Raw genomic sequence first — 230686 nt, forward strand, 5'->3', positions numbered from 1 at the left:
CCTGGCTCCTTAATTACCATACAGCCCACTTCTTCGGCCAATATGGCGGCCGTTTCTGAAGCCCTATTCAACGTACTAGTCCATATTATATCTGGAGGAAAGTGTTCGTTTAATCGACATGCCAGCCTTTTCGCCTGTATTTTTCCAAGTTCCGTTAACGGGTAATCAGCTCTTCCCTCATGGACTTGGAGAATGTCTGCTTCTGACTGTCCATGTCTAATTAATAGTATCTCCAAAGATGCAACCTCCTTTTTGTCTATAAATTTAAAATTATCTCAAAAGTACAAACTATGTCAATAAGATTACGAATATTTCTGAAATAATACAAAATCATTCGTATTTTAAACAAAACAAAAACCGGACAAAACCGCCCGGTCCTTTTTAGTATTAAACAGTAGTTAGTGGTTTATGGCCGCTGTTCCTTTACGCAAATGGCTTCGCTTTCCGCGGGACGGTGCTTGAGCCTCCTCACTTTGTTCGAGGGTCTCAACCTACCGTTACTCCCCCGCTGGAGTCTACGCCGATTGCTCCAATCCACAGCTTAAAATTAAACAATCACTACGTTAATGCTTTTTCAGCTAACACAGTTAGATTGCTTTTCATAATCCCTTCGATAAATGAAATCACCTTGTTGATTGAAGTGGAAGGCGCGCAGACGCCCGCGGGAGGAAGGGACAGGTGAGAGACCCCACAGGCTGCAAGCCGAGGAGGCTCACGGACCGCCCTTCGGATAAGCGAAGCGCCTGGAACGGAAATCAACCGGATTATATACATTCTTATTCTTAAACAAAAAGACACACCTCGTTTAGTGTGTCTTTGAGTGAAGTTATTTTTTTTCTGCTTCATCTACCGGTTCTTCTACAGCTTCATTTTTTTCTGCAACTTCTTTCGTGATGACACCGCAGGCGATTCTTTCACCAGAGTCACCTGCTGGCTGGGTCATACCGTCATCTAAATTCTCTGTAATGATAATGGCTGTGCCATCCTTTCCAAATAACGAGGTCTTCCCTTCCTCTAAGGTTGCTTGAGGCGCCATCAGTTCTGCAATGACAGTTCCATCATCTTCTACAATGATGTTAGGCAAGTCCCCTACATGTGCTCCTTCAGGATGCATAAGTCCATGCTGCTTATCATCAGGATTAAAGTGATTGCCAGCTGTTTTGAAATCAGGTGCATTGCATAAACCGGTTTCATGAATATGTACGGCATGCTCTCCCGGTGGTAATCCCTCTAGGTTCAATTTAATCTTCACGCCATTCGGATCTTCTGAAACTTTTGCAACTCCAAGAGAATCACCAGTGGCATTAAACATTTCTACATCAATTGCCGTAATCTTGCTCTCCATACAACCTGTTAGAATGAAGCATATTAAAAAAGTCAGGGTAAATATTTTAGCTCGCATAAACTAGTTGACCTCCAAATAGTCGTTTACCAGAGTTTCCCCGAAAATGATGGGGAATATTTAAGAACTGCTATTTTACCTTTAAAATAAAAAGGCTCACTCCCCAATATTTCGGAAAGTGAGCCTCTTCTAATAATCAATCTTTAATAACTTTTTCCCTTCGCAACTGTTCTTCTAATGCTTCCGCCTTTTGGCCTTCTCTTTTGGATACTTTGATTATATATCGGAAAACGAATACGGCAGCAATAAAGAAAATCGTAAAGGTGATCCCTGCTGGAATATACTCTGATTTATCTTCTGGAAAATATAAGAATAGTTGTAGCATAAAGAAATTAAGCATCGTTACCACACGACCTTTCAGAGGTTATGAACCCATTCATTATATCAAAAGTTGCTGCAAGGGACCAAACTAGACTTACACTTCCTTATTTTACTACCGTAATCTTCTCAATCAGGACATCCTCTACAGGTTTGTCAGCTTCTCCAGTTTCCACCGTAGCAATGGCATCCAGTACTTCCATGCCTTCTACTACTTGTCCAAATACTGTATGTCTGAAGTCAAGACCAGGTGTCCCGCCATTCTTTTCATATAACTCTACCACTTCTTCAGGGTAACCTGATTTAATCATCGATTCCATCGTTGCTTCGTCAACCTCTTTAGCATGCACGATGAAAAATTGACTTCCATTTGTGTTTGGTCCAGAGTTCGCCATGGAAAGCGCGCCTCTGAAGTGAAGCATTTCACGGCTGAATTCATCTTCAAACGGTTGCCCCCAAATACTTTCTCCGCCCATACCTGTACCTTGTGGATCTCCGCCTTGAATCATAAAGTCTTCAATTACTCGGTGAAAAATCAATCCATCGTAATACCCGTTTTCTGCATGAGTTATAAAGTTCTCTACTGCTTTTGGTGCTGCGTCTGGATAAAGATTTAAGACCATTTTTCCTTTAGTTGTTTCAATTTCTACTGTACGAATTGTTTCACTGGTGTTTGTAAATTGTTGAAATTCACCCAATTCCACTTCTTCAGCAGCTCCGGGATCTTCCGTTTCTTGTCCGGCATTTTCTTCAGACTGTTGTTCGTTTGTTGAATTATTGCTTGACGCATTTTCGTCATTTGTACTTGATCCACAACCTGTTACAATAAGAAGTAGCGCAAGCATCATTATGATGATCTTTTTCATTTGTTTCACACCCCATATTTTATTTGCTTTAACAAGATATTACTAAATATAACAAAAAAAATCATCATTTGAATAGGAAAGGGGACTTATGATGGAGAAATTTGAGATAGGCAGCATCGTAACCGGGATTTATAAAACAGGAAAATATGTCGGGGAAGTAACAGATGTTCGTCCTATGCATTACTTAGTTAAAGTGAAAGCAGTATTGAAACATCCGCAGCAAGGAGATTTGCACGCACCTAAAGAAGCAGACGTTCCACTCTTTCATGAGCGTAGGGCTTTGGCATACCATGAACAAACCAATATTCCTAAAAATATGGTGAAGCCTTATGAAGGAGAGATTCTTGATTACAAGGAATCTTTGAAAATAGCACTTCATGCAGCCACACAAGCTTTAGAAAGTGACGATAGTCTTTGGGCTAAAAGAAGCATAGAAAACTTTTCCGTACTAAAAAAAGATTATAAATTAACATGACCTGACAAAAATTGAAAGCCAAATCTCCTGAATAAGGGATTTGGCTTTTTATAAGGCATATTTGTTTATTAGCTTGGAAAGGTCGATGCGGTCTCCGATGGTGGTCGGTTCCGGTTTTGCAAGGTAACTTTTGTCCTTTTCGATGAGTCGAAAGATATTAAATGTCGTAAGTGCGTCATCAAGTGCCCGATGGTGTTTACCGGTCCCTTCCTTTCCGTATTCCTGCACAGCTTTCCATAATCCTGTTTGGTTTTGGTCTCCAAAAAATTTCTTGTATTCCATGGAAAGATCTACATGCTTGCACGTCAAAGGAAAGGGTACTCTGTGATAATCACAGTTGCTTTTCAGTACCTTCATATCCATATTCCCCCATGTTACGACCGTTCCCCTCTCTTGCACGGTAAATGAATTCAACACATCAATCAGCTCGACAAAACTGGCTCCCTCCATGACATCCTTTTGATTAATATTCAGGAATGACTTACATCTGTTAGTCAGCGTTGGAAAGGCAGTCGGGCGAATATAGTTTGAATATTGATTGATTATTTTATCTTTTTCCACTGCTACAATTCCGGCTTCAATGATTTCGGGGAAAAAATTCTTTGGATAATTTCTATTTTCAGGCATGGTAAATTCAAAATCGATAAATAGATGAATCGATGTTAATTTCATGGTTCCCCTCCTTCTCTCCTTCTTTAATTTTCAGAATTTTATTACTATATTATATCACGGTAAATAACGTTTTTAGCACGCAAATTCCATCATTTTTCAAAAAATAAGCTTGTATGGTTGATTTTTCAAGTGGATGCGTTATTATTTAGATAGACGAAATATTTATAATCCGAAACTTTTAAAGAAGGTGACAATCATCTCCATATCAGGACGAAATCTGTTCATCATGTGGATTGCGAACTTTTTCGTTGCTGCTAGTGCTACTATGATACTCCCTTTCTTATCCTTATTCATTGAGACGTTCGGGAATTACTCTGATTCCTATGTTCAACGCTGGTCCGGATTCATTTTCGGCATTACCTTTCTCACAGCGTTTTTCGTTTCACCGATTTGGGGACGAATTGGGGATAAATATGGATTTAAGCCGATCTTGTTGTTAACAGGGACGGGGATTGCAACCAGTATCCTGTTAATGAGTGTAGTAGATTCTGTTCATGGTCTGTTCATTCTTCGGTTGTTTATGGGACTAGCGACCGGATTTATCCCGACTTCCATGGCATTGATTTCCTCACAGGCACCAAAAGAAATCGCAGGAAAAACGCTTGGAACTTTGCAGACAGGGACCGTTTCAGGGGGACTGCTTGGCCCATTGATTGGTGGGATGCTTGCGGATTCCTTCGGCTTTGCCTACACGTTTTTCCTTACAGCAGCACTAATTTATCTGGCTGTGATTCTAGTGGCATTCGGCATTAAAGAAAAGAAAAAAAGTTCTGCAAATCTGAAAGAGAAAAAGTACTCTCGCAAAGAAGTAATACAATATATAATACAAAATCCGTTGTTGCTTAAAATTATGTTCTTATCTATGTTCATTCAGGCGGCAAATTTCAGCATTCAACCTTTACTTGCCCTATATGTCAATGAATTGACAGGTGGGACAGCTACCAATATCGCTTTGCTTGCAGGATTCGCTTTTTCCGCTACAGGCTTTGGTAATTTGCTTGCGTCACGGAACTGGGGAACACTTGGGGATAACATTGGCCATGATAAAGTCATTGTCATTCTTATGCTCGCAAGTTCCATACTTTTCATTCCTCAAGCGCTTGCCACTTCGCTTTGGCAGCTTGTACTGTTCCGTTTCTTGTTTGGAATGGTGGTGGGTGGCTTGATACCTTGTATGACCGCTTACATTCGCAATGTCGCCCCGTTATCTATGCAGGGAGAAGTGCTCGGCTACAATGTCAGTTTCCGTTTCTTAGGGAATGTGATTGGACCAGTGATGGGCGGAATGATTGCCGTTTTTTACGGGATATCCACCGTATTTTATATCACCAGCTTTATCTTTTTATGCTCAGGTGTCATGTTACTCTATAGCATTCTTCACTCAGAAAGTGCGAAAAAAACGGCAGAATCATAATAAGGCTTTGTTTCATCGCCTCCCAATTTCCTGTATGCTACTAGTAGATGGTCAGGGTATGGGAGGTTTTTTTATGGAAGCCGCTACTTTGGAAAAGTACCAATGTGAGTTAATCGATTTGTTTCTATCAAATGGAAATGAATCGAACAGAAAGCCGATGGAAGATTATATGCGCAACCACTTTTCATTTTTAGGTATAAAATCGCCGGAGAGAAAAGAATTAATAAAAAGATTTTTCGTGGAATATGGGAAACCAAAACGCGAATGGATGAAGCCGCTAGTTACCTATTTGTATGAGCAACCTGAACGGGAATTACATTATGCCGCCCTTGCGATGATAGATGTTCATATTAAAAACCTTGATAGTGAGTGGCTTTCCTTTTTGGAAGAGATAATTACTACAAATTCCTGGTGGGATACAGTGGATCATATTGCTCCACATCATGTAGGCGCAATTTTGTTGAGGGAAAAGAAAAGCATTATTGATTATCCAGATAGGTGGATTCAGTCGGATAATTTCTGGTTGCAAAGATCTGCTATTCTTTTTCAATTGAAGTATAAGGAAAAGACAGATGCTCAGAAGTTGTTTTCTTATATAGAAGCTACCAAAGGGTCTAAGGAGTTTTTTATTAGGAAGGCTATCGGCTGGGCGTTAAGGGAATATTCCAAGACCGCTCCGAATGAGGTATTGACGTTTATTGAGTCTACGGACCTGGCACCGCTTAGCCGACGCGAGGGTTTGAAACATATGGCAAGAAGGGGAATGGAGGTTTGAATAACCCCTCCATTCCCCTCTTCTTAGCCTTGGATTACCTTTTCTTCAAAATTGCCATTGTACAACGGGAAATGCAAATCAACGCGTCATTCTCATCAACAATTTTTATGTCCCATACCATCGTCGATTTTCCTCTGTGCAAGGGAGTTCCAATGGCCGTGACCACTCCGTCTTTTTTACCTTTTAAATGATTAGCGTTAATTTCTAAACCGACACAGATTTCCGTTTCTTTGTCGATCAGATTAAAAGTCCCGATGCTTGCTATCGTTTCAGCCAAGGCCACTGACGCTCCGCCATGCAGCAATCCAAAAGGTTGATGTGTGCGTTTATCTACCGGCATGGTTGCAACTGCTCTTTCTTCTGACAGTTCGACAATTTCAATTCCTAGTAAATCTATTAGTGTATTTTCTAGTTCCACTCCTGCTTCCTCCTTTTATTACTGCTTATCTCTTAATAATACTACTGCAAAAAGAAAATACACAGAGAATAATACAAAAATAGGAATAAGTGCCGACCAATCTAGCATGCGTCTCCCCTCCTTTAATGAAACCCCAAGTGTAGGTATGTTGAGTCCTAGCTACCTATCGCATATAATAAACATAAAATTAGAGAGTACTAGAGGTGAAACGTGTTGCAAAATGAAGTCCCTCTACAAGATGTATCCTTGGAAAAAATGTTTGAAAGATTTGAAACGAAGTACAAAGCTGTTGCAGACAAAAAGCGACTGCACATTATGAACATCCTATGTCAACATGGAGCCATGTGTGTATGCGATATGGTCCCGCTGATCGGAATGCCCCAGTCCAAACTTTCCTACCATCTGAAGATTTTGTGGGATGCGGAAATCATCGTTAAAGAAACAAGGGGAACGTGGAGTTATTACTCATTGAACCAAAAGGAAGTAGACAACCTGCTATCTGAGGAATTATGCTACATTTGCCGCTAAAGGTGTTAAAAACAGACCGCCGCCTTCCAAACTGGAAGACGAAACGGTCTGTTTTTTTAGTATAGATACTCTAAATTAACGGACGCACTAATGGTGATTTCTTGTGGCTCAATTGGTGTGCTCGCTTTTTCCTGAACGGCGAAAGAGGCATAACGCGGACCTGCAAATACCTGCTGGGTAACTTCTTCCACTTTGATTGGAACTTGCGACAGGCAAACTTGTAGAGTTACAGCCATTGCATGAGCCTTTTTCGCCCCATCTACAACTGCAAGCTGCAGGACGTGACGGTATATTTCGTTATAATTGGAGACTTCAAAGGTTACGCTCTCTGAAACATTCGCTCCATTCTCAAAAGCCACATCCACAATGGTGCCTGCTTTTGTAATATCTCTGACTTTTATACGGAAAATGTGGCGCACTTCATAAGTAGAAAGGACAGAATTACCTGACGAATCTGTTTCATATCGCGGAAATGAAGTATAAGAGGATGTTTCCATGTCTTCTTGAGGAATGCCAGCTGCTATTAAGGCCTGAATCATTCGGTTTGCTATCAATCTATTTTGTTCTTGTGCACGTTGTACATCCGAATTGGTGGTTACCACTCCTAATTGCAGGTACGCAATATCCGACTTTACTTCCTGTTTGGCATTTCCTTGAACAAGCATCGTTCGTTGCAAGCTGACCACCATCCCCAGGTACTTTTTTATAGTCTATGAGATGTATGGGCAACATATAACATCAACGATATTTCTGGAAAATGAAAGTGGGATCACTTTGCTTTTTATACCAGTCATAAGTAAAATAAAGGACGATGAAAACAGATACGGCAATCAGCAGCTCTAGTCTATAAATGACAAAAAGCTGGGCATGGTTCCAAACAAGCCTTCCCATAAAAAAGAATGTAGTCACCCATACAATTGCAGAGGTATAGGCAGCTATGGCAAACTGATAGTACGGTAGTTTCATAAATCCGGCCAAAAAAGGAACGACATTTCTCACGCCAGGCAGGAAATAAGAAATACATAATGCAAATACATGATATCTATTCAACAGTTCTTCTCCTTTTGAAAAAGAAGCTTCTATCCTGTCGTGTTTCTCAAGCTTAGAATACACACCTTTCCCCAAGCAACGTCCTAAGAGGTAACAGGTGGTAAGACTTGCAATCACTCCAAGATAAATAGTGAACAATGCAGGCGTTGGCTCAAGGATTCCCCTTTGCGCAACGATTCCTACGGAACTCACAAAAACTTCATTAGGTACTGGGATTCCGAACATGCCTAACCAAAGCCATATAAACAATCCTATATATCCATAGTCTTTTATTATATCTAAGATAATGGTCAGATCCATCTGATCCCTTCTCCCTGCACGAAGCAAAAATTTGTTATTGCTTCCATATGCCATACGAACACATCGTTACCTTTTCGCTGTATACTATTTATTCCTTTTATACTTATAAGATAAACTATCAAACTCTTTACCAATTAATGCTATATAATTGGAGGCTATTTCCATGAAAAATAAGACAGTCATCATTACAGGTGCTTCCGGAGGGTTCGGGAAAAGATTTACACATGCATTTCTTAAAGCAGGATATCACGTAATTGCAACCATCAGAGATGAAACAAAAAAGCCACTCTTGTTGGAGGGATTGACTCCAATAGAACAGGGAAATGTGACTTTTGCTTTATTGGATGTAGCTGACAAGGAGTCCGTTAATAAATTTGGAAGTCTAGTAAAGGAACTAGAGTGTGTGGATGTGCTCATCAATAATGCCGGTTTTGCTGTGGCTGGTTTTGCAGAAGAGTTGAGCATAGAGGAATACCAGTTCCAGTTGGAAACCAATCTTTTAGGAGTAATGAGGGTAACCAATCATGTGCTTCCAAAAATGCGACAAAAAGGTAATGGCAGAATCATCAATGTAAGCTCCATCAGCGGGTTAATCGGTTTTCCCGGCCTTTCCCCTTATGTTTCATCTAAATATGCCCTAGAAGGCTACAGTGAGAGCCTCAGACTGGAGGTAAAGAAGTTCGGTATGGATGTGGTTCTTGTGGAACCTGGGTCGTTTCAAACGAATATTTGGTCTTCTGGCACCCATATGTCATTAAAAGCCGGCAACGCCAAATCACCCTACTTTGAGTTGTTTACAGGCATGAATAAAAGACTTCAAAAAGATCGAGAATCATATGGGGATCCTGTTGAAGTTGCTAACCTGGTGTTAAAGATAGCCGAGATGAAGAAAACACCTACCCTCCGCTATACTGTCGGAAAGGGTGTAAGGTTCTCTCTTCTGGCCAAGCGTCTACTGCCTTGGAAGGTATGGGAAAAGATTGTTTTAAGCCAATTAAGGAACAAAGACTAAATAGAAAGGTGACAACTCTCCATTCCTATTTAAATTTCATATAGTACTGTACTGATGAAAGAATGGAGGGTTCGTCATGCGTTATTATCTAACCCCTTTCCACCGGCCTGTCTATTATCCGAGAAATGTTTATTTTCCTGTTTATGCGTCTGCATTTCCAAGAACACATTTCCGAGTTTACCCTGAAGTGGATCCGACCGTTTTTACTGAATCCGCGGAATCCATGCAGCAATTGATGAAAGAGGCCAGCATCATTTTGCATAAACTTTCTGATTCTAAAGAGTTCGCTTCGGAAGTAATGAAAGCGGCGCAGGAAGGGAATAAAGAAAAAGTTTCCCAGTTATTATTGTCTACGGGGGTGCATACTGGTGTGCAAGTGGATTTTAATCCAGATGGCATTAATTTGAATATGACGTCGGAAATAGAAGGAAAAGATTGCTGCCATCTGACCATCAGTTTGAGATGGGGATGACAAAAAGGATTACAGGGTGGCCTGTAATCCTTTTTGTTGTTATTGATTATTTAGTTGTAGCATCTGTACCTTCAAGCTGTTCTAGGAACGCTCTGGCACCTTTGGCTTCTAACTTTACATCACGGAAGTCGATGGGATGCTTTTTCTTAGAAACACCTTCCATGTTACCTAACAAGAACTTAAGTCCTAGCTGGGCATCTTCTGGTTGGTTCCATTCAAATTGATAGCTTTGTGGTTTTGGACCAATCTTCACAATATCCTCAAAGAATCTGTGATAGTATGGCATTCCGTTATCCACTACCACTTCTGACTTGGAGCTGTGCATATCAATGATGACAGTAGGTATTTGAGATTCCATCAACTTTTTCACTTCCGGGTCATCGGATATAGAACAAACTACCACTACACCGTCCACTCCCCTATGTCGGAAGTGGTCTAGATAGCTTTTTTTCTCATTGATAATGTTTCTTTGCTTAAAACTTTCAATAACGGCATTGAAAAAGGATGTTTGATGCCCACACCTAAGTTTTCCACGAAAACCACACCGTTCCACAAAGAATTTTCAGAAATCTTGCATAATATTACTGGTAAATCTCCCCTTCTTCAAAATTCCTCCAACACCTTGAACCTTTTCCCATCTATTTCGTTATAATTAGTGAAGGAATCAGTTAAATAGAAAGAAGGATTCATCATGATCGAAATTCGCAATTTATCAAAAACCTATAATCAACAACAAGTGTTATCTTCTATAAACCTGCGAATTTCAACTGGAATCTTCGGCTTGTTAGGTCCTAACGGCGCAGGAAAATCAACGCTAATGAGAATTATGGCCACCTTAATGAAACCAACTGCAGGAGACATTCACATCGACTCCATTTCTATCCTTTCACATCCAGAAAAGGTTAGGCGACTAATTGGATACTTGCCGCAGCACTTTCATGTCTATCCACAAATGTCACCGATGGAAATATTAGATTTTGTAGGGGTTATGAAAGGTGTTTCCAATAAAAAAGAACGCAGGGAACAGGTAGAACATTGGTTGCACGAAGTGAACCTCACTTCCAAAGCCAATGAAAAAATAAAAACATTTTCCCATGGAATGAAGCAGCGTGTCGGCATAGCCCAAGCATTTATGGGGAATCCGAAACTAGTTATTTTAGATGAACCCACTGTCGGGTTAGACCCAGAAGAGAGGCTTCGCTTCCGGAATCTTTTATCCAAAGAAGGACTAAACAAAAGTATCCTTCTCTCCACCCATGTTGTAACAGATATTGAAAGCAGTTGTTACGAAATAGCAGTAATGCGAAAAGGTGAACTTCTATTAGATGCTACGGTTGAAGAGTTGAAAGAGCTGGCTTGTGGAAAAGTGTGGGAAGGAATCGTGCCTTCTGGATATTTGGAAAACATGGATGAAGACACTATTCTTTCTTCAGAACATCGTGGCAACGCAGTGCATGCACGCGTTCTAGCAGATGAAAAGCCATTTTACGGGGCAAAGATGCTTGAACCTTGTCTAGAGGATGGCTATCTGGCGCTGTTGGGAGGAACCTCCTCATGAGATTCTTAAAACAATTGCAGTTAGAGAGCCGTTTCCTTTTTAAAAATTGGTTCTTCCTATTAGCTCCACTTATATATGGAATAAGTATGAGCTTATGGATGTCCAATCACAATCAAGAAGTTGCAAACGTTATGGGTTCCTATACATCCGGTTTTTTTAAAGCTAATAATGAGTTTCTTGCTATCGGCCATACCCTTTCCCTTGGTGTGTTATTTTTAGCAAGTGTCCTATCCATTCGCAGAGAGAGACAGACGGTGTTATTAGACTGGACGAATTCCTTGCCAAATTCCTTTTTGTCTATTATTCTAGCAAAATTTTTCTCTCTTTTTATTTATAGTGGACTATTTACGATTATTTATTTCTTGGTCTTCTTGTGGCAAGGTTCTTCCTTTGGGAAGGATATGTACTATTTACTAGAACATGGCTTCGCTTTCTCTATACAAAGCCAATTATCTTATGGTGTCACCATTTCTTTAGGGATGGTACTTGCTGTTCTTATCACCAACAGAATTGTATATATCATCGTGTTTTGCGCTTGGATGTTTGGTACTTTCTTTATGGAAGGGTATATTATCCAACGTTATCAATTATATTTTTTGAAAACATTTCATCTAAACCAGTTTTTTATGGATATCTCTCATTCTCAAGATTGGGGTTACCGGTTATCTAGAAAAGAAACCTTATTTTCACAACTATTTGTTTTGTTCTTCAGCCTTTTTTTACTTGCTATTACGATAATGAAGTCTTCCACTAATCGAATTTCGTCTTTTGAAAAGAGAAAATGGACATTATTTGGTCTAGTAACCGTCCTTACCATTGCCTCGTTTCTTCCTTACGGCTCCTTATGGACGGAACGTTTAAAGCATTACGATCAGCTGAAGGCAGGAGCTGTTAATCAGCTTGAGAATGAAAGTTTTAAGGATATAGTCGGGGAGTTTTACAACGTGGATAGTTATTCCATTAAGATGGAGCTGGGCGAAAACAATTCGTTTCAGGTAACAGCAGAGCTGATTATCCGGGAATTGGCGGAAAACACCCCTATTCACTTTAGTCTGTATCCCTCTTTTGAAGTGGAGTATGTATCTTGGAATGGTGCCAAAAGAGATTTTACTAAGGACCATCATCTCATCACCATTCCAGACTTAGCTCAGCAAGAAATAAATCGGTTGGAAGTATCATATACAGGAAGCCTGGATGAATGGGGACATGTTTATGGAAAGGAAAGGAATTTTGCCTTTTTGAAAAAGAAAGACATGTACCTCCCATCCTATATAGGTTGGTACCCTCTGCCAGGGGATCATCCTATTTATACCCATTTTGACGCAGATACGGAGGACTATATTCATACCATTCAATATAATCGCCACCTGGAATTGAACCAAGAACTTCCCACATCTGATTATAGAGTGGAGTTAAATAATTTTGACTTTCCAGTTCTAAGTACCAGCCATTCTAGTAAAACAACGGACGGGGTACAAGTATTCACTAGCGAAAATTCTAAAGGCATAACTCTTTTATCCAATAAAGGACTTGTAGAAAATTCGGAAGACCTCCCTGTTTCTATTATTGCGCATAAGGAGAACTATCAAGTACTACAGCAGAAGCTTTCTGATATGCCAGACATAGAAGCGTATTTTCAGAAATGGCTGGGAGAATCATTTCAACAAGGTATGAAGCTTGTGTACATTCCATCCCTTGATTTTATCGGTGCGGAAACTTATAATACCAACCATTTTGACGAAGCCCTGTTCTTTGATGATAGTGTACAATCTTACGTTCAGGTTGATGAAGGTCAAGTTATTAATAATACGCTCACAGATTTAAAAACCAGATTATTGTCTTTTCTGTTATTTCGACACGACTCTTTAAACCACTACTATAGCGAAGTGCCGGAAGACTCTGTTTTTAGAGGGCTCTTAGAAACATACTTGCTAGTTTTATATGCAGATTATTTTGGCTTAGAATGGCATGAGTTCGAGCAATTTATCGGTACAGATTTTTATTATCTCTCCATCGTCTCTCATATTAACTGGATGACTTCATCCTCTGATCAGAATACCATCGAAAAGTTCGATAAACTGATGGATTCATACAAGCTTCAATATAATGAACAAGTGATATTGATGGTGGCAAAGGAATGGGAGAAAGGGAATAAAGAAGAAGTTAAACTATTGCTTAAAGATATTTTTCAAGACATAAAAACAAATAACAAAGATTCCTTTACCTATGAGGAGTGGATGACCTATTGGAATCGTACGTTTGAAAGTGGGGGAATGCGGTGATAAGCGACGAAAAGCTCCTGGAACAAATGGCTGAAGGTGACCAAGCGGCATTTGAAGCATTTGTTCACAGGTATCATGTACCGATACATCAATATACAGAAAGGCTGTTGAAGGACGCAAAAAAGGCGGAGGATGTTGTCCAAGAAACCTTCATCCGCCTTCTGAAACAGCTAAAGTCCAAACAAATCCCGACATATCCGAAAGCTTGGCTTTACCGGGTGGCCTCGAACATTTGTAAGGACTATTGGAGAAGTGCCCAATACCGTTCAGAAGATACGGCAAAAGAGGAAATGCCAGTAACAGTGGACCCACAGGCTTCCGTCATTGAGATCTATGAACGGCAGGAAACAAGAAAAGAAATGTTAGCATCCTTGAAAAGTCTGTCAGAGTCTCAACAACAAATTGTTACACTGAGATTTTATCAGGATATGAAATTGAAAGAAATTGCAGAAATACTGGATTTACCTCTTGGGACGGTTAAATCTAATTTGTTTCATGCATTAAAGAAGCTTAAAGGGGTATTATCAAAAGAAGAGAAGGAGGCGGAAAATCATGAAGGAACAACACAACCAAGACCAAGAGCTTTATCAGCTAGAAGATGAAATGAAAGATCTGTTTTCTTCATATGTTGTCAAATCGCCATCCAGTCAGGATACGAAAGCCTTACTGGCAGCCCTGCAGCCTGCATTCGATGAAATTGGTGCTGCACCTGCTGAGGAGTTCGGACATGAAACTATTCAACCACCTAGCTTTCTTTCTCAGCTAAAAGCACAGATTTCCTTTTATCAATGGCACTTCTGGGTAACAAGTACGATTATCTTTGTGATGCTTACATTGTTTTCCTCCAACGCCTATGTCTCAGAAGCAACACTATTCTATCAGTTTGCCATTCCACTATCCATGCTTGTTGGCGTATTTTATACGTATCAGACATGGAATAAACAAATGCGAACTATTGAGAGCATCACACCTTTTCCGCCTGCATTGTTACTGTTAAGTCGGATGATAATCATCTTATCCATGAATATTATCATGGGTATTATTAGTTCGTTATATCTTGGTTTTACTGTTCAAGACTTTGAACTTATGCCCTTCTTGATGAATTGGATTGCCCCCGCTCTATTAATTTATGGGATGATCTCATATGTAATGATGAGAAAAGGTGTGAAATTTGGGCTTGCCTTTGGTATCGCCGCTTGGATAACTCTTATGGTTGCTGGTGCACTTTATCAGGCACAAGCATTACCAATCATCGAGTTTTCATACAACCAAGTAGCAGGCATTCAAGGATTCATTGTCTTACTGGGTCTATACCTGCTATTCCTTGCTTATAAAAAAAGCCTGAAACTGCAAACAATGTTTCGTTAATTGAGGCGATACTAGATGATAAAATTACACGATATTTATTGGAAATACAAACGCTTCTCTTTAGAAATAAGTGAATTGACACTTCAATCGGGAATTACTATTCTAGTAGGAAACAATGGGTCCGGGAAGTCTACACTTCTGCACTTATTGGCCACCGCCAATCGGGCACCACGGGGTACCATCCATTATCACAATGAAACAATGGACACAAACCTGGCATTGGTCAGAAGCAGAATTGGATTTGTGCCTACAGGAGTTGAATTATACCCAGACTTCACTCCTGTGAAATTACTCATGTACTTGGCACAGCTTAAAGGTTTGAGGAAGGACTTTTCCACTCGCCAAATCGATGAATTGCTTACTGTCTTTCATCTAGAAGATGTAAAGGGAAAGAAAATCAAGAAACTTTCCCAAGGGATGCAACAACGTTTGGCATTAGCCCAGGCCTTTCTCGGAAGGCCAAAATACATTTTTTTGGATGAACCTTTGAACTTTCTCGATATCCACGAGAGAAAAAGTTTGCTGAACTATGTAGCAAAGCTTGCTCCACATAGTGTCATACTTGTAGCCACCCATGAATTAAATGAGTGGGAGCAAGTATGCAATCAGGTGCTTTGGATGTATCAAGGGAGAGTAATTTATTCCGGAAGTAAATTACTATGGAAACAAAAACTCCCTTTAAAAGTTTGGACCGGGGAACTGCAGGATAACTTATATGAAAACTTTTCCACTCAATACTTGATTGTTTATGCCGGACGGGTAAAAGATAAGCTATCAGTCAGGTGTGCAAGCAAGATAAAGCCTGTACATAGTTTTGTAGAGGTACAACCAACGATGGAAGATGCTTTTTTTATTAGAAAATATGAAATGGAAGCTAGTGTTAAATAGCTTCTTTTTTTGTAGCGTATTTACATTTCATTCCTTATTCATCCTTTCCTCCCATTTATATCACCAGTGCTGTTACACAAGTTTCACATATTCCCAATATCTTTGTAATGGTGTGGTATTGTATAATTATATTGGGGTACTATTTTCTTTGTGAAACCAGCCTCTTTAGAAGGAGTATAGAGAATGCTAAATTTTTTCAAAAAACTTGATTGGTTATTGTTAACAGCTATCGTGTTGTTATGTATATATGGGTTAATCATGATTTATAGTGCTGGGATGTTATTAGGCTATGAACTTCATGAAGACTATGCTTATTTCTTTGATAGACAGAAGACTTGGCTTTATCTAGGTATACCTGTTTTCATTGCTGCCATTATAACTCCTTACAAGCTATATGACAGATTGACTCCTATATTAGTAGGAGGATCTATACTCTCTTTAATACTTGTACTTGTACCCTTTATTGGAAATGAAGTGAATGGGGCAAGAAGCTGGTTTCAATTAGGGAGTATAAGTGTGCAACCCGCTGAAATTGCAAAATTGGTCATGATTATCTATTTCGCAAGAGTCTATGCAAGAAAACAGCCTTATATCCATCAATTTTCTAAAGGCGTGGCTCCTCCACTTGCTGTTCTCTTATTAATTTTATTTTTAATAATACTTCAGCCTGATGTTGGTACCGGCTCGATGATTACCATTGCTTGCGGAGCCATCCTCATCTGTTCCGGAGCCAGATGGAAACATATACTTTTACTAGCTTCTGTGGCAGCTTTAGCAGTCTTCATTCTTGCAAAAACTGCTAGTTACCGTTGGGCAAGGATTACATCCTTCGTTGATCCTTTCGGTGATGCCTCCGATTCAGGCTTTCAGCTTGTAGAATCGTTCATTGCCATTGGGAATGGCGGATTATTGGGCAGAGGCTTGGCGCAAGGAGTACATAAGCTCGGTTATCTTCCGGAAGCACACACAGACTTTATCCTTGCAGTTATCTCGGAAGAGCTTGGTATTTTTGGGATACTAACATTGTTCTTGTTATATGGAATTGTGCTAGTAAGAGGCGTTAGGGTTGGGGTTTCTCTTAAGGATCCTTTTGGAAAACTTCTTGCATTCGGAATTACCTTTCAGATAAGCAGTCAGGTGTTCATTAATGCCGGTGCAGTAAGTGGATTAGTTCCGATTACTGGTATCACACTTCCTTTCATCAGTTATGGAGGGTCTTCCCTGCTCATCACTATTTTTGCAGCGGGCATTCTAGTTCACCTATCGAAACATGCTACCATCGCGAGAGAAGCTAGAGAGGAGACAGAAACAACATGGGGACAGAAAATAACAAGCTAGAGTATAGTCGAATTGATTATACTTTGTTATTTCTGCTGTTTTTGCTATTTATTATCAGTTTAGTAGCTGTTTATAGTGCATCGGGTCAATATTTCGTTAATGACCCGTATTATTTCGTGAAACGGCAGATTATTTGGTACATAATTGGGGTAGGAATTATGTTTTCCATTATGTTCTTTGACTACGAACTACTGGAAAACCTGGCCTTACCCTTTTATTTTCTCGGTCTAAGTCTTTTAGTTGCCGTTCATCTATTCGGCACTGTCAGAAATGGATCACAGCGTTGGATCAACCTTGGAGGGTTCATGTTACAACCATCTGAGTTCATGAAAATATTTTTACTGATTGTGCTTGCAGGAGTCATTTACAAATGGGCAAAAGAGAAACATGAGTTAGATAATAAGACCCCTATTAGCGTGGTCATTAAAATTATGGTCTATTCTCTGCCGCCTTTCGGCTTGATTCTCTTACAGCCTGACTTAGGGACAGCCCTTGTTATTGGAGCCATCATGGTTACCATGATTTTTATTAGCGGGACATCTTGGAAGATACTTACCTTACTTGCAGGAACCATTACGGCTGGATTAACAATGCTTGTCTATTTGCATAACAACCATTTTGAATTGTTTTCAAAGTTCATCAAGCCTCATCAACTTGAACGGATTTATGGATGGTTGAGTCGAGAGGAATACGCTTCGTCCTATGGATTTCAACTTACCGAAGCGTTAAAAGGAATAGGTTCCGGCCAAGTGTCCGGACGTGGTTTATTAGAGGGCGTTCAGTCACAGAGTGGCCGGATACCTGAGGTTCAGACAGACTTCATATTTGCCCTTATTGGGGAAGAATTCGGGTTCATCGGAGCAACGCTTGTAATCTCTATTTACTTCATCATGATCTATCGCTTAATTATCATTGCGATAAGCTGTGATAACCCATACGGCACCTACTTGGTGACCGGGGTCATTGGCCTTTTGGCATTTCAGATATTCCAAAACATTGCCATGACCATCGGCTTAATGCCGATTACCGGCCTCGCCCTTCCGTTTATGAGTTACGGTGGAAGCGCCTTGTTAACAAATATGATAGCCATGGGAATAGTCATGAGTGTCAAATACCGAACGAAGAAATTTATGTTTAACTAATAATTAAGCATCTCATCTTTCGTTAGATGAGATGTTTATTACATTTCACGGACCCATTGAACAAGTTTCAAGGATAAATGCGTTGCATCCTCTGAGCTATTAAATACAGACTGAAACTCCTCCTCCAGCCTCCTCGTCAAACTCGTATTATTTTCCTCATAAGGAATAATGGTAGACCATTTAATAGAGGGAATAGCGATCAATGTCTGCTCCTCTTTTTTATTCTCATGTATATACACACTAACAGTATCCATTTCTAAGTTTGCTTTTCTTATCTTCATAAGTAAAACCTCCTTAATCTTTATAGTTCATATTTTAACGAGACTAACATAAATAATCAATCAACCGCTTCTTTTGTTAACTTGAAAAAGATTGATGTTGACAACTATTAAACTTTTAGATTATTATTTTATTGTCAACTACATACAACAAAGGGGTTTACATTATGAAACGTACTCTGTCAACATTGGATATGACCTATGTGGCCATGTTTGTTGCCTTGATGGCAATTGGCGCAAACATCGTATCTTGGATGCCATTTCTTCAAATTGGTGGTGTTCCACTATCCATGCAGCCATTTTTCTGTGTTTTAGCTGGAATTTTATTAGGCTCAAGACTTGGAGCCCTTTCTATGATTGTGTATCTACTAGTAGGTATTGCAGGTGCACCGGTCTTTGCTCAGTTTAGTTCAGGGTTTGCAACAATTATCGGTCCCACCGGAGGATTCCTCTTATCCTATGTGGCTGCCGCTTTTGCAGCTGGACTGATTGTAGAAAAGAAAGCTCAGCCGAAACTAGGCACATTTATGCTTGCCTCTTTCATTGGCGTTATTCTGATCTATGTTATCGGAACAAATTACATGTTTGTGATTCTTAACTACGTTTTAGAAATAAGCACACCTTATGTTGCGGCATGGACAACAATGGCCCTTTTCGCTTTAAAAGACGTCGTGTTTACAATTCTATGCGCATTGCTTGCAACTAGATTATTCTATGTTGTCAACAAAACAACCAAAGTACCTTACACACGTAAGGTCGCATAAAACGTACAAAGCCAGGCCGCATAACGCAGCCTGGCTTTTTTGTTTATTTTATAAAATCACCGCAGCAATACAGCCAAAAATAATAAGCGGTATATTGTAGTGTAAGAAAGTCGGTACACATGTATCCCAGATATGGTTATGCTGACCATCCGCATTCAAACCAGATGTCGGTCCAAGCGTACTATCAGAAGCAGGAGACCCAGCATCCCCTAGAGCAGCCGCTGTACCAACAATAGCGATTGTTGCCATCGCGCTGAAACCGAGCTCCGCACATAACGGTACAAATATCGCGGCAATAATAGGAATCGTCGAAAAGGAAGAACCTATTCCCATTGTGATCAGAAGTCCGACAGTCAACATGGCTAATGCGGCAAGCAACTGATTAGACCCAATCCATTCTGCAGAAGACGCAACCAGTGTTTCAATATCACCAGTCTCTCTTAAGACACTAGCAAAACCGGAAGCCGCAATCATGACAAAACCGATAAAAGCCATCATACGCATACCTGATGTAAGAATAACATCAGTCTCATTGAATTTCATGACTCCGCCCGCATACAAGATAATGATTCCTACAAGTGAACCATAAATCATTCCTTGAACATTCAGCACCTCACTAAGGTAGACTTGCGTGGCAAGAGAAATAACAATAGCTACTAATGCAATAAAGATAGACTTCTTTGTATATGTCTCTGTTTCTTGGTCTGCAATAGCTTTTTGCTCGTACGTTCTCGGCTTTCTATAGCTGAAGAAAACGGCAATTAAAAGTCCTACTACCATTCCTGAAACCGGAATTACCATTGCAGTTGGGATGGAGGATAAGCTGATATCCAATCCACTTTCCTTCATATTTGTTCTTAAGATATCATGAAAGATTCCACCAAATCCTACAGGCAACAAGATGTATGGTGCTGTTAGCCCGAATGTGATGATGGTTGCTGTCAGTCTTCTATCGATATTCAGTTCATTAAGAATTTTAAGTAATGGCGGTATTAAGATCGGAATGAATGCAATATGAACAGGAACCACATTTTGTGACATAATGGAAACCGCTAAAAGGATAAGTAAAATAAGTACCTTGGATAACGCTTTTTTACGTGTGTCTTCCTTCGTCCCAACTAGCTTAATAGCACCTTCAACAAGGGCATCTGGAAGTCCTGTTTTGGAAAGCGCCACTGCGAAAGCACCCAAAAGTGCATAACTGAGTGCGACCGCTGCATTTCCTCCTAAACCTTCTGTAAAAGTATTGATGGTGGTTTCAACGCCTAAACCTCCAACCATACCACCGATAAAAGCACCTGAAACAAGTGCAAGTACAACATTTATTCTAAGTAAACTTAATGTAAGCATAACCAGAACGGCTATGATAACTGCATTCATAATAAAGACTTCCTTTCTTTCTGTAGATCATGTTGTTTTTTACTTTTGCTTTAGTTAGTTAAATCATTAGAGAATTAGAGCGAAAAAGCATAAAGTAAAATTAACATAGATTTAGAATGACTGTCAACGGAAAAGTAAGGAAGAAGTTTCTTTGGGGCAGAGCGCATAAAAAATAGAGCAATGGCCCGGTCCTTTTTAGTTGCTTGGTTATGCCCCGCTGTTGATTTCCGCAAATGGCTTCGCTTTCCTAGGGGCGCTGCTGGAGCCTCCTCGGCAAGCCTGCGGGGTCTCCACCTAGCGCTATCTCCCTCAGGAGTCTTCGCCTTTTTCTTCAATCACCAGCTATAGATTACCCGAACAAAACGTTAGTGCTTTTTCAGTTAACTCTGGTAAATACTCTTCATAAACCCTCAGGTAAATGAAGTCACCTTGTTGCAGTGGAAGGCGCGCAGACGCCCGCGGGAGGAAGGGACAGGGGAGACCCCACAGGCGAAGCCGAGGAGGCTCCCGGACCGCCCGCAGGCAAGCGAAGCGCCTGGAACGGAAATCAACAGAATCTTATACTCTTAGACCATAAAAAATACGCACCCTAGAGTAGGATGCGCATTAAATAAACCTCTATGAACGATTAGTTTTCTTCTTTCTGTCCAAAGCGTTCTACTAACGTTACTAGCGTTCGAACCATTGCTCCGGTTCCGCCACTCGGACCAAGGTCATGAGCAGACTTGGAAGTGGCTGTTCCAGCGATATCCAAGTGTACCCATGGTGTACCTTCTGCGAATTCTCCAATGAAAGCTCCAGCAAAAATGGCATGTCCGTCTCGTCCGGGCGAGTTGTTCAAGTCCGCTACCTTACTGTTGCGAACCCTTTCTTTCGCATGGTCGAATATCGGAAGACGCCACATTTCTTCTCCCGCTTCATGGGATGCTTCAAGTACTTGTTCAAACCATGCTTCGTCATTGGTCATTGCGCCTGTCGTATGGTTCCCCAAAGCGATAATGACCCCACCTGTAAGCGTAGCAACGTCAACAAGATAGTTAGCTCCATGCTGTTTGGCATAGGTCACAGCATCCGCCAATACAAGACGACCTTCTGCGTCTGTATTTAAAATTTCAATAGTTTTTCCGCTCATGGATGTGATGACATCATCCGGTTTGAAGGCTTCTCCGCTAATCATATTGTCTGTAGAAGCAATAACCGCCAGCACATTTTGCTCCGGCTTTAACTCTCCAATTGCTTCCATAGCTCCGAGCACAGTTGCTGCTCCGCCCATATCCGTTTTCATCCCGACGATGCCGTCTTTCGGCTTGATGGAATAACCTCCAGTATCAAAAGTAATCCCTTTTCCTACTAAACCAATGACATCTGTCCACTCTTCTTTTCCTTGATATTTCAACACGATCATCTTAGGAGGTTCCACGGATCCTTTGTTCACAGCCAACAAAGCTCCCATTCCAAGCTTCTCCATCTCTTCTTTTTCAAGAATTTCCAGTTCAAATCCATACTTCTCCGCTAGTCCGGCAGCATGGTTTGCAAGATCTGTGGCGGTCAGCATATTGCCTGGAAGGTTTACAAGCGTACGAGCAGTATTTGTACCTTTTGCAAATACATATCCTACGTGCGCACTCGCTCCAACTTCTTCTTTATCGTGATCCGTCAGTAACACAACCTGATCCAGCTTCACTTCCGGTTCATTGGTTTTTTGCTTATATCCATCGTACTTATAAGTCGATAACGGAATGGACTCCCCTAAAGCATGTGCTGTATCCAATACATCCACATCTTCCGTTACAAATGTGTCCAGTGCCACTACAACACCGTTAAGCTTTGCTTCTTGAAGGGTTTTACCTACTTTCCCAAACACTTTGCGTAATTCGACAAAAGTGAGTTTTTCTTCGCGGCCTGTCCCCACTACAAAAATTCTTTTGTATGAAGTTTTGCCGAATGTATGTATTCTTGCTATTTTTCCTCTTTTGGCAGATATGTCGCCATCCTTAACTAACTGTGTCAAATGACCTTCCAATTGGGAATCTAATTCTCCCAGTAATCCATCCAACTTGCTATTCTTCTCAGATAGGCCTACTACCAACGCCTCCTGTTGATTTGAAAAATCTGCTTCATTATGTACGACAAACATATTTGAACACCTCCATTTTATTGTAAGTTAATTATATCTAACTTATAGAAATATTTCGAGTTTCTAATCATATTCAAAATTACAATTTTTGTGCTCCTTTAATCTTTTGTCCTCCATTCATCTTAACAAATCCATTAATATGATTCATAATAATAAGAATATTATCTATACATAATACTCTACTTACTGTGCTACATCCCAAAAGAAAGGGTATAGTAATAGAAACAACTGCAGAGAAAGGGCGATACTATCAAATGGAGTTATTTTCTAATTTTCCTCTATGGGCTGCACTGGCAGCAATTGGGTTTGCACAATTTGTAAAGGTTCCTATTCAATATATTGCTTCAAGGAGAATTGATTGGTCCCTTATTACAAGTACAGGTGGAATGCCAAGCTCACACTCTGCTGCGGTTACAGCATTAGCAACAGGCGTTGCATTTGAAACTGGCTTGGACTCACCTATTTTTGCCGTAGCGACAGTCTTTGCTATCATTGTGATGTTTGATGCAACCGGGGTGAGAAGACATGCCGGAGAACAAGCAACTGTGTTAAACAAACTAGTTGGTGATTTCAACCGTTTTGTGGAAGAGACCAAGAAATGGCCTAAAATGAATGAACAAGAAAAAGTGAAAGATTTGAAGGAATTACTGGGACATAAACCAATTGAAGTATTTTTCGGTGCTATTACAGGGATTTTGCTGACACTGGTACTGCATTACTTTGTTCATGTCTTATAAAGGAGGTGGAAGTGGATGAGACTAATATCTATTTGCCCTAGCAACACAGAGTTACTACACTATCTTGGATTGACAAGCAAATTAGTGGGCGTGGACGACTTCTCTGATTGGCCAAAAGAAGTTACGGATCTGCCAAAGCTTGGACCGGACTTGAATATCAATATGGAAAAGTTGGAAGCCTTAGAACCTGACTTAGTTTTGGCCAGCTTAAGTGTCCCTGGAATGGAGCGGAACATTCAGGAATTGAAAAAGCGTTCCATTCCTCATGTTGTACTAAATCCTCAATCACTAGAGGATATCACCCAGGACTTGTTGAAGATAGGAGAACATACAAATTCTATATCCAAGGCAAATGAAGTTATTTCTGCTATGAGTGGAATAATCCATACATACAGACAGTGCGCAACAACTTGTAAAAATAAACCATCTTTGTATTGGGAATGGTGGCCAAAACCTATTTTCACTCCTGGTAAGGTCAATTGGTTGACTGAAATAAGTGATTTGGCAGGAGCAGAAAATATCTTTTCAAGTAAAAAAGTTGCCAGTTACCAGACAGAGTGGGCAGAAGTGGTGGAGAAAAATCCTGATGTAATTTGTATGATTTGGGTTGGCGTAAAGGAGTCAAAAATGAACCCTAAGCATGTGATGAAACGTGAAAACGCCGAGAGCGTCCTCGCAGTTCGAAACTCCCAAATTCATGTACTAGAGGAGAGGCTATATTGCCGACCTTCTCCTAGGCTAATTTTAGGATTACAAAAACTGGCATCCATTCTTCACCCTTCTAACTACCCCGCATACACGGGAGAGGACCCTTTACTGAAATAACAAAAAGCCGTACCATCAGAATAGAATCTGATGTACGGCTTTTGTCATGCTACTCTCCATTCCCTCTATATTGCTGACGGAACACTTGCATGCTTTCCTCTTCGTTCAATTGTATTAATTCTTCCTCGGTCAATTTGCCATCGCCTTTTTTGATGATGTAAACATCAATGGTCTGCTTGCCCCAATCAGTGAACACTTCATCCACTGTATCGTAGTAGAGATCGATTTTATTTCCCTTTATCGCACCGCCGATATCAGCTACTACTCCATATCCATAACCAGGTATAAATAAAATCGTACCTATTGGGAAGACATTGATATCTGCTGCAATCGTCGAGTATAGGTCCCTTTTAACTTTAAGACCTGAGTATGTAATGCCATAGCTTGGATCTCCCGGATTTTTGCCTGTTGATTCATAGCCTGCTGTATATCCAGTTGCGTGAACTGTATGTGTCTCATATTGATTCCAGTCTAGATCCTCTAGCTTCTTAGGTTTATCTATCGCCTCTTTTGCCGAAACCATGGTAGGTGTCGCTGAAAGAAAATTCAGCTGTTTAAAATCCAGTCCGATTTTTTTGAAGAGACCTTCTTTATCTTCCTGATGTCCATTAGTGGCGTATATATTATTTTCTTTTAGCCAGTTGTGAATGGTTGACGCTTCAACACCTGATATGGATTGGAAGGTTACAGATAAGGCTAGTACAAATAGTAATCCGATAACCGCCCTCCGACAAATCGTTTTTGCTAACTTCATGTGATACACTCACACTCCTCTCACAAGATATTCTTTCCCTGTTTTTATGGAAAGTATTCCTTTTTTCGAGAAAAGCTAGCAATCACCTATTTTTCCCAACAAAAAATACTAGATTAGTGAGGATTTTATTACATCAGGTACATTTTTTAAAAATCAGATAAAAATGCCTGGTCCTTCTTTAGCATAAAACAATAGTTGGTTGTTAAGAGAAGCTGTTCCTTTCCGCAAATGGCTGCGCTTTCCGAGGGACGGTGCTTGAGCCTCCTCACAACGCTTCAGGGGTCTCAACCTACTGTTACTCCCCCGCTGGAGTCTACGCCATTCGCTCCAATCCACAGCTGGAAATTACATAAACAATACGTTAATGCTTATTGAATTAACACAGTTAGATTGCTTTTCGTAACCCTTCAATAAATGAAACCACCTAGTTGATTGAAGTGGAAGGCGCGCAGACACCCGCGGGAGGAAGGGACAGGTGAGACCCCACAGGCGCAAGCCGAGGAGGCTCACGGACCGCCATTCGGATAAGCGAAGCGCCTGGAACGGAAATCAACCGGATTATATACTTTCTTATTCTTAAAAAAAAAGAACCGGTTAACAGCACCGATTCTTCATGTAATATTAAAACATTTGATAACCATTTTTACGAAGCATTTTAATAACGATCCCAGAAGTTATCGCTCCGGCTAAGCCGCTCACCAAAATAGTGATATCTGCCACCTGCAAGGAAGCAACCTCCGTGCCAAGCTTGGAAAATGCGGTACCTGGCTGCCTGAAATAATCGATCAACCGCACATCATCTTGAGCGATGATCCACACACAAACCAAAGGATAGATAATGGCCATGATCCATGACATGCGTAAAAGCATATTTAAAAGGAATCCGATCCCAAAGAAAAGCACAAAAAACAACACAACAGATATAAGTAAAATTGGTATGTTCAATACCAAGCACCTCCATTACACATCTTTACTTAGTGTACTGAAAGCGTTGATACGAGTCAATTATTTTTGGCAACCAAACAAAAACACAATCGCAATTGTCCTAAATACGTCATAATTGACCTATCATAGAACTGGCGCGATTGTGTGAATTCCACATGTACTAATTATTTTCTTCCGCTTCCTCCACAGCAGGAACAAGTTTCTGATCCGCCTAGCAAAAGTTGAAAATATCCTTTACCTGAGCAATACGGGCAATCCTTCTTCTCTGTTTGCAGTTGATTTTTCATTACTTATCCCTCCAGATGATTTTCTCAAAACAGAAATTTAATTTAATTTTCTGATAATATATCATCCTTTTAAGGTAAAAGGAAAGGGACGAAATCGGCTGAAAAACACGATGTAAGCGAATACATCTTATCCAACCTATTTATTTCTTTCTTTTTCTTAAATTTACAGAATTATTAGAAAAATAATTTGTACGAGCTGTAATTAAAAATTCGACCTGGATTCAATGCTTTTGTTTCTTTTAATAAAGAGAGGTTTGGGAGCTTTGCACAATAGTGGATAAGTAATGAAGAATCTGGGTCATTTTCTAGTTCTTCTAACGATTTAAAAGCAGCATCAAAAAGTTCTTCTTTCTGAGACATGACATTCAAATTTTGTGGAGTACAAAGGAATAGAAGCATATTGTCGCTAATGCTTTCTTTGATGACACCTGACCTAACCCCAATCAGACCTTCCACCTCTACCTTAACGCCTGTTTCTTCATATACTTCTCGCACTACCGCCTCATCTACCGTTTCATTTGCTTCCACAAACCCTGCAGGAAAGGACCATTTTCCTTTCAATCCACCGTAGCGCTTTTTCACGACAAGCCATTTTCCATCCTCCGCTACCACAATACCTGCAACCGCAAGCCAGACATTTTCTCTTTTTCCCATATATACATCCCCTAATTTCATCAATATATTGTTATGGTACCAAGAATAAAGGCAAAAAGAAAAGCCGCACGGTATAAAATGCGCGGCTTTTATGAAATATATTATAATACGTTGAATTTACCTTTTTTCATGACAAGTCCAGCTCCGCCGATCATGTATAGAGCACGGTTATCAACCATTTTCTTCATGAAGGAAGCTTTAGAACCCCAGATTTTGCGACCGAATACTACACCGATTGCATCATCTTCACCTAGAGAACATACCGTTCCTTTTAGGTCTGGAGTGAAAGTTTGTAGTTCACCTTGGCCACGAACCAATACTGCCAAGTTTTTCGCACATACTTCCCCTTGCTGCATCGCAATTTGTGCAGTTGGAGGGTATGGACGGTTGATTTCTTCGTTGATGATTAGAGAACAGTCTCCCACGATGAATACATCTTCATGTCCAGGAGCGCGCAAGTAAGGATCTACTTTCACACGTCCACGCATGTTTTCGAATCCAGAATCTTCCACCAAGTGATTTCCACGTACACCAGCAGCCCAAACAACTGTGCCAGCTTTGATTTCTTCCACTTCTTCGTCTTTTGCAACGATGATTCCTTCTTCAGTCGCTTCTTTAATCGCCGTACCAATCTTGAATTCTACACCTTTACGCTCAAGTGTGTTTACAGCGTATTCCACTAGTTCTGGATCAAATCCAGGAAGCACAGTCGGCGCTGCTTCTACACACACGATGCGAACCTTTTCTTTAGGAATATCAAACTCTTGGCAAAGTTCAGGAACACGGTTCACTAGTTCTCCAAGGAACTCGATACCAGTAAATCCAGCTCCACCAACTACGATTGTCAAGCGGTCGTCACGACGGTGTGCTTCTGTGTTGTAAGTAGCAAATTGATACTCAATGTGCTCACGAATCTTACGAGCAACATTTAAGTTTGCGATAGTGAATGCATGCTCTTTCAAGCCTTTGATGCCAAATGTCTCTGCTTCATAACCAAGACCAACTACTAGGTAGTCGTAAGAGATTTCTCCGCCTTTAGTCAAAGCAACAGTTTTCGCTTCACGGTTGATGCCTGTAACTGTATCGTGTAAGAAATGAATCTTGCTACGATCAATAACATCAGAAATTTTGTAACGAGTACGATCAGCTGGCAATGTACCTGCAGACGCTTCATGTAACCATGTAGACTCATAATGATAGTCATTTTTGTTAACTAACGTAATATCGGCTTCATTGACACCGATCATTTTTTGTAGACGAACAGCCGTTACTAGACCACCGTAACCTGCACCTAGAATTACTATACTTGGCTTTTTCAAATGAATCACACCTTTTATATTGAAATTTTTATAAAATAAATATGAAGACATGAAACAAATCTCACTGTACCTATTCTTACTATCCACTATTAAGATAAAATTTATTAGAAATAAATGATTGTGAAATACTTCACGAATATGGACGGCAAAAAAGTGCGGAATTTGTCACAAAGAAACTTAACCTACCTAACATCATATTCTTTTTCCCGCTTTTTTTCAAGACAAAATCATAGTTTAAAAAGCTTTAAAATATTCGGAAAAAATAAGTAACTCCGTACTTAGATTCCAAAATTTCTATCTATTTTCAGTATATGTTCCCCATATTCCAAGGTTGAAAACAGAAATTGTGAGAAAATTATGCTATGATGAAGAAAGAAAGTTAACAATTGTTTAGGGGGATAGATTCAGATGAGCGAAGAACAAAAAGTATTTGACATCACTATCATCGGTGGAGGGCCAACAGGCTTATTCACTGCTTTCTACGGAGGTATGAGGCAGGCTAGCGTCAAAATCATTGAAAGTCTACCACAATTGGGTGGACAGTTATCCGCGTTATACCCTGAAAAGTACATATACGATATTGCCGGATTCCCAAAGATCCGAGCTCAGGAATTAATCAACAACCTAAAAGAGCAGATGGCTAAGTTTGAGCCAACGGTTGCGCTTGAACAATCCGTTCAAACCCTTGAAAAAATGGGAGACGGCACCTTCAAGATTGGGACGGACAAAGAAACACACTATTCTAAAGCCGTCATCATCACTGCTGGTAACGGAGCATTCCAACCACGCCGCCTTGAGCTTGAAAAAGCTGCTGAGTATGAGAACAAAAACATTCACTATTTTGTGGACGATATGAATAAATTTGCAGGTAAAAAAGTGGTGGTATTCGGCGGTGGAGACTCTGCCGTTGACTGGGCATTAATGCTTGAACCGATCGCAGAAAAAGTAACCCTTGTTCACCGTCGTGAAAAATTCCGTGCACACGAGCATAGTGTGGAAACGTTAATGAATTCCAAAGTGGAAATCAAAACGCCATACGTACCAGCAGAATTAATCGGTGACGAGAACGCCATCCATCAGGTTGTCCTCGAGAAAGTTAAATCAGAGGAACGCGAAATTCTTGATGTCGATGATGTCATTGTTAACTACGGATTCGTTTCCTCACTCGGTCCTATCAAGGATTGGGGACTTGAAATCGAAAAGAATTCCATCGTAGTCAATTCCAAGATGGAAACAAACATCTCCGGAATTTATGCGGCTGGCGATATTTGCACCTACGAAGGAAAAGTAAAACTAATCGCTTGCGGCTTTGGCGAGGCACCTACAGCTGTTAATAACGCCAAATCTTATATCGATCCAAAAGCAAAAGTTCAACCGCTTCATAGTACTAGTTTATTCTAAATCGGTAATGATGGTGCAGCCAACCCTTGTGGAAACAGGGGTTGGTTTTTGCCTTTTGGAGAGCTTCCCACTGTAACCTTCCTCCACCTTACAACGTCTAACCTTTTAATAAAACTAATGAGGTGACCAGCTAAATGAAACTCTTCAAAATTGCTGTTCTTTCTATTCTCCTCTCTATCTTATCCCTATCGTTCTATTCATCCACAGGCTACGCTTGCTCCTGCCTTCCACCTGGCACACCGCAGGAAGAACTGGCAAAAATGGATGCCGTATTCAAAGGAAAAGTATTAGAGGTTGACGAAAAATTTAACAGTACAACAAAAGTCAAGTTAAGCGTGTCAGAAACATGGAAAGGTGTGAACTCGAAGGAAGTAGTCATCTACACCGCCATGGACTCCGCCGCATGTGGGGTTTATTTTGAGAAAGACAAAGAATACTTGGTCTATGCCCACATGGAGGATGGAGAATACACGACATATCTTTGTTCGAGAACAGTGGAGCTTGCGCAGGCACATTCCGACTTAAATGAACTTGGGGAAGGTACTTTCCCCACAGATGATACAAAGCCATTCGCTAACTTCTCCACACAAAATGCAGTTATCGGTACTCTTGGAGTGGCACTGGTGCTGGGCGCATGCTTCTTCTACCGTTGGAAAAGTACAAAATAAATAAGCATGGAAAAAGCACCTCTCTTTTGGAAAGGTGCTTTACTCGTTTAATATGATTAGTATAAGACAACGATCCTGCCGTTATAGAGGCTAATGAAATATCCAACATAGTCCCCAAGATCTACACTTACCTCTTCTCCAGTTTCCAATACGTGGTTAATGCCATCTACTATCCCGATATACTCCATCCAATCGCCTGTTGAAAAATAATCGATCAATACCTCTGCATGAGTGGGGTCTGTCCCCGCTGCCCCTGTACTCATGGAAAGTAAAATGCCTTCTGTCTCATGGTAGATCATAAATCCATCGGAATTTGGAATTCCATATAGATTGGCACCATGCTTTTCTGCGATGGCTATATGATTTATAAATTTTTCATCATTTATTTTGTGATAGGTATAGTCTCCTAAAGTGACTGTTTCAGGCTGTTCTTCCACTTCATCATCTTTGTGGTCAACTGTTTCCGGGGCAGGAGGTTCTTCACGTGGAGCTACTGCTGGATTTGCTATCGGCTTAGTACTTACTTCTGTAACTTCTTCTACTTCATTGGTGTCTGCTTCATTGGTATCTATGGAAAATGTTTTAGTGCGGACATAATGATTGGAAGGTTTTTTTGAATGAAATTGGTATGACTCACTTGCCTGTGTGTCAACTCCTTGACAGGAAGCTCCGATACTTGCAAATCCTAGTGCCGACAAAAGAATAATTGCCATGCTCCTTTTACCTTTCACTTCGACCACTCCTTCTTTTTCACCTAACTATATAGACGGTTTGGAGAGGGATTAGGTTTCATATTTTTGGAAAATAGATGAAACAAAAAAACTTGGACAACCTGACAGGCTACCCAAGTTTTTGACTATTATTTAGCATTCTTCCGGCTTTCCTGCTTCCGTCGCTGTGCGGAAGGAAGAACCACACCCGCAGTTTGCGATGGCGTTCGGATTATCAATGGTAAATCCGCCGCCCATCATGGATTGTTTAAAATCAATTTTCACATCCTGAAGGATTGGCTTGCTTTCCGCATCAATTAGAATCTTAATACCGTGCTGTTCCAATTCGATGTCTTTTTCGCCTTTTTCCTCTTCAAAGCCCATTCCGTATGAAAGACCACTGCATCCTCCACCCTTTACGCCTACACGTAAAAAGACCGATTCATCGCCGTGTTCTTTCATCATATCTTTTATTTGAAAAGCTGCTGCTTCTGTAATTGTGATTACATCACTCATATGTTACACCTCCCAATGTATTTCCAGTTTCATTACTTTTATTATATCGTGAAACGGAAGTCTGCTCAAACTTACTGCTTTTATAGTATATGCATGAAGAACAAGCCATTGTGATTAATAATAGAAAGATCCTGTACAGATAACTTCCGCTGGCCCGCGCATTTTCACAGAACCATCTTTCGTCCATGTGATAAAGAGATCTCCTCCTGCCAAATGAACAACCGTCTCTTTGTCACGAGCCGTTTTGTTGTTAAGTACAGATGCCACTACTGCTGCACACGCTCCTGTTCCGCATGCCTGGGTTATGCCAGATCCTCTCTCCCAAACCCGGAAGTGCAACTCATCTTCTGCGACAACCTCAACAAACTCTACATTTACTCCTTCAGGAAAACGGGGGTCTTTTTCTACAATAGGTCCAAGGGTTGTAAGCGGAGCATCCTTTATATTATCCAGGTAAAAGATGACATGCGGATTCCCCATGGATACTGTGGTAATTTCGTAAGTTTCGCCATCCACTGCGAATGGTTCAGCAACTAAAGCATCCTTTTCCTCGACAAGTATCGGAATATCTTTAGTGGAAAGCCTTGGTTCACCCATATCGACAGTTACAGAAGTGACCTTGCCGTCCTCTAGTTCCACTTCAGCTTCTACCAGACCTGATAGTGTCTCTATTTTAAACGTTTTCGTTTGGACGATGCCGTGCTCATAAGCATACTTGGCTACACAACGAAGGCCATTTCCACAGTTTTTCCCTTCTGATCCGTCATTATTGAAGATTCGCATTTTTACTGGTGCTACTTCCGACGGGCAGATTAGAATCATTCCATCAGAACCTATGCCGGTATGGATGTTCGCAACCTTGACGGCAAGAATTGATAGCTCTTCTTCTTTTATTTTTTCCTCAAACATATTCACGTATATATAATTGTTTCCTAGTCCGTGCATCTTGGTGAATTGAAAGGAGCGCATTTTTACTATTCCTCCAAAAATAATTTATTTCTTCAAGTATAAATACATAAAAGTCTGAACACAATAGAAATATCCCCCGTTTTATATGAAAAACCCATGTATCGATTGCTTCTGCGGAAGCATGATAACATGGGTTTTTCTTGTTTTTGATGAAGAATTGTAATGGTGAGTACCTGTCATGGTCGGTCTCAGGGCTTCATTCATCTTATGAGGACCTCTCTCCCTCGGAAATCTGCTCTCTCAGGTCTTCATTCTACTTATGAAGACCTCTCCTGCACGGAAATCTGCTCTCAAAGGTCTTCATTCATCCCCTTAGACATTTTCCACTCAAAAATAATGTCTTCATCCCATTTTCAAAAAAAAATCCACCTGCCAGGTACACCGGCGGGTGGATTAATATTTTTAGAACAAGAACATACCAGCAATTGCAGCACTCAATAGGTTTGAAAGTGTACCTGCAATGATTGCGCGGAATCCTAATCTTGCGATATCAGGACGACGGCTTGGTGCTAAGTTTCCAAGTCCACCCAATAGGATTGCCAAGGAAGAAAGGTTAGCAAATCCGCAAAGTGCGAATGCGATAACAGCAACTGATTTTTCACTGAACATATCAAGTTGTGCAGAGAAAGTAGAGTATGCTACGAATTCATTTAATACAAGTTTTTGACCAATCAGGTTACCTGCAGCAACGGCTTCACTCCAAGGAATACCGATTACAAATGCAAGTGGTGCAAATAAGTAACCAAGAATGAAGTCAAGTGAGAAGTTTTCAGCGCCGAACCATCCACCGATTCCACCTAAGATACCATTGATCAGTGCAATTAATGCGATGAATGCTAATAGCATTGCACCAACGTTAAGGGCAAGCTTTAAACCGTCTGATGCACCGCGAGCAGCAGCATCGATGACGTTTGTTGCTCGGTCTTCTTCCGATTCACCAATTTGGGCATCGGCATCGTTCTTTGGCTCTTCTGTTTCAGGAATAAGCATTTTTGCCATGATTAATCCACCAGGAGCCGCCATGAAACTTGCTGCCAATAGGTATTCTAGAGGAATTCCAAGTGCAGCATAACCAAACAGTACAGAACCCGCAACAGATGCAAGTCCACCTGTCATAACCGCGAATAACTCAGACTTAGTCATTCCTGCGATATATGGACGAATTACTAATGGAGCTTCTGTTTGACCAACGAAGATGTTAGCGGAAGCAGATAGAGATTCTGTCTTGCTTGTCCCTAAAAGCTTCGCAAGACCGCCACCTAAGAAACGGATGACAATTTGCATAATACCAAGATAATAAAGTACAGAAATTAATGCAGAGAAGAAAATGATAATGGTTAATACATGGAATGCGAATACAAATCCTGTAGCTTCAGAACCAGGATTACCTAATACCGGCCCGAAAAGGAAACCGATTCCTTCATTCGCGTAATTGATAATATTTTGAACCAGTTCAGTAAGCTTAAGGAACATGCTTCTTCCGAACTCCCACTTCAATACGATAAATGCGAAGAGCAATTGAATCGCTAAACCGCCTAAAATAGTACGAACCTTAATCTTTCGTTTGTTTTCCGATAGTAGGAATGCGATTGCAAAGATAACTGCGATCCCCATTAAACCCCAAAGGATATTATTCATAATATTCACCTCTATTAGAAATTTCTGTAAGTTGTTTGTCGTCAGACATCTAACTATCACAGTACCACTTTACTACGAAATGAAAGCGTTTGAAAGAACTTTTTTTTGTCAATTTGTTACAACCATACAGAAAACGTTCTCATTAACACGGGTCCTTAAATAAATTACCCAAGAATTACAAATTAATGTATGGTCGAAGAAAAAAACAACAAGTATTTTATAGGTGTTTAGAATCATTTGAGTTGTTCCTCAAGCGGCGATATGGTACTTTTGTATTATATTGTCGAGAAAGGGTGATTTTGATGGATCCATACTATAGCCGAAATATTTCATGCAGAAATTGCAAATATGAATATAGCACGTTAAAAATAAAGTCCCGTTTTATTCGCCCTTTGACACATGATTCGGATTTTTGTACAACCTACCATACATTAGAGACAAACCCTCTACTTTATTACGTATCTGTTTGTCCGAATTGTGGATATGCTGTTACAGAGGAATTTAGTTCTAAACTAACAAAAGAAGCACTTCTCGCCATCCAAACAAAAATACAAAAGCATTGGCAATTTAAAAATTACGGGCAGCAACGGACAGTTGAAACTGCCATAAACGCATATAAACTTGGAATCTATTCCGGTATTATCACGAAAGAAAGCCCAATTGTCATGGCTGGTCTCTACCTTCGACTCGCATGGATATATCGCACTGTTGAACCAAGCCAAAATCAGGAGCTGCGTTTCTTGAAACTTGCTGTCGACCAGTTTGAACTTTCCTATTCACTGGGGGACTATGAAGAAAAAGATATGTCTGAGATTAAACTGCTATACTTGATAGGGGACCTTCATTGCCGTATAGACTCGGAACGTCAAGCCATTCAATATTTCCAAATGGTCATCAGGCACAAGCATAAGGATAAGGAAAAGCGCCTTGTTGAAAAAGCAAGAGACCGTTGGTATGAGATACGGAGATCCTCAAAAGTGAAGGTAAGTAGCTAGGTAGGATTAACAATAATAAAAAGAGCATGGTCCCAAATGTGGGCTCCATGCTCTTTTTTATGAGGAAGCATCTTATTAAAACATAGGATTTTCTTCTAAATAAATATATATGTTGTCTACCAGCTGTTCCGGAGACTCTCCCGCCACAACATCTCCGTTGACGAGGGCGAAAAGTGTGTCAAAGCATTTACCGCAATAACCTAGGCAGCCGTACTCTACAATATCCAGATTTGGATCCTTTTCCAACACTTCTCTCGCCTTTTGTGAACCACTGGCTAAATTGCTAATACAAAATTCGATGATTGGCTTCACTAATTTCACCCCTCTATTGCCCTTCCATGCTACCTTTTTTTCCTTAAAACGTCAATTAGGAAGTTTCGTGTAAAGTGATGATCATAACTATGCTGAATATTCTACCAACCTCAACATTTTTCCGAAAGAATGTTGTTATTTAGTCGTAATTTCGATATACTTTTAATGTTATTTTAATTAAACGTGTTATACATTTTCAAAATGAAAGCGCAATTGTCATATAATTTGTGTTTTCTTTCACATAAAAGTTTTCCTAGAATACTAGTTTCATCCATCTTCTTACAATTACCTTTAATGGGTCTTCATTTATTATATTTTTGATTCTATTAGCTTAAAAAGGGGTTTAGCTGCTATGAAAAAACTTGTTGTGCTTGGCGCAGGCTACGGCGGTATGCGCGTTTTACACCGACTTCTTCCTAATCAATTACCATCTGATATTGAAATTGTATTGGTAGACAGAGCTCCATATCATAGTTTGAAAACGGAATTCTATGCGTTGGCTGCGGGAACGATTTCAGACCATCATGTTCGTGTCACTTTTCCAGAGCACGAAAGACTTTCTGTTAAATACGGAGAAGTATCTAACGTGGATATGGAGGCGAAAGTGGTACATTTTGAAGATCAGAGTACACTTTCTTTTGATGACCTGATCATCGGCCTTGGCTGTGAGGATAAGTACCATGACATTCCTGGTGCAGAAGAATACACATACAGCATTCAGACGATTAATAAATCGAGAAAAGCTTACCAAGCTTTAAATGACTTACCAGCTAATAAGGTGGTTGCAATTGTTGGTGGTGGATTAAGTGGAGTCGAGATTGCGAGTGAGCTTCGTGAAAGCCGCCCTGATTTGGCCATCAAACTATTCGACCGCGGAAAGATCATCCTTTCTAGCTTCCCTGAAAGACTTAGTAAGTACGTGCAAAACTGGTTTGAGACGCATGGAGTGGCAGTGGTGAACGGCTCTAATATCACTCGTGTAGAGGAAAACACCCTTTACAACCATGATGAACCGGTACATTGCGATGTCATTGTATGGACTGCAGGAATACAACCAAACAAAGTGGTTCGAGATCTTGATGTTGAAAAAGATGGACAAGGCCGCGTGATCCTGACAAAACAACACAACATACCTGGTCATGAAAATGTTTATGTGGTTGGTGATTGTGCAAGCCTCCCTCACGCACCAAGTGCACAATTGGCAGAAGGACAAGCTGAACAGATCGTCCAAGTGTTATTAAAACGCTGGAACGGCGAAACCCCGCCGGAAGAATTCCCTGCCATTAAGCTTAAAGGAGTTTTAGGCTCTCTTGGCAAAAAGCACGGATTTGGATTGGTAAATGAAAGACCGTTAACTGGCCGAGTGGCAAGATTATTGAAATCCGGTATTCTATGGATGTATAAATATCATAATGGATAAAAGAAATCCCCAAAAGTCGTATGGACTCTTGGGGATTATTTTTTATGATGCCTCGTACCCATACTTCTCCATTGCAGAATAGATTGTTTTCAGCTTCGGATTGCCTTCTCCGACAATCTCCCCTTCAATGACCACAACCGGATAAAACATATCTTCTTCCACAACTCTTTCGGCAAAATCTCGTTTCTCTCCGTCACACTCTTCTGTTTTAAAAATATCTATATAAGAGATGGCGAATTCTTGATTTGGATATTTTCTTGCTACAGCAGCTTCTAACCATTCGTATGTTTCTTTTGACGACGGTAGGTTTACACAGCTCGGGCATAACACCTCTGCACCATATACACAAATTTCTATCTTTTTCTTCATAAGCCGACATCCCCCAATATTCACAGCATTTTCTTTATTTTAACGTAAAACGCTTACTTTTTCATGAAATTAATTTCGATTTCCTAAAAAGACCCAGTGCAGAGCAATAGATTTTTTGAGAGGTTTTCTTTATAATAGAATTATGTAAGGAAAGGAGCGATAACTATGTCTAACCCGGAAATCAATGCGCAAGTTCAGGAAGTACTAGATAAATTACGTCCATTTCTTCTTCGTGACGGAGGGGACTGTGAATTAGTAGATGTGGAAGACGGCATCGTAAAGTTGCGTCTGTTAGGTGCATGCGGTTCTTGCCCAAGTTCCACTATCACATTGAAAGCTGGTATTGAGCGTGCATTACTTGAAGAAGTACCAGGCATCATCGAAGTAGAGCAAGTATTCTAATATTCTTATCCAAAAAAACCGGCAAGCTGATCACTTTTATCAGCTTGCCGGTTTTTTATTAGATGGATGACACCTTACATAAATGATTAGAATGCACCTCGCTTCCCCCTTTACTTACTTGCAGAAGCTCGACTTTATGCTGCGTAAATTCTGCAGAGATCATGCTAACGACATTCCTCCCTTTTCCTTTTTCGCAAAAGCAGATGACCGTCGGACCGGCACCGCTGATTGTGACTCCAAAGGCACCAGCTTCACTTGCTTTCTCCTTTAGTTTTTGAAATTCCGGAAACAATTTTTGGCGATAAGGCTCATGGAAAATATCGCTTTGCATCATCTTGCCAACAAGATCCCATTTTTTCAGCATAAACGCCCCAAGCATGACATTGGCGTGGCTGCTGCCTGTTACTGCGTCTCCAAACGCAAGTCTGTCTGGTAAAAGGCCTCTTGATTCCTTTGTTTTGGCCTCAAAATCTGGTATAACGGCAACCATCTCCAACTCCTCCACCGGAAGCTTTACATATTCCCACTTATTATTCTGATAGGTAGAGACGACAAGCCCCCCATATAGCGAGGCGGCGACGTTATCTGCATGCCCTTCGAATCTTGCGGCGAGCTGAAGTTTTTCATCAGGGCTCAGATTTTTCTCACAGAGGACATTCATGATTTCAATGGCCCCCACAATGGCTGCCGCACTGCTGCCAAGCCCTCTCGCCAATGGAATGTCACTCATCGTCAGAACATGTGCGGGAGGAGCTTCTACATTCCAAAGCTTCTGCAATTCCTGACAGACGGTGTAGAGAATGTTTTCTTCTTTTTTTATAGAGATAGGTGGAACACTTGTAAACTTCCATTCGTCAGCATGATTGACAAAAAGGGTGATGAATTTATTCACCGCCATCCCGATGGAATCAAATCCTGGCCCAAGATTGGCCGAGCTGCCTGGTACTTTGATAACAAAACCATCTCTATACCCCTTCATACCAATACACCTTCAAACGATTTAACGAGCTGTGAATAATCATTCGGTATTTTTTGTACATGTACATCTGCATGATTGGTGGCTGTTACCGGATCTTTCAAACCATTTCCTGTTAATACGGCAACCACCTGTTTCCCTTTTGCCAATTCTCCAGATTTCAGTTGTTTGATAACCCCGGCAACGGATGCGCTCGATGCAGGTTCTGCAAACACCCCTTCAGTTTTTGCCAGTAGTTTATAGGCAAAGAGCATTTCTTCATCTGTCACAAAATCAATTTTTCCTTTTGAATCTTCTGCTGCCCGCACCGCATGCTCCCAGCTTGCTGGGTTTCCAATCCGAATGGCTGTTGCAATCGTTTCCGGATTAGGAATGACCCGGTTTTGGACGATTGCCGCTGCTCCCTCCGCTTCAAACCCACGCATTTCAGGTAAGCCTGTTGCCCGCTCTTGATGATACTCTTGAAAACCCCTCCAATATGCCGTGATGTTACCTGCATTTCCTACAGGCAAGGCGAGAACATCTGGTGCTTTACCGAGTTGGTCGCACACTTCAAATGCAGCGGTCTTCTGTCCTTCAATTCTGTATGGATTAAGGGAGTTTACGAGCGTGATGGGCAGCTCTTCTGATAACTGACGCACCATCTGCAAGGCTTCATCAAAATTTCCGTCCAAAGAATAGATTTCCGCTCCATACATGACTGCCTGCGCAAGCTTTCCTTGAGCAATTTTTCCGTCAGGTATCACGACAATGCACTTCATGCCCGCTCTTGCTGCATAGGCTGCTGCGGAGGCTGATGTGTTACCAGTAGACGCACAGACAACGGTTGTACTGCCTTCCTCTTTCGCCTTCGCTACCGCAAGCGCCATTCCTCTGTCCTTAAAGGAACCGGTCGGATTGGCTCCTTCCACTTTTACATGCAACTCCACCCCGAGCTGTTCAGAAAGATTTTCGAGAAAAAGAAGTGGCGTGTGCCCTTCCTGAAGGGAGACGTTTGGTGTTTGATCACTAACTGGTAAGTATCTGCTATATTCCTTGACTAGTCCTCTCCACCTCATACAGCGACTTCTCCTTCCACCCGGTAACTGCTTTTGATTTCTTTTACATACTTCATATCTGCCAGCTCTTCAAGAAGGTTGTCATAGCGCTCTAGAGAAGCGTGATGTGTGACGACCACTACTTCTGCCAACGCTTCTTCTTTTAATGGAAGCTGCAGGATTTTTTCAAAGCTGACTCCTTTTTGAGAAAAGAGATTCGTAATATGAGAGAGTACTCCTACTTCATCCTGTACATGAACACGAAGGAAATGTTTTGCCTGAATCTCTTCTTTTTCTTTCAGTGTTTTTTGGAACTGAGGAGATACCATGCTTTTTCCGTTCACACCAAGCCGCATGTTTTTCATCACGCCAACGAGATCGGATACTACCGCTGTTGCTGTAGGCAAGCTGCCTGCACCTGGTCCGTAAAACATCGTTTCTCCTACTGCTTCACCGTATACATAAACAGCATTATATTCGTTCTGCACACTAGCTAATGGATGTGCTTGCGGGAGAAGGGTCGGCTGGACGCTAACTTCGACCTTTTCCTTTTCACGGTGTGCAATGCCAATTAGTTTCATAGTATAACCAAGCTTTTTGCTATAGTTCAGGTCTTCTTCAGAAACGGAACTGATTCCTTTCACCTGAACATCTTTCAGTTCGATATTCATGGAAAAGCCCAGTGTGGAAAGGATGGCCATTTTTCTTGCCGCATCAATGCCTTCCACGTCCGCAGTCGGATCGGCTTCTGCAAATCCAAGTGCCTGAGCTTCTTTCAATACTTCTTCATAGGAGGAACCTTCATTGTTCATTTTTGTAAGAATGAAATTAGTTGTTCCGTTCACGATTCCCATCATTTTTGTAATTCTATCTGACGCAAGTCCGTCTACTAAACTTCTTAGGATCGGAATGCCGCCTGCCACACTTGCTTCATAAAATAGATCACAATTGTTTTCTGCAGCCGCTGCCAGCAGCTCTGATCCATACACGGCCATCAAATCTTTGTTTGCAGTAACGACATGTTTTTTATTATGAAGGGCTCTTAAAATGTGATGTCGTGCCTCTTCCACGCCCCCCATCACCTCAATGACCACATCGATTTCCGGGTCATCGAGCACCTCTTCGGCATGCAGTGTCAATAAATCCGGATTCAAATCCACCAAGCGCTCCTTATTCAAATCCTTCACAAGCGCCTTCTTCACCCGAACCGGACACCCCACCTGATGCATCAACTTATCCTGATGACCCTCCACAATCTTCACCACACCACAACCAACCGTACCCAACCCCAACAAACCAACCGAAATCACCTTCACACTACTCCACTCCCTCGAAGGGGTCTGACCCTCACTACTCTAAAGCATTAAAGAGGGGTCTGACCCCTTTATCTTTTTGTCTTTTCTGCGTGTACATTTGTATTTATATAATGGACATTATAGAGGGGTTTGGCTTGCTTGACAAGGGGTGATTTTTGCGATTTTTATATGTAAGCGCTTAACCTGCTGGGGGAGTAACAAGAAAAAAATAAGAGACCGGATCTCTTCTCCACCCTTCTTCGCAGAGAAAAATCCGGTCCTTATTAAATCACGGTCTTGGCTTTATTTCCTTGTATTACTGCCACTATATTATCTCGACATAGCTTCATCATGGTTTCCCTTGTTTCTACACTTGCGCTACCGATATGAGGGATTGCTACAACCTGAGGAAAACGAAGCAAAGGATGGTCAGATCCAATCGGTTCTGCGTAGAAAACATCCAATCCCGCTCCGGCAATTTCATCACTATTTAACGCAACGATGAGCGCCTCTTCATCCACCACCTGACCTCTGCCGACATTGATAAAGAAGGCAGAATTTTTCATGCGCTTGAATGCATCATGATCAAAAAGATGCTTTGTTTCATCCGTTAACGGTGTTAGACAAACAACAAAATCGGATTCCGCTAATAACTGTTCGAAACTGCGGTAGGATGCCCCTACTTCCTGTTCAGCTTCCATATGGCGACTTCTATTATGGTAAAGGATTTCCATGCCAAAACCCTTGGCACGCCTAGCTACTGCTTGTCCTATTTTGCCCATTCCGACAATTCCTAATGTCTTATGATGAACATCTGCTCCTGCAAGCAGGAAGGGGCTCCAGCTTTGCCAGCGCCCCTCTTTTACAAATCCTTGGGCTTCCGTAATTCGTCTTGCTGTTGCAAGCATCAAAGCAAAAGTAAGATCTGCGGTCGTTTCCGTCAGCACATCCGGCGTGTTGCACACAATCACACCTCTTTCTGATGCTACCTTCACGTCAATATTGTCATATCCAACAGCAAGGTTTGCTACAACTTTAAGGTTCGGCGCCTGCTCTAACAGTTCTTTGTCTACTTTATCCGAGAGCATCGTCAAAAGCGCGGTTGCTTTTTGAGCTTCTTTCATCAGTATTTCCCTTGGAACGGCCTCGCTTTCACTGTCCCACATCTTCACATCTGCCATTTCGAAAAGAGGGGTCAATAATTCCTCTTTCAGTTTTCTTGTTATAAACACATACGGCCTTTTCATCTGACTCTCTCCCTACATCTTGTTGTCTCGAATAGTTACTAATGCTATCTGTTATTTTATCACTCATAGCTTTTCCGAAACATACAAATATAGGGCAAGCGCTTATTTTTTCACCCAGTCTAATACTGGCATTCCATAGCTTTTAGCAGGTACACCTGCCAAGTCATAGAAGTTCCCAAGAAGCTGCTCATAGTAAGTGGAAGATTGCAAAATCGCTTTCATCCGGTCTTCGTGCCATTTCTTATCAGCAACGGGACCGCTCGTATAATAGTCCTCTACACATTCAAAATAGTGGATAGGAAACGTTAGCCTTGCATACAAGAGTCGCCACGAAAAGCTTGAAAGCGGCGATACCCGTTCATAGTCTTGTAAAAAAGTTTGAATCTTCGCGGGGTTCATGTCCTTTCCTTTGCGACATTCCACCCGTATCCATTCTGAAAGGTCTCTGCTTGCATGATCAAAAATCCAATCTGTCGGGAGCTTCATCCATTGCGCCTGCTGCCATGTGAGATCTGTGAAGCGATGGTGACAGAGGGTGGCAGCATCATTCATCATGGGACTATCGTCAAGTTCTGTATCCACTAGGTACTGAATGGCATTTTCGGTCAATCCTAAATAGTACGGAAAAGATTCAACAAACTGGGTATCGAAAACATCAACTGGATTACTTCTTACCTTTTCTCTGAAAAAACTCTCCATTTGGTCGACCCTTTTCACCCATAAGCTTTTCCATTGGCCAATTCGGTTAATGGCTGTCACTTTTGCAGGATAACTTCTGGCATGTGTATGGAAGGTGGCCAATTCTTTTCCAACTACCAACTTCCTTGAACTATAGTCATATGGCATTCGAAAAATGGCCATTTGCCTACCTTCTATTTCGGAAATATACGTATCATTCTTATTTTTCACAAAAGAACTAACATATATATCTTTGTGCGTGCGTATCATATAGTCACTTATCTTTTGAAGCTCATCAATTTCTTCCGCTTCCAAGTGAGCAACAGGCACCATGATATAAAGTACGCGATTAGACCAAAAGGCATCAAACTGTCGTACCCTTTGCTTCCTTTCCACCCTTAACTCATATTGATCGTAAATGGTCTGCTTCAAATCTGTTCCCTCCTTCTCTTTAGTACCAACTATATGAAGAAAACAGAGAAAACTTGTTAAGTATAACTATCTTTCTAAACTTTATGACCAAAAGCTATTAATTCCACCTATTAAGGGCATAAAGAGTAGATAAAGAAACAAAAAATGAAAGAGAATGGGGTCTGACCTTCACTGCTCTAAAGTGTTAAAGACCTAAAGAGGGGTCTGACCCTCACCGCTCTAAAGTACTAAAGAGGGGCCAAAATCCCCCTCGACTATATTATAAAAGATGGGTGAGCTGTATGAAGAATTTCGAGAGTATGGATGATGTGGAGAAGAAGGCGCGGGCGTTGTTGGAGGAGCGCGGGGTGACGATGGATGATATTGCGGAGTTGGTGTATTTCTTGCAGTCAAAGTATCATCCCGCTCTGGAGCGTTCGGAGTGTCTGGAAAATGTGGACCGTGTTCTTTCTAAGCGTGAAGTTCAGAATACCGTTTTAACTGCGATTGAACTTGACATATTGGCTGAGCAAGGTAAAATTCAAGAGCCGCTCTTAAGAATATTGCGTGATGATGAAGGATTGTATGGAGTGGATGAAGTATTGGCCTTATCCATTGTAAACGTGTATGGCTCCATCGGCTTCACAAACTACGGCTATATTGATAAATTGAAACCAGGCATACTAGAGCATCTTAATGATAAGAGCTCCGGGAAAGTTCATACTTTCTTAGATGATATCGTTGGAGCCATTGCTGCCGCAGCATCAAGCCGTTTGGCTCACCGCGCCGCGAATACCGAATGAATATTTTCACATAAAAAACCAGGCAGCAGCTTTGACAGCGCACATGCCTGGTTTTTTCCTATAAGTAAAGAATCCCATCCAAAATTTTAAACTCTTTCTATCCACTCTGCCAAGGAATCTACCGTGTAGGTAGGCTGCTCTTCATACGTTTCCAAATGCACTTTTGTCGTCACACCTGTATGCACAAGCAGCGTATCCATCCCAGCATTCATTCCAGCCTTTATGTCTGTATGATAGTTATCCCCCACCATCAGTGTTTCTTTTCGAGGTACACCCAATACTTTAAGGGCTTGCTCCATAATGACCTTTTCCGGCTTGCCGATGAAGGTCGGCTGTGTTTCCGTTGAAACCGTCAATACAGAAGTCAGTGATCCGTTACCAGGTAGTAGACCTCTTTCCGTCGGAATGGCGATATCACCGTTAGTGGAAATAAAACGCGCACCATTTCGGATGTTAATGGCACCAAGCGCCAACTTTTCATAACTGATGGAACGGTCGATTCCGCTGACTACCACGTCTGCTCCCTCATCAACCAATTCAAATCCCTTCTTTAACAGTGCCGTTCTGATTCCTTCCTCGCCGATTACATAGATTTTAGCCTCAGGCTTGTAATCATAAATAAAATTTGCCGTAGCATTGCTTGTAGTGAACACTTGCTCATCCAAAGTAGGAATACCAAAATCCCTTAACTTCTGTGCAACCTGCTGCGGGGTTCTGGAAGAATTATTCGTGACAAAAAGATAAGGAATCTTTTTATCATATAATGCTTTTACAAAATGGCTTGCCTCTTCTATTTTCTCTTTTCCACGATACATCGTTCCATCAAGATCGATTAAATAACCTTGGTACTTTTTCATCTATTTTCACACTCCACTATTGTCATTTCATTAGTTTAGGTTTCTTTCGACCTGTTCATGTTAGCACAATTTTCTAACCCGTTAAAAGCAAGAAGAACGCCTCCATAAAAAGAAAGCGTTCTCATCATAAAATTAATTTCTAAAAGCCGAAACAGGCCCTAGTTCATTTTCCAAATATATGCGGACGGCACCACAAAAACCAACAATGGTTTCCTGCACTTCCGACAAGCACCCTTGCACTTCTTCGTGTCGGATAAGAAGATATTCTTGTACAAGTGTTTTACGAAGCCTAACCAGTTCTTTTACCTGTTGCGCCATGTCACTTGTCACTACTTTTTCATCCTCAAGGATATCAATGATGTCCTCATAACTGCCAGGGTCCCGCATGATAAACCCGTCAATCATCGCGTTTCCTGCATCCAGTATGCCTTCAATGATTGCTACTGCCACACGCTCAAGCGCCTTCTTTTCAATGGAAGAATTCCATGAAGCATGCTGTTTAAATAGAGCGATATTTTCTTCAATATAAAGTAAAGTTTGCTCAATTTTTTCTCGATCCACAAAGTACATCCTTTATTCTCCTTTGCTTGTATCTTAGGTGTTATTACGTAATCGGTTGCAACAGCCTTGGCCTTGCGTAAAAATACCCTTGTGCCATGTCTACTTTATGCTTAGAAAGAATCTGAACCTCTTCAGGCCGCTCGATCCCTTCTGCAACTACAAGCGAACCAGTCTCATTCGCTATTAACAATAGTCCTTGCAGCATTCTCTCTTTGACCATGCTTTTATCAATATCTTGAATGACAGAACGGTCAATTTTTATTATATCAGGCATGATTCTGTTGATGGTATGAAAACTTGCATAACCGGCACCCGTATCGTCCACGGCAATCTGAAAGCCAAGTTCCCTCAATGCGACGATATTCCGCTCAAAATTCTTTAATCCATCCGTCGAATCCTGCTCTGTCACCTCTATGGCAATATTTTGGGGAATAATCTCCGGGTATTTTTTCAAAAGGAAGAGCACCTTATCTATTAGCTCTATCTCGTTTAATGTCGTTGGAGTAAAATTGATAAAAATGGCTTCCTTCATTTTGCATTGATAGATGAGCTGAAACGCCTTTTCCAAAATCAGTAATTCAAGCATAAACAAACGGTTAGTCTGCTTGGCGATAGAAAATAACTGCAGTGGATTCTCCATTAAGGATCCTTTTGGGCCACGAGTCAGTAGTTCCCAAGCCTTTATGCCGCCCTTAGATACATCCATAATCGGTTGAGCCAAAAGCGTTATATCTTTAAAAGCAATAAGTTGATTTATTTGAAACTTCAATTGCTGGTACTCTAATTTTTCCTGTTTTTCTGCCATGGCCATTGCTTGGACATGCGCTTTTAGCATGCACTCGGATAAGGTATACTCCCCTGATTCCAAGAAAACGTATCCACTTTGCACGCACAGATGCTGATTGTCGAGCTGTCTATACTTACGGGCTTCAATGACAGCCTTTACCTTATCTAGCCTCGTCTCGAGTTCTGTTGTACTGTGAAACCTTTCATCCACTTTCAACAGCAAGGAAACCCCATCACTATATTGCTCATGTAAACACACAATTTCTTCGGCAGTAAATGTTTGTCCAATGACTTTTTTAAGCTGCGCCTTGATAACTTCCCGGCAAGACATATATTTACGTCTTCCTATTTTAGAAATGATATTCTCCAAGTCAGGAAAATAAAAGGAGATCACTGCTACCTGAAACCCCTTTTTCAAAGTATGTGTCACCCTTTGTTCAATCGGGTTTCTCAAAATATAAATCGGCGGATAATACCGCAGATATTTGGACGGAAGCATTATTTTTACTAGATGTGAGCCATTCTTTTTATAGTATCTCTTTATGCAATTCCAGCTTCGCCCCATGAAGTGGCTCCCTTCTCTCTAGAAAAAATCAGCAAGTGGTATTTTCTTTATTTTATCACAAAAAATAAGAAAATTGTCCCATTTATTATTTGGTGTAACAATAATTGAAAATATCCGATAACAAGAAAGAGGCTGTATTTGTTATACTAGAAAAAGATGCAAGAAGGAGGACTCGATATGGGAGAAAAATTCTTTTTATATGATGATACAGTAGATACGAAAACCCGCTTTGTCAGCTTTATGGGGGAAAACAGCCGCTTTGATTTGGCTATAGTCAAATCAGACCGCTATTACGGTAAAAGTCTGGTCCTTGATATCCAGGGCAACCGTTTTGCCATCATTGGCAGCGATGACTTAGATGAGCCTGGTTATCTTGAACATGCCTATCAGTTATCTGAAGAAGATGCAGCAGAATTGCGCTCATTTTTGTATGAGGTAGTTTAACTATTTGAAGAAATTCATAATCCTCTATTGTCTCGGAAAAACTATCATTATTCCAAGACAAAGGGGATTTTTCATGTTTATGAACGAAAAGGATAAAGAGGACAAACACTATACCGATTTCTCTAATGTGGAAACACAACAGAATTATCTGATACCTGAGACATTACCTGAAGGTCCTTATGGCTCACCGCGCGGCAAAGATACACCTGTGGAAAATAAAAGTACTCCATGGCGGGAGGGGCAGCGTTATTATAGTGCCTTTAATTATGAAAATAAAAACCTTCATCAGGATATCCCAAGACAGCATCCAGGCGCACATCCGACCCATGATGACAAAACGATGAATGAAGAGCCCCCATATGGGAATGCAAAAGACTAACCTGTAAAATAACTAACCCCACCAACCTAGTTGATGGGGTGCTCTTCGTTTATAAATCACTTTGCCTCTGCAGCCGGCTTTTTTACTTTTTTTAATACAAAGTAAGCACAGCCAAAATTACAATATTCCAATATGTAGTCAGGCAGAGTGCTTATCTTTGTGTCATGGGTGGATTTATGATTTTGGTCTTCAAAAAATCCTCGCAAACGCAACTGATTATATCCCCAGTCACCTACAATGTAATCGTATTTGTTTAACACATCAATGTATCTTGCTCGAAAGGTTTCTTCGTTGAAGCCGTTTCGATTCTCTTCCAACAGTTCGTAGCAATGGTTTCCTATACAAATCATATTCCGCTCCTCCATTTCTGCTCTTAGTTACATTATAGACCATTCTCCACTAATTTCTAAGTCAAAATTTTTCTCAACGGGCAATCCTATGGGTAAGGAGGTGTTTCCATTGAGGAAAACAATAAAAATTCTTGCAGCATGTAGTTTAGTTACTGCTATGACTTCAGCCTGTTCTTTTGACCCTACGCCAGAAGAACGTCAAGCCAGAAGCGCCATATACGGGCGTGACGGGCAGCCAATGAATACAAATACAGGACACCGTTACGATATGTATGATGCAAGAGACAACAACAAACATGACCAAACTCATTTCGGGTACGTTCGCGACCAAGCAGACCCCGTGAGAAATTCCCAGCGCTACAACGAAAATATCGCTGCGGTGGATTATGGTGAGATTGCCAATATCATCAATAAAATGGTGGTTCAATTACCTGCAATAGAAGACTCCGCTACTTTGGTAACGGATGAAGAAGTGCTTATTGCATATGAAACAAACAGTGAAGACCGTGAACTTACAGCTGACCAGGTAAGTAAAACGGGATTGTCCATCGTTCCGCGTTACTACCATGTTTACATTTCTGACAACCCAGAAATGATTCACGATATCGAACGCTTTCGTTCCCTTGGTGTGACAAGCCCTAGAGTGGATGAGATATTAGAAACAACTATAAAAGAAATGCTCAAATCTCCGCAAGGCAAACAGCTGAACACTGGCGAAAACGGCAACGGAGAAGCCGACGGTGAAATGAATGAAGAGTCAGACAAAAGCGAATTCCGAAAACAAATGAAAAACGACTAACAAAAAAGGTACAGCTCCCAAGTATATAGGAGCTGTACCTTTTCATATTATGCCTGTGCTTGTCTTGCTTTGGATGCTTCGTTTACCTGCTCATCGGCATGATAAGAAGAACGAACAAGCGGACCAGCTTCACAATGACTGAATCCTTTCGTCATTGCAATTTCCTTCAACTCTGCAAACTCATCCGGGTGATAATACTTCTGTACCTTAATATGTTTCTTAGATGGCTGCAAGTATTGACCAATCGCCATAATGTCCACATTGTTCGCACGAAGATCATCCATTGTTTCGATAATCTCTTCTTTCGTTTCTCCAAGTCCAATCATAATGCTTGATTTCGTTGGAATATCAGGTTGTAATTCTTTTGCACGACGCAATAGTTCTAGAGAACGGTCATAGGTTGCTCTCGCACGAACTCGAGGTGTCAATGAACGAACGGTTTCGATGTTGTGGTTCAGAATGTCGGGTCTTGCTGCCATTAACATTTCAATGTTTTCATACACCCCACCCATATCAGAAGGCAATACCTCAATAGTAGTAAAAGGATTTTCGCGACGGACCGCTCTGATCGTTTCGGCAAAAATGGCAGCGCCACCATCTTTCAGGTCATCACGGGCAACCGCTGTAATAACAGCATGCTTTAGGTTCATCAATTTAACCGACTCTGCTACGCGCTCCGGCTCTTGTGTGTCAAGCTCTGTCGGCAATCCTGTCTTGACTGCACAAAATCGACAGGCACGCGTACAAATCGCACCAAGAATCATAAAGGTAGCTGTACGCCTTACTGCCCAGCATTCGTGGATGTTCGGGCACTTTGCCTCTTCACAGACTGTGTTAAGGTTGTGCTCTCTCATCAGTTTCTTTAAACCTGTATAGTTTTCATTCGTGTTCAGCTTGATTTTCAGCCAATCTGGTTTCCGTATGTACTCTTCTTTTTTAGCCATATGATCAACTCCAACTTGTCTTATTTTCAAGAAGACTTCACTGCTAATTTATCTGTATATTTTCACTATTCAAACTTATTTTATAGGGAAAATGACATATTCACACCTGTCACTTTATCAAACATCCAGTAAAGAAACAAGTCCAAAAACCTTCCACGAACATACTCCTGACAATCTTCCATGAATTAGTATTTATGAAATGAGGAAAACTTACCAAACTAACAGTAGGAAATGAAAGTAAAGGATGGAGTGAGGACTTGATACGGCTACTTTTATGCGTAATAATCTTATTTGGATTAATCCCTGTAGAGGCATATGCTGCAGATACTAACTTAACCGACGAACAAATATATGCTAAAAGGCAGGAATTATATAACCGCATGCAATCTGTCACCCAGATTCCATGGTACTATTTTGCAGCTGTCGATCAATACGAAAGAAATGTCCGCAGAGTTAGAAGGGACATACCAAAGGCGGAAGGCGTTATAGGGATTTACTACAAGCCTGAAATATGGGCTGGTCCACTAAACCCTAATCCTCAGGACAACAACCCTATCAGCATTCAATTCTTTAGTGGAAAAGGAATGGATGGAAACGGGGATGGAGTCGCTGATTCCACCAATGATGAAGATGTCTTGTTTACTTTTGCAAGTTATCTGCAGTCTTATGGCACAGATAAGGAGAACATTAAAATTGCCTTGTGGGAGTATTATCAGCGAGATAAGACTGTTGGATTAATTATGAACCACATGAAGCTTTACAGTACGTATAATACACTTAAGCTTGACACACATGCTTTTCCTCTGCCGATCCGGTCTAATTTCAGCTACCGAAACACATGGGGAGATGCCCGCGGTTGGGGTGGAAGAAGAATGCATGAGGGCACAGATATTTTCGCAAGCTACGGTGTCCCTGTTCGTTCCACTTGTTATGGAGTCGTAGAAATAAAAGGCTGGAACAAATTCGGCGGTTGGCGACTTGGTATCCGAGACATTAATAATACCTACCATTATTTTGCCCACCTAAACGGCTTTGCCAAGGACCTTGAAGTAGGGCAGGTCGTGGAGCCTGGTCAAATTATCGGATCAGTAGGCAGCTCTGGGTATGGGCCACCGGGAACGGCTGGGAAATTTCCGCCGCATCTCCACTATGGCATGTATAAAGATAACGGCTACTCTGAATGGTCGTTTGACCCCTTCCCACACCTAAAATCTTGGGAACGCGTGGATAGAAGAAAGCGATAAAATTTTCACAAAAAACATTAGTTAGTGGTTAAACGCCGCTGTTCCTTTCCGCAAATGGCTTCGCTTTCCGCGGGACGGTGCTTGAGCCTCCTCACTGCGTTTGCGGGGTCTCAACCTACCGTTACTCCCCCGCAGGAGTCTAAGCCATTTGCTCCAATCCACAGCTAGAAATTCCGTTAAAGAAACGTGGGCTCACGGACCTCCCGCAGGCAAGCGAAGCGCTTGGAACGGAGATCAACTGGATTTTTTGCTTTCTTATATCTAAAAAAAGCTGCTGACCGAATTTACTCGATCAACAGCTTTTTTATTTTTATGCTTCCTTACCCTTCTTCATAGCCCAAAGGATACTTCCAGCAAGGCCACCCCAAATGATGACAATTCCGACAACCATCATGATAATCGCACTTGTTTCCATTATTTATTGACCTCCTTTGACGAGGAAACCGGTAGTTCCAACGTGTCTTTTTTCCACTTAATAAGAGAGAAAGCAATACCCACAAGCAATGCAAGCACCGCGACACTTACACCATACTGAATCGTGAAGATCCGAGGATAACCCTCGTAAACCTCCGCAATGTTTGTTCTAATAAGATCAATCATCATATAACCAAGTACAAGTGGTGTAATTACTGCTAAGGACCATGTCCACCAATGTCCAAGGAATCCTGTTAATTTAATATCAGAGATTTCATTGGCATGGTTTCGCAATGAAGTAAGCTGTCTTGCAAAATAGACAACCACAATTACTTGCACAAGTCCTGCAAGCGCCACACCGAATTGGTTGATGAAGTAATCTGCCACATCAAGGAAGTTCAAACCGCCTTTTGTTGCGAATAGGATAGAAATAACGGCAGACAATCCACCACCGAATGCTACTGCTTTTGTACGGGATACTTTGAATTTATCCTGCACCCCTGCAACAAATGTTTCTACAATAGAGATTAATGAAGATAGTCCAGCCAATACTAGTGATCCGAAGAATAAGAATCCAAATAATTCCTTAAAGGCTGGAAATTCATTGATGATCTGCGGGAACACGACAAATGCTAAACCTACACCGCCCGCTACCACTTCATCTACTCCAACACCTTGCTGAACTGCCATGAATCCTAAAATACTGAATACACCGATACCTGCCAGTAATTCGAACCCGGAGTTACTGAAACCGGTAATAAATGCGTTGTTTGTAATATCCGCTTTTTTCGGCAGATAACTGGAATACGTGATCATAATTGCAAATGCAATCGATAAACTGAAGAAAATTTGTCCATATGCAGCTACCCATACCTTACCGTCTGCAATAGTGCTCCAGTCAGGTTTGAAGAATGCGTTTAATCCAGTTGCTGCTCCTTCCAATGTCAGAGCGCGAACAACGATAATCAAGAATAAAATCACTAGAGCAGGAATGAAAATCTTATTCGCTACTTCTACACCCTTTTTAACACCCTTGAAAAGGATACCGAGTGTAACAACCCATACGATTACTAATGGAAGTAATACGGAAGGAACAAGTCCCCCAATCTCACCTGGTGCAGCTACCTGAAGGTACTCTCCAATCAGGAATCCACCTGTATCGTCTCCCCACTTAAGATTCAGTGAGAACACGGAGTAGGACATGGCCCAAGCAATGATGACGGCATAATAAGTAGAAATTACGAATGCAATACCAACTTGCCACCAGCCAAGCCATTCATACTTTTTGTTCATTCTTGCATAAGAAAGCGGTGCAGAACCACGGTACTTATGACCCATAGTGAATTCAAGGATCAATAATGGAATACCTGCTGTCAGAAGAGCGAATAAATATGGTACAAAGAATGCTCCTCCTCCATTTTCATAAGCAGTTGCTGGAAAACGCCAAATGTTTCCTAACCCGATGGCCGATCCAACCGCTGCTAAAATAAATCCTGCTCTTGTCCCCCATTGCGGTCGATTTTCCATTCTCTTTCTCCCCCTACTCAGACTCTTTTTTTTACCAAAAAATAGATGAAAGAGTCCAAATGTTTTATTTTTTCTGATTATTTAATATAATTTATACATAGTATAACTAGACTTTATGACTATGTCAAAACAAACTTTTACACTATATTAATCGACATCATGTGACAATACTCTACAATGTATTTTTATTCTATTAATTTTGTGAATTAAGCTAGAGTAACTGCTATGAATGTGTTCTACAGTGAATATTTATTCACTTAATTTTAAAAAAAGAAAAACACCTCTCTCGTTATCACTTAATTAAAAGTAGATAAAAAGGAGGTGCTTTTTACTTTATTTGAAAAGTATTATTGGATTATTCTGCCGTTTCTGCTGTTTTAAACGCTTTAAAACTAAAGCCAATGATGACAAATGCCACCAATACTACGAGCAGACCAAGTAATGTGCTTCCTGTTAAACCTAGCACAATGTACCCCACAATGGCGACACCTGCACTAATAAGCGCATATGGCAACTGTGTAAGTACGTGATCAATATGGTTACACCCTGCACCAGTGGAGGAAAGGATGGTGGTATCAGAGATAGGTGAACAATGATCTCCGAATACCGCCCCTGCCAATACTGCTGCTAGAACTGGCAATAGGATGGTTACATCTGTGCCCACTGCTATTTGACCCGCAATAGGAAGTAACAGGGTAAATGTTCCCCAAGAAGTTCCTGTTGCCAGTGCTGTAAAGCCGGCGATAACAAAGATGATTGCTGGCAAGAAAGCAATATTAATATTGGAGTTTTCTACCTGCTCGGCAATATAAGTTCCTGTACCTAAGCCATCTATCAATCCTGCAATCGTCCAAGCAAATAATAGAATGTAGATGGCAGGAAGCATGGATTTCGCACCTTCGACAAATCCGCGGCCCACAACATTGTTGGATACTCCACCTTTGGAAATCTGGCTGAAAAGCAAGACCAAGGACACGACCAAGGCAAACAATCCACCATAGAATAATGCTGCAGATGGATCTGTATTTTCAAAAATACCTAAAACAGTGATATCTCCTTCAATTGCCGATGCACCTGTCCATAGCATCGCTCCAATTACACCAACGAAAAGCGCTATAATCGGCCATACAAGATTACCAATCGTTCCCTTCGTGCTAGTAGGAAGCTCATCTGACAGCTCTCCAGGCACTTCTTTTTCAGGATCGTATAATTCTCCGGTCTCCATTGCACGTTGTTCGTGCTTTTTCATAGGACCAATATTAAAGTTAAAATAACTTACCAAGAAAACCATGATTAATGCAGAGAAAACGTATAAGTTCATAGGAATGATTTGCATAAATGCACTGATTGCTGTTAAATCACTAATATTTTGCCTTACAATTACGTCTGTTCCAATAATACCGATAATAACGGCACCCCAACTTGAAACAGGTGAGATCACACAAATCGGTGCAGAAGTGGAATCAATCAAATATGCTAGTTTTGCACGTGATACTTTGTAGCGGTCTGTTACTGGTCTACTGATCTGACCTACTGCCAATGCGTTAAAATAATCGTCAATAAAAATGACAATACCTAAAATGGCAGTTAAGAATTTGGATCCTCTTCTAGTTTTGATTTTTGTCTGTGCCCAGTCAGCAAATGCTCTGCTGCCGCCAGTAATGGAAATGTACGCAGTAATAATGCCCAGGATAATTAAAAATACCAGGATATAGATGTTCCAAAGATTTAACTCTTTATCATCCACAGAATAAAATAAACCGAGTACTATATCCCAAATCAGCACAACCATCGTCACCGGATTAAAGTCGGCTAACATTAATGCTGCCGCCAAAATACCTACTCCAAGTGAAAGCAAAACTCTTCTGGTCAAAATAACCATCAGGATTGCAAGCACTGGAGGAATTAATGAATAAATTGTTCCTTCCACAAAAAAACCCCCCAATAAGCTGTAATATGTTTGACTGGGATTCAAACGGTTTACAACAATGGAAGGCGCTGAAAGAAAACAAAATAAAAAGTAATGATAGAAAATAACTATCATTACCTATGTAATGTGTTATCCTCCATCCGATCAGTAGCCCTCCATTATTGCACCGTCCGTACCGGTCATAATGGCAGTGTTATCCTTATTCAAGATAACCCCAGCAACATGAGTTCGACCGCTCATATTGCTTCGGCACAGCATCCTTTCTTTCTACCATCTTAGGTGTCAACCTCCAGTAGTTTTACTCTTATGCTATGCAGCCTCTACCTCATCGTATGATAAGGGAAGTATATTATTTTATGAATTCACTATAACATATATCCTGATATAGGACAAAGGAAATATATTTCTTTTTTCACTAGTCTTTCCTATTAACTGACCGCTGCTCTCGTTTCTAGTGAATCACAGTCAACGATCGCTAAATTCAGATGATCCTTTAAATTGATATCATAAGCAGCGTCCAATTCTTCGCCTTCTTCTTCGACCACCCTGATGATAGGTCGCTCTGTTAGGTCTTTATTTTGACCTACGACAAGCCCTTTTCTCCCATCATTCAATGTCACCATTAAACCATAAGGATAGATGGCCACCGATTTACGGAAGGCTTCAATAATCTCCGGTTCATATAAAGTACCAGACCCTGCATATAGGATTTCAAGGCCTTCATGTGGCAGCATCGCGCTCCGGTAAATGCGGTGTGAAGTCACAGCATCGAAAACATCCGCTACGGCAAGAATTTTTCCAAACAAATGAATATCGTCCGATTTAATTCCGCGAGGATAGCCACTGCCGTTTAACCGCTCATGGTGCTGGAACGCACAGTGCGCAACAAGCAAAGGAATCGTCTGCATATTACGAAGGATATCATAACCATAGGTGGCATGACGCTTCATTTCTGCAAATTCATCGCTTGTAAGCTTTCCTGGCTTAAACAGAACCTCATTGGGGATCAACATTTTTCCTATATCATGAAGAATCCCTCCAAGCCCCAGTGTCTCTAAATCTTTTTGGGACAGCCCTAACTTTAGTCCAATGGAAAGGGAATAAAGCGTCACATTCAACGAGTGAGTAAACACGTAATTGTCGTGCACATACACATCGGTCAAAAGGGCGGACACTTCATCATTAGATTTCATGTCTATAAGGAGATTTTGAATGAGTGATTTGATGCTTTTTGAAGACTTGTCCATGACAAACCACTTACTTAACTCTTTTTCGTGTTCTACTGATTTAAAGGTATCAGTGATCGTCTTTACTGCTTCTTTGCGCGTTTTGTCCGAAATAATAGTCGGCACTTCCATCCCGCTTGTACGGGCATCTTCTATATATACATACGTTACATTCAATTGTTGCAGGCGTGTGATCATGCGTGAAGTGACAGAGATTCCTTCACTCAACAACACTCTTCCAGAATCATTGTAGATTGATCTGGCCAATACCATTCCCGGTTTCATTGATTTTGTAGGTAATAGTCTCATAACTTCTCCTATCTTCACATTTCGACAAAATCTATATATTTCCTATTATAGTAAAAATTCCGTGATAAAGCTTGATAAAATAGAAAAAAGTTTGAAAAGTTTGTTACGAACACAAAAATACCACCGTAAAAGGACGATGGTATTTATCTTTTATAGCATTTTCAGCAAAGCCTCTCTACCAGGCATCCCAACAGTAATGCCTAAATTCTCCGCCTCATACGTAATAGATTCCAAAGGGGCTTCAATTAATTGCTCGATGGTACGCACTCCAACAGCCCGCCCTGCAATGATTTTCCGGTCCTTTAGCTTGGCATTCAATAAGCCGACATCCAGCGCACCGCACATGATATAACCTTTATCACTAGTTACCGCCAAAAAATTGGTCTTTGGCAATCGCACCGTGATCGCAGTAAACGTATGGCCTTCTATTGTAATTGGTGTCATTTCAATCATAGATAATTGTCACGCTCCCTTCCCATATCAATTTATGGTGTGTCAATGAAAAGGGTGTGAAAAATAGGTCAATTATCAGAAAATGAATGTGCCAACACATCGCGAAGCAATTCTGGCAAATAAAACTTCTTTTCTTTTGCTCGGATGATGCTTGGATACATCCTTCCAAAAGTGAACATATCAATGGTCCCGACAGTGATATGATCTTTTGCAGACAATCGTTTCTCCCCAATATAAATATCCGTCACTTGGAGGCTTCCATCTTTTATAGCCTCTGTTCCGAACCTGACTCCACTAAACGCCATACGCCCCATTACCTCCCCACGGAAACCAAGACCTTTTACTCTTAAGTTTTCCATATCAGGGTGCAGAGCCTGCTGGACGACTTCCCTAAATTCTTCTCCAGTCAGCGTCACCCTGCATGGATTAATAGGATGAGGACAAATACGATGAAGCATGCCTAGTGTCACTTCGCCTTTTTCCAGCCCATCAAGCAATACACCGGCATTGACCATTCCTATATCTGCTTGACACCACTCTCTCAACTTGTCTGCGAGGAAATCCGGGAATGTCGACGGCGCGAACCATTTTACCGGTAGCGATTTTTCAATATTTCCTACTGGTTTATTCAAATGTTCTTCTGCTACTTGTTCCATATCTTTTATCCATGCTGTCAATTGCTGATTCGGCTCAAATAGTTCCAATTTATGGAGCTTGGCGTAAGATTGAGAAAGTGTATTTAACTTTTTGTCAAAGACTAAATCGACCTGACCGATATATTGACCATACTTCCCCGCTCCACAAATTAATGTATTCCCAATTCTTCTTCCTTCAGGCAAGACATGGTGAGTATGTCCGCCAAGGATGACATCTATATCAGGAAATCTCCTGGCCATCTCTTCATCATCCGAAATGCCTAGATGGGAAAGTACCACAATAACATCGGCCTCATCTTTTAAAACGGGAAGATATTTTTCCAAAATAATATAAGGGTCCACTATTTTCCAGCCGAGCAAAGCATAGAAATGTTGATAGAAAACAGTCACTCCGATAAAAGCAACTTTAACATCACCCATGACTTTCACTTCATAAGATTTTACCCAATCCGGATAAACGCCTTTTTCTTCAAATAGATTGGCAGCTAGAACAGGAAAATTTGCTTCCTCATAGAGCGTTGATAACCCCTGATAGTCCAATGTTATTCCTTCATTATTACCAAACGTGGCATAATCATAGCGAAGCATGTTTAATAGTCTTGTATTGGCTTTTCCACCCGTAGCTTCGGTGATAGGATGAAAACGGTCCATATTGTCACCAATGTCAACAAGGGCCGATGGCAGTGCGGAAGCCTGCTCCTTTAGAAATGTCGCAAGTTTGGGGTAGGCGTCAAAATGACTATGAATATCGTTTGTATGTAAAATCCTTATTTGTTGCACACCGTTTCTCTCCTCTAAAATAAATCTAATTGCCTTGGTGCCAAACCCGTATACTCGACACCCAACAGGTCGATCATTTTCTTGGCATTTCCAGCTGCATGGCCTCCGGAGTTATTGTTGAATAACATATATATGTTACGAGTTATAGGCGTTAATTTTTCTAGGTTTTCCTTCCACTCCAATAACTCCTCATGGTTATAGTCATACAGATACCGGACCTCTCTCCAGTCCTGCCCTGAAGCAGGCTTTGTCCAACCATAGGTGTTCCGACCGTGAAGCCGCACTAAAGTATTGTCGGAATCGGTTGGGTGCAGGATGGTAGGAATGGAGCCCGTTCCCGATTGCGGTTCATCACAGATGCTGTGGATCCACCCTTGCTCTTCCAAAAAGGTGAGAGTTCTGTCATGATAGGCAGGCTTAAACCATGTCTGGTTTCGGAACTCGAGGGCTACTTTTGTGTCCTCCATCTGCTCCTTGCACCATCTCAAATAATCCACATTCTCTTTCTTGCATTCAAACCATGGTGGAAACTGAAAAAGAACCATTGCCATTTTACCAGCCTTTTCGTAAGGCTCAATAGATTGCTTAAAAGCCGTGAACATCAGTTCTTTAGAGTCAAAAGGAATCTCGCCGCGCTGATGACCTGTCATTCCTTGATATGCCTTTACTATAAACTGAAAATTGTCCGGTGTATCTGCTACCCATTTTTCCACGTTCTGTTTCGGTTGAATGGCATAAAAGGACGCATCCACCTCTACTGTAGGAAAGTGCGCACCATATTCCAGCAGTTTGTCCCTAGGTGCAATACCCGCAGTATATAACGAATCATGATCTCCCCAGCCTGTCACCCCAACATAAATCATCCGCTTCACCTCATTTTTTACATTTTATCATAACTGAAGGTAATTTCTCATGTTTATAGTGCAGAATATGGGAGTAATTGGTATGATAAATGTATCATTGATTCTTTCGGAGGCGCTATGAAAAACAAAATTGTTGTTTTTGACTTACTATTCTACTTGGCTTTGCCTTATTTAATCTGGAAATTTGGACAAGAACCGTTAGGAGACTATTATGCGATATTGCTTTCCACCGCTCCGGGGTTTGTGTACACCATTGTACGATTTGCTGTAGAGAGACAGTTCAATGTGACAGGGATGTTCATTATGGTTTCTTTGTTTGTAAGTACGCTGGTTGATATCCTTTCCGGTGATGCTTTTACAATGTTGCAAAACTCGGTATATGTGTCTGCAGGATTTGGCATATTGATTCTCGGTACCATGCTTATTAAAAAACCTTTAGCACTTTATTTTGGAGCTGACATTGCCTATTTACAGGGTCATAAGCGAGAAGAAAGCTTAAAGCTTTATCGACACAAAACCATTCTGCCTACCTTTTATTTTATTACTGCTGTATTTGCACTACGAGGTCTTGTCGGTGCGGGATTAAAGTATTATCTTATCGGTGTTTATGGGGTAGACGGGTATGATAGAATACTATTCTTTATGAAGGTAAATGGTTGGATATTTGGTGCATTAATTGCTGCGGGCTTCATTTATTCGAGTTTGAAAATAAATGATTATTTGGAGAAAACAAAAGTCGTGAATACCAACGATAATGATTTAGTAGGGTAAATCACTCCCTATGGAAAAAATAAATGCCTGCAAGAGAAGTATGGATTTGCAGGCATTTACATATATCTTAGGAACCCTCGTCCGCTGGCATTCTTAAATTCCCTTCGTTTTGGATATTAATTTTGATATCTTGTGTAAATACGAGCTTTGGATAATATTTTGAACGCCATTTTTTTAAATTATCTCTAGATAACTCTTTTCGAAAATACTGTCCAATTCCGAGGATATCAGCTTCACTAGATTGAATTTTTGAAAACATTTTATCATACCTTTCCAGAAGCAAGGCAGTCAACGCCTTTCTTATTTCCTCTCTTGAAGCATCTTCCTTAGTTTCTAAAACCATCACATTCAACCGTAATTCGGAATGAAAGTATGGCCTTCCATTTACTATCTTACTATCATGATTCATTCTGTTTCCTAAAATCATGACACTTCCTTCATTCATCACTTCAATTTTTCCTTGATTGCTTTCATCATTAAAGGCATTGTAAAGCAACGTTTCATCGGAGTCTATCATATCAACCATTTTCCCGTTTTTGATGACTGCCCCTCCGACAAATTCACATAAAGAATCTTCCCCTTTGCTTATCATGGCAATGGAAACGTCTTTCGTATAGGAATGAATGCTATGATAGACATGCCATACCCTTGTAATCGGAATTTGCGGATTCCAGCCTGCATTTTTTTCAAAGAAATCCAACAACACCGTTTCTTCAGAATGCTCCTGATTTTCCAGTGCGGTAAATAAATCCTCTATATCATTCTGGCTAATGACCATTAGCGCTTTGGAAGGAACATCCCTTGACCTCATGAAACCAGATATTAAATCCTTCATTCCTTCCTCAGCCAAACTTCTGTCGACAATGATGACTTTGGCATGTAATAGATCTACATTGCTCTCCAAATTTGCACTCATCTTATCAATAATTTGGTTAATCGTGCTACCCGTCTCTCTCACGATAGTTGTTCGTACTTGTCCCCTTGCTGCTTGAGGTACTTGCAAGAACAGCTTATATTCTTCTTGGTTCTTAGTAATCCCAAGAACCACTGGCATCGTTCTATGATTAATATCTTTATTATCCCAACATCCTGCTAGGCTAAGAACAAACACAAACATTATACAAAGTCCAAGCTTCTTAAGCACCATGCTTCTTTCCTCCCTTTGAGAGCATCCCCATGCACATTAATGATAATGGTACGGTAATCAGGACGTAAAATCGAAAAAAGGTATTCCAGCTAAAAAGTTCTTCTACATCACTCCAGTTAGGAATAAAGAGACAGATTAGAAAGATGCTCAAAGTAAAAACAAGAGCCAAATAAGTTGGTTTTACAATGGGAATAAACGAGTGGGCGATTCTTACTGCCTTCCACATTACTAATGAAAGGAACAGCATGATGAAGGTTATTAAACTCAATAAGAAAAATATAGTGACGCGATCAAACATCAGCCATGTGATGTTGATTGCATCCAATGTCATCACAAAAGGAAAGAAAAAAGTAGATGCAGTAGCCTGACCATAAGTAAGGATTGGGACATAGACTGAAAGAAAGAAACATGGAACAACCAAAGCAATCCCCAAAAAAACTTTCTTTTTCTTGTAAGAAAAATATGGTTGTACAAAACCAAGAAACAAAAACCCTCCACCTATAGCAAAAAAGCTATTCAAGAAATCCTGTTTCTTTAGGAAGGAAAAGTCAGAATTCCAAACAGGGTAGAGGTAGTTCCAATCCACATTTTGAAAAGAAAAAAACATGACAAAGATAATTAGCGGCAAAAAAAGATAGGCAATCACCACCCCAGTCCTAAAGATGGCTTCTACCCCCTTGATGGCCATATAACAAGTGATAACCAATAATAAAAGCATAATGGCCCAGAGCGGTGTATTGGATAAAAACACTATGGTGATGATTTCTGAATATGCACGGACGGAGATAATCATCGCCATCATAAAATACGCAAAAATCGGAAGAAGGAAGAGTATCTTTAATAACTGTCCTCCTTGTGTGTAAATTTCAATGATATCCTTACCAGGAAAAAAGGCCAAACCTTTTAAATACAAATAAACAACACAAATATGAAGCAGTACACCTAGCAAAACAGGTATCCAGTGGGACTCATCAGAACTACCGATAATATTGGCTGGGTAGAGAAAGAAAATGAGACCTAGATGAGTCAACAAATATATGAAAACTACCTGCCAGCTTTTATCCACTATTTGTATCACCCTTTGAAAAGTTCATATTTAAGTATGGGACCCCAAGTGTATTGATACTCCCAAAATACCCACAAATTAAAAACACCCCTGCCATAATACCTAAAACACCGAATATTGATGCTAAAAACAAAATGCTATATTTAAGCATACGAATCGTGATCAAGTTCTGGTAGCCGATAACGGTTGCATTTGCTATGGTTGTCGCCGCCAAAACAATGATGAGAAGATTGCTGACCAATTTGGCCTCAACTGCTGCTTGACCAAGGATAATCCCCCCTACCATGGTAATGGTTGGTCCGATACTTTGGGGCAACCGGATACTTGCTTCTACAATTAACTCCAAAATTACCAGCATCAGGATGATTTCCACTAAAGCAGGATATGGAACACCATTTCGGCTTTGTGCAATCGATAAGGCCAATTCAATCCGTAAGACCTCCGGGTTAACAGCAACCAGCGCAACATATAATCCAGGAGCAATTAACGCAATCATCACTCCGATTAATCTTAATCCTCGAATGGAAACGGTAATTGGCATAGGAAAGTTTTTATCATTTTCTAAAATAAAAATATCCCAAAAAGTGCTTGGCAGTATATAAGCAAACGGAAAACCATCGATAAAAACAACCACTTTCCCTTTCACCAAACAACTAGCAGCTTGTTGGGGTAATTCTGTAGCATGAATTCTACCCACTGCACTCCAAGGGGAAAGTTTCAGTACTTTCATTAAATCCTGTATCGATTGTAATTCTAACTCTGATCCGTTCTCTAACAGTTCTATTGTTTTTTGTAAAAGCTTTTTATCTACACTTTTGGCATCGTAGCTGATCGATACATTTTTCTTCTGTCTTTTCCCTATCAAAAAATCTTTCACTCGAAGCTGATCAGATACCAATATTTTTCTGAGTATCCCAATATTCACTAACCTTTCTTCATTGAAAGAGTTTAATGGACCTTGCAATACACTGCCATTCGTAGGCTGCTCCACCGGTCTGCTCAATGACACTCTTATCGGTTCTAAACTTACCACGAAATATTCACAATCTTCGAAGACTAGTATCAATTCACCTTCTAAAACAGCAGTGATTATTTCATGCTCCTTACTTATTTTCTTTCCATTACTGATCAAGTAGTCCAGCACTTCTTTATCCATGAGGGTCGCTGTCGTCACATGTTTTTCAATTAGTTCCAATGATTTGGCTACATCAACTAGACTCCGTACACCAATAACCTCAAACTTGGTCTGATTGAATTCCTCTTCTATTACAAAGAAATCATCACTATCTCTTAATTTATCCTTTAAGGAGCCTAATAGGGAGCTCATATCATGCTTCCTTTCACCATTTTTAGGTTATTCCACTACTTCCTATTAGTGTTTCCTTGAAGGAATTATATATGTAGGCTCTCCATTTATTGGTACAGGTAGAATGAATAAATGCTGCACCAAGTTCTGAATGGTTTATTGTTTATCAATAAATTTTATGTTATATTCAATAAATAATATGGTAAGTGAGGTGCTATCGTGCTCCATGAAACAGGATTTTTTAAGTTCAGTATTGCTTATCGGGATACAGGTCCTTGCTTTATGTATCTCCTGGCTACCGTAATGCCATTGATATTAAATCAGAAAATGGTTTAAAGGTCTGAGGGGAGAACATGGCGATTATAATAAATGTGGATATAATGTTGGCAAAACGAAAAATGAGTGTAACAGAACTATTAGAGAGGGTAGGGATAACGATGGCAAACCTATCAATTTTGAAAAATGGTAAAGCAAAGGCTATCTGTATGGCGTTGGATTGTCGGCCTGAAGATATTTTAGAATATCAAAGTGATGAGGAGGAAACCCCAAATGGCTAGGAGCATGGATCTTGGCTCTGAGATAAAAAAAAGGGAATGGTACATGGTTGGCGCGGTCAAGCAACTTGTTCGTTTTGGTTGGCAACAGGCATTATCTTGTGTGTTTCCTGTCGTTATTTTTGCTTCCCTGGCGTTAACTCAAGTGATTCCTCTTCCCTTCCTTCCACGGTATGATTGGCTGTTGATTATCTGCATTCTAATGCAGTGGTGGATGTTACGATCTGGACTTGAAACACGTGATGAGCTTAAAGTTATTACCTTGTTTCACCTTATTGGGCTGGCACTTGAAATCTTCAAAGTACACATGGGGTCATGGTCTTATCCAGAGGAAGGTTATTCTAAGGTTTTCGGAGTGCCGTTATATAGTGGATTTATGTATGCAAGTGTTGCGAGTTATCTTTGTCAGGCATGGCGAAGATTAAATGTCGAACTAATTGACTGGCCAGCTTTTTGGGTTGTGGTATCACTTTCAGCAGCCATTTATCTTAATTTCTTCACCCATCATTATTGGATCGATATTCGTTGGTGGCTGTCCGGATTGGTCATCATCCTTTTTTGGAAGTCTTGGGTAAGGTATGAAGTTGGAGAAAAGAGTTACCGTATGCCTATCGCTCTTTCCTTTGTACTCATCGGGTTTTTCATATGGGTCGCGGAAAACATCGCAACATTTTTCGGCGCATGGGAATATCCAAATCAAACAGAGGCATGGAGCCTTGTACACCTAGGAAAAGTCAGCTCTTGGCTTTTGTTGGTGATTGTAAGCTTCCTAATTGTGGCCACTTTGAAGAGGGTGAAAGGGAAAGACTCAAGTAAGATGAATGATAAAATAGCTATCCATAAATAAAAAACCTTGGCAAATACATGCCAAGGTTTTTTGTATCGTTATTACCCAATAGAACCTTCCATCTCGAACTTAATCAGACGGTTCATTTCTACTGCGTATTCCATTGGTAATTCTTTTGTGAATGGCTCGATGAAGCCCATTACGATCATTTCTGTTGCTTCTTCTTCAGAAAGCCCACGGCTCATCAGATAGAACAGTTGCTCTTCAGATACTTTGGATACCTTCGCTTCATGCTCAAGAGAAACATTGTCGTTGAACACTTCGTTGTAAGGTATTGTATCGGAAGTAGACTGGTTATCCATGATTAGCGTGTCACACTCGATGTTGGAGCGCGCGCCGGTTGCTTTTTTACCAAAATGAACGATTCCACGGTATGTTACTTTACCACCTTGCTTGGAGATGGATTTGGAAACGATGGTGGAAGATGTGTTTGGTGCAAGGTGAATCATTTTCGCCCCTGCATCCTGATGCTGGCCTTTACCGGCAATTGCAATGGATAATGTCATACCACGAGCGCCTTCTCCTTTAAGGATTACAGCTGGGTATTTCATCGTTAATTTAGAACCGATGTTACCATCAATCCATTCCATCGTCGCATTCTCATCACAAACTGCACGTTTTGTTACAAGATTGTAAACATTGTTCGCCCAGTTTTGAATTGTCGTGTAACGGCAGTACGCATCTTTTTTAATGACGATTTCAACTACCGCACTGTGTAGTGAGTTTGTCGTATAAACAGGTGCTGTACAGCCTTCTACATAATGTACGTGTGCACCTTCGTCTACAATGATAAGTGTACGCTCGAATTGACCCATATTTTCGGAGTTGATTCGGAAGTACGCTTGAAGTGGAGTTTCCACTTTTATACCTTTAGGAACGTAGATGAAAGATCCACCAGACCATACTGCAGAGTTCAACGCAGCAAATTTGTTATCAGTAGGCGGAATTGTTTTCGCAAAATGCTCGCGGAAAAGGTCTTCATTTTCCATTAGTGCCGTACCTGTATCTTTAAAAACAACACCTAGATCTTCCAGGTCTTCTTGCATGTTGTGGTAAACAACCTCAGATTCATACTGAGCAGATACACCAGCAAGATATTTTTGTTCCGCTTCTGGGATACCCAATTTGTCAAACGTCTGCTTGATTTCTTCAGGTACTTCATCCCAAGAACGCTCAGACTTTTCGGATGGCTTTACGTAGTACGTAATTTCATCAAAGTTTAAGCTGTTCAAATCGCCGCCCCATTGTGGCATTGGCATGTTATAGAAATGCTCCAAAGATTTAAGACGGAAATCCAGCATCCATTGAGGCTCATCCTTCATACGAGAGATTTCTTCTACGATCTCTTTCGTAAGACCACGGCCGGAACGGAAAATGGAAACGTCTTTGTCCTTAAAACCATACTTGTAATCGCCGATTTCAGGCATTTTTTTCGCCATTTTATTCCCTCCATTCAAGAGGTGAGCAATAGTGAGGTCAATTTCGCATCACTACCACTCCCTATCTTGCCTTGCTTATTCCGACTTAACTCCCTTTTCCATGGCTTTCCATGCAAGAGTGGCACATTTGATACGTGCCGGGAATTTTGCTACACCTTGAAGTGCTTCGATATCCCCTAAGTCTAAGTTTTCGTCATCATATTCTTTGCCTAACATCATATCATAAAAGATTTGGGATAGCTCTAGGGCTTTTTCCACTTCTAGACCTTTAACAGCTTGAGTCATCATAGATGCGGATGCCATGGAGATTGAACAGCCTTCTCCATCGAATTTGGCTTCGGCTACTTTCCCATCTTCCACTTTCAATGTTAAGTGAATGCGATCGCCGCATGTTGGGTTATTCATGTCAACAGTAATACTGTCTTGCTCAAGAGAACCTTTATTACGCGGATTTTTGTAATGATCCATAATTACCTGACGATATAGAGTATCTAAATTATTAAAAGACATTACTAAAGTACTCCTTTGTTTTCACTAATGATGCAACTAGCTTATCAATTTCTTCCTCTGTGTTATACAGGTAAAAACTAGCACGTGCAGTGGAAGAAACGTTCAGATACTTCATTAATGGCTGTGCACAGTGGTGTCCAGCACGAACAGCGATTCCTTCTGCATCCAGCACCGTAGCTACATCATGTGGATGTACGTCCTCTATATTGAATGTTACAAGGCCCGCTCTTTTCTTAGGGCCGAAGATCGTGATTCCTTCGATTTCGGACATGCAGTTCATCGCATAATCTGCAAGCTTATGTTCATGGGCAAGGATATTGTCCATTCCCACCTGCTCCAGGAAGTCAATTGCTGCACCAAGTCCGATCGCACCCGCAATAATCGGGGTACCTCCTTCAAACTTCCAAGGCAGCTCCTTCCAAGTGGATTCCTGCAGTCCGACAAAGTCGATCATTTCCCCGCCAAATTCGATTGGCTCCATCTTATCAAGCAGATGTTTTTTCCCGTAAAGGGCACCGATACCTGTTGGAGCACCCATTTTATGACCAGACAGTGCGAAGAAGTCGCAGTCTAAATCTTGTACATCCACTTTCATGTGTGGGGTACTTTGGGCACCGTCGACCACCATGATTGCACCGTTACGATGGGCAATTTCAGCGATTTCCTTAATCGGGTTGATGGTTCCTAATACGTTGGAAACCTGCATCACAGAAACTATTTTCGTGTTTTCCGTGATGGTAGCTTCTACATCTGACAAGGACAGGCTGCCGTCTTCTGTCAACGGGATATATTTTAAAGTAGCACCAGTTGCTTTTGCCGCCTGTTGCCATGGGATGATATTACTATGATGCTCCATGTAAGTGATAACTATTTCGTCGCCTTCCTTTAGGTTGGCACGTGCATAGCTCCCAGCAACAAGGTTCAGAGCGGTCGTTGTTCCACGAGTGAAGACTATCTCTTCTCTGTGGGCCGCGTTGATAAAGTTCTTCACTTTATCCCGTGCGCCTTCGTAACCGTCTGTCGCTCTCGTACCCAAAGTATGAACTCCACGATGAACATTGGAGTTATACCCTTTATAGTACTTCTCCAACGCCTCAATGACCGCTAACGGCTTTTGAGAGGTAGCAGCACTATCCAGATACACAAGCGGATTTCCATTGACCTCTTGATGCAAAATCGGAAACTGCTGACGTATCTCCTGGATATTCATTACTTCACTTTCCTTTCAATTACGTCAATCAATTGGTTCTTAACCGACTCGATTGGCAATTGATTTACTACTGGTGCCAAGAATCCGTGGATTACCAGGCGCTCCGCTTCCTTCTTGGAAATTCCGCGGCTCATCAGGTAGTAAAGCTGAAGTGGATCGATGCGGCCCGCTGATGCTGCGTGACCTGCAGTTACATCATCTTCATCGATAAGAAGAATCGGGTTTGCATCTCCACGAGCTTTTTCGCTAAGCATCAATACTCGGGACTCTTGCTCGGCATTAGACTTAGACGCACCATGCTCAATTTTACCGATACCGTTAAATACTGAGCTTGCGCTATCTTTCATCACACCATGCTTAAGGATTTGACCGTCAGAGTTTTTGCCAAAATGTACAACCTTCGTTGTAAAGTTTTGCTTTTGCTCTCCACGTCCGACTACAACTGTTTTTGTATCTCCAACAGAGCCGTCACCCATAAGGTTTGTTACGTTTTCAGAGATTGTATCTCCATCATTCATAAGTCCAAGTGCCCACTCAAGTGTCGCGTCACGTCCAACGACTCCACGGCGGTTAACGTAAGTTGTTACACCTTTTCCAAGGTTGTCTACCGCACCGTATTGCACTTTAGAGTTTCCGTTAGCAATAACCTCTGTCACAATGTTAAAGATAGAACCTTCGCCATCATTGTTGGACAGGTAGTTCTCTACATAAGTAACTGCACTATTGTCTTCTGCTACGATCAATACGTGATTAAACACAGCTTCAGCTTTGTCATGAAGGTAGATCGCTTGAATCGGTTCTTCAATAACAACGTTTTTCGGAACATAAAGGAATGCTCCGCCGTTCATCAATGCAGCGTGTAAAGCAGAAAGCTTATGCTCATCAACTTTCACACCGTCTTGCATGAAGTATTTTTTTACAAGGTCACTGTGCTCTTTTGCAGCTGTGATGATATCTGTGAAGATAACGCCTTGTGCTTTTAATTCTTCTTTCACTGTGGATACAACTGATGTGTTATCCACTTGAACATATACATTTTCTCCATCTACTAACGCCTTTACCTCTTCAGGTAATTGGTCCACAGAAGTAATGGAAGTTTCTACAGTGTGCTTCTGGAAGTTTGTAAAATTCCAGTTTGTAATCTTCGTCTTATCCGGCTTAGGTAATGGCAGCTCTTCTGCCAAGGAATAAGCTTGTAAGCGAAGATCTAACAGCCACTGAGGCTCCCCCAATTCTTTGGAGTAGTTAGTGAGGTAGTCTTGATCAAACGGTAATTTCGTCTCTAACGTCATGATAATCCTCCTTGCTTACGCTTCTTGACCGACTGTTTCGTCTTCGATACCTAGTTCTTGCTTAATCCAATCGTAACCTTCTGCCTCTAGACGTTGCGCTAATTCCTTGCCACCGGATTTCACGATGCGGCCTTGCATCATAACGTGCACGTGGTCAGGAGTGATGTAGTTCAATAAACGTTGGTAGTGAGTGATGATAAGGCAACCGAAGTCGTCCCCGCGCATTTCATTGATTCCTTTAGAAACAACTTTCAATGCATCAATATCAAGACCAGAGTCAATCTCGTCAAGGATAGCAATCTTAGGCTCGATCATCATCAATTGAAGGATTTCATTACGCTTCTTTTCCCCGCCGGAGAAACCTTCGTTTAGGTAACGCTGTGCCATTGCTTGATCCATTTCCAAGAAGTCCATGTTCTTATCCATTGTACGGATGAATTTCATTAAGGAAATCTCATCGCCCTCTTCACGGCGAGCGTTGATAGCAGAACGCAAGAAATCCGCGTTTGTTACACCACTAATCTCACTTGGGTATTGCATTGCAAGGAATAAGCCGACTTGTGCGCGCTCATCCACTTCCATTTCAAGAACATCTTCACCATCAAAAGTGATGCTTCCGCTTGTTACTTCATATTTTGGGTGTCCCATGATTGCAGAAGAAAGCGTAGACTTTCCTGTTCCGTTAGGACCCATGATTGCGTGAATCTCTCCGCCTTTTACTTCAAGATTTACACCCTTTAAAATCTCTTTATCATTAATGGATACATGTAAATCTTTAATCGTTAACGTTGAACCCATAACTGTAACCTCCAATGTTCTTGTGTTCCTATATGAAAACACATTCTTGTTTTAATTCTCATTTTATTCTCATTACAATCTTATAACAAATAGAAAGTGATAGCAACCTTTTCCGACTTGACTAAGATACCCTCAAATTATAACGAATATCAGGGGTGGAAGTCGAATTTTCGGGGGAATTTTTATTTGGTTAACTCCCGGTTAATTTCCGTTCCAGTTATTCGCTTTCCACGGGGCGGTGCTAAAGCCTCCTCACTACGCTCGAGGGTCTCAAGTATACCGCTACCTCCCGCCGGAGTCTCATAACTTGCACTCCAACTAACCGGGGAAACTACTTTATAAAAACAAAAAGGGTCTGCGTTATTCTCATTTGTTAGAGAATAACGCAGACCCTTTTTCTACTATATTATATGGTCAACCTGTCAGCTAGTTGCTGCGTAGGTTTTATGGGCGGAAATTACGGTCTACTTCTTCAACAATCTGCAAGCTTTTTTGGTAATCCTTTTCTCGTTTCTGCTCTACTTCTATAAGTTTCGAGAGCTTGTTTGAGTACTCCTCATAACCAAAACCATATGCTTGATACATTGCCTTCTCCATTTCACCTGTGTACTTTACGTGTACCTGATGGATAATAAACCATTCCCTTCCTATTTATAAAGTGTTTATTTTTCGTACCAGTTAACTGATACCCTCAAAGTATTTGTTATAAACACATTAATAATCATAGCAGTGGAGGTTTTTTTATCCAAGCGAGGTATGGGACGATTACTGGGGATATTGGAGGTTGTGGGGGAATTAGAGAAGGTGGTTGATGGGAGGCTTAGTATTTCTCTGTAATGCTAAAGCGTTCTAGTTGTCCTGGTATTGGAGGACGTTAAATTGTAAACTGTTTATTAGACAGTTCCCTCGTATTTCAAGAACCTTCGGGCGGAGAGAGCCGCTCTATTGGACAATTCACCCGTATTTCAAGAGTCTTCGGGCGGAGAGAGCCGCTCTATTGGACAATTCACCCGTATTTCAAGAACCTTCGGGCGGAGAGAGCCGTCCTATTGGACAATTCACCCGTATTTCAAGAACCTTTGGGCGGAGAGAGCCGCTCTATTGGACAATTCACCCGTATTTCAAGAACCTTCGGGCGGAGAGAGCCGCTCTATTGGACAATTCACCCGTATTTCAAGAACCTTAAGGAGTATAGAACCCAGAAAATGGAAAGAGCCCAACCGAAAAAGGTCAGACTCCCAAAAATCAATGCTTCAATTCGTTAAAATCACTAATACATGACTGCACCAGCGTCACGGATTGGCTCATTGCCGCTCCGCCTCCAAATGCTGCCGTCACACCGCACACTTCTAGGATTTCCTGCTCTGTAGCACCTTGATCTAAGCAACCTTTAGTATGGTAAACGATGCAATATTCATCTTGAGAATAAACACTGACCCCAAGAGCAATCAATTGCTTTTGCTTTTTATCAAGTACGCCCTCTTTAAAACACGCTTCTGTGAACTCGTTATAATGATGTGCAAGCTCCGGCATTTTTTCAGTAAATACACCAAGTCCCGCTTTATAATCATGAAGTGCTGCTTCTGCATAGTTTTTCGGCTCATAATGTTGTTCCATTGAAGACAACTCCCATCCTAATTTTTCACAAAGTTAGTATTTGTTTAGGGGGGAGGTAAGTATTCATAAGCGGCAAATATTTTAAGCCAATTTCAATTTTCAGCACTCTAGCTAAAAATAAAACCCCGCGCCTATATACAGCACGGGGTTCTCAAAATCCTTATTCCTCGTCAGATGCCTTCGCAGGAAGCACGGATCCTTTGTATTCTTTTTCAATAAATGCTTTGATTTCATCAGATTGAAGTACTTCCACTAATGCTTTAATCTGTTCGTTATCTTTGTCTTCCCCACGAACAACTATAAGGTTTACGTAAGGGTTATTTTCACCAGATTCTAAAGCAATTGCTTCTTTTTCAGGGTCGATGTCAGCGCCAAGTGCATAGTTTCCGTTAATCAATACTGCATCTCCGTCACCATTCAAGTATGCTTGAGGAAGAAACGCAGCTTCAAATTGTGTATTGAACTCTAGGTTCTTAGGATTCTCTTCAATATCATCAACAGATGCAGATGTAACCTCTACGCCTTCTTTTAATGTAATAAGTCCTTTTTCTTCAAGCATTGCAAGGATACGGCCATGGTCAGCAACAGAGTTACTCATTAAGATTTCCGCACCTTCAGGAAGTTCTTCTAAGCTGCCATATTCTTTAGAATAGACGCCGATTGGCTCAATATGGACGCCACCTGCACTTACAAAGTCGTAATCATTTTCTTCAATTTGACTCTTTAAGTAAGGCTCATGCTGGAAGAAGTTTGCGTCAATGTCTTTATCACGAAGTGCCTGGTTTGGAATGATATAATCCGTATAAGTTTGAATGTCTAATTCAATGCCTTTTTCTTCTAACAAAGGTTTTGCTTCTTCTAGAATTTCTGCGTGCGGAACATTGGAAGCACCGATAACCAGCTTACCTTCCTCGATACCTTTTTCTCCGCCACCACATGCAGCTAGTACTAGCACCAACAATGATATTACTGCAAAACTTAAAACTTTTTTCATAATCTTAGTCCCCTCTTTCTTATCGTTTGTCTAATTTATTAGTTATTAAATCTCCAATGAATTGGATGATAAAAACAATGATTAAGATGATGACCGTACACACAAGCGTAACTTCCCAGTTATTGCGTTGGAAACCGTCAAGGAATGCTAGATTCCCTAGTCCACCTGCACCAATGATGCCTGCCATCGCCGTGTAACTTACAATGGCAATCGCTGTAACCGTTATACCGGATACCAATGCTGGCATCGATTCCGGAATCAATACTTTCCAGATGATTTCTGAAGTTTTCGCCCCCATGGAACGTGCTGCTTCAATGACACCTTTGTCAATTTCACGTAATGCAATTTCCACCATACGTGCGTAAAATGGCGCTGCACCTATGATTAGGGCTGGCAATGCCGCGTTCGCACCGATAATAGTATCCATAATGAACCTTGTGAAAGGAATAAGTAAAAATATTAAAATGACAAATGGGATAGAACGGAAGATATTTACGAAAGCTGCAACCAATCCATTAATCGCTCGACTTTCCCATATGTTTCCTTTAGCAGTCAAAAACAACAATAATCCTAAAATAATTCCAAGTACAAATGTAGCGACAACCGATATACTGCTCATATACAGAGTTTCTATTGTAGCTTCCCACATTTTGTCCCAATTAACTCTTTCAAGCATGTGTCATCACCTCCAACTCCACCTGCTGTTCGCGAATGTATGCCAACGCCTGCTGGACCTCTGTCTCATCTCCATCAAGATGAACAAAGAGGGAGCCGTAAGCGCCATTCTGTGTTTGTGAGATTTTACCTTGTAAAATGTTCACATCAATTGAAAATTTGCGAATTAAATTCGTAATCAACGGTTGTTCTGCCGACGTTCCTACAAAAGTCAGCTGAATGACTCTGCCTTGCGGATATTCCGCCAACAAATGCTCCGCTGTTTCTTGTGTATCTTCCGGTTCTGTCACCTGTTTGACGAAGCGTTTTGTGATAGGCTGTTCCGGCTTACGGAAGACGTTAAGAACATCTCCCTGTTCCACAACTTTCCCGTTTTCCATGACCGCAACACGATGACAAATCTTTCGAATCACATGCATTTCATGTGTGATCAGGACGATAGTCAGTGATAACCGTTTATTGATGTCTACCAACAAGTCTAAAATCGAGTCCGTTGTCTGCGGATCCAAAGCAGAAGTCGCTTCATCACATAAAAGGACTTTAGGGTTATTTGCAAGCGCTCTTGCAATCCCAACCCTTTGTTTTTGTCCTCCACTTAGTTGTGAAGGGTAAGAGTCCCCTCTTCCATCCAAGCCTACAAGCTTGATGAGTTCATCCACCCGCTTATCGCGTTCTGATCTGCTCACACCGGCAATTTCAAGTGGAAAGGAGATATTCTCCTTAACTGTTCTCGACCATAACAGATTGAAGTGCTGGAAGATCATACTGATTTCCTGGCGTGCTTCTCTCAGTTCCTTGCCTTTTACTTTTGCAAGGTTCCTGCCTGCAACATCAACGACACCATCTGTTGGAGTTTCCAACCCGTTAAGCATGCGAATCAGTGTACTTTTTCCTGCACCACTGTACCCGATAACACCAAATATTTCTCCTTGATTGATGGAGAGGTCTATATCATCAACAGCTGTTACTGTTCCGGTTTTCGTCTTAAATATCTTTTTAACACCTTGAAGTGAAATCATAATCGCACCTACCTTCTTACATTTCCTTGTTTTAGCTTACCCAATTAAGATTAATCAAACGTTTGTTTAATCCTTGAAAATAAAAAATCCCTTCTGCAACAATGAGCAGAAAGGATTAAATGAGAAAGTCCTTTCTCTCATCTATCAAAGCAAATTGCTTTGTGTGAATTGGCACCAATTTCAACAATTACTTGTTGACGGTTGCCGGGTTTCATCGGGCACGTCCCTCCACCTCTCTCGATAAGAGATAAACATATATAATTTAAATTAAGTATTTGGGCAATTCGAATTAACGAGTGTTATCGTATCACGGTGATAAATAGCCTGTCAATTAAAAACTTTCTTCCTACATCTAAAATACCATCAAAGCCTTCTCTTTTATACTGAAACTGGCTCTGCTTTGTTGAACAATTTCACCGTCGCATTGCAAGACCATGGAGGCATCAGCACATACATTAATGGTAGTTCCTCTAAGCATGGTTACTTTTCGGTGACGAATATGTTTCCCTATAAAAGCAAGCGGAAACACGAACAATAACTCCCATCTTCCAATTCCTGAAACTACGCAAATATCCAGTACCCCATCATTGCCCTTAGCAGCTGGGCAAATCATGATCCCCCCGCCATAATAGGGAAGGTTCGCGATTGCTATTAACCAAACGTCCTCAAACTTATATAAACTGCCATCTACTTCAATAGAAACATCAGAAGGTTGATAGGTAAAAAGGACTCTAAAAATGTTCAGTACATATGACAAGCCGCCTAACCCTACTTTATTCAAAGCACGCTTTAATTTTGACTGATTGGTCACTTCGGCAACCTTGCCGTCAAACCCAAGGCCCGCAATAGAAATATAGTACTCGGCACCTACTCGAGGAACATCTAATTGTTTATAGGAACCTTTCAGGATGCGATCTAATGCCCCTGCCACATCAAAAGGGACTCCAAGGCTTCTTGCCATGTCATTTCCGGAACCAGCAGGAATAATTCCTAAAACCACCTTTTTATAAATTATTTTATTGATCACTTCATGAATGGTACCGTCCCCACCGACCACCACAACAGCATGTACCAAATTCTCATCTATATTTCCCATTATTTCACCAGCATGACCTGCATAATCAGTATAGCTGACCTGATAAGCTACACTTTTCCCTTTTAATAGCTTTTTTGTTTCTTTCCACATACGGAGTCCTTTACCGTTTCCGGCCATCTTGTTGACTATAAAATAATACACTGCGCCTACACCGCCTATACCTTCTCTTTATCTATTATTTAAATTCGTTACAGGCGAGTTCAATTCCTTTATGATACGACTTTTCTTTCCGATCTGTTCACAAGGGTAAATAGAGAATCCATAAGGAGGTAATGTCTGAACGAACCTTTAAATGTCAGGCCTTTTAATTCTCTCATTTTAGTACCGCTCAAAAGTTCAATCAAATCTTCTCTAGACCCCTCTATGACAATATCCGCTACAGTCGCGTCCTGTTCTACTTGCATTTTATTTTTATTTAATATGAATACCGACCTTTCCCCATGGGTGATTAAACAACAGCGCAGACTGTAGTAAGGCAAAATTTCCATCACATGCAACTTACTTTGTGCTTTAACAAGAAAAGTTTCTAAATTCTCTATTACCATTACAAACCAGCCCCCTTTTCCTAATCTATTTCCCTGCATATCGGCCTAATCCCTGCAATAAAAAAAGAACAATTACCGCGTATTTCCGATAACTGTTCTTCATTTCCCAAGAAATATGTCAGACTATGATGTCTTTGCCATAGCCTTTTGGTAGGTTGCCGTCGTTTTTTCCCTAAACATCAAGTAAAAGAAAATAGAACTTGTCAGATAAAGTACAGCGGTGATGGAGAATACAATCGAATATCCCCAATATTCCCCGTACAAAAGCACAATGGTCATAGAAACCGGGCCCATGCTTGCCCACCCGAGTGAGAAGACCATTTGATTGATGGAGTTAGCAAAACCCTTCAAAGAATTATCAACCTTTTCCATCATCATCGAAGAAATGATGGGATTGGCCGCATTCATTAATGCCTGCCTGAATAAAAACCCAAGAGCAGCAAGCCAAAATATTTGTGTGAAGGCCGTTATTAGCATGAACGGTAAGGACAGAAGCTGCAAAATAACCACCGCTCTCATCTCTCCCACTCTCCTGACAACAGCAGGCCCTATGATCATGGCAACCGCAGTGACTGCTTGACCTAAAGAAAGCACGATTCCAATCGTAGAATTCGACGTGCCAAAACGGTCAGCAAAATATAAATTTAAATAAGGAATGACCAATCCAGACCCAAAGCCTACCAAGATAGATGCAAAGGAAAAAGCAAAGATTAACTTCCACTGCCCCTTTGGAATGGAGGATTGGAAACTTTTCAAAGAAAATACTTTGCTCTCCTTCTCCCGCTTAGGTTCCGTTGTTTTTAAAAGAGGAATAATTCCTAATATGAAGATGAGACTTCCAAGAAGAAGTGTCCACCTAATACTCCAGACAGGACTAAGGCCGACGACATGTAAAAACAGGTCTGTCAGTGTCCCTCCCAGCAGATTTCCGATGACGTTAGCTGCCATCATAACCGCAAAGTGGTAGCTGAAGAGTTTCACCCGTTGATCTTTTGTTGAACTTTCCGCAAGCCACGGCACGGCGGTAACCTGAATGAAAGCCATTGCGATACCAGCTATAAAAGCACTGATTAATAGAAGTGATTCTAATTCAAAAATACTTCGGAGAAACATAAAAATACCGCTAAAAAACACACCATAGACCATCATCTTCTTGCGGCCGATTCTATCGCTCAATATGCCCGCTGGTATCAATATGATGGCTGCAGCCAGCGATGAAGCTGCGATGACATTCCCGTTTACCGTCTCGGCAAATCCGAGCTCCCTTATATAAAAATTATAAACAATCATAAATATTCCAAGCCCAATTTGAGTTAAGATATTAACCATAAATAATTTCTGGATGTTATGATCATAGCGTTTAAATGACTGAAACCAGTTTGCATTTTTTAACATATTTCTGCCCCTTGTTTGTGAAAATATATTTCGTCTCCCTAAACAAACTTACTCCTTTTTCAGAAAAATGGCAATAGGAGTTTCTGTCGAAAACGAAAAAAACACCGCAATGGGTGTTTTTCGTCCGTTCACTCACTTTCCATCATACTGCTTAAAGAGTCCATATAAAAACTCCACAGAACGGAAAGCATATATTTTTTCCTTCATCTCGCCATTTTGAAAAACCATCAAACAAGGAACACTCTCGATTTCCCACTTCATAGCAAGCTCCTGTATATAATTCACATCAAGCATCCCAAAACTAAGATGCGGGAAAAGCTCTTTCGTCACATCCAACATCCGCTTGGCAACCTGACATGTCCCACACATAGGGGTATAAAAATAAACCACACTCAATTTATCCTCATTAATTTCTTGTAACAGTTCTTTCTTCGTCCAATCCTTCATTCTCTCATCCTCAATACAATTTTATTACAAATAATGTGAATGAATATCAATGTTTGCACTTAATAAAACCGTAGCTATATGGTGATGCGGCGCAGAGGCCACTTCTCGATACATTTTATCAATATAAAGGTGTTCCGCCTCCGGAAATTCCCTTTTAAAGAGCTTACGCAATTTTTCACCGGAACTATCAGCATCCACCAGGATATAAACCTCTTTATCCATTATATCTTCCATTAATTCATCGAGCTTCGTGACACTGATCGTGCCATTGGTACAAATGATATGAACCGGCTCATTGATGACTTCCTGAATTCGTTTTTTATCAGATTTCCCCTCAACTATGATGATCTTTTCCTCATGTATTAAGTCCATATCCATCACCTGTTCTAAAAAGATGTATAAAGATAAGTTGCTTTATACTATAACTATTCCGAATAGCGGTAATGTACACAAATAATCAGAAATAAGGGCGTTGATAAATAAAAAAGGGGCGGAACTAAATTAAGTCCCAACCCCACCGATGGTTAACACCATCCATTTTCGTAGTCGCAATCTACGTATTTGGCATCTTTTTCAGACGGCACTTGAACCTGTTGGAAGATCTTACTTCCTTCTTGTTCGTAGCCGTTTTTTAATTTATATTGATTGCCTTGCTCAGTAAACATCACCTGACCGATGGATTCATGCTCTACATAGAGTTCAAAGCCTTGGTCCATCATTTTACCGTTTACTCGGTCCGTAATGTCTAACCGCTTATTATCCAAAGTCATTAGAGATCACCTTCTTTAGTTAAATGTTAACTATGAATAGGTTGCCCCCATGAAAGATAATTAGTCTTCTTTTGTCATTTCCTCATATTGCTCAGCAGTCATTAAATTGTCAACTTCTCCAGCATCTGCAGGTTCCACCACAATCATCCAAGCTTTCTCGTATGGAGATTCGTTCACATACTCAGGGCTGTCATTTAAATCTTCATTAACTTCTACCACTTTTCCGCTAATTGGAGCATATAGTTCTGATACTGTTTTAACTGATTCTACACTACCGAATGGCTCATCTGCAGAAATTTCATCTCCAACTTCAGGAAGTTCAACAAACACGATATCTCCAAGCTCGGATTGTGCAAAATGCGTAATCCCTACTCGTACTTTTTCTCCTTCAACTTTTACCCATTCATGCTCTTCGGAATAACGTAAATCTTTAGGTGTGCTCATTAATAATTCCCTCCATCAAACTAGTTTATTTTAGCTCTTCTAATAGGGCATGCCTATTTAAAAAGAGAGCCTGTCCTATTTCCATGTTTCCTCAAACTGCTTTTCATTAAATCCGACTGTTACTTTGCTGCCGTCCGTTGTAATCGGGCGCTTGATCAGCATGCCATCCGTTGCAAGAATATCAAGCAACTCTCCTTCGGATGCTGTTTTCACTTTATCCTTTAATCCAAGCTCACGGTATTTCATGCCGCTTGTATTAAAGAATTTCTTCAGTTCGAGGCCGCTTTTTTTGTAAAGTTCCTCTAACTTTTCACGTGATGGTGGATTTTCGACAATATGTACTTCTTCTACCGCTACACCATTCGCCTCAAGCCACTTTTTAGCATTGCGGCATGTGCCACATTTAGGATACCAATAAAACGTTACTGTCATAACCTTTTCGCACCACCTTAGCATACATGATTTTACTCATATATTGTAGCATAATAGAAAGCTTGCGCCTAATTTTCAACACGCTATTTTCTATAATTCGACGTCTTTTTCTGTATTCCTTTCTTACAGGGATATAATTTCAAAATAACATTTATTTGAATTGATTTATCATAATACACACAACAGATAGGTATTCATGTTCAGAGAAATCCACTATAAAATTGTGACATATAAAAACCAGGCTCCCCCAAAGAGGAAGCCTGGTTTTTCATTATCATACAGTATACTTCTGTAGATCCAATACGCTTGCTGCAATTTCACGCTTTTTCGCAACAACATTGATTGGTGTGTGGCGAGTGAATTTACGAAGTGCAGAGATCATCATGCGAAGCGTATCGCCCGTTTCGGCAGCTACCAATGTTTCTCTTGCATCTGCTTCGATTTGGTTGAAAGCTTCTTGACAGAACACTTGCGTGTAAAGAACTTTCAATTTATTTTTGTCTTCTCCGGATTTGGCGATTGCTTTTTCCGTGCGCAGAACTGCTGATTCCATAGAGTAGACATTGCTGATGATGTCAGCGATGTTAACAAGCAACTCTTGCTCTCTTTCTAATGCTTTTCCGTACTTTTGTGCAACAAGTCCTGTCATTAGAATGGCAATTTTCTTTGCATTTTTCACAAGGTATTTCTCTTGCTCCAATACTCCATCGCCAACTTCTTCCGGCATAAGCATCATTAACTCTTCTTGCAGACTTTGCGCTTTTTGAATTAGTGGAAGCTCGCCTTTTAATGCTTTACGAAGGTAAGTTCCAGGTACCAACAAGCGATTGATTTCATTTGTTCCTTCAAAAATACGGTTGATACGGGAATCACGGTACATTCTTTCTACTTCATACTCCGCCATGAAGCCATATCCACCATGGATTTGAACGGCCTCATCTACCACGTAATCAAGCGTTTCAGAGCCGAATACTTTATTCAAAGAACATTCAATTGCGTATTCAGCAACCGCTTTAGCCACTGCATTAGGATCCTTCTCTTCTTCTTTCGTCAGGCGTCCCATGCTGTCTTCAAAAAGACCAACTGTACGGTATACGGAGCTTTCTGTTGCATATGTTTTAACAGCCATGTTTGCAAGCTTCTCTTGGATAAGAGAGAATTTTGCGATTGGTGTTTTGAATTGTTGGCGTTGGTTTGCATAAGTTGCCGCAAGCTCGATTCCACGCTTCGCCCCACCAACAGTTCCAACAGCCAATTTGTAGCGGCCAATATTTAAGATGTTAAATGCGATTACGTGTCCGCGACCGATTTCACCAAGAAGGTTTTCTTTAGGCACTAACGCATCTTCTAAAATTAATGTACGTGTAGAAGAACCTTTGATTCCCATCTTCTTTTCTTCCGGTCCAGTGGAAACTCCACCAAACTCACGCTCAACGATAAATGCAGAGAAGTGTTCTCCATCTACTTTCGCATAAACAACAAATACATCAGCAAAGCCAGCATTGGTAATCCATTGCTTTTCACCATTCAATACATAATGTGTACCTTCGGCGTTTAGTTTTGCCGTCGTTTTCGCACCAAGAGCATCAGATCCAGAACCTGGCTCCGTTAATGCGTATGCTGCAAGCATTTCTCCAGAAGACAGTTTTGGAAGGTATTTTTGTTTTTGGTCTTCGTTACCGAAAAGAACGATAGGAAGGGATCCGATACCAACGTGTGCTCCGTAGGATAAGGAAAATCCGCCAGCTCTTGAGAATTTTTCTGTGATTAGGGATGAGCTGATTTTATCAAGTCCAAATCCGCCGTATTCTTCTGGTACGTCTGCTCCTAGGAGGCCTATTTCGCCTGCTTCTTTTAGAAGTTTTACGGAGATATCGAAGTTGTGGTGTTCGATTTCTTCTAGGTTAGGTACTACTTCGTTTACGACGAATTCTTCTGTAGTTTTGGCGATTAGTTTGTGTTCGTCTGAGAAGTCCTCTGGTGTAAAGACTTTTTCTGCGGCGATATCGTCAAGTAGGAAGCTTCCGCCTTTGATTACATTTTCTAATGTGTTTGACATTTTGTTTTCCTCCCGTTTGGTTACTAAAAAATAATTGGTTGTCTGGATAACTTCCTGTTTCCTTTCGTTCCAGGTGTTCGCTTTCCTAGGGGCGGTGCTTGAGCCTCCTCACAACGCTTCAGGGGTCTCAAGCTACCGCTATCTCCCTCAGGAGTCTCACACCTTGCACTCCAGTCAACAGGATGAATCACGTAATATAAAGCACATCTATTAAACGTTTTAAAACAATCTAATTAAGCAAGTAGTTCGAATACGCCTGCGGCACCCATTCCGCCGCCGATACACATGCTGACGATACCGAATTGTTCGTTGCGGCGTTGCATTTCGTGCAGGAGGGTCAGGGTCAGTTTGGAGCCTGTGCATCCAAGTGGGTGTCCGAGAGCAATTGCTCCGCCGTTTACGTTCACTTTGTCTTCATCAAGGCCTAGTTCACGCATAACTTGGATTGCTTGGGATGCAAATGCTTCGTTCAATTCAAGCAAGCCGATATCAGAAAGCTCCAGGCCTGCAAGTTTAAGTGCTTTAGGAATTGCTACTACCGGGCCGATTCCCATTACTTCTGGTGGTACGCCGCCTACTGCGAAGGATCGGAATTTAGCAATCGGTTTTAATCCAAGTGCTTCCGCTCTTTCTCTTTCCATCACAAGGACAGATGCTGCTCCGTCACTTGTTTGGGAGGAGTTACCGGCTGTTACGGAACCTTTGACATTAAATGCCGGGCGAAGTTTGCTCAATACTTCCATGGAAGTACCTGCTCTCACTCCTTCATCCTGGCTGAAAGTGAATGTTGACTCTTGCAATTTGTGGTTTGACCCCACCTTGCGAAGTGTTACATCAACAGGTACGATTTCGTCCACAAACTTACCTTCTTGGATGGCTTTTGCAGCACGCTCATGACTGCGAACTGCGAATGCATCTTGGTCTTCACGGCTAACACCGTATTTCATTGCTACTTGTTCAGCCGTATGGCCCATTCCCATGTAGTACTCTGGTGCGGAATCAACAAGTCTAGCATTTGGTCGAACTGTATGGCCCACCATTGGTACCATACTCATGGATTCTGCTCCACCAGCGATGATGGATTCAGAATGTCCAAGCATGATTCGCTCTGCCGCATAGGCAATAGTTTGTAAGCCTGAAGAGCAATATCTATTGATCGTAATAGCTGGAACACTTGATGGAAGTCCAGCTAAACCTCCGATATTTCTTGCCATATTCAGCCCTTGTTCTGCTTCTGGCATCGCACAACCGAAAATCAGGTCATCGATTGGACCGTCATAATTGCCTGCTCGTTTTAATGTTTCTCTAACTACTAATGCCCCTAAATCATCTGGACGAACTGTAGCTAGTGATCCTTTTCTTGATCTTCCGACTGGTGTTCTAGCACCAGCAACAATAACCGCTTCTTTCAAAATGCTCCCCTCGCTTTTCTAGTAGTTTAGTAGAGTTTCTGCTTATAGCACCGCTGTTGATTTCCGCAAATGGCTACGCTTTCCTAGGGGCGCTGCTGGAGCCTCCTCACTTCGTTGCGGGGTCTCCACCTAGCGCTAACTCCCTCAGGAGTCTACGCCTTTTGCTCCAATCAACAGCTATGGAATTTATCTAACTATCTGAATTGGTTTAGTTACGTAATGGCTTTCCTTTTACAAGCATGTGTTGCATGCGTTGTTGGGATTTTGCTTCTCCTACTAGGCTTAGGAATGCTTCTCTCTCAAGATCTAGCAGATACTGTTCATCCACATCTGTTCCGAATGGTACATTTCCGCCTGCGATCACATAGGCAAGCTTTTTGGCAATCTTTAAGTCGTGCTCGGAAATGAATCCGGAGTATTGCATGTTGTGGGCACCAAGCATTAAGGTTGCATAGCCTGTTTCTCCCACTACAGGGACTTTTCTGCGAACAGGTGCCGTGTAGCCTGCATCATACAAGCTTGTTACCGCCTGTTTCGCATCATGAATCAAGTGGTCACCGTTGAAGCTGATCAGATCTTTATTGTTTAATAAATGTAGATCTCTTGCTTCCGCTGCGGAAGTGGAGACTCTTGCCGTCGCAATTTGTTCGAATACTTTGTTCGCAACCTTTTGCAGGTCATATTCAAGTCCTTGTGGCATGCTACTTAAGTGCTTCATGTAAAGCTCTTTATTTCCGCCTCCACCAGGGATCAATCCGACTCCTACCTCTACAAGACCCATATACGTTTCACTGGATGCCTGCAGTTGGCTTGTTGGTAGGCAGATTTCTGTTCCTCCTCCGAGTGTCATGCCAAATGGCGCTGCCACAACCGGTTTAGAGCTGTACTTTATATTCATCATTGCTTGTTGGAAGTGTTTTACAACCATTTCTATTTCAAAATAATTGTCGTCTTGAGCTTCCATCAGGATCATCGCAAGGTTAGCACCTACACAGAAGTTCTTTCCTTGGTTACCTATTACAAGCCCTTTGTAGTTTTTATCCACTTCTTCAAGCGCGTAATTTACCATCTGGATAATATCAAGACCAATCGCATTATTTGGAGATTGGAATTCAAGTAGTGCCACATCATCACCAAGATCGATTAAGCTCGCACCTGAGTTTTTCTTTATAACACCTTTTGTTTCTTTTAGTGTTTTTAAGTGAACTACTTTCGGGTTTATCTCTAGCGCTTTATAAGTTCCGTTGTCATAAAACAGGGTGGTTCCGCCATCCTTTTGGTAGAAGGAACGGTGGCCGTTTGCTAACATTTCGTCGACCCATTTTGGAACAGAGATTCCATCTTCTTTCATTTTCATGACGGATGCTTCTAGACCGATGGCATCCCACGTTTCAAATGGTCCATGATCCCATCCGAAGCCCCATTTCATTGCCTGGTCAATTGCCACGATGTCATCAGCAATTTCTCCGAGTAACTCAGCGGAATAGCTTAATACCGGTGCAAGAATGTTCCAAATCAAGTTTCCGGCACGATCGTCAGCATATACAAGCGCTTTCATTTTGTTGCTGTAGCCTTTAGCTTGTTTGCTCATTTCAAGAGCAGGCGTTTTCAATTTTTTGCGTGCATCATATTCCAATGTCTCTGGGTTAAGTTCTAGGATTTCTTTTCCTTGTTTGAGGAAGAATCCCTGACCTGACTTGGAGCCCAACCAACCTTTTTCTTTCATTTTGTTCATGAAGTCTGGAATGCGGAATACCTCTTGTTCCTTGCCTTCCACTTTTTCGTAAACATTGTTGGCAACATGGATGAAGGTATCCAAACCTACCACGTCTAGCGTACGGAATGTTGCGCTCTTCGGTCTGCCGATCGCAGGACCTGTAACAGAATCCACTTCTCCGACACTATAACCGCCCTCAAGCATTTCGTTCACTGTAACAAGTAAACCGTACGTCCCGATTCGGTTAGCAATAAAGTTTGGCGTATCTTTTGCAAGAACAATCCCTTTTCCTAATACATCTTCACCAAATGATTTAATGAAATGGATTACTTCAGGACTTGTATCTTTAGTCGGGATCACTTCTAGTAATTTCAAATAACGCGGTGGGTTAAAGAAGTGAGTTCCAAGGAAGTTCTTTTTAAAATCTTCAGAGCGTCCTTCCGCCATTGCTTCAATTGAAATACCAGATGTGTTGGAGCTGATGATGCTTCCTGGTTTACGGTGTGCATCCACCTTTTCGAATAGTTGCTTTTTGATTTCCAGGTTTTCAACGATTACTTCAATGACCCAGTCACAATCCGCAATCTTTGCAAGATCATCTTCCAGGTTCCCTGCTTCAATGAGAGCAAGGTTAGATTTAGATGTAAGTGGAGCTGGTTTTTGCTTTAATAATTTTTGTACTGCTGTATTGGTAAATTTGTTTCGGATCACTTTATCAGAGAGTGTTAAGCCCTTTTGTTCTTCTTCACTCGTTAATTTGTTAGGAACGATATCTAACAAGATTGTAGGAATTCCAACGTTTGCTAAGTGTGCGGCAATGCCGGATCCCATAACTCCCGATCCGATTACAGCAGCCTTTTTAATACTTTGTTTCATTCTTCCTCCCCCTTGATAGTTGGTTTTAATAGGTAGTCATCATTTTTTGAATGAATGCTCATTCATTTTTACCGCAAAAAAATATCTGCTTTGTAAGAGTTCCCTTGGTTTTAACTATAAAGTATTTTGAAAATTTTCGCAATAAATAAATGTGAATTTACCATTTTATTTTATGATGTGTTCTGCATGTAGCTGATTGGTGTGGGAAAAATGTAGGTGTGGAGGTGAGACATCATGGCAAAGTTAAAAAAGCAACCTTCTCAAGCTGCTAAAAGTGCGGCGAGTGTAAAAGGAAACGCTGGTCCTACAATGGAAATGGACTATCGTGGAAAAAAGACAAGTAACAACCAACAGTATGGTAAGCAGAACATGGAAGACTGAGTTATAAAATGAAAAGAGCGTGCTCATCGCACGCTCTCTGATTATTTCTTGATGATTCCTTTTAATACGAACGCGACGTTTGCTGGGCGTTCTGCCAGGCGGCGCATGAAGTAACCGTACCAGTCTGTGCCGTATGGAACGTAGACGCGCATTTTGTAGCCTTCTTTGACTAGCTCTAATTGGCGCTCCGGGCGGATACCGTAGAGCATTTGGAATTCAAATTGATCTTTGGAGATTCCGTGTTTATTAACGATTTCTTTTGTGTACTCAATCATTGCATCATCATGGGTTGCAACAGCTGTGTAGTTTCCGTTCAGCAGATGCATTTCAATGATTTTCTTGAAATTATTATCTACATCTTTTTTATCTGGGAAGGCAACTTCCGGTGATTCCTTATATGCTCCTTTTACTAAACGAAGGTTCGGATTGTACTGGTTAAGGTCTTCCATGTCTTTTTCCGTTCTGTACAAGTAAGCTTGGATGACCGTACCGACATTGTCGTACTCTTTTCTTAGCTTTTTGAATACGTCGATGGTTTTCCCGCAGCGGGAGTAGTCTTCCATATCGATGGTGACAAATACACCGTGCTCCTTTGCTGCATCAAGGATTCTACGCATGTTTTTCATCACAACTTCTTCAGAGATATCAAGGCCCATGGATGTCATTTTCAAAGACAATTGAGAATCAAGGTTTTCGGTGCCAATAGCACGAATGGCTTCAATGGAGTTATCTGCCATTTCATTCGCTTCTTTTTCTGTATCGATAAACTCACCTAAATAGTCAATGGTGACACATAGGTCTTTTTGATTAAGTTCTTGGATACACTTTACCGCTTGATCAATTCTTTCTCCAGCGACGAATCGGCCAGCACCGAAACGCAAACCGTACTTCCTTGCCATTTTGGTCAGTGATTTGCTTTTGGATAGATATAAAAATGTGTTGCGCATTACTTGTTCCATTTGATATTCCTCCCGCTTCTTCTAGGTGTCCCTCTCCGATTGCTTTGTGCTATTTTCAATTTATAGTAAACGCTTTCATTGAGTGTAAAAATAAAATTACAACCTCATTTTATCATCTTTTCAAAAATTTGAATACAAATTATTTGTCGGGAAATAGTGTTAATTGCTGTCGCTTTATTCGACATTCTGAATGTAAGAATTTACGTAATCATACATAATTTCATGTCAGAAGGTTAATCTAGATTTGATAGATTATGATAGGAGGTCGTTGTATGCAACAGCAACAACCACAGCAAAATACTACTCAGCAGCCTGGTTTTTATCCTCAGCCGCCGAACGTAGTAACGACAAAAGATTCCTTATATTTTGCAGATATGCTTTCTTGGAATTTACTTGCGATGAAGAAAGCCCATTTTTTCGCAAGTCAATGTCAGGACCAAGAAGTAGTTACTGCCATTGAAAAAGCTGGCCAGATGCATCAAAGACATTACCAAAAAATATTGACACACATTCAAGGTCAGAACCAAATGCAGCAACAGCAACCACTACAATAGGAAGGAGGAAATCCTACATGAATCAACAGAAAATCCAGAATCCTGAAACGCAGGTTGCCAAGACACCCCAAATGAATGAGCGCGATTTCATTAACGATATGCTCGCGACTGAAAAATATATGACCGCTTCATACAGCACTGCACTTAATGAAGCAAGCAATCAGCAAATCTATACAGACCTGCTTGCAATTTTTAATGAAACACAGAATTGTCAGCGCGAGCTTTATAATGTCATGTTCCAAAAAGGCTGGTACGGACTGGAGCCGGCTGATCAGACGAAACTGCAACAACAATATCAACAGTTTCAAGGCTACACGAATCAGTTTCCATACGGAAATAACGGGATGATGCAGTAAATTGGTTAAAGCGACGAATGAAGCCTGGAAATTAGGCATTCTTTCGTTGCTTTTTACTTTGCTTAGGTTTTTTAAAAAATGTATCTTCCCCTCTACCCTTCAGCATATTTTCCGAAACCCGAAACTTTTTATTTTAGGTAAATTAATCCAGTTAGTTGTGGTAATATTAAGCAAATTGCATTTTTAGGGGGAGATTGGGTGAAACGTTTATTCACTCTATTTTTTGCAGGATTATTTTTCAGTGGTTGCTCTAATACGGATGTTCCTCAGGAGAAAGTCACAGAGTTGGAAAATGAAATAGCCGAAGTCTATGCACAATTAGAAGAGAAAGAAATGGAGATAGAAACACTTTCTCAAACATCTGCTGAAGAAGAAACTGGAGAGTTCATCATCATTCCAAAAAATCAATTACCTCTTCTATGGAAAGATGTTGATGCACAGCTTTGGGATTACTTGATAGATGAATCGCTGGCGGAAGAGAATGGCTGGAAAGAAGGCGTTACGAATTGGGGTGAGTGGGATGGGGATTTTGATCCAGCTCTGGGATCTGCCAATCAAACTTGGGAATCACCGGGAGTGCTAATGGATGCATGGATATTGAATGTTGGATTAAGCAATGGACTTGGTATGGATGTGTGGGAAATTACCACTAGGATTGATTTATCGAGTGAGGCTATGGCGGAAGGGTATATCATGAGGTATGGTATGCGGGATGATTCCGTTTCTGGAAGCGATATTAGACTGATCATGGTGAAAGAAAATGATTTCTGGTATGTGGAGAAAGTGGAAGTACGCGACAGGTGTTCACGGGGTGTTAGCGAAGATGAAGATCTCTGTTTGTAGTTATTGAAAATGGCTTTAATGGATAAATGGTCACATAGAATGGATATATCTATTTTACAATGGTTATCCGGAGAAAGAAAAGATTAACTCGCACTTTTGGAATAAATAGAGCCCTGATTTGCATACTAGCAATTCAAGGCTCTCCGTTACTTTCCGCTTTTCGCGCGGTGGGCGTCATTTAATTCTTTAATTTCTTTAATCAGTGACATCATATCTTGCTTGGCGTCTGGATATTGTTCATTCCAATGCTTCACAAGCGGCGGCATTGATTTTGCGATATATGTATAGAGCACCCATGCTTTCACATTTTCTTTGTGCTCTTCTGTCACTTCCCCTAAAAGAAGCTCCGTGTACTTTTCTAATAGTCCGTCCAATTGCTGATCAAGCTTTTCGTTCATCAGTTGAACCTCCCCTCAAGCTTTTGTTCCATTATAGTCAAGTCGATTAGACATTACAATTCAATGGACAAGTTGAGCAACGGGTACCTTCGCTGTTGGTTTTATAGTAATAGCAACAGGTGGTTCGCATCCTGATTTCCGCTTGGTGCAGTTCCACAAAAGTTTTTGGCTTGTAAAACGTTGCTACAGGATTTCTTTTCATTCCAAACAGCGCCGGGTCCGCTTCCAGCAAGCTTCTGAAATCTTCGTCTTGATATGGCGCATCCAACTGCTGATTAGGTAGAATGGACTCGTACATCCAGTATATATAAAGCACAACATTTTCCCATAGTGTTTGGCGGGATACCTTTGCCTCTTTAGACATCCGTTGAATGAGAGGCGCCAGTAAACCATGGAAAAGTTCTTTAAAATGTTGAACTCTCCATTCCTCGCGAGTTTCAAATACTGTCGACTCCACCGCTTGAACTTCTGTATAACGCAATTTTGGAAGCCACACATCATTTTCCACATAGGAATCTATCCAAATGGTAGCTGGGTCCACTTTTAACGTTTTATTAAAAGCCGTCATGGATAGCAAACAGTTTACCGCAAGAAATCCTAATCTTTTCATGAGAAGCGATGCCGCAACGTCCATTTCGTCTGTGCCCAATGCACCCTTAACCTTCGTCAGATATGCTTCTGTTCCGTCATGGATAAGGGAATGAAGAGAAATAGTATCCTCTACTTGGGCCTCCCCTGCTATAAAACGACAGCTTTCTTCAAGAAAACGAAATTCCTGTTTTGTGAGGGTGCTCATCATGCTCTTAGTCCTTCCAGGTTCGGAACCAAGCATCTTCCGCGACCGTGCGGGATACATAGAGGTGTACCAAATAGCGGATCAGTAGTCACCTGGCAATTCATATCAAACACATTTTTAACTAAATCGCAGTTAATTACTTCCTCTGGTTTGCCTTGAGCATAAATCTGCTTATCGCGGATGGCAACTAAGTGATGTGCATAGCGGCAGGCAAGATTAAGATCATGAAGCACCATAATGATGGTACGGTTTTCTTTTTCATTCAACTCAAAAAGAAGGTCGAGAATCTCAATTTGATGTGTAAGATCCAAATAAGTTGTCGGCTCATCCAATAAGATGACATCTGTTTCTTGCGCAAGCGTCATCGCAATCCATGCGCGCTGACGTTGTCCACCAGATAAGGAGTCGACGGTTCTTTCTGCAAATTCCTCCATGCCTGTTGCACGAAGGGAATCCCAGACTACTTTTTCATCATGCTCCGACCATTGCTTTAACCAAGATTGGTATGGATATCGGCCTTGTTTTACCAATTGAAGCACGGATAACCCTTCCGGTGCAGTCGGACCTTGTGGAAGGATGGCAAGTTGTTTGGCGATGTCTTTTGTAGATTGGCCGGATATCGCTTTTCCTTCAAGGAGCACATTTCCTTGTCTGGGCTTTAATAAACGAGCAAGTGAACGAAGCAAGGTGGATTTTCCACAGCCATTACCACCGATAAAGACCGTAATCTCCCCTTTTGGGATTTGCAGATCTAATTCCTCGATAATAATCGATTCACCATAGGATAATGTCAGTGACTGGGTTTCTAAAGCATTCATGTTACTTCCACCTCTCGTTAAGAATTTCTCGTTTTATAAAGTAGATAAATAAAATATGGTGCTCCAATGGAAGCGGTAAATACCCCGGCAGGAATTTCGAGTGGCGAGAACAAGGTCCTTCCGATCAAATCAGCCAGCATAACTAGAAACGCCCCGATAAATGCGGAAGTAGGAATCAGTACGCCAAATGAAGAGCCCACAAGCCTGCGAGCGATATGTGGAGCCATCAGGCCAACAAATCCAATTCCTCCTGCAAATGCAACCGCGCCTCCTGTCAGCGCTGTACTAAGGAAAAGAAGGCCCATTCGATGTTTGTTTACAGCGCCGCCAACACCTGTTGCCACTTCATCTCCAAGTTCCTGTATGTTTAATTGCCTTACTACCATAAAGCTGACAATGACTAACAGGATAGTCCAAGGTAATAAAATTTTGACATGACTCCAGTTGGAGCCGTATACCGTTCCGGTGATCCAAATGTTCGCTTGGCTTGCACGATAAATCGGTCCAAGCAGCATGAATAATGTTGTCAACGCCTGCATTAATGTGGAAATCCCGATTCCAATGAGTACCAATCTTATGGGAGATAGTCCGTTTTTCCATGCAAGAGAGTATACAATAATCGCGATGGTCGTAGCACCCACAAAGGCACTTAGTGGAAGCCACTGAATGCTAACCGTCAGAGAGTTATTGCTATCGCTGAAAAGAGCGAGAAACAGGACAACCGCTGTCGATGCTCCGCCCGTCAATCCTATAATATCAGGAGATGCGAGCGGATTCCGAATTATGCCCTGTAAAATGGCTCCGGCTACCGCTAGTGATATACCGACAAGTAATGCAATGATAATCCGCGGCAGTCTGAAAGATTGGACAACTAGCGTTTCCATGGAATCTCCTTGCCCGAAAAATACCTTGATAACATTCCAAGGGGAGATCTTCATATCCCCCATTCCCGTACTAAGAATGAAAAGGCTGATAACCGCAATGGCTAATCCAAGAATGGTCAGGATCGCTTTTTTGTCTATGAAAAAAGAAAAGCGGTCCTTTCCAAGACGAAATGTTCGATAGTTTTTCATTTACCGTGGAACCCCCTTCTTGCAATATAGATAAAGAATGGAGTTCCAATTACTGCCGTCATGACGCCGACAGGGACCTCTTGAGGCATGATCACATAACGAGCTCCAATGTCTGCTACCAGAAGGAGAATGCCACCCAGTATCCCGCAGTAAGGAGCCAGCCAGCGATGGTCGGTCCCAACTAGATACCTTGCGACATGCGGGATGACTATCCCGATAAAAACAATTGGTCCCGCTATCGCAACCGAACCTCCTGCCAATAAAATAATAATGACCGCAGTCGTTATTTTAAGAAGGCCTATCTTTATCCCAAGGCTTGTTGCAACGTCATCCCCCATCGCAAGCAAGTTGATTTTTTTTCCGATAAAAAAGGAAGCAAACCAGGCAACTGCAATGTAGGGCAAGACTGCGTATACCATATCAAGACTTCTGCCCTGAACAGAACCTGCCAACCAGAAAAGCACTTGATCAAGAGCCGTCTCGTTCACAACAAGCAGCCCTTGGGTAAGAGAGGAAAACATAGCCGCAAAAGCTGCGCCCGCAAGTGTCAGTTTCATCGGAGTCAGACCTTCACGCCCTATGGAACCGATAAAATATACCGCAAACGCCGCAAGTGCTGCCCCGGAAAAAGCAAGCCATGTGTAAGTTTGTAGAGACGTCACAGAAAAGAAAGAGACCGCGACTACCACAAAAAAGCTAGCTCCGGCATTAATGCCGAATATCCCAGGTGATGCCAAAGGATTTTTGGTCAATGCCTGCATCCAAAGACCTGCAATTGCTAAACTCCCCCCTACCACTGCTGCAATGATTGCACGTGGAAGACGGACAGATTGTACAATGATATGCTCGTTTGATCCGTCGAAATTACGAAATGCATCAATTGCAAGTGAAAAACTAGTATCTGTATATCCATATATGATGCTTGCTACAAAGCTCATTGATAATAGAAGAAACCCGATCATCAATCCAAGTACTTTGTGGGTATTTTTACGAAGTAGCATAATTTGTACCTTCAATCTATATAACTTTTATCTACATATAAGTTTAGGAGAATTAGAAGGAAGTGTCAATGACTTTGAAAATCATTCTCATAACCTATTGACAACCATTCTCATCAGGAGTACTATTTATCTTGTGAATGAAAATCATTATCATTAATTTACGGGGGCTACATATTATGTGGAAAAACAAAAAGCTTTTTTCATTATTTTTACTTACGTTAATTACTTCACTTGTTCTAGCTGCTTGCTCTGGCAACAATGGCAATAATGCTGGTGAAGAAGAAGCTTCTGGTGATACGCCAACGGAAGATACTTCTTATGAAATCGAGCATGCAATGGGTACAGAAACAATTGAGGGGACTCCAGAAAGAGTAGTTATTCTTACAAACGAAGGTACCGAAGCATTACTTGCAATGGGTGTAAAACCTGTTGGTGCTGTTCAATCTTGGTTAGGCGACACTTGGTACGATCATATCAAGTCTGACATGGAAGGCGTAGAAGTCGTTGGTACGGAAAGCGCGGTTAACCTTGAAGCAATCGCGGCACTTAAGCCAGACTTGATTATCGGGAATAAACTTCGTCAAGAAGATGTATATGAGCAATTAGATGCAATCGCACCAACCGTTTTTGCTGAAACGTTAAAAGGTGACTGGAAAGAAAACTTCCAACTTTATGCAAAAGCATTGAACAAGGAAGAAGAAGGCAAAAAAGTAATGGACGACTTTGACGCACGTGTAGCAGAGATGAGCGAGCAACTTGGTGAAAAGAAAGAGCAGGAAGTATCGATCGTGCGCTTCACAGCTGGAGACGTTCGTATCTACCATAAAGATTCTTTCTCTGGAATTATCCTTGATCAACTTGGATTTGCACGTCCTGAATCTCAAAATGTTGATGATTTTGCAGAAATGAATGCTACTAAAGAAAGAATTCCTGCTATGGACGGAGACGTTCTATTCCACTTCTCTTATGAAACTGGTGACGGCGAAGCAACAAAAATCAAGGATGAGTGGTTAGAAGATCCTCTATTCAATAACTTGGAAGTTGCAAAAGCTGGAAACGTTCATGAAGTAAGTGACGCGGTTTGGAACACTGCTGGTGGAGTACTTGCAGCAAACATCATGTTGGATGATGTTGAGAAAGTATTTTTAGGTGAAGAGTAATATCGGGGGAGCTGGCGCTGGTGATGCGCCGGCTCTTTTTTTGTGCGCTTCTTAAAGAAATTCCTTAATATCATAGACTCTTCCGTTTTCAACGGTGCTTGAAAATATTAGATTTATCATTTTCTCAGCTACAAACTCGGGACTTCTTAACTGCCCTTCTTCATGATAGTGCTTAAATGTCTCGACATTGCTAAAGTCCGCTTCATCTGAGCTGCGAATGACACCTTGCATTTCCGTATCCATAATACCTGGCGAAAAGGAGAGAATGGTTGTCGGATATGCAGCTTGGCTTTGCTCTAAGCCTACCGATTTGGTAAACATATCAAGACCCGCCTTTGTCGTGCAGTAAGTATTCCACCCATGTATTGGGCGATTTGCAGCACCGGAACTAATATTTACAATTACCTTTTTACAATCCCAATCCTCTGTTAGCCGAATGAACTCATTGGTCATCAGCATCGGTGTAAGGAGATTAAGGTGAATAGCTTTGGTCATGGAAGACTCGTCCACTTTCCCCGCGGGCTTGATTGGATCGACCATTCCAGCGTTGTTAATCAGGTAAATCCCCTCTGCCTGCCCGTCCTTTTCAATTTTAGATAGAAGATATTGTATAATCCCGGTCACTCGTTCATTCTTGCTTAAATCCTCTTGTAAATAAGTGATTTCTGCTCCGTTCTCTTTGGCTGCAAGTTCCAGGTCCTTATTTTCATTTCTAGCGATGCAAAATAAATAATGGTTTTCTTTTAATAGTACTTTCGCTGTGGCTTCTCCCAGTCCTTTGGAAGAGCCTGTGACGATGAAATAGTTCATTATTACACTCCCAATCTATCTATTTTTTACTAGTTGGATTAGCGAAGACGCAATCTGCCAGCCGTCTGATCGCTTTTCACCTATTTTAAATGGAATTAGGTTGACGATACCAATCCAGAGGCTGAAATAGACAAATAAGGCGGAAAAAGAAAACTGGAATGGCGTCCAAAACGGCAGAAAAAATACAATGGATAGTAAGGTGAAAAGTGGCCCTCCAAAGGAAATCAGCGCAATCTCTTTATGCGATAACTTTCCTGCCTGATCATTGCTTGAATATCCTCCCAAAAATGGGATGATGTTAAGCTGAATGCGTGTTCCCTTAAAATAGAAATCAAAGATTTTTGGACCTATACCAATCCCAATTTCCGTATTTTCCACCTTATGAAGTTTTGCCATACACACATGACCTGCCTCATGAATCAGGTGGACAAGCGGTACGACCAAGTAAAAAAACAGCAACGTATCAAACATACCCTGGCAACCTTCTTTTCATGTCGTTCCTTCTATTATACATGACCAAGATTTCATTGGTAAAATTTTGGCTAGTACAGTTAGTCTCATCAGTGCCGCTTCTGCAGTTCCTATCATATTATGTCACAACTGAATAAAAGGAGTGACAGCATGGCCTATCCTAGTGATTCACAATATGTCCCCATTTCGATAACTGTTAATGGGGTTACTCAACCGGTCTTTGATGTATTGGGGGATGAAAGTCCTTCTTCCACTGATATTGTAGGAAATGCAACTTTTCCTGCTGCCTATTTCGCCTATGATGGAGCGAATGTCTATTTTCGATTAAGATTGAATACTGACCCACGTACTAATCAACTTTCAGGATTTAGAAATTTTTCCTGGGGGGTACTAATCCGCACCACTAGCCCGCCAGGTTTTTATGATTATGTGTTTAATGTGAACGGGTTAAACAGCACGGTGAATATTTGGCAGAATACAGCGCAAATTTTCAACTCTTGGAATGATCCTGCAGAAGTGCTTGTGGTCAGTCAGCCTATCTCTAACTTCAACTTTGCCCGTGTCCTACCGGCAAACAGTTCATTTGGTGGGGACCCTGACTTTTTCCTTGACTGGTTCTTACCGGCGACTACATTTTTTAATGCAATTGGCATTACTCCGACTACTCAAATTAGTACGATTTTCTATTCCTCTGCCAATGCCAATAATTACAACAAGGATTCTTTAAGAACAAGTGAAGGATTCAGTTTCATTGCTTCACAGTCTGATCCGATTTCCCCAAATGATGTGGATGTTAGGGCAAGTCTCCAAGTTACAAAAAATATAATAAGTGGGCCAAATCCGGTTCTCGTTGGCCAACAGGCAACTTGGACAGAGACTATTACGGTCACCAATACAGGTAGGTCAAATGCTACATCTGTAACCGTGACCGATCTCATAGGGTTGGATACTGTGTCAAGTTTCACTATTGGTGCGACTTCACAAGGAACAGGTGTTTATACCTCATCAAACAAGACATTATCTTGGAATATAGGAACCATCGCACCGGGAGGAACTGCGACTCTCTCCTATTCGGCAACTGGAACTTTCTCCAGTTCTGGAACTAGAACGCTTGATCAGGCACAAGCAAGAGGCTTTGACAGTTTTACTGGAGGGAATATATCAAGCTCCTTCAGTACGAGTGTTTCCGTAGCAGCAGCCGGCAGTCTTTTCGGAAGAATTTTAGATAACTCTACAGGCCTTCCCATTATTGGTGCTACCATTTCCATTAGTGGACCAGCAAGCTTGCAAACTACCAGTAACAGTGGTGGTAATTACAACTTTACCAATATACCTTCTGGAAATTACACGGTAACCGTCACTGGTACCAACTATCAACAGTCTGTCGTCAATGTTACGGTTCCCGCAAATACTGCATTGGAAAGAGACATTCTATTGACTCCTGTTCCAGGAACCATTAACGGGCAAGTGACAACAGGAATATCAACACCAGTGGATGGTGTCACGATGACATTGATTGATTCCTTTGGTACTGTACGGGGAACAACAACTACCTCCGGGGGAGGACTTTACTCTTTTACAAATGTCCCACCTGGAAGTTATACGGTTACAGCTGCAGACCCAGCCTATCAATTTGAATCTCGTGGGATAACCGTGTCAACCAACCAAGTTACAACATTGAACTTCAACTTAATCGCAATAGTAGGAACCATAAGCGGAACCATCACCCCTAATATGGTTCCAACTACCATTTCTGTTTTCACGAGTGAAGGTATCCTTGTTACAAGCTTGGAAAATGTCATGGGTACCTACTCCATCTCAGGGTTAGCCCCCGGTTCTTATACGGTAAGGGCAAATGCTGATGGGTATGCACCACAGCAAATTGGAGCGGTACTTACATTAGCTGAATTATCGACCGAAGTTGATTTTAACTTGGTGGCTTCAACCGGGCAATTAACTGGACAGATTCGGGACGGGGATGACATTATCAGCCCGTTGATTCCTGGTACAGTAAACCTATTTAATAGTTTAGGCCAAAATATTGCCACAGTAGTAACAGCTACTGGTAATTATAGTTTCACCGGTGTAGAACCTGGTTCCTATACCCTTGTTTTCACCTCAGACGGGTATGCATCCAGAACAGTAGGATTCATTATGCCAACCCCGCCAGGAGCCGAGGTCGTCAATGTTTCTCTGAACAAACTTGCCGGTAACATCTCAGGAACGGTTAATGTGGCTGGAGCAACCATTAATTTACTTCAAAATGGCATTTTAATAGGGGTAACACAGACGGATTCCAATGGTAATTTCTCGTTTACAAGTCTCGCTCCCGGCTCTTATACCGTGGTCGCTACAGCGAATAATTTTGAGACAGCTGTAAGCGGGGCTATCGTGGAAGCATTTGAGACAACTACGATTAACTTTATATTAGAGGGTTCCCCTGGGGCTATTTTTGGAGAGGTCGATCCCGATATCAATGGAGCCCTAGTGACGATTAGACAGGATTCTGCAACAGGACCGATTGTGGCAACTACCGTCACAGGGACATTCACTGACGGAATGGTTTTAAGGCAGGGATATTACCGGGTTCCTAACCTGGCACCAGGAAATTATGTAGTATTCGTAAATGCTATTGGTTTTGAAAGTGCTGCTTCAGGAGCCGTTGTTACTTCAAATGCTGAAACAGAAGTCAATTTCACCCTTACCACTAACTCTGGGTTTATATCCGGGACCATTTTATCTACAGGAGGACCAATACCTGGGGCAAATGTGGAAGTAAGACTGCTTGATGCCAGTGGAGGAGTCGTGGCTACGGTTATAACAGACGGGAACGGAAATTACCAAACACCTGACTTGGCTTTTGGAACTTACACCGTTATTGCGTCTGCAACAGGATTTCAGACAAATGGGGCAACTGTGATACTGGACCAAGCTGAATTGACAGATGTGGATATTTTCCTTCTTCCGAACCCAGGATCTATACAGGGTACCATCGTCAATGCGGATGCACCCACCCAAGGGATTACAGGGGCAACTGTGCAGGTTATTGACCAGAATGGGGTCTTAATACAAACTATTTTTACAGATAGTCAGGGATTTTACCGCTCCGACGGATTGGCACCTGGCGGTTACACCGTTATTGCTTTTGCAGCAAATTTTGAGCAAGGGTCCGTTGGTACTATTGTTATAGCGGATACAACCAGCGTTGCGAACTTGGCTTTGAACACTCAACCTGGGAGTATAAGCGGAACTATTTCAGATGAATTGAGTGTGCCCATATCTAATGCGCAAGTCCAGATTTATACTTCTACCAATCAGTTCATCGCTTCGGTCATAACCGATTCTGCTGGCTTTTACAGTTTTTCTAATTTAGCACCTGGCAACTATATTGTTACTGCGACTGCACCTACCTTTTCCACAGCTGGAGCAGGAGTTATTGTAACAGCAAATACAAACACAGATGTAGATATTACTTTATCATCGGTGATAGGAAGTTTAAGCGGTACCATCAATACTCTTGATGCACCTGCACAAACTATCCCAAATGCCATCGTGACGATAACCGATATAAATGAAACGATCCTTGGTACGGCCTTCACGGATGCGAGCGGCTTTTATTCAATCGGAGGATTACCAGTAGGCAATGTCATCGTGACGGTCACCGCGCCGGATTTTTCAACGGTAGCTCTGGGAAGTGTTATTGCTGCAGGAGCCAATACATTGGATGTCACCCTATCAAGCACGGTCGGGAACATCTCGGGAACGGTCGCCAGTATTTTGGATCCAGGGAACTATATTCCGAACGCGACCATTGTTGTTCGTTCTGTAGCCACTAATACAGTGGTAGCGACGGGTTCCACCGATCAAAATGGAGCTTTCTTCATTCCGGCTTTGTCCGTGGGTAGCTATTCCATTACAGCAAGTGCACCAAATTTCAGTACAGAGGTTCAAGGTGTCACTGTATTGGAAGGTATTACTTCTGCGGCCAATATCTTATTACAGCCAACAAGCTTTACTGTGACAGGAGTTGTGACGGATGGTATCACCCCGCTAGTTGGTCCAAACATTCAGGTTGCTCTGTATAACACAAATAATGTATTGGTAGCCACCACGTTGGCTAATAGCTTGGATGGCAGTTTTCAATTTATCAATATACCAAATGGGACTTATTTTGTAACAGCTTCCGCTCCTGCTTTTAATACGAATACAGTATCGGTTATTGTGGATGGAGCAGATGCCTCCCTTAATGTTCCTCTGTCTGCCATTGTAGCAACCGTTAATGTGACTGTTCTAGTAGCAGATACCATGAACGGGATTCCTGGTGCACTTGTCACGGTACGGAATGCCTCCAATAATCTCATTCTTGCGACAGGCGTGACAGATGAAAATGGAGAGGTTATCTTTACAAATCTTCCTGAGGCAAGTTTGACCATCTCCGCTTCTGCAGAGAACTTTGGAACAGATACTAAAGGTCTCATCAGTGATTCCATGAATCCCCAATCTGTTGTTTTGGAGTTAACGCCACTTCCTGGTAATCTAGAAGGCTATGTGATAGACGTTTTAACCGGCCAGCCAATCAGCGGATCCATTATCACCCTTGTTGATTTTTCCAATGCCATCGTTGGTCAGGTGGTGAGCGGACAGGATGGGTTCTATCAATTTAATGGCATCAATCCTGGAACTTATACGGTATATGCAGACAGTGTAAATTACGGTCCACAGACTGCTGGAGCCATCATTATTTCTAACGAGACTGTAAATCTTGGTTTTGCTTTGCTTCCTAACCCGGGGTTTGTATCTGGCAGCGTCAGCAACGGGACTCCTATTCCCAACGCTTCCATTCTTATCAGGGAAGGCTCTAACACAGGTCCTATCGTTTGGAACGGTGTAACAGATATTGATGGAAACTTTCTCTCCACTGGATTAAACCCTGGGACATATATCGTTTTTGTCTCTGCAGACGGCTATGCTTCTGCTCAATTAGGTACCATCATTGTTAGTGACACTACCAATAATCTCAGTTTTATGCTTGATCAGAATGAATTTACCATTACTGGGACCATCACCAATAATGGTTTGGGCTTAGCGGATACACTTGTCAGAATTATTGATATCGATGGAAACATTGTAGGTAGCACACAAACAAGTGGCCAAGTGGGCAATGAAGGGTTTTACTCAATTTCAGGCATTCCGGAAGGATTTTATACCGTGACTGCCATAAACGTAAACTATCAAGTGGGATTAACGACTATTCAGCTTTTAGTAGATACCAATAACGTTAATCTTGAATTAGGCGACAATCCAGTTACCTTATCTGGAGTTGTGTTCGATGGTCTCACATCTATTCCGTTAGTAGGGGCTGTTGTAGAGATTTATGACAGCAATACCAGCCTGCTAGTCAGGAGAACGCTCAGTACAGTAAATGGACAGTACCTGGCAGAAGGATTAGCACCTGGTAACTACCGGATCAATACTACCTATCCCAATTATGAAATTGCGTTAAATCAGCTGGTGCTTCCAGCTTTACAGCCTAGTACTCTCAACATTCCTTTGAATAGCAATCCAGGTTCGGTATCAGGTGTAGTATCAGGGCCGCAAATGGGCTCTAGTGTGACTGTAGTTATAGTCAATACAAACCTGGAAATTATTACAACGTTAACAGATAATGATGGAAATTACTTTATTCCTGGTCTAACAGCCGGAAACTATAACTTAGTGGTTTCAAGTCCAGGCTTTGTGACAGAAAGCCTCCCGTTCACCATCACTCCAGGAGGAAATACTACCGTTAACGTTACGTTAGATCCAAACACGTCGCCTTTACAGGTAATCGTGGAGGATAATGCAATGAATCGCTTGGAAAATGCAAGGGTACTTGTCTATTCTGTCGATGGTACCAACTTGAACTTTGTGGTCAGTGGGCTGACAGATAATAACGGGGAAATAACTTTTAATAATTTGCGGGATGGTGTAGAGTATCTTGTTATTGTTCAGTCAGAAGGTTATGTTTCCGAGCAGCAATTCGTAACACTGCCAAGCGGGGCGATTACATTTAGTCTAGAAGACAATCCGAGCACCTTAACGGGATTAGTTTTCAATAGATTGAATGGGACGATCATAAATGGAGCAATAGTCACCATTACCGGGCAGGGAGTTGGACCATTTACAGATGTAACATCCAATGGTTTATTTTTCTTTGACTCTCTCCCGGCAGGAGAATATGAAGTGACCATTACTGCACCAGGTTTCCAATCGCGGACATTTGAGGTGACAGTACCGGAATTGACAGACCTTTTACTGGAGTTCAGTTTACTACAAAATAGTCCATGTAGCGCTGTAGGGGAAGTAGAAGTGTCGACTGTTACGGTGGATGATGAAGGAAATATTGTGCCCTTGTCTTCGTTAGTCACCTTAACGCAACTCGGAAACCCCGAAGAGGAAAATGGCACACGTTATGTGATAACCGTCAGCGGATATGTTGTCCTGTCCTACAGTTCAGAAACGCAACAATGCACAAGTCGTATCCTCCCATTATCGCAGGTGCTTGAGGAAATCTTAATCGAAACCCCTTCTGCTTCCAACGTGACTTTAAGCATTGAAGATATTGACGTTTCCTCCGTTATATTGTGTCAAAGTATTACGGAAGAAGGAACAGAGGAATTCATTCCTTCAGAAGTCCAAGTGAATGTGAACTACAGATTGGTAACAACAACAAGGACGACGTGCGGAATGGTTCCGCCTCCACCAAAACCAGTGGACCCTTGTGACTGTGAGTGTGAAGAAGAGTGCCGTCCTAGAGTTTGTGAGATGTCGCTTTATGAATACTTCCGATATAAGAATGCTCTGCGTCGAAAAGCAAGAGGAGAAGGAGGTTATGACTCTTGTTGCAAACCTTCCTATCCACCAACACCTACACCAAGAGTATTCACTTCCGTCGTTACGCAAAATCAAGTCACTCCTTACACATTTATTGCTAGTCAAGTCCTGTTTGATTGTTTAGATATATAAGTTCTTACCGAAGAGCAATATGATTTAAAAAATAAACCAGGTGCCATCACATGAGTAGTGATTTGCACCTGGTTTATTTTTGTTATCTATTAACGAATCACTTTTTAGATAATGTCCAACCAAATATTAATAGTTGTCGCTAATATTAATAACGCTAAAATCCACTGAAGCACTTTCGTATTCAGCTTTTGGCCGATCTTTGCGCCAATTGGGGCTGCGATAATACTTGCGATGACCATGACGATGGCAGGTACAAGCAGTACTTGGCCAGTGGTAATCTTCCCGACGGTACTACCGATAGATGAAATGAACGTGATTGCCAATGAAGTGGCTATCGTCATTCGTGTAGGGATTTTTAGTACAACAAGCATAATCGGTACAAGCAGAAATGCTCCTGCCGCTCCCACAATTCCAGAACCGATCCCGACAATAAATGCTAGGATGGCAGCCAACGCCTTATTGAAAGTAACCTGGTCAAGTGGTATGTCATCTATGCCTTTTTTAGGAACAAACATCATAACAACTGCAATAAGTGCAAGAATACCGTATACCATATTGATTCCTTCCGCGCTCATGAGGAGGGAACCATATCCTCCGATAAAACTACCAATCAGGATACTTACTCCCATGTAAATGATAAGGTCTTTATTCAGATAGCCGCCTTTACGGTAGGCCCATACACCTGAGATGGTGGCGAAAAACACCTGAACCGCACTCACTCCGGATACTTCATGCGCCGTTAGCGCTGTTAGCCCGAGCATCGGTGGAATATACAAAAGCATCGGATACTTGATAATCGAACCACCAATCCCAACCATCCCAGACACAAACGAACCAATAAAACCTATCGCAAACAAAGCAACAAGCCACATAATATCAAACTCCATTTAGCATCCCTCCTTCTAAGTTGAAGGGGTTTCGACACGGACGCCAAAACTCCTAGAGGGGTCTGACCCCTTTTTGAACTTTTTTTAATCCGCCCTTCGACACGAAGGGCGGAATTCCTTTGAGGGTCTGACCCCTCTTCACACTTTTTTATCCATGCACCGCGCAACGGTTGGGACCGATTTCCATGTCGCGTTGTTCGTCGTCGGTTGGGTTGATTTTGCCCATGTTTAGTTGGCGGATTTCTTGGTATGCGTTTGGTTGTGGTGGCAGGTTTTCGGAAACGAGTTTGCGGAATTCTGCTTCGTCTTCGATATTTAGGCCTGCGTTATTTTTAAACAGGTCACCCAAACGTGCTGCCACTAGGCCACCTTCACCAACTTCGGACATCGTACCGAAGTGAGCCGGTAATACAACAAGATCCTCAGACAACTCTTTGTAACGGGAGTAAAGTGTTTCGCGTAAATCTGCCACCCAGTCCTCCGCTTTTCCGGCAAGATCAGGTCGGCCGATGGATGCTACGAACAAGATGTCACCGCTCAATAAGAACCGGTTATCGACTACGAAAGACGTACTTCCGATTGTGTGACCCGGAGAATAGATTGCCTGCACAGCAACCTTCGTCGTACCAACTGTGATTTCCACACCGTCTTCCAGTGCTGCGTAATCAAACGTTACTTCTTCTGCATCCTTTGGAGGTAACCAGTAAGTCGCATTTGTTGCTTCACGAAGCATGCGTCCACCGGAAATGTGATCGGCATGCAAATGAGTGTCTGCCACATGTATCACTTTCAGTCCTTTCGCTTGCGCAAAAGAAATGTACTGATCCACCATACGTGTGGAATCAATAATCATAGCAGACCCGTCAGATTCAACTAGGTAACTCAAGCAGCCTTTCCCGATACGAACGAACTGCCACAACGTGCCGCCATCCGTTAAATCTGCTACCTTAACTGGCTCCAAGTACTCACTCCAAGCCTTCATTCCGCCTTGCAAGTAAGAAACATTTTTCACGCCTGCTTCCACTAACATCTCACCAACAAAGATAGAAGAACCCTCTTTTGCACAAACAACTAATACATTTTCTGCTGGAATTTGTTCTAAGATTTCTTCTACCCCATCCATCAATTCAAAGTAAGGTACATTCCTATGCTCAACAGATGCGCCTTCAATTTTCCAATCTGCAAATGCATCTTCGTTTCGCACATCTAAAATAAATAATGATTCATCAGCCAAAATCTTTTTCGTTACATCTTTTGCAATCATTGCGTTTAACATGAATAAATACCCCCTGTGGTATAATATTTTTCAAAAAAATTTATACAATCGTTAAGCTGTTGGACCTTCCCACTTGCTCATTCCAGGAACAACATTTCTCACATTTGTAAAACCTAATTCAGTCAATTTCTGTGCAGCCATATCACTGCGGCTTCCTGTGCGGCAAACGACATACGTTTCTTTTTCTTTGTCTAATTCAGCAATGCCACCTTCGAGGTTACCTAATGGAACAGATACTGCACCAGGAATGTGTCCGAATGCATACTCGGCAGGTTCACGCACGTCAAGTACTGTAATACCCGCCTCTAATTTTGCGACCAAATCTTCATTCGTTGCAACATGAGGATAATTTTGTTCCTCTTTTTCCTCTTCAGATCTTGCTTTACGGATATAATGTTTCAGCACATCGCCTTCTTCAATCGTTCCTAAATATTGATGGCCGATTTTATCTGCCCATGCTTTAATATCCGCCTTTGAACCTTTATCTGTTGCCAATACTTCCAATACTTCTCCTGATTCAATCTGGTCGATCGCCTTTTTCGTACGTACGATGGGCATAGGACATGCCATCCCTTTTGCATCTACAGTCATATTTACATTCATCAATACGTCATCTCCTTTTTTGAGAAAAATATTATTCTACGTTACCTTCCCACTCAAGCATACCGCCAACCATATTGATGACGTCAAAACCTTGGGCTGCCAAGAACATGGAGGCCTTCCCACTTCTTCCACCTGAACGGCAGAACATGAAATGTGTTTTGGACTTATCAATATCTTGCGTACGGAACTCCAATAAACTTAACGGGATGTTCACCGCTTGCGGGATCTTCCCTGCAGCCACTTCCTCTGCTTCACGTACATCAATGATTGATACCTGCTCGCCAGCTGCAAGCTTTGCTTCTAATTCCTGTGGTGTAATCTCTTTCATGTTTGACAGCTCCTTTTCTTTTTAAATTACCAAGCATTCATGCCGCCTTTAACATTGGCAAGCTTAGAGAATCCTGCTTTCTTCAATTGTTTCACGGCTGCATTGCTGCGCATGCCGCTTTGACAGATCACTATAGTCTCTTTGTCTTTAGAGAGTTGATTTATGCTGTTTCCGATGTTGTTCCAAGGGATATTTTGAAATGGTCGAATATGATTCCCTTTGTATTCCATCGGTGTGCGTACATCAATGAATTGTTTGTTCTTGTCGTTTAATTCCTGCTTTAATTCAGCCGTTGTTATCTGGCGTACTCCGACAGTCGGCTTCATTCTGCTGATCAGAAAAACCACTGCCAGCCCCATTAAAAGATAAGGAAGAAATTCCATCTAGACCCACCCCTTTAGATAAATAAGTTAACATTACCCTCAGAAGCATCGCCTAAATATGCGCCAACCCCTGCGTATTCGATTCCGTCAATCATCTCTTCGTGTTTCAAGCCAAGTAAGTCCACTGTCATTTGACAGCCAACAAGTTTTACATCCTGCTCTTTTGCCATTTCGATCAAGCTAGGTAAAGATTGCACGTTATGCTTTTTCATGATGCCTTTAATCATTTTCGGACCCATGCCAGCCATATTCATCGTAGATAATGGCAACTTGTTAGCTCCGCGTGGCATCATTTTGCCAAACATTTTTTCAATAAAGTTTTTCTTAACCGGCACAAGCTCCTCTTTCCGAAGTGCATTCAACCCCCAAAATGTGTGGAAAATCGTTACTTCGTGATCATAGGCTGCAGCACCGTTCGCAATAATATAGGCTGCCATCGCTTTGTCATAGTCACCGCTGAAAAGTACAATCGTTGTTTTTTTCTTTTCCATGATAAGATCCTCTCCCTTTGCTTTTTGTTTTCTCTACCGTTACCCTTTTTTAATATAGAAAGTAAATACGTCGTTTTCTTCTTTCATGTCCATTAACTCGTTTCCAGTTGCTTTACACCATGCAGTAAGGTCAGTCTTCGCACCTTTGTCTGTAGTGATAACCTCTAGAATCTCACCGCTGTTCACTTCATTTAATGCTTTCTTCGTTTTCACCAATGGCATTGGGCAAGCTAATCCTTTTGCGTCTAATACTTTGTTTACATTCATGTGTTATTCCTCCTATTTTTAGTTACCCCGGGGGGTATGTTGTTAGTTAAAAAAATATTGGTAATTCCTTTATACCTGGTAGGGTATATTTTACTTCAAAAAAATCTTGCAGTTCTAATACCCCAAGGGGTATAATAACATATAAAAAAATATGATGCAACCTTCCTTCCAAATACCCTAGTGGGTATCAATAACTCTATAATATACCTCTTAGGGTATATTATCAAGTACTTTTTTTACTACCTGCTTTTAATAAGAAGATCGACCGCTTGTTGCACCATTTCGCTCGTCTCTTCGCCTTTCAGTACATTTTCCCGAACGCATTGCTCCAAGTTTGTACTAACGATGACGCCAATGGCACGTTCAATTGCAGTGGTTGCAGCATTTAACTGTGAGACCACATCTCGGCAATCTTCACCTTGCTCCATCATATGAAGAACTCCCCTGATTTGCCCTTCGGCACGCTTCAAACGATTCTTCATTTGGTTAGTGTATTCCATAGCAGACATGCACCTCCTGTTGAAAATAATGTAGTAACAATGTCTATGCCCATATATTATACCCCCGAGGGTATAATGTCAACCTTTTTGAGAAGAAATTTTTTACTTACTTATTATATAGAATGGTGTTGTTTTATTTCTTCTATGCTGATTTTATAGAACCCTAACTAAATAAAATCGTTTCAACAAACACCTATTTGTGTTAGGATTATTCTTGTATATTAATTAGCGAAACGTTTCGATTAACTTAATTTGTAAGCGCTTTTCTATTTTACTCCGAGGGGATGAAAAGACATGATTGAGATTAAAAACAAACAGATACTTATAGATGGAAAACCAGTACTTGTTATGTGCGGGGAGATACATTATTACCGGTTGGAACGAAAAGATTGGCAAGATCGAATTAATAAACTGAAAGATGCAGGCTGTAATGCCGTCGCCACGTATATTCCTTGGTTGTGCCATGAACCTGTTGAAGGACAGATGGACCTAGATGGTCACAGCCGACCTGAATTGGACTTGGGTGCGTTTATCGACCTTTGTGCCGAAAATGATTTATATTTCTTTGCCAGACCAGGACCGTTCATTATGGCGGAAATGAAAAATGAAGGGATACCTCATTGGGTATCTGAGAAGCACCCGGAAGTTATCCCAGTAGGTTGGGATGGAAATGCCGCTACCACACCGACATTAGATTATTTGGCTCCAAACTTCCTAAAAGAAACAAAAAAATGGTATGAGGCCGTGATGGCAGTAATCGCCCACCGCTTGCACACAAACGGCGGCAATATTATTGGGGTACAGCTTGATAATGAGATTGGAATGCTATCTTGGGTCAGCAACTGTCCTGATTTGACAGAGCAGTTGTTGGAGGACTTTGTTACCTGGTTACAAGAGAAGTACGAAGAAGCAGAGTTAACGCAGCGTTATCCATTTAACTTGCATGATGCATCCGAAAGAGTCCATGGCATCCGCTCTCCAAAGGAAGAGTATGCTGCCGAACTGATGCGTGATCTAGGCCACTATATGAGACACCGTTTTACCCGCTATGTCGCGATTTTGCGTGAGTTTGCTGAAGAGTACGGTGTAAAAGATGTTCCGTTCATCGTCAATATTCATGGAACAGGAGGCGGCCGCGGATTGACGTATCCGATTGGCATCTCTCAGCTTTATGAATCTTATACCCAAAGTGAGGGCTTTATGTCCGGATCTGATATTTACTTTGGAGACTTGGATATGGAATCGTTCCAGGATCTTTACTTGATTAATGGTTTTATGGACGCCGTTCATCATCCTGATCAGCCTTTGACTAGCGTCGAATTCAACTGTGGCGATGGCAATTTTGGTGAAACATATGGCGGTCGCTATGACGTATCCGCAGCCGATTTTAAAACAAGGATGTGTGTGGCACAAGGAAATCGTCTTATCAACTATTACCTGTTTACCGGGGGGTATAACTACAGAATCGAAGAAGCAGCAGGCGACGGGAACGGACGAATCGCATCTACGGGAGAACGCCACGGATTTGCAGCACCGGTTAATCCAGAGGGTAAGCTCAACTACACATTCCCTCGCATGGCACGCTCCATTAAAACAATGATGGCAGTCGGGGACAAGCTTGCAGCAATGGATGAGGACCGAGACTCTGTAGCCTTTGCGTTTATTCCAGATTACTATATGACCGAATATCGCTATCCTGATAGTGCGAAAATGCGTGAGATTGTCGACAACATCACGATGCACCGTGGAGCAGGAGCATGGGAGATTGTTGCGCGTGCCATGTTGCTTGCAAGCTACCGTTTCAGTTCTGTCGATGTGCAAAATAAAGAATTGAATCCTGAAGTGACCAAGGTGCTTGTGTTGCCATCAGCGCGTTATATGGACAAAGATGTTCAGCTGAAAATAGTGGAGTATTTGAAGCGTGGTGGAGGAATTCTATTGTACGGAGAGGTCCCGACCTTTGATATGGAAGGAAAGCCTTTCACTGCACTAGCTGATGAGCTTGGTGTGATGCCTCTTGGAGTGACATTCAATGAGCATGGCCGATTTATGTCCCTAACTGCGGACGGATGGGCCGCCGAGCGTCCTGAGATACGCACTTATTTTACACAGACATTTGATCTTGGTTCAAATGCAGAAGCGATCATGCGTGTAACGGAATCCTATGAGGTATGTGGTTTTGACGCAAAGGTTGGCCAAGGTCGGGCTATCGTGCTTGCGACTGCTTATCGCTGCGATATTGATCTTTTCAAAACTGCGCTGGAGCGACTTGGGGCAGTGGCGGGTCTAACCCATGATTACGAGTACCATGGGATATTCTCGACTTCGGTTTCTCGTGGCGATGAGCGTTTTATTCATCTGTTGAATTTGGATGGTTTTGAAAAGGACATTCAGATTCGTTTAAACGAGGTAAATCTCTTGGACGGCCGCACATTCACCCTGCAAAGTAAAGATGGCGTAATGCTTCCGTTGAATGTGTCATTAGTGAAACCAGGAGTGAAAGTAGTTTATTCGACTGCTGAAATTATAGAGGTATCTGCTGACTCCATTGCCTTCCGACTGACACAAAGCAGTGACAGCATTCTCTTGGAAACAAACAGGGTTGTGCTGGAGGATGCAGATTATCAAGTGGAAGAGGTTGATTCCTCAAAAGTTTTGATTACTACTAAGAAACATGGGAAAATTGATGATCATTTGGTGATCAACTTTAAATAATATCATTCAAAGAGCTGTCCAGATGCCCTCACTCTTCAAAAGGAGGCGGGTATTTGGACATTTTTATAGTGATTTAGCCGAGTTCATGCCGAAACACGGTGAGCTCATGCCAAAATGATGCAAGTTCGTGCCAAAGCACCCCGAGTTCATGCCAAAATCCATCGAGTTGATGCTGATTCCCAAAATCCACATAAACAAACTAAAAAACAGGCAGCCCCCCTTACTCCGGCGGCCACCTGTAACACAAAACTTTAAATTTTCTCCATGATCCCTTTCAAATTCCCAATACTCACACGCAAACTGTCCAACGGATTCCCAGGACACACATCTTGCTCAATGATGTACCATTCTACACCGTTCTCTTCTCCCCAGCGTAAAACTGGTTCAAAGTCGATGACGCCTGTTCCTACTTCGGCAAAGCTTCCTTCCTCACCTGCAGCCATATCTTTCATATGTAATGTTGGAACTCGACCAGATAATGGAGCCAAGAATTCCACCACATCATTACCAGCTTTCGTCACCCAATAAACATCCAGTTCAGCATGTATCAAGTTATCTTCGCTTGGTTCCAATAGATATTCCAATGCAACCTGCCCGTCTACTCCTGTCTCAAACTCGAAATCGTGGTTATGATAGCTGATCGTGTAGCCGTCTTTTTTCAACACAGCAGCAAGCTCGTTCAACTCCGACTTCAGAGAAACATAATATTCCTCCGTACGGTCCTCTTCCACCACATATGGCATAACAAGATGCTTTGTACCGAATAGCTCTGCTTCATCCAACACGGCATGAAGCTCGTTTCGTAATCGATCGACCCCGACATGCATGCCGGCAACGGATAACCCTAATTCCTTCAACGCAGCCGCAATTTCTTTTGGATCATGACCGTAAAGTCCTGCCATTTCCACACCAGCAAAATCCATCTCTTTCAGTTCTTTTAATACGCCGATAAAATCTTTCTCCAGTAAATCGCGCACTGTGTATAGTTGCGCAGCAATTTTATGTTTCATCCTCAACCGCCTCCATTTTTATAAAAACAAGCAACCAAGATCGTTGGTTGCTTGTTGACAATAGCTTAAATTTACACCCACCACATATCAGCAGGTTGTTCTTTAATCAATACAGATTGAAGGTTCGTCACTGCACGTGCAAAGCCTTCTTCAATCGACATGATCGGATCTTCATGCTCGATGCTGACTACATAATCGTAGCCATAAGTGCGGAGTGCACTCATCATGTCCGACCACTCTTGAACACTATGACCGCACCCGACAGAACGGAAGCTCCATGCACGAGTTTGCACATCGCCGTATGGCTGCATGTCCGTCAAGCCGTACATGTTTACATTATCCTGATCGATGTACGTGTCTTTTGCGTGGAAATGATGGATTGCGCCAGCTTTTCCTAGGATTTTAATCGCTGCAACAGGGTCGATACCTTGCCACCATAAATGACTTGGGTCCAGGTTTGCTCCGATTGCAGGAGACGTTAACTCACGAAGCTTCAGCATCGTGTGTGGCGTATGTACCAAGAATCCGCCGTGTAACTCAAGACCAATTTTGATGTTACGCTCTTCTGCGTACTTCCCTACTTCCTTCCAGTAAGGAACAAGCTTTGTTTCCCACTGCCATGTCAACACGTCGCCATATTCATTTGGCCAAGGTGCAACAGGCCAGTTTGGCGCTTTTGCATTTTCGCTGTCACCAGGAACGCCGGAGAAGCAGTTAACCACTTCTACACCTGTCAAAGCAGCAAGGTCAATCGTTTTAAGTAATGTTTCATGAGATTCTTTTGCAAAAGCCTCATCCGGTGAAATTGGGTTACCGTGGCAGCTGAATGCACTGATTTGCAAACCGCGAGAATGAATCTCTTCCATATAAGCGTTGCGTGCCCCTTCGTCCTCAAGAAGTGTATCCAGTGGACAATGGTTGTTTCCAGGATAGCAGCCTGTTCCGATTTCCACTGCATCCAACCCTGCCGCTTTTACATAATCAAGCATTTCAATAAATGACTTATTTGCAAAAAGAACAGTAAATACGCCTAGTTTCATAAGTGTTCACGCTCCTTAGTTCAATTCGTTTTGGATGTTGACAATTTTCTTCGTTTCGTTGGATTCAAGCGCTCCTAAAATAACCATTAAGGAGTTCTTTCCTTCGTTTCCGTCTACAAGTACTTCTTTGCCTTCTAAAATGCTTGCTACAAAATGGTCGATTACATGAGAACCTGTTTGTCCGCCTGTATCGTTGCTTTGGATTTTTCCTAATTCGTAGCGAACTGTTTCACCAGTTGCATATTGTACGACTAAAGAGTGAGTAGGATCATCTTCAAGACGAAGTACCGCTTTTTCCGCGTAGATGATGGTGGAGTTATCTTCACGCTTGTAAGACCAGCTTGCAGCTAACGTTCCTACGATGCCGCTTTCTGTTCTTAGCGCGCAAACTGCCGTGTCATCCACATCTGTGTTTTCTTTTGAAGAAGTTTCGATGAATGCTCCTACTTCCACGATTTCTTCTCCTAAAAGGTAACGCATAAGATCGGACTTATGTACGCCAAGGTCTCCCATCGCGCCGATGAATGCTTCTTCTTTACGGAAGAACCAGCTGTCTTTCCCGTCCACACTCCAACCTTCTGGTCCAGGGTGTCCGAATGCCGTACGGAAGCTGTAAATCTTCCCGATTTCACCGCTTTCGATCAGTTGTTTTGCTTTTTGGTGAGATGGAACAAAACGTTGGTTGTGTGCGATCATCAGCTTTTTGCCAGATGCTATAGCAGCAGCGATCATCTCGTCTGCTTCTTCTTTTGACGTTGCCATCGGTTTTTCACATAAAACGTGCGCTCCAGCTTTGGAAGCATAGATGGATACAGGGGCATGCAGGTAGTTCGGTGTGCACACACTCACAACATCCAATTCTTCACGGTCGATCATTTCTTGATAACTCTCATATGCTTTCCCACCATATGTATCAACTGCTTGCTCCGCGCGTTCTAAAACTACATCACACAGTGCAACAAGCTCCACATTTTGGTTTGCATGGTACTCAGGTAAATGGCGGTGCTTTGCGATACTACCGCACCCAACTACTCCAACTCGCAACTTTTTCATCTTGTTATCCCCCTTATTTGCTTTTAATTTCTTCTAATGGTTTTGCATTTCCGTAATATACATCGCCGATCGTAGTCGGTTTTGCCCAATTTACAGCATTCTTGATGACTTTTTGCACTTTCTCATGATAGTAAGTCGGGTATGTTTCATGACCTGGACGGAAGTAGAATACTTTCCCTTTTCCACGCTTGTATGTGCAACCACTGCGGAAAACCTCTCCGCCTTCAAACCAGCTCACAAACACTAGCTCGTCCGGATCTGGAATATCAAAGTGCTCGCCATACATTTCTTCGCGCTCGATATCGATGTGTTCCCCGATTCCTTCTGCGATTGGATGGCCTGGTGATACGACCCAGATGCGTTCTTTCTCGTCTGCTTCTCTCCACTTCAAGTCACAAGTCGTACCCATCAATGTTTTGAAGATTTTAGAGAAGTGACCAGAGTGAAGAACAATCAATCCCATTCCGTCTAGTACTCTATTTTTTACGCGAGTGACGATTTCATCTGCAACGTCATCATGCGCGACATGTCCCCACCATAAAAGAACGTCTGTGTTATTCAATACTTCTTCGGTAAGTCCGTGCTCTGGCTCGTCCAATGTAGCCGTTCTTATTTCGTAGTCTTCTTGTTTTAGGAAGGAGGCGATGGCACCGTGGATACCTTCTGGATATACTTCTCTTACTTTTTCGTTTGTCTGTTCATGGCGGTTTTCATTCCATACCGTTACTTTAATCATTGTTTGTTGCCCCTTTCTTTGCTACCAGTCTATTTTGTTGCACCGCTGCTGATTTCCGCGCCAGGCTTCGCTTTCCGCGGGGCCCTGCTGGAGCCTCCTCGGCAAGCCTGCGGGGTCTCCACCTAGTGCTATCTTCCGCTGGAGTCTTCGCCTTTCGCTCCAATCATCAGCTAGGTTACTTTTATTTATTGCAAAATCTCTAACTCTATTATTTTGTTGTGGTCATGTGTGTGGGAACGTTTCCATATTGCGATATATGTAACGTCTCAAGATAACTCTTCTACATTATAAATGGATAATAAAGCGTTTTCAATGTTAAAGTCCGAACTAGATGGTAAAATTCCGACTTCCTTCGACCACTCTAACAAACTAAACAAAAGGCCCTTCCTGTCACATCAACAGGAAAGGCCGGACCATAACTTCATTTTCATCTTATTTAACCGACTTACGCTCCACAATCTCAGTGGAAAGATTATAGTAATTCTCTACTGAATCCTCTTTGGCCAACGCCTGAAATACAACATGTACCGCTAATGCCCCAACCTCATATTTCGGCTGTCTTACCGTTGTCAAAGGCGGACTCACATATTCAGCCAGCTGGATGTCGTCATATCCGATGATGGAAATATCATCAGGCACGTTGATTTTATTTTCTTTAAATGCTTGCAAGCCACCAATGGCCATCTCATCATTGGCATAGAAAATGGCTTCCGGTAGCTGGCGTTGGGCGATCATCATTTTCGTTGCCCGGTAGCCGCCTTCACGTGTGAAATCTCCGGATAGCTTCCATTTGTTTTGGAATTGGATGCCGTGGTCCCTTAAGGCAGCCATGTAGCCGTCAAATCGCATCTCGTTATCATGGGAGTTTATTGGTCCGCTCACATAGCCAATTTCGCGATGCCCTTTGTTAATCAGGTATTCTGTTGCCGCATAGCCGCCGTGAATATTGTCCACTTCCACTTGATACACAAATTCGTGGTCAAGCTTTCGGTCAAGTACCACGATCGGGAATCCTTCGCGGGCTGATTCTAAGATAATATCATTTGTTATATTATGGGCAAGGATGATTGCTCCATCCACCCTTTTTTCTTTTAAAAATTTTGCTGCCGTTGATTGCGCTCCACCGACAGAGCTGCACGCTATCAGGTCGTAACCATTTGCCGTTGTCACTTCCTGGACCCCTTTGATGAGTTCGGAATAAAACGGTCCCGACAGATCCCGTAAGATGAGTGCGATTGTGTTTGTTTTCGTTCTTTTTAAATCGGATGCAAAGCCATTTTTGAAGTAGTTCAACTCCCTCGCCGCTTCTTGCACCTTTTTCATCGTAGCAGGACTGACCTTGTTTACATTATTCAGTGCATAGGATGCCGTGGAAACTGCTACTCCGGCAAGCTTTGCCACATCTTTGATTGTTGCCACCTTGCTTAACCCCCTTTTACAGACAGGCCAGTTGTCCAAAATCAACAAGTGAATCCGCCCTTTTCGAAACGTTTCAATCTCCTATCTCTAGCATAATGTAAACGTTGCTATTATTCAATAGTTTATAGCTTCCATAGGGGGTTTTCTAAAAGAATATCCTGCTTAATTTTCAAACAAATCCTGATTTTCCTGACTTAATCCATAAGGTAGTATTTCAGGGCGGGAACAACTATTTTTAATGTGAATATGCTTTCCTTCCTCCGAAGATTCGTGGATCGCATGCATGACTTCTAGAACCTGCAGAGCCATATGTCCGTTCGCCCTGTGAGGTCTGCCGGCTCTAATGGCATGGGCCATATCGGCCGCTCCAATTCCTCTGCTGTTATCTGTGTACCCATATTCCAGTGGAACTTCCTTAAAATCGTTCTTGCCCATTTCTCGGACCCGAATCGCTCCGCCAAAATTGTTTGGATCAGGAACACTTAATGTTCCTTTAGTTCCGTAGATTTCCATGCAAGGAAGCTGGGTGCCGCCCATCACATCAAAGCTTGTGATTAACGTTCCTACCGCTCCATTTTCAAAATCAAGCAAACCGGTGACATGTGTTGGTGTTTCTACCGGAATTTGGCGTCCATAATCTTCTTCTCTGGTTACCGTCCGATTTTCAAAGGCTGATTGAGTCGAACCAGACACTCGTTTGATCGGTCCCAAAAAATGAATGAAAGCCGTTAAGTAATATGGTCCCATGTCAAACATCGGTCCGCCACCCTTTTGGTAGTAGAAGTCAGGAGCTGGATGCCAGCCTTCTGGACCTGCTCCAAGCATAAAACCTGTTGCAGCAACCGGCTTGCCGATCACCCCTTCATCGATTAGCTTGCGACAGGTTTGCAAGGCGCCGCCAAGGAAGGTGTCAGGAGCACAACCGACACGGAGTCCCTTTTGCTCGGCTAGTTCCAAAAGCTTTTTTCCTTCTTCGACTTCTATCGTTAACGGTTTTTCAACAAATACGTGCTTACCTGCTTCAAGTGCTGCAAGTGTCACTTCATAATGTGCTTTTGGAATGGTCAAATTGATCACCATTTCAATTTCTGGGTCTGCCAGCATTTGTTCGACAGTATAGACCTTCTCGACGTTATATTCTGCTGCCTTTCCTTTCGCACGTTCTACATTCAAGTCTGCCACTGCCACAATATCCAAGATGGAAAATTTGGTTGGCGCTTCTAAATAAATTCCGCTGATGGTGCCGGTCCCGATGACGCCTACTTTCACTTTTTTCAAAACTTTCTCTCCTCACAAAGAAATACGGCGCACATAAATCTACGCCGTATCCCATATTTAAATTGGCATCTTCCTATTTTACCCTTTTAGTGGTAAAAAAGATTTAATGAATACCTCGATTTTATTATCACCTTCAACCAAATGTTGCTCCAATACGGATTTGCTGATGACAAACCCTCCGTTACGGTAACGGTTGGAAACTTCTATTCCATCAACCGCTTTGCCATTCACCCTAACTTGCTTCTGCTCTTGATCTAAGTGATAAACAAACTGAACATCATGCCCGTTCACTTTATACGTAAAACGAAGGCCGTTCATATCTGCCGGCAATACAGGATCCACTACAAGGTCTCCAGCTTGGAAACGGATGCCAAGGCAGTTGGAAATCAATTGATTCATGTAGATACCAGGTCCGCTAGAATAAATTCTCCAGCCGCCTTTTACTTTTACAGAGCCGTCGCGTAGCTTGCCGAATTGCTCTTGTGCTTCGTAACGGTCATTGAACTGGCCGTCAGATGAACTGAAGTATGCATTGCTTTGGCGGCGTTCTGCGTTTGGCACCGCCTTCTGGATGTTGATTGGGTTGATGGTATTCAATCCATTCCAAACCTCGTCTGTCTTCCCAAGCTTCGCCATCGCTTCCACGTAACGGATATGTGCGTGCACATATTGAAGTCCGATTTCACGACCGAAGTTTGCAGCCTGCTCTGCACGCTTAAAGTGAGTGCTGACACCACCTGCATAGTTTGCCGGGCGGTTCATGAGGCGAACGCCGTCTGGGCAGTACAACTCTTTTTTAATCAGTTCAAAATGTGCTTTTGCCTGTTCTGGCGTCAATAGTTCACTGATCATGCTTCGTGTCATCGGCAGCAGACGATAATGAATACCTGTTTTCGTGTCTTCAGGGTGTACCATTAATTCCGGTTTGTCCTGTTCTTCCATGTAGACGAAACCAGGAATCACATCAGATGCAAGCATGTATTTGTTAAAGTCTATTTCAATGCCTTTTGCCAAAGTTTTCAGTTCTGCGGCATCTTCTGTTAATACATCCTCAAGTGCTTTAGAAAGAGTGTTCAACACTTGATAGGTCAAAGAAACGGTCCAGCTAGATACCATGTATTGCTTCAACTGGGCATTTGCAGGCTGCAGCGTGTCATCCCAGTCTCCGTCCCCATAGGAAGATAAGAAAGTATCGTGAAGGAAATGATCCTTAATGAATTGAATTTCTTTTTTCGCATGTTCTAACACAGTGGCTTTTTCTTCTGTGAAAGTGAAAGCACCACGAACCGTGTAAGGAACCTTTTCTTCTAAAATAGAGTAGTCCTTTGTGATGGTCAGGTAATCACTTAATACTTTTAACGGCCAAACGATGATATCTCCGTGGCTTTCTTCACTTTGAATACGATTGTATTGATCGAACATGAACCATTGAGGCCAGTTCCCTGTATCCTCATATTGGTGAGTGTACACCTTTTTGATGATTTCCTTCACGCTTTCGTAGTTTTGCGTTGCCATGAAGTACTCTGTTGGTCCCTGGCAGACATCACGCGTACCCCATGCCGCTCCGCCGTATTGCTCAAGGCCATGCGGCACCGAGTAGTGGACAAGCATGTTGTGCGTGTACCACCATGCAGTGGCATTCATTTTTTCTAGCTCTTCCTTGCTTTCATTACCCAATGACAACTTGAACCCGTTCATCACTTTTTCAAAAAATGTACGGTAACGCTCTACTTCTGTTGCAAAGTTCGGAGTTGCAAACTCTCTCTCTTCTCCGTGTAACAACCCTTGAACGGTCATCGTCCAGCTTGCTGTTGCTTCTGTTTCCAATACCACGAGGGAAGCAGATCCTGGAACGACTCCTTCTGCAAGCTTGGTTTCGTCGCTAACAGTGAACCCAACACCGTCAAGTGTGAGCTTGTAAGCCAGGTCAGGGTAAACATGCTTGCTGTCAGACCCTTCCACTGCTGTGAACGTCAGCACTTTACCGTCCTGTTTCATATCATAGGCAACAACCAGCTCATTGTTATTCATGGAGATCTGATTTGTAACAAGGTAGCGATAGTTTTTGCCGTTTTCAGACGTTACTTCTAGTTGAATGTCAGGAGAATTTACTACCGTATAGTTCGTTACCACAATCACATCGTCCGCAGTTTTGTAGTACCAGCGAGCATAGTTAAAGCCGATTTCGAATAGTGTAGGCATCGTTAATAGCTTGTACTGCCCTTCGACCTCCATATAGATGCGTTGTCCAGAAGTTTTCATGACATTCAATGCATTACGAGCGTTTGTCATCATCTTATGGAAGGAAGTGTTGCCTACCACTAGCTGAGAGTTGAAGATTCCGTACATATAAGAAGTGGAAGTGATGATGTTTTCCGTCATTTTGTCATTATTGCCTGACATGATGATATGGCCGTGTGGACGTTCCACGACAAGTTCTTTTTCCTTTAACACGATGTGCTCATACGTATCGGTGAAGAAAGATAGTAATGTATCTCCTTCCCATTCTTCTTGCTGGCGAACGGGGAAGTATTTATCCAGTTCCACTTTTGTAAAAGAAGATCCGGATAGCACTCCAGACAGGTTTGCGTTAACAGTAACTTTCTCCAGCTCTTCAGAAGAATCAGAAGCAAGCCCCTTCACTTCTTCCCAAGCTCGTGCTACTTCTTCCGTAAACTCAAGCTCTGTTACAGCTTCCTGATGGTTCTCTTTAAATAAGCCGTAAAACACGAAGCTATCTTGCCCAGCAAGCTCAACCTTTTCAGACTGCAATCCTATATAGGCAAATTCATATTGATAGATTTCATTAGCTAGGGTTTCTTTTGAAAGGACTTCAGGCTCATTTGTTTCCTTGTAAGAAAGTCCAAAGAATTGGAAGCCATCTGTTGAGTAGCCCACTGCTTTTGTCATGGACCCTTGCTGCAGGTATGGGAACCCTCCTGGTTGCGGCTGGTTCTGGCGGGAGCAGACAACATAGCCATTTTGTTTGTTTTCATATACGCTGTGGTCGATGTATTGAGACAGGTAGGATTCGTTTGTACGTACAAGTCCCTTGCTTCCAATTCCAACGTCTTGCCCGTAGACAACATCTACAGTTTTTCCTGTACCATTTACGTTTACATCCCAGAACCAGATGCCTTTTTCTGATAGTCGGAATCTTACGGAATAGCCGATGTCTGCAACCGAGCCTTCCCATTTGATTTCGTTTTGGGAGTAGCTTGTGCTGCTGGCGGATTTTACGCCTAGTAGCGGGTAGGCGTTGATGCCGTTTTCTCCGTGAACGCGAAGGTATAGATTGTTCAGTGCGCCGTCGATCGGATTGGACATCCATTGATTGATCATGATTTCTTTGTGAGTGGCTTCGAAAAGATCCCCGCTGTTTAGGAAGGTGAAGCGAACGTCCCCTGCGTTTATATTAATCTTTTGATTGGCTGTTGTTGTTTGCATGTTAAAGTCCTCCTTTAATGGATGTTGCTGCTTATACGACGCAGTTGATTTCCGAAAAAGGCTTCGCTTTCAGCGGGGCGGCCTTGAGCATCCTCGGCTTTGCCTGCGGGGTCTCAACATTGCCACTACTCCCCTGCAGGAGTCTACGCCTTTTTCTCCAATCACCTGCTAATACTGCATTTTCGTTACAAACTACTTATTCAAAACGAACTCTTTTATTGTCAATTCGTTGCTGTTTGGGCCGATCATGGCGTGGAATTTGCCTTTGTCGCTTTTGAATGTCAGGTCCGAATGGTAGTATCGGAGCCGGTCTTCTGTGATAGTGAAGGTGACTTGCTTTGTTTCACCAGGCTCTAGCCATACTTTTTCATAGCCTTTGAGTTCTTTAAGCGGACGGACGATTTCGCCTGAGAGGTCACGGATATAGAATTGAACCGTTTCTTCCCCGGCACGCTCTCCGGTATTCGTCACGTTCACAGCAACATCTATGCTGGAGTCTGCTGTTAAGCTCTCTGTTGATAGACTCATCTCACCGTATTCGAAATTTGTATAACTTAATCCGAAACCGAACGGCAGTAAAGGATCATTGGGAATATCAAGATAATGTGTAACATAGCGTTCTTGTTTGTTTTCTCCTTGCGGGCGCCCGGTGTTGAAGCAGTTGTAGTAAACCGGCACCTGCCCAACGGAATATGGAAAGCTCATCGTTAGTCGTCCTGATGGATTGGCCTCTCCGAACAACAGGTCTGCAATGGCTGATCCGGCTTCTGTACCCGGATACCATGCTTCAAGCAGCGCATCGGATTGTTCGATCACTCCATGAAGATCTAATGGACGCCCGTTAAAAAGTACAGTTACCACAGGTTTTCCAAGCTCTTTTATTTTCGCAACAAGCTTTAATTGTGCTTGTGGAAGGCGGATATCTGCCCGGCAGCCACCCTCTCCGCTCATATCGGATTCTTCTCCAAGTGCCAAGATGATGACATCTGCTTCCTGAGCTGTCTCCACTGCATGATTTAACTGCTCTTCCGTAACCATTTCGATGCCAGATCCTTGAGCAACCAAAAGGTTAGCCTCTGATGTTTTTGCGAGCAATCCGTCATATACTTGTACGGCTGCTTCCTTTGAACCTTGCCAGGACCAAGGACCAAGCACGTCACCATTTTTGGCAAACGGTCCGATCAGTGCGATTTTTTGCTCTTTATTCAACGGTAAAACATGATCATTTTTTAAGAGAACACTAGATTTGATGGCAAGTTCTTTTGCCACTTTTCGGTGCTCCGGTGACATGATGACTTCTTTTTCTAGTTCCTCGCTCGTGCCGCGATATGGATTTTCAAAAAGACCTAATTTGTTTTTCAGGTTTAAGATGCGTAATACTGATTCATCGATCAGCGCTTCCGAGAGTTCGCCGCTTTCTACAAGGTCTCCAAGATTTTTTACGTAACAGGCGGTCATCATTTCAATGTCCACCCCGGCTTCCAATCCTTTTAGCGCTGCTTCCCGTTCGTCTTCTGCTACACCGTGCGGAATCAGTTCTTTCACGGCTCCCCAGTCGGAGATCATCACGCCCTCAAAACCCCATTCTCCGCGGAGCAGGTCTCTCATCAGCTTTTTGTTTCCTGATGCCGGGATTCCGTCGACTGTGTTAAAAGCGGTCATCACCATCTCACAGCCTTCATCAAGTGCCGCTTTGTATGCTGGCAAATAGGACTCGCGAAGCTGTCTTTCTGACATGTTGACCGTATTATAGTCACGGCCTCCTTCTGGTGCGCCGTATGCTGCAAAGTGCTTTACACATGCTGCAACACGGTGAATGTCATTGGTCAAGTCCTCTCCTTGGAAGCCTTGGACAAAGGCCTTGGCAAAGACACTGTTCAGATATGGATCTTCCCCCGTTGATTCCATCACACGGCCCCATCTTGGATCACGCACTAGGTCGACCATCGGGGCAAACGTGACGTGCACCCCAGAGACAGATGCTTCTTTAGCGGCTATTTCAGCGCTCTTTTCTGCAAGTTCTGTGTCCCATGAACAACCAATCGCAAGAGGTACCGGAAAGATGGTTTTAAATCCGTGGACAATATCAGCCATCATCAGTAGAGGAATACCTAAACGGTTCTCTGCAAGATGCTCTCGTTGAATATTGGCAACTTCCCATGCCCCTGATGCACCAAGAACAGAACCGCTGTTTTGCACCACGTCATTTGAGATTCCCATATCTTCAAGAGGACCGGTAATTTCTCCATCCCCTGCTGCACCTTTATAGAAGAACGTTGCCAACTGCATGAGCTGTGCTATTTTTTCCTCTAATGTCATTTGTTCTAAAAGGCTTTCCATGTTTTTAGCCATCCTTGATTACCTCCCCAATCGCATTGCACATATACGAAACGTTTTTACTGAATATAATGTATAAATATAAGTGTTTTTGTAATAAAACTAACTAGTTCTGTCGAAACGTTTCTATAAATTTCGATAAAGAGGCCATGTTGGCACTCTTTACCCCTTATTCACCCGCAATACCAGAGCGGTCGACACCTTCGACAAACCAGCGTTGCGTGATTGCATAGACAACAAGCATCGGCAAGATCGTCATAACTGTACCTGCCATATTGATGCCTTCATTTATTTCAGAAGCTTCCCCACCACTTTGCGGATACATCTGTTGATAGGTTGCTACGAATTTTTGCAGTTCAAGCGGCAATGTTGTTAACGAGTTACCGAAATAGATCGCTGCCAAGTACGTTTCGTTCCAGTACCAAACGAAGGAGAACAAGAAAGAAATGATGATCGCAGGTGCAGCCATCGGAAGCGCAAGCGTCAGGAAAATACGTAAATATCCTGCACCATCAAGCTGTGCTGCTTCTTCTAATGCTTTTGGCATCATTTTAAAGAACTGATAGAAAATCAAGATAAAGATTGCACTGTTGATTCCTTGCCCAAGTAAGGCTGGGAACAAGAAAGCTTGAATGCTTCCCAAAATACCAATCTCGTTAAAAAATACATAACGAGGGATGACCGTCACTTGAGGCGGAATGATGAACGTTGCCAATACCAGCACAAACATGGTTCGTTTGAAAGGAAAGGCAAAGCGTGCAAACCCATACCCCACAACCGCACATACCGCCGTTTGAACAATAGCCGGTATTGCTGTCACATAGAGAGATTCCAATAAAGTAGGCAGGAACTTCAATACCGCATAAGCAGATTGATAGTTATCCAGATAAAGTTGCGTCGGGATCCAGTTTACTAGTGGATTCAAGATGTCATCCAAACTTTTCAAACTATAAGAAATCATATAAAGCAGCGGGAATAAGTATACAAAGCCAATTCCGATCAACAAGCCGTAAATGAATAATTTATATAGAAGGCCGTCGTTCCCTTTCATTCCGAAAGCGAGCTTTTTCAACCTGGTCACGATGCCTGTCCCTTTTGGTTTGCGGTTAGTCAGCGATTCGCTTGCCATGATCACGGCCTCCTTTAAGCATAATTTTTCTTCCCTCTTACTGTTAACAGCGCTACTGAAATACCCAGTGCCACTGCAATCAACAAGAAGTAAATCCATGATAACGCTGAGGCATAGCCAAAGCCTGTATTGATTTGAAACATATTTGTTTGGATATGCTCGATAACTGGATTTAACGAGAATATCGAGAATGTCACAATGGTATAAACCGTGTTAACGACAATCATTGGGAAAATGCTTGGCAGTGTCACTTTCCAAAAGCATTCCCAATTGGACGCCCCGTCAATTTTGGCAGCTTCATAGATTTGTGTATCTATTTTCTGCAAGGCTGCCAGGAAAATCAAGAACTGGACCCCGGAGAACCATAAGATGATAATCAAGTTGTCCATTAAATAAAGAAGAATACTGCTAAATACCGAATCGGCAGAAAGCATTGTTTCAAACACCGCATAGTCCTTGATAGACGGGATGGATGTCACTCCCTGTGAGATTAACTCATTGATCACCGGGCCGCTTGCAATGATGACCGGAAGAAAGAAAATCATCCGGAAAAAATTACGAAAGCGGATCGGCTGATTCAACAAAATCGCAATGATCAGGGAAAATACAATGATGATCGGCACCGACAACACAAGTTCCTGAACAAACGTCCATAACTTTTGTGTGAACAGTGCGTCCACTGTAAAGGCATCTTTAAAGTTATCAAACTTCACAAAGGTCGTTTGAATGCCCTCTGTGGTAATCCGTACTTTTTGAAAACTTAAGTACAACGAATAGAAAAGGGGATAAGCTGTGAATAAGAGAAACCCAAGGATCCATGGTGAGATGAACAATAATCCCGTGAGCGTATTCTTCGAGCGCATGGATAACTGCTTCATGCTTAATTCCCCCTTTCTTTTATGCTGAATGACGTTGCTGCGACCGTTGTTCCGTCAATGGTAATGTCCGTGTTCGTGTAGTTGACGAAAATGGATACACCATTTTCATATACGACTTCTGACACCCCTGGTTGATGCACAATTCGATCGACGATAGAGCTGTTCTCTACTTTTCCGAGACTTTCTTTCACAAGGCTGTATTGACTGATCAATTCTTCCTTCCAACTATCAAACTCGGAAGTATATAAACCTCTTGAAGGAGTTTTCATTAACAGTTGTGCAGACTCCCTAGTCAGATAAAAGGATGGATAAGAACCAAATTCAATCATTCTCAACACTTCTTCCGTCGGATTATGAGAGAAGTTGGAGAAGGTAGCATAATATGGCGTGTAACCTTTCAATACAATTTGTAAAAACGGCACCGTGTCTGTTACAAACATATAGTTGGAGGAATACATCGGCATATCCAAGTACTTGTCCATATAGCCCCAAGCATAGTCGTTGGGACGATAAAGGGATAGGTCGATATTTTGTTCCTTATAGTAAGCGAATAGTTCTTGATTGGATTCCATCATCTCTGCTCTTGATGAGGACATCCCTTTATTAAAATCAGAAAATAGTTTGCTTGCAGTCGTTTCAACGGCAATGTTTTCTACCCCGTGATCCTTGAAATCGCCTGTATCTTTTTTGGCAAATTCAAGCGATTTCGCAGGGCTGAGGTAATAACTACTATAACCAAAATGACTTTTCGTCATCGGCTGACCGTTAATCTTTTTGGAAACATCCTTGCTTCCGGAAAAACCGGATGCGCCGTCAAAAGCTGTGGTGAAATCTGTGTGCAGGTAAAAAGGAATGTCTTTTTTCTCTAACACTTGAATGGTTTCCTCTAGGTCCCCTTTACTGCCAACCTTCTTCTCTAGCGGAAACTTTTGTGGCAGCGTTCCCGTCAATCCACCTTTTGTCCATCCTCTTAACACAACGTGAAGATTATCTACTTCGTTTTGCTCTAATTCTTCTACAAAACGAGGAATATCTTGGATCTCTGTCATTTGTTCCACAGAATTCCAGATAAGGCCTTTCTTTGTTTCCCCACCCAGAAGCTCTAAACGAAGATCTACCTTGTCTTCCTTGTTGTTAGTAAGAGTTCCCTTATCCTCTAGATGCTGCTGATATCTGTTCGCCATACCAACATAGTCTGCTTCTTCATCTGATAAGAACATGACTTTCTGTTTGATATTGAAGTTGTTTTTTTCCTCTTGGTAGACATTAAATCCACCCATGCTCTTACTTGTCGGCTGAAAATAATTAAAGCGATATTGATAGTCAGATGTTACCCAAAAGAAATCAGTGGATGCTCCAGATGGGTAAGCAAGAACCCTACCATAGCTTTGGCCTTCCTCAATGGAAGTGATGAAGGCATTCTGTTTTACACCATGAACCGCACCGTATACAGGAACAGAAATCGTCTGTGCCGGATATGTGTAGACATCTTCTGTGCTTTTCGGCCTTGTAAAGCCTTCATCTTCTCCATAAATGGAACCGATGAATGGTGTATCAGAGCGGAAAGCACTCTTTTCAAAGCGCATGAGCGCACCGCTTCCGTCCGGAATGAACAAATATCCGGTGATGTCATCCATATGTGCCGCACCAAGGAAAGGATAAACTTTCATGGCCACTATTTTATTGTAGGTGCCATCCTGTACACCATCATCCGGCACATCAATGACGATGCTTTCCTCTTCAAGCGTCACGTTCAGCACGACTTCGATGCTAGAACCGCGGAAATCTAGTTCTGCAGTAAAACCGTCGTCGTTTAATTGAATGCTCGGTTTTGTCTCTTCCGTCAGAATGCTTTCTGTCTTGATGTTTCCGCGGCGATCCAAGTAATCAATCGTGATGGCGGATTGAACCATATCCGTCCAAGTGTTGTTCAAACGGTAGTTCTCGGAATTATCAACACCCGAGTGCCAAATATAGCCCGTTTCTTTGTTCTGAATCTTTATAGCAAGCGACTCTTCTTGCACGTATAACGCAAGCTTTTCGTTCTCCGTTACCTTTGTAAAGCCTTCAAGCGTTCCATTTGGCAGAGGTTTATTTTCTCCCTCTGGCTGTGTGAACTGATTGGAATCAAAGCGGAGTGTCTCTTCTCCGAGCTCTGTTTCCACTTCGATGTCTTCCAGCTCTTCCTTTGATGTCAATGATTCAGCGAATACTGACACCGGAAGAATCGCAATAAGCATGGCTAGCAGAATTTTTTTAAACACGGAGAATCACCTCCTGAATGATTGCTGTTACAAAATCAATTACCTGGTCCATTAATACGTAGATGATGAAGCATACCAATACGATGATGAGCATACAGAAAATCGTCGTAAAGATGTTTCGTACCGTTCCCCAGAATTCAAATGCATGAATTTCTTTAATCATGATGAACAGGATAATGAAAGACCATCCCATCATGACTTGCATGAAGAAGACATACAAGAAGTATTCATTTAGCGTAAGGACGTTTGACATGAGCGTAATTGGAACTAAGAGTACAATAATCGGTGCCAAGGAATAGATGGTTCCAATATAGATATCAGAAAACCTTCCTTCTCCATCATTTATTGTACTGACTAGGTAGTTCGATACAATGAACAGAATGATTGGCAGGAATAAAAGGATGAACTCCATTCCGAAATTGATTTGCTCAAGGGAAATACCGCCCCGAAAAATAAATCCTGTGTAATACTTCATAAATAAAAATTCTGCATACAAGATGATGTAAAGAATGGTGGCAGATAACACGCTGACCCTTCTCTGTCTTTTAATATAATAAAAGCTGTCTATTGGATGACGTAAAAACTTGCCTAGGAATAATAACTCGCTCAATAGTTGCTGGCTTTTGAAAGCCTGCCACCTTTTTCTTGCCGGCGCTAATATTCCTTTCTTTTTATCTGCGAAAAGCAAGGTCGCCCTGACAGCAAATAAACCGATAAGGATGGAGAAAACCATACCGAGATTTTCATTCATCCACTCATTCCTGATTTCCCAGAAGGAGTCCGAATAGCCTTCCACATTTCCTACTAGTTCAAAGGATTGCAGGGCCTCTTCGTATTCCTGCTGCTTGTAATAGGCTTCCCCCATTGCATTATGGGCCAGGCCGATGGAGGAGTTCATGCGCAATACTTCGCTCCAATATTTCTCACTCTCTATGTAGAGCCCTTGTGCATATAGCGAAATTCCGCCATGGAGCATTTCTGCAAAAGCTGTTGGTTCGAGCAGTTGAATGGTTCCCCGCTCCCGATCTGTCACAAAAATCCGGCCAAGGTTGTCCGTCGCAATGCCTGATGGATCCATGAACAGTCCAAGGCGGTTTGTGCCATCGTCTTTTCCACCAAACAAGAAGAGAATGTTTCCAAAGCTATCAAATTCAATTAGTCTTCCATTAGCGTCGATAACAAGGAAATTCCCTAAAGGACCCAACGTAATATCGCTTAAGTTAGAAGAATCTAATATTCCAGTTGGAAGGATGTTGCCGCCTGCAATATTTAACTTCCTAATAGTTTCAAAGCTAGTCCCCGCTGTAATCGTGTACACAAGCCCTTTTTCATCAATCGCAATATTAGTCGGCGCTGGCGGCACCTTCAGAAACATGTTCGAACGCTGCTGATCTGTTGTCAGGGCATCCTGGATGACAGACATCAACGACGGCCTTGTTCGGTTTACCCCGAAGAATCCAAGAAATGTACCATCTTGACCAACCTGGATGATCCCATTTGTGGATCCTTCTCCGATAATGTAAAGATTGCCTCGTTTATCCACGGTGATTTTCTGTGGTTTATACGGAGTCCTTGTCCCAAACAACGGCGAATCCGGTTTTCCGTATTCTTGAAGCATTTCGCCTTCTTCAGAAAAACGATAGACTTTTTCATTTGTATAATCCGCCACATAAATTTGCTGTTCTTCATCCACAAATACACCAGTTGGCATTTGGAGGATTCCTCCTCCGACCTCTAACAGTTTTCTACCATTCTCATCAAACTTGGTGATTTTCTTCGTACCGGAATCAGCCACATACACATGGTTGTTCTGATCGATATAGACATCTTCTGGGCTGACTATTTCACTTGTACTTCCGAAAAGTCCCACCGGAATATAAGCAGTCTGCGTTTCAATGATATCCCCTTCTGTTGATACCGTCTCTGTATTATAGGGAACAGACAGGGCTGCAAAAGATTGCAAAGGAGAAAGGAGGATTAACCATACAGTCAATAAGCCGATAAAAATGCGCTTCATTCTCTTTTTCTCCCCCTTCTACTTGATACCTGAATGTGCCATCGTATTCATCACTTGACTTTGCAAGATGATAAAGATGATTAAATTTGGAATGAACATGATTAAAGATGCAGCTGCTGCCATTCCTTGACCTGCAACCGTGTTTCCACTGGTAGCCGCCGTTAATGTCGACATGTAGAATGCAAAAGTCTTCAAATTCTCATTATCGACAAACAAGGTAGATGTCTCCGTGTTGTTCCAAACAAGTTGGAAAGAGAGAATCGCAATCGTCGCAATCGCCGGTTTTACAAGCGGAATGATGATTTTCCGGAAAATTTGATAGTCTGTGGCCCCATCCATCTGGGCGGCCTCTATTAATTCATTCGGTATTTGATCGATGAATTGTTTGACTAAGAAAAGTCCGATCGGCATTGCTATCAAGGGGAATATATGGACAAGGAACGTGTCCAATAATCCTACTTTTTCAATTAAAAGATAGCGTGGAATGACGACTGCCGCCGATACGAACATTAAAGCAAGTGTGTTGATTTCAAAGATGGTTTTCTTTAATCTGAATCGTTTTTTCGATAAGGCATACCCTGCCATCGTACTGATTAAAACGGTCACAAATACGACGATGAGGGTAATGGAGATACTATTAAACAAGTAACGGGACATCGGAACGCCTGTGGTACTTGTGTTGTTCATCAAATCAATGAAATTCTGCATCGTCGGCTTTTCCACAAAAAAGCGCGGTGGATAAGCGAAAAGCTCATCGATCGGCTTAAAGGCGTGAGAAAAGACAAAGACGATGGGCATAGCCATAAAGATGGCGAGCGGTATTAAAAATGCATAAAACTTTAATTGGCTTTTGTGAAAACGGTCTGGATTGATTTTCGTTCCATGGAATGCCGACACATCATTCACTCCCTACTCTTTAGTCTTTTTCCCCGAATAAACGCCAGGCGATTTTTGAGAAGATATACACAAATAATAGTAAAAGAACCGATATTGCCGCTGCATATCCCATTTCATAGCGGATAAATCCATAGTCCTCCAAATGGTTGACCATCAATTGACCTGCATATTGTGGCGTCGGGTTGGCACCGGATAAGGCAACCCCGATCGCACCGGCCTGAAACGTACCGACCACTGCCATTACGGCACCGAACAGCATCTGAGGTTTCATGGATGGAATCGTGATATAGATGATTTCTTGGAATCTATTTTTGATGCCGTCAATATAACCAGCTTCATAGATTTCTCTATTAATATTCAAAACACCTGATAACATCGCAAGGAACCCTACTCCCATGCTTCCCCAAAGGGTAACAACAATCATGATCGTCATTAAGTGATCTGGTGATTGCAACCATTGTACAGGCTCTAAGATGACACCGATGGTAATTAAAAGGCTGTTTAAATATCCTGTCTGATCCCCACTGAAAATGATGGTCCACACAACTGCCATCGCGATTCCAGCTGTCATGGATGGAGAATAGATGATAAGCGCCAATACAGTTCGCGGCCCTTTGGAGATTTGAGCTAGCATCCATGCAAGCAGGAAGGATAAAATATATCCCCCCGGCCCTACGATGACTGCAAACATCAACGTATTTGGCAGGACTCGCTGCATAAAGACCTCATCCTGGGTAAGCACACTCACATAGTTGGCAAGGCCGATGAAACTTGGCATCTCAATTGCATTGAAGTACGTGAATGATAAGAGAATGGCCACCACCACAGGAATGATGATAAAGGTAAAGAAAAAGATTAAATATGGTGCAAGAAAGATCGATGTACTTGCATGCTTTTGAAGGCTACTCCTCATTTTCTTCCACCCAGCTTTCTACTTGTTCAATCGTTGGAATCGGATAGGTTTTCACGATTTTCCCATTTTTCATATATCCGAATTCCTCCATCTTCCGCCTCATTTCACGGTCAATGGTCACCACCGCATCATCAACAGCTGAACGGGTGTTTTCCCCGTCAAAGACCACACGGTTCCATACATTACTAATCTCACGCTCTACCATATAGGTGTATGGCGTTTTCGGTACTTCACGTAAATGCTTCCACTGCTTTAAGATGACTTCTTTATGTTCTTCTGGCCATGGTAATTGTTTAAAGGCATCAAGATTTGCGGTATTCCACATATAGGATGGACCGTACATGATTTGCAAAGTGGTAGCAAAGTCAGTCTGTGTTTCAGTAGACATCCACCATTTCAGCACTTGCCATGCTTCGTCCTTATTATTACTGCCGTCAAAGATCATGCCGGCCTGTCCAGAACCTGTTGCCCATCTTTCCACTTCACCGTCTTTATTTTCCACGCCAGGGTGAAGCGCGATGTCCCACCAACCGGAGATTTCCGGTGCGGCAGATGTAAGCTCTACATAGGTCTGGAAATTTGACACACCGATCGGCAAGGTGGAATAACGGAAGTGGTTATAGAAATTCGGCACCTGCAGCGGCGTACTGTATATGGTGTTCAAATCCGTCATCAGTTGAATGCCGCGAACTGTTTCATCGCTATCAATGGTCGTACCCATACCATCTTCTTTATACAAGTTTCCCTGATGCTGATAAATGAAAGGGGACGTTGCCTGGAATGGCTTAAACGCAACTGCTCCAGCTATCGGTGTATAGTAGTTCAATCCAAAGCGCTGCAGCTCCGGCAAGACATCCACTACATCCTCCCATGTGTCAGGGACAGGAACATCTAAGGCACCCAAAATATCTTTTCTGTAAAATTGAACAAAGAAATCTTGCGTTTCCGGCAATCCGTAAACCTCATCTTCCATCACCATCGGCAAAAATGCACCAGGCGAGAAGTGAGCCAATGTTTCGTCGAAATCGCCAAACTGTCTTAAGTCATATGCCGCTCCACGGATAGCAAGTTCATATGGCAGCCAGCTACTGATTCCAAGCGCAAGATCCGGTTGACTGTTAGCCGCATTGGCCAAAATCAATTTTTGCTCTGAAGGCATGATGGAAAACCGAACCTTTATTCCCGTTTGCGGGGTGAAGTTCTGATCCACCATATTTTGCATCAATTCTACATATTGCCGCGGCCTGTTTACCCACACATCCACGACATCCTCCTCTACTTTTTCCGTTGCCAACGTATTAGACTGGAATGAATGGAAGAATTTCAAGACAGATTCTTTTGTCTTTGCGAAAAATCCTAGTTCTGGTTTTGGTAACGTTTCATCACCGTGAATATATATTCGATCCATTATTAATGGCTGTTTTTTCAAGTCCAGTGTTGCATTTCCAAGAAGCTGTGCGACAGAACTCGAGCCTTCTGAAAGCTGAGTCAGTCGTGCCGGAATTTTATCAGGATCTGCTGCAAGCTCCCTTAACCGTTCGACGGCAATGTTGAGCGATACAATCTCTACTGATTCTTTCCCATCACTTAGCCCAAGCAGGTACTCACTTTCTCCTTCCAGCTTATCCGCCCAGGAAGTAAGTTCCCCTTTAATCTCAGGCATGTACTCTGTAATTCTCCAGCCGCGAGAGCGATCTTGGTTGTTTCCAGTTAATCGTTTAATCGATAGGGAGAGCTGTTCAATGCCCTTCATCACTTCATCCATTTCGAATAACGTGCGATTTACAGGTGACGCGTCACCTTTTAGTGTCAGGGTATTTTTCCCCTTCTCTAAATAAAAATAATACGGTTCCCCGTCTTCGTTGCTCAGCGTTTCATTCACCCAGTTTTTATTCTGTCGGAAAGAATAGCTTTCCACTTCTTCAAAAGGTACTTCTCCATTGATCATGACTGTCCGGAACACCGGAAAGCCTGATTGTTTTTCTTGTAAAACTTTCAAGGAAATCTGGTAGTAGCCGGCTTCCTCCACATCCATCTCCCATGTTGCCGTTTGTCCGCTCGTTTCCCATGACTCTCCGCCGATTGCATTCAACAGGCGCTTGTCACGCTCATAAGGGACAACAGACGCATCTTGTCTATTTACAGGTCTGATAAAAGAGCTGTTCTTCTTAAGCGGGTGTTCCGCCTCAATCGTGATACTGTTTGACTCCGTGAGATCCAAAGCTTTGTTCTCTTTATATTCTTCATATGTAGGGATCGTTCCCACACCGCTCACATAAATGTTTCCAAGCAGCATTTCTCCCCGGATATTCTCCAACGTGATGGTGTTTTTTCCTTCTTTTAATAAATACTTTAACGGCCTTGCTTGCAGATGACTGGAATCCTCTGCCTTAATAAAATGCCATTGTTCGATCGGGAGCTGCTCTGGAATAATTTCATCCCCAAAACGGTCCTGCTCAAATTCATTGGTTGCACTCTTCCAATCTTTCGGCAACGTTATCCTGCGACTCTCAAAATACGGATATTCCCCGTTCACTTTAATTGAGCCTTCTATCGGCACGATCCCTTCACCTAGAGGAAAATAGTCAAAGCCAAGTTCATACAAGCCTTCTTCCTCTACATCCACTTCAATCGTGACTGTATTCTTGTTATTCCAAGCGTATACCTGATTGCCATACTCCTTGCTTTCTCCACTAGAAAACAGACTCTTCTCATCAATGGATAAAAAATCAGCGGGAGTGACAACGTGCTCGAAATCTTGCACGTTGTCCTGTCCCACTTCATTCCACTGCTTAAGGATTGATAGATAGCGTGGCTCAATGACTTGTTCTGCCACCTGCTCCAGGCTCTTCTCTTCATCAGCAAATGCGAATTGGCCTGGTACTAGCAACAGCAGTATTAATGACCAGAACATCATTTTACGTTTCATATCTAATCCCCATCCCCTTCACAGTTTTACAACTTATTGACCAATCGCTTGTTTGCCTTCTTGGTACTTTTGATTTGCTAATTCATTGATTTGTGCCGCATAGTCTTCAATCTTGATCTCGCCTCTGACGCTCGCATCAATCAATGCCGCGATGTTTGCATTGGGCTCTTCCCCGATTGCAACGCCTGTTGGAGCTTCCCATCTAGACTGAACAAAACCTGGTACTGTTTTCACTGGTTCGACAATTCCATTTTCAAGATTGTCATATGCAGTACGTAAGCCAGGAATGTCCTGAACTTCAAAGAATGCATCCAATACTTCTTCGTCTTGTGTGACAGGAAGATTGTTCAATGCTTTGTCATGCTCCACTGCTAAATCGATACGTTTTAAGAATCCTTCTTTACCAAAGCTCATCCACTTAGCGAATAGGAACGCTTCTTCTTGATGTTTAGTAGATTTAGAGATTCCCATGAAATCATTTACGATAACGGTTCTTCCGCCAGGAGTTCCAACGAAATCCCAATCAAAATCAAGGTTAGTTGAGAAGTTCTCTACTGCCCATGTACCATCCCAGTTAAGTCCGATACCACCGCCGGCAAACACTTCTCCAGCATTCTCACCATTAAAGTTAGCTTTTTGCTCATCAGACAAATTCTCATAAGAATAACCATTTGTTACAAAGTTGCTTGTAAGATTCACACCAGAAATGAATTCATTACTGTTTAGGTGATACTCATCTTCACTGAATGTGTACCAACCAATCTCTTCGTTTACAGAAGAAGGATACCAATCCACAATGGCAAATGGATTGTTCAACCCAACCACTCCACTGTTTACATTTGTCACGGAACGAACAGATTCCGTAAAGTCATCAACAGAGAAACCATATTCCGGAACATCCAGGTTTGCCTGGTTGTATAAATCTTTATTTACAAAATATCCAAGGAAATGCTGTGCACTAGGAATGGCATATACTGCATCATTGTATGTAGCAGAATCTGTTACTACTTGAGGGATTTTTGCGAAATCCTCATCTTCTGCAGCCAATTCTGTTACATCTAACAACCAGTCATTTGCAAGTCCGGTCGGTACTTGAGATACCATGAACACGTCAGGCATTGCATTTGCACTCGCTGCAGAGGAAAGGGAGTTATTCCAGTCGTCTGTTGCAATGGACTCATCAATTTCAACATTAATGTCAGGATACTTTTCTTCAAATTCAGCAATCATCAATCGCTCAATGTTATTATCCTCTTCCGTTCCAAGTGCCCAACTAGCAAACTTAATGGTTACTTGATCTTCATTTTTCGCTTCTTTCTCTGCGTCATTTGATGCATTATTGCTATTACTGCACCCAACAACCAACATGAACGAAGCTGCGATCGCGATCCAAGGCTTCATCAATTTCATAATCCATACACCCCTTATTTATTATTTAATCGTTTAATCGAAACGTTTCAATTTGTTCGTAAAAATAAAAAGGGAGATTTACTCAACCTTTTATACCTGTCTGTCTGCAATTGATACGTTTCACTAACGTCATTATACTCCGTCTTGTAAACGATTACAATATTATTTTCTAAATATTTTATGAGATTGATAGAATTGATTGAAAAGTCTTAATACACAAGGGTTTGGTAGGTATTACCTGTGTTTCTAGGTTTATGAAAAGTATAAAAAAGAACCAATTCTTTTGGATAGAATCGATTCGATTTTTACTTATTGTTTTAGTTATACACCGCTGTGGATTTCCGCAAATGGCTTCGCTTTCCTGCGGGCGGTCCGGGAGCCTCCTCACTTCGTTCTCCCGCTGGAGTCTTCGCCTTTTGCTCCAATCAACAGCTAGAGAGCTTCAAATTATTCAGATCACTTTTGATAGTTCTTTCCTGCTGTGTAGATCTAATTCTTTGACGCTGGTGATTTCGCATCGTTTGCCGTCCATATCGGTGATGATGATTCGATTGTGTGGAAGTAGATCTAAATGTTCGTGGATATTTCTCATCATGAGCTTTAGTGGTCCTCTGTTTGTATCAAGTTCAAAGATCCAAAGACCCGGTTCTTCTTTAATGGATCGTATTTTTTTCACCTCCGGAACCACATAGCGAACATGCAATTCCCTCTGCAATACAGCTTTACTTTCATCCTCCAATTGATCCACGCTTTTAATTACTCCCAACTCTGTCTCCTCATTCCAAATGGAGATATACTCGTACGGTTTTGAAAAAGGAAAGGTTCGAAAGATACCTATATTTTGATATACAGTGTCTCTATGCCTGAAGTACACAGTCGTCCCATTTTCGTAGAACAACTCTACCTCGTGAGGGTCAAAATAGGCAATATCATATTCTCCGCTCATCCAACCTCAACTCCTTTGATTTGCGACAGCTCTCTTTGTGCCTCTACAAGTTTATAATAGATTCCCTTTTCTCCAAGTAGTTCCTCATGTGTACCCACTTCTGCAATTGCGCCTTTATCCACTACTACGAGTCGATCTGCATTACGAAGGGTTGATAAGCGATGGGCTATGGCAAAAGTAGTTCTACCTTTCACAAGCCTTGAAATGGCTACTTGAATCTTCCTTTCCGTTTCAGTGTCAACGGATGCCGTCGCTTCATCCAGGATAAGAATACGAGGATTATGCAGAATAGCCCTCGCGATAGCGATCCTTTGCTTTTGTCCACCGGATAGGCGATGGCCACGTTCCCCGACCTTCGTATCGTAGCCATCCGACATCTTCACCACGAACTCATGAGCATTGGCAATTTTAGCTGCCCGCATGATTTCCTCTGGTGTCGCATCTTGTTTAGAATAGGCGATATTTTCGGAAATGGTTCCATCAAATAAAAACGTCTCTTGCAATACCACCCCGATACTCTGGTGAAGCTGCTCCTGCTTTAAATTCTTTAAATCCACACCATCTAGTAAAATCCTGCCTTCATTTGGATCATAAAAGCGGGTAACTAGATTGATTAAAGTAGATTTACCAGCTCCAGAATGTCCGACAAGCCCAATCATTTCCCCAGGTTGCACATTGAGATTTATATTTTTGATGACAGGTTGATGCTTTTCATACCCAAAGGTCACGCCTTCCACTTGAACATGACCTTCTATCTTATCTAACACGATAGCCTCCTTATTATCAGGAACCTCTGAAGGCGTATCAATAATTTCAAAAATACGATTAGCAGAAGAAATGGCTCTTGTTACCCAGCTGATCATCTGGTTGAACCACTGCAACGGACCAAAAAACATGCCAAGATAAGCAACAAATGCAAGCAAGGTACCGAGCGTGATATCATCGCTTATGACAGACAAACCGCCAAAATACCATACCAACAGCATCCCCGATCCTGTGATGAAGGAAAACAACGGAAAAACTCCTTGCCATAGACCATCTGTTTTGAAGGTCTGGCTTACAAGTGCACGATTTCCATCCATATAACGCTTTTGCTCTTGTCCTTCCTGACCAAATGCCTTTACCACTCGTATCCCTTGGAGCGTATCACCGACAATCATGTTCAGCTTATTAGTGGATTGCCACTGCTTATACCAAAGATGCTGGACACGTGGCCATATAACCATAGAGAAAAGTAGAACAATTGGAGAAGGCAATAACGCAAACAACGCCAACTTCCAATCCAGGCTGAACATCATGACCATTATGGCAAGCAACAGCATCAGTTGACCGACAATATACAAGACTCCTTCGGTAAGGAACTGCCTGATCGATTCCGCGTCACTATTCACTCTCGAGATAAACTGTGCAGTTTGCCTACGATCAAAATAACTGACAGAGAGGCGCATAAGGTTTTCATAGATTTCCTTCCTCATATCTCCCATTATATGGCTTCCAATCCAAACTCCCAGAACGCCTTGTAAAAATTGCATTAACGTTAATACTAATCCTGTTACGCCAAGAAGGATAACAAGGATTATCAAGGAGCTCCCAAGATCTTTTGGCTCTAATACATCATCCACAATAATTTTCGTCAAATAGGGAGGCGCAAGCTCTAAAAGGGTTGCAATTAGTAAAAAGAATGCGACAAGCACCATCTTGCCACGATATGGCTTGGTGAAATCTAGCACCCTACCAATCACCTTTTTCTTGTCCACACAAACAGAACACACTTCCGTCCCTTCTTCAAATGGCCGTTGACACTTCTGACATATCCTTGGCTGTTCTGTTTTAGAAAGCTGTGGAATCGGCTCGCTTTTAGCTAAACAGTTAATAAACTTTTCCGCGATGGAAAATTTCTGCATATATGAAGAAGAAAAACGTACGAGAACCTCCTTTACTTTCTCATCGCCACAAGTAATAAGCAGCGCACCCGCACCTATGAATTGTTCCAGCTTGGCGGAGTGTACCCTGTCTAGCTCTACATTTCTTAACATATCCCCATTTTGGGACAACAGTTGGATTTCCTTATCAGAGAGTACAAGCCACCCTTCCCCAAACTGACCATCTTCCTGCATATCCGTCTTTGCCATAAATAATAATTTCCCATCTATTAGCACCTGAAAGTGACACGATTCAATAAACGACATATAGTCCCCCTTTTAAAGCTGTTGTTCAAAAAATGTCAATACATCCTGGATATGCTTGTCCCAATATCCCCAATCATGACCACCTGGACCATCAGAAAAGGTAAGATCTACTCCAGCCCGGATGGCATGGTCCCTAAAACGAACATTCGCATCATAATTATGATCTTCCGTACCGCAGCACTGGTATAGCTTCGGCACCTTTTCTCCAATACTTGATGCAAGATGATACAGGTCATCATCGCTTCCCAGAATAGGACGGTCGCCGAATATGTACTTGAAATCCCTTGGAAATGCAGGCAATCGTTCATTAATATCTACAGAACCTGACATGCTTGCTGCAGCTGCAAATTTCTCCGGGTTTCTCATGGCGACTTTGAATGCCCCATAACCACCCATAGAAAGCCCAGCAATAAAGTTTTCCTCTCTCTTATCTGACAGTGGAAAAAAGCTCTGAGCAAGCGTCGGCACTTCTTCACTGACAAATTTGTAAAAATCATATCCATGTTCCATATCCGTGTAAAAACTTCTCCCAGCAGCTGGCATAACAATCGCCCAGCCCATAGCAGAGGCATAACGCTCAATGGAAGTAAACCTTGTCCAGATTGTATGGTCATCAGAAAGTCCGTGTAGTAAATAAATCGTAGGGTGTTTTTTGTGTTGTTTCAAATTCGTTGATACCCCTATTTGTGAATTCGGTTGCGGCAGAATGACCGTCATTGATGTTGAACATTGTAGAGCCTCCGAGAAAAAATCGCATGTAATTCTAGCCATGATTCTCACACCCTTTTCTAATTTGTTGAAACGTTTCGACTTTTACCATTATACGAGGGTATGAATTCGCTTTCAACACATTTATCAGAAAATTAAATTTGTCGAACGTATGTTCTTTACATTCTTGATAGACCTAAATATAATGAAGGAGTAAGTACATACCTATTGAAAAGGAGTGTTGAAAATGAAGCATCAAGCTGTTCCTTATCTATCATTTAACGGCAATGCAAGACAGGCACTTGAGTTTTATAAAGAGGTTTTTGAAGGAGAAATCACAGGCATCATGACCTTCGGAGAAGCAGACTTCCCGACGCCACCTGAAGCGGACAATCTTGTTATGCACGCGCGTTTTGAGAAAGGAAATCTAACACTGATGGCATCAGATTCATTTCCGGGTCAAACAGTGGAGATTGGCGGCAACGTCTCCCTTATGCTGGAGATGGAAAGCGAAGAACAAGTTGACACTCTTTACGCTCGCCTCAGTGAGAACGGTAAGGTATTGATGGAGCTTCAAGACACCTTCTGGGGAGCACGCTATGGAAGTGTTCAAGATTCCTTTGGAGTGAAATGGGATCTGAACTATACAAAACCGCAATAAATAAAAGAACGCTTCGAGATCTATAGGGTTCTCGAAGCGTTTCAACGGTTATCCCTCGTAAATCATCTTTCTTGTCATGCCGCCGTCCACGGTAATGTTTTCTCCGTTGACAAAATTATTTTCGGAGTCAGTTAGATACAAGCAAGCCTTTGCAATATCTTCCGGTTTCCCGACTCTGTTTGAGAGGTGCTGGGCGTGATCCTTATTTCTTAACTCTTCATAATTTTCATTTTGGATCCATCCAGGTGAAATGGAATTAACAGTAATCCCCTGCTCACTTAAGGAAGCTGCCAGCGCATGCGTCAACGCTACTATTCCACCCTTTGTAGCCGCATATGCCTCAGAATTCGGTTCAGACATAGCCGCTCTAGTGGAGGCAATATTTACGATTGCTCCACCATTCTCCATATATTTAGATGCTTCCTTGGAGACGATGAACACACTGCGCAAGTTCGTATTGATTACCTCGTCCCAAGCTTCAACAGTCAGATCCTGGAGTGGAGTGAATCTGGATACACCTGCGTTATTGATAAGAATATCAATTTGACGGAAGTGTTCCTTGGTTTTAGTTATCAGTTGTTTAATGTCTTCTTCTTTTCGAACATCGGTTTTAACAAAAATAGAGTTGTCCCCTAATTTTTTTTGTAGGTCCTGTCCTGCTATTTCATCTAGGTCAACTAGAACGACGTTTGCACCCACATCTATGTATGCAGTTGCGATTCCTTTGCCGATACCATTTGCCGCACCTGTTATGATGACCGTTTTATTTTGGAAATTCATAAAACATCCTCCTTTTGAGTGAGTATTACCCTTTTAGCTATGCAGTGGCAGAATAATATCCACTATTGCTCCTTTTTTACTGTCGTTGGAAATAAGCAGTTTCCCGTTATGAATCTCTTCTATAATCCGTTTACAAACCATTAATCCCAGCCCATTTCCATCTATCTTGGTTGTGAGAAACGGTTGTCCCAAACGGTTTAGAATTTGGGCAGGAAAACCATTCCCGTTGTCGTGAAAACGGACTCGAAGTCGATTATCTCTCTCTGATCTCACACTAACTTTAAGTTTTCCATTTTTCTCTACGGCTTCCACACTGTTTTTCACAATATTGATAAATACCTGTTTCAGCTGATTTCCATCACTGTAAATTGGCTTTACATGATGAAAGTCGTACTGAATCTCAACATTTTTAAGAATGGTGAAACTAGATAACAATATCCCTATTTCACTAATTAATTCTCGAACATCATGCCAGTCCTTTTTTTGAACAGTTGGTTTAGAAAGAACGAGAAATTCGTTAGTGATTTGGTTGATCCTTTCAATTTCCTTGAGCATGATTTGTGTATAAAGATTTTCATCACTATCACTATTTTCCTGACACATCTGTATGAAGCCTTTTAAAGTCGTAAGGGGATTTTTTATTTCATGTGCGACTCCCGCTGCCAACTGTCCTACTATTGCAAGTTTTTCAGCGTTCTGAATATAGGATTCGGTTTTCGTATATTCGCTAATATCATGAAGTTGTATCAATGTCCCTTCTCGAAAAGGGAAGAAGTCTACTAAACACGTTCGGGTATCCTGATCATTTTGAAAAATAATCTTAAAATCTTTGATTGGTTTCCCTTTTATATAGAGGTCGTGAACTCGGTTTAACACTAGTAATTCATCAATTGTACAAAGTTCATTTTGATTTGACACCCCAAGAATATCTTTAGCTTTAGGATTAATTCTAACAATTTCTCTATTTTGCTCTACCACAATGTAGCCGGTATTAGATTGCTCCAGCACCATATGATTCATTTCATTTAAATATCGATTTTTTTCTAAAAGTTTCAATTCCCTTTGGATGGAATCCACTACCGTTTCCAAAGAAGCCATGATAAGCGGGTTCGCAACCTGCAAAAAAGTCATCATGGAAATCGTGCCAACTACTTGATCGTTATGAAGTAAAGGGGCACTGTAGCATGCAGTCTGATGGAGAAAATAGTAGAAATGCTCTTCTCCTATAACCTGTACAGGAACTCCAAGTTCCAGTGCAGCCAGAACAGAGTTAACCCCTGCCTGCTCTTCGCTAAATTGGACACCTTTCTTCAGACCGACTTGATTAACAACTGTATCTTCCAGGCTTGGATCGCCTAAGTACTCAATGATGTTACCTTTTTCGTCTGTAACCGCCACAAGAATGGGAATTCCTTTGCTCTTTTCTAAAAATGTATTCATAAACAGCTTAATAATATCCAATGTATCCTTGTATTCACTTTGAATATTGGACAGTTCCTTATCCGATAAACTTTTAAAAGCGGGGATGACATGTGGATTTAATTTATTGTAATGGCACCGCTCGCGCACCTTTGTTAAATACTCTTCTATCATGCTATCATCCTTTGAGACTTGTAATTTGCTCATACTAAAAAGTATATACTACTGGGAGTGGAGATGAAACGATGAAAGATTGGGAGGCGGCATATATCGCTGGCATTATCGATGGAGAAGGTAGTATTTTATTAACAAGAATACACAAAAATGAATTTAGACGTCCTTGTATCACTATAGCTTCTACAGATATAGAATTACTAGAATTTGTGCAAAGTATAATCGGTGGTGCAATTGTAAGGAAAAAGAATTACAAGCCCACTATCCACAAAAATTCCTTTTCACTAAATGTAAAATCAAAACGTGATGTTCTAAATACGTTGAAATATATTTATCCATATTTAAGAGTAGAAGTAAAAAAACGTAGAGCTATTTATATTTTGGATAACTACGAATTAGTTACAAAAAGAAATGGGAAGTATAAGTTAGAAGAACAAATAAATAAGACTAAATTTGAAGAGGCATTTTTTAACCTTAAATAAAAAAATAGCCCGGTCTTTATAAAATTAAAATGTAGAGGTTAACCGTTTCTTTTAGCAAATAGGGCGACATGAAGGCCCCTAATGGAGTTAAGTGTTTCTGCCTTCTTTTGTGAAGATGAAACAACCTTGTTGATTGTAGTGGAAGGCGCGCAGAGGACAGGTGAGAGACCGCAACGGAGTGAGGAGGCTCACGGACCGCCCGCAGGCAAGCGAAGCACCCTGGAGCGGAAATCAACTGAATTCTATACTTTCAGATTCTTTTAAAACAAATAAAAGACCACACTATTTTCTAGTGTGGTCTTCTTACATTAAAATGGAGACGGTGGGACGTGCAATTCCATGCTTTCGTCATGGCACTGACTATATCTTGAACCTCACTTTGGAGGCCCTCTGGCGTATTATGCGAACTAAGTTTTTTAGTTGCAGCTGCAACTAGCAGTTCCGCATCCTAGTATTACCACAGATGTGGCAACCTATGAGTCGATACACGGCTGTTGGATTGCTCCACATACCGCTCGGCATTGCCTTATCGTAAAAAATACGACTTAGGTTTCACCGATAAAGCCAGATTTTCACTTACATGTTACCATGCAAGGCGACTAATAATTAATCGAACCCACGTCCAGAAACATCGCCACTTAAGCATCTACGAGTGTAGTCAATATATTAGTATTTCGCTGACCGTTCCGCCTATTGACTGGCATCCTGGCAGCTAGCCTGATTGTGCTCTTCCTTTGACCTCAGACGGCGATCTCCGGCGTAGCCCACTTAGAGTGAGTCCCTGATCCTACCACATGGGCGATGGAGGGAGGAACCGCTATAGTCTGTTATTAAGCAGCTAAAGCGAAGTTGTTGTTTTCTTTGCCAGTTATATTGGCGTTGACGTTGATGACGAGGACGATCCCCCCGACTCGCAACCCAAGCTCGAACTATCCCTGTCGAATCCGTAACGTCCCCTCGATTAAAATGTCTCTGTTGAAATTTAAATCAACAAAGAGCAAACAACGAGGTTCTACGGGAAAGATAATCAAGCCAATGTGTTGGCTATTCAATTATCAAAGTGTCACTGCTTATGTCAGCGACAACTATATTATAGCACATACAGATTACTTTGCAATTGTAAGTTATTGTAAATGAAGCTACACTATTCCTTTTGACGTTCACGGAACGCTCTTTCAATGTCACGTTTCGCTTCTTTCTTCTTTAAATCATCACGCTTGTCGTATTTCTTTTTCCCTTTACCGAGTCCTATTAAAAGCTTGGCATAACCGTTTTTAAGGTAGATTTTCAAAGGAACTAATGCATAACCTTCTTCTTTCGTAAGACCGATTAGCTGATTAATCTGTTTGCGGTGAAGAAGCAGCTTCCGGGTACGAAGCGGATCATGATTATAACGATTTCCTTGCTCATAAGTACTGATGTGCAGGTTGTGTAAAAATACTTCTCCATTCTGTACACGCGCAAACGAGTCTTTCAAGTTCACTCGGCCGGCTCGCATGGATTTAATTTCTGTTCCTTGAAGGACCATACCAGTTTCATATGTCTGTTCAATGAAATAGTCATGATTGGCTTTTTTGTTGGTGCTGATGACCTTACCTTCCCCTTTTGGCATAGATGTTTCCCCCTTTCTTTCTAATGTAGCGTAGTGAATATTTTACCAAATCCATCTCTTCACTACAAGAAAGAAGAGCCTCCTCTTGGAAAAAGGCTCCTCATCTTTTTGATTCTATCACTTCTTCTTTTTACGTTTCTGTTTAGGCGCATTGTCAAAGAACTTCTTATTTTTCTTTTTCTTTTTTGCTGGACCTTGAGTCGTCCAGCCGATTTCAAATGTGTAGTCGTCGATATTGCTCTCGTCTTTACGCTTCTGGCTACGGCCTTTGGCTGGCTTTTTACGTTCGCTCTGAATGACACGAGGCGCACTTTTCGTATCTGGGCGACGAGTGCCCTTCATTCCAACTACTTCGAAGTCAATGGAACGCTCATCTTTATTAACGTTGATAACACGTACCGTGATTTCATCTCCAATACGGTACACTTTACCGGTGCGCTCCCCGATCATCGCATAATGACGCTCATCGTAGCGATAATAATCATCCGTCAGGTAGCTCACATGGACAAGGCCTTCAATGGTATTTGGAAGCTCGACGAACATGCCGAAGTTCGTGACAGAGCTGATGATTCCATCGTACTCTTCTCCAATTTTATCAAGCATGTACTCGGATTTCTTTAGTTCATCCGTTTCACGCTCGGCTTCTACCGCACGGCGTTCCATGTTGGAAGAATGCTCGGCGATTTCAGGCAGCTTGTCGCTCCATTTTTCCTGTGTTTTCGCATCAAGCTTTTTAAGAATCAGGTAAGTGCGAATCAAACGATGGACAATCAAGTCAGGGTAACGGCGGATTGGTGATGTGAAATGTGTATAGAACTCTGTGGATAAACCAAAGTGTCCTAAGCTTTCCTCATCATATTTCGCCTGCTTCATGGAACGAAGCATGACAGTAGATACGACCATTTCCTCTGGCTTACCTTGTACAGCTTCAATTACTTCCTGAAGCGCACGGGGATGTATCTCGTTGCCTTTTCCTTTTACCACATAACCGAAGTTAGTAATAAATTCGAAGAAACGTTGCAACTTCTCCTCTTTTGGATCCTCATGGACACGATAGATGAACGGTACATTCATCCAGTGGAAATGCTCGGCAACCGTTTCGTTTGCAACAAGCATAAACTCTTCAATAAGACGCTCTGCAACCGAACGCTCGCGGAGCACAACATCCTTTGGAACTCCCTCTTCATCCACGATTACCTTGGACTCTTTGAAGTCAAAGTCAATTGCTCCACGTGTCATCCGTTTTTTGCGTAGGACAGCAGCCAACTCTTCCATTAACTGAAACATCGGAACCAAAGCTTCATAACGAGCAGTTACTTCTTCGTCCTTATCCACTAGAATTTTTTTGACATCTGTATATGTCATACGTTCCGTTGTCTTAATGACACTGTGGAAAATCTCGTGTTTTACAACTTCACCGGCATTATTTATTTCCATCTCACAAGAAATGGTGAGGCGGTTCACTTTTGGGTTCAACGAGCAGATACCGTTGGAAAGGCGATGCGGAATCATCGGGATCACGCGATCCACCAAGTAAATACTTGTCCCACGCTCCTGTGCTTCCAAATCAATAGGCGAGCCTTCTGTCACATAATGCGTTACATCCGCAATATGGACGCCAAGCTTGTAGTTGCCATTGTCTAGCTTCGTAACGGTAACCGCATCGTCCAGGTCCTTTGCATCCGCTCCGTCAATCGTCACGATTACCTGGTCGCGAAGGTCACGACGGTCCCCAAGATCCTTTTCATCAATTTCATCAGGAGTTGCATTTGCCTGATCCAACACTTCTCTTGGAAACTCTTGTGGCAGGCCGTGTTTATGAATAACTGAAAGAATATCCACACCTGGGTCATTTTTATGCCCGAGTATGCGGATGACTTCTCCCTCTGCACTGAGGCGACCTTCCGGATAGGTAACCAATTTTACAACAACCTTATGTCCTTCGATCGCACCATTGCTGGCACTTTTAGGGATGAAAATATCATTGGCAATCTTCTTGTCATCTGCAATAACGAATCCGAAGCTTTTGCTCTCGGTATATGTACCAACAATCTCTTTGACTCCACGTTCAACGATCCGGATGACTGTACCTTCTTGTCGCGAATCACCTGCAGCCTTTCTGCTTACCCGCACAAGCACGATATCTCCGTGCATCGCATTGTTCAGCTCGTTCGGTGGAATGAACACATCGTCCATATCCGCCTCTTCTGGCATAACAAATGCAAAGCCTTTAGAGTGACCGATTACTTTACCTTTAATCAGATTCATTTTTTCAGGAAGCCCATAGCGGTTGCTACGAGTTCTCACAACGAGTCCTTGGTCTTCCATGAACACTAGGGCTTTGACGAAGTCCTTGAATTCTTCTGAGTCTTTAATTCCAAATGCTTGTTCTAATTCTTGTGTGGTTAGTGGTTTGTAGGCTTCTTCTTTCATATAGGAAAGTAGTTTATCTACATGCTGTTGAATTATTTCTTCCATTATATATCCCTCCCCTTTTCGGGTTCTTGAGTGTCTGTGGTTAACCGCTGTTGATTTACACGCTAGGCTTCGCTTTCCAGTGGGATGTCCGGAAGCCTCCTCACTTCGTTGCGGGGTTTTCCTTGTCCCTTTCTCCCACAGGAGTCTACGCTTATCGTTCCAATCATCAGCTAGGTTACTTCAATAATTAGAGTTCTTATATATAGTATTACCAATCCAACGACTCTAAAAACTCGTATACGTCTTCGTGGAGTTGCTCGCGTTCTTTGTCAAGCGTGATGACGTGTCCGGATTCCTCATACCATTTGATTTTCTTATCATCTGATTCCACTTCATTGTAAATAATGTTGGCACTGTCTGTGTTAATCATGTTGTCGTGTCGGGCTTGCACCACAAATGTTGGGGAATAGATCATGTCTACATTATTCCGCACGTCGGCAATCAATTCCTGCAACGCCTTCAATGTACCCATAGGTGTCTTTTCAAATTCCTTCATTTCTTGTTCAATCTGCTCCGCACTTTTACCTTCACGGCGTTTGAATTCACGCGCGTATTCGAGGATACCTTGATACATAATCTCCTCACTTTTGATATACATCGGTGCACACATAGGCACAATACCTTTGACCGGAACTGTGTAACCTAATTTCAAGGAGAAAACCCCGCCCAAAGACAGGCCGACAACCGCAATGCTTTCAAAACCTTTATCTTTCAAAAACTGATAGGCTTCCATTACGTCCTCCCACCAATCCTCAGGTCCGGTATGAACCAATTCCTCCGGTGGTACTCCATGCCCTTTATACTGAGGCGCATGGCAAGTATAACCTCTCTTCTCCAAGAACCGGCCCATCATCCGCACGTCAGCCGAATTTCCTGTAAATCCATGTAACATCAGTACCGCACGATCTCCGCCTTCAAACGTAAAAGGCTTTGGCAGCTTCACTTTCATCACGTAAGAACATCCTTTCTTTCACATGTATTTATAGTATGCTACTTTTAATTAAATATCAGATATGATTAGTCCGAAAAGAACATTTTACCATAATGAAGTTAGAATAGCTTTATGTGAGCCTTTTTCGAGAGGGATTTGCTATTTTAGGGGGTAGTTTTTAAAGAAGTATGAAAAATGAATGTTTCGTAGGATAAAATCGACAAAAATAATGTTTTCCTTTTTCTGAATTAAGAAGCGAAATAGGCCTTTTTACTATTCAAAAACGGATATTCAAGTCCTGAAATCAGCCATTATTAACTTTTCATTCCTGAAAGCATTTTTCTAAAATAATTTAACCCATTCGACATTAATCAGCAACATTCCAAATATAGTTATTTTATAATAAATTCAGGTTTAAATAAGGACAATCGTATTAATACTAAAGTTTTATGGAGTAAGAGATTAATACAACAGTCAAAGGCAAACTTGCTGAAAAGCAAGGACGCAAAGTCAACAGATCTAAGGTTGTAAAAGAAAAATTTCTTTTACTAATTAAGATGGCTGGGCTGCCTGAAATACCAAGTATTTTAGGAGGGAAAAGGATGGAGAAAGTAACGGTTATAATAACAGAAAATTTAGACAAGGAGTGGGTAGAGCTAATTGGAAGTGCACTTAAATTAGGTATATCTTCTGCTGAAATCAGAGATTTTTTACATAAAAAGGGGCAATTTTTTTCTGAATAATTCCATTCACTGATTATTCATGCATTTTTTGTTCTAAATATCTAACAATCCTTTCGTTATATGCTATAATAAGCATGATAGGAAGGTGAAAGCCATGATAGGAGAACGAATAAAAAAATATAGAGAACAGCGTAAAATGTCTATGTCAGAACTGGCAGAACGTGCTGGTGTAGCAAAATCGTATTTAAGCTCCATTGAACGAAACTTACAATCCAATCCTTCTGTACAATTCTTGGAAAAAGTATCTTCTGTCTTAGGCATTTCCGTCAATACTTTATTGCACGATGAAGATAACAACGAAAACGTAGATCAAGAGTGGACAATGCTCGTACGCGAAGCAATGGACTCAGGCGTTACAAAAGAACAGTTTAAAGAATTTCTGGAATTTAATAAATGGAAAATAAATCAGGATACAAAAAAGTAAGTGCCCCAACATGGCACTTACTTTTTTGATGTAAATGTGATTACGTTTAATTCAGGTGTATTAAACAAACGAAACTTCATAAGTGGTATAGTATCACTACTACCTAAACCTGTGCTAACGTATTGTTTAATACCTTTATATTCCCAGAGGCCCTTCACTCTGTCTTGGGGTGGGAAGAGACCGTTTCTTTCATAAAAGGATTCTGGAATAAATAGTGCTCCATAAAATGGTATTCTATATTGTCCACCATGATAATGCCCAGCTAATATTAAATCGAACTTTCTGATATTGTAATGATCATCACTGAATATAACATCCATACGAGAATCAGGAATTGGATAGTGATTTAAAGCAATTAATAAATCAGATGATTCTTCATTTAAGACTTTATTTTCTTCATATTTATCCATTTGAAGTTTAACATAAGGCGAAATGTTACCATCTTCTGATGTCGTTTTATACGCCTCGATTCTCTCGTTACTGATTATAGAACTCTCAAAATCAACTACCCTAACCAAAGAATTACCTTTTCTAATTGAATATGTAGTATCTAAGAAAGCTACTCCCCTTTCTTCCATACCATCAATAAAATCATTTTTTTCAAGCCCAGACGTTGTAAACAGATATGAACGAGGATCCGCATTACCAGGCACAAAAAGTGCATGCTCTTTATTTTCAATTCCTTCAATTAAGTTGTAATATGGGCTGTAATTTCTGCTAGTACTACTGTTCAGCATATCTCCAGTAAAAACAATGACATCGTATTCAATGTCATTAATTTTTTTAAGTAATCTTTTTTGTTTGTGCCCAAATTCCTTTTCATGGAGGTCAGTTACTTGTAAAACGGTAAATCCGTTTAAGGCTTCTGGAAGCTTTTCTATCGCGATTGTCTGTTCCACTACTTTTATTCGGTTGTTGTCAAAAACATTATATATAAGCAACAAAAGTATTATAACGAATACTATTTTAAAAATATGCCCCAAGTTTACTACTACCAAATCACACCTCTCCAATCCCTTTGCATAAAGCATGGAAAAAGAAAACACCCACATCGTGAGCGTTAAGACATTGCTTCTAGTTGGTTTTTCACCAAATTACTAAATACACTTTTTTTCTCTTCTGCTAGTTGAACAAATCCGCCTTTTTGAATAATCTTTCCTTCATCAAGAACTACTACTTGGTCTGCTTTTCGAATAGTCGATAGCCTATGAGCAATGACAATGATCGTCATTTTCCCTTTTAAGTTTTCTATGGCTTGCTGTATTTTTGCTTCATTTTCAGAATCAAGTGCACTAGTTGCTTCATCTAATACAAGGATTGATGGTTTTCTTAATATAGCTCTTGCGATAACCAAGCGCTGGCGTTCCCCTCCGGATAGCTTTATTCCTCTATCACCTATAACAGAGTCCAATCCATCAGGCAGTTTTTTTATAAATTCTGCTGCTGAAGAGAAGTAGAGAGCTTCCCAAAGTTCTTCTTCAGTAGCATTCGGATTTACTAACATTAAATTCTCTCTTACAGTTGTGTTAAAAAGGAAAGGATCCTGGGGTACATAACTAACTGCTTTTCTTAATGATATAAGGTTATCTTTTGTGAGAGACTTCCCATCAACCAACACCTCACCAAACTCTGGTTGATTCAGCCCCATAAATAAATCTATAAGCGTACTCTTTCCAGCACCAGACCTGCCAACTACAGCAGTCATCTGATTAGACGGAATGTGCAAATTAATATTCTTTAAAGCAAAATCTGGTTGGTCGGTATTATATCGAAAAAAAACATCCTTTACTTCAATACTTTTCTTCACTACTAGGGGTTTACTATTTTCTACAGCTGTAAACTCTCTTGCCTTTCTAGATTCTGATTGAATGGCAATCACTGCTTGGAATGCAGGGATGGTAGTCGCCAACTGCTCTAACGAACCTTGAATTCCTGCTACCCTTGGCCACAACCTTGAGAAAATGATAATAATTAGCATAAGCTGCGTTACCTGAGCATTAAAGAGGTTCACAGCGATGTAGGTAAAGGTTGCTATTAAAATCGCTGAAGCAATTTTATAGTACATTTGTGATTTTGTTTTCAACTTGGTGTATTCAATTTGTTCATTTTTCATACGTTCTGTAATAGATTGGTACCAATCCATCCGTGTATCTTCTAATGTATTACTCTTAATATCCTTAATTCCATTAATTTGATCCGTAATTCCCGCTAAATAACTTCTACCTAAATCATAATTTCTCTTCCCTAGTTCCAAGGACCATTTTAGAAACTTCCTATTTAAAAATACTAGCAGTACACCGCTTAATAGAACAAACCCCGTTATACTTGGAGACAACCATAAAGCCAATCCGATTTGAATACCTGTAAAAATTAAAGAAGAAAGAAATTGCAAAAATGAATTGGTACCAGCACTCGCCCTAGCAATTTCTGCTGTCATATAGTTGATTAAATCTGACTTTCTATTCTTGATAAAAAAATTCCAGTTCGCATGCAAAAACGCATCATAAGTTTTCACCCTTAAATGTCTAAAAAAACCGTGCTGGATAATCGCATTTCGTATCGTTATTTGACGGTGCACCAAATTATGCGCAATTACAATCAATACATAAATAGAGAGAATACCCGGTAGTCCTATGAGATCCGGAATCCTCTGCAAGATTTCATAAACTCCAGCAAAAGGTGTACCACTGACCTCAAAATTAACAAATCCTGTCATTGTAATCATCGGAATTAATAACAACAATCCAATCCCATCAAGGAGACCGATGATTATCATAGATGCCATGTTAATGTAGAGAACCTTCCCTGCATAAGCATGGATTTGCTTAAAAAAATAGAGCACAGCGTTCATGACAAAACCTCCTTGGTCCTTGAATGGGTTAATAACTCCATAATGTACTTTCTATATATGTAACAGCTACAAACAATTCATTTTTCAACTTCATTAAGAAACTATCTGCCTTCGAGATTTTCTCCAAGCCCATAACATCGGCCTTAAAGGGAAATAAAGAAAGTGTAATAACTTTGGTAACGGTAGAGTTTCCGCGTCCTCAGGATAAGGAAACAACCAACATAGCATCGACAAAAATTTCTGTTGTGGAGACATTAACGAGAAAAGGTGGCTTCCATGGTATTTTGAAACATCTTTTGGAACTGGATCTGTATGAAGGTTCACCATTCTTTCTAAATAAAAAATGGCTTCTTGTGCTAACTTCAAAGACTTGTTATCAGCAATCCTATTTGCATATTTAGGCAATCTGGAATCTAATAACCCTTCTGCAAGTAGAAAAGCCTGCCCACCAACTTTTTCAACGTGGTACTTTTTCATTTTTTTCATGACTTCACGCCAATTCAGGTCAGCTTTTAGCATTTGTTGGATATCACAAAGCCATCTCAAACGCGACCACCCATGTCGTGCTCCATGGGTAACCAAGAAGAATAACAAGTCTTCTTTCCCTAAAATATATAATGGCTCTTTAAGAAGCGAGCTCGTTCTCTTATGCTTCCACAATTGGTCAAAGCTCGGTTCAAAGGCAGGTCCAGGATTTAGACGCCAATGGATTTCTAATTTCACGCCCTTTTCCTTATGGAAAAACGTAATATGGTGGTGTCTCCATGACCAATCTCCTAGAATTGTTTCTATATAGTCATCCTTTATATATCCATGCAACGAAAGAAGTTCCTCTGCTTTCTTAAGCTCACTGATTGGAATAAGGACATCTAAATCGCTACATGTTCTCAAAGATAAATCTCCGTATAAATCATGTGCTAAATTTGGTCCTTTTAGAAAAATAATCGGGATATCACTTTCTTTAAACGTTGCATTTACCCGGCTCATTTCCGCACTAAGCTTAAGCATTTGAAATGTATTTTTTTTATAATAGCTTGCTAGTTGCTTTTTCACTTCACTTGGAATAAAGTCCATTTCTTTTATCCTTTGATGGAGGAGTGGGTAAAGGCGATGATGTAATGTTAAGTCTAAAAAGAGGCTCCAGTCGATCATTTTGACATCCACTATATGTATAGATGGTTCTTCCTTTAAAAGCTCTAGAAGGAAGAGTAACTCTTTTGGAACACTCTCTACATTCAGATTAGTTTCCTTCATAATGACCCGTCCCCCCTAAAGTCTTAGCAAATTTCCCAACTACGGTAAACCGTTCCATTCCTTCTGCACCAGTAACATAATAAGGGCCACTTCGTAACCAGGCATGTGCAATCAATTTTCCATTCTCATCCTTTGCCGTGCCAAGATAAAGTGTACTTTCAATTTGCCGTTTTTCTAGCATTCTCATAGCAGCAATTGCTTTTACCAGGCACTGGCTTTCCCAAAAGGTGTATTTACTCATAATATGGATTGATTGAGAAACATTAGCTAGAACTTTCCTATTGGTCAGTAAAGGATCAAAAGAAGTCTCTTTCATTTTCAACCCTAAAGATGGAGCAACTCTGGAAAAAGGAATGCTCTTAAGATATCTAGCCCACGCCATATAAATATAGGATTCTACTAACAGCTTCTTGGACTCCTTATCCGTGTTCCATAAAATCTTTAATTTGTTCATCTTTAAGGTCCCCTTGTACAAGATTACTTTGATACTACAGAAATTAATCCTTCTCCATAAAGCATATCCATAAATGACATCACTTGATCTTCACACAATTCCCGATCAACATCATACTGTTTCATTAATTCCTGGACTATGCTTTCAGGTGTGCTTTGGTTCTCTATTAAATCCCAAATGACACCACCTATTTCACCAAGGTTATAATACTTTCCGTTCGTAATACTAAACATCACCTTTTCTCCATCCATATCACTAACAATGTTTCCTTCTACTTGAGAAATCACTTGGTTTTGTGAAAGAGCTACGATACTACCCATTTACCACTTCATCCTTTCTTTCAATAGAATTTATTATAAAATCTGTTATTTGATTAGCTGTAAATTCTGAACTGGATCGCTGTATCCTATAGAACGTAATTTTATTTGCCATTTTAGCTGTTGTTTGAAAATGCCATTCCATAAGGCCGGCCCGGGAAAGAAAGAAATTTCGATACGTGTGCAAAAACAAAGTGTGGAGTCTGTTTAATCCTTGGATAGGAGTAAATGTTGTCGCTTCCTCCTCTGTTTTTACTAATTCAAATACTCCTGCTAATGGAAGTGTGGAAGTCGTAAACTGAGCAGAGACCGGTATAGCAAACTTTGTCTCTCTATCTATGATAGGACGGAGATTGTTTGACTCAATACCAAATTGGTTCAGACTCTCCTGCCATAATTTCTGCTGAGGATATGCAGGGGTAACGACTGGTATATCATCCTTTGTAAAAGTAACTGGAATGACATCATCACTTATTAGTTGGTAACCCCTTTGCAGCAAGGCAGAAGCAGTTGTAGATTTACCAGCACCAGAGTCCCCAACAATGGCATATGCTTTTCCATTGATTGCAACAGCACTTCCATGGAGAGGAAGAATCCGCCTTTGCATTAGAATTGCTCCCATACATGTACCAAGCAGGTAAAGTCTAATATGATCCTCTTCCGCTCCTTCCAATGCACTAACAATAATTTCATTGCCGTTTTTCACTTGGAAAATCGCAGTATTAGGAATCTCGAACATGCACAAATTCTCTTCAATATGGAAGTAACGGTTAGGTTCAGAGACCTCTTCCCACTCTTCTTTTAATCTACCTTTTTGGATAGTGATGTCTGGAAAGCTGGGGGATATGGCGAGAGGCTCTAATTCGGGTAGAGGATATTCAGTTGTGATGGTGAAGCCGAATGCTTTGTATAGTAGTTGATTAATAGTTTTTCTCATAAGTCCTCCGTGATTTAGGTATAACCCTTTAACAAAGGGTTATACCATTAGTATTTTTAAAATGATTTCAATTAGCTGTTGTTTAAACAACTTGCATTAGACCTACCATCATGAGTTTCAGTTTTCCCATCCGAAACATCAAAACAGTCTGCATTTGCATTTCCAGGCCCATTCATTGTCATGCTAATATCCAACACTTCAACCATAGGTTTTTTCCACTCTCTTTTCATTACTCTCACCTCCTTTCAATTTATCCTTGTTTTTGTAAAAAACGATACAAAATTAGACTTCTAGTTAGAATTTTAAAATCGTTTTCGACAACCATTTCTTGTCTTGGTTCATTGCCTAAGTTTGAAATTGCATTTTTGATTATTTTAGTGTCGATTAATTCAGATAGCATGGAGTCATTGCTCATCTTCTTCAACTCCTGCATGAAACTTCCCCAATCCTTTTTCATGCGGTGGATGACATCTGCTCCCTGAAGCCCTCGATGTTCTTGATTTAAACGTACTTTATTAGGCAACTTGTTCTTTGTAGCCCTTCTTAAAAACGAACGCTCAAGCCCGCCTAATACATATTGTTCTTTAGGGAGGGATAAACAAAAATTAATCACCCTAAGGTCATTGGTAGGATCGCGATCCCAAACACCATAACGTAATGAAAGCTTGGTATTTGCTACACCACTTTTATTCCAAGGGTACAACTGTCGATAGTAGTCGCTGCGATACTGATTCAAATCGCTTACAGATTCCCCTAACCCTTGCATGCCAAACTCTTGCAATTTTTCATACACCTTTATGCTTTTCGCTAGAGCAGGATTGATAAAGCTTGGGAAGGGATAACTAGGTTCCTCTTGCTTTGTTAGAAGAGCTCTCAACGCAGGAAATGCCCGCTTTGCCAAAAAGGGAACCATCACTGACTTACCAGTTCTGAAACTTGTGCAAAAACTAGTCAACTCGTGATTTAATTGAATCCATCTCCATTGCTTAAGCAGCGTACTATAATAGTCATAATTTAATCTCATAGATCCCCAAGAGATGGAATGATTCCCTCTTGCTCCATTCAACATCACTGATATTCCCTGTTTTGAAGCTGCTTCGCTAATACCTTTTAACCAAAATGTGTTCTCAAAGAACTTATACGGCATTTCCATAATGTCAAGGAACTCATCCACTTCAGATAAGGGGCTTGCCCCAGGGAAACTCATATAGTTATCTGAAATGTTTCCAACATAATTTACGGTTTCCTTTATAAATGGCCTTTCATCCGGCACATAATAATCAGATGTCCAGTCCTCGAAATCTGCTTCAGGAATATAACTAAAAGTATGTAACTTCTTGTTATTTTTTTTCAATTGATCAGCAGCAAAACTAACTACTGTTCCGGAATCTAATCCCCCACTTAAATGTGATCCTACCTTTCCGTTAGTTCTCAATCTATCTTTTACAGCTCGGCCGAACACTTCATGAAAGGCTTCTATGTATTCTTCATTTGACGATAGCTTAAGCTCTTGATCAACGTTGATTGTGCAATATCTCTTCAATTTCACTTCACCATTCGTTACCGTGATACTATGGGAAGGAGGAACTTGGTGGATAGAATGATAAACGGTGCTTGTCATATCTGCTGCTTCCACTAACGTTGGGATAGCAATAAATTCCGCTAACCAAGAATGGTTTAACCGCTTCTTATAGTTTGGTAGTGCAAGCAATGGCTTTATTAGAGTCGAAAAAGAAAAAATTTCTTTATCTTGATAATAGTAAAGGGTTCTTGAACCAGAAAAATCCCTAGCCCCGTAAAGCTTTTGTTGTTTCTCGTCCCAGATTATGAATACAAAATCCCCTATTAGGAACTTGGCAAGATCTTCTCCCCATTTAGAGTAAGCAAGAATGATTAATTGACTATCAGGCATCCTCTTTCTCAAAGAATATTCCACTTGCAATACCTCAAATAGTTCTTCTCTGTTATCGATAATTGCATCTGCTGTTACTACAATTTTCCGTTCATGGTCATAAAACGGCAATTTCTCCCCAATAGACTCAGATGTAATCCATTGTGCGTGACATCCAAAAAATATAGTCTGATTATGCCAAACCTGTATGCTATTAGATGGATACTTCTCAAACTCTGTCATTAACCTAATACCATAATTAATATTCAAAAATTCATTATTTAAATTATAGATGCCTGTTATGACACTCATAGTTTTCCCCCGTCAGAAGATTAGCACCACATTTGCTAATTTTGATTCCTTATGAAGCATTCCAATGAACTCATCACCTGGAATTCACATGTCTTTTCATCCACCTCATACTCTTCTTGCAATTGACTAACTATGCCATTAACGCTGTTAGGTTCCTGAAGTAGATCCCAGATCGCTCCTCCAACCAAGTAGTTTTAAAGTCATGGGCATGGAGATCTCTCCTGTGAAAATATTATACATCAATCTATAGTTCTTTATAAAGAACTATCAGAGCAAAAAAACTAATATTTTAATTCCTCTATTAAGAACGATTCTGCACTTTAAACTTAGCATCATAATAATCCTTTGTCAATTATTTTTACTGTAGGACCAATATGAATTTCTTTTTAAAGAACATTAGTAAAGGCTGACATAAAGTCATTAGAATGACTTTATGATCAGCCTCATTTGTTGTTAAGTATGTTTGTTTGATTAACTGTAGTGTACACTTTCATCTGGGTCAGTTTGAGTTTCATCTGGAGTTCTAATTCCTGGGCCTGCAAAAGTATTTACTACATCAAGTATTTCTAATTCTGGCTTTTTCCAATTTTTCATTTTATCACCTCCCTCAAATATTCCTTTTCAAGAATCTATAGGTAATTACACTTCTCATTAGTAAGGCAAAATCCAAATCATACACATTTTCAGGTCGAGGATTATTTTTTAAACTTGCAATAGTTTTTATAATTAATTCTGTGTCTAAGTATTCTTTTATAATGGGATCTTTTATTAACGTTTCTAACTCGCTTGTGAAATCTTTCCATGCTGGAATCATTCTAAATAAACTGTCACTACCCTGTATTCCTCTAACACGTTGATTCAATCTTACTTTGTCGGGTAGTACACCCTTTGTTGCTCTGCGAATCAATGCTCTATCAAACCCATTTTGTACGAATTGACTCTCTGGAATTGATAAGCAGAATCTTATAACCCTGAGATCATTAGTTGGATCTCTATTCCACAGTTTATATCTTAATGATAATTTTGTATTGACTGTACCATTTGAATTCCAAAAGGCTACTTGTTCAAAACATTTTTTCCTAGCTTCATATGCATTAGGTGTTTTGTATTCTTTGTGTTCAATATCGTTAAGTGCTAGTTTATGAAAAACGCCTGTTTTATTAGCGAAATTCTGATTAATTAAACTAGGTATCTCGTATGAAAGATTATTTTCACTAAACATAGTAGGGTATGCTTTGCTTAAAATCTTAGAAAAGATTCTAGACCTTTTCACTCCAATATTTTTACTATAGGCATTTAGTTCTTTATAAAATAAAAGGAACTTTCTATTCTTTAATAACAGACTCTGATAATCCAGATAAGGGCCCCAAGATACACTCCAATTGCCTCTAGCTCCATTTAGAAGTGTCCCAACATCATCTTGAGAAGCCTTTTCATAAACACCTCGAATCCAATATGAGTTATGAAAAAACTTGTAAGGCATTTCATATGTTTCTAGCCATGTATCAATCTCTGTAAAAGGGCTTCTATTTTCAAATGCCAAATAATTATCTTCTATGTTGCCCACATATTGAACCGTTGATTGTATATATGGGCTCTCATCTGCAATTCGATGTTTTGGTGTCCATTGTTTAAAATCACTCGGGGGAATGTAACTATAGGTATGCAACTTTTTCCCTTGTTTACCTAGCTCTTTAGCTGCATAACCAACAACTGAACCCGAATCCAGGCCACCACTTAATTGAGCTCCAACATGACGATTTGTTCTTGTTCTTGAATTTACTGCATTTTGGAAGATTTCTATAAATGCTTCTTCGTAATCTTCATTCGTTTTGTATACAATTTGTTTGTCAATTTCGAGCTTAGCAAACCTCGATAGCTTCATTTCGCCATGTTTCACCAACATTGTATGTGAAGGTGGAAGTTGTTCTATACCTTGATAAATAGAGATATCAGCATTTACCGTTTCGTACATTCCAGGAATAGCTAAATATTCAGCTAGCCAAGCTTCATTTAATTTTTTTGTTATATAGGGTAATGTCAAAAGTGGTTTTAAAGTGGTGCAGAATGCAAAAAATTCTCCATTCAAAAAGTAATAAAGAGTACGAGTACCGGAGAAATCCCTTGCTCCAAAAATTTGATTCTTTCTTTCATCCCAAATGATAAAAGCAAAATCTCCAACCAAATATTTAGGACAATCTTCACCCCATTGCTGGTAAGCCTCTAATATTAATTCGTTATCAGTAATATTGATTCTTTTATATTGAGGAATCTTCAATCTTTCATATAGTTCTATTCGGTTATCAATAATCGCATCTGCTGTTATCACTAACTTCATTTCTTTTTGATATAAAGGGTTCTGTTCTCCCACAGACTCCGGTGTTATCCACTGGGCGTGACAGCCTAAAAACACATTCTCTTTATGCCAGATTTGAACGTCATCCACAGGAAAATGGCTTAGTCCCTCCATTAAATTCACACAGTGCCCAACTGGGATATCCTTTGATTTAATGCTGTGTATTCCTGCAATAGCGCTCATATTTTCCTCCAAATATCTTCATGTTCTTAATATAGAACATATCATTCTTAAAAAAGAATGTCAACGGAAAAAATCTGTAACTTTTTTTTCTTTATTGTACAAACCATACACCTCTCAGAAGAATACTATATATTAATAATTATATTTGGAGGTTTAAAAATGGCTTCTAGAATACAAATAAAAAGTTGTTTAAAGAGTGATTTACCCAAACTATCTGTAGGAGAATTTGCGATTTGTACAGACACAAGAGAGGTATTTATTGGTACTGAGAATGAAAACTTACAAATCGCTGATAAACAAGATATTGGAATATTAGAAGAACTACAAACAACAAATAAATTTAGTTTGGTTAACGCAGTAAACGAAGTCTTAAATATTTTTAATAATTATAAAGATGAAATAATATCCCCCAGTAGTATTAATGGTAATGTGATTGTTAATGGTAAGGAATTGACTGTCTTCGATGATTCTAGCATTAATAATCTTCTATCTTTAAAGTCTCCCACGGACCATACACATGCCATTCAAGATATTGAGGATTTTGCTATAAACAATCCAAAAGATGGCGAAGTACTCGTTTATGATTCCATTAATATGAAATTTATTACACGCCAATTATCAGGACACGAATCCGAATTAAAGTCACTTGGTGATCTTACTGATGTAAATTTAACTGATTACTTAGCTGATAATGGAGATTTTTTATTTTTTATGGATGGTCAATGGGTACCTACTTCAACATCATCATATATAATTAACTTGGAATTTTGGGGAATAAACAATAATGGTATAGAACCACTTACAACTACCATTGGAATAAATAATGCTTTACAATGGGCAAGCGCAAAAGGTTATACCAAGTGCAAGTTACCCAAAGGAGTTTATTTAATCAATAAGGATACTGCAATAAATATGGTTAGTAATATGACTTTGGATTTGTACGGTTGCATATTAAAAAAGGAGAGTAACGGGAATCAAAAGTACTATATTATAAATATCGAGAATTCAGAAAACATAACTATTTTAGGCGGTGTGATACAGGGAGAGAGATTTGAACATGATTATACGACTACTCCGGGAACTCATGAATGGGGTACAGGAATTAATATAAATAATAGTAAACACATTAATATAAAAAATGTTGAAATTCTAGAAACCACTGGATATGGAATATTTATAGGAGCACTATATAAACAAATTTACACCTTGAATAAATCCGCCCTGGAACAAGGGACCTTTAACAATAATGGAAGTTTACTCAATGAAAATGATTGGGTACGGTCAAGTACCTTCTTTGATTTATCAAACCAGAATATACAAAATCAAGGATACTTCATGATCTGTGGGAATGGTTATGGTACTTATGGGGTAGGCAATGATATTTCTAAAGAAACAATTAACATCTATTTTTATGATAATGAAAATAATTTTATTAGTTCAATTAAGACACGTACCTTTGAAGAAGTGTTTTTGAAAACTATTCCCCCTAACTCCAAAAAATTTAAGTTATCTTACAGGAGAAAATTGTCAGAAATTCAAAATTGCTTAATTGAAATTAGAACAGATATACCCTCTAAATGGATTACCATTACAAATTGTTTTATTCACAGTTGTCGGGCTTTAGGAATAGTAGGTGGTGGGGGACAAAATATTACTATAGAAAATTGCGAAATTTCTAATATAGGAGGTACAGCACCTGCTTGTGGTATTGACATTGAAGACGGGTATAGTATAAATCAGAATATTACAATTAGAAATAATTACTTTCATGATAACTTGGTAGCAGATATTATTGTGATCAGTGCTAGAAACGTATTAATTGAAATGAATAAGTTTAACAATAGTGTTGATTTCGGCGGACCAAGAGGGGAGAATTACGTTTCTCAATATAATCGTTATAATCTATCTTCAGGAATTGGGAAAACTTTAGCGGGAGATAATGGAACCTATTGTGTATTTAGATACGATCACTTTACTGAAGCTCAATTATTTTTATCGGGAAATGCTCTGTATGAAAATTGCATTTTCGATAATATAAATTTCATTTTACAATCCGACTTATATTTAACAACAAAATTTTCGAATTGTAAATTTAACTTCAATAAACCTGATGTAGGTTGGTCTTGGATACTAAGAAGAGGCAGCTTAATATTTCGTTATTGTGAATTTAATGTTAAATGTAAATGGTATTACTTTAGAAGTGAAGCACATTTAGGGGATTGGGAAAGAAATAACCTAGTTTTTGAACATAATATTTTCAATACTTCTACAAGTTTAGGAGAAATGGTCTTCGAAACTGGACAATTAACAATGGTAAATAACATATTAAAGGGAAGTACAGATCAATCCACTTATTATAGCTTCAGAGCTAAATCAAACAAAGTATTCTTCACTGGAAACAATGTTAAAGATGTATACTTTGTTATTGAAGGAAAAGGAATAGACTCACAAGCTATAATTAGTGATAACAAAGTGAATATTGATAATATATCCCCAGTATTAGGTTTCGATCGCTCAGAATTTCTTTATTTATATTGGTTTGATAAGATAAATATAAACAATAATATATTTGATATTCTTCAAGCAAATATAACAATTAGATGTTTAACCATATATGCTGAAAAACGACTAAATTTAACTGGAAATTTATTTAGCTGTAATAACGGAAACAAAGCAAAAATAGATTTAATAGGTGCTCTAAGAAACAGTAATAACCAAAGTACAATTCACCCCTTAAAAAGCGTTATCAAAAATAATATTTTTGATAATGTTTCCTTGAACCAAGACCCAACTTATACGAACCAACTTAATTACCAAGTACTTGACTTAAATGTAGATTTTAACTCTTAGATTATAAATTAAAAACGTGAAGTTGCTAAAACTTCACGTTTTTATTTATTTGATTTTCAGGATATTCCTCTAGAAGGTTGCAGTGATTGTTTTTTAAATACATAAGTCTTAATAATATTTCTCAAATAAACTACTTCTTCACTTTTCCTAAAGAACCCATAGAAGATTATATTCGGTATTATTAAACTAACTAATAAATTTAACATCAAATTTATTAACGGATTAGCAAATGCAGTAATTTCAATTATTCTTAATAAAGCAGAAATACCAATGATTATACATAGGAACTTAAAGAAAGTAAAAAAGTAAAGTGTAAGTGGTTTATCAAAAATGTGTTTATAAATCAAATATGGATCATACCAGAAATAAACACAAAGTCTACTTATTACAGTACCCAATAGCACACCAACAATCCCCAATGACTCTACTAGCAAAAGAGTAAGAAAAATATTTATACAGGCGGCTACAATCGGCCTATATTTTCCAATTTTAAAGAGGCCGGTTGTTTCTCTATACATTGTGCAAGTTCCTTGTATTCCAGCTGTAAAAAAGTTTATTACTATTACTAAAACTATATAATTATTAAATAGGTATTCCTTCCCTAACCAAATAGATAAAAAAGGGTTCAATTGTAATATTAAGTTTATTGCGCAAAATCCAAATATCCAGAGATGAGTAAAATTAATTACTTTAAAAATAAAATATTTACTTTCAGCAGACTCATTGCTAACTAAATTTCCTACGCTGGCTGTCAATGAATAAAAAATATAACTTAGTAGTGTACTAAGAGCACCTAAAATCAATAAGTAATTGGAATAAATCCCTACAGCTACTATTCCTAAATAAACCGAAATAACAATATTATCTACACCATTTATAATGACTCCACTAACTTTATATAAGCTCTGAGCATATAACCCTTTGAAAAATTCTTTTTTTTCACTCATGTTTAACGTAGCTGAATTATTTTTAATATAGGGATATAGGTTTTCTGCAACTTTAGATATATGTATATTCTCAGTAATTCTACTGATTATTTGAATAATCAACACAAAAATATACAACTTTAAAAAAAATAAGATTAGAATCTGAAATAAATTAGAAAATATAAAAAACTTTGTATGAATCTTTGATATTATATGCCCTTTTTGATCAGCAATTAATATAGAGTGTTTATAAACTGAAAAATAAGTAATTGTAGTGTTCAATAAAAAGAGCAAGTAAATGGTATTTAAATTTGTTACACTATGCTCACCACTAATTAATAATCCTATAAAAGGGAATATACATAAACCTATACCTAAGACAATAAACCCAATAATTCTATAAGCTTTTTTGTACAAATTTATCAATGCTTGGACTTTATAAGTATTCCCCCTAGATAATGGATTATATAAACTATATAACATAGCTGTATCAAAACCAAGATTAGCTAAGGAGAGTAATAGTAATATGCTCGTAAAAAGTCCTTCCACACCAACATATTCAATTCCTAGGGTAAAAATAATTACTGTTCTCACAATGAAGCCCATTAATAGGCTTACAATTTGAGATATGAGCCCATAAGTAATATTTAATAATGAATTTTTTACTCTCATACTAAAATATCATCTGCTTCTTTGATAGTATAAAGAATCTCTATATAAATTTTTGATCTTTCGTCTAACTATAGGAAAGAAATACCTAATTCTATATACCATTAATTCCTTAAATCTTTCTTTTCTAAAATTATAATTATTCATCCATAAACAAACTTCTTTGAAGCATATCTTTTGATAGTTATCTCTAAATCTACTTCTTATTTCTAACCAGTATATTTGTATAAAATTATTAGTGAAAAACTTAATTTCTTTTCTTAAAGCATTAGATAAAAAATCCGACATTTCCACCGAACCTTCTGGAAGATTAAATCCAAAATTTCTTGGATCATGCCCTTCTGCTATAATACCCATTATTGTTCTTAAACACTTTTCACATTTACAGCAATTTTGCTCCTGTTTAAAGCAAACTCTTAATTGAATATTTTCTAAATCACTAGAGTTATTTAAAACCATATTTAGTTTTTTTTGTCTAGTCAATTCATACCCATCGTGTATAACTTTTCCTGATGCAAATTTTATTTTGTTATCTACTGTTGGGTCCGATGCACATGTAACTTTAAAGGCTGGAGTATTAGAGCTAGCGATAAATAATGTTTGTATCCTCATTTCGAATACAATTGGAATAGCAGCAGATATAATTGCAAGCCCATGGTGAAGCCCGTGCCACCATGTGTCACCCAGCTTCTTTGAATAATCTTTATCTACTAAATTGCTTCTTATTATTGTTCCATAATTAGATTCAACAAAAATATTAGTCAAATTATTAGAAGTTCCAAATAAGAGAGCATTTTTCTTATCTGCCTCCCACGTCTCATTTTTTTGTATTCTTTGCTCATGCCATGCATATTCAGTTATTAGTATAGGATTAGAGTTTTTATTTCTAATATATGTAGTAAGTGCATCTAGCCCCCCACTAAATAGAGCTGCAGATTGAGTATTAATTTCGTATTCGTTGTTAACCAATTTTTTTACAATTATGCTCCCTTTAAAATTCATGCTGGGGAACATAGCTTGATATCCTTTTTTTACTTCATCTAAAGATTTGTAGAACACTTCATCTAATTCTTCTAAGTAAATCACAGAGTCTGTTATCCATATAAGTGGAGCAATATTTGCTATAAATGGTATAGCTAGAATGCTAAATGGTACTTTCGAAATATTTTTGTTATATTCCAAGAACAATACGTTTTCCTGATTAAAATACTTACTAATTTCTCCATTGATATTATATATATAATCAACCCTATTATTATTTGCTATAATCTTTTTTAAAAATACTTCACTCATAACTTATCTCCTTCTGTTAATTAAATTGATTAAGCCATTTATTCACAATTTCAAAATTCACATTTACATTTGTTTTTATCTTAGAGTTAATTAAACCTTCTAAACCTTGTATATTTTTTCGTTCAATGATGTTTAAGTTATAACTTTCTTCCATTCCCCTAGCACGTTCATCAATTGAAATTATTATTGACCTTATCTTTTTTCTCATAGCATAAATTCCTCCATGTAAGCGAGTACCTACATAATCAATGTCTGAACTTAAGCACTTTTCGAAATTCTCTAAATCAGGAGGAACAATTTTAATTCCTTCTATATTTTGCAATTCATTTAAGTAAGATAAATCTTTGGCGTCTTGAATCCAGAAATAAATATCTTTATAATTATTTTTTAAAGTGTCAATTAGTATTTGATCTCTGTAATAATCTTTAGAATGATGAGTTAAAGTAAAAATAACTTTATCTGATTTTGTTTGTTTAATTTCTTTACAATGATTTGGCGTTAGTGACCATAAAGTGGGGCAACCAGTATTGTATGCTCGGAAACCCATGCCTTCTAAAATTTTCTTTGTTCTTTCATCTCTTACACTGTGTATATAGTCTTTTGAAAGTACTTTTTTATAAAGCATTTTAGTATATATACCTACTTTATCTCCTTTTCCAGCGCCAACTCCTAATAAAATGCTATCCTTAAGTGGAGAATAGTTAAATAAATTGATGTTCCATTGTGGAAAATGAGTGAGCATATCCATTGTAAGTAAATTAGTACCACCTACAAACTTATACTTAGCATTAGAATATATCTTAACCCTATTTGACCCCCTTAACACTTGAAACCATTGAAATGGTGATACATGGGTTGGTAAAGTTAAGACAAACGAATCCATGGTTAAATCCTTGAGTTGGTGTTTTACACATTTCATAATTATATCGTCACCTTTATTTAATGATCCTACTGATGTATCAAGTAACAGTATATTCTCCATATTTATCCCTCATTCACGTTGAAATAGTTTATTTAATCTTCGTTATCCTTTTAGTTATTAAATCTTTATTTGAAATATCGGTAATAATTTACATGTCCTTTTGCTATACACCTTAGACCAATTGATAAAGTTTATCTAGTTGTGAATGATTTTCATAGTCTATTGATTGGCAATATTGAGACAGTCGGTTTCTTAGCTGTGGATTGTGGTACAGCAATTCTATTGAGTCGGCTAATCCTTCTGGCGATAACTCGCAGATAATACCATCTAGACCATCCTGTACTTGACTACGTGCTGTTGGGTAATTAGTTATTAAAACCGGTTTCCCTAGTATTTGGGCTTCTCCGACCGTGACAGCCTTCCCTTCATATCTTGATGGTTGCACATATAGATCGGCTTCTTTAATAAAAGGATATGGGTTGATTTTCTTTCCCAAGAGAATAAAGTGTTCTTCCAAGCCATGAGATTTTATTAGATTCCTAAGACTAGCTTCATCTCCTCCGTACCCTACAACATACCAAGCAATATTCTGATAGCCTTTTGCTTTTAGTATTTTTAAAGCATTTATAGCATTATCAATTCCTTTTGCATGAGATAGCCTTGCTACCGTGTTTATCTTAAAGCGCGTATCACTTTTCAAAGGATTATCCACTTTTTCTTTTGATAATTCGCTTACTAGTGCAGGAGCAGTAATATTTTCTAGAACAATTACCTTCTTTTCCAGCGATGGATACTTTACAAGAAATGCCTTTTTACATTCTGTAGAAACGGCTATAATGTTATGAAATTTGTTCCACATTTGCAAATCCAATTGGATATTAGTATCTACTGTTGAATAATCTGTATGAATCCATGCTACCCTTTTTTTTGCTTTTACCTTCTCCGCCACAAAGTTATGTGGCCACAAATAACTAATTGCTAAATCATACTCTCTTTCAACTTCTGGTAAATATTCCAATGCGTATTTCCACATTAATTGCATTTGGTAATAGCCTGGTTCTGAAAAACGCATTATTCTCCCAATTAGTTCACCTTGTAGCTTTGCTATAATTCTTGATATTGCGATTGTATAATTTCTTTCTTTAAGTAATGTGCCAATTGATTTTCGAAACGAGGCATATTGTGGTATCTCATTTAATAAATTCACTTTCTCAGTAAGCATTGGCAGTAAATCCCCTTGGTGTTTATAAAGCATTAAATCAACATTGAATTTATTAAAATCAAACTGTTCTAACATACTTAACAAACTTTTTTCCACCCCTCCTATTTCTAAGTCATAGGAAGCAATTAGTATATTCTTCATTAAAATCACCTACTTCTTAACTATGGCCTTTCTTATTTTCGCTAAATTTTTCCCACCTATAATAAAAGCAGATGTCGCTTTTATTTTCCCTTTGAGCTTGACATTCCATGGCAGCCAACTTTTATGAAAATGGTGCATAGCATAAGTGTCAGTTGTTGCAAAATTCATACAATTAATATAGTCATATGGAGAAAAAAATACTTGCGGATACACAGTACCTATATATTGGATAGTTTGAAATTTACCGTTTCTAACCAACCCGAAATTCTCCAACATCTCTGTAACCAGCGCTACATTCGTCAAATCATTCAGGCTACCATCTTTATTAATAAAAGACCGATCCTTATAAAGATTTAGAAATTCTTTTATCAGTTTATTTTTGGGGCTAGCTCCTATCGTACTTGTAGCAATATAATTTTCTTGTTCAAATCCCCAAAAAGATTCATTGTCTAGTAAGTTATCAAAAGGTTGAAACACTTCAACATCTGTATCAAGATAAATGCCACCGTATTCAAAAAGAGTCTTTACCCGTACAAAATCACTTACAAAGGCAAATTTACCTGCATTATAAGCTTCAAGAGCATATTTATTTTTATGAATATCGCTATTTGTTTCAGTCCACTCCATAAACTGATAATCTTTAAGATGACATTTCCAACTCTCCATACATTTATTCACTATTGGTGGTTTCTCTTTTCCACCAAACCAACAGTAGTGTACGATTTTAGGAATCTTTTGTTGTGTCACTAACTCTCAGCCTCCCTTGACCAGCACTTCATTTGTGAGGAGTTTAATACAGCTAATAATACGATTTTGATCTTCTGGTGTTAGGTTAGATCCTGATGGTAAGCATACCCCTCTGTCAAAGAGTGCAGCTGCAACATCTGTTTCACTATGTAGGAAATACTTGCAATCATGAAACAAAGGTTGCAAATGCAGTGGTTTCCATACTGGTCTGGCTTCAATATTTTCCTTAGCTAGTGCTTTAATTATTTCATTGGCATTAATACCTGCCTTATGTTCATTTATTAAAACTGCAGTCAACCATCTATTAGACATAGTTTCCGCTAATTCAGGCATAAATTCCACTCCACTAACTACATTTAAATCGTTATAATATCTATTAAATATTTCCCTTCTGGCTTGGACTCTGTCTTCTAGAACCTCTAATTGTCCCCTTCCAATCCCTGCAAGTATATTACTCAAACGGTAGTTAAACCCTTTCTGACTATGTTGGTAGTGAACAGCTTGATCTCTTGCCTGAGTTGCTAAGAATCGAGCTTTTTCTGCGAGGTTTTTGTCATTGGTAACTAGCATCCCCCCGCCTGAGGTGGTTATAATTTTGTTCCCGTTGAAAGAAAAGATTCCGATAACACCGAATGTTCCACTTGGTTTTCCTTTGTAGTAGGATCCTAATGACTCCGCTGCATCTTCAACTACAGGTACTTCATACATATCACACAATGATACAATTTCATCCATCTTCGCACTTTGACCGTAAAGATTAACCACAATAACGGCTTTAGGTAATTTCCCATTAACAAAAGCATCCTGTAAAGCCCGTTGTAAAGCCTTTGGCGACATATTCCAAGTATCTGGCTCAGAGTCAATAAAAACTGGCTCAGCTCCTTGATAAAGAATCGGATTTGCACTCGCTACGAATGTTAAGGTGGAACAGAATACAGTATCTCCTTTTCCCACACCTAACAAAGAAAGAGCCAAATGAATCGCTGCAGTTCCCGAACTAACTGCTACAGCATCATTGACTCCTACATAACTTGCTAATTCTTTTTCGAAAGCATCGACGTTTGGCCCAAGTGGGGCAATCCAATTGGTCTGGAAGGCTTCTTGTACGTACTTCATCTCATTCCCACTCATGTGAGGGGGGGACAGGAATATCCTGTTTTTATACACTTCCATAATTCAATCTCTCCTTATAGAATTATTCATTGAAAAGATCTTTTAACTCTTCAATTTCTGTTATCTCTCTCAAATCATTTATTTTGTGATGAGCTTTATAGTGTTCTTCAACTATTTGATCTTTATAAATACTATCATTTCTTAGTATTTGTACAGTTCTCCAGCCAAGTTGCTTAGCAGTTATAAAATCTTTATTTATGTTATCTCCAATATACGTACAATCTGTAGGCTCACAACTGAACTCTTTACAAATCATGTCATAAGAAAGCCTATGTGGTTTCCAAAATTCTTTTCCGTATTCGTCAGTAAAGATAATTTTGTGGAAATAATCATTTAACCTTAAGGATCTAGCTTTATTTTTTTGAGTGACTAAATACCCATCAGTAATGACCCCTAATTTTACCCAAGGTTTTATTTTCTTCTGCAGTTCTAAGAATTCTTCTAATATGTTTATATTAGGTGGATGATTTCTATAAACATTCACCAATTCATAGATTTGCGAGGAAGTGTAGTCTATTCCCATGCAGTCCAAAGCTTTATTAAAAACAAGTTGCTTATCACCGTTTAAAAATATATTTGTGGCAGTTTTATAAAAGCCTTGTTGATTCCAATTTGTCTTTAGCCAATCATCTACTGTTTTAAAACCACTAAAAACAAATTCGATTTCGTTAAAAAGTGTATCATCCATATCAAAAATTAAAGCCTTATAATGCATACATCAATTACCAATAAAAATTGCATTGTCATATCGAAGCATTGTAACATTTTCTTTCCAAGTACTATCATATTCAATAGGATCTCCTTTAAGGAGTTGAATAGTCCACAATGCAAAATTTGCACCAGCACCGATAGATAATGGTACACCACCACCGAATCGTGGATTTATTTCTATAAACACTATGCTCCCGTCATCTTTTTTGAAACATTGTAATGTAATACAACCAGATGCCCCTGGAAGTTTTTCAATAACCTCTTTTGTTGCATTAATTATTTCAATATCTTTAACTGTCTGACCTTTACTAACCTCACCAGCTCTTGTTTCAATCCGCAATCTCGGCACAATAGCAATGATGTTTCCACTGAAATCTAACATTACATCAACTGTATATTCATCACCTTGAACATATTCTTGAATCATGGCATTAGAAATGTATTCCCTAAAAAAGGATAATTCCCTTTCGTTGTTAACAATTGTAACACCTTTACTCGAACTACCATCAAAAGGTTTAACTATTATTGGATAATTTATGTCATTAATTTCATAGTTATTATAAACTTTAGGAGTTAATATGTTATTTTTTTTGAAAAAGTTATATGTTTTAACTTTATTATCAGCAATTTCATTTAATTCTTTACTTGATACTAATACTTTAACCCCTATCTCTTCAAAAAAGTGTAACGATTTTGATAATATAGCTAACTCTGGATCAATGAGCGGGACTAACAATGTTATATTTTCTTCTTTACATATGTTTAAGAGCTCATATATATAATTTTCGCTATTAACACTAGGAATAGTATAATGCTTATAACTAATTCTCGCTGTTGGAACAAGGTTATTCCTATCGGCTGTAATTATTTTTCCCACGTCATCTCTAAGTTCTTTAAAACTATTTATTAATGACACCCTTCTTCCCGAACTTGTAAATAAAATATTTATCTTATCCATTATGTTTTTCTCCTTTGAATAATGGCATTGTCATTGTTTGATTATTATTAATACCTTTTGGAAATGCCGTTTTAATAATAGTAATTACTAATATTTTTATATCTAATAAAAATGATTGATTGTCTACATACCAAGTATCTAGTTGGAATTTTTCTTCCCATGATATAGAATTCCTCCCATTAACTTGTGCAAAACCAGTAATCCCAGGCTTTACATGGTGCCTTCTTTTTTGTTCCTCATTATACAAAGGTAGATATTCAGGTAATAAAGGTCTTGGTCCTACAAGACTTAAATCCCCTTTAATTACATTAAATAGTTGTGGAAGTTCATCTAAACTAAACTTTCTAAGTAGCTTTCCTAATAAAGAGATCCTTTCAACATCGGGTAATAATTCACCATTAACACCTTTTTTATCAGACATTGTTCGGAATTTGTAAATTGTAAAAGGTTTTTCATTTAATCCAATTCTGCTCTGTCTAAATAAAATTGGTGACCCCACATCAAGTTTCACAAAAATCGATGTTCCAATAAACAATGGAGCTAAGACTACGACTAAAGTTATTGAAGCAATTAAATCAAAATATCTTTTCATATTTACCTCCTTAAGAATACCTAATCCCTATTGCTATTCATTCTTGTGTAGAAACTCAAGTTTTATCTTTCAGTTCCTGCCCTATTTCATAAAAATAAAGTAGAATGTTTTGTAGTTTCTCCTATATACATTTATCTGTTGTAGACATAGTATAACTCCTTATAAATAATTACTTTTATACAAAATACCCAATGAGATGACATGTTCATAATAAAAGTAAACTAAGTAAAAAATAATAATCCCATAATAGAGGAGCTTCTGATCTCTTTCTTTCACCAACTTTACTATCCACGCAATTAAGATTAAATTGTATAATCCAAAATAGATGGTAAACCTTGCAAAAATCCAATTCTGGGAAGCGATGATCATGAAGATCAGATTCAAAATACATAGATTTACAATGTAATCACTTTTGGGGAAGATATCTCTAAGCTTCTCTCTTCCTAAATACGCGACAAATAAAGGGGCAGCATACACGACTACTCTTAGAATACTGGCGCCACCTTCCGAAAACTCGCTGTAATGCCCATATTGGGTATCTTCCAAAGCACTAAACAGGATGCTTGAAAACTGGTTGTACCCAATCACAACAATCATGGCGAGGACTAACAAAGCAAATGTAGATCTAGTCCATGCTTTTCTTCTAACCAAAAAATAGATAGGGATCAGTATAAGTGCACTTTGATGGAAGGTGGAGGCAACTAAGACCACTACAATGAATTTTTTCCAGCTTCCATCCATAACGTATTTTGTTGCGGCAAAAATAATAGCTGCCGCAAGGAATTGTCTTATTCCATTCATAGATACTAAAAACAAGCCGCTTGTGATGTAAACAAACAGGCTTAACTCTATCATTCTTGAATACTTGTAAAGGACTAGGACGATTAACATATTTGTTATCATTGCTGTGAATAAAATTAATATTTGCGGATCTTCAGACAACCTTTTTAACATCATTTGTAGTAAGCCAAAGCCTATATCTTTCTGACTCCATACAAATTTCCATGTAAATTCATGTAATTGATATGCATGCAGATAAAAAAATGTGTCTCCAATATTTGTTCGCAATCCAGATACTAATATCAATGTAATCATAGCCAACATTGTAAGATATCTGCTTGGTTTAATCTCAACGGGCGAATAAGTGTTTGTTTCCATAGCAGGGGTGGAAAAGTACCTAGCAATCCAACCCAAAGAAAAAACAGTAACAAGGTTTAAATAAAGTACAGTCATCTTCTCTTTATTCCTTTCATGAACAGCACACTAAGCAACCTTTGTTTTTGTAATGATGTATAAGTAGAGCAAATATCCAAATGGAAGAACCAATGTTGTAATTCCCTTGTTAGGAGCTTCTGAAATGAACCCTCGATTATTCATGATTAAACTGCTGGATACATAATGTACAGCTTGCCTAACTTTAAACACAAAACTTACGAATGGGAGATTCATAAGTTCTTTTCGATAAAAAGCAAATCCTTTAGGATTCTTTCGGTATTGCTTTAGCATATTGACAGAAGATCCATCTGAAAGATATTCGACAACACATAAAGCCTCATTCATGATCAAGAGTTCGTAGTCTTGGTCAAGTTTATAATATTTGTAAGCCAGCCCTACATATTTTTCTCCGGTAAAAATGGGATATGGATATCTTTTAGTTAATTCAGTCCTATATACGAGTTTTTTATCACCTTTTACCCCGTGTTTGTAATACAAATTAAAAAGAGTAGATGTTTTGTGTTCTTCAGGTAATGGGGTACCGATAATTTGACCATTTGTAAAAAGATCCAAGCCAACAATTCCGCTGACCTTCTCGCTACCTTGTTTTTTCCAGAAACTCGATATTTTCTCCACAGCATCCATTGGCATATAATCATCTGAATCTATACAAACATTTAGTTCGGTTGTGATATGCTCATAGGCAGTGTTATGGGCACCGTGCATCCCCTGATTTTCCTGCCAGATATACTCTATTTCAATTTTATTTTCTCTTCTCCAAGTTTCCACTAATTCTTTTGTTCCATCAGTTGAGCCATCGTCGATAATTAACCACGTGAAATTTTTGCTGGTCTGATTCGCTAGACTCTCATAACATCTTCCAAGACAATAGCCTCTATTAAATGTTGGTGTAAATACTGTTAATAACTTCATTACCTGACCACCTTTATATTGCCGAGTAAAAACCTTCTGTCCAAGAAGCTGTATTTTTTATATTGTAGCCCTTGTCACTTAAAATCTTCGAAAAGTCCATTTCTCGGTCGGTAGAATTGCTCATTTTAGTTGATATGGCTTCAACCCATTGATGATGTTTTTTTATGGGAAGATATTCTACTAACCCTAACCCCATATCGACCTCTTCTGTAATAACATCAGATATCAGACATGGAACATTGGCACTCTGGGCCTCGATTAACGTAACAGGTAAACCTTCATGTAAAGATGGAAATGCAAATAAATCCATCCCTTGAAGCAAGTGGGGAATATCACTTCTTACACCTGCAAAAATTACTTTTTCTTCTAACTTTAATCGTTGCACCTTTTTCCTCAGTTGCTCCTGTAGAACTCCGTCTCCCACCAGTAAAAGGTACGCTCTCTTATCCACTCTTGATAGTTTTGCAAAAACATCCAATAAAAAGTTGTGATTTTTTTGTTCATTAAATCTTCCTATATGGCCTATTACAAAGTCCGACTCCTTTAATTGAAATTCTTCCCTTATACGTTCCCTGTTGAAAGCTGAAAACTTAAAGTTCTCTGGTTCAATTCCGTTTTTAAGGATTTGAGCCTGATGAATTTTATTTTTAAAGAGCCACTCCGCTGCCTTATGTGAACAAGCCATATAGTGGGTTGCAAATTTTAAAATGTCTTTTCCTACATACCATTTATATAGTTTGGCTATTGAGTTCCCCTCACTACTAGTATTGTGACTATGAGCTATCCTAGTAGGTACATTATGTTCTTTAGCTACTTTCAACACCAAACCACTCATTTTATCCATGTGAGAGTGGATAATTTTATATTCTTTGGTGGATGAAAAGAACTGGTTAAGTGCTTTGGTATACCCCCGCTGTCCAACGTCTGTAATATAAGGAATACGATGCACTTTTCCTCCTAGACTTTGAATCTCTTGATCAAAAACTCCTTCTTTACAGGTCAGGAAATCAAACTGAATTTTTGTTCGATCGATATTTCTATAGAGATTCATTAGTAGAGTCTCCGCTCCGCCCCTGTTCATATTTACTACGGCGTGAAGTACTCTTATCGGGCTTCCCATAGAACACCCTCCTGTTCTGGCATATACTTTTTGTAAATTTCGGCAAGTTGAAGTCGAACCGCTTCTTCATTAAACTTGTTTAGTATTAACTTTCTTCCGTTAAGACCAAAGAGTTTCCTCTGTTCGGTGTTTGTATAGAGGTTCTTCCATGCAGCTGAAAACTCGCTACTACAGTTTTCTTTTAACAAAAATCCATTATATTCCTCAAAAACCAACTCCCGGTGTCCGCGGTTGTCGCTTGCAACTACCGGTAAGCCACAAGCCATCGCTTCCATGATGTTGACTGGGAGGCCTTCACGATAACTGGATCCGACTGCTACGTCACAAGCTGGGAGGATTTGGTCAATGTCTTTTCTGAATCCAAGGAATTCCACTTGGGAATAAACTCCAATTTTTTCTGCCAGCCTCTTGCATTCTTCTAACAATATTCCTTCGCCGGCAAGTAAAAGACGAGCTTTGGGAAGCTCGTCTTTTAGGGTTGCTATAGCGTTAATGAGCACTTTCTGGTTTTTATTTTTGTTAAATTCTGCTGCGTAGAAAAGGATAAAGTCATCTTGTTTAAAGCCAAGTTTAAGGCGCAGTTCTTTTTTCTGTTTTTCTGTTGCAGGTTGGAAGCGGGTTGTGTCTACTCCCACTCCGTTTACCAATTCAATATGTGGGGAAGGGAATCGCTGTTCAACGGCAAGTACATAGTCTTCTCTGTTTATAGTAATTAAGCAATCTGTAAATGCGGCAAGCTTTTTTTCGATAGGGTAGTAGAGTAGCCAGTTTATGTATGGTGCCCCCTTGCAGAAATGAAAACCATGTGCGGTGTAGAGAACTTTCGTGCCTTTTTTTCTGGCTTCCTTTGCCGCAAGCCTTGTCAACACGCCACCAAGTGGCGTGTGACAGTGAATGATTTTGTACTGATTCTGATTGATAATAGCTTTTAATTCCTGATAGGCTTTCACATTCTCCTTCCGAAATGGTGAACGGTGGATGGGAATGACATGTTTTTGATCTGTAAAAGGTAAATCGATGTTTCCGGCTGCAGCAACGTGAACTTCCCATCCCTGTTCTTTGAACCATTTCATGGTAGGCAGGTGGAACGCTTTAAAATGGAAATCTACTGTGGCACAAAAAAGAATTTTCTTTGACACGGTTATCCTCCTATCAGGATATTATTTAATGGTTTCCCGGTTAATCACCTTTGTCAGGAAATCCAATAGCGGATATTTCAATTCATCGTGCTGTAGGGCAAATTCGATGGTTGTTTCAATGAAACCGAGTTTTTCACCGACATCATAGCGTTTTCCTTCAAATTCGTAGGCATACACTGCTTCGAATTGATTAAGTGTAGCGATGGCGTCTGTAAGCTGTATTTCGCCTCCTGCTCCAGGTGCCTGATTTTGCAGGATGTCAAAAATCCTTGGCGTTAAAATATAGCGACCCATGATGGCCAGGTTAGACGGGGCTTCTTCAACAGCCGGCTTCTCTACAAGAGCCTTGATGGTGTAAAGTTTGTTGTTTATTTCTTTTCCATCCACGATGCCGTATCGGGAAACTTCGTTAGGGTTCACACTCTGAACTCCCAAGATACTGGAGCTGAAGCGATCAAACTGATTCATCATTTGTTTGAGGCAAGGTGTTTCGGATTGCACAATATCGTCACCGAGCAAGACGGCAAACGGTTCGTTTCCGATAAATTTTCTTGCACACCAAATCGCGTGCCCCAGTCCTTTTGGTTCTTTTTGTCGGATGTAATGAATATCCACATTGGATGGTTTTTGCACTTCACTCAGCAGTTCCACTTTTCCTTTGCTTAGTAAATTCTGCTCTAACTCAAATGAGTTATCAAAATGGTCCTCAATTGCGCGCTTTCCTTTACCTGTCACAATAAGGATATCTTCTATACCTGCATTAATTGCTTCCTCCACGATGTATTGAATCGTAGGCTTGTCGACAATCGGCAGCATTTCTTTTGGCATGGCTTTTGTTGCAGGGAGAAACCTGGTTCCGAGACCCGCAGCTGGAATAATCGCCTTCCTTACTTTCATGGGTTCCACTCCTTCTTATCCTGTAACCGTGAGCATCACTTTTGGTTTTTCTATGTGCTCTTCTATCACTTTTCTGTTGGCTAGTTGCAATAATGTTTCTCTCAGGGCATCGTTTTCATAAGCTTCAAGATTCTCCAGTAATTCATTTATCTCATTCATATACAATTGTGATGTCTTTCCGATGTGTATTTTCGGATAGATTTGTTTTTCTTGTATTTCGTTATCATTGAGCAGTTCTTCAAACAACTTTTCACCAGGTCGAACTCCTGAATATTCAATGCCAATGTCTTCTACCGAATAACCGGATAATTTTATTAGATTTTTGGCAAGATCCAGGATTTTAACTGGCTCGCCCATATCTAGCACGAAAATTTCCCCGCCGCGTGCAAGACTTCCTGCTTGGATTACAAGTCTTGAAGCCTCCGGGATGGTCATAAAATATCGGATCATGTCAGGATGGGTTACCGTGACCGGTCCACCAACCATAATTTGCTGCTTGAATCGCGGGATTACGCTTCCCCTACTACCTAAGACATTTCCAAAGCGGACCGCAATGAATTTTGTGGTACTCTTTTTATCCAAATCTTGAATGATCATTTCCGCTAATCTTTTGGTAGATCCCATTACACTGGTTGGATTTACGGCTTTGTCGGAAGAGATCATGACAAAGGTATGAACGTTATTCCAATTGGCCGCAAGTGCTACATTTTTTGTACCGATGATGTTGTTTTTCACTGCCTCTTCTGGATTTCGTTCCATAAGTGGTACGTGTTTATGGGCAGCAGCATGATAGACGATATATGGTTGATGCTTTTCCATGATCGTCCCCATCTTCTTTCCATCCTGGATATCCGCAATTTCGGTCACAAAATTAATGCTGGTTTCCTTGAACGTTTCTTTCAATTCCATTTCTATGGAGTAGATGCTATTTTCACCATGTCCGAGTAATACCAATTTGGATGGGTGAAAGGAAGATACTTGGCGACAAATTTCAGAACCGATGGAACCTCCAGCTCCGGTTACTAGGACCACTCTGTCTGTGATGGTTTCTGAAATGCTGTCCATGTCCAACTCTACCGGTGGCCTTCCAAGTAAGTCCTCCACCTGTACGTCTCGGAAATGATTGACGGAAACTTTTCCAGTCATTAAATCCTCCAACATCGGAAGGGTCTGTGTTTTCACAAGTGTTTTCCCGCATTCCAGAAAGATTTCATTCAATTCTTTTTGATGTAAAGATGGAATAGCTATTACAATATGTTCGATTGCTAATTCTTTAACAGCTCTGACGATACTCTCTCTTCCGCCTACAACCGGAACACCAAGGATGTCCAATTTATTTTTTTTATGATCATCATCAATGAAAGCTATGGGATATAAATCTGACTTGGGATTGTTTAGAAGTTGCCTTGCCACCATTCTCCCCGCTGCCCCTGCTCCTATAATCAGTGTACGTTTGACGGATCCTTTTCTGAGCAGTACGTTATCCCTCCACAATCTCCAACCGAACCTTGATCCACCAATGCAAACCAGGTAGATGAACCAGGTTGTTAGTAGCATTCGTAGTTGCAGCCCGTTGCCCAGGAAGTACTGGATAGGTGCTGCTAGGAGTATGCTGATACTTACTATTTTTATAATTATGTATAATTCCCCTACACTCGCATACTCCCATGCTTTCCGATACAGTTTGTATCTATGCGATACTATGGTATGGATTAGGACCAGGCTCATGATGATGGAAGTCAATATCTGCCCGTTTTCCTCATTAAAACTGCCTTTTGCTAAATAATTACTCAAATACAATGCGGCCACCATTAAAGTGATGTCTGCTGCCAATAACGTAAACAATCGAAACAAGCCTGCCAACATTCGTCCTCCTCTCATTCATTTTGAATTGCTTAAGAATGGAGTGATGATGCTCACTTCATTCCTAAATAATCCAATAAAAATATGGGCATTCAACCCACCCTCACACCACACTACCGACAACTTGTGTCTAAGGTTTTCACCCACAGCATGATCGAGTGCCTCCATTGATAACGGCAAGGAGACATCGCCGGTATAAAGAATACATAATTCTTAATAAAGAACGATAGGATTAAAAAAATCTACTTAACAGACCTTTTGGTTTAGCATTCAATACCACACCTAGCAGATTGGCCTTTGCAATTTCCAGTGCTTTCTTTGCCTCTATAGCTTTGGCATTCTCCGTCTTCCCGTCTTTCACTACCATGATAACTCCATCACATTTACTTGCGAATATGCGTGTATCATTTCCTTGAAGTGCCGGAGCGGAATCGACCAGGATATAATCGAAGCTTGTAGAAAGCGTTTTAAGCAATTCATCAAGAGTAGTAGATTTGAAGACTTTTTCAGTACTATAAGGTATTGGGCCTGCAGTCAACACTTTCATTCTACCAATGCTTGTTTGATTGATGGATTCTTCCGCCGTTTTCTGGCCTGTCAAAACATTGGTCAGGCCGACGGTGTTCTTTATTTTAAATACTTTATGCAAGGTCGGTTTTTTTATGTCTGTATCAATGAGAAGGACGTTCTGACCGTTCTCAGCTAATGCTGCCCCCAGATGGGTAACAATCGTTGTTTTTCCTTCCTTATAGCCAGGCGATGTAAATATGATCACTTTACTTTTATTTTCAAAAGAAGAGAATTCGACGTTCAACCTGATTCTCTCAATTTCTTCAATTAATGATTGAGGTGTCTGCTTGTTCCTACGAAAGATACTTTTATCAGCTAATTTTAGATTCACCTATGTCACCTCTCATATATGCTTCTGCCTTTTTCTCTTTGTTGGCACCCAGTGTTTTCTTTTTATATTTGGAAACAGTTCCTAGGACAGGTACTTCAAGCAAGTTCTCGATGTCCCTTTCCGATCTGATTTTGTTATCCAGGCTATCTAAGAGGAATACGAACCCGATTCCGATGATAACACCCAAAACCATCCCAATCTTTATCAGCCTGTTGGATTCCGGATTTATGGGTGGCTGATTCTCCTTTACCACCGCAGGATACAAGATTTCGATGGAGTTGAAATTCAAGGTACTTACCACCTGTTCTTTAAAGACTTTTGCAGTGGTATTTGCTATTTCGGCAGATCGGTAAGGGTCAGGGTCGACTGCGTAAATCTTCACTATTTGTGAGTCCTGGACAGTCTCGACATTTATCTGACTTGCCAAGCTCTCCATCGACCTTTCCAGTTCCAGTTCCTCGATAACCGCCTCCATGACAGGAGGTTCCTTTACGAATACTTGCAAGGTGTTTATGATATTTGCACTATCCTGAATGAGCAAGCTTGCTGAAGTCTGGTAAAGTGGTGTCGGTTTTGTAAAATTATTATAAATGGCAGAGGCTCCAGTTGTGAATATGACAAACAATACTATTATCCAAGATTTCTTTAAAAGAAGTTTAATAATCTTTCCAATTTCAATTTCCTTATTACTACTATGTGAATCCATGTCTACCCCTACTTTCTTGTTTTGTACGACAGTGCTATATTAAGAACAACAGGTGTAAAAATTTTTGTTGGATATACATTGGATTATAGTTCATTATATAGAACGTGTCAACGAACAAGTTCAATTTTATGGAATTTTATATCATTGAATCAAAAGTGCTTTTTACAAGTCTTATTTTCAATTGTTTCTTTCCCATCATTTTTATATGTTTATCAATGTTTGTTACTGCCACATACCTTTTTTTATCTAATAAATCTCCTGCACAATTCGGGCAACTCGACTGATCTTGTTCGAAGCTACTATACGATTTATTATTGCATCTGCAGCAATACTTCATATACATAATTGGGAGTTCTCCTTATATTATGAATTTTGTTATAAAGTATATAACAAAATGTTCTTAATAGAAAACGTCAAAATAGTTTATATTTTCTTAATAAAGAACTTTTTTCGTCAGTTTACTCACGTATCCTTCTATTTAATGAATTTTACGTTTTTTCCAAAGAACGATTAGTACTATATAATGAACGTTATACATAAAAATAAGGAGATTACTGATGATCGGAGAACGAATTAGAAAGCTAAGGAAGAGCAAAGGCTATTCACTCAGTGAGTTGGCTGAGAAAGCAGGGGTTTCAAAGTCGTATTTAAGTTATTTGGAGCGTGATTTGCAGACAAATCCCTCCCTACAATTTCTTCAAAAGATATCTATAAGTTTGGGGACAAACATAGAATACTTACTGGATGGTCGTTCAACGGATAAGAAGTTGGAACATAGCAGGCTTGTTGTGGATGACGAATGGAAAAAACTGATACAAAAAGCTATCAGGGAAGGCATGACAAAAGAGGACTTTGTTAATTATCGCAATTATCTTCAATTCCAAAAATGGCAATCATTCAATCGAAAAGATAGCAAGGAGGAAGGCACAAGTGGTTGAAATATTAGATTTGGATATGGAATGGGTGGAATTGATTTTGGAAGCCAAGGACCTTGGAATATCGGACGAGGAAATTCGGAGGTTTTTTGAAGAAGTTAAAGTTGGGGAATCCCTGGTCGGTAGATGAGAGTGGTATTAATATAGTACAAGATGATCTTAGTAATGTAAAAGATCATCTTTTTTTATTCCTGTAGGATTTAAGTGTTTTTACTACAGTAACTATTGACATGCCACTCTATTTCAATGGAAAAATAATAAAACACCCTATGAAATTTCTCCATAGGGTGTATATAAGACAATATTACTCAACTACGCTCCAGCCTTAACCGTCTGTTTCCAGACACCATTTTCATCTTGCCATTTAATAATCATTGTTCCGCCACTTTCAGTTAAATAAAATGTTTGGCTTGGGTTAGCAACTAACTCTCCTGTTTCAGAACCCTTAACATATTCAACATATACTGCGAATGCGTTGTTATTTGTTACTCGCCACACTCTGTCTCCTTCTTGAATATCAAGGTCAGGGTGAGCCGCTTTAAATGCATCCGATTGTCCGTCTTGAATATAAGTTAATTGAAGGTTTTGGACTACTAATTTTGCATCATGAACGTCTGGTGAAACATCTGTTCCGATGGTTTCTAGCTCTTCAGTAGTTAAAGGTGCATGACCCTCTGTTGCATCTTTAACTGTTTGAAACTTGCCTTCTAGTTCTGCTACTTTAGCATTTGCTTCTTCAATCTCAGCGTTTGCTCGTTCAGCTTCTGATCTGTTTGTTTCGTTCTCAGCAACTAAAGCTTCGTGTTCTGCTAAAAGAGTATCGTATTGTACTTGTAATTCATCCAATTCACCAGACACTCTTGATAACTCACTTTCCAATGTCGCCATATTTTTTTCTTTCTCTGCAATAGTTTCTTTAGCAATGTTAAGATCAGCTTCTAATCCAGTAATTTCTGCCTTCAAATTTTGAATTTGTTTTTCTAAAAAGCTCTTGCTAGCCTTTAAGTTATTTATCTCCGTTTTTGCACTTACAATTTTATTGTTTGCATCTGTAAGACTTGCAGTTGCATTATCTTTTATTAATCCAATCTTGCTTAATAGTGAACTTTCAGCGACCTCATATTGAACAACCTTATTCTTTAATTCCTCAAGTTGTGCCTTCACTTTGTCTACAGTTTCTCCACCCGTAAATGTAAATCCTACAGTTCCTACTGCAAGCGTCCCAGTTAGTGCTAAAGCTGCTACTTTACCTGAAATTAATCCCATTGATAATTCCTCCGTTTTATGTATGATTTTGTTCTTTTTTAAGAACATCTTTAGTATAGTTCTTTATTAAGAACAATACAATTCAGAGAAATGGCCATATTTGCCCAAATTAGGCTTATTTATATCCTTTTTCCTATGAATACTCCATTTTTCTTACAATTTCGTTCTTTCTCACCATTATTTTTGTTCGTTATATAGTTAATATGATCTAAAAAACCACTTTCCAGATTCGGAAAGTGGTTTTATTATTATGCGAAGTATGCAATTGACAGCGTCAGGATAAAGAATAATACAGAAAGAACAACTGTCGCACGGTGTAGAACTAGGTCTAGGCCGCGTGCTTTTTGTTTTCCGAAAAGTGTTTCTGCTCCACCGGAGATTGCTCCTGAAAGACCTGCACTTTTACCTGATTGAAGTAGTACTACTGTGATCAAAGAGATTGCTACGATAATAAGTAAAATAGTAAGAAATAACGTCATGTAAACTACACCTCCTGCGGAACGTACATATCTGATTATATTAAATGTACCACATTATGACAAGGCGGACAAGAGGAAATGAGAGGTAGGGTGTCCTCTAAATAAAGCTGATTTCTCGAGGACCGAAACGTAATTTAACCTCTTCGAATGAATTAGTCAATAAACGGGCTAAAGTATACAATAAATGGTCTGAATTATACGATAAACAGTCTCAATTATTCAATAAAGCTGTCCAAATTAACCATAATCCATATTTTGTAATACAACCTAAGGATTATTGAACTATTTTCGCGTCTTCTCCAATTAGAAGCTAAGAAATTAAAAAAGAACCCAACCGAAGTCGGGTCCTCTCAAGAAGAAATTACTTCTTCAAGTTATAGAAAGAACGTAGTCCGTCGTAGCGTGCTGTGTCACCAAGTTGATCTTCGATGCGAAGAAGTTGGTTGTATTTAGCTACGCGGTCTGTACGGGATGGTGCACCTGTTTTGATTTGGCCAGCGTTTGTTGCTACTGCGATGTCAGCGATTGTGCTGTCTTCTGTTTCACCAGAACGGTGAGAGATTACTGCAGTGTAGCCTGCGCGTTTTGCCATTTCGATTGCTTCGAAAGTTTCTGTAAGTGTACCGATTTGGTTCACTTTGATTAGGATGGAGTTACCGATTTTGCGCTCGATACCTTCAGCCAATTTCTTTGTGTTTGTTACGAAAAGATCGTCTCCTACTAATTGAACTTTGTTTCCGATGCGCTCCGTTAATAGTTTGAAACCTTCCCAGTCGTTTTCGTCTAGACCGTCTTCGATAGAGATGATTGGGTACTTGTCCGCCATCTTCTCGTAGAAGTCTACCATTTCAGCAGAAGTGTAAACAACGCCTTCTCCTTTAAGGTGGTATTTACCGTCTTCTTTGTTGTAGAACTCAGAAGCTGCAGCGTCCATGGCTAGCATTACTTGCTCGCCTGGTTTGTAACCAGCTTTTTCGATCGCTTCAATGATTGTTTGAAGAGCTTCTTCGTTAGAACCTAGGTTTGGAGCGAATCCACCTTCGTCACCTACAGCAGTGTTTAAGCCTTTTGCGCTTAATACTGATTTAAGAGCGTGGAAGATTTCTGCGCCCATACGTAGAGCTTCTTTGAAGTTTTCAGCTCCAACAGGCATTACCATGAATTCTTGGATGTCAACGTTGTTATCCGCATGCTCTCCACCGTTGATGATGTTCATCATTGGTACTGGAAGAGTTTTGGAGTTGAACCCACCAAGGTGTTGGTATAAAGGAATTTGAAGGAAGTCAGCTGCTGCACGCGCTACTGCCATGGAAACACCAAGGATTGCGTTTGCACCTAATTTTCCTTTGTTTTCTGTACCGTCAAGGTCGATTAACGCTTCGTCGATTGCTACTTGCTCAAGTACGTCGAAAAGACCTACTAGTTCAGGAGCGATGATTTCGTTTACGTTTTCTACTGCTTGTTGAACACCTTTTCCAAGGTAGCGGGACTTGTCGCCGTCGCGTAGTTCTACTGCTTCGTACTCACCTGTAGATGCTCCACTTGGTACTAGTGCGCGTCCGAAAGCTCCGGATTCTGTGTATACTTCTACTTCGATTGTTGGGTTACCACGGGAGTCTAGGACTTCGCGTGCGTAAACGTCAGAGATAATTGGCATGTTTGTAACTCTCCTTTTGGAATGAGATATTTTTATTGTCATTGCTTTAACACCGCTATAGATCTCCGTTCCAGGTGTTCGCTTATCCAGAGGACGGTGCTTGAGCCTCCTCGGCTGCGCCTGTGGGGTCTCAAGCTACCGTTACTCCCCCGCTGGAGTCTCACACCTTGCACTTCGATCTATAGCTAGAAATCAGCTATTACTTTTTGATTAATGAACTACCTGTCATTTCAGATGGTTTGTCCACCCCTAGTAAGTCTAGCACAGTTGGGGCTAGGTCACCAAGGATTCCGCCGTCGCGGAGTTCTACACCGTTCTTTGTAACGATGACTGGTACAGGGTTGGTTGTGTGAGCAGTCATTGGATTGCCTTCTGTCGTAACGACTTCGTCAGCGTTTCCGTGGTCTGCTGTAATGATGGCCACGCCGTCTTTTTCTAAGATGGCGTTGACTACCTTCCCTAGGCACTCGTCTGTCACTTCCACTGCCTTGATTGTTGGTTCAAGCATTCCGGAATGCCCGACCATATCAGGGTTAGCGAAGTTCAAGATGATTGCATCATGTTTATCTGCTGCTATTTCGGCTAAAAGTGCCTCTGTTAACTCGTAAGCACTCATTTCCGGTTGTAAATCATAAGTTGCCACTTTTGGAGAGTCAATCAAGATTCGTTCTTCCCCAGGGTAAGCATCCTCCCGTCCGCCGCTCATGAAGAACGTAACGTGCGGGTATTTTTCCGTTTCTGCGATACGAAGCTGGTTCAAGCCGTTTTGTGATAATACTTCGCCCAAAGTATTGTCCATCCCTACTGGTTTAAAGGCTACATATCCATCGACCGTTTCACTGAAGTGAGTCAAACATACGAACTGAAGGTTGTTCGGATGCTTTGCCCCACGATCAAATGCGCGGAAGTCAGAGTTGGTGAATGTGTTGGAAATCTGGATGGCACGGTCCGGACGGAAGTTATAGAAAATAACTGCATCTTCGTCCTGAATGGTTGCCACTGGACTTCCGTCTTCGGTTGTCATGACTGATGGAATGACGAATTCATCAAAGATTCCGTTGTTATAAGAGTCATTGATACATTCCATCGCGTCGTTATAAGTAGGTCCCTCTCCGTACACCATGGCACGGTAAGATTTTTCTACACGATCCCAACGCTTGTCACGGTCCATGGAGTAATAGCGGCCAGAAATGGTTGCAATTTCCCCTACTCCAAGGTCTAGAAGCTGCTCGTTCAGCTGCTCAAGGAACTCTGGTGCGGACTTAGGTGCAACATCGCGGCCGTCTAAGAATCCATGAATATAAACTCGGTCCAAGCCTTCTCTTTTTGCAAGCTTTAAAAGTGCAAATAGATGTTGTATGTGACTATGAACGCCTCCATCTGAAAGTAAGCCGAACAGGTGAAGGTTGGTTCCTTTTTCTTTTGCATGCTTAATGGCATTCAGGAACGTTTCATTTTCATAAAAGTCCCCTTCGCGGATTGCCACATTTACACGAGTTAAGCTTTGGTACACAACGCGGCCAGCTCCGATGTTTAAATGGCCAACTTCAGAGTTACCCATTTGCCCTTCCGGAAGGCCCACCGCTTCCCCGCTTGCAGTCAATTGCGCATGCGGGTATGTGCTCCAAAATTTATCAAAATTAGGTTTGTTTGCTTGCGCCACCGCGTTACCGGTTGTTTCGCCGCGCATCGCAAAACCGTCTAAGATGATTAGTGCTACTGGTTTTTTAGTCATTCTTACCTGCCTCCAAAAGCTGTAAGAAAGATTGATGCTCAAGGCTTGCTCCGCCTACAAGTGCTCCATCGATATCGGATTGAGCCATGTATTCTGCGATGTTTGTCGGTTTTACAGATCCGCCATACTGGATGCGTACTGCATCAGCTGTCGCTTGATCGAATTCAGAAGCGATAACGCTGCGGATGTGCGCACATACTTCGTTTGCATCTTCCGCTGTAGAAGATTTACCAGTTCCGATAGCCCAGATTGGCTCATAAGCAACAACCGTTGTTTTAACTTGGTCAGAAGTTAAGCCTGTTAGAGCTTTCTTCACTTGGTTGCCAACGATGTCGTTTGTTTTTCCGGACTCGCGCTCTTCAAGCGTTTCACCGCAGCAAACGATTGGCGTTAATCCGTGTTTGAATGCTGCTAGAGTTTTCTTGTTTACTGTTTCGTCCGTTTCAGCAAACATTTCACGACGTTCAGAGTGGCCTAACACTACATAGGATACACCGATGTCTTTTAGTGCAACAGGGCTGACTTCGCCTGTGAATGCTCCGCTGTCTTCGAAGTGCATGTTTTGGGCACCGATTTTAAGGTCGCGGCCTTCTACGTTTGAAATAAGTCGCTCTAGGAAAAGAGCTGGTGCACATACTACTGCGTCGATTTTGTCTGCAGCAGGGACTAGTCCTTTTACTTCTTCTACGAAGCTAGTTGCTTCGGAGAGTGTTTTGTGCATTTTCCAGTTACCAGCAATAATTGGTTTACGCATGGTATCCATCCTTTCGGGGTTGGGGTAATTAAAGTTTCTGTTATACACCGCTGTTGATTTCCGCAAATGGCTTCGCTTTCCGCGGGGCGACCTTGAGCCTCCTCACTTCGTTGCGGGGCCTCAACAATGTCGCTACTCCCCCGCTGGAGTCTTCGCCTTTTGCTCCAATCACCAGCTAGAAACCTTATAATACTTAAAGAGTAATACTTTAATTACTTATCGTTCAGCGCTACTACTCCTGGAAGTTCTTTGCCTTCCATGAATTCTAGGGATGCGCCTCCACCAGTTGAGATATGGCTCATTTTGTCTGCGAGGTTGAATTTTTCAACAGCAGCCGCAGAGTCTCCTCCACCGATGACAGAGTATGTATCGGTAGCTTCTGCTAGGGCTTCACCTACTGCTTTTGTTCCGCCAGCAAATGCATCAAGTTCAAATACTCCCATTGGTCCGTTCCAGATGACAAGTTTGGAGTTTTTGATTACATCCGCGTAGATTTCACGGGATTTAGGTCCGCAATCAAGGCCTTCCCAGTCGCTTGGAATTTCTTCAATAGGTACGATTTTTATGTTTGCGTCATTGGAGAAATCATCTGCTACGACCACATCCACAGGCATGTACATGTTCACGCCTTTTTCTTTTGCTTGCTCCATGAAGGATTTAGCAAGGTCGATTTTGTCTTCTTCAAGTAAAGATTTCCCTACATCATAACCTTTTGCCTTGATGAACGTGTATGCAAGTCCACCACCGATGATTAGGTTGTCCACTTTGTTTAGAAGATTTTCAATCACGCCGATTTTATCTTTAACCTTTGCTCCACCGATGATTGCCGTGAATGGGCGCTCAGGGTTGGAAAGGGCTTTTCCAAGTACTTCTAGTTCTTTTTCCATTAAGAGGCCTGCTACTGCCGGTAAGTGCTGGGCGATACCTTCTGTGGAAGCATGTGCACGGTGTGCTGCGCCGAATGCGTCATTTACATACACATCTGCAAGCTCAGCAAACGCTTTTGCAAGTTCTGGATCGTTTTTCTCTTCACCAGGGTAGAAACGAACGTTTTCAAGTAAAAGAACGTCTCCCTCGCTCATGTCGTTTACGATAGCTTTTACGGAATCTCCGTAAGCTTCATCCGCTTTTTTCACATCTTTTCCAAGAAGCTCTTGTAGACGAGCTGCAACTGCATTTAAGCGAAGCTCTTCGACTACTTGCCCTTTTGGACGTCCTAAGTGGCTTGCAAGCAAGACTTTCGCACCGTTATCCACTAGGTGCTTGATGGTTGGCAATGCTGCACGGATACGCGTTTCGTCAGTTACTTGTCCGTCCTTCATCGGTACGTTAAAGTCCACACGGCAAAATACGCGTTTTCCTTTGACGTCGATGTCACGAATACTTTTCTTGTTCATCTTGAACGGCCTCCCTTTATAAGGAATTGTTTTTTTGGAAACATGAAAAGAGGGAGGGGTGTGTTCCCCAATCCCCCTCTACTTCACATGTCTTATTATAGAATGCTGATAAGGTTTATCCAAGCAATATCTATTTGCTATGAAAATTATAGTCCTTTAGAAGCGATGTATTTCGCTAGGTCTACTACACGGTGAGAGTATCCGCTCTCGTTGTCATACCAAGAGATTACTTTAACCATGCTGCCTTCCATTACCATTGTAGATAATGCGTCGATTGTAGAAGACTCAGGGTTACCATTGTAGTCACCAGATACTAGTGGCTCTTCAGAGTATCCAAGAATTCCTTTTAATTCGCCTTCAGCTGCTGCTTTGAACGCTGCGTTTACTTCTTCAGCCGTTACATCTTTGTCAAGCTCAGCTACAAGGTCAACTAGAGAAACGTTTGGAGTTGGAACACGCATAGCTCCACCATTCAATTTACCTTTAAGTTCAGGTAATACTAGAGATACTGCTTTTGCAGCTCCAGTAGTTGTTGGGATAATGTTCTCAGCTGCTGCACGCGCACGACGGTAGTCTTTGTGTGGCAAGTCTAAGATTTGTTGGTCATTTGTGTAAGAGTGAACAGTTGTCATCATTCCGCGTTTGATACCGAACTTGTCGTTCAATACTTTTGCAAATGGCGCCAAGCAGTTAGTCGTACATGATGCGTTAGAGATAACGTTGTGGTTAGCTGCATCGTACTTGTCTTCGTTAACACCCATTACGATGGTGATATCTTCATCAGATGCAGGTGCGGAGATGATTACTTTCTTCGCTCCAGCTTCTAAGTGTTTCGCAGCGTCTGCACGCTTTGTGAAGAAACCAGTAGATTCTACTACTACTTCTACTCCAAGCTCACCCCAAGATAATTTCGCTGGGTCGCGCTCTGCTGTAACTTTGATTGTTTTGCCGTCAACAACTAGGTTGTCGCCGTCTACTTTCACATCAGCAGCTAGTTTGCCGTGGATGCTGTCATATTTTAATAGGTGAGCAAGCATGTTAGCATCTGTTAAATCGTTAACTGCTACTACTTCTACCTCAGAGTTGTTTAATGCTGCGCGGAATACGTTACGTCCAATACGTCCAAATCCGTTAATACCAATCTTTACTGCCATGTTAATTTCCTCCTTAGTTTTTCTAAGAAATTTTTATTAGAAGGGATGTTTAGTCCCTAATTAACTCTTTTGCTGCTCCTTCATCCGTTATGAGGATGGTGTGTGGAGCTTTTTTTAAATACGCTTGAATCGCTTTTGCCTTTGAGGCACCGCCGGCTACTGCAATCACACATTCTATCTTTTCCAAATCTGCGAGTTGCATTCCAACTGTCTGAACTTTATGCACCACTTCTCCGGCTTCATTGAAATAGTACCCGAAAGCTTCAGCTACCGCATAGGTTTGTTCGATCTTACGCATATTTTCCGGCGCTGTTTTACGGCGCTCTGCCATTGTTTTAGCGTCTCCAATTCCATGAATAACCATACTAGAATTTTTGATGAGTGAAATTACTTCTTTTATAGAAGGTTCCTCAATCATCGACTGGTAGGATTCATGACTCAGCGAATCTGGGATATGCAAGAGCCTGTAGTCGCCAGATGCCTTTTCTGCCATGGTGGCACAAATGGTGTTCGACTGGTTTTGCACCTTCTCCCCAAGCCCGCCCCGAGCAGGGACAAACAGCAGATTACGGTTTTTGGTGTCGGGTGTCATCATTTCCGCTACGGAAGAAACTGTCGTTCCACCTGCTACGGCAATGACATTGTCATCATGGAATCGTTCTCGCATGGAGGATACACATGCACGACCGAGCTCCTTTTTCACCCAAGGGGATTGGTCACTGTCACCCGGAACCACGACAACTTTTGTAATCCCTAACTTTTCTTCTATTCCCGCTTCTAATTGCTTTAAACCGGAAACTTCTTTCATAACCTCTTCTAGATCTTTAATGAGGTATTCCCCTTCTTTGGTCAATGTCATGCCGGCAACACTGACGTGAATCAGGTTCTGCGCTTTAAGGAAATCAACTTCCCCTCTCAGCACCCGCTCACTCAAACCTAGACTGCCTGACAAACTTCTTCTTCCAATCGGCTGCATCAACCTTATGTATCTAAGGATCTCGTATCGCTTCTGCATAATGGAAAGAAGATCAGGCAACAATTTCTTTTGTACTTCAATAATCTGTTTCATTATAGCTTCCCCTTCAGAGTGTGTATTTTACCTGATGGACAATCGCCTGTCTGTTGGACCTTAAATGTCCCACTGTGACATATTATGTCCCAGTAGCGGTAAAAAAAATCACCCTTGCTACAAGTTGATTGTAACAAAGGTGAAACCCTTATGCAACTAGGGTTTAGCGGATTTTTTCAAGTAAACGCTTTCTTACTTCTTCTTTGTTCACTTGCCCATAAGCAAGCATCTCTCCATCATGCTCCACGACCGGAATCATCAATTGATATTCTTCTAGAAGTGCGTCGTCTTTATAAATATCAAATTCTTGTATTGTAAAATCAAGCTCGGATTGCAGTTCTTTTAGTCTTATTTTTGCTTTGTCACAGAGAGGGCAATCCACTTTTGTGTAAAATTGAACGTTCATTTTGCATCTGCCTTTCTAATCATACCTTTTTCTCATGGAAGATCCGGGGATGTTCAGGATATCCCTGTATTTAGCCACCGTTCTACGTGAGATAGTTATATGATACTGCTTTTGCAGGAGGTTTGTCAGCTGCTGATCAGACAATGGCTTCTGTTTGTCTTCTTTTTTGATGAGCTCCTCTACTAACTTTTGCACCTGCTTGGTTGATTTCTCTTCATCGTGTCCTCCAGAGAGGCCCTGGCTGAAGAAATATTTCAGTTCAAATAATCCATAAGGCGTCTGAACATATTTTTCTTTGGTCGCACGACTAACAGTGGACTCATGGATTTCAAGGCGGGTCGCAATATCCTTTAATGTCAGCGGTTTCAAAAATGATGGTCCATTAAAAAAGAAAGACTGCTGTGCATGGAGGATCTCTTCCATCACTTTGACAAGCGTATGTTTGCGATGTTCCATGCTTTTAACGATCCACTGACATTGTTGGAGCTTTTCTTGCAAATAATTTTCTAATTCATTTTTACTTTTCAACGCTGACTCATATTGCTTATTTATCTTAATTTGTGGAATGATTTCTTCATTTAATGACACTACAAAATGGTTTTGGTGTCTTTGGACGATTAAGTCCGGGATGATATATTTCGGTTTTTCCGTCGTTTCATACCGATTGCCTGGCCGCGGATTCAGTTTGACGATTTCATCATGGATTAGTTGAATCTCTTTTAAACTAATGCCATATTTCTTTGCTAGTGTCTTCCATGCTTTTTCTGCAAAAAGCGTAAAATCATTTTCCAGAATAGCTTCTGCCACTTCATCTCTTGCTGATTTCCTTCTAAGCTGAAGCAAAAGGCATTCCTGCAAATTGGCGGCGCCTATCCCTGCAGGCTCCAACTGTTTGATGCTGTTTAATAGTGTTTCTACTATGTCAGGAGTTGTTCTAAGTTGCTTAGCAATTGCATTTGGTTCCTGTATATAGCCATTCTCATCCATATGTTCAATGATGCGCTTTGCAAGTTGTTTTTCTTCGCTTGTCATTAGGGTGTCCACCAATTGATGTTCTACGAATTGGTGGAGTGTTTCTCCGTGTTTACTGAAATTTTCAATGGAAAAGGTTTGTGTGGTGGTCGTTCCGATTTTCTTCGGTTTCAATCGTTGCACACGTGAAGAAGCAAGTTCCCTGTGGGTATTAGGTTCCTTCAAGTCCATAAGCGGGTTCTCAAGCGACTGCTCCTTTAAGAAATCCACTAACTCCAGTGTCGAATACTGTAACAACGTGATTGCCTGCTTCAGCTCCTGCGTCATCGCAAGCCTCAGCGACTGCTCCTGATACAAACCAACTGACTGCTTCATACATCCCATTCCTCCTCCAGCCACTCTCCATACGGCTTCCGGTTTCCGGTATCTACCCTTATTCTACATGACTTTGGGGAACTTGTAAGCTTTAAAAATCTTCCTTTTGGGGTCAGACCCCAAAAGGAATTTCCGCACTTATGTCGAAGTTATTTATGTTACTGCCATTCTATTTTATTATGGCTTTGTTATGGTCATTCTTGTAATAGGTGAAAACAACAAAAGAAAGCAGGAAAGGTAAACCTTGAAGGGTTTCTTTCCAGCTTCCCTAATGTTGAAAACTCCATGTATAGACTAGTCAAAACCTTAATTTACATTATCATCATTATCTTTACTATCCAGCACCGCCACCTCCGACGGTTGCGATTCCCCACCTTGCGCATTGATGGACGTTACGTAATAGGAATAGTTCGGTGCGTCAGGATCTGTATAACTCTTCCGTTGGTGGGAGGAAATGCTCGTGACATGTTCAAACTCCCCGTTTTCCCCAGCACGATATACACGGTATCCGACAATTCCTTCTTCTCGGACTGCATGGAATGTTACATGTCCCTCATGTACAACTACATTGGTTGGTGCTGTAGGTTGCTCCACTTCCACGACTACTCGGGAATCTTTTAACTCCGAATAAACAACAAGACGCTCCTCATGACCACCATTTGCACGGTCGAACGTTCCTGTACAAGTAATCAGATTCAAGCTCTTAGAGACCGAATCCCCAAAAATCTCTTCAATCGGAGCTTCATCCCGCTTGTATCTTTCTACTCTATTGACCACAAAAGTCAATTCACTTCCTTCTTCATCAGTAACGATAATCTCATCACCAGTTTCCAGCTTCTTCAGATCCCAAAACACGGCCGGTCCTTCTCGTGAATCAACATGGGCAGCGATAACCGAGTTCCCTTTTTTCCCAGGCATTGTCCCAGGTTCAAACCAGGCAACATCCTCTTCGTTATCAGGGACGCCCATTTGACCATTATCCAACAATCCGACTTTCTGGACGGAGGCATCCACCTCGATGGAGGGAATTTTCAGGTTGGTAGGAATGATTCCTATCTCCTGCTCCTCCACTTTCTTTTGCTCTTGCTCATTTCTTAATTGAACAAATTCATCACCCAGGTCGATGGCCCCGACCTCTTCGACAGATGCAACTTCAGAATCTACCATCACTTCATTTTGATGGGTCGACCCAATCAATCCCGCCTGACAGCCTATTCCAAAAAACAAAATCCCGGTAACTCCCGCAGTAGCTATCGTTTTTTTATACATCACCACACACTCCTATTTACGGAAAAAAGAAGAGAGAAACACCCTCTTCTTTTACCTGCCTAAGGTTTTTAAACTATTGTTTTTCCAGTCTATTATGCTTGTTCAGAAGCTTTTTTACGACGAACCATCACGAATGCAGTGATAGCGAACATTGCCCCAAGAATTGTTGCAATCAGAGTGATGGAAGTGTTGTTTGTGCTTCCTCCACCCATACCAGTATTTGGCATTTCGCTTGGCATTGTTTCTCCACCGAACTTATCGGGATGTTGTGTAACAATTGCTCCACCAAGTGTTTCGCCAATACCGAACATGAATGCATAACTCTCACGGAAAGTGTCATATGCTGCTTCATAATCACCAGCTACGTACTGATCGAAAGATGTTAAAACCAACTCTTCATGTGCCCATACCACTTCTGTTGCCGCTTCAGAAGGTAAGTTTTCTTCTGTTGCCGCACCAAGGAATCCACCAAAGTCTTTAGCAAAAGTCTGTAAATATCCTTCCGCTTCCGTTCTTCCAGCTTGATCTTCTTCTAATGCAGCTGTTACAATCATGCTTTGTGCATCAATGTGGTTTGCTTGCCATACTTTTTCAAATTGTGCTGCACCCTCGTCTCCATAGATGGACGCGATCGCTGCTTTAAAGTCAGCTGTATGTGCATCTTCTGCCCAGTTAATGAAATCTACATCTTCTTTTTGATCAAAACCTTTTTGCATGCCAATTGTTGCATAAGTTGTATGTTCAGCTGCCAATTTATTTAAAGTAGCGCGTAAATCTGCTGCAGGTGTATCAACTGTGGAACCTTCGAACTTATCAGGCAACTGTGTAACAATCGCACCGGATAAAGCCTTCCCGATATCGAACATGCGTGCATAACCTTCTCTATACGCCATGTAAGCTGCTTCGTACTCACCAGCTACATAGTTATCAAATACTTTTAATACATCCGCTTCATGTGCACGAATTGCTTCTTCCGCTGCAGCTTGTGGAAGGTTACCTTCTGTAGCTGCATCTAGGAATGTAGAGAATGCTACCACAAATTCTTCGATTTCCTCTTCAGCTGCTTTACGTGCTTCTTCATCGTTGTTTTTTGCCGCATTAACTAAACCGTCCGTATAATCATTATGACTTGCAAAAATATCATTGAATTGTTGAGCACCTTCCGCACCATACACGGATTCCACTGCTACTTGCATGTCAGCTGCATTTTCATCAAGTGCTGCTAATACAGCTTCTGTATCCTCATCTCCATCATACGCTTTCTGCATGGATGCTACCGCTAAAACAAAATGCTCGGATAGAAGATGATCCAACGTCGCCCTCAAATCTGTTGCTGGGGTCTTTACCTCATTCGCAGAAGCAAATGTCGGTACCAGTAAAGTAAATGTCATCACTAAAGCCATCAATTTCTTCATCATTCCTCTTCCTCTCCTTTGTTGGGGTAATGCCCCGTTTTTGTCTTTCTTACCTACCTAACGGAGAGGATTTAATATTGGATCACTTTTTTCAAAAAAGTTTTTTCTAAGTAAAAAAGGCCTCCCTCTTAAAGAAGAGAGAAGCCTTATAAGCAATATAAAAACCCAGTGTGCCGACACTGGGTTAGTAGATAATATGAGATAACGGCGCTTGTCCGTTACAAGTAATACTATAGCACGCTTTTCGATTATGTATCAAACGTAAGTTTTTCCAAATAGTAATGGCGCGCTCGGAGGGATTCGAACCCCCGCATGACGCGGTACCGGAAACCACCGCTCTATCCCCTGAGCTACGAGCGCACGCTGCAAATGGAACTTTATTAATATACCAAATTATACACTAATTGTCGAGAGTTAGGCAATTTAAATTAATGCTTTAACGGAGTTAGGCAGCCCCCTTTGAAGTTTAATCCCACCTCATACTGGATATGATTATTACATGGGGAAAAATGGGGGTTTTTGCGATGGTTTTTATTTGACCATTCTTGACCTTGTATGTATGATAAAAGTACATATTGATTTAGTAATACTTACTAATTGGTATAGGTCCACTTAAGATTTTCCCATTTTTACATAGGAACCTATGTCGATAGAAAACTTAAATTTTAAGGAGGAAAAGTGAGATGAACTTAATTCCTACAGTTATTGAACAAACAAGCCGTGGGGAGCGCGCGTACGATATTTACTCCCGTCTATTAAAAGACCGTATTATCATGCTTGGGAGTGCGATTGATGACAATGTGGCCAACTCCATCGTGTCTCAACTTCTATTCTTGGCAGCGGAAGATCCTGATAAAGATATCTCCCTTTACATCAACAGCCCTGGTGGTTCCATCACAGCTGGTATGGCTATCTACGATACAATGAACTTCATTAAGCCGAATGTTAGCACAATGTGCGTTGGTATGGCTGCTTCCATGGGAGCATTCTTACTTACAGCTGGAGCGAAAGGCAAGCGTTTTGCGCTACCTAACAGTGAAGTAATGATTCACCAACCACTTGGTGGAGCACAAGGTCAAGCAACGGAAATCGAGATTGCGGCAAAACGCATCTTGTTCTTACGCGAAAAACTTAACACGATCCTATCTGAGCAAACTGGCCAGCCTATCGAAGTGATTTCCCGCGACACAGACCGCGACAACTTCATGACAGCTGACCGCGCACTTGAATACGGACTAATCGACAAAGTAATCCGTAACAATAACCAAAACTAAAAACAAAACCGGGCTTCCCATTAAGGGGAGACCCGGTTTTTTAGTTCTCTTGTTGAACGTATTCTGTTAAAGCAGCAATCGCATCCTCTTCATCATGACCGTCAGCAATCAATGTAATCGTTGCTCCCGTGCTGATAGCTAAGCTCATCAAGCCCATGATACTTTTCGCATTTACCTTTTTTCCGTCCTTTTCTAAGAAAACCTCACTTGAGAAGCGGTTAGCTTCCTGTACGAAAAGTGCTGCCGGGCGCGCTTGCAAGCCCGTTTTCAAACGAACATCCACTTGTTTTTGTACCATTATTATTCCTCCTCTATCTAATGTATGGTTGCTGGTCGGAGTCAGCTCAATACGAGGTGACCTTCTCCAGAATTATTTAACAGATTCCCCTGCACGTAGTTTATCGGCAATTTCATCTATTTTTCGTAGTCGATGATTGATGCCGGATTTGCTGATGGTCCCGCTCGACACCATTTCACCAAGTTCTTTTAATGTAACATCTTGATAGGTGACGCGCAGTTCCGCGATTTCACGAAGCTTGTCAGGCAGGATACCGAGCCCGACCGTGCTATCGATATAGCGGATGTTTTCCACCTGTCGGATCGCAGCACCAATCGTTTTATTAAGGTTGGCAGTTTCACAGTTCACGAGGCGATTAACCGAGTTGCGCATATCCCGAACAATCCGGATGTCCTCGAACCTCAGCAATGCCTGATGGGCACCGATGATGCTTAAGAATTCCGCGATTTTTTCGGCCTCTTTCAGGTAAGTGATATAGCCTTTTTTCCGCTCTAATGTTTTACTGTTTAAGTGAAACATATTCATCAGTTCACATAAAGATTCGTTGTGTTCATGGTAGAGGGAGAAGATTTCTAGATGATAGGACGACGTTTCCGGGTTATTCACCGAACCGCCTGCCAAGAAAGCACCTCGTAAATAAGATCGCTTGCAGCATTTTTTGTTGATCAGATCTTCTGATATGTCACGAACAAACGTGAATCCATCCTTTAAAATCTTCAATTCATCCAAAATATAATGCGCCTGCTCGGCATAACGAACGATATAAACGTTATTCTTTTTCAGTCTCATCTTCTTTCGTACAAGCAATTCGACACGCACATCATAAATCCTTTTTGTTAACGTGTAGATTCTGCGGGCAATTGCAGCGTTTTCCGTTTGTATGTCCAAAATCAGTTTGCGGTTAGAAAAGGACAGGGACCCGTTCATCCGAATCAGCGCCGCGAGTTCTGCCTTGACGCAGCAGTCTTTTGTTTCTATGGTGGTTAATTCTTTTTTCGTTTCTGAAGCGTAGGACATTGTGTTCACCTCCCATGTGAATGTACTTTGGTGCCTGCGAGGTGTTCAAACATTACAGTATCCCCTTGCCACCAGCCATGCATTCGTTTGCATCTAGTTTGTGTCCGTTTTTATCATGCTGTACAATAATGCCGCTACTTTTTGTGTGTCATGTCGGATAACGCCATCTTCATAACGAATGATTTTATCATGGACGATTTCAAGGCCTAGATTGGACAAGGCGGCAATATCATAGATAACAGGTGTCGCATATTCTTTTTTATAGCGAAGGGCTATTTCATCAGGAATTCCTTCTTCATTCACAAGAATGGTATCCATGAAACGGCAGCCCAGATGGTCATAAAGCGCTTTGACATGATCACTTGCCGTATATTCAAGTGTTTCACCGGCCTGTGTCATGACATTACATATATATACTTTTTTGGCATGTGCGTTACACACAGCCTCTCCTATCTTTGGAACAAGAAGATTTGGCAAGATGCTGGTGTAGAGACTTCCAGGTCCGACGATGATTAGATCCGCCTTTTCTATCTCTTCCACTGATTCCTGCAAAGGCTCTACTTTCTCCGGTGTCAGGAAAACCCGTTTAATCTTTTGCCCATACGCCGGGATCTTGGATTCTCCGGTTACAATGGCACCGTCCTCCATCTCCGCATGTAAAATAACACTTTGGTTTGCGGCAGGAAGCACTTTTCCACGAACGTTCAACACTTTGCTCATCTCACGTATTGCGTGTACAAAGTCACCTGTGATGGTAGTCATCGCCGCTAAAAGCAGGTTTCCGAGTGAGTGCCCCGAAAGTCCGTTGCCTGTTGCAAAACGATGCTGGAATAGATCCTCAATCAGTGGCTCCACATCAGATAAAGCTGCAAGCACATTTCGGACATCTCCCGGTGGAGGGATTTGCAATTCATCACGCAATCTGCCAGAGCTTCCTCCATCATCGGCCACTGTCACCACCGCTGTTATATCGACATCATAATGCTTAAGTCCCCGGAGTAAAATAGGCAGCCCCGTTCCTCCGCCTATTATGACGATTTTAGGTATTTTTGGGCGTCTCATCAGTGTTTGCCCTTTCGTTTCTCGATATCTCGGTGTGTTAGGAGTGTATCATACTCATCCTTGAAATGCTTGGCGAAATACTCTGCCAAAGTTACAGAACGATGCTGGCCTCCTGTACATCCAATGGCAAGGACTAGCTGGCTCTTACCTTCCCGCTTGTAATAAGGAAGCATGAACGTCAACAAATCAGTAAGTTTTTCCACGAATTTCTGTGTTTCCGTCCACTTCAACACATAGGAGGAAACCTCTTCATCAAGCCCAGTCATCGGTCTCATATGGTCAATATAATGAGGATTTGGTAAAAAGCGTACATCAAACACAAGATCTGCATCTATAGGAAGTCCATATTTAAAACCGAAGGAAACGACATTCAATTTAAAAGTCTGTTTGGAGTGAGTGGCAAATTGTTTGAGGATTTTCTCTCTAAGTTCACGTGGCTTTAAGTTGGAAGTGTCCAAAATCAGTTGGGCACGGCCCTTTAACTCTTCTAACAACTCGCGCTCATGTTCGATTCCTTCAAGTGGCAAACCTGATTTTGCCAACGGATGCGATCTTCTAGTTTCTTTATAACGTGTGACAAGAACAGAATCTTTAGCATCCAAGAATAAAATCTGCGGTGTCACCCATGACAATTCCGAAATATCGTCAAGCGCTTCAAACAGGCTGTCAAAAAATTCACGACCGCGCAAGTCCATTACCAACGCCACTTTATTCATTTTATTGCCTGACTCCTCCATCAGCTCTAAAAACTTCGGAAGCAAAGTCGGAGGCAGATTATCCACACAGAAAAATCCAAGATCCTCTAAACTCTGGATGGCCACTGTTTTACCAGCACCACTCATTCCAGTGATAATGACTAATTCTACATCACTGCTTGTACCTGTACTCATGTTTCTTTCACTCCCTTAATGGTCTAATCAGTTCGGATCAAGACGGTAGGACAACAACTCAAAATTTGGCGTATAAGTGAACGTCCCGAAAATCATGCCAGTTCCTTTAATGAGGTAATCAAGAATATGGAAATCGCCAGGTGCCATCGGAAGTTTAGCAATATCTTCCTGCTTATGCCACTCGATCTTCCCTTCTTCCGATTCCTTCACATTCTGTCCGTCATACTCCGTTGCAAGGAAAGTGAACATCATCCATTCGGATACAATATCCTTTCCTTCTTTTATAACAAATGTAAAAACACCCTTAAGGGCAGGATTTTTTAAATAAATTCCAGTTTCTTCACGATATTCGCGCACAACCGTATCCTTTACAGATTCCCCGTGCTCCATTTTTCCACCAGGTGCAACCCACCATCCACGACGCGGCTTTTGCAATAGTAGCACTTGGTCATCTTTTACTAGTACACAATTTGTTACTCTTTGCATAGTTACAACCCCTTTTGTCTTGGCTGATTATCTATAGGTGAATTTAAATGAAATTTAAAACTAGCCAAGTGTATCATTTTTTATTTTACAGTAAAAGTATTCATTAAGACACAGTAAAGTTCTACAATTTAGCAAACTCTGTGTCAGGATTTCTTACAGGTATCGATTCCAGTTTCTTTGTAAGTTGTAAACGTTTTACTTTTTTAAGTATATCATAGCTCCACTCTTCGTCCTAAAAAAAGACATAAAAAAAGGACACGGGAAAAAGGGAACCCGTGTCATCCACTATATTTATAAAAGGGGGTCAATTACTATTTATATAATAACCGATTATTGTTTCAAAGCTGTTACAGAAGCGTTAAGGGGCAGTTACGTTTTGGTTAAAGGGATATTTCGACATGCCTCTTTATAGTTCGACATACCTATTTTATCCATTATTTCGCTGCGTTTGCCTTTAACTCCTCTACCAATTCTTCTACAAAATGTTGGGCACTTTGTGCTGCGATACTTCCGTCGCCTGTTGCCGTAACAATTTGGCGTAGAGTTTTCTCGCGGATGTCACCCGCTGCGAAAATACCTGGAATTTTTGTTTCCATACGCTCATTTGTTTCGATATAACCCATGTCATTTGTGATACCAAGGTTCAAGAACGGCTTCGTCAGTGGAAGCATTCCCACGTAGATGAAGACTCCGTCAGTCTTAAACTCTTGCTCTGCTCCATCTTTCGTGTTGACAAGCGTTACGCTGCCAACCTTGCCGTCTTTTTCGTTAATTTCTTTAATGGTGTGGCTCCAAATGAAGTCAATTTTATCGTTGTCGAATGCACGTTGCTGAAGGATCTTTTGCGCACGAAGCTCATCGCGGCGGTGAACAATCGTCACTTTTGATGCAAAACGAGTCAAGTACACACCCTCTTCCACAGCAGAGTCTCCTCCGCCGACAACCACTAATTCTTTATTTTTGAAAAACGCGCCGTCACAAACCGCACAATAAGAAACCCCGCGTCCTCCAAGCTCTTTCTCACCAGGTGCGCCGATTTTCTTGTATTCGGCACCACTTGAAATGATGACCGTACGCGCTTTGTAAGACTTGCTTCCTGCGTTCACTGTTTTATATTCTTTGCCATCTATTACTTCTTTTACGTCGCCATATGCGTATTCCGCTCCGAATTTTTTCGCATGATCAAACATTTTAGTGGAAAGCTCAGGGCCTAAGATATGGTCAAACCCCGGATAATTCTCCACTTCCTCCGTGTTCGCCATTTGCCCGCCAGGCATTCCGCGCTCGATCATCAATGTGCTCAAATTCGCACGAGATGTGTAAACCGCAGCCGTCATTCCCGCAGGTCCGGCACCTATAATGATCACATCATAAATTTTTTCCTCTGTCATGTTGCCCACTCCTTTAACTCATTTGCTGCTTTTATGATAACCCTATTTTCTTCAGCCAATTTTATATATGTTTACAGAATACCTTTAAAAGTATTCCCAGTTACTATCCTATATAACAGGACGGTTGTCCGTCCAATTTTTTGCTCATGGGAGACAGCAAAAAACCGAGCATCATCCCAGCTCGGTTTTTAAGTAAGTAGATCTTCTACTTTTTTAATATATTTTCTTAACGTGCTAGCAGAAACCTCATATGTTTCCACCAGTTCTTTCTGTGTCACAGCATAGCCGTTCCCTTTACTCCAGACGTAGGAGAATGCGGCTGCCCAAGCTGGTGCGTTTGTAAAAGTGACGGCTTGTTTTAATGCTCTAGCATAAAGATCAAACCATTCTTTTACAATCATATCAACTTGTTTTGTATTTAATAATGACGCAATTTCATACCCATTCACGACATTTACTGGCACATCTTTACGATTCAATAAGGCAAACATGGCAAATTCTCGTACAGTTGAGGTGACAAAGGATTGTTCAAGGACAGTTTTCACGGTTGTCTTAGTGGAAATACTTGATTGGAAAATATGAAAAAGCTGTTCCGCTTCTTCTTCCTCAACCGTTTTATCCTCCACATGGTTCCATGGTTCTGTGCCTTCCTTTTCAGGGTTCAGCTCAATCACTTTGGACCACGCTTGTTCCGCAACTGTAAAGCGCTCTGTTTGATAAGCAGCATTCGCGAGCCAGAAATAAAACGTGCCGTCTCCTTGAAAACCGTTTTTCTGCAAAGAACGCAACCACTTGTAGGACAATTCATGTCGACCAATCAATCCGAACGTCGCGCCAAGCTTATAACGGTGCTCCACCAGAATCGGTGTTACCTTTTCCAGCCTCGTAGCTAGCTCGTTCATTTCTTTTAGATTGTTCTCATAATGGAAAAATACCAGCAGATTGCAAAGCGCATGCAAGTTTCCTGGATTTTTTTCCAGTACTTCCTCCAACACATTACGAGCCTCTGTTAAATTTCCTTTATAGAAATAGGCTAATGCCAAATTATTATAGGCAGACCAGAATTGTGGATATTCCTCGATGATCTGTTCGAGCAGCTCCAACGCTTCATCCAGTTCACCCTTTTCAAGCAGGCCTCTTGCATTCTCCTGCATGACGATAAGGTGATCTTGGCCTTCTGCATAGTCTTCCGGTTCATCTGTCTCAATTTCCAAAAGATCCATCAGATCCTCCGTATCCTCGACAAATTCTCCGTCCGGCTCCATCGTCAAATACTCCTCGGCATGCTTTCTTGCCTCTTGAAACAATCCCAAATAAGCAAAATTATTTGCCATAAAGTAATGACAATCATGCATATCCGGCTCTAAATCTTCTATAATTTCTTCTAAAAGTTCATTAGAACGCTGATAGTCACCAAGCTCGGTCAAGACAATTGCCAGCTGACACATAATAGATGCATCACTCGGTTTCATCGCCTCCGCACGTTGGAGCCATTTTCTTGCCTTATATAAGTCCCGCTTCCGATAAGCGCGGATCCCTTTTTGAAAAAAATAATCGCCATTCTGCGCAAATGGGATGATCTTCGCAACTTGTTTCACATTCGGATTTTTTCCCATTATAGCCTCCATACAAACTTACTTACCGTTCGTAGTATAACATAAGACGGGATGGAAAGAATAGGTGGGAAATTTTGATGCGTTCTTTTTCAGCAAACAAAAAACACTTTTCCAGCTTTCAACTAGAAAAGTGCACGAAACATCGTTATTTTCACTGATCATCCTCAGGCTTTTTTGCATGCCGTTCCTCCAGCACCGCCAACACTTCATCCAATTTCACGTCCTGCTCACGCAGAAGCACCATCACGTGAAATAGCAGATCGGCAACTTCCCATGTAAGCTCCCCGCGGTCACGGTTCTTCGCGGCAATGATTACTTCCGCCGCTTCCTCACCAACCTTTTTCAAAATCTTATCCACACCCTCTTCAAAAAGGTAGGTAGTATAAGATCCATCAGGTTTATCCACAGCTCTGGAGGCAATCACTGACTCTAAACGTGATAAAATGGAAGTGGGATCAAATCCGCCGAACGTAGCCACCTCATGTGATTTCGCTGTCAGCACTACTTCGTGAAAACAAGTATCCTCCCCCTTATGACAGGCCGGTCCATTCGGCTTCACCAACACAAGCACCGCGTCCTGATCACAATCGTACCGCATCTCTACAACACGCTGTGTGTTACCGGATGTTGCTCCCTTGTGCCAAAGTTCGCCACGAGAACGGCTCCAAAACCAAGTTTCCCGAGTCTCCACCGTTTTCACGAGCGACTCTCCGTTCATATATGCCAGTGTCAACACTTCCTTCGTGGAAGCATCTTGCACAATGGCAGGGACAAGCCCCTTTTCGTCAAATCTAACCGCCTCAAGATTGATCATCGAACCTGCACCCCTTTCTCCTTAAGATAACTTTTCACTTCTTTTACACTCGTTTCTTTGTAGTGGAAAATGGAGGCCGCTAACGCTGCATCTGCCGCTCCTTCTTCAAACGCATCCAGAAAATGAGCAGCTTCGCCGGCTCCACCAGAGGCAATGACCGGTACCGAGACAGCCGAGCTGACCGCTTTAGTCAGCGCCAAGTTGAACCCTTTCTTTTCTCCGTCACTGTCCATGCTCGTCAATAAAATCTCACCGGCGCCCAACTTAACCGCTTCCTGTGCCCACTTCACTACTTCCCAGTCCGTTTCGCGGCGTCCACCATGCGTATACACTCTCCATGAACCGAGGCTTTCGTCATACTTAGCATCAATCGCCACCACTATGCATTGTGAGCCAAAATAATCTGCTCCGGCCTGGATTAAATAAGGATTCAGCAATGCTGCAGTGTTCAATGACACCTTATCTGCACCGGCACGCAACAATCGTTTCATGTCCTCTATAGAATTGATGCCTCCGCCGACTGTGAACGGAATCGCCAATTTCGCAGCCACCTGCTCGACCACATCGACCATTGTTTCCCGACCTTCATGGGAAGCTGAAATATCAAGGAATACTAACTCATCTGCACCTTCTTCATCATAAAAGGCAGCAAGCTCGACAGGATCTCCCGCATCTCGGAGTTCGACAAACTGCACTCCTTTTACCACACGTCCTTCTTTTACATCCAGACAAGGTATGATTCGTTTCGTTAGCATCTATTTCACCTCTTCCAATGCACGGGCAAGAACTATTTTCTCCGTGTAAATCGCTTTTCCTACGATGGAACCTGACACGCCATTGGCTGCAAATTTCCGAAGGGACAACAGATCATCCACAGAACTGACTCCTCCTGAAGCAATGACAGAAGCCCCTGTCACACGCGCTAGCTCCACCGTCGCATCGACATTCGGCCCGGATAACATGCCATCTGTAGCGATATCAGTGAAAATAAAGGTCTCCGCTCCTGCGTCCGCCAGCTCTTTTCCAAGTACGGTTGCTTTTACGGTTGACGTCTCCACCCAGCCCTCTGTTGCCACATAGCCGTCTTTAGCATCAAGCCCAATCGCGATTTTCGCTCCATATTTTGAAAGCATGTCCTTCACAAAGTCAGGGTCATTAATGGCCGCGCTGCCTAAAATAACCCGGTCCACACCATTTTCTAAATAATGCTCCACGTCCTCCGCCGTGCGGATCCCCCCGCCAATCTGTACCTTTGCCGGCAGCTCGCGGGCCACCTGCAGCACAAATAGGTCATTAACTGGCGACCCAGCCTTTGCGCCGTCAAGGTCCACCATATGAATCCACTCTGCTCCCTGCTCCACAAACGTTTTCGCCATATCAAATGGAGAATCGCCATAGACCGTTTCCTTACTATAATCCCCCTGCAGCAGACGGACACATTTTCCACCGCGCATATCAATTGCCGGATAAATGGTAAAGCTCATATTATCGCTCCTCTTCCTTCACAAGGTTCACAAAGTTCTCTAATATCGCCAAGCCTACACCGCTGCTCTTTTCCGGGTGAAACTGTGTCCCAAAGACATTTTCACGCCCCACCACAGCTGGTACCTGCACATTGTATGTACTGCTTGCCAATAATTCCGCTCCCTCAAAATCCTTCACATAATACGAATGAACAAAATAGACAAAGTCCTCTGGCACGCCGTCGAGGAGAGGGGAAGCCTGGTGGAATTCGAGCTTGTTCCAGCCCATATGCGGGACTTTGTAAGACGCGCCTTCTGCTGTAATTCCAGGAAAGCGTTCGACTTTTCCCTTCAGCAGGGAGAGTCCTTCTGTTACCCCATTTTCTTCACTTTCCTCAAATAACAGTTGCATGCCAAGGCAAATTCCAAGCAATTTTTTCCCGCGTGCGACCTCTTCTTTTATAAAAGAATCAAGGCCAGTTTCCTGTAAAATGGACATGGCGTCACGGAACGAGCCTACACCAGGAAGTATCAATCCTTCTGCTTCAAACAGCACATCCCGGTCATTGGAGATGATATACTCGACTTCCATCCGCTCTAATGCCTTGCTGACGCTATACAAATTCCCCATTCCGTAATCTATGATGCCAATCATCTTCTATAACATTCCCTTCGTCGATGGTACCCCTTTAACTCGCGGATCAATCGTGGTTGCTTCATCTAAAGCACGGCCAAGCGCCTTGAATATCGCTTCAATAATGTGATGGGTGTTCGTCCCGTAATGCACAATCACGTGAAGGTTCATTCGTGCTTCTAATGCAAACTTCCATAAAAATTCATGCACAAGCTCGGTATCAAATGTGCCTACTTTTTGACTCGGGAATTCTGCTCTCATTTCAAGATGCGGACGGTTGCTTAAATCTACAATCACTTGTGCAAGCGCCTCATCCATTGGCACAAATGCATTTCCGTATCGTTTTATCCCCACTTTATCCCCAAGTGCATCCTTTAATGCTTGACCAAGACAGATTCCGATATCCTCTGTTGTGTGGTGATCGTCGATATCCACATCCCCATTTGCTTGCAGGTCCAGATTAAACTGGCCGTGCTTTGTAAAAAGATCAAGCATATGTGTCATAAAAGGTACAGGTGTCTCAAGCTTTGCTGCCCCTTCTCCATCTATCGTAAAAGCAAGCTGTATCTGTGTTTCCTTCGTATTTCTCTCTAAACTGGCTGTTCGTGTCATCAGAATTTCTCCTCACTCTTCCTTGTTAGTAAATCGGGATTCAACCGCACGGGCATGAGCTTCCAAACCCTCTAATCGTGCAAACGCTGCAATTTTATCCACATTCTCTTGTAATGCCTGTTCACTATACATGATCACACTGGACTTTTTCACAAATTCATCCACAGACAATCCACTGGAAAAACGTGCTGTCCCATTAGTAGGTAAAACATGATTCGGCCCGGCAAAATAATCCCCAACTGGCTCCGAGCTATATCTTCCTAGAAAAATGGCTCCGGCATGCTTTATAAAGGGGAGAAGATTCATCGCCTCGGCTGTCATCACTTCCAAATGCTCCGGTGCAAGTTCATTCACGACACGGAGAGCTTCTTTCATTGTATCTGTTACAAAGATAGTGCCGTATGCCTCGATTGAAGCTCGCGCAATTGCTTCGCGCGGCAGTGTGGACAATTGGTCTACCACTTCCTGTGCGACCTGTTCCGCAAGGGATGTAGAAGTCGTAACAAGAACGCTTGAAGCCAGTTCATCATGTTCTGCCTGGGACAACAAGTCCGCCGCGATTTCATTTGGTCTGGCCGTTTCATCCGCCAACACAACAATTTCACTAGGTCCGGCAATGCTGTCAATATCCACAAGTCCATATACTTCTTTTTTCGCAAGTGCGACAAAGATATTCCCTGGTCCAACAATTTTATCCACAGCCGAGATGGTTTCCGTCCCATAGGCAAGTGCGGCAACCGCTTGTGCACCACCAACTTTATAAATTTCATCCACACCAAGAATATCTGCTGCCACAAGCACTCCTGCAGGCAATGTACCATCTTCAGAAGGCGGACTCACCATCGCAATACGTTCCACCCCAGCCGCTTGTGCCGGAATGACATTCATTAATACAGAAGACGGATAGGCAGCTTTACCACCTGGTACATAGACACCCACGGCATCAAGTGCAGTTACCTGTTGTCCAAGAATGGTGCCGTCCGGTTTTGTGGATAACCACGACTGTTTTACCTGTTTTTGATGAAAATCACGGATGTTTTCCACTGCGTTGTGGATAATGTTGATAACTTGTGGAGAAATCTGTTGATAAGCTGCTTTTATCTCTTCTTTTGTCGCTTTTAGTGTGGATAGCTTCGCGCCATCCCATTTTTCCGTGTAAGAGAATAGCGCTCGATCTCCATGTTCCTTGACCGTTTGCAGGATTTGAAGGACAGCTTTGCGTTGCTCTTCCGTTCCCTGATCGATCGATCGCCGTAAGGATACGGTTTCACTCACTTTTTTTATCTTCATCATTCTTTACACCTCTCCAACTACCTCTGCTAATCTATCCACAAGTTCATCTATCTGTTTGTCTTTTAACCGGTAACTCACAGGATTCACAATCAATCGTGATGTAATATCCACAATCCTCTCAAATTCCACCAGACCATTCTCTTTCAACGTCCGTCCTGTGGATACAATATCCACAATCCTGTCAGACAAGCCAATCAGCGGGGCGAGCTCTATCGAACCGTTCAGCTTGATGATCTCAACCTGCTCCCCTTGCTCTCTGTAATAACTGGAAGCAATTCCAGGATATTTGGTGGCAATTTTAGGCGCCACATCCTTCATTTCCGTTCCCGGAAGTCCCGCAACCGCCAAATAACAGTCACTGATTTTAAGGTCGAGCACTTCATACACGTCCCGCTCCTCTTCAAGCATCACGTCTTTACCGGCTATTCCGATATCTGCCACACCATGCTCTACATATGTCGTCACATCCATCGGCTTCGCTAGTATAAAGCGCATGTTTTCAGCAGGCACATCAATAATTAGCTTTCTGGAATCCTCAAGATCAGGAGGAATCTGATAACCTGCTTTTACAAGCAATTGTGCAGCTTCTTCAAAGATTCTTCCCTTTGGCATCGCGATCGTCAATACGCTCATGCTTCGCTCTCCTTTCTAGCTTTTCCAAGGAAAAAGGTTACATCACGGAAGGATGCTGTGCATGCATCCACATTTTCGACTCCAGATATGTCCTGAAGGATTACTTTTTCTCCTGCTTCTCTTTTTGTCGCGGCAAATGCGATGGCTTCTGCTCTTCTTTCCTGGCTGAACAAAACTCCTTGTATCTGCACTTCCGCCTTTTTAACACCTTTCGCTTCTAACAGGCGATCTAAATGGATTCCAAAGCCTGTTGCCGATTTCTCGCGGTTGAATTTCTCGAAAAGCTTGTCATATCTTCCACCGTTACCAATCGGAAAACCAATGTTTCCGGCATACGCCTCAAACACGATGCCAGTGTAGTAGCTCATATGACTGACAATATTCAAATCAAGCTTCACAAAATCTGTAACGCCATAAGCTTCTAACATCGTCCAGAGTTGCTCGAGTTCTTGAATTGCTTTCTTTCCAGCCTCTCCATCCAGCACTTCTTTAGCAAGTTCAATATTGGACCAATCTCCTCTTAATGTTAACAAGTTTAAAAGACGTTTTTTATCAATCGAGGATAGCGGCAAGCTTTTCACATGCTCGCGATACCCCACGTAATTTTTCTCATATAAAAATCTTCTCAATGTTGCTGCGCGATCTTCATTGCCTACAATATCGAGGAAAATCTCCTGCAAGAATCCTATATGGCCAATCGCGACAGTGAACGTTGATAATCCTGTGTTTTTCAGTAGTGCTACAAGCAAGGCAATCATTTCGGCATCTGCGCTGATCGAACGGTCGCCAATACACTCCACACCAATTTGCTCAAACTCTGCCGGTCTGCCTGCTTCACTCTGTTGAGCCCGGAAAACATTAGCTGAGTAGGCAAGCCGCTGCGGATAACCTTCATTTAAGAGTCTTGAAGCGGCCACCCTTGCAATCGGCGCCGTCATATCTGGTCTTAACACGAGCGTATGCCCTTGCTGATCTAGTAACTTGAACAGCTGCTGATCGAGGATGGCGGATGCTTCGCCTACTGTTTCGTAGTATTCAAGGGTCGGCGTTTCCATGAACTGATAGCCCCATTGACTGATTTCTGCAGTCAGATTGTTTTTGACATTCTGTTTTGCTTCATATATGGAAGGAAGCGTGTCCCGCATTCCTAGTGGTTTTTCGAACATGAATGGTTTTGACATGTGGATACCCACCTTTTATAATAATCTGAAATCCTTTAGTTCGCTAATATGGTAACATACTAACAAAATGAAGCTTTTTGGTCAAGTGTTAACGGTTGGGGTGGTGTCTTTCTCCATTTTGGGTAAAAAAAGGCACTTTATCCTTGGAGACAAAGTGCTTGTAATTGAAGATTGGTGATTGAATTATTGATGAAGACCTCATTGGCTCAAAATTTATGTTAGACACGTCTTCATAATGCTCATGAAGACTTCTCTTGCTCAAAATTCATGCTAGACAGGTCTTCATAACTGCTATGAGGACTCAGCTCGCTCTAAATTGACGCCAGACACGTCTTCATAAACGCTATGAGGACTTCGCTCACCCAAAAATGACGCCTGACAGGTCTTCATACGCTAGCTGAGCTTCTCGCCAACTAAAACCTCATCCGCTCCTGCATTTCCTCTTTTGTATAGATGACGCGCATCGGGTTTCCGCCGACGAAGGCACCTTCTGGGACATCTTTATGTACAAGGGTGCCAGCTGAGACGATGGCGCCGTCGCCGATGATGACACCGGGAAGGATGGTGGTGTTGGCACCGATCATCACTTCGCTGCCGATGACAACATCGCCGAGGCGGTATTCCTTGACCAAATATTCGTGGGCAAGGATGGTGGTGTTATAGCCTATGACTGTGTTGCGGCCGACGCTTATTTTTTCCGGAAACATGACATCTAGCATCACCATTAAGGCGAAAGAGGTCTGCTCCCCAACCTTCATGCGTAAGAAGGTGCGGTAGAGCCAGTTTTTCATTCCAAGAAAAGGCGTGTACCTGGCAAGCTGAATGACCGCGAAGTTTTTCACCACTTTTAAAAAAGGAACGGTTTTATAGACGTGCCACAGGGAATTCGCACCCTCCACCGGAAAGCGGGTCGTCCGTCTACTCACCCTTGTTCACTCCCACTAGCGGCAGTAAATCTTGCATATGTGTCAAGGTGTAATCTGGCTCAAAGGATTGAAGGTATTCGACTCCTTTAATGGTCCAGCTTACTGCTGCCGTTTTCGTACCGGCATTTTTCCCTGCTAAAATATCATGAAAATTATCCCCGACCATGATTGCCTCTTCTGGCGTGGAGCCAAGCTGCTGCAAGGCAAGGTGGATTGGTTCAGGATCAGGTTTGGCATTGGTGACATCATCAAGACAGACCACCACATCAAAGTACTGATCTAGCCCTGTCAATTTCAGTCCCATAACGACTGTTTGGCGCATTTTTGTTGTCACGATTCCAAGCTTTAAGCCCTTTTCATGAAGGATCTTCACTGTTTCCAATACCCCTTCGAACTCCGTGACAAACTCGTCATGGTTGGACATATTGAAGGCACGGTAATGGGCGACCATTTCGTCCACTTTCGACTCATCCATTTTTACGAATGTGTCGTATAAAGGGGGGCCGAGGAAAGTCAGTACGTCTTCACGGCCGTATTGATCCGGATAATAATGGTCCAATGTGTGAAGAAACGACTCAATAATGAGGTCATTCGTATCAATTAACGTTCCATCTAAATCAAATAGCACGGTGTTAATGGTCATAAGATGCTTCCTTTCTTTTTGCAATTTCTAGCCTTTTCCAAATGAAAGCCACTGCTATCGTTAGGAGAATGGCTGTTATAATACGGATGGCAAGTAATGGCCAAACCGGAATGCCAAGTGGAATAAAAATAAGCGTATCCTCCACTACCGCATGACAGGCAACCAGAAAAATAAAGGCAAGTGTCAGGTCCTTCTTACTTACATTATCCTCTTTTACCGCCTGAATCATAACTCCTGCTCCATATGCCAGGCCAATCAAGAGTCCTGCCGCCATGGTTGTGGACGTATTCTCTTTCATTCCAAGCATTCGTGTGAACGGCCCCATCCATTTGGAGAATACCGCCAACCAGCCGAGTTCTTTCATATATTGTACAAGGATCATTAGCGGAATGACGATGATGGCGAGCTGCAGAATGCCCATCAATCCGCGCTGTGTCGCATCAAGAAGGATCGGGAAAAAGCCTGTTACAGCCTCTTCCGACTTTGCGACCATTCCATACTGGGCAAGCTCGCCTCCACCTTTCCAGATAAGATTGATGATGATGGCTGAGCTAAAAGCAAGCCCAAGCCTGACTGCTAGAATCACCCATATTTTCAACCCTACTTTTGCCGCTACTGTCGACTCTACTAAAAGATTATGGGAAAACGAGAGCATCACTGCCAAAATAAATACCTCTTTGACCGTTAAATCCAGGGTGAGAATCGCTCCTATCCCAGCATATAAATTTAGGAAATTACCGATAACAAGCGGGATGGCCGCTTCACCTGATAGACCGAAAATCCCCATAATCGGTGCAATCATGTTTATTAAATATTGCAGCACTGGTGTATGCTGAAGAATTCCAACAAGAAGGGTGACGGGGAAGATGACTTTCCCCAGCGTCCATGTCGTCCCAAGCCCCACCATCAAGCCACGTTTGAATGTTTGCATCATGAAGCTCCTCCCCCTTTGAAGTAGCCGCTCCATTTTATATCTGTTGGAGGCTTGTCTTATTTAGTCGCTTCAGGCGTATCTTTCTTCGTGTCCATATAACGCCCTTTGTTTTCTGGATCTAAGTAACGTCTGTTTGCCATTCCTAGTACGCGACGCACGATGATAAGGGCGATGGCAAGGACGACCAATCCAATGGAAATAACTTGTGCAATTCGTAAAGACTCTGTCAACATCAAGCTGTCAGTACGCATTCCTTCAATAAAGTAGCGTCCGACAGAATACCAAATCACGTAACTTAAGAAGAGTTCCCCGCGTCTTAGATTTACTTTTCTCAGTAATAGAAGCAATCCAACACCAACGAAATTCCAGATTGACTCATAAAGGAACGTTGGGTGATAGTATGTACCGTTAATGTACATTTGGTTGATGATAAAATCCGGTAAGTAAAGACCTTCTAAGAAAGCTCTTGTCACTTCTCCACCATGGGCTTCCTGGTTCATGAAATTTCCCCAGCGTCCAATCGCCTGACCAAGAAGGATACTTGGCGCACCAATATCGGCAAGCTTCCAGAACGAAATTCCTCGTATTCTTGCAAAAATAACCCCGGTTGTAATGGCTCCAATCAGTCCACCATGAATTGCCAGGCCACCTTCCCATATTTTCAAAATATCGCCTGGATTTTGTGAATAATGATCCCATTGAAATGCTACATAATACAGCCTTGCACATAAAATAGCGATCGGGATGGCAAACAAGACAAGATCAACAAATACATCCTTGTTAAGCCCCCGTCTTTCTGACTCCCTTGTGGCCAGCCATAAACCAAGCAGTGCTCCGGTTCCAATGATGGCACCATACCAATATACCGTGATCGGCCAGCTTATCATGATTGGATTCAACGGCTCAATGTTTCCTAACAACATGTTCCCCACACTCCATTATCGATTAAATGTCTTCATGCTCGTTTTCATTGTTAATGACACCTGACAAACGGTTGGAGAACTGCTCGGCAGCATTCACGCCCATCCGTTTCAGGCGGAAATTCATTGCCGCCACTTCTATGATGACCGCCAAGTTTCGACCAGGACGGACAGGGACCGTCAAGCGCGTAACTTCCGAATCAATAATTTTCATCTTTTCTTCATCCAATCCAACACGGTCATATTGCTTGTTTTTATCCCAAAGCTCTAAATTAATGACAAGCGTGATTCGTTTATAGCTGCGCACCGCTCCCGCTCCAAAAAGCGTCATCACGTTAATAATTCCAAGACCCCTAATTTCAAGCAGGTGTTCAATCAGTTCCGGAGAATTCCCGATAAGCGTATCCGTATCTTCCTGCCTGATTTCCACGCAATCGTCCGCAACAAGACGATGCCCTCTTTTTACTAGCTCCAACGCCGTCTCACTTTTACCAACTCCACTTTTCCCAGTGATCAGCACGCCAACTCCATAAATGTCGACAAGCACGCCATGAACTGCTGTTGTCGGTGCAAGCTTTCCTTCCAAGTAATTGGTCAGATGGGAGGACAATCTCGTCGTTTTCATCGGGGAGCGCATAAGTGGCACACTCTCATACTCTGCCGCTTCCACCAGTTCAGGCGGAACCTCCATATCCCTTGAAACAATGATACCCGGGGTGATATCTGTGCAAAGCTGACTCATCCGCTCTCTTTTTTCCTTAGGCGTAAGTCTTTCAAAAAAAGACAGCTCTGTCTTTCCTAGCAATTGGATCCGCTCAGCCGGGTAATAGGTGAAATAGCCGGCAATCTCTATACCAGGTCGGGAAATATCACTTGTCGCAATCGGACGGTTCACGCCCTCTTCCCCACCAATCAATTCAAAATTAAACTTCTCAATCAGATCCTTAGTCCGAACCTTTGGCACAGCCAAAACCTCCTTCAGTATGGAAACATTTTGTGATGCTTCCTATGTAAAAACAACCTTTTCTCATTTTAGCACTATTTGACTTTTTTATTAAGTGGGAGGCCTAGCCTACATAAAAAAACGCGAACCCTTGAGAAGTCAGGTTCGCGTTTCATGTTAATTCTTTTTTTGCAAAGGCTCGACAATCGCCTTCTGTATTAGCAAATTCAATATGGATATAACAATCGCTGCCAAAATAGCCGTTCCAAACCCATCAATATTGAACGCATCACCCATCAAAAAAGCAGTAAGCATAAGCGTGATGGCATTGATGACAAACAAGAACAACCCAAGACTAAGCAACGTGACAGGCAAAGTCAAAATGACCAAAATCGGTTTTACAATGGTATTTAACACTGCCAAAATCAAACTTGCAATGATCGCCGCTCCGACACCGCTAAGCTGAAACGACTCAACATACCCAGCGACCACTATTAATACTAATGCATTGACGAGGATACTAACCGCCCATCTCATTAGCGTAACTCTGATTCTTCATTAGAAAGTAGAAAAGTTAAAACAATGTACGTAACAATCAAAGGCATTACTCCTGTCGGGAATAGCAGAATGACAAAAATAACACGCAGCAGATTGGAATCCACTCCTAAATATTTCCCAAGGCCTCCAAGCACTCCCGCAAGTTTGCGGTCGCTTTTGGAACGGATAAGACGTTTCATATTACTTCACCTCATATGGTTTGATTAAGATAGAACCTGTATTTGTTTCCGCAAAGATGTAGGTGAGTGGAGCATCTTCCTTTTTCGCTTTGAAATGAAGCGACTTTTGCACCACTTCATTTTTTTCCTCCACAATATCCATCCCAGGAACCTCACACGTAAAGCTTCCTAGGTTCGTTTTCAACTCTGCTTCCACTGCATTACCTGTTGGAATGAACAGGTCGACACTACCAGTTTTTGTTTTTGCCATAATGGAACGCGCAGCAGAACCTGTCAGCTCGCCAACCACATTCCCGTTAAAACTCTGTACATCCAGCTTCTCAATATTTCCGCTCACTCTCAACATACCGTTAATCGTTTCCGCTTCGATTTCTTTCGCGTCACAATCTGTCAATTTAATATGACCGTTAGCCGTTTCCGCTTCAATATAATCGCTCGTCAGGTTCTCCCATGTTAACGAGCCATTCGCCGACTTCATTTTCATCGACTTTACATGTAAACCTTCCCCTGATATCGGTCCATTAAACATGCGGATATTCAAGCTGTCATATTTCTCTTCCGGCACATACACCGTCGCATTCACTTTTATATGTTTCTTCTGGACAGAAAAACGTAGCTTCCCGGCTTCGATAGAGAAAAGCACTTCACTCAAGAAAGCTTTGCGCGCGTCATCTTGGGAGTTCTCCTCATAAACCTTCGCCTCGCACTCTATCTTCACATCATTCTCTTTCCAAGGAACCACCTTAACGGCCCCATTCGCCACATCAAGGTCGATTTGTTGCAAATGCACATCAGATTGTTGGAAAATATGCTGAATCGAGATCGAAGGACCAAAGTTGAAATCCAAGTCCAAATCTTTTATCTTCTGCAGGGCACTTCCAACAAAGTCCAAGATATTATTTTTAAAAGAGGACGCCTGTTTGCTGTAAGAATCAAATTTTGATTTATCAAAAGAGCTCGAACCGCCTGCTGACGAACCTGCCGAGCCAGATCCATTTTTAAAATTGGCATTGGAAAACACCTTAGAGGACAGTGCCTTAAATATATTGTCTTCTGCTTCCTGTGACCCTTTAGCATCCTTGGCAAGCTCTGAAACAATTTCATCTTGTCTCAAATTCTTTTCTTCACTATTCTTCTCCAAACTCTCCAATAAAATAATCGCCTCTTCCGCCGTCAGCTTTCCTTCCTCCACCAACTTCAAAATACGCTTACGCTCTTCCATACAAAACATCCTCCTCTATACTCTATAATAAACTCAACCTTACTTACCCATTCCCCAAAAAACATCTATACTACCTCTACGACCCAACACACCCAAAAGTTTCACTTTCTGTTTATACTCTTATTGTTGCATAAAAATTTCGAAAAGGGGTCAGACCCCGGCAGGATTTTTCCACCCCATGTCGTACGCCTCAAGTCTTATAGACTGAGCGGGTATTTCGATTCTTTGTGGTTCTGGCATGCTAGATGGTATAATGGCTCTAGTTTGTGGGTATAGATTGTGTGGAAGGAGTGAAATGGATTATGGATTTTATTATGGATCATCTGTTGACGATCATTATCGTGCTGATTATTTTGTTTGTGGTGATTCCTTTCTTAAAAAGCATCTTGTCTAAACTTGTATTGATTGGACTCATACTTGCCGGATTAATATTTTTTGGTGTACTTGGTCCCGATTTCACCGAGTCTTCCTCTAATTATGTGGAGAATACGATTCGTCCTGTCGTGACGAACGAAATAGATAAAGCAGACTTTCACTATGACGAAGGGACAAAAGAATACAAAATTCAAAGTGCCTCGTTTCATCTGAAGGGAATACTGAACGAAAATACCGGCGAAATTCGTTTCAAGGACAAAACCTATGAAATGGATGTTCGATTCTTACAAGATATTATTGAAAAGAAAGTTAAAGAACAAGAGACAAACCAGTAGAAATCAAATAAAAAGGAGGACGGCTGCCAAGTGGCATGTACCGTCCTCCTTTTCACTTTATCCTGCTTTGGTTACCCTTTACTGACCGCTTCTGCTTCCACTTTCCTGACTTTCTCTTCCATTCGATCACGGTCACGCAGTAAGACCGGTCGGAGGTATTGTCCAGTATAAGAAGCTTCCACTTCAATGACCTCTTCTGGTGTACCAGTGGCAATGATACTGCCGCCTTTATCTCCACCTTCTGGACCAAGGTCGACCATATAGTCCACCGCTTTTATAACATCTAAATTATGTTCAATTACCAGCACGGTATCCCCGTTTTCCACCAGGCGTTGCAGTACCTTCAACAGTCTCGAGATGTCATCCACATGTAAGCCTGTTGTCGGTTCATCCAAGATATAAAGGGAACGACCTGTAGATCTTCGGTGCAATTCCGATGCAAGTTTGACACGTTGCGCTTCCCCACCTGATAAAGTGGTGGCAGGTTGACCAAGTGTAATATAGCCTAAACCTACATCATAAATTGTCTGTAGCTTCCTCTTGATTTTCGGAATGTTTTCAAAGAAGCTTACTGCATCCTCAACGGTCATTTTCAAAATATCATCTATATTTTTTCCTTTATACTGCACTTCAAGCGTTTCACGGTTATATCGTTTGCCATGACACACTTCACATGGCACATACACATCAGGAAGGAAATGCATTTCAATTTTAATAATTCCGTCCCCCCGACACGCTTCACAGCGGCCGCCTTTGACATTGAAAGAAAAACGACCTTTCTTATATCCTCGAACTTTCGCTTCATTGGTCGAAGCAAAAACGTCCCGGATGTCATCAAATACCCCTGTGTAGGTGGCAGGGTTAGAACGTGGCGTTCTTCCGATCGGTGACTGATCGATATCAATTACCTTATCAAGATGGTCCATTCCTCGAATCTCTTTATGTTGGCCAGGTTTTGTCTTCGCATTATGCAAACGCTGCGCAAGGGCCTTATGCAAAATTTCATTGATCAACGTACTTTTTCCTGATCCCGACACCCCAGTTACTGCCACAAAACACCCAAGCGGTATTTTCACATCCGCATTACTCAAGTTGTTTTCGTTCGCCCCGATCACTTCGATAAAACGGTCCTTGACCACTTTTCTTTCTGTCGGGAGCGGAATGAACTTCTTGCCTGATAGATATTGACCTGTCAGGGAGTTTTTGTCGTTCATTACTTCTTCCGGTGTACCGGCTGAGATCACCTGACCTCCATGAACACCTGCTCCTGGCCCGATATCAAGCAAATAGTCCGCAGCCATCATTGTATCTTCATCATGTTCAACAACAATTAACGTATTCCCGATATCACGCATGTTCTTTAGCGTTTGAATGAGTCGGTCATTATCTCGCTGATGAAGTCCGATAGATGGCTCATCAAGGATATACAATACCCCTGTCAATCGTGAGCCAATTTGGGTTGCAAGACGAATCCGCTGCGCCTCTCCACCGGAAAGCGTTCCTGCAGAACGACTCATCGTCAAATAATCCAATCCGACATTATTCAAAAACCCAAGACGCTCCTCAATTTCTCGCAGTATCATCTGGGCAATCTTTCTTTCTTTTTCGGTCAGCTCCAGGCTATCAAAGAAATCCAGTGCTTCGACGATAGAAAAGTTAGTCACATTTCCGATATGCCTATTGTTGATAAGTACCGATAAGCTTTCTAACTTCAAACGGTTCCCCTTACAAGCTGGACAAGGTTGCTGCGCCATATACTTTTCCATTTGTTCACGGATGTAGTCCGAGCTCGTCTCCTTGTAGCGTCTTTCCACATTGGGGATAACTCCCTCAAAGAGGATGTAGCTTTCCCGCACTTGACCAAAGTCATTTTCATAGCGGAAGTAAATTTCTTCTTTTCCACTACCGTAAAGCACTTTATCCAATAAGTTCTTGGGGATATCTTTTACTGGTACATCCATGTCAATACCGAAGTGATTACACACCGCTTGCAGCATTTGTGGATAATATTGTGAACTTGTCGGTTCCCACGGTGCAAGAGCGTGTTCTTTTAAGCTGAGGTTCTTGTTCGGCATCACCAAATCAATGTCCACTTCTAGCTTCGTTCCCAGTCCATCACACTTTTGACATGCCCCGTAAGGGCTGTTAAAGGAGAACATTCTTGGTTCTAATTCACCTATGGAAAATCCACATTGTGGACAAGCATGATGCTCGCTGAAAAGAAGTTCCTCTTCCCCAATTACATCCACAATAACTTTTCCTTCCCCAAGTCTGAGAGCAGATTCCAATGAATCTGACAGACGGGTTTCCACTCCTTCTTTTACCACAATGCGATCTATCACAACTTCAATAGAATGCTTTTTGTTCTTTTCCAACTCAATATCGTCGGAGATTTCCATCATTTCACCGTTCACACGAACGCGTACATATCCCTGTTTTTTTATATCCTCAAGGGTTTTCACATGCGTGCCTTTACGGCCTTGAATCACCGGCGCAAGAATTTGAAGTTTGGTTCGTTCTGGATATTCCATGATCCGGTCTACCATCTGTTCAATTGTTTGGGAGGAAATTTCTATGCCATGTTTCGGACATGTCGGCCTACCTACCCTCGCAAAAAGAAGACGAAGATAATCATAAATTTCTGTTACCGTCCCAACCGTAGAACGAGGGTTACGGCTTGTCGTCTTCTGGTCGATCGAGATAGCAGGCGAAAGTCCTTCAATCGCATCCACATCCGGTTTGTCCATCTGTCCAAGGAATTGGCGCGCATAGGCAGAAAGGGACTCCACATATCGGCGCTGTCCTTCCGCATAGATGGTGTCAAAGGCAAGAGAGGATTTCCCCGATCCTGAAAGCCCCGTTAACACCACCAATTTATCGCGGGGAATCGTTACATCTATGTTTTTTAAGTTATGGGCTCTGGCCCCTTTAACAACTATTTTATCCATTGCCATCCTTTTGTCACCCTTCCGCTTTGAGCTCCAAGATGAGGTCACGAAGCTCGGCTGCACGTTCGAAATCGAGCGCTTTTGCCGCATCTTTCATTTCCTGCTCCATGCTTTCTATGAGCTTTTCTCTTTCTTTCTTGTTCTTCGGTCTGAGCGTCCGTACTTTGCCTTCGTAATCGCCATCTTCCTCGGCTACGAAAGTGGCACGGATAAGTTCCGGAACTTTTTTCTTGATGGTTGTCGGCGTGATGCCATGCTCCAGGTTAAAAGCCTCCTGGATTTCACGGCGACGCTTTGTTTCATTTATCGCAATATCCATGGATTTCGTTATTTTATCGGCATACATGATGACTTTACCGTTCGAGTTACGGGCCGCACGTCCGATTGTTTGAATCAAGGACCGTTCAGAACGGAGGAAACCTTCCTTGTCTGCATCAAGAATGGTAACAAGGGACACTTCCGGAATGTCGAGTCCTTCCCTCAAGAGGTTGATCCCGATCAGAACATCATGTTTACCCATTCTCAATTCCCGGATAATCTCAATCCGATCAAGCGTCTTAATTTCAGAATGCAAGTACGCAACTTTAATACCTAGCTCTTTTAAGTAAGCCGTTAGATCTTCGGACATCTTCTTCGTCAAGGTAGTGACAAGGACTCTTTCATCCTGTTCCACTCGTAGATGGATTTCACCGATCAGGTCGTCAATCTGACCTTTTATCGGACGAACTTCAATAACTGGATCAAGCAGTCCGGTCGGTCGTATAATTTGCTCTACCATTTTTGGTGTATGCTCAATCTCGTATGGTCCTGGTGTAGCAGAAACATAAACAAGCTGTGCGGTTTTCTTTTCAAATTCCTCAAACCTTAGTGGACGGTTGTCCTTGGCTGAAGGCAGGCGGAAACCATGGTCTACAAGGACTTGCTTTCTTGCCTGGTCCCCATTGAACATCCCTCTGATTTGCGGAAGGGTAACGTGTGACTCATCAATTACCAACAGGAAATCTTCAGGGAAGAAGTCCATCAAGGTGTAAGGTGTTGATCCCGCCGGACGAAGTGTCAGGTGTCGGGAGTAGTTCTCGATTCCAGAACAAAAGCCCATTTCCGCCATCATTTCCAAGTCATAACGAGTTCGCTGTTCCAGTCGCTGAGCTTCTAGCAGTTTGCCTGCCTCACGAAGCTCTTCTAGTCGCTCTTCCAGTTCTGCCTGAATATTGACGATGGCTTTTTTCATTTTCTCTTCGCGGGTTACGAAGTGGGATGCAGGGAAAATGGAAACATGGTTACGGTCTCCAAGAATCTCTCCTGTTAGTGCATCCACTTCTCGAATACGGTCGATTTCGTCGCCGAAAAATTCCACGCGAATACAATGTTCGTCGCGGGAGGCGGGGAAAATTTCCACTACATCACCACGAACACGGAAGGTTCCACGTTTGAAGTCGATATCATTCCGGCTGTATTGGATGTCAACCAAATCTCGTAGCAGGACATTTCTTTCCTTTTCCATGCCCGTTCTTAAGCTGACGACAAGGTCGCGATATTCTTCCGGCGACCCCAAGCCGTAAATGCACGACACACTGGCAATGATGATAACATCATTCCTCTCAAAGAGAGAGGCTGTTGCCGAGTGGCGCAGTTTATCAATTTCATCATTAATGCTTGCGTCCTTCTCGATGAATGTATCAGTGGAGGGTACATATGCCTCTGGTTGATAATAGTCATAATAACTTACAAAATATTCAACTGCATTATTAGGAAAAAATTCTTTAAACTCACTATATAGTTGCCCGGCCAACGTTTTGTTGTGGGCGATAATTAATGTAGGTTTGTTTACCGCTTGAATGACATTGGAGACAGTAAACGTCTTACCGGTACCAGTAGCACCAAGAAGCGTCTGATGCTTTTTCCCGTTTTTAAGGCCTTCCACAATCTCCGCGATCGCGGTCGGCTGATCTCCATCCGGCTTATATCCAGAAACTAACTCAAACTGTTCCATCTACAAAAAGCCTCCATTTCCGTTCATCTAACCTCTACCAATATTCTACCACAACACATGCCCAAAACAACAAAAATACGAACTGATATTCGCTTTTTTTATAAAAGTTATCTTTTTTTCTCTATACCCGTCTATGTTGCGTTTTAAGAGTGTTTTCTATATTCTTATCATTATCATATATGTGGAATCGGAAACTAGTTTTGAGGAGATTAATAATGAAAAAGTTTTTTGACAGTAAAATGTACTGCTTTGCTTGGCTGGTTATGTTAATGATGGGCTGTTCGTTCAACGATATTCCTGAAGAAACGATAGACTTCCCTTATCTAGACGAACGCGCATTGGAAACCCCGGAGCAAGAACTAACTTACAGTGAAGTGGATGGCGAGTATGTCCATGATTTCATTAAAGAGAATAAAGACAAAGCCATTAGGTGGACTGCCACGGTGACACGTGTAGAAAATAACTCGACGTATGAGTTGCAGGAGCCGCTCCTTCCAGCCATCCTTGTTACTTTTGCAGAGGAGCTTGAATCTCCACCCCGGGTAGGCGATGTTCTTACCTTTACAGGCGTTCTTACCGGATATGGGGAGACCTTCGGAAAAGACCCGCTTTGGGTAGTGAGACCAGCCAGCATCGAGTCGACGACACCTGCAGAACAAGAAGCATTGACTACCTATCAACAAGCAGCACAACAAGCAAAAGAGGGAGCAGACCTTCCGTAATCCGGAAAAGCCGCTCCCTCTTTTGCTATTTGAATTTCCCTACCATTTTCTTCGCATACAAAAAGCCTATCACTAAGGACAGGACGTCCACTAAAATAACATACCATTCATTCCCATGCCCTTTAAAAATAGAAACTAAAATGAGGGCTACCGCCAAACCCGTACCAACGTAGAGGTTATAGGTCACTCTTGTAAAAAGGACCACGAGCAGCGCAGGGATAATCAACGCCAAAACAAGCTTTACCAACAATCTGAAAACCTCTTTTCTATCTTCATCCGAAAATCTTCTACTGTTAGTATAGCAGTTTTTTTATCTTCATATAAAATAAATAAGAAGACCAACCATCCCCAGGCGGCTTTCTTCACCTTAATCACTCGACTTCCACAGCTATTTCCGTCACACTTCTCAATTTCTTCTGTTTGTTAGCCAACTGAATTTTATTTACAAAGGTAATAAGGGACTGCGTGTCTCTATCGTTTTCTATAATGAACTCTACCAAGTAAGTATATCGTCTCTTTTTTACATTTGCCTGAACGCCAAGGATATTGGCTTTAAACTCAAGCAATTGATTGGCTACCTTGAACTTCAGCCCCAATAGCACATTACTGTTTTCCGGAATCTCCACCCGACTGATAAACCTCAATTTTTCCATATTGAGCTCTTCCATATACACTTTCGTACTGCCCGTCGTCACTTCACGGCCGTTCACTTGTAAGATTGTCATCCCACCAACTACGTAGTGTCTTGTTCTATATAAACCTAGCCACATTAACTTATCCCCTTGATCCCCCATAAAACTGCCCCCTAATGCCGTGCTTTTAATTATTATATCGGCCGGGGAACCCGTACTTTAAAGGGATTATTAATACTTACTGCGTTTTCTTTATTCTCCTGCAAAAAACAAAAAAGCCCAAAACCCCCTTCCAAAAGGAGATTTTGAGCTTCTAATCTTAAAAATACTCGCTAAACTTAGTCCTCATCCGCCATAATATCAATCAGGCCGATTTTCGGATTCTTATCTTGGAACCAGCGTAACGAGAAGTCGTTATCAAACAAAGCAACATACTGATCGTTGCGGTCTTTCACCAGGATGTTACGGGAGTCGAACAATGAAGTATCCACATCTTGGCTTTCCAACCAACGCGGAATTTTTGAGCCGATCATATTGTAGACGACTTCCACGTTGTACTCGCCCTTCATGCGGTACTCGAATACGTCCAATTGAAGCTGACCAACTGCTCCGAGGATGTAAGCCTCTGTGCCATATTGGCGGAACAATTGGATGGCACCCTCCTGCACAAGCTGAGTGATTCCTTTACCGAACTGCTTCCCTTTCATGACGTTTTTCGCTTCTACTTTTACGAAAAGCTCAGGAGCAAACGTCGGGATCTCATCGAATTCAACCTTTTGGTTACCACCGCTGAACAGGGAGTCGCCAATCTGGTATACTCCCGGATCATAAATACCGATGATGTCGCCAGGGTACGCATGATCTACCGTTTCACGGTCAGATGCCAGGAACTGTTGGGACTGCGTCAACTTAATGGACTTTCCTGTTCTACTTACCGTTACCGTCATTCCGCGCTCGAACACACCGGAACAGATGCGCAAGAACGCCAAACGGTCACGGTGCGCAGGGTTCATGTTGGCCTGTATTTTGAAAATAAAGCCGGAAAACTCTCCAGATTTAGGCTCAACCGTACCCTCTTCCGTCTGACGCGGCTGCGGTTCACTTGCAAGATCTAAGAACGTACGGAAGAACATTTCCACACCAAAGTTGGAGATGGCACTACCGAAAAATACCGGCGTCTGTAAACCATTCTTCACTTTGTTGATGTCAAAATCGTTACCGGCCTCTTCCAGCAATTCAAAATCCTCTTTTGCCTGAATGAACGTTGGGTGCGTAGCAATCTCCTCCACCCCGTCCAATTCTTTGAACGGAATACGATCCTCTTCATCTTTTCCTTGATAACGAATGAAGACTTCATTGTAACGGTCGTAAACACCTAAAAAGCGTTTCCCCATTCCAACCGGCCAGTTCATCGCATAAGATTCAATGCCAAGCACTTCTTCAATCTCTTCCAATAGCGCAAGCGGCTCTTTTCCTTCGCGATCCAATTTGTTGATGAAGGTGAAAATTGGAATACCACGCATACGACAAACCTTGAAAAGCTTGATGGTCTGCGGCTCGACTCCTTTTGTACAGTCAATGATCATCACAGCGCTGTCCACGGCAGTCAACGTACGATACGTATCTTCACTGAAATCTTCGTGTCCTGGAGTGTCCAAAATGTTGATATGCTTATCCATATACTCAAAGCTCATTACACTTGATGTTACCGAGATTCCACGCTTCTTTTCGATTTCCATCCAGTCAGATGTTGCAAATTTTCCAGACTTCTTTCCTTTTACCGTTCCCGCTGAACGAATAACGTTTCCGAATAAAAGCAGTTTCTCTGTTAACGTTGTTTTCCCGGCATCCGGGTGGGAAATGATCGCAAAGGTTCTGCGGCGATCTATCTCTTTATTTAAAAGTTCATTTTTCACAGTTTCCGTACCTACCTCTCAAAAATTACACAATAGTGCTATTATAACAGAAATCAGCGCGAGAAAAATATAACATTCCAACGAAAACCTATTTCCATTATTTCTATTCTCGGTTATACTTTTTGTAAATATATGTTAGGAGTGATCATTTTGGCAAAAAGTAAAGCAAAAAAGCTGCGTGACAAGCAAGTCCGCGAAGGCAACCGAAACCCTGAAAACGGACGCGGCACCTACGCACTTGCGAACCTCGGAACAAAAACAACCAAGACGAAAAAAGAAAAACTGAATCAACTGTACAAAAAAGAACGACAATCTCGCTATGGTGGTAACCGGGAGAATGTCGTTCTTTATTTTTGTATTCCATTCGCGCCGCTGTTGATTTCCGCGCCAGACTTCGCTTTCCGCGGGGCGTGTGCTTGAGCCTCCTCGCTGCGCTGTGGGGTCTCAAGCTACCGCTACCTCCCGCCGGAGTCTCAGCCTTTCGCTCCAATCAACAGCTAAAGAATCTGACTATCACTTCCTCTGCTGAAACGCCACCACCGCATCAAACTCCTGCTCATACAAGCGGCTCAATCGGATGAATAACGGAGTCAATTCTTTATACACTTCTACTTCCTCTCGATCAGGAACATACCCATTCGTCGTCCCAACCATCTCGTTCATCACATCAAACGAATCTATCTCACCAAGTGCATACAATCCAAGCACCGCAGCACCAAGGCAAGAACTTTCCACACTTTCAGGGATGCTTACTTCCTGATTGAATATATTAGAGAGCATCTGACACCACACTTCCGAGCGGGCAAAACCGCCAGTGGCATGGATTTTATCCGGTATCCCGATAATCTCTTCCAATGCCAGCAACACCGTATAAAGGTTAAGGTTGATACCCTCTAATACCGCGCGCATCATATGCTCTCTTTTATGGTGGATACCGAGTCCATAAAAAGATCCGCGCGCATTTCCGTTCCACAACGGTGCACGTTCACCTGTAAGATAAGGATGGAAAAGAACACCCTCCGCTCCAGGTTTTACTTGCGCAATCTTGGCTGTCATCACATCATATGGATCAACGCCCAGCGCTTTCGCCTCTTCCACTTCCGCTTGGCAAAACTCATCTCGCAACCAGCGCATAATCATGCCGCCATTGTTGACCGGTCCGCCGATGACCCAGTGGTCTTCCGTCAGTGCATAGCAAAATGTTCTTCCCTTTGGATCGGTTACCGGCTTGTCCGCTACTGTTCGGATAGCGCCACTTGTTCCGATGGTCAATGCCACCACTCCTGGCTGGACTGCGTTAACACCCAGGTTGGAAAGCACGCCGTCGTTTGCCCCAATCACAAATTTTACGTCAGCAGGCAGACCCAGTTTCATCGCCCATTCCGCTTTCAAACCTGCGATGACCTCCGTAGTCGGTACTAGACGGGATAGCTTGCCAGGTGTTACACCAGCAACCCCAAGCGCGCCGGCATCCCAGTCCAACTTTTCCAAGTTTAGCATTCCAGTTGCCGACGCAATCGAATGATCCACTACATACTCACCAAAGAGCTTATGAAACACATACTCTTTTATAGAGATGAACTTAGATGCCTTTTCAAAAGTTTCTGGATGCTCGTTGCGCAACCAGACAAGCTTTGCCAGAGGGGACATTGGGTGAATCGGCGTTCCCGTTCTCCTGTAAATCTCGTGGCCATTCCATTCGTTTTTGATTTTCTTGGCCCATTTTTCACTGCGTTGGTCTGCCCAGGTGATGCTTTTTGTCAACGGAATTCCCGCTTCGTCCACTGCGATCAGACTGTGCATTGCCGCACTGAAGCTGACGTGTGAAAGTTCTGTGGAATCAATGCCACCCAAAAGAACAGCTTCCTTGATGGAAATTGCAACCGCTTCGAGAATTTCGTCAGGATCCTGTTCTGCCGCACCCATTTCAGGAGTGTACAAAGGATACTCCACGGCATGTTGGCTCTTCACTTTTCCGTTCTTTGTAAAAAGAACCGCCTTCGTGCTTGTTGTTCCTATATCAACGCCTAGCATGTATGTTGTCATGATGATGTCCTCCTTGTTTCAAAATCAGAACGGGTCAAGGAAACAGCTCCTTGACCCTACTATTACTTATCCTATAAATATACCAATAGTTACCGCTACTGCAAAACCAACAAGTCCGATGATGGTTTCCATGACGGTCCAAGATTTCAACGTATCTTTTACATCAAGACCGAAGTATCTGTTCACCAACCAGAAACCGGAATCGTTTACGTGAGATAAAACCGTTGCTCCGGAAGCAATGGAAATAACGATCAGCCCAAGTACCGGACCTTCAAGACCCATGATACTGATAAGCGGGGTGATAAGACCTGCTGCTGTCACCATGGATACAGTCGCAGAACCTTGTGCCACGCGGACTGCCGCTGCGATTAAGAACGCAAGGACGATTGGAGGCAATGCAGATCCTGCCATCATTTCACCAAGAACATCCCCAACACCAGAGTCGATTAGTACTTGTTTGAACACTCCACCGGCACCAGTTACAAGGATGATGATACCAGCTGGCTCAAGCGCTTTTGTTGCGATATCTTGTACATCTTGTTTTGTATAGCCTCGCTTAGTTCCAAGGAAGTAGAACGTCAACAACGTTGCAATCGTCAATGCTACGAACGGATGACCAACAAATGTTGTAATTTCACGTACGATGTGACCTTCTTCAAAAATAACCGTTGAAAACGTATTCACTAAAATCAACACTAAAGGAACTAAAATGATAGAAGCGATCAGTCCGAATCCTGGAAGATCCTTGTCGTATACCTTATCTTCGTCAATTTCCATATATTTTGGTACAACGACGTGAATTTTCTTGCCGATATATTTACCAAACACTGGACCAGCTAAAATCATAGCCGGAATACCTGCAATGACACCAAACAGGATAACCCAACCAAGGTCAGCACCAATTAGATCTGCTACTGCAATCGGACCTGGAGTTGGCGGGATAAAGCTGTGCGTTACAGCAAGACCAGCTAGCAACGGGATACCATAGTGTAATAGGGACTTTCCTGTTTTTTTCGCCAAACCGTAAACGATTGGCACTAAAATGATGAATCCAACATCAAAGAATACCGGGATTGCTACCAAGAAACCTGTGATACCAAGTGCCCACTGGGACTTTTCTTCACCGAATTTCTTCATTAAAGTTTGAGCAAGTCTTTCTGCTCCTCCTGACACTTCTAGCATTTTACCGAACATGGCACCAAGTCCGACTACGACTGCTACGAACCCGAGGGTGCCTCCCATTCCGTTTTGTACGGATGCGGTGACTTCATTTAGCGGCATGCCTGAGGCGATACCTACTAGTAAGCTGACTAGCAGCAGGGCTACGAATGCGTGTAGTTTGGTGCGGATGACTAGGAATAATAGCAGGAATATGGCTGCTGCTGCGATTAGGATTAGCATGGATCCTGACATGGTTTGTTCCTCCTTTTTGGATACCTTTATTTGAAAATTGATGTTTTTACGTTAACTTCCTGATGACTTCCGTTCCAGGTGTTCGCTTTCCGCGGGACGTGTGCTTGAGCCTCCTCACTTCGTTGCGGGGTCTCAAGCTACCGTTATCCCCCGCAGGAGTCTCACACCTTGCACTCCAGTCATCAGGAGGGAGTTTCATTAACTATTACGTCTCTCGTAATCTACTTAAATTAATTTAGTTCTTCTCTACTGCGTGGCCGCCGAATTCGTTTCTTAGGGCTGCGACTACTTTTCCGGAGAAGGTGTCGGGCTCTAGGGAGCGGTATCGCATCATGAGGGACATGGCGATGACTGGTGCGGCGGCTTGGAGTTCAAGGGCTGTCTCTACTGTCCATTTACCCTCACCAGATGAATGCATAACGCCTTTGATTCCTTCTAATCTTGCATCTTTGCTGAATGCGTTTTCGGTTAATTCCATCAGCCATGAGCGAACGACAGATCCGTTGTTCCATACTCTTGCAACCTTTTCATAGTCAAAATCAAAATCACTTTTTTCTAGGATATCGAAGCCTTCTGCGATTGCTTGCATCATGCCGTACTCGACCCCATTGTGGATCATTTTCAAGAAGTGACCGCTACCGGATTTTCCTGCATATAGGTAGCCGTTTTCTACACAAATATCTTGGAACAGCTTCTCCACATGCTTAAACGCTTCTTCATTTCCGCCAACCATGGTGCATGCTCCGTTACGAGCGCCTTCCATGCCGCCGCTTGTTCCGACATCCAAGTAGTGGACACCTTTTACAGCAAGCTCTTCTGCACGCTTTAGCGTATCTTTGTAGTTGGAGTTTCCACCGTCTATGATGATGTCTCCTTCTGTTACGAAACTACTAATCTCAGAAAGGACGCTTTCCGTGATCTCCCCTGCAGGTACCATCATCCATACCACTTTCGGAGATTCCAGTTTGTTTAGGGCCTCTTCAATGGAATAAGCACCAATTGCACCTGCTTGTTCGCTCTTGGTAACGTTCTCATTATCAACGTCAAATGCCACTACTTCATGCTTATGATCTATTAAATTTAATGTGAGGTTATACCCCATCTTGCCTAATCCTATCATTGCTAGTTTCATATAAAAAGAAACTCCCTTCTTCTTTTACAGTTGGTTATCGAAAAATATTTTTTGTCTTGTTCCTATTATGAAAAAAAATTCCCCGAAATGCAAGCGTTATCAAAAAATAGTTTCTTTTTTTTTGAAACCTCTTTATGATAGATAGTAGATTATGATTTTGGAGGGTCGCACCATGAACAGACAAGAATCTCAATACTGCATGATGCGCATTCGTTCCCACTACCCACAGTTCAAGGGGAAGGAGCAAGTCATCGCGGACTATATCCTCAACAATCCACAGAAAATTGTCCACAGCACCATCAACCAGGTTGCGGATGATTTAGGTGTAGCGGACTCTACTGTTTTCCGTTTTTGTCAAAGAATCGGCTTTAAAGGGTACCAAGCCATGAAAATAGCTCTGGCAACGGAAATTGTAAAACCTATTCAAGATATTCATGAAAATATCATGGAACATGACAGTGAAAAAACGATTGCGGAAAAAGTGTTCCGTTCTAATATAAAAACGCTGGAAGATACATTAAAGATCCTTGATGACCAGGCATTTCACCAGGTGATCAGCGCGATTCTCGCGGCGCGCAAAGTGGAATTATTCGGGAGCGGCGGATCCAATGTCATCGCCATGGACGCCTACCATAAGCTTATCCGTACCGGTGTTTCGGTGAACGTTCAATCTGATACACATATGCAGCTCATGTCTGCCAGCCAACTGACGGACGAAGACGTGGCCATTATTATTTCACATACTGGAGCATCCAAGGATATGATGCACATTCTGGAGGTAGTGAAAGCAAATGGCGTCAAAACAATCGGCATCACCAACTTTGCCAAATCCCCTTTAAGTCAAGGAGTTGATTTGGCCCTATACACCATGTCGGAAGAAACGGATTACCGCTCAGAGGCATTGTCATCCCGTATCGCCCAGCTTGCTATGATCGACGCCATCTATGTGAATGTACTCATGGCGAAGAAAGAAGAAGGAAAAGAAGCGTTGCAGAAAGTGCGTGCAGCGATTTCCGTAAAACGAATATAAAGAAGGCTGGCTAGGTGTCGCTATAATGCGACAAACTAGCCAGCCTTCTTTTTACACCAAGATAAAATAATATATCACCATCGCACTCAATCCTACAGGGACACCGTGGCGTGCCCACTCTTTACTTGTAATCCCAAGCTTTCCTGCTGCAATGATATTTGGAATGTTTCCCGGCACCAGCATTCCGCCACTGATCATGAGTCCAAGCAAAATCACCCTGATGACTGCCGGGTCCAGTTCGGCACTAATTTCCGCAGCCGCAAGTGTCGCGTTATCCAATATGGCTGAGGACATATTGAACCAGTATAAAACAGAAGAATCCATTCCTAAAAAGTAGGCGGAGACAAATGGTTCAAAACCCGCTCCAAGAAAGGTCAGTCCCATTACAAAGAAGTAAATTTTCAAGCCTCTAATAAAAATTTCCTCATAGCTTTCCTTATCCTTCAGACTTCGTCTTAACTCGTTGGCAACTGGTGCTTTAACCATAAAAGCAGCAAGCAAGCCGAAAAAGAACAAAGCAATGAAGACATCCTTGCCAATCAGCCTCAGCAGGTAAAAGAAATCACCGTTCAACTTACTGATGGTCACGATTGACAGCGGCTCACCGATCGGGGTTAGCGCAGCTCCTAA

Annotated in this window: 224 protein-coding genes, 1 tRNA gene, 1 other RNA gene and 3 riboswitches (2 of these 229 cut by a window edge); of the genes, 48 read left to right on the top strand and 178 right to left on the bottom strand. The window is 41.3% G+C overall.

All coding sequences use genetic code 11. The features are described 5' to 3' along the window. The 4 genes from LG307_RS18255 to LG307_RS18270 all read right to left on the bottom strand — a co-directional run. Positions 1-236 carry the 5' end (the start) of a histidine phosphatase family protein gene (locus LG307_RS18255; protein WP_404444939.1) on the bottom strand. Its footprint begins 370 nt before the window's first position, so the window shows 236 of its 606 coding nt (coding positions 1-236); its start codon is at positions 234-236; its stop codon lies off the left edge, out of view. A gap of 590 nt (positions 237-826) precedes the next feature. Next, positions 827-1402 (bottom strand): superoxide dismutase family protein, encoded by a 576-nt coding sequence (locus tag LG307_RS18260; protein WP_404444942.1) that lies wholly within the window; start codon positions 1400-1402, stop codon positions 827-829. Between the two features lie 136 nt (positions 1403-1538). Continuing rightward, positions 1539-1742, bottom strand: coding sequence for a hypothetical protein (locus LG307_RS18265; RefSeq protein WP_404444944.1), 204 nt, complete (start codon positions 1740-1742; stop codon positions 1539-1541). Positions 1743-1827: 85 nt separating this feature from the next. After that, positions 1828-2586 carry a peptidylprolyl isomerase gene (locus LG307_RS18270; RefSeq protein ID WP_404444946.1) on the bottom strand — a complete coding sequence of 253 codons (759 nt, stop codon included), beginning with the start codon at positions 2584-2586 and terminating at the stop codon, positions 1828-1830. 88 nt (positions 2587-2674) lie between these two features. Here LG307_RS18270 and LG307_RS18275 point away from each other — a divergent pair, with 88 nt between their 5' ends. Next, complete coding sequence (locus LG307_RS18275) at positions 2675-3061, top strand: kinase-associated lipoprotein B (protein ID WP_404444948.1); 387 nt, start codon at positions 2675-2677, stop codon at positions 3059-3061. A gap of 48 nt (positions 3062-3109) precedes the next feature. On the opposite strand, the gene kapD is transcribed toward LG307_RS18275, so the two are convergent. Next, on the bottom strand, positions 3110-3733 hold the full coding sequence (kapD, locus tag LG307_RS18280; protein WP_404444950.1) for a 3'-5' exonuclease KapD: 624 nt from the start codon (positions 3731-3733) through the stop codon (positions 3110-3112). A gap of 133 nt (positions 3734-3866) precedes the next feature. On the opposite strand from kapD, the gene LG307_RS18285 reads away from it, so the two are divergent. Further along, positions 3867-5147, top strand: a complete 1281-nt coding sequence (locus LG307_RS18285) for an MFS transporter (RefSeq protein ID WP_404444952.1) — start codon at positions 3867-3869, stop codon at positions 5145-5147. A 73-nt stretch (positions 5148-5220) separates the two neighbouring features. Beyond that, positions 5221-5922, top strand: a complete 702-nt coding sequence (locus LG307_RS18290) for a DNA alkylation repair protein (protein WP_404444955.1) — start codon at positions 5221-5223, stop codon at positions 5920-5922. Between the two features lie 34 nt (positions 5923-5956). Here LG307_RS18290 and LG307_RS18295 read toward each other — a convergent pair whose 3' ends face one another. After that, a complete protein-coding gene (locus tag LG307_RS18295) occupies positions 5957-6340 on the bottom strand; it encodes a hotdog fold thioesterase (RefSeq protein ID WP_404444957.1) in 384 nt (127 codons plus the stop codon). Positions 6341-6595: 255 nt separating this feature from the next. Between LG307_RS18295 and LG307_RS18300 the strand changes: the two genes are divergently transcribed. Continuing rightward, entirely contained in the window at positions 6596-6868 is a 273-nt protein-coding gene (locus tag LG307_RS18300; protein WP_404450503.1) for an ArsR/SmtB family transcription factor, read from the top strand. Positions 6869-6924: 56 nt separating this feature from the next. Here the strand turns inward: LG307_RS18300 and LG307_RS18305 are convergent, their stop codons facing one another. After that, complete coding sequence (locus tag LG307_RS18305) at positions 6925-7545, bottom strand: SIMPL domain-containing protein (protein WP_404444960.1); 621 nt, start codon at positions 7543-7545, stop codon at positions 6925-6927. Between the two features lie 61 nt (positions 7546-7606). Continuing rightward, positions 7607-8218, bottom strand: coding sequence for a DedA family protein (locus LG307_RS18310; protein WP_404444962.1), 612 nt, complete (start codon positions 8216-8218; stop codon positions 7607-7609). 163 nt (positions 8219-8381) lie between these two features. Between LG307_RS18310 and LG307_RS18315 the strand changes: the two genes are divergently transcribed. Next, positions 8382-9230: an SDR family oxidoreductase gene (locus tag LG307_RS18315; RefSeq protein WP_404444964.1), complete on the top strand. Its 849-nt coding sequence runs from the start codon at positions 8382-8384 to the stop codon at positions 9228-9230. A gap of 76 nt (positions 9231-9306) precedes the next feature. After that, positions 9307-9702 carry a hypothetical protein gene (locus LG307_RS18320; RefSeq protein WP_404444966.1) on the top strand — a complete coding sequence of 132 codons (396 nt, stop codon included), beginning with the start codon at positions 9307-9309 and terminating at the stop codon, positions 9700-9702. A 46-nt stretch (positions 9703-9748) separates the two neighbouring features. On the opposite strand, the gene LG307_RS18325 is transcribed toward LG307_RS18320, so the two are convergent. Continuing rightward, on the bottom strand, positions 9749-10117 hold the full coding sequence (locus tag LG307_RS18325; protein WP_404444968.1) for a hypothetical protein: 369 nt from the start codon (positions 10115-10117) through the stop codon (positions 9749-9751). 276 nt (positions 10118-10393) lie between these two features. On the opposite strand from LG307_RS18325, the gene LG307_RS18330 reads away from it, so the two are divergent. From LG307_RS18330 to rodA, 7 genes are all read left to right on the top strand, one after another. After that, entirely contained in the window at positions 10394-11260 is an 867-nt protein-coding gene (locus LG307_RS18330) for an ABC transporter ATP-binding protein (RefSeq protein WP_404444970.1), read from the top strand. Next, on the top strand, positions 11257-13542 hold the full coding sequence (locus LG307_RS18335; RefSeq protein WP_404444973.1) for an ABC transporter permease: 2286 nt from the start codon (positions 11257-11259) through the stop codon (positions 13540-13542). The genes LG307_RS18330 and LG307_RS18335 overlap by 4 nt, the downstream gene beginning before the upstream one ends. Further along, positions 13539-14144, top strand: a complete 606-nt coding sequence (locus LG307_RS18340; protein ID WP_404444976.1) for an RNA polymerase sigma factor — start codon at positions 13539-13541, stop codon at positions 14142-14144. The genes LG307_RS18335 and LG307_RS18340 overlap by 4 nt, the downstream gene beginning before the upstream one ends. Next, positions 14095-14910, top strand: coding sequence for a hypothetical protein (locus LG307_RS18345; protein WP_404444979.1), 816 nt, complete (start codon positions 14095-14097; stop codon positions 14908-14910). Before LG307_RS18340 ends, LG307_RS18345 begins: the two co-directional genes overlap by 50 nt. A gap of 15 nt (positions 14911-14925) precedes the next feature. Further along, positions 14926-15798, top strand: a complete 873-nt coding sequence (locus LG307_RS18350) for an ABC transporter ATP-binding protein (protein ID WP_404444981.1) — start codon at positions 14926-14928, stop codon at positions 15796-15798. A gap of 183 nt (positions 15799-15981) precedes the next feature. Then, positions 15982-17136: a putative lipid II flippase FtsW gene (gene ftsW / locus LG307_RS18355; RefSeq protein WP_404444984.1), complete on the top strand. Its 1155-nt coding sequence runs from the start codon at positions 15982-15984 to the stop codon at positions 17134-17136. After that, positions 17112-18278: a rod shape-determining protein RodA gene (rodA, locus tag LG307_RS18360; RefSeq protein WP_404444986.1), complete on the top strand. Its 1167-nt coding sequence runs from the start codon at positions 17112-17114 to the stop codon at positions 18276-18278. The genes ftsW and rodA overlap by 25 nt, the downstream gene beginning before the upstream one ends. 38 nt (positions 18279-18316) lie before the next feature. On the opposite strand, the gene LG307_RS18365 is transcribed toward rodA, so the two are convergent. Further along, entirely contained in the window at positions 18317-18559 is a 243-nt protein-coding gene (locus LG307_RS18365) for a YueH family protein (protein ID WP_404444988.1), read from the bottom strand. Positions 18560-18723: 164 nt separating this feature from the next. Between LG307_RS18365 and LG307_RS18370 the strand changes: the two genes are divergently transcribed. Next, complete coding sequence (locus LG307_RS18370) at positions 18724-19320, top strand: biotin transporter BioY (protein ID WP_404444990.1); 597 nt, start codon at positions 18724-18726, stop codon at positions 19318-19320. Positions 19321-19368: 48 nt separating this feature from the next. On the opposite strand, the gene LG307_RS18375 is transcribed toward LG307_RS18370, so the two are convergent. Both LG307_RS18375 and LG307_RS18380 read right to left on the bottom strand, forming a co-directional pair. Continuing rightward, the gene (locus LG307_RS18375; RefSeq protein WP_404444991.1) at positions 19369-20700 is read right to left on the bottom strand and encodes a Na+/H+ antiporter family protein; all 1332 of its coding nucleotides are present in this window, start codon (positions 20698-20700) and stop codon (positions 19369-19371) included. A gap of 628 nt (positions 20701-21328) precedes the next feature. Then, positions 21329-22837 (bottom strand): leucyl aminopeptidase, encoded by a 1509-nt coding sequence (locus LG307_RS18380; RefSeq protein WP_404444994.1) that lies wholly within the window; start codon positions 22835-22837, stop codon positions 21329-21331. Between the two features lie 254 nt (positions 22838-23091). Between LG307_RS18380 and LG307_RS18385 the strand changes: the two genes are divergently transcribed. Both LG307_RS18385 and LG307_RS18390 read left to right on the top strand, forming a co-directional pair. Then, positions 23092-23574, top strand: coding sequence for a divergent PAP2 family protein (locus tag LG307_RS18385; RefSeq protein WP_226682414.1), 483 nt, complete (start codon positions 23092-23094; stop codon positions 23572-23574). 15 nt (positions 23575-23589) lie between these two features. Then, entirely contained in the window at positions 23590-24399 is an 810-nt protein-coding gene (locus LG307_RS18390) for a cobalamin-binding protein (RefSeq protein ID WP_404444996.1), read from the top strand. A 49-nt stretch (positions 24400-24448) separates the two neighbouring features. On the opposite strand, the gene LG307_RS18395 is transcribed toward LG307_RS18390, so the two are convergent. The 5 genes from LG307_RS18395 to LG307_RS18415 form a co-directional block, all read right to left on the bottom strand. Further along, positions 24449-25153: a 3D domain-containing protein gene (locus LG307_RS18395; RefSeq protein WP_404444998.1), complete on the bottom strand. Its 705-nt coding sequence runs from the start codon at positions 25151-25153 to the stop codon at positions 24449-24451. A 621-nt stretch (positions 25154-25774) separates the two neighbouring features. After that, on the bottom strand, positions 25775-26104 hold the full coding sequence (locus LG307_RS18400) for a YuiB family protein (RefSeq protein WP_404445001.1): 330 nt from the start codon (positions 26102-26104) through the stop codon (positions 25775-25777). 158 nt (positions 26105-26262) lie between these two features. Further along, positions 26263-26385, bottom strand: coding sequence for a YuiA family protein (locus LG307_RS18405; protein WP_157860702.1), 123 nt, complete (start codon positions 26383-26385; stop codon positions 26263-26265). 174 nt (positions 26386-26559) lie between these two features. Further along, complete coding sequence (locus LG307_RS18410) at positions 26560-27039, bottom strand: NUDIX domain-containing protein (RefSeq protein WP_404445004.1); 480 nt, start codon at positions 27037-27039, stop codon at positions 26560-26562. A 101-nt stretch (positions 27040-27140) separates the two neighbouring features. Next, positions 27141-28409 (bottom strand): NAD(P)/FAD-dependent oxidoreductase, encoded by a 1269-nt coding sequence (locus LG307_RS18415; RefSeq protein ID WP_404429147.1) that lies wholly within the window; start codon positions 28407-28409, stop codon positions 27141-27143. A gap of 357 nt (positions 28410-28766) precedes the next feature. On the opposite strand from LG307_RS18415, the gene LG307_RS18420 reads away from it, so the two are divergent. Together LG307_RS18420 and LG307_RS18425 are read left to right on the top strand one after the other, a co-directional pair. Beyond that, a complete protein-coding gene (locus LG307_RS18420) occupies positions 28767-29759 on the top strand; it encodes an NAD(P)/FAD-dependent oxidoreductase (RefSeq protein WP_404445006.1) in 993 nt (330 codons plus the stop codon). Positions 29760-29893: 134 nt separating this feature from the next. Continuing rightward, the gene (locus tag LG307_RS18425; RefSeq protein WP_404445009.1) at positions 29894-30427 is read left to right on the top strand and encodes a hypothetical protein; all 534 of its coding nucleotides are present in this window, start codon (positions 29894-29896) and stop codon (positions 30425-30427) included. Positions 30428-30483: 56 nt separating this feature from the next. Here the strand turns inward: LG307_RS18425 and LG307_RS18430 are convergent, their stop codons facing one another. From LG307_RS18430 to LG307_RS18445, 4 genes are all read right to left on the bottom strand, one after another. Beyond that, entirely contained in the window at positions 30484-31158 is a 675-nt protein-coding gene (locus LG307_RS18430) for a hypothetical protein (RefSeq protein ID WP_404445012.1), read from the bottom strand. 132 nt (positions 31159-31290) lie between these two features. Then, positions 31291-31653, bottom strand: a complete 363-nt coding sequence (locus LG307_RS18435) for an iron-sulfur cluster assembly accessory protein (RefSeq protein WP_010196553.1) — start codon at positions 31651-31653, stop codon at positions 31291-31293. Positions 31654-31767: 114 nt separating this feature from the next. After that, positions 31768-32622, bottom strand: coding sequence for a diaminopimelate epimerase (dapF, locus tag LG307_RS18440; protein WP_404445014.1), 855 nt, complete (start codon positions 32620-32622; stop codon positions 31768-31770). A 402-nt stretch (positions 32623-33024) separates the two neighbouring features. Beyond that, entirely contained in the window at positions 33025-34260 is a 1236-nt protein-coding gene (locus LG307_RS18445) for a NupC/NupG family nucleoside CNT transporter (protein ID WP_404445017.1), read from the bottom strand. A 302-nt stretch (positions 34261-34562) separates the two neighbouring features. Between LG307_RS18445 and LG307_RS18450 the strand changes: the two genes are divergently transcribed. Further along, complete coding sequence (locus LG307_RS18450) at positions 34563-35255, top strand: DUF2225 domain-containing protein (RefSeq protein WP_404445020.1); 693 nt, start codon at positions 34563-34565, stop codon at positions 35253-35255. Between the two features lie 75 nt (positions 35256-35330). On the opposite strand, the gene LG307_RS18455 is transcribed toward LG307_RS18450, so the two are convergent. Continuing rightward, on the bottom strand, positions 35331-35567 hold the full coding sequence (locus LG307_RS18455) for a YuzB family protein (RefSeq protein ID WP_010196565.1): 237 nt from the start codon (positions 35565-35567) through the stop codon (positions 35331-35333). 352 nt (positions 35568-35919) lie between these two features. Between LG307_RS18455 and LG307_RS18460 the strand changes: the two genes are divergently transcribed. Then, the gene (locus LG307_RS18460) at positions 35920-36987 is read left to right on the top strand and encodes an NAD(P)/FAD-dependent oxidoreductase (protein WP_404445022.1); all 1068 of its coding nucleotides are present in this window, start codon (positions 35920-35922) and stop codon (positions 36985-36987) included. A 42-nt stretch (positions 36988-37029) separates the two neighbouring features. Here LG307_RS18460 and LG307_RS18465 read toward each other — a convergent pair whose 3' ends face one another. After that, complete coding sequence (locus LG307_RS18465) at positions 37030-37356, bottom strand: YuzD family protein (protein WP_404445024.1); 327 nt, start codon at positions 37354-37356, stop codon at positions 37030-37032. Between the two features lie 165 nt (positions 37357-37521). Here LG307_RS18465 and LG307_RS18470 point away from each other — a divergent pair, with 165 nt between their 5' ends. Next, positions 37522-37758 carry a NifU family protein gene (locus LG307_RS18470; protein WP_010196573.1) on the top strand — a complete coding sequence of 79 codons (237 nt, stop codon included), beginning with the start codon at positions 37522-37524 and terminating at the stop codon, positions 37756-37758. Positions 37759-37816: 58 nt separating this feature from the next. Here LG307_RS18470 and thrB read toward each other — a convergent pair whose 3' ends face one another. The 5 genes from thrB to yutH form a co-directional block, all read right to left on the bottom strand. Beyond that, positions 37817-38737 (bottom strand): homoserine kinase, encoded by a 921-nt coding sequence (gene thrB, locus LG307_RS18475; RefSeq protein WP_404445027.1) that lies wholly within the window; start codon positions 38735-38737, stop codon positions 37817-37819. Further along, positions 38734-39792 (bottom strand): threonine synthase, encoded by a 1059-nt coding sequence (gene thrC / locus LG307_RS18480; RefSeq protein WP_404445029.1) that lies wholly within the window; start codon positions 39790-39792, stop codon positions 38734-38736. Before thrC ends, thrB begins: the two co-directional genes overlap by 4 nt. Beyond that, the gene (locus LG307_RS18485) at positions 39789-41087 is read right to left on the bottom strand and encodes a homoserine dehydrogenase (protein WP_404445031.1); all 1299 of its coding nucleotides are present in this window, start codon (positions 41085-41087) and stop codon (positions 39789-39791) included. Before LG307_RS18485 ends, thrC begins: the two co-directional genes overlap by 4 nt. 263 nt (positions 41088-41350) lie before the next feature. After that, entirely contained in the window at positions 41351-42313 is a 963-nt protein-coding gene (locus LG307_RS18490) for a 2-hydroxyacid dehydrogenase (protein WP_404445034.1), read from the bottom strand. Positions 42314-42415: 102 nt separating this feature from the next. After that, positions 42416-43423 carry a spore coat putative kinase YutH gene (gene yutH / locus LG307_RS18495; protein WP_404445037.1) on the bottom strand — a complete coding sequence of 336 codons (1008 nt, stop codon included), beginning with the start codon at positions 43421-43423 and terminating at the stop codon, positions 42416-42418. Between the two features lie 299 nt (positions 43424-43722). Here yutH and LG307_RS18500 point away from each other — a divergent pair, with 299 nt between their 5' ends. Beyond that, entirely contained in the window at positions 43723-44205 is a 483-nt protein-coding gene (locus tag LG307_RS18500; protein WP_034774906.1) for a phosphatidylglycerophosphatase A, read from the top strand. 86 nt (positions 44206-44291) lie between these two features. Here LG307_RS18500 and LG307_RS18505 read toward each other — a convergent pair whose 3' ends face one another. The 3 genes from LG307_RS18505 to LG307_RS18515 all read right to left on the bottom strand — a co-directional run bounded on the left by LG307_RS18505 (position 44292) and on the right by LG307_RS18515 (position 46827). Next, positions 44292-45062 carry a TIGR01457 family HAD-type hydrolase gene (locus tag LG307_RS18505; RefSeq protein WP_404445040.1) on the bottom strand — a complete coding sequence of 257 codons (771 nt, stop codon included), beginning with the start codon at positions 45060-45062 and terminating at the stop codon, positions 44292-44294. Positions 45063-45194: 132 nt separating this feature from the next. Continuing rightward, entirely contained in the window at positions 45195-45632 is a 438-nt protein-coding gene (locus LG307_RS18510) for a DUF86 domain-containing protein (protein ID WP_404445042.1), read from the bottom strand. Between the two features lie 34 nt (positions 45633-45666). Then, the gene (locus tag LG307_RS18515) at positions 45667-46827 is read right to left on the bottom strand and encodes an EAL domain-containing protein (RefSeq protein WP_404445045.1); all 1161 of its coding nucleotides are present in this window, start codon (positions 46825-46827) and stop codon (positions 45667-45669) included. Between the two features lie 324 nt (positions 46828-47151). Between LG307_RS18515 and LG307_RS18520 the strand changes: the two genes are divergently transcribed. Next, positions 47152-47418, top strand: coding sequence for a DUF3055 domain-containing protein (locus tag LG307_RS18520; RefSeq protein ID WP_088019408.1), 267 nt, complete (start codon positions 47152-47154; stop codon positions 47416-47418). A gap of 73 nt (positions 47419-47491) precedes the next feature. After that, positions 47492-47797 carry a cytosolic protein gene (locus LG307_RS18525; protein WP_404445048.1) on the top strand — a complete coding sequence of 102 codons (306 nt, stop codon included), beginning with the start codon at positions 47492-47494 and terminating at the stop codon, positions 47795-47797. Between the two features lie 56 nt (positions 47798-47853). Here LG307_RS18525 and LG307_RS18530 read toward each other — a convergent pair whose 3' ends face one another. Continuing rightward, positions 47854-48147, bottom strand: coding sequence for a YutD family protein (locus tag LG307_RS18530; protein ID WP_010196615.1), 294 nt, complete (start codon positions 48145-48147; stop codon positions 47854-47856). A 109-nt stretch (positions 48148-48256) separates the two neighbouring features. Between LG307_RS18530 and LG307_RS18535 the strand changes: the two genes are divergently transcribed. Continuing rightward, a complete protein-coding gene (locus tag LG307_RS18535; protein ID WP_404445051.1) occupies positions 48257-48946 on the top strand; it encodes a YhcN/YlaJ family sporulation lipoprotein in 690 nt (229 codons plus the stop codon). 47 nt (positions 48947-48993) lie between these two features. Here LG307_RS18535 and lipA read toward each other — a convergent pair whose 3' ends face one another. Continuing rightward, positions 48994-49890, bottom strand: coding sequence for a lipoyl synthase (gene lipA / locus LG307_RS18540; RefSeq protein ID WP_404445053.1), 897 nt, complete (start codon positions 49888-49890; stop codon positions 48994-48996). A 260-nt stretch (positions 49891-50150) separates the two neighbouring features. On the opposite strand from lipA, the gene LG307_RS18545 reads away from it, so the two are divergent. Then, complete coding sequence (locus LG307_RS18545; protein WP_404450504.1) at positions 50151-51134, top strand: M23 family metallopeptidase; 984 nt, start codon at positions 50151-50153, stop codon at positions 51132-51134. A gap of 310 nt (positions 51135-51444) precedes the next feature. On the opposite strand, the gene LG307_RS18550 is transcribed toward LG307_RS18545, so the two are convergent. From LG307_RS18550 to LG307_RS18580, 7 genes are all read right to left on the bottom strand, one after another. Further along, the gene (locus LG307_RS18550) at positions 51445-51549 is read right to left on the bottom strand and encodes a methionine/alanine import family NSS transporter small subunit (protein ID WP_404445054.1); all 105 of its coding nucleotides are present in this window, start codon (positions 51547-51549) and stop codon (positions 51445-51447) included. Then, complete coding sequence (locus LG307_RS18555; RefSeq protein ID WP_404445056.1) at positions 51549-53075, bottom strand: sodium-dependent transporter; 1527 nt, start codon at positions 53073-53075, stop codon at positions 51549-51551. The genes LG307_RS18550 and LG307_RS18555 overlap by 1 nt, the downstream gene beginning before the upstream one ends. Before the next feature lie 355 nt (positions 53076-53430). Further along, complete coding sequence (locus LG307_RS18560; protein ID WP_404445059.1) at positions 53431-55005, bottom strand: Na+/H+ antiporter NhaC family protein; 1575 nt, start codon at positions 55003-55005, stop codon at positions 53431-53433. Positions 55006-55145: 140 nt separating this feature from the next. Beyond that, positions 55146-55336: riboswitch (Lysine riboswitch) on the bottom strand. A gap of 97 nt (positions 55337-55433) precedes the next feature. Continuing rightward, on the bottom strand, positions 55434-56540 hold the full coding sequence (locus tag LG307_RS18565) for an HD-GYP domain-containing protein (protein ID WP_404445061.1): 1107 nt from the start codon (positions 56538-56540) through the stop codon (positions 55434-55436). A gap of 150 nt (positions 56541-56690) precedes the next feature. Then, entirely contained in the window at positions 56691-56993 is a 303-nt protein-coding gene (locus tag LG307_RS18570) for a YunC family protein (protein ID WP_404445063.1), read from the bottom strand. Positions 56994-57061: 68 nt separating this feature from the next. Further along, positions 57062-58429: a bifunctional metallophosphatase/5'-nucleotidase gene (locus LG307_RS18575; RefSeq protein WP_404445066.1), complete on the bottom strand. Its 1368-nt coding sequence runs from the start codon at positions 58427-58429 to the stop codon at positions 57062-57064. A gap of 14 nt (positions 58430-58443) precedes the next feature. Continuing rightward, complete coding sequence (locus LG307_RS18580; RefSeq protein WP_404445068.1) at positions 58444-59292, bottom strand: DUF72 domain-containing protein; 849 nt, start codon at positions 59290-59292, stop codon at positions 58444-58446. Between the two features lie 117 nt (positions 59293-59409). Between LG307_RS18580 and LG307_RS18585 the strand changes: the two genes are divergently transcribed. Beyond that, positions 59410-60063 carry a VC0807 family protein gene (locus LG307_RS18585; RefSeq protein WP_404445070.1) on the top strand — a complete coding sequence of 218 codons (654 nt, stop codon included), beginning with the start codon at positions 59410-59412 and terminating at the stop codon, positions 60061-60063. Between the two features lie 67 nt (positions 60064-60130). Here the strand turns inward: LG307_RS18585 and LG307_RS18590 are convergent, their stop codons facing one another. The 3 genes from LG307_RS18590 to LG307_RS18600 are packed head-to-tail and all read right to left on the bottom strand — an operon-like array spanning position 60131 to position 63603. Continuing rightward, complete coding sequence (locus tag LG307_RS18590) at positions 60131-61210, bottom strand: Ger(x)C family spore germination protein (protein WP_404445072.1); 1080 nt, start codon at positions 61208-61210, stop codon at positions 60131-60133. Continuing rightward, complete coding sequence (locus tag LG307_RS18595) at positions 61200-62276, bottom strand: GerAB/ArcD/ProY family transporter (RefSeq protein WP_404445074.1); 1077 nt, start codon at positions 62274-62276, stop codon at positions 61200-61202. Before LG307_RS18595 ends, LG307_RS18590 begins: the two co-directional genes overlap by 11 nt. After that, positions 62269-63603 carry a spore germination protein gene (locus LG307_RS18600; RefSeq protein WP_404445077.1) on the bottom strand — a complete coding sequence of 445 codons (1335 nt, stop codon included), beginning with the start codon at positions 63601-63603 and terminating at the stop codon, positions 62269-62271. Before LG307_RS18600 ends, LG307_RS18595 begins: the two co-directional genes overlap by 8 nt. A 332-nt stretch (positions 63604-63935) precedes the next feature. Here LG307_RS18600 and LG307_RS18605 point away from each other — a divergent pair, with 332 nt between their 5' ends. Both LG307_RS18605 and LG307_RS18610 read left to right on the top strand, forming a co-directional pair. Further along, positions 63936-64139, top strand: a complete 204-nt coding sequence (locus LG307_RS18605; RefSeq protein ID WP_404445079.1) for a helix-turn-helix domain-containing protein — start codon at positions 63936-63938, stop codon at positions 64137-64139. A gap of 43 nt (positions 64140-64182) precedes the next feature. Beyond that, positions 64183-64983 (top strand): DUF817 domain-containing protein, encoded by an 801-nt coding sequence (locus tag LG307_RS18610; RefSeq protein WP_404450505.1) that lies wholly within the window; start codon positions 64183-64185, stop codon positions 64981-64983. 41 nt (positions 64984-65024) lie between these two features. Here the strand turns inward: LG307_RS18610 and sufB are convergent, their stop codons facing one another. The 21 genes from sufB to LG307_RS18715 form a co-directional block, all read right to left on the bottom strand. Further along, positions 65025-66422 carry a Fe-S cluster assembly protein SufB gene (sufB, locus tag LG307_RS18615; protein WP_404445082.1) on the bottom strand — a complete coding sequence of 466 codons (1398 nt, stop codon included), beginning with the start codon at positions 66420-66422 and terminating at the stop codon, positions 65025-65027. Between the two features lie 75 nt (positions 66423-66497). Continuing rightward, entirely contained in the window at positions 66498-66932 is a 435-nt protein-coding gene (gene sufU, locus LG307_RS18620) for a Fe-S cluster assembly sulfur transfer protein SufU (protein ID WP_404445085.1), read from the bottom strand. Continuing rightward, positions 66922-68142: a cysteine desulfurase gene (locus LG307_RS18625; protein ID WP_404445087.1), complete on the bottom strand. Its 1221-nt coding sequence runs from the start codon at positions 68140-68142 to the stop codon at positions 66922-66924. The genes sufU and LG307_RS18625 overlap by 11 nt, the downstream gene beginning before the upstream one ends. Next, positions 68142-69434, bottom strand: coding sequence for a Fe-S cluster assembly protein SufD (sufD, locus tag LG307_RS18630; protein ID WP_404445089.1), 1293 nt, complete (start codon positions 69432-69434; stop codon positions 68142-68144). Before sufD ends, LG307_RS18625 begins: the two co-directional genes overlap by 1 nt. Before the next feature lie 15 nt (positions 69435-69449). Further along, the gene (gene sufC / locus LG307_RS18635; protein ID WP_404445092.1) at positions 69450-70232 is read right to left on the bottom strand and encodes a Fe-S cluster assembly ATPase SufC; all 783 of its coding nucleotides are present in this window, start codon (positions 70230-70232) and stop codon (positions 69450-69452) included. Between the two features lie 444 nt (positions 70233-70676). After that, positions 70677-70817 (bottom strand): hypothetical protein, encoded by a 141-nt coding sequence (locus tag LG307_RS18640; protein WP_404445094.1) that lies wholly within the window; start codon positions 70815-70817, stop codon positions 70677-70679. Positions 70818-71477: 660 nt separating this feature from the next. After that, entirely contained in the window at positions 71478-71849 is a 372-nt protein-coding gene (locus LG307_RS18645; protein ID WP_060665463.1) for a carboxymuconolactone decarboxylase family protein, read from the bottom strand. Between the two features lie 160 nt (positions 71850-72009). After that, on the bottom strand, positions 72010-72843 hold the full coding sequence (locus LG307_RS18650; protein ID WP_404445097.1) for a MetQ/NlpA family ABC transporter substrate-binding protein: 834 nt from the start codon (positions 72841-72843) through the stop codon (positions 72010-72012). Between the two features lie 19 nt (positions 72844-72862). Then, positions 72863-73519, bottom strand: a complete 657-nt coding sequence (locus LG307_RS18655; RefSeq protein WP_404445100.1) for a methionine ABC transporter permease — start codon at positions 73517-73519, stop codon at positions 72863-72865. Further along, positions 73512-74537, bottom strand: a complete 1026-nt coding sequence (locus LG307_RS18660) for a methionine ABC transporter ATP-binding protein (RefSeq protein ID WP_404445103.1) — start codon at positions 74535-74537, stop codon at positions 73512-73514. Before LG307_RS18660 ends, LG307_RS18655 begins: the two co-directional genes overlap by 8 nt. Before the next feature lie 134 nt (positions 74538-74671). Further along, positions 74672-74784: riboswitch (SAM riboswitch) on the bottom strand. Positions 74785-74889: 105 nt separating this feature from the next. Continuing rightward, positions 74890-75774: a diacylglycerol/lipid kinase family protein gene (locus LG307_RS18665; protein ID WP_404445105.1), complete on the bottom strand. Its 885-nt coding sequence runs from the start codon at positions 75772-75774 to the stop codon at positions 74890-74892. Between the two features lie 68 nt (positions 75775-75842). Further along, positions 75843-76178 (bottom strand): hypothetical protein, encoded by a 336-nt coding sequence (locus LG307_RS18670; RefSeq protein WP_404445107.1) that lies wholly within the window; start codon positions 76176-76178, stop codon positions 75843-75845. Positions 76179-76301: 123 nt separating this feature from the next. Next, positions 76302-77573, bottom strand: a complete 1272-nt coding sequence (locus LG307_RS18675; protein ID WP_404445109.1) for an MFS transporter — start codon at positions 77571-77573, stop codon at positions 76302-76304. A gap of 132 nt (positions 77574-77705) precedes the next feature. After that, complete coding sequence (locus tag LG307_RS18680) at positions 77706-78020, bottom strand: thioredoxin family protein (protein WP_404445112.1); 315 nt, start codon at positions 78018-78020, stop codon at positions 77706-77708. Between the two features lie 24 nt (positions 78021-78044). Beyond that, entirely contained in the window at positions 78045-78392 is a 348-nt protein-coding gene (locus LG307_RS18685) for a toprim domain-containing protein (protein ID WP_404445114.1), read from the bottom strand. Positions 78393-78544: 152 nt separating this feature from the next. Then, positions 78545-78790, bottom strand: coding sequence for a YusG family protein (locus LG307_RS18690; RefSeq protein ID WP_404445117.1), 246 nt, complete (start codon positions 78788-78790; stop codon positions 78545-78547). Positions 78791-78850: 60 nt separating this feature from the next. After that, complete coding sequence (gcvH, locus tag LG307_RS18695; protein ID WP_404445120.1) at positions 78851-79234, bottom strand: glycine cleavage system protein GcvH; 384 nt, start codon at positions 79232-79234, stop codon at positions 78851-78853. A 75-nt stretch (positions 79235-79309) separates the two neighbouring features. Then, positions 79310-79666, bottom strand: a complete 357-nt coding sequence (locus tag LG307_RS18700; RefSeq protein WP_223491138.1) for an arsenate reductase family protein — start codon at positions 79664-79666, stop codon at positions 79310-79312. 274 nt (positions 79667-79940) lie between these two features. Further along, on the bottom strand, positions 79941-81725 hold the full coding sequence (locus LG307_RS18705) for an acyl-CoA dehydrogenase family protein (protein WP_404445123.1): 1785 nt from the start codon (positions 81723-81725) through the stop codon (positions 79941-79943). A gap of 233 nt (positions 81726-81958) precedes the next feature. After that, positions 81959-83137 (bottom strand): acetyl-CoA C-acetyltransferase, encoded by a 1179-nt coding sequence (locus LG307_RS18710; protein ID WP_404445126.1) that lies wholly within the window; start codon positions 83135-83137, stop codon positions 81959-81961. A 208-nt stretch (positions 83138-83345) separates the two neighbouring features. Then, the gene (locus LG307_RS18715) at positions 83346-85730 is read right to left on the bottom strand and encodes a 3-hydroxyacyl-CoA dehydrogenase NAD-binding domain-containing protein (protein WP_404445129.1); all 2385 of its coding nucleotides are present in this window, start codon (positions 85728-85730) and stop codon (positions 83346-83348) included. 234 nt (positions 85731-85964) lie between these two features. On the opposite strand from LG307_RS18715, the gene LG307_RS18720 reads away from it, so the two are divergent. Then, on the top strand, positions 85965-86111 hold the full coding sequence (locus tag LG307_RS18720) for a YuzL family protein (protein ID WP_223491142.1): 147 nt from the start codon (positions 85965-85967) through the stop codon (positions 86109-86111). Positions 86112-86152: 41 nt separating this feature from the next. On the opposite strand, the gene LG307_RS18725 is transcribed toward LG307_RS18720, so the two are convergent. Further along, positions 86153-87070 carry a proline dehydrogenase family protein gene (locus LG307_RS18725; RefSeq protein WP_404445132.1) on the bottom strand — a complete coding sequence of 306 codons (918 nt, stop codon included), beginning with the start codon at positions 87068-87070 and terminating at the stop codon, positions 86153-86155. A gap of 272 nt (positions 87071-87342) precedes the next feature. On the opposite strand from LG307_RS18725, the gene LG307_RS18730 reads away from it, so the two are divergent. From LG307_RS18730 to LG307_RS18740, 3 genes are all read left to right on the top strand, one after another. Beyond that, positions 87343-87624: a hypothetical protein gene (locus LG307_RS18730; RefSeq protein ID WP_404445135.1), complete on the top strand. Its 282-nt coding sequence runs from the start codon at positions 87343-87345 to the stop codon at positions 87622-87624. 17 nt (positions 87625-87641) lie between these two features. Further along, positions 87642-87980, top strand: coding sequence for a spore coat protein (locus tag LG307_RS18735; protein ID WP_404445138.1), 339 nt, complete (start codon positions 87642-87644; stop codon positions 87978-87980). Positions 87981-88178: 198 nt separating this feature from the next. Continuing rightward, entirely contained in the window at positions 88179-88823 is a 645-nt protein-coding gene (locus LG307_RS18740) for a hypothetical protein (RefSeq protein ID WP_404445141.1), read from the top strand. Positions 88824-88969: 146 nt separating this feature from the next. On the opposite strand, the gene LG307_RS18745 is transcribed toward LG307_RS18740, so the two are convergent. From LG307_RS18745 to LG307_RS18765, 5 genes are read right to left on the bottom strand one after another with little or no spacing between them, the layout of a single operon-like run. Continuing rightward, positions 88970-89221, bottom strand: a complete 252-nt coding sequence (locus LG307_RS18745) for a YusU family protein (protein WP_404445143.1) — start codon at positions 89219-89221, stop codon at positions 88970-88972. A gap of 46 nt (positions 89222-89267) precedes the next feature. Beyond that, the gene (locus LG307_RS18750; RefSeq protein WP_404445146.1) at positions 89268-90020 is read right to left on the bottom strand and encodes an IucA/IucC family C-terminal-domain containing protein; all 753 of its coding nucleotides are present in this window, start codon (positions 90018-90020) and stop codon (positions 89268-89270) included. Beyond that, positions 90017-90835, bottom strand: coding sequence for an ABC transporter ATP-binding protein (locus LG307_RS18755; protein ID WP_169292717.1), 819 nt, complete (start codon positions 90833-90835; stop codon positions 90017-90019). The genes LG307_RS18750 and LG307_RS18755 overlap by 4 nt, the downstream gene beginning before the upstream one ends. 17 nt (positions 90836-90852) lie before the next feature. Continuing rightward, on the bottom strand, positions 90853-91908 hold the full coding sequence (locus LG307_RS18760; RefSeq protein ID WP_404445149.1) for a FecCD family ABC transporter permease: 1056 nt from the start codon (positions 91906-91908) through the stop codon (positions 90853-90855). Continuing rightward, a complete protein-coding gene (locus LG307_RS18765; RefSeq protein ID WP_404445151.1) occupies positions 91905-92909 on the bottom strand; it encodes a FecCD family ABC transporter permease in 1005 nt (334 codons plus the stop codon). Before LG307_RS18765 ends, LG307_RS18760 begins: the two co-directional genes overlap by 4 nt. 176 nt (positions 92910-93085) lie before the next feature. On the opposite strand from LG307_RS18765, the gene LG307_RS18770 reads away from it, so the two are divergent. Beyond that, entirely contained in the window at positions 93086-94069 is a 984-nt protein-coding gene (locus tag LG307_RS18770; protein ID WP_404445153.1) for an ABC transporter substrate-binding protein, read from the top strand. A gap of 51 nt (positions 94070-94120) precedes the next feature. Here the strand turns inward: LG307_RS18770 and LG307_RS18775 are convergent, their stop codons facing one another. Together LG307_RS18775 and LG307_RS18780 are read right to left on the bottom strand one after the other, a co-directional pair. Next, positions 94121-94879 (bottom strand): (S)-benzoin forming benzil reductase, encoded by a 759-nt coding sequence (locus LG307_RS18775; RefSeq protein ID WP_404445155.1) that lies wholly within the window; start codon positions 94877-94879, stop codon positions 94121-94123. Positions 94880-94894: 15 nt separating this feature from the next. Further along, positions 94895-95350, bottom strand: coding sequence for a site-2 protease family protein (locus LG307_RS18780; RefSeq protein WP_404445158.1), 456 nt, complete (start codon positions 95348-95350; stop codon positions 94895-94897). Positions 95351-95500: 150 nt separating this feature from the next. Between LG307_RS18780 and LG307_RS18785 the strand changes: the two genes are divergently transcribed. Continuing rightward, on the top strand, positions 95501-102355 hold the full coding sequence (locus LG307_RS18785; protein ID WP_404445161.1) for a carboxypeptidase regulatory-like domain-containing protein: 6855 nt from the start codon (positions 95501-95503) through the stop codon (positions 102353-102355). A 104-nt stretch (positions 102356-102459) separates the two neighbouring features. Here the strand turns inward: LG307_RS18785 and LG307_RS18790 are convergent, their stop codons facing one another. The 8 genes from LG307_RS18790 to LG307_RS18825 all read right to left on the bottom strand — a co-directional run bounded on the left by LG307_RS18790 (position 102460) and on the right by LG307_RS18825 (position 107090). Further along, entirely contained in the window at positions 102460-103242 is a 783-nt protein-coding gene (locus tag LG307_RS18790) for a sulfite exporter TauE/SafE family protein (RefSeq protein WP_404445163.1), read from the bottom strand. Between the two features lie 148 nt (positions 103243-103390). Further along, positions 103391-104518 (bottom strand): MBL fold metallo-hydrolase, encoded by a 1128-nt coding sequence (locus LG307_RS18795; RefSeq protein ID WP_404445165.1) that lies wholly within the window; start codon positions 104516-104518, stop codon positions 103391-103393. A 51-nt stretch (positions 104519-104569) separates the two neighbouring features. Then, entirely contained in the window at positions 104570-105124 is a 555-nt protein-coding gene (locus LG307_RS18800; protein ID WP_404445167.1) for a sulfurtransferase TusA family protein, read from the bottom strand. A gap of 28 nt (positions 105125-105152) precedes the next feature. Next, the gene (locus LG307_RS18805) at positions 105153-105449 is read right to left on the bottom strand and encodes a rhodanese-like domain-containing protein (RefSeq protein ID WP_404445170.1); all 297 of its coding nucleotides are present in this window, start codon (positions 105447-105449) and stop codon (positions 105153-105155) included. A gap of 26 nt (positions 105450-105475) precedes the next feature. Further along, complete coding sequence (locus tag LG307_RS18810) at positions 105476-105832, bottom strand: rhodanese-like domain-containing protein (protein ID WP_404445172.1); 357 nt, start codon at positions 105830-105832, stop codon at positions 105476-105478. A gap of 14 nt (positions 105833-105846) precedes the next feature. Next, positions 105847-106326 (bottom strand): DsrE/DsrF/DrsH-like family protein, encoded by a 480-nt coding sequence (locus LG307_RS18815; protein ID WP_029326530.1) that lies wholly within the window; start codon positions 106324-106326, stop codon positions 105847-105849. 36 nt (positions 106327-106362) lie between these two features. Next, complete coding sequence (locus LG307_RS18820) at positions 106363-106590, bottom strand: sulfurtransferase TusA family protein (RefSeq protein ID WP_404445175.1); 228 nt, start codon at positions 106588-106590, stop codon at positions 106363-106365. Between the two features lie 239 nt (positions 106591-106829). Next, on the bottom strand, positions 106830-107090 hold the full coding sequence (locus LG307_RS18825; protein WP_010196754.1) for a metal-sensitive transcriptional regulator: 261 nt from the start codon (positions 107088-107090) through the stop codon (positions 106830-106832). Positions 107091-107384: 294 nt separating this feature from the next. On the opposite strand from LG307_RS18825, the gene LG307_RS18830 reads away from it, so the two are divergent. Continuing rightward, entirely contained in the window at positions 107385-109805 is a 2421-nt protein-coding gene (locus tag LG307_RS18830) for a beta-galactosidase (RefSeq protein WP_404445177.1), read from the top strand. A gap of 251 nt (positions 109806-110056) precedes the next feature. Here the strand turns inward: LG307_RS18830 and LG307_RS18835 are convergent, their stop codons facing one another. The 19 genes from LG307_RS18835 to LG307_RS18925 form a co-directional block, all read right to left on the bottom strand. Continuing rightward, entirely contained in the window at positions 110057-110815 is a 759-nt protein-coding gene (locus LG307_RS18835; RefSeq protein ID WP_404445179.1) for a sugar phosphate isomerase/epimerase family protein, read from the bottom strand. A 71-nt stretch (positions 110816-110886) separates the two neighbouring features. Then, a complete protein-coding gene (locus LG307_RS18840) occupies positions 110887-111855 on the bottom strand; it encodes a sugar phosphate isomerase/epimerase family protein (RefSeq protein ID WP_404445181.1) in 969 nt (322 codons plus the stop codon). Positions 111856-111870: 15 nt separating this feature from the next. Continuing rightward, positions 111871-112908, bottom strand: a complete 1038-nt coding sequence (locus LG307_RS18845; protein WP_404445184.1) for a Gfo/Idh/MocA family protein — start codon at positions 112906-112908, stop codon at positions 111871-111873. A gap of 13 nt (positions 112909-112921) precedes the next feature. Next, complete coding sequence (locus LG307_RS18850) at positions 112922-113644, bottom strand: ThuA domain-containing protein (RefSeq protein WP_404445186.1); 723 nt, start codon at positions 113642-113644, stop codon at positions 112922-112924. A 432-nt stretch (positions 113645-114076) separates the two neighbouring features. Beyond that, positions 114077-115063 carry a LacI family DNA-binding transcriptional regulator gene (locus LG307_RS18855; protein WP_404445189.1) on the bottom strand — a complete coding sequence of 329 codons (987 nt, stop codon included), beginning with the start codon at positions 115061-115063 and terminating at the stop codon, positions 114077-114079. A 162-nt stretch (positions 115064-115225) separates the two neighbouring features. Continuing rightward, on the bottom strand, positions 115226-116341 hold the full coding sequence (locus LG307_RS18860) for a Gfo/Idh/MocA family protein (protein WP_404445192.1): 1116 nt from the start codon (positions 116339-116341) through the stop codon (positions 115226-115228). A 78-nt stretch (positions 116342-116419) separates the two neighbouring features. Further along, positions 116420-119788 carry a GH36-type glycosyl hydrolase domain-containing protein gene (locus LG307_RS18865; RefSeq protein WP_404445195.1) on the bottom strand — a complete coding sequence of 1123 codons (3369 nt, stop codon included), beginning with the start codon at positions 119786-119788 and terminating at the stop codon, positions 116420-116422. A gap of 192 nt (positions 119789-119980) precedes the next feature. After that, complete coding sequence (bglX, locus tag LG307_RS18870) at positions 119981-122140, bottom strand: beta-glucosidase BglX (RefSeq protein WP_404445198.1); 2160 nt, start codon at positions 122138-122140, stop codon at positions 119981-119983. Positions 122141-122294: 154 nt separating this feature from the next. Next, entirely contained in the window at positions 122295-123254 is a 960-nt protein-coding gene (locus LG307_RS18875; protein WP_223491168.1) for a carbohydrate ABC transporter permease, read from the bottom strand. A 14-nt stretch (positions 123255-123268) separates the two neighbouring features. Continuing rightward, positions 123269-124132 (bottom strand): carbohydrate ABC transporter permease, encoded by an 864-nt coding sequence (locus tag LG307_RS18880; RefSeq protein WP_404445201.1) that lies wholly within the window; start codon positions 124130-124132, stop codon positions 123269-123271. 2 nt (positions 124133-124134) lie between these two features. After that, positions 124135-126396: a DUF5696 domain-containing protein gene (locus LG307_RS18885; RefSeq protein ID WP_404445203.1), complete on the bottom strand. Its 2262-nt coding sequence runs from the start codon at positions 126394-126396 to the stop codon at positions 124135-124137. Then, positions 126389-128413, bottom strand: a complete 2025-nt coding sequence (locus tag LG307_RS18890; RefSeq protein WP_404445206.1) for a YIP1 family protein — start codon at positions 128411-128413, stop codon at positions 126389-126391. The genes LG307_RS18885 and LG307_RS18890 overlap by 8 nt, the downstream gene beginning before the upstream one ends. 18 nt (positions 128414-128431) lie before the next feature. Beyond that, a complete protein-coding gene (locus tag LG307_RS18895) occupies positions 128432-129310 on the bottom strand; it encodes a carbohydrate ABC transporter permease (protein WP_404445209.1) in 879 nt (292 codons plus the stop codon). Between the two features lie 19 nt (positions 129311-129329). Then, positions 129330-130223 carry a carbohydrate ABC transporter permease gene (locus tag LG307_RS18900; protein WP_088019464.1) on the bottom strand — a complete coding sequence of 298 codons (894 nt, stop codon included), beginning with the start codon at positions 130221-130223 and terminating at the stop codon, positions 129330-129332. After that, complete coding sequence (locus tag LG307_RS18905) at positions 130213-133152, bottom strand: extracellular solute-binding protein (protein WP_404445212.1); 2940 nt, start codon at positions 133150-133152, stop codon at positions 130213-130215. Before LG307_RS18905 ends, LG307_RS18900 begins: the two co-directional genes overlap by 11 nt. 33 nt (positions 133153-133185) lie before the next feature. Beyond that, on the bottom strand, positions 133186-134562 hold the full coding sequence (locus LG307_RS18910; protein WP_404445214.1) for an ABC transporter substrate-binding protein: 1377 nt from the start codon (positions 134560-134562) through the stop codon (positions 133186-133188). A gap of 451 nt (positions 134563-135013) precedes the next feature. Further along, positions 135014-135508: a DUF1854 domain-containing protein gene (locus tag LG307_RS18915; protein ID WP_404445217.1), complete on the bottom strand. Its 495-nt coding sequence runs from the start codon at positions 135506-135508 to the stop codon at positions 135014-135016. Beyond that, entirely contained in the window at positions 135505-137697 is a 2193-nt protein-coding gene (locus tag LG307_RS18920) for an ABC transporter ATP-binding protein (protein ID WP_404445220.1), read from the bottom strand. Before LG307_RS18920 ends, LG307_RS18915 begins: the two co-directional genes overlap by 4 nt. A gap of 12 nt (positions 137698-137709) precedes the next feature. Next, positions 137710-138468, bottom strand: coding sequence for an alpha/beta hydrolase (locus LG307_RS18925; protein WP_404445223.1), 759 nt, complete (start codon positions 138466-138468; stop codon positions 137710-137712). A 184-nt stretch (positions 138469-138652) separates the two neighbouring features. Here LG307_RS18925 and LG307_RS18930 point away from each other — a divergent pair, with 184 nt between their 5' ends. After that, positions 138653-139066, top strand: a complete 414-nt coding sequence (locus tag LG307_RS18930; RefSeq protein WP_148965557.1) for a VOC family protein — start codon at positions 138653-138655, stop codon at positions 139064-139066. A 48-nt stretch (positions 139067-139114) separates the two neighbouring features. Here LG307_RS18930 and LG307_RS18935 read toward each other — a convergent pair whose 3' ends face one another. Next, on the bottom strand, positions 139115-139846 hold the full coding sequence (locus LG307_RS18935) for an SDR family NAD(P)-dependent oxidoreductase (RefSeq protein ID WP_404445227.1): 732 nt from the start codon (positions 139844-139846) through the stop codon (positions 139115-139117). Positions 139847-139879: 33 nt separating this feature from the next. Next, entirely contained in the window at positions 139880-141439 is a 1560-nt protein-coding gene (locus LG307_RS18940) for an ATP-binding protein (protein WP_404445230.1), read from the bottom strand. Positions 141440-141510: 71 nt separating this feature from the next. Here LG307_RS18940 and LG307_RS18945 point away from each other — a divergent pair, with 71 nt between their 5' ends. Beyond that, positions 141511-141921 carry an LAGLIDADG family homing endonuclease gene (locus LG307_RS18945; protein WP_404445233.1) on the top strand — a complete coding sequence of 137 codons (411 nt, stop codon included), beginning with the start codon at positions 141511-141513 and terminating at the stop codon, positions 141919-141921. 607 nt (positions 141922-142528) lie between these two features. Here the strand turns inward: LG307_RS18945 and ssrA are convergent. From ssrA to LG307_RS18965, 4 genes are all read right to left on the bottom strand, one after another. After that, positions 142529-142870, bottom strand: a transfer-messenger RNA (tmRNA) gene (gene ssrA / locus LG307_RS18950). A 195-nt stretch (positions 142871-143065) separates the two neighbouring features. Further along, positions 143066-143533 carry an SsrA-binding protein SmpB gene (gene smpB / locus LG307_RS18955; RefSeq protein WP_404445236.1) on the bottom strand — a complete coding sequence of 156 codons (468 nt, stop codon included), beginning with the start codon at positions 143531-143533 and terminating at the stop codon, positions 143066-143068. Between the two features lie 117 nt (positions 143534-143650). After that, positions 143651-146011: a ribonuclease R gene (gene rnr / locus LG307_RS18960; protein WP_404445239.1), complete on the bottom strand. Its 2361-nt coding sequence runs from the start codon at positions 146009-146011 to the stop codon at positions 143651-143653. 208 nt (positions 146012-146219) lie between these two features. Beyond that, the gene (locus tag LG307_RS18965) at positions 146220-146960 is read right to left on the bottom strand and encodes an alpha/beta hydrolase (RefSeq protein ID WP_404450506.1); all 741 of its coding nucleotides are present in this window, start codon (positions 146958-146960) and stop codon (positions 146220-146222) included. 451 nt (positions 146961-147411) lie between these two features. Beyond that, positions 147412-147516, top strand: a riboswitch (cyclic di-GMP riboswitch). Between the two features lie 28 nt (positions 147517-147544). On the opposite strand from LG307_RS18965, the gene LG307_RS18970 reads away from it, so the two are divergent. Next, positions 147545-147685 (top strand): anti-repressor SinI family protein, encoded by a 141-nt coding sequence (locus LG307_RS18970; RefSeq protein WP_404445242.1) that lies wholly within the window; start codon positions 147545-147547, stop codon positions 147683-147685. A 94-nt stretch (positions 147686-147779) separates the two neighbouring features. Further along, positions 147780-148109 (top strand): helix-turn-helix domain-containing protein, encoded by a 330-nt coding sequence (locus tag LG307_RS18975; RefSeq protein WP_404445245.1) that lies wholly within the window; start codon positions 147780-147782, stop codon positions 148107-148109. Between the two features lie 17 nt (positions 148110-148126). Here the strand turns inward: LG307_RS18975 and LG307_RS18980 are convergent, their stop codons facing one another. The 11 genes from LG307_RS18980 to LG307_RS19030 form a co-directional block, all read right to left on the bottom strand. Then, complete coding sequence (locus LG307_RS18980; RefSeq protein ID WP_404445247.1) at positions 148127-149107, bottom strand: metallophosphoesterase; 981 nt, start codon at positions 149105-149107, stop codon at positions 148127-148129. 62 nt (positions 149108-149169) lie between these two features. After that, the gene (locus tag LG307_RS18985) at positions 149170-150960 is read right to left on the bottom strand and encodes an ABC transporter ATP-binding protein (protein WP_404445250.1); all 1791 of its coding nucleotides are present in this window, start codon (positions 150958-150960) and stop codon (positions 149170-149172) included. Positions 150961-151053: 93 nt separating this feature from the next. Beyond that, positions 151054-152217 (bottom strand): nucleotidyltransferase family protein, encoded by a 1164-nt coding sequence (locus LG307_RS18990; protein ID WP_404450507.1) that lies wholly within the window; start codon positions 152215-152217, stop codon positions 151054-151056. Then, positions 152201-152668 carry a lasso peptide biosynthesis B2 protein gene (locus tag LG307_RS18995; RefSeq protein ID WP_404445253.1) on the bottom strand — a complete coding sequence of 156 codons (468 nt, stop codon included), beginning with the start codon at positions 152666-152668 and terminating at the stop codon, positions 152201-152203. The genes LG307_RS18990 and LG307_RS18995 overlap by 17 nt, the downstream gene beginning before the upstream one ends. Before the next feature lie 23 nt (positions 152669-152691). Then, on the bottom strand, positions 152692-152988 hold the full coding sequence (locus tag LG307_RS19000; RefSeq protein ID WP_404445255.1) for a lasso peptide biosynthesis PqqD family chaperone: 297 nt from the start codon (positions 152986-152988) through the stop codon (positions 152692-152694). After that, positions 152981-153922, bottom strand: a complete 942-nt coding sequence (locus tag LG307_RS19005) for an aldolase (RefSeq protein WP_404445256.1) — start codon at positions 153920-153922, stop codon at positions 152981-152983. Before LG307_RS19005 ends, LG307_RS19000 begins: the two co-directional genes overlap by 8 nt. Before the next feature lie 71 nt (positions 153923-153993). Beyond that, on the bottom strand, positions 153994-154152 hold the full coding sequence (locus LG307_RS19010) for a paeninodin family lasso peptide (protein ID WP_404445258.1): 159 nt from the start codon (positions 154150-154152) through the stop codon (positions 153994-153996). A gap of 20 nt (positions 154153-154172) precedes the next feature. Continuing rightward, positions 154173-156125 (bottom strand): asparagine synthase-related protein, encoded by a 1953-nt coding sequence (locus tag LG307_RS19015; protein ID WP_404445261.1) that lies wholly within the window; start codon positions 156123-156125, stop codon positions 154173-154175. Between the two features lie 35 nt (positions 156126-156160). Next, on the bottom strand, positions 156161-156313 hold the full coding sequence (locus LG307_RS19020; RefSeq protein WP_404445264.1) for a PqqD family peptide modification chaperone: 153 nt from the start codon (positions 156311-156313) through the stop codon (positions 156161-156163). Between the two features lie 283 nt (positions 156314-156596). Then, a complete protein-coding gene (locus LG307_RS19025; protein WP_404445266.1) occupies positions 156597-156719 on the bottom strand; it encodes a paeninodin family lasso peptide in 123 nt (40 codons plus the stop codon). 13 nt (positions 156720-156732) lie between these two features. Further along, positions 156733-158664, bottom strand: a complete 1932-nt coding sequence (locus LG307_RS19030) for an asparagine synthase-related protein (RefSeq protein WP_404445269.1) — start codon at positions 158662-158664, stop codon at positions 156733-156735. Positions 158665-158823: 159 nt separating this feature from the next. Between LG307_RS19030 and LG307_RS19035 the strand changes: the two genes are divergently transcribed. Beyond that, positions 158824-161514 (top strand): right-handed parallel beta-helix repeat-containing protein, encoded by a 2691-nt coding sequence (locus LG307_RS19035; RefSeq protein WP_404445271.1) that lies wholly within the window; start codon positions 158824-158826, stop codon positions 161512-161514. Positions 161515-161570: 56 nt separating this feature from the next. On the opposite strand, the gene LG307_RS19040 is transcribed toward LG307_RS19035, so the two are convergent. The 17 genes from LG307_RS19040 to LG307_RS19120 form a co-directional block, all read right to left on the bottom strand. After that, entirely contained in the window at positions 161571-163112 is a 1542-nt protein-coding gene (locus LG307_RS19040; RefSeq protein ID WP_404445273.1) for a lipopolysaccharide biosynthesis protein, read from the bottom strand. 9 nt (positions 163113-163121) lie between these two features. Then, on the bottom strand, positions 163122-164402 hold the full coding sequence (locus tag LG307_RS19045) for a peptidase (protein ID WP_404445276.1): 1281 nt from the start codon (positions 164400-164402) through the stop codon (positions 163122-163124). Between the two features lie 16 nt (positions 164403-164418). Further along, positions 164419-165384 (bottom strand): polysaccharide pyruvyl transferase family protein, encoded by a 966-nt coding sequence (locus LG307_RS19050; protein ID WP_404445279.1) that lies wholly within the window; start codon positions 165382-165384, stop codon positions 164419-164421. A gap of 112 nt (positions 165385-165496) precedes the next feature. After that, positions 165497-166687 carry a glycosyltransferase gene (locus LG307_RS19055; RefSeq protein ID WP_404445281.1) on the bottom strand — a complete coding sequence of 397 codons (1191 nt, stop codon included), beginning with the start codon at positions 166685-166687 and terminating at the stop codon, positions 165497-165499. A 9-nt stretch (positions 166688-166696) separates the two neighbouring features. After that, positions 166697-167434 carry a glycosyltransferase family 32 protein gene (locus tag LG307_RS19060; protein ID WP_404445284.1) on the bottom strand — a complete coding sequence of 246 codons (738 nt, stop codon included), beginning with the start codon at positions 167432-167434 and terminating at the stop codon, positions 166697-166699. 6 nt (positions 167435-167440) lie between these two features. Then, entirely contained in the window at positions 167441-168607 is a 1167-nt protein-coding gene (locus LG307_RS19065; RefSeq protein WP_404445286.1) for a DegT/DnrJ/EryC1/StrS family aminotransferase, read from the bottom strand. A gap of 22 nt (positions 168608-168629) precedes the next feature. Continuing rightward, on the bottom strand, positions 168630-169322 hold the full coding sequence (locus tag LG307_RS19070; RefSeq protein WP_404445289.1) for an HAD family hydrolase: 693 nt from the start codon (positions 169320-169322) through the stop codon (positions 168630-168632). A gap of 3 nt (positions 169323-169325) precedes the next feature. Further along, positions 169326-170276, bottom strand: a complete 951-nt coding sequence (locus LG307_RS19075) for an ATP-grasp domain-containing protein (RefSeq protein WP_404445292.1) — start codon at positions 170274-170276, stop codon at positions 169326-169328. After that, a complete protein-coding gene (locus tag LG307_RS19080) occupies positions 170269-170868 on the bottom strand; it encodes a sugar transferase (protein WP_404445295.1) in 600 nt (199 codons plus the stop codon). The genes LG307_RS19075 and LG307_RS19080 overlap by 8 nt, the downstream gene beginning before the upstream one ends. A gap of 159 nt (positions 170869-171027) precedes the next feature. Continuing rightward, positions 171028-172101 carry an EpsG family protein gene (locus tag LG307_RS19085; protein WP_404445297.1) on the bottom strand — a complete coding sequence of 358 codons (1074 nt, stop codon included), beginning with the start codon at positions 172099-172101 and terminating at the stop codon, positions 171028-171030. Positions 172102-172131: 30 nt separating this feature from the next. Then, entirely contained in the window at positions 172132-173016 is an 885-nt protein-coding gene (locus tag LG307_RS19090; RefSeq protein ID WP_404445299.1) for a glycosyltransferase family 2 protein, read from the bottom strand. Between the two features lie 13 nt (positions 173017-173029). Beyond that, entirely contained in the window at positions 173030-174136 is a 1107-nt protein-coding gene (locus tag LG307_RS19095) for a glycosyltransferase family 1 protein (RefSeq protein ID WP_404445301.1), read from the bottom strand. Next, a complete protein-coding gene (locus LG307_RS19100) occupies positions 174121-175275 on the bottom strand; it encodes a glycosyltransferase family 4 protein (RefSeq protein ID WP_404445303.1) in 1155 nt (384 codons plus the stop codon). The genes LG307_RS19095 and LG307_RS19100 overlap by 16 nt, the downstream gene beginning before the upstream one ends. A 21-nt stretch (positions 175276-175296) precedes the next feature. Further along, positions 175297-176172, bottom strand: a complete 876-nt coding sequence (gene galU, locus LG307_RS19105; protein ID WP_404445305.1) for a UTP--glucose-1-phosphate uridylyltransferase GalU — start codon at positions 176170-176172, stop codon at positions 175297-175299. Positions 176173-176187: 15 nt separating this feature from the next. Next, the gene (locus tag LG307_RS19110; protein WP_404445307.1) at positions 176188-178038 is read right to left on the bottom strand and encodes a polysaccharide biosynthesis protein; all 1851 of its coding nucleotides are present in this window, start codon (positions 178036-178038) and stop codon (positions 176188-176190) included. Positions 178039-178267: 229 nt separating this feature from the next. Then, a complete protein-coding gene (locus tag LG307_RS19115) occupies positions 178268-178936 on the bottom strand; it encodes a CpsD/CapB family tyrosine-protein kinase (RefSeq protein WP_404445310.1) in 669 nt (222 codons plus the stop codon). Continuing rightward, entirely contained in the window at positions 178917-179642 is a 726-nt protein-coding gene (locus tag LG307_RS19120; protein WP_404445312.1) for a YveK family protein, read from the bottom strand. The genes LG307_RS19115 and LG307_RS19120 overlap by 20 nt, the downstream gene beginning before the upstream one ends. 557 nt (positions 179643-180199) lie before the next feature. Between LG307_RS19120 and LG307_RS19125 the strand changes: the two genes are divergently transcribed. Both LG307_RS19125 and LG307_RS19130 read left to right on the top strand, forming a co-directional pair. Further along, a complete protein-coding gene (locus tag LG307_RS19125; protein WP_404445315.1) occupies positions 180200-180580 on the top strand; it encodes a helix-turn-helix domain-containing protein in 381 nt (126 codons plus the stop codon). Continuing rightward, the gene (locus LG307_RS19130; protein WP_404445318.1) at positions 180573-180707 is read left to right on the top strand and encodes an anti-repressor SinI family protein; all 135 of its coding nucleotides are present in this window, start codon (positions 180573-180575) and stop codon (positions 180705-180707) included. The genes LG307_RS19125 and LG307_RS19130 overlap by 8 nt, the downstream gene beginning before the upstream one ends. Positions 180708-180889: 182 nt before the next feature. Here LG307_RS19130 and LG307_RS19135 read toward each other — a convergent pair whose 3' ends face one another. The 13 genes from LG307_RS19135 to LG307_RS19195 all read right to left on the bottom strand — a co-directional run bounded on the left by LG307_RS19135 (position 180890) and on the right by LG307_RS19195 (position 194885). Then, a complete protein-coding gene (locus LG307_RS19135; RefSeq protein WP_404445320.1) occupies positions 180890-181843 on the bottom strand; it encodes a hypothetical protein in 954 nt (317 codons plus the stop codon). A 248-nt stretch (positions 181844-182091) separates the two neighbouring features. After that, on the bottom strand, positions 182092-182322 hold the full coding sequence (gene secG / locus LG307_RS19140; RefSeq protein ID WP_060665413.1) for a preprotein translocase subunit SecG: 231 nt from the start codon (positions 182320-182322) through the stop codon (positions 182092-182094). Between the two features lie 361 nt (positions 182323-182683). Next, positions 182684-183979: a phosphopyruvate hydratase gene (eno, locus tag LG307_RS19145; protein ID WP_010196826.1), complete on the bottom strand. Its 1296-nt coding sequence runs from the start codon at positions 183977-183979 to the stop codon at positions 182684-182686. A gap of 199 nt (positions 183980-184178) precedes the next feature. Continuing rightward, on the bottom strand, positions 184179-185714 hold the full coding sequence (gpmI, locus tag LG307_RS19150) for a 2,3-bisphosphoglycerate-independent phosphoglycerate mutase (protein WP_404445322.1): 1536 nt from the start codon (positions 185712-185714) through the stop codon (positions 184179-184181). After that, the gene (tpiA, locus tag LG307_RS19155; protein ID WP_404445325.1) at positions 185707-186468 is read right to left on the bottom strand and encodes a triose-phosphate isomerase; all 762 of its coding nucleotides are present in this window, start codon (positions 186466-186468) and stop codon (positions 185707-185709) included. The genes gpmI and tpiA overlap by 8 nt, the downstream gene beginning before the upstream one ends. Before the next feature lie 212 nt (positions 186469-186680). Continuing rightward, positions 186681-187865 carry a phosphoglycerate kinase gene (locus tag LG307_RS19160; RefSeq protein WP_148965512.1) on the bottom strand — a complete coding sequence of 395 codons (1185 nt, stop codon included), beginning with the start codon at positions 187863-187865 and terminating at the stop codon, positions 186681-186683. Positions 187866-188011: 146 nt separating this feature from the next. Further along, positions 188012-189019, bottom strand: coding sequence for a type I glyceraldehyde-3-phosphate dehydrogenase (gene gap, locus LG307_RS19165; RefSeq protein ID WP_404445328.1), 1008 nt, complete (start codon positions 189017-189019; stop codon positions 188012-188014). Between the two features lie 49 nt (positions 189020-189068). Further along, on the bottom strand, positions 189069-190088 hold the full coding sequence (locus tag LG307_RS19170) for a sugar-binding transcriptional regulator (RefSeq protein WP_404445331.1): 1020 nt from the start codon (positions 190086-190088) through the stop codon (positions 189069-189071). 163 nt (positions 190089-190251) lie between these two features. Further along, positions 190252-190494, bottom strand: a complete 243-nt coding sequence (locus LG307_RS19175; protein ID WP_404445333.1) for a glutaredoxin family protein — start codon at positions 190492-190494, stop codon at positions 190252-190254. Between the two features lie 15 nt (positions 190495-190509). After that, positions 190510-191841, bottom strand: a complete 1332-nt coding sequence (gene rpoN / locus LG307_RS19180) for an RNA polymerase factor sigma-54 (protein ID WP_404445335.1) — start codon at positions 191839-191841, stop codon at positions 190510-190512. Positions 191842-192147: 306 nt separating this feature from the next. Further along, positions 192148-193110, bottom strand: a complete 963-nt coding sequence (locus LG307_RS19185; protein ID WP_404445337.1) for a sortase domain-bontaining protein — start codon at positions 193108-193110, stop codon at positions 192148-192150. Positions 193111-193202: 92 nt separating this feature from the next. Further along, complete coding sequence (locus LG307_RS19190; RefSeq protein ID WP_404445340.1) at positions 193203-194528, bottom strand: copper amine oxidase; 1326 nt, start codon at positions 194526-194528, stop codon at positions 193203-193205. A 279-nt stretch (positions 194529-194807) separates the two neighbouring features. Continuing rightward, a tRNA-Arg gene (locus LG307_RS19195) sits at positions 194808-194885 on the bottom strand. 323 nt (positions 194886-195208) lie between these two features. Between LG307_RS19195 and clpP the strand changes: the two genes are divergently transcribed. After that, positions 195209-195799 carry an ATP-dependent Clp endopeptidase proteolytic subunit ClpP gene (gene clpP / locus LG307_RS19200; protein ID WP_404445342.1) on the top strand — a complete coding sequence of 197 codons (591 nt, stop codon included), beginning with the start codon at positions 195209-195211 and terminating at the stop codon, positions 195797-195799. 40 nt (positions 195800-195839) lie between these two features. Here the strand turns inward: clpP and LG307_RS19205 are convergent, their stop codons facing one another. From LG307_RS19205 to LG307_RS19315, 23 genes are all read right to left on the bottom strand, one after another. Continuing rightward, positions 195840-196097 (bottom strand): HPr family phosphocarrier protein, encoded by a 258-nt coding sequence (locus tag LG307_RS19205; RefSeq protein ID WP_404445344.1) that lies wholly within the window; start codon positions 196095-196097, stop codon positions 195840-195842. 72 nt (positions 196098-196169) lie between these two features. Continuing rightward, a complete protein-coding gene (whiA, locus tag LG307_RS19210; RefSeq protein WP_404445347.1) occupies positions 196170-197114 on the bottom strand; it encodes a DNA-binding protein WhiA in 945 nt (314 codons plus the stop codon). Positions 197115-197207: 93 nt separating this feature from the next. Continuing rightward, complete coding sequence (yvcK, locus tag LG307_RS19215) at positions 197208-198176, bottom strand: uridine diphosphate-N-acetylglucosamine-binding protein YvcK (protein WP_404445349.1); 969 nt, start codon at positions 198174-198176, stop codon at positions 197208-197210. Beyond that, positions 198176-199066 carry an RNase adapter RapZ gene (gene rapZ, locus LG307_RS19220; RefSeq protein ID WP_404445352.1) on the bottom strand — a complete coding sequence of 297 codons (891 nt, stop codon included), beginning with the start codon at positions 199064-199066 and terminating at the stop codon, positions 198176-198178. The genes yvcK and rapZ overlap by 1 nt, the downstream gene beginning before the upstream one ends. A 27-nt stretch (positions 199067-199093) precedes the next feature. Next, positions 199094-199552, bottom strand: a complete 459-nt coding sequence (locus tag LG307_RS19225; protein ID WP_404445355.1) for an 8-oxo-dGTP diphosphatase — start codon at positions 199550-199552, stop codon at positions 199094-199096. 434 nt (positions 199553-199986) lie between these two features. Then, positions 199987-200943: a thioredoxin-disulfide reductase gene (gene trxB, locus LG307_RS19230; RefSeq protein WP_404445358.1), complete on the bottom strand. Its 957-nt coding sequence runs from the start codon at positions 200941-200943 to the stop codon at positions 199987-199989. A gap of 188 nt (positions 200944-201131) precedes the next feature. Then, a complete protein-coding gene (locus LG307_RS19235) occupies positions 201132-202559 on the bottom strand; it encodes a tetratricopeptide repeat protein (RefSeq protein WP_404445361.1) in 1428 nt (475 codons plus the stop codon). 151 nt (positions 202560-202710) lie between these two features. Next, positions 202711-203373 carry a bifunctional phosphoribosyl-AMP cyclohydrolase/phosphoribosyl-ATP diphosphatase HisIE gene (hisIE, locus tag LG307_RS19240; protein WP_404445364.1) on the bottom strand — a complete coding sequence of 221 codons (663 nt, stop codon included), beginning with the start codon at positions 203371-203373 and terminating at the stop codon, positions 202711-202713. After that, positions 203370-204128, bottom strand: a complete 759-nt coding sequence (gene hisF, locus LG307_RS19245) for an imidazole glycerol phosphate synthase subunit HisF (RefSeq protein ID WP_404445367.1) — start codon at positions 204126-204128, stop codon at positions 203370-203372. Before hisF ends, hisIE begins: the two co-directional genes overlap by 4 nt. Then, a complete protein-coding gene (hisA, locus tag LG307_RS19250; protein WP_404445369.1) occupies positions 204129-204857 on the bottom strand; it encodes a 1-(5-phosphoribosyl)-5-[(5-phosphoribosylamino)methylideneamino]imidazole-4-carboxamide isomerase in 729 nt (242 codons plus the stop codon). A 1-nt stretch (position 204858) separates the two neighbouring features. Then, positions 204859-205491 carry an imidazole glycerol phosphate synthase subunit HisH gene (gene hisH / locus LG307_RS19255; protein WP_404445372.1) on the bottom strand — a complete coding sequence of 211 codons (633 nt, stop codon included), beginning with the start codon at positions 205489-205491 and terminating at the stop codon, positions 204859-204861. 3 nt (positions 205492-205494) lie between these two features. Next, complete coding sequence (gene hisB / locus LG307_RS19260; protein WP_404445375.1) at positions 205495-206082, bottom strand: imidazoleglycerol-phosphate dehydratase HisB; 588 nt, start codon at positions 206080-206082, stop codon at positions 205495-205497. A 12-nt stretch (positions 206083-206094) separates the two neighbouring features. Beyond that, positions 206095-207372, bottom strand: coding sequence for a histidinol dehydrogenase (gene hisD, locus LG307_RS19265; protein ID WP_404450508.1), 1278 nt, complete (start codon positions 207370-207372; stop codon positions 206095-206097). Positions 207373-207378: 6 nt separating this feature from the next. Beyond that, positions 207379-208008, bottom strand: a complete 630-nt coding sequence (gene hisG, locus LG307_RS19270; RefSeq protein WP_404445377.1) for an ATP phosphoribosyltransferase — start codon at positions 208006-208008, stop codon at positions 207379-207381. Continuing rightward, positions 208005-209189 (bottom strand): ATP phosphoribosyltransferase regulatory subunit, encoded by a 1185-nt coding sequence (locus LG307_RS19275; RefSeq protein WP_404445380.1) that lies wholly within the window; start codon positions 209187-209189, stop codon positions 208005-208007. Before LG307_RS19275 ends, hisG begins: the two co-directional genes overlap by 4 nt. A 413-nt stretch (positions 209190-209602) precedes the next feature. After that, complete coding sequence (locus LG307_RS19280; RefSeq protein WP_404445383.1) at positions 209603-210115, bottom strand: acyltransferase; 513 nt, start codon at positions 210113-210115, stop codon at positions 209603-209605. After that, on the bottom strand, positions 210108-210758 hold the full coding sequence (ppaX, locus tag LG307_RS19285) for a pyrophosphatase PpaX (protein WP_404445385.1): 651 nt from the start codon (positions 210756-210758) through the stop codon (positions 210108-210110). Before ppaX ends, LG307_RS19280 begins: the two co-directional genes overlap by 8 nt. Then, positions 210748-211692, bottom strand: coding sequence for a nucleoside recognition domain-containing protein (locus LG307_RS19290; protein WP_404445388.1), 945 nt, complete (start codon positions 211690-211692; stop codon positions 210748-210750). Before LG307_RS19290 ends, ppaX begins: the two co-directional genes overlap by 11 nt. A 56-nt stretch (positions 211693-211748) precedes the next feature. Beyond that, positions 211749-212615 carry a prolipoprotein diacylglyceryl transferase gene (lgt, locus tag LG307_RS19295; RefSeq protein WP_404445390.1) on the bottom strand — a complete coding sequence of 289 codons (867 nt, stop codon included), beginning with the start codon at positions 212613-212615 and terminating at the stop codon, positions 211749-211751. Between the two features lie 22 nt (positions 212616-212637). Continuing rightward, positions 212638-213576 carry an HPr(Ser) kinase/phosphatase gene (gene hprK / locus LG307_RS19300; protein ID WP_404445394.1) on the bottom strand — a complete coding sequence of 313 codons (939 nt, stop codon included), beginning with the start codon at positions 213574-213576 and terminating at the stop codon, positions 212638-212640. A gap of 156 nt (positions 213577-213732) precedes the next feature. Further along, positions 213733-214092 (bottom strand): phage holin family protein, encoded by a 360-nt coding sequence (locus LG307_RS19305; protein WP_404445397.1) that lies wholly within the window; start codon positions 214090-214092, stop codon positions 213733-213735. Next, positions 214092-214292 (bottom strand): PspC domain-containing protein, encoded by a 201-nt coding sequence (locus LG307_RS19310; protein WP_404445400.1) that lies wholly within the window; start codon positions 214290-214292, stop codon positions 214092-214094. Before LG307_RS19310 ends, LG307_RS19305 begins: the two co-directional genes overlap by 1 nt. Before the next feature lies 1 nt (position 214293). Beyond that, positions 214294-215514 (bottom strand): DUF4097 family beta strand repeat-containing protein, encoded by a 1221-nt coding sequence (locus tag LG307_RS19315; RefSeq protein ID WP_404445403.1) that lies wholly within the window; start codon positions 215512-215514, stop codon positions 214294-214296. 302 nt (positions 215515-215816) lie between these two features. Here LG307_RS19315 and LG307_RS19320 point away from each other — a divergent pair, with 302 nt between their 5' ends. Next, complete coding sequence (locus LG307_RS19320; protein WP_404445406.1) at positions 215817-216224, top strand: hypothetical protein; 408 nt, start codon at positions 215817-215819, stop codon at positions 216222-216224. A gap of 71 nt (positions 216225-216295) precedes the next feature. Here the strand turns inward: LG307_RS19320 and uvrA are convergent, their stop codons facing one another. Both uvrA and uvrB read right to left on the bottom strand, forming a co-directional pair. Further along, complete coding sequence (uvrA, locus tag LG307_RS19325) at positions 216296-219178, bottom strand: excinuclease ABC subunit UvrA (protein ID WP_404445409.1); 2883 nt, start codon at positions 219176-219178, stop codon at positions 216296-216298. 7 nt (positions 219179-219185) lie between these two features. Further along, positions 219186-221165 carry an excinuclease ABC subunit UvrB gene (gene uvrB, locus LG307_RS19330; RefSeq protein WP_404445411.1) on the bottom strand — a complete coding sequence of 660 codons (1980 nt, stop codon included), beginning with the start codon at positions 221163-221165 and terminating at the stop codon, positions 219186-219188. Positions 221166-221380: 215 nt separating this feature from the next. On the opposite strand from uvrB, the gene LG307_RS19335 reads away from it, so the two are divergent. After that, positions 221381-221887, top strand: coding sequence for a hypothetical protein (locus LG307_RS19335; protein ID WP_404445413.1), 507 nt, complete (start codon positions 221381-221383; stop codon positions 221885-221887). 25 nt (positions 221888-221912) lie between these two features. Here LG307_RS19335 and LG307_RS19340 read toward each other — a convergent pair whose 3' ends face one another. From LG307_RS19340 to LG307_RS19350, 3 genes are all read right to left on the bottom strand, one after another. Beyond that, complete coding sequence (locus LG307_RS19340) at positions 221913-222137, bottom strand: DUF2198 family protein (protein WP_404429279.1); 225 nt, start codon at positions 222135-222137, stop codon at positions 221913-221915. Between the two features lie 121 nt (positions 222138-222258). Continuing rightward, entirely contained in the window at positions 222259-222681 is a 423-nt protein-coding gene (locus LG307_RS19345) for a hypothetical protein (RefSeq protein ID WP_404445415.1), read from the bottom strand. A gap of 176 nt (positions 222682-222857) precedes the next feature. Further along, positions 222858-224435, bottom strand: coding sequence for a peptide chain release factor 3 (locus LG307_RS19350; protein ID WP_404445418.1), 1578 nt, complete (start codon positions 224433-224435; stop codon positions 222858-222860). A gap of 150 nt (positions 224436-224585) precedes the next feature. Here LG307_RS19350 and LG307_RS19355 point away from each other — a divergent pair, with 150 nt between their 5' ends. Further along, positions 224586-224855: a hypothetical protein gene (locus LG307_RS19355; RefSeq protein WP_404445421.1), complete on the top strand. Its 270-nt coding sequence runs from the start codon at positions 224586-224588 to the stop codon at positions 224853-224855. A 93-nt stretch (positions 224856-224948) separates the two neighbouring features. Here LG307_RS19355 and gntK read toward each other — a convergent pair whose 3' ends face one another. The 3 genes from gntK to gnd form a co-directional block, all read right to left on the bottom strand. After that, positions 224949-226487, bottom strand: coding sequence for a gluconokinase (gene gntK, locus LG307_RS19360; protein WP_404450509.1), 1539 nt, complete (start codon positions 226485-226487; stop codon positions 224949-224951). A gap of 60 nt (positions 226488-226547) precedes the next feature. Beyond that, positions 226548-227894, bottom strand: a complete 1347-nt coding sequence (locus LG307_RS19365) for a gluconate:H+ symporter (RefSeq protein ID WP_404445424.1) — start codon at positions 227892-227894, stop codon at positions 226548-226550. A gap of 235 nt (positions 227895-228129) precedes the next feature. After that, positions 228130-229026 (bottom strand): phosphogluconate dehydrogenase (NAD(+)-dependent, decarboxylating), encoded by an 897-nt coding sequence (gene gnd, locus LG307_RS19370; RefSeq protein WP_404445427.1) that lies wholly within the window; start codon positions 229024-229026, stop codon positions 228130-228132. Positions 229027-229198: 172 nt separating this feature from the next. Here gnd and LG307_RS19375 point away from each other — a divergent pair, with 172 nt between their 5' ends. Beyond that, positions 229199-230056, top strand: coding sequence for a MurR/RpiR family transcriptional regulator (locus LG307_RS19375; RefSeq protein ID WP_404445429.1), 858 nt, complete (start codon positions 229199-229201; stop codon positions 230054-230056). Between the two features lie 51 nt (positions 230057-230107). Here the strand turns inward: LG307_RS19375 and LG307_RS19380 are convergent, their stop codons facing one another. Next, positions 230108-230686, bottom strand: the 3' portion of a protein-coding gene (locus LG307_RS19380) for a DUF1646 family protein (RefSeq protein ID WP_404445432.1). The gene runs 429 nt beyond the window's last position; the window shows 579 of its 1008 coding nt (coding positions 430-1008); its start codon lies off the right edge, out of view; it ends in the stop codon at positions 230108-230110.

Source organism: Sutcliffiella horikoshii (assembly GCF_044809035.1).
GTDB classification, from domain to species: domain Bacteria; phylum Bacillota; class Bacilli; order Bacillales; family Bacillaceae_I; genus Sutcliffiella_A; species Sutcliffiella_A horikoshii_G.

What these genes read in the sequence shown, in the direction of transcription:
- LG307_RS18550 (WP_404445054.1), bottom strand. Translation starts at nt 51,549, where the DNA reads ATGGAAACAAGTGCGATTATCATGATGGTTGTCGGAATTGTCATCATT.
- LG307_RS19225 (WP_404445355.1), bottom strand. Translation starts at nt 199,552, where the DNA reads ATGCAAAGAGTAACAAATTGTGTACTAGTAAAAGATGACCAAGTGCTA.
- LG307_RS18795 (WP_404445165.1), bottom strand. Translation starts at nt 104,518, where the DNA reads ATGTTAAACGCAATGATTGCAAAAGATGTAACGAAAAAGATTTTGGCT.
- rnr (WP_404445239.1), bottom strand. Translation starts at nt 146,011, where the DNA reads ATGGAAGAAATAATTCAACAGCATGTAGATAAACTACTTTCCTATATG.
- LG307_RS18300 (WP_404450503.1), top strand. Translation starts at nt 6,596, where the DNA reads ATGTTTGAAAGATTTGAAACGAAGTACAAAGCTGTTGCAGACAAAAAG.
- LG307_RS18865 (WP_404445195.1), bottom strand. Translation starts at nt 119,788, where the DNA reads ATGCAAACAACAACAGCCAATCAAAAGATTAATATAAACGCAGGGGAC.
- secG (WP_060665413.1), bottom strand. Translation starts at nt 182,322, where the DNA reads ATGACGTTATTTCTTACTATTTTACTTATTATCGTAGCAATCTCTTTG.
- LG307_RS18995 (WP_404445253.1), bottom strand. Translation starts at nt 152,668, where the DNA reads ATGAACAAATTAAAGATTTTATGGAACACGGATAAGGAGTCCAAGAAG.
- LG307_RS18810 (WP_404445172.1), bottom strand. Translation starts at nt 105,832, where the DNA reads ATGGAATTTCTTCCTTATCTTTTAATGGGGCTGGCAGTGGTTTTTCTG.
- LG307_RS18900 (WP_088019464.1), bottom strand. Translation starts at nt 130,223, where the DNA reads ATGAGGAGTAGCCTTCAAAAGCATGCAAGTACATCGATCTTTCTTGCA.
- LG307_RS19025 (WP_404445266.1), bottom strand. Translation starts at nt 156,719, where the DNA reads ATGAAAAATTGGAAAAAGCCAGAATTAGAAATACTTGATGTAGTAAAT.
- LG307_RS19030 (WP_404445269.1), bottom strand. Translation starts at nt 158,664, where the DNA reads ATGAGCGCTATTGCAGGAATACACAGCATTAAATCAAAGGATATCCCA.
- LG307_RS19070 (WP_404445289.1), bottom strand. Translation starts at nt 169,322, where the DNA reads ATGCATTATAAGGCTTTAATTTTTGATATGGATGATACACTTTTTAAC.
- LG307_RS19305 (WP_404445397.1), bottom strand. Translation starts at nt 214,092, where the DNA reads ATGAGATGGGCGGTTAGTATCCTCGTCAATGCATTAGTATTAATAGTG.
- ppaX (WP_404445385.1), bottom strand. Translation starts at nt 210,758, where the DNA reads ATGACCATTAACACCGTGCTATTTGATTTAGATGGAACGTTAATTGAT.
- sufB (WP_404445082.1), bottom strand. Translation starts at nt 66,422, where the DNA reads ATGGCGAAAAAAATGCCTGAAATCGGCGATTACAAGTATGGTTTTAAG.
- tpiA (WP_404445325.1), bottom strand. Translation starts at nt 186,468, where the DNA reads ATGCGTAAACCAATTATTGCTGGTAACTGGAAAATGCACAAAACACTC.
- LG307_RS18720 (WP_223491142.1), top strand. Translation starts at nt 85,965, where the DNA reads ATGGCAAAGTTAAAAAAGCAACCTTCTCAAGCTGCTAAAAGTGCGGCG.
- LG307_RS18570 (WP_404445063.1), bottom strand. Translation starts at nt 56,993, where the DNA reads ATGATTGAAATGACACCAATTACAATAGAAGGCCATACGTTTACTGCG.
- hisH (WP_404445372.1), bottom strand. Translation starts at nt 205,491, where the DNA reads ATGATTGGCATCATAGATTACGGAATGGGGAATTTGTATAGCGTCAGC.
- LG307_RS18735 (WP_404445138.1), top strand. Translation starts at nt 87,642, where the DNA reads ATGAATCAACAGAAAATCCAGAATCCTGAAACGCAGGTTGCCAAGACA.
- LG307_RS19335 (WP_404445413.1), top strand. Translation starts at nt 221,381, where the DNA reads ATGAAAAAGTTTTTTGACAGTAAAATGTACTGCTTTGCTTGGCTGGTT.
- LG307_RS18445 (WP_404445017.1), bottom strand. Translation starts at nt 34,260, where the DNA reads ATGAATAATATCCTTTGGGGTTTAATGGGGATCGCAGTTATCTTTGCA.
- rodA (WP_404444986.1), top strand. Translation starts at nt 17,112, where the DNA reads ATGGGGACAGAAAATAACAAGCTAGAGTATAGTCGAATTGATTATACT.
- LG307_RS19120 (WP_404445312.1), bottom strand. Translation starts at nt 179,642, where the DNA reads ATGGATTCACATAGTAGTAATAAGGAAATTGAAATTGGAAAGATTATT.
- LG307_RS18460 (WP_404445022.1), top strand. Translation starts at nt 35,920, where the DNA reads ATGAAAAAACTTGTTGTGCTTGGCGCAGGCTACGGCGGTATGCGCGTT.
- LG307_RS19205 (WP_404445344.1), bottom strand. Translation starts at nt 196,097, where the DNA reads ATGGTACAAAAACAAGTGGATGTTCGTTTGAAAACGGGCTTGCAAGCG.
- LG307_RS18260 (WP_404444942.1), bottom strand. Translation starts at nt 1,402, where the DNA reads ATGCGAGCTAAAATATTTACCCTGACTTTTTTAATATGCTTCATTCTA.
- LG307_RS18565 (WP_404445061.1), bottom strand. Translation starts at nt 56,540, where the DNA reads ATGAGACTATTACCTACAAAATCAATGAAACCGGGAATGGTATTGGCC.
- LG307_RS18530 (WP_010196615.1), bottom strand. Translation starts at nt 48,147, where the DNA reads ATGATTTGTATAGGAAACCATTGCTACGAACTGTTGGAAGAGAATCGA.
- LG307_RS19320 (WP_404445406.1), top strand. Translation starts at nt 215,817, where the DNA reads ATGGATTTTATTATGGATCATCTGTTGACGATCATTATCGTGCTGATT.
- LG307_RS18435 (WP_010196553.1), bottom strand. Translation starts at nt 31,653, where the DNA reads ATGAGTGATGTAATCACAATTACAGAAGCAGCAGCTTTTCAAATAAAA.
- LG307_RS18590 (WP_404445072.1), bottom strand. Translation starts at nt 61,210, where the DNA reads ATGGTGCTTAAGAAGCTTGGACTTTGTATAATGTTTGTGTTTGTTCTT.
- sufC (WP_404445092.1), bottom strand. Translation starts at nt 70,232, where the DNA reads ATGGGTTCAACGTTAACGATTAAAGATTTACATGTATCCATTAATGAT.
- LG307_RS18690 (WP_404445117.1), bottom strand. Translation starts at nt 78,790, where the DNA reads ATGACTTTGGATAATAAGCGGTTAGACATTACGGACCGAGTAAACGGT.
- LG307_RS18370 (WP_404444990.1), top strand. Translation starts at nt 18,724, where the DNA reads ATGAAACGTACTCTGTCAACATTGGATATGACCTATGTGGCCATGTTT.
- LG307_RS18320 (WP_404444966.1), top strand. Translation starts at nt 9,307, where the DNA reads ATGCGTTATTATCTAACCCCTTTCCACCGGCCTGTCTATTATCCGAGA.
- LG307_RS18580 (WP_404445068.1), bottom strand. Translation starts at nt 59,292, where the DNA reads ATGATTTATGTTGGGGTGACAGGCTGGGGAGATCATGATTCGTTATAT.
- LG307_RS18510 (WP_404445042.1), bottom strand. Translation starts at nt 45,632, where the DNA reads ATGTACTTTGTGGATCGAGAAAAAATTGAGCAAACTTTACTTTATATT.
- LG307_RS18830 (WP_404445177.1), top strand. Translation starts at nt 107,385, where the DNA reads ATGATTGAGATTAAAAACAAACAGATACTTATAGATGGAAAACCAGTA.
- LG307_RS18450 (WP_404445020.1), top strand. Translation starts at nt 34,563, where the DNA reads ATGGATCCATACTATAGCCGAAATATTTCATGCAGAAATTGCAAATAT.
- LG307_RS18835 (WP_404445179.1), bottom strand. Translation starts at nt 110,815, where the DNA reads ATGAAACATAAAATTGCTGCGCAACTATACACAGTGCGCGATTTACTG.
- gcvH (WP_404445120.1), bottom strand. Translation starts at nt 79,234, where the DNA reads ATGAGCACACCTAAAGATTTACGTTATTCCGAAGAGCATGAATGGGTA.
- LG307_RS18420 (WP_404445006.1), top strand. Translation starts at nt 28,767, where the DNA reads ATGAGCGAAGAACAAAAAGTATTTGACATCACTATCATCGGTGGAGGG.
- LG307_RS18680 (WP_404445112.1), bottom strand. Translation starts at nt 78,020, where the DNA reads ATGAAGGATTGGACGAAGAAAGAACTGTTACAAGAAATTAATGAGGAT.
- LG307_RS18945 (WP_404445233.1), top strand. Translation starts at nt 141,511, where the DNA reads ATGAAAGATTGGGAGGCGGCATATATCGCTGGCATTATCGATGGAGAA.
- clpP (WP_404445342.1), top strand. Translation starts at nt 195,209, where the DNA reads ATGAACTTAATTCCTACAGTTATTGAACAAACAAGCCGTGGGGAGCGC.
- LG307_RS18350 (WP_404444981.1), top strand. Translation starts at nt 14,926, where the DNA reads ATGATAAAATTACACGATATTTATTGGAAATACAAACGCTTCTCTTTA.
- LG307_RS18940 (WP_404445230.1), bottom strand. Translation starts at nt 141,439, where the DNA reads ATGATAGAAGAGTATTTAACAAAGGTGCGCGAGCGGTGCCATTACAAT.
- LG307_RS19035 (WP_404445271.1), top strand. Translation starts at nt 158,824, where the DNA reads ATGGCTTCTAGAATACAAATAAAAAGTTGTTTAAAGAGTGATTTACCC.
- rpoN (WP_404445335.1), bottom strand. Translation starts at nt 191,841, where the DNA reads ATGAAGCAGTCAGTTGGTTTGTATCAGGAGCAGTCGCTGAGGCTTGCG.
- LG307_RS18770 (WP_404445153.1), top strand. Translation starts at nt 93,086, where the DNA reads ATGTGGAAAAACAAAAAGCTTTTTTCATTATTTTTACTTACGTTAATT.
- LG307_RS18605 (WP_404445079.1), top strand. Translation starts at nt 63,936, where the DNA reads ATGGCGATTATAATAAATGTGGATATAATGTTGGCAAAACGAAAAATG.
- LG307_RS18390 (WP_404444996.1), top strand. Translation starts at nt 23,590, where the DNA reads ATGAGACTAATATCTATTTGCCCTAGCAACACAGAGTTACTACACTAT.
- LG307_RS18920 (WP_404445220.1), bottom strand. Translation starts at nt 137,697, where the DNA reads ATGTCGTTTATTGAATCGTGTCACTTTCAGGTGCTAATAGATGGGAAA.
- LG307_RS19085 (WP_404445297.1), bottom strand. Translation starts at nt 172,101, where the DNA reads ATGACTGTACTTTATTTAAACCTTGTTACTGTTTTTTCTTTGGGTTGG.
- LG307_RS19110 (WP_404445307.1), bottom strand. Translation starts at nt 178,038, where the DNA reads ATGTTGGCAGGCTTGTTTCGATTGTTTACGTTATTGGCAGCAGACATC.
- LG307_RS18715 (WP_404445129.1), bottom strand. Translation starts at nt 85,730, where the DNA reads ATGAAACAAAGTATTAAAAAGGCTGCTGTAATCGGATCGGGAGTTATG.
- LG307_RS18975 (WP_404445245.1), top strand. Translation starts at nt 147,780, where the DNA reads ATGATAGGAGAACGAATAAAAAAATATAGAGAACAGCGTAAAATGTCT.
- uvrB (WP_404445411.1), bottom strand. Translation starts at nt 221,165, where the DNA reads ATGGAACAGTTTGAGTTAGTTTCTGGATATAAGCCGGATGGAGATCAG.
- LG307_RS19135 (WP_404445320.1), bottom strand. Translation starts at nt 181,843, where the DNA reads ATGGGATTAATTTCAGGTAAAGTAGCAGCTTTAGCACTAACTGGGACG.
- LG307_RS18315 (WP_404444964.1), top strand. Translation starts at nt 8,382, where the DNA reads ATGAAAAATAAGACAGTCATCATTACAGGTGCTTCCGGAGGGTTCGGG.
- gap (WP_404445328.1), bottom strand. Translation starts at nt 189,019, where the DNA reads ATGGCAGTAAAGATTGGTATTAACGGATTTGGACGTATTGGACGTAAC.
- LG307_RS18755 (WP_169292717.1), bottom strand. Translation starts at nt 90,835, where the DNA reads ATGAATGCTTTAGAAACCCAGTCACTGACATTATCCTATGGTGAATCG.
- LG307_RS19005 (WP_404445256.1), bottom strand. Translation starts at nt 153,922, where the DNA reads ATGAGAAAAACTATTAATCAACTACTATACAAAGCATTCGGCTTCACC.
- LG307_RS18985 (WP_404445250.1), bottom strand. Translation starts at nt 150,960, where the DNA reads ATGAACGCTGTGCTCTATTTTTTTAAGCAAATCCATGCTTATGCAGGG.
- LG307_RS18660 (WP_404445103.1), bottom strand. Translation starts at nt 74,537, where the DNA reads ATGATTTCACTTCAAGGTGTTAAAAAGATATTTAAGACGAAAACCGGA.
- LG307_RS19050 (WP_404445279.1), bottom strand. Translation starts at nt 165,384, where the DNA reads ATGGAGAATATACTGTTACTTGATACATCAGTAGGATCATTAAATAAA.
- hisIE (WP_404445364.1), bottom strand. Translation starts at nt 203,373, where the DNA reads ATGATCAATCTTGAGGCGGTTAGATTTGACGAAAAGGGGCTTGTCCCT.
- LG307_RS18365 (WP_404444988.1), bottom strand. Translation starts at nt 18,559, where the DNA reads ATGAAGATAAGAAAAGCAAACTTAGAAATGGATACTGTTAGTGTGTAT.
- LG307_RS18730 (WP_404445135.1), top strand. Translation starts at nt 87,343, where the DNA reads ATGCAACAGCAACAACCACAGCAAAATACTACTCAGCAGCCTGGTTTT.
- LG307_RS18750 (WP_404445146.1), bottom strand. Translation starts at nt 90,020, where the DNA reads ATGATGAGCACCCTCACAAAACAGGAATTTCGTTTTCTTGAAGAAAGC.
- hisF (WP_404445367.1), bottom strand. Translation starts at nt 204,128, where the DNA reads ATGCTAACGAAACGAATCATACCTTGTCTGGATGTAAAAGAAGGACGT.
- LG307_RS18405 (WP_157860702.1), bottom strand. Translation starts at nt 26,385, where the DNA reads ATGAAAAATCAACTGCAAACAGAGAAGAAGGATTGCCCGTATTGCTCA.
- LG307_RS19015 (WP_404445261.1), bottom strand. Translation starts at nt 156,125, where the DNA reads ATGAGTGTCATAACAGGCATCTATAATTTAAATAATGAATTTTTGAAT.
- LG307_RS18345 (WP_404444979.1), top strand. Translation starts at nt 14,095, where the DNA reads ATGAAGGAACAACACAACCAAGACCAAGAGCTTTATCAGCTAGAAGAT.
- LG307_RS18785 (WP_404445161.1), top strand. Translation starts at nt 95,501, where the DNA reads ATGGCCTATCCTAGTGATTCACAATATGTCCCCATTTCGATAACTGTT.
- LG307_RS18845 (WP_404445184.1), bottom strand. Translation starts at nt 112,908, where the DNA reads ATGAAAAAGTTGCGAGTTGGAGTAGTTGGGTGCGGTAGTATCGCAAAG.
- LG307_RS19160 (WP_148965512.1), bottom strand. Translation starts at nt 187,865, where the DNA reads ATGAACAAGAAAAGTATTCGTGACATCGACGTCAAAGGAAAACGCGTA.
- LG307_RS19185 (WP_404445337.1), bottom strand. Translation starts at nt 193,110, where the DNA reads ATGTATAAAAAAACGATAGCTACTGCGGGAGTTACCGGGATTTTGTTT.
- lgt (WP_404445390.1), bottom strand. Translation starts at nt 212,615, where the DNA reads ATGTTGTTAGGAAACATTGAGCCGTTGAATCCAATCATGATAAGCTGG.
- LG307_RS19045 (WP_404445276.1), bottom strand. Translation starts at nt 164,402, where the DNA reads ATGAGTGAAGTATTTTTAAAAAAGATTATAGCAAATAATAATAGGGTT.
- LG307_RS18330 (WP_404444970.1), top strand. Translation starts at nt 10,394, where the DNA reads ATGATCGAAATTCGCAATTTATCAAAAACCTATAATCAACAACAAGTG.
- LG307_RS19170 (WP_404445331.1), bottom strand. Translation starts at nt 190,088, where the DNA reads ATGAAACAGATTATTGAAGTACAAAAGAAATTGTTGCCTGATCTTCTT.
- sufD (WP_404445089.1), bottom strand. Translation starts at nt 69,434, where the DNA reads ATGACGTTAGAGACGAAATTACCGTTTGATCAAGACTACCTCACTAAC.
- LG307_RS19310 (WP_404445400.1), bottom strand. Translation starts at nt 214,292, where the DNA reads ATGAAACGTCTTATCCGTTCCAAAAGCGACCGCAAACTTGCGGGAGTG.
- LG307_RS19095 (WP_404445301.1), bottom strand. Translation starts at nt 174,136, where the DNA reads ATGGGAAGCCCGATAAGAGTACTTCACGCCGTAGTAAATATGAACAGG.
- LG307_RS18555 (WP_404445056.1), bottom strand. Translation starts at nt 53,075, where the DNA reads ATGGAAAATCGACCGCAATGGGGGACAAGAGCAGGATTTATTTTAGCA.
- LG307_RS18930 (WP_148965557.1), top strand. Translation starts at nt 138,653, where the DNA reads ATGAAGCATCAAGCTGTTCCTTATCTATCATTTAACGGCAATGCAAGA.
- LG307_RS18825 (WP_010196754.1), bottom strand. Translation starts at nt 107,090, where the DNA reads ATGGAATACACTAACCAAATGAAGAATCGTTTGAAGCGTGCCGAAGGG.
- LG307_RS18415 (WP_404429147.1), bottom strand. Translation starts at nt 28,409, where the DNA reads ATGTCTTCATATTTATTTTATAAAAATTTCAATATAAAAGGTGTGATT.
- LG307_RS18655 (WP_404445100.1), bottom strand. Translation starts at nt 73,519, where the DNA reads ATGCTTGAAAGAGTTAATTGGGACAAAATGTGGGAAGCTACAATAGAA.
- LG307_RS18380 (WP_404444994.1), bottom strand. Translation starts at nt 22,837, where the DNA reads ATGTTTGTCGTACATAATGAAGCAGATTTTTCAAATCAACAGGAGGCG.
- LG307_RS18465 (WP_404445024.1), bottom strand. Translation starts at nt 37,356, where the DNA reads ATGAAGAAAAAGATAGAAATTTGTGTATATGGTGCAGAGGTGTTATGC.
- LG307_RS18500 (WP_034774906.1), top strand. Translation starts at nt 43,723, where the DNA reads ATGGATGATGTGGAGAAGAAGGCGCGGGCGTTGTTGGAGGAGCGCGGG.
- LG307_RS18610 (WP_404450505.1), top strand. Translation starts at nt 64,183, where the DNA reads ATGGTTGGCGCGGTCAAGCAACTTGTTCGTTTTGGTTGGCAACAGGCA.
- LG307_RS18790 (WP_404445163.1), bottom strand. Translation starts at nt 103,242, where the DNA reads ATGGAGTTTGATATTATGTGGCTTGTTGCTTTGTTTGCGATAGGTTTT.
- hisG (WP_404445377.1), bottom strand. Translation starts at nt 208,008, where the DNA reads ATGAGCGTATTGACGATCGCGATGCCAAAGGGAAGAATCTTTGAAGAA.
- LG307_RS18775 (WP_404445155.1), bottom strand. Translation starts at nt 94,879, where the DNA reads ATGAACTATTTCATCGTCACAGGCTCTTCCAAAGGACTGGGAGAAGCC.
- LG307_RS18650 (WP_404445097.1), bottom strand. Translation starts at nt 72,843, where the DNA reads ATGAAAAAAGTTTTAAGTTTTGCAGTAATATCATTGTTGGTGCTAGTA.
- LG307_RS18700 (WP_223491138.1), bottom strand. Translation starts at nt 79,666, where the DNA reads ATGACAGTAACGTTTTATTGGTATCCTAAATGTGGCACATGCCGCAAT.
- LG307_RS18275 (WP_404444948.1), top strand. Translation starts at nt 2,675, where the DNA reads ATGATGGAGAAATTTGAGATAGGCAGCATCGTAACCGGGATTTATAAA.
- LG307_RS19345 (WP_404445415.1), bottom strand. Translation starts at nt 222,681, where the DNA reads ATGGGGGATCAAGGGGATAAGTTAATGTGGCTAGGTTTATATAGAACA.
- LG307_RS18270 (WP_404444946.1), bottom strand. Translation starts at nt 2,586, where the DNA reads ATGAAAAAGATCATCATAATGATGCTTGCGCTACTTCTTATTGTAACA.
- LG307_RS18970 (WP_404445242.1), top strand. Translation starts at nt 147,545, where the DNA reads ATGGAGAAAGTAACGGTTATAATAACAGAAAATTTAGACAAGGAGTGG.
- LG307_RS19055 (WP_404445281.1), bottom strand. Translation starts at nt 166,687, where the DNA reads ATGAAGAATATACTAATTGCTTCCTATGACTTAGAAATAGGAGGGGTG.
- dapF (WP_404445014.1), bottom strand. Translation starts at nt 32,622, where the DNA reads ATGCGCTCCTTTCAATTCACCAAGATGCACGGACTAGGAAACAATTAT.
- eno (WP_010196826.1), bottom strand. Translation starts at nt 183,979, where the DNA reads ATGCCAATTATCTCTGACGTTTACGCACGCGAAGTCCTAGACTCCCGT.
- LG307_RS18410 (WP_404445004.1), bottom strand. Translation starts at nt 27,039, where the DNA reads ATGGGAAAAAGAGAAAATGTCTGGCTTGCGGTTGCAGGTATTGTGGTA.
- sufU (WP_404445085.1), bottom strand. Translation starts at nt 66,932, where the DNA reads ATGTCTTTTAATAATTTAGATACTCTATATCGTCAGGTAATTATGGAT.
- smpB (WP_404445236.1), bottom strand. Translation starts at nt 143,533, where the DNA reads ATGCCAAAAGGGGAAGGTAAGGTCATCAGCACCAACAAAAAAGCCAAT.
- LG307_RS18505 (WP_404445040.1), bottom strand. Translation starts at nt 45,062, where the DNA reads ATGAAAAAGTACCAAGGTTATTTAATCGATCTTGATGGAACGATGTAT.
- LG307_RS18645 (WP_060665463.1), bottom strand. Translation starts at nt 71,849, where the DNA reads ATGGAACAACATTATGAGCCGAAAAACTATGCAGAAGCAGCACTTCAT.
- hisB (WP_404445375.1), bottom strand. Translation starts at nt 206,082, where the DNA reads ATGACACGAACAGCCAGTTTAGAGAGAAATACGAAGGAAACACAGATA.
- LG307_RS18905 (WP_404445212.1), bottom strand. Translation starts at nt 133,152, where the DNA reads ATGAAACGTAAAATGATGTTCTGGTCATTAATACTGCTGTTGCTAGTA.
- gpmI (WP_404445322.1), bottom strand. Translation starts at nt 185,714, where the DNA reads ATGACTAAAAAACCAGTAGCACTAATCATCTTAGACGGTTTTGCGATG.
- LG307_RS19290 (WP_404445388.1), bottom strand. Translation starts at nt 211,692, where the DNA reads ATGATGCAAACATTCAAACGTGGCTTGATGGTGGGGCTTGGGACGACA.
- hisA (WP_404445369.1), bottom strand. Translation starts at nt 204,857, where the DNA reads ATGAGCTTTACCATTTATCCGGCAATTGATATGCGCGGTGGAAAATGT.
- LG307_RS18470 (WP_010196573.1), top strand. Translation starts at nt 37,522, where the DNA reads ATGTCTAACCCGGAAATCAATGCGCAAGTTCAGGAAGTACTAGATAAA.
- LG307_RS18820 (WP_404445175.1), bottom strand. Translation starts at nt 106,590, where the DNA reads ATGAATGTAAACAAAGTATTAGACGCAAAAGGATTAGCTTGCCCAATG.
- LG307_RS18585 (WP_404445070.1), top strand. Translation starts at nt 59,410, where the DNA reads ATGAAAAACAAAATTGTTGTTTTTGACTTACTATTCTACTTGGCTTTG.
- gnd (WP_404445427.1), bottom strand. Translation starts at nt 229,026, where the DNA reads ATGAAACTAGCAATGATAGGATTAGGCAAGATGGGGTATAACCTCACA.
- ftsW (WP_404444984.1), top strand. Translation starts at nt 15,982, where the DNA reads ATGCTAAATTTTTTCAAAAAACTTGATTGGTTATTGTTAACAGCTATC.
- LG307_RS18265 (WP_404444944.1), bottom strand. Translation starts at nt 1,742, where the DNA reads ATGCTTAATTTCTTTATGCTACAACTATTCTTATATTTTCCAGAAGAT.
- LG307_RS18935 (WP_404445227.1), bottom strand. Translation starts at nt 139,846, where the DNA reads ATGAATTTCCAAAATAAAACGGTCATCATAACAGGTGCGGCAAATGGT.
- LG307_RS19315 (WP_404445403.1), bottom strand. Translation starts at nt 215,514, where the DNA reads ATGGAAGAGCGTAAGCGTATTTTGAAGTTGGTGGAGGAAGGAAAGCTG.
- LG307_RS18520 (WP_088019408.1), top strand. Translation starts at nt 47,152, where the DNA reads ATGGGAGAAAAATTCTTTTTATATGATGATACAGTAGATACGAAAACC.
- trxB (WP_404445358.1), bottom strand. Translation starts at nt 200,943, where the DNA reads ATGACAGAGGAAAAAATTTATGATGTGATCATTATAGGTGCCGGACCT.
- LG307_RS18640 (WP_404445094.1), bottom strand. Translation starts at nt 70,817, where the DNA reads ATGTATCAAGCATATGGTTTTGGTTATGAGGAGTACTCAAACAAGCTC.
- LG307_RS19000 (WP_404445255.1), bottom strand. Translation starts at nt 152,988, where the DNA reads ATGGGTAGTATCGTAGCTCTTTCACAAAACCAAGTGATTTCTCAAGTA.
- lipA (WP_404445053.1), bottom strand. Translation starts at nt 49,890, where the DNA reads ATGGCTAAAAAAGAAGAGTACATACGGAAACCAGATTGGCTGAAAATC.
- LG307_RS18850 (WP_404445186.1), bottom strand. Translation starts at nt 113,644, where the DNA reads ATGATTAAAGTAACGGTATGGAATGAAAACCGCCATGAACAGACAAAC.
- LG307_RS18290 (WP_404444955.1), top strand. Translation starts at nt 5,221, where the DNA reads ATGGAAGCCGCTACTTTGGAAAAGTACCAATGTGAGTTAATCGATTTG.
- LG307_RS18685 (WP_404445114.1), bottom strand. Translation starts at nt 78,392, where the DNA reads ATGGACTTAATACATGAGGAAAAGATCATCATAGTTGAGGGGAAATCT.
- LG307_RS19275 (WP_404445380.1), bottom strand. Translation starts at nt 209,189, where the DNA reads ATGTCAAAACCATTCATGTTCGAAAAACCACTAGGAATGCGGGACACG.
- thrB (WP_404445027.1), bottom strand. Translation starts at nt 38,737, where the DNA reads ATGAAGGGGTATAGAGATGGTTTTGTTATCAAAGTACCAGGCAGCTCG.
- bglX (WP_404445198.1), bottom strand. Translation starts at nt 122,140, where the DNA reads ATGGCTAAAAACATGGAAAGCCTTTTAGAACAAATGACATTAGAGGAA.
- rapZ (WP_404445352.1), bottom strand. Translation starts at nt 199,066, where the DNA reads ATGAGTACAGGTACAAGCAGTGATGTAGAATTAGTCATTATCACTGGA.
- LG307_RS18880 (WP_404445201.1), bottom strand. Translation starts at nt 124,132, where the DNA reads ATGAAGCAGTTATCCATGCGCTCGAAGAATACGCTCACGGGATTATTG.
- LG307_RS18600 (WP_404445077.1), bottom strand. Translation starts at nt 63,603, where the DNA reads ATGAGCTCCCTATTAGGCTCCTTAAAGGATAAATTAAGAGATAGTGAT.
- LG307_RS19190 (WP_404445340.1), bottom strand. Translation starts at nt 194,528, where the DNA reads ATGATGAAGAAATTGATGGCTTTAGTGATGACATTTACTTTACTGGTA.
- LG307_RS18760 (WP_404445149.1), bottom strand. Translation starts at nt 91,908, where the DNA reads ATGAAAAACTATCGAACATTTCGTCTTGGAAAGGACCGCTTTTCTTTT.
- LG307_RS18525 (WP_404445048.1), top strand. Translation starts at nt 47,492, where the DNA reads ATGTTTATGAACGAAAAGGATAAAGAGGACAAACACTATACCGATTTC.
- LG307_RS19090 (WP_404445299.1), bottom strand. Translation starts at nt 173,016, where the DNA reads ATGAAGTTATTAACAGTATTTACACCAACATTTAATAGAGGCTATTGT.
- LG307_RS18765 (WP_404445151.1), bottom strand. Translation starts at nt 92,909, where the DNA reads ATGCTACTTCGTAAAAATACCCACAAAGTACTTGGATTGATGATCGGG.
- LG307_RS19040 (WP_404445273.1), bottom strand. Translation starts at nt 163,112, where the DNA reads ATGAGAGTAAAAAATTCATTATTAAATATTACTTATGGGCTCATATCT.
- LG307_RS19010 (WP_404445258.1), bottom strand. Translation starts at nt 154,152, where the DNA reads ATGAAAAGAGAGTGGAAAAAACCTATGGTTGAAGTGTTGGATATTAGC.
- uvrA (WP_404445409.1), bottom strand. Translation starts at nt 219,178, where the DNA reads ATGGCAATGGATAAAATAGTTGTTAAAGGGGCCAGAGCCCATAACTTA.
- LG307_RS19375 (WP_404445429.1), top strand. Translation starts at nt 229,199, where the DNA reads ATGAACAGACAAGAATCTCAATACTGCATGATGCGCATTCGTTCCCAC.
- LG307_RS19235 (WP_404445361.1), bottom strand. Translation starts at nt 202,559, where the DNA reads ATGGGAAAAAATCCGAATGTGAAACAAGTTGCGAAGATCATCCCATTT.
- LG307_RS18625 (WP_404445087.1), bottom strand. Translation starts at nt 68,142, where the DNA reads ATGAATATCCAGGAGATACGTCAGCAGTTTCCGATTTTGCATCAAGAG.
- LG307_RS18385 (WP_226682414.1), top strand. Translation starts at nt 23,092, where the DNA reads ATGGAGTTATTTTCTAATTTTCCTCTATGGGCTGCACTGGCAGCAATT.
- LG307_RS18425 (WP_404445009.1), top strand. Translation starts at nt 29,894, where the DNA reads ATGAAACTCTTCAAAATTGCTGTTCTTTCTATTCTCCTCTCTATCTTA.
- LG307_RS18670 (WP_404445107.1), bottom strand. Translation starts at nt 76,178, where the DNA reads ATGGTAATAGAGAATTTAGAAACTTTTCTTGTTAAAGCACAAAGTAAG.
- thrC (WP_404445029.1), bottom strand. Translation starts at nt 39,792, where the DNA reads ATGAGGTGGAGAGGACTAGTCAAGGAATATAGCAGATACTTACCAGTT.
- LG307_RS18875 (WP_223491168.1), bottom strand. Translation starts at nt 123,254, where the DNA reads ATGGCAAGCGAATCGCTGACTAACCGCAAACCAAAAGGGACAGGCATC.
- hisD (WP_404450508.1), bottom strand. Translation starts at nt 207,372, where the DNA reads ATGAAGATAAAAAAAGTGAGTGAAACCGTATCCTTACGGCGATCGATC.
- kapD (WP_404444950.1), bottom strand. Translation starts at nt 3,733, where the DNA reads ATGAAATTAACATCGATTCATCTATTTATCGATTTTGAATTTACCATG.
- LG307_RS18925 (WP_404445223.1), bottom strand. Translation starts at nt 138,468, where the DNA reads ATGGCTAGAATTACATGCGATTTTTTCTCGGAGGCTCTACAATGTTCA.
- galU (WP_404445305.1), bottom strand. Translation starts at nt 176,172, where the DNA reads ATGAAAGTAAGGAAGGCGATTATTCCAGCTGCGGGTCTCGGAACCAGG.
- LG307_RS18285 (WP_404444952.1), top strand. Translation starts at nt 3,867, where the DNA reads ATGCGTTATTATTTAGATAGACGAAATATTTATAATCCGAAACTTTTA.
- LG307_RS18375 (WP_404444991.1), bottom strand. Translation starts at nt 20,700, where the DNA reads ATGAATGCAGTTATCATAGCCGTTCTGGTTATGCTTACATTAAGTTTA.
- LG307_RS19065 (WP_404445286.1), bottom strand. Translation starts at nt 168,607, where the DNA reads ATGGAAGTGTATAAAAACAGGATATTCCTGTCCCCCCCTCACATGAGT.
- LG307_RS18910 (WP_404445214.1), bottom strand. Translation starts at nt 134,562, where the DNA reads ATGAAATTGATGAAGCCTTGGATCGCGATCGCAGCTTCGTTCATGTTG.
- LG307_RS18725 (WP_404445132.1), bottom strand. Translation starts at nt 87,070, where the DNA reads ATGGAACAAGTAATGCGCAACACATTTTTATATCTATCCAAAAGCAAA.
- LG307_RS18490 (WP_404445034.1), bottom strand. Translation starts at nt 42,313, where the DNA reads ATGAAAAGGCCGTATGTGTTTATAACAAGAAAACTGAAAGAGGAATTA.
- LG307_RS18915 (WP_404445217.1), bottom strand. Translation starts at nt 135,508, where the DNA reads ATGAGCGGAGAATATGATATTGCCTATTTTGACCCTCACGAGGTAGAG.
- LG307_RS19365 (WP_404445424.1), bottom strand. Translation starts at nt 227,894, where the DNA reads ATGTCAGGATCCATGCTAATCCTAATCGCAGCAGCAGCCATATTCCTG.
- LG307_RS19175 (WP_404445333.1), bottom strand. Translation starts at nt 190,494, where the DNA reads ATGAACGTTCAATTTTACACAAAAGTGGATTGCCCTCTCTGTGACAAA.
- LG307_RS18675 (WP_404445109.1), bottom strand. Translation starts at nt 77,573, where the DNA reads ATGTTAAAAAATGCAAACTGGTTTCAGTCATTTAAACGCTATGATCAT.
- LG307_RS18335 (WP_404444973.1), top strand. Translation starts at nt 11,257, where the DNA reads ATGAGATTCTTAAAACAATTGCAGTTAGAGAGCCGTTTCCTTTTTAAA.
- LG307_RS18745 (WP_404445143.1), bottom strand. Translation starts at nt 89,221, where the DNA reads ATGAACGAAAAGCTTGATCAGCAATTGGACGGACTATTAGAAAAGTAC.
- LG307_RS18965 (WP_404450506.1), bottom strand. Translation starts at nt 146,960, where the DNA reads ATGAAAGTGAAGCTGCCAAAGCCTTTTACGTTTGAAGGCGGAGATCGT.
- yvcK (WP_404445349.1), bottom strand. Translation starts at nt 198,176, where the DNA reads ATGAGACGCCCAAAAATACCTAAAATCGTCATAATAGGCGGAGGAACG.
- LG307_RS19080 (WP_404445295.1), bottom strand. Translation starts at nt 170,868, where the DNA reads ATGAAAAGATATTTTGATTTAATTGCTTCAATAACTTTAGTCGTAGTC.
- LG307_RS18890 (WP_404445206.1), bottom strand. Translation starts at nt 128,413, where the DNA reads ATGAAGCGCATTTTTATCGGCTTATTGACTGTATGGTTAATCCTCCTT.
- LG307_RS18840 (WP_404445181.1), bottom strand. Translation starts at nt 111,855, where the DNA reads ATGAAACTAGGCGTATTTACTGTTCTTTTTGCAAATAAGTCATTTATT.
- LG307_RS18705 (WP_404445123.1), bottom strand. Translation starts at nt 81,725, where the DNA reads ATGTCAAACACATTAGAAAATGTAATCAAAGGCGGAAGCTTCCTACTT.
- LG307_RS18395 (WP_404444998.1), bottom strand. Translation starts at nt 25,153, where the DNA reads ATGAAGTTAGCAAAAACGATTTGTCGGAGGGCGGTTATCGGATTACTA.
- LG307_RS18780 (WP_404445158.1), bottom strand. Translation starts at nt 95,350, where the DNA reads ATGTTTGATACGTTGCTGTTTTTTTACTTGGTCGTACCGCTTGTCCAC.
- LG307_RS18310 (WP_404444962.1), bottom strand. Translation starts at nt 8,218, where the DNA reads ATGGATCTGACCATTATCTTAGATATAATAAAAGACTATGGATATATA.
- LG307_RS19125 (WP_404445315.1), top strand. Translation starts at nt 180,200, where the DNA reads ATGATCGGAGAACGAATTAGAAAGCTAAGGAAGAGCAAAGGCTATTCA.
- LG307_RS19075 (WP_404445292.1), bottom strand. Translation starts at nt 170,276, where the DNA reads ATGGATAAGATAAATATTTTATTTACAAGTTCGGGAAGAAGGGTGTCA.
- LG307_RS18805 (WP_404445170.1), bottom strand. Translation starts at nt 105,449, where the DNA reads ATGAAAGAGATTACACCACAGGAATTAGAAGCAAAGCTTGCAGCTGGC.
- whiA (WP_404445347.1), bottom strand. Translation starts at nt 197,114, where the DNA reads ATGTCCTACGCTTCAGAAACGAAAAAAGAATTAACCACCATAGAAACA.